General features: G+C 72.8%; 176 protein-coding genes and 4 pseudogenes (1 of these 180 only partly in view). 70 read left to right on the top strand and 110 right to left on the bottom strand.

Annotation, left to right across the window (positions count from 1 at the left end; translation table 11 throughout):
* On the bottom strand, nucleotides 1-143 hold the beginning of the coding sequence (locus AB0I60_RS13950) for an ATP-binding cassette domain-containing protein (RefSeq protein WP_360729272.1). 541 nt of this gene lie to the left of the window's left edge; only the first 143 of its 684 coding nucleotides appear in the window; the start codon lies at nucleotides 141-143; its stop codon lies beyond the left edge, outside the window.
* A gap of 214 nt (nucleotides 144-357) precedes the next feature.
* Between AB0I60_RS13950 and AB0I60_RS13955 the strand changes: the two genes are divergently transcribed.
* The 4 genes from AB0I60_RS13955 to AB0I60_RS13970 all read left to right on the top strand — a co-directional run bounded on the left by AB0I60_RS13955 (nucleotide 358) and on the right by AB0I60_RS13970 (nucleotide 6323).
* On the top strand, nucleotides 358-3171 hold the full coding sequence (locus tag AB0I60_RS13955) for an aconitate hydratase (RefSeq protein ID WP_360729275.1): 2814 nt from the start codon (nucleotides 358-360) through the stop codon (nucleotides 3169-3171).
* Nucleotides 3172-3246: 75 nt separating this feature from the next.
* Complete coding sequence (locus AB0I60_RS13960; protein ID WP_360729277.1) at nucleotides 3247-4449, top strand: TIR domain-containing protein; 1203 nt, start codon at nucleotides 3247-3249, stop codon at nucleotides 4447-4449.
* On the top strand, nucleotides 4449-5138 hold the full coding sequence (locus tag AB0I60_RS13965) for a hypothetical protein (RefSeq protein WP_360729279.1): 690 nt from the start codon (nucleotides 4449-4451) through the stop codon (nucleotides 5136-5138). The genes AB0I60_RS13960 and AB0I60_RS13965 overlap by 1 nt, the downstream gene beginning before the upstream one ends.
* Nucleotides 5139-5183: 45 nt before the next feature.
* Complete coding sequence (locus AB0I60_RS13970) at nucleotides 5184-6323, top strand: hypothetical protein (protein ID WP_360729282.1); 1140 nt, start codon at nucleotides 5184-5186, stop codon at nucleotides 6321-6323.
* Here the strand turns inward: AB0I60_RS13970 and AB0I60_RS13975 are convergent.
* The 7 genes from AB0I60_RS13975 to AB0I60_RS14005 form a co-directional block, all read right to left on the bottom strand.
* Nucleotides 6320-7879, bottom strand: a complete 1560-nt coding sequence (locus AB0I60_RS13975) for an alpha/beta hydrolase (protein ID WP_360729697.1) — start codon at nucleotides 7877-7879, stop codon at nucleotides 6320-6322. The genes AB0I60_RS13970 and AB0I60_RS13975 overlap by 4 nt on opposite strands.
* Before the next feature lie 158 nt (nucleotides 7880-8037).
* The gene (gene egtD, locus AB0I60_RS13980; RefSeq protein ID WP_360729283.1) at nucleotides 8038-9012 is read right to left on the bottom strand and encodes an L-histidine N(alpha)-methyltransferase; all 975 of its coding nucleotides are present in this window, start codon (nucleotides 9010-9012) and stop codon (nucleotides 8038-8040) included.
* On the bottom strand, nucleotides 9013-9771 hold the full coding sequence (gene egtC, locus AB0I60_RS13985; RefSeq protein WP_360729286.1) for an ergothioneine biosynthesis protein EgtC: 759 nt from the start codon (nucleotides 9769-9771) through the stop codon (nucleotides 9013-9015).
* A 1-nt stretch (nucleotide 9772) separates the two neighbouring features.
* On the bottom strand, nucleotides 9773-11104 hold the full coding sequence (egtB, locus tag AB0I60_RS13990; protein ID WP_360729288.1) for an ergothioneine biosynthesis protein EgtB: 1332 nt from the start codon (nucleotides 11102-11104) through the stop codon (nucleotides 9773-9775).
* Complete coding sequence (locus tag AB0I60_RS13995; RefSeq protein ID WP_360729290.1) at nucleotides 11101-12351, bottom strand: glutamate-cysteine ligase family protein; 1251 nt, start codon at nucleotides 12349-12351, stop codon at nucleotides 11101-11103. The genes egtB and AB0I60_RS13995 overlap by 4 nt, the downstream gene beginning before the upstream one ends.
* Before the next feature lie 207 nt (nucleotides 12352-12558).
* Nucleotides 12559-14643 carry a PQQ-dependent sugar dehydrogenase gene (locus tag AB0I60_RS14000; protein WP_360729292.1) on the bottom strand — a complete coding sequence of 695 codons (2085 nt, stop codon included), beginning with the start codon at nucleotides 14641-14643 and terminating at the stop codon, nucleotides 12559-12561.
* A 112-nt stretch (nucleotides 14644-14755) separates the two neighbouring features.
* Nucleotides 14756-15358 (bottom strand): DUF5753 domain-containing protein, encoded by a 603-nt coding sequence (locus AB0I60_RS14005; RefSeq protein WP_360729295.1) that lies wholly within the window; start codon nucleotides 15356-15358, stop codon nucleotides 14756-14758.
* A 128-nt stretch (nucleotides 15359-15486) separates the two neighbouring features.
* On the opposite strand from AB0I60_RS14005, the gene AB0I60_RS14010 reads away from it, so the two are divergent.
* Genes AB0I60_RS14010 through AB0I60_RS14020 form a run of 3 tightly spaced genes read left to right on the top strand, consistent with a single transcriptional unit; the run spans nucleotide 15487 to nucleotide 17733 of the window.
* A complete protein-coding gene (locus AB0I60_RS14010) occupies nucleotides 15487-16077 on the top strand; it encodes a helix-turn-helix domain-containing protein (protein ID WP_360729297.1) in 591 nt (196 codons plus the stop codon).
* Nucleotides 16077-17240 (top strand): MFS transporter, encoded by a 1164-nt coding sequence (locus AB0I60_RS14015; RefSeq protein WP_360729300.1) that lies wholly within the window; start codon nucleotides 16077-16079, stop codon nucleotides 17238-17240. Before AB0I60_RS14010 ends, AB0I60_RS14015 begins: the two co-directional genes overlap by 1 nt.
* A 10-nt stretch (nucleotides 17241-17250) precedes the next feature.
* Complete coding sequence (locus AB0I60_RS14020; RefSeq protein WP_360729302.1) at nucleotides 17251-17733, top strand: thioesterase family protein; 483 nt, start codon at nucleotides 17251-17253, stop codon at nucleotides 17731-17733.
* Between the two features lie 51 nt (nucleotides 17734-17784).
* Here AB0I60_RS14020 and AB0I60_RS14025 read toward each other — a convergent pair whose 3' ends face one another.
* From AB0I60_RS14025 to AB0I60_RS14035, 3 genes are all read right to left on the bottom strand, one after another.
* Nucleotides 17785-18948: a serine hydrolase domain-containing protein gene (locus AB0I60_RS14025; protein ID WP_360729304.1), complete on the bottom strand. Its 1164-nt coding sequence runs from the start codon at nucleotides 18946-18948 to the stop codon at nucleotides 17785-17787.
* Nucleotides 18949-19107: 159 nt separating this feature from the next.
* Nucleotides 19108-22308: a BTAD domain-containing putative transcriptional regulator gene (locus AB0I60_RS14030; protein WP_360729305.1), complete on the bottom strand. Its 3201-nt coding sequence runs from the start codon at nucleotides 22306-22308 to the stop codon at nucleotides 19108-19110.
* A 41-nt stretch (nucleotides 22309-22349) separates the two neighbouring features.
* Nucleotides 22350-23480, bottom strand: coding sequence for a helix-turn-helix domain-containing protein (locus tag AB0I60_RS14035; RefSeq protein WP_360729307.1), 1131 nt, complete (start codon nucleotides 23478-23480; stop codon nucleotides 22350-22352).
* Nucleotides 23481-23607: 127 nt separating this feature from the next.
* Between AB0I60_RS14035 and AB0I60_RS14040 the strand changes: the two genes are divergently transcribed.
* Nucleotides 23608-24765 (top strand): cytochrome P450, encoded by a 1158-nt coding sequence (locus AB0I60_RS14040; RefSeq protein ID WP_360729309.1) that lies wholly within the window; start codon nucleotides 23608-23610, stop codon nucleotides 24763-24765.
* 73 nt (nucleotides 24766-24838) lie between these two features.
* Nucleotides 24839-26131, top strand: a complete 1293-nt coding sequence (locus AB0I60_RS14045; RefSeq protein ID WP_360729311.1) for a cytochrome P450 — start codon at nucleotides 24839-24841, stop codon at nucleotides 26129-26131.
* A 202-nt stretch (nucleotides 26132-26333) separates the two neighbouring features.
* On the opposite strand, the gene AB0I60_RS14050 is transcribed toward AB0I60_RS14045, so the two are convergent.
* Nucleotides 26334-27809, bottom strand: a complete 1476-nt coding sequence (locus tag AB0I60_RS14050) for a peptide MFS transporter (RefSeq protein WP_360729313.1) — start codon at nucleotides 27807-27809, stop codon at nucleotides 26334-26336.
* A gap of 149 nt (nucleotides 27810-27958) precedes the next feature.
* Here AB0I60_RS14050 and AB0I60_RS14055 point away from each other — a divergent pair, with 149 nt between their 5' ends.
* Nucleotides 27959-28522, top strand: coding sequence for a TIGR03086 family metal-binding protein (locus tag AB0I60_RS14055; RefSeq protein WP_360729314.1), 564 nt, complete (start codon nucleotides 27959-27961; stop codon nucleotides 28520-28522).
* 507 nt (nucleotides 28523-29029) lie between these two features.
* On the opposite strand, the gene AB0I60_RS14060 is transcribed toward AB0I60_RS14055, so the two are convergent.
* Nucleotides 29030-29551, bottom strand: a complete 522-nt coding sequence (locus AB0I60_RS14060) for a DUF4262 domain-containing protein (protein WP_360729316.1) — start codon at nucleotides 29549-29551, stop codon at nucleotides 29030-29032.
* A gap of 275 nt (nucleotides 29552-29826) precedes the next feature.
* Between AB0I60_RS14060 and AB0I60_RS14065 the strand changes: the two genes are divergently transcribed.
* Nucleotides 29827-30144: a hypothetical protein gene (locus tag AB0I60_RS14065; RefSeq protein ID WP_360729699.1), complete on the top strand. Its 318-nt coding sequence runs from the start codon at nucleotides 29827-29829 to the stop codon at nucleotides 30142-30144.
* A gap of 101 nt (nucleotides 30145-30245) precedes the next feature.
* Here the strand turns inward: AB0I60_RS14065 and AB0I60_RS14070 are convergent, their stop codons facing one another.
* From AB0I60_RS14070 to AB0I60_RS14085, 4 genes are all read right to left on the bottom strand, one after another.
* Complete coding sequence (locus AB0I60_RS14070; RefSeq protein WP_360729317.1) at nucleotides 30246-30998, bottom strand: YebC/PmpR family DNA-binding transcriptional regulator; 753 nt, start codon at nucleotides 30996-30998, stop codon at nucleotides 30246-30248.
* A gap of 18 nt (nucleotides 30999-31016) precedes the next feature.
* A complete protein-coding gene (gene pdxT / locus AB0I60_RS14075; RefSeq protein ID WP_360729319.1) occupies nucleotides 31017-31622 on the bottom strand; it encodes a pyridoxal 5'-phosphate synthase glutaminase subunit PdxT in 606 nt (201 codons plus the stop codon).
* A 100-nt stretch (nucleotides 31623-31722) separates the two neighbouring features.
* Nucleotides 31723-33141 (bottom strand): amino acid permease, encoded by a 1419-nt coding sequence (locus AB0I60_RS14080; RefSeq protein WP_360729322.1) that lies wholly within the window; start codon nucleotides 33139-33141, stop codon nucleotides 31723-31725.
* Nucleotides 33142-33153: 12 nt separating this feature from the next.
* A complete protein-coding gene (locus AB0I60_RS14085; RefSeq protein ID WP_360729324.1) occupies nucleotides 33154-34392 on the bottom strand; it encodes an aminotransferase class I/II-fold pyridoxal phosphate-dependent enzyme in 1239 nt (412 codons plus the stop codon).
* Between the two features lie 78 nt (nucleotides 34393-34470).
* Between AB0I60_RS14085 and AB0I60_RS14090 the strand changes: the two genes are divergently transcribed.
* Both AB0I60_RS14090 and AB0I60_RS14095 read left to right on the top strand, forming a co-directional pair.
* Nucleotides 34471-34932, top strand: coding sequence for an Lrp/AsnC family transcriptional regulator (locus tag AB0I60_RS14090; RefSeq protein ID WP_360729327.1), 462 nt, complete (start codon nucleotides 34471-34473; stop codon nucleotides 34930-34932).
* Between the two features lie 36 nt (nucleotides 34933-34968).
* Entirely contained in the window at nucleotides 34969-36816 is a 1848-nt protein-coding gene (locus tag AB0I60_RS14095; RefSeq protein WP_360729329.1) for an acyl-CoA dehydrogenase, read from the top strand.
* An 18-nt stretch (nucleotides 36817-36834) separates the two neighbouring features.
* Here AB0I60_RS14095 and AB0I60_RS14100 read toward each other — a convergent pair whose 3' ends face one another.
* Nucleotides 36835-37143 carry an AzlD domain-containing protein gene (locus AB0I60_RS14100; RefSeq protein WP_360729331.1) on the bottom strand — a complete coding sequence of 103 codons (309 nt, stop codon included), beginning with the start codon at nucleotides 37141-37143 and terminating at the stop codon, nucleotides 36835-36837.
* Complete coding sequence (locus AB0I60_RS14105; protein WP_360729333.1) at nucleotides 37140-37820, bottom strand: AzlC family ABC transporter permease; 681 nt, start codon at nucleotides 37818-37820, stop codon at nucleotides 37140-37142. The genes AB0I60_RS14100 and AB0I60_RS14105 overlap by 4 nt, the downstream gene beginning before the upstream one ends.
* Before the next feature lie 56 nt (nucleotides 37821-37876).
* On the opposite strand from AB0I60_RS14105, the gene AB0I60_RS14110 reads away from it, so the two are divergent.
* Nucleotides 37877-38434, top strand: a complete 558-nt coding sequence (locus AB0I60_RS14110) for an XRE family transcriptional regulator (protein ID WP_360729336.1) — start codon at nucleotides 37877-37879, stop codon at nucleotides 38432-38434.
* A gap of 60 nt (nucleotides 38435-38494) precedes the next feature.
* Here AB0I60_RS14110 and pdxS read toward each other — a convergent pair whose 3' ends face one another.
* Together pdxS and AB0I60_RS14120 are read right to left on the bottom strand one after the other, a co-directional pair.
* Nucleotides 38495-39409, bottom strand: coding sequence for a pyridoxal 5'-phosphate synthase lyase subunit PdxS (gene pdxS / locus AB0I60_RS14115; RefSeq protein ID WP_360729338.1), 915 nt, complete (start codon nucleotides 39407-39409; stop codon nucleotides 38495-38497).
* Between the two features lie 189 nt (nucleotides 39410-39598).
* Complete coding sequence (locus AB0I60_RS14120) at nucleotides 39599-40435, bottom strand: PaaX family transcriptional regulator C-terminal domain-containing protein (RefSeq protein WP_360729340.1); 837 nt, start codon at nucleotides 40433-40435, stop codon at nucleotides 39599-39601.
* A 51-nt stretch (nucleotides 40436-40486) separates the two neighbouring features.
* Here AB0I60_RS14120 and AB0I60_RS14125 point away from each other — a divergent pair, with 51 nt between their 5' ends.
* Nucleotides 40487-41461: a CocE/NonD family hydrolase gene (locus AB0I60_RS14125; protein ID WP_360729343.1), complete on the top strand. Its 975-nt coding sequence runs from the start codon at nucleotides 40487-40489 to the stop codon at nucleotides 41459-41461.
* 166 nt (nucleotides 41462-41627) lie between these two features.
* Nucleotides 41628-43685: an elongation factor G-like protein EF-G2 gene (locus AB0I60_RS14130; RefSeq protein ID WP_360729345.1), complete on the top strand. Its 2058-nt coding sequence runs from the start codon at nucleotides 41628-41630 to the stop codon at nucleotides 43683-43685.
* Nucleotides 43686-43741: 56 nt separating this feature from the next.
* Here AB0I60_RS14130 and AB0I60_RS14135 read toward each other — a convergent pair whose 3' ends face one another.
* Nucleotides 43742-45232 carry a CoA-acylating methylmalonate-semialdehyde dehydrogenase gene (locus tag AB0I60_RS14135; RefSeq protein ID WP_360729348.1) on the bottom strand — a complete coding sequence of 497 codons (1491 nt, stop codon included), beginning with the start codon at nucleotides 45230-45232 and terminating at the stop codon, nucleotides 43742-43744.
* The gene (locus AB0I60_RS14140) at nucleotides 45229-46530 is read right to left on the bottom strand and encodes an aspartate aminotransferase family protein (protein WP_360729351.1); all 1302 of its coding nucleotides are present in this window, start codon (nucleotides 46528-46530) and stop codon (nucleotides 45229-45231) included. The genes AB0I60_RS14135 and AB0I60_RS14140 overlap by 4 nt, the downstream gene beginning before the upstream one ends.
* 107 nt (nucleotides 46531-46637) lie before the next feature.
* On the opposite strand from AB0I60_RS14140, the gene AB0I60_RS14145 reads away from it, so the two are divergent.
* Complete coding sequence (locus tag AB0I60_RS14145; protein WP_360729353.1) at nucleotides 46638-48251, top strand: PucR family transcriptional regulator ligand-binding domain-containing protein; 1614 nt, start codon at nucleotides 46638-46640, stop codon at nucleotides 48249-48251.
* Between the two features lie 48 nt (nucleotides 48252-48299).
* On the opposite strand, the gene AB0I60_RS14150 is transcribed toward AB0I60_RS14145, so the two are convergent.
* The 3 genes from AB0I60_RS14150 to AB0I60_RS14160 form a co-directional block, all read right to left on the bottom strand.
* Entirely contained in the window at nucleotides 48300-48806 is a 507-nt protein-coding gene (locus AB0I60_RS14150) for a hypothetical protein (protein ID WP_360729355.1), read from the bottom strand.
* 206 nt (nucleotides 48807-49012) lie between these two features.
* Nucleotides 49013-50449, bottom strand: a complete 1437-nt coding sequence (locus AB0I60_RS14155; protein WP_360729357.1) for a S1 family peptidase — start codon at nucleotides 50447-50449, stop codon at nucleotides 49013-49015.
* Nucleotides 50450-50564: 115 nt separating this feature from the next.
* The gene (locus AB0I60_RS14160; RefSeq protein ID WP_360729360.1) at nucleotides 50565-51551 is read right to left on the bottom strand and encodes a LysR family transcriptional regulator; all 987 of its coding nucleotides are present in this window, start codon (nucleotides 51549-51551) and stop codon (nucleotides 50565-50567) included.
* A gap of 243 nt (nucleotides 51552-51794) precedes the next feature.
* On the opposite strand from AB0I60_RS14160, the gene AB0I60_RS14165 reads away from it, so the two are divergent.
* The 6 genes from AB0I60_RS14165 (at nucleotide 51795) to AB0I60_RS14190 (ending at nucleotide 56302) form a co-directional block, all read left to right on the top strand.
* Nucleotides 51795-51977 carry a hypothetical protein gene (locus AB0I60_RS14165; RefSeq protein WP_360729362.1) on the top strand — a complete coding sequence of 61 codons (183 nt, stop codon included), beginning with the start codon at nucleotides 51795-51797 and terminating at the stop codon, nucleotides 51975-51977.
* Nucleotides 51974-52816, top strand: coding sequence for a nitrilase-related carbon-nitrogen hydrolase (locus AB0I60_RS14170; RefSeq protein ID WP_360729365.1), 843 nt, complete (start codon nucleotides 51974-51976; stop codon nucleotides 52814-52816). The genes AB0I60_RS14165 and AB0I60_RS14170 overlap by 4 nt, the downstream gene beginning before the upstream one ends.
* A complete protein-coding gene (gene hydA, locus AB0I60_RS14175) occupies nucleotides 52813-54198 on the top strand; it encodes a dihydropyrimidinase (RefSeq protein ID WP_360729367.1) in 1386 nt (461 codons plus the stop codon). The genes AB0I60_RS14170 and hydA overlap by 4 nt, the downstream gene beginning before the upstream one ends.
* An 11-nt stretch (nucleotides 54199-54209) precedes the next feature.
* The gene (locus AB0I60_RS14180; protein ID WP_360729370.1) at nucleotides 54210-55202 is read left to right on the top strand and encodes a TIGR03842 family LLM class F420-dependent oxidoreductase; all 993 of its coding nucleotides are present in this window, start codon (nucleotides 54210-54212) and stop codon (nucleotides 55200-55202) included.
* 62 nt (nucleotides 55203-55264) lie between these two features.
* A complete protein-coding gene (locus AB0I60_RS14185) occupies nucleotides 55265-55774 on the top strand; it encodes a DUF4240 domain-containing protein (protein WP_360729373.1) in 510 nt (169 codons plus the stop codon).
* Between the two features lie 153 nt (nucleotides 55775-55927).
* Nucleotides 55928-56302 (top strand): PH domain-containing protein, encoded by a 375-nt coding sequence (locus AB0I60_RS14190; RefSeq protein ID WP_360729375.1) that lies wholly within the window; start codon nucleotides 55928-55930, stop codon nucleotides 56300-56302.
* Nucleotides 56303-56330: 28 nt separating this feature from the next.
* Here the strand turns inward: AB0I60_RS14190 and AB0I60_RS14195 are convergent, their stop codons facing one another.
* The 8 genes from AB0I60_RS14195 to AB0I60_RS14230 all read right to left on the bottom strand — a co-directional run bounded on the left by AB0I60_RS14195 (nucleotide 56331) and on the right by AB0I60_RS14230 (nucleotide 65182).
* Entirely contained in the window at nucleotides 56331-57296 is a 966-nt protein-coding gene (locus AB0I60_RS14195; protein ID WP_360729378.1) for an NUDIX domain-containing protein, read from the bottom strand.
* Nucleotides 57293-58411, bottom strand: a complete 1119-nt coding sequence (locus AB0I60_RS14200; protein WP_360729381.1) for a glycosyltransferase family 4 protein — start codon at nucleotides 58409-58411, stop codon at nucleotides 57293-57295. Before AB0I60_RS14200 ends, AB0I60_RS14195 begins: the two co-directional genes overlap by 4 nt.
* Nucleotides 58408-59340: a phosphatidylinositol mannoside acyltransferase gene (locus AB0I60_RS14205; RefSeq protein WP_360729383.1), complete on the bottom strand. Its 933-nt coding sequence runs from the start codon at nucleotides 59338-59340 to the stop codon at nucleotides 58408-58410. The genes AB0I60_RS14200 and AB0I60_RS14205 overlap by 4 nt, the downstream gene beginning before the upstream one ends.
* Entirely contained in the window at nucleotides 59337-59945 is a 609-nt protein-coding gene (pgsA, locus tag AB0I60_RS14210; RefSeq protein ID WP_360729386.1) for a phosphatidylinositol phosphate synthase, read from the bottom strand. The genes AB0I60_RS14205 and pgsA overlap by 4 nt, the downstream gene beginning before the upstream one ends.
* A gap of 61 nt (nucleotides 59946-60006) precedes the next feature.
* Complete coding sequence (locus AB0I60_RS14215) at nucleotides 60007-60846, bottom strand: helix-turn-helix transcriptional regulator (protein WP_015100449.1); 840 nt, start codon at nucleotides 60844-60846, stop codon at nucleotides 60007-60009.
* Between the two features lie 460 nt (nucleotides 60847-61306).
* Nucleotides 61307-61852, bottom strand: coding sequence for an HIT domain-containing protein (locus tag AB0I60_RS14220; RefSeq protein ID WP_360729388.1), 546 nt, complete (start codon nucleotides 61850-61852; stop codon nucleotides 61307-61309).
* Nucleotides 61849-63864, bottom strand: a complete 2016-nt coding sequence (thrS, locus tag AB0I60_RS14225; RefSeq protein WP_360729391.1) for a threonine--tRNA ligase — start codon at nucleotides 63862-63864, stop codon at nucleotides 61849-61851. Before thrS ends, AB0I60_RS14220 begins: the two co-directional genes overlap by 4 nt.
* Before the next feature lie 379 nt (nucleotides 63865-64243).
* Nucleotides 64244-65182 carry a YncE family protein gene (locus AB0I60_RS14230; RefSeq protein WP_360729394.1) on the bottom strand — a complete coding sequence of 313 codons (939 nt, stop codon included), beginning with the start codon at nucleotides 65180-65182 and terminating at the stop codon, nucleotides 64244-64246.
* 72 nt (nucleotides 65183-65254) lie between these two features.
* Here AB0I60_RS14230 and AB0I60_RS14235 point away from each other — a divergent pair, with 72 nt between their 5' ends.
* The 3 genes from AB0I60_RS14235 (at nucleotide 65255) to AB0I60_RS14245 (ending at nucleotide 67839) form a co-directional block, all read left to right on the top strand.
* A complete protein-coding gene (locus AB0I60_RS14235) occupies nucleotides 65255-66142 on the top strand; it encodes a LysR family transcriptional regulator (RefSeq protein ID WP_360729701.1) in 888 nt (295 codons plus the stop codon).
* A gap of 115 nt (nucleotides 66143-66257) precedes the next feature.
* Nucleotides 66258-66749 (top strand): hypothetical protein, encoded by a 492-nt coding sequence (locus tag AB0I60_RS14240; protein WP_360729396.1) that lies wholly within the window; start codon nucleotides 66258-66260, stop codon nucleotides 66747-66749.
* 226 nt (nucleotides 66750-66975) lie between these two features.
* A complete protein-coding gene (locus tag AB0I60_RS14245; protein WP_360729399.1) occupies nucleotides 66976-67839 on the top strand; it encodes a lamin tail domain-containing protein in 864 nt (287 codons plus the stop codon).
* A gap of 60 nt (nucleotides 67840-67899) precedes the next feature.
* Here AB0I60_RS14245 and AB0I60_RS14250 read toward each other — a convergent pair whose 3' ends face one another.
* From AB0I60_RS14250 to AB0I60_RS14270, 5 genes are read right to left on the bottom strand one after another with little or no spacing between them, the layout of a single operon-like run.
* Nucleotides 67900-68601, bottom strand: a complete 702-nt coding sequence (locus AB0I60_RS14250; protein WP_360729402.1) for a GntR family transcriptional regulator — start codon at nucleotides 68599-68601, stop codon at nucleotides 67900-67902.
* A 7-nt stretch (nucleotides 68602-68608) separates the two neighbouring features.
* The gene (locus AB0I60_RS14255; protein WP_360729405.1) at nucleotides 68609-69376 is read right to left on the bottom strand and encodes a 3-oxoacyl-ACP reductase; all 768 of its coding nucleotides are present in this window, start codon (nucleotides 69374-69376) and stop codon (nucleotides 68609-68611) included.
* Nucleotides 69377-69432: 56 nt separating this feature from the next.
* On the bottom strand, nucleotides 69433-70791 hold the full coding sequence (locus tag AB0I60_RS14260; protein WP_360729408.1) for an aldehyde dehydrogenase family protein: 1359 nt from the start codon (nucleotides 70789-70791) through the stop codon (nucleotides 69433-69435).
* Complete coding sequence (locus AB0I60_RS14265; protein WP_360729409.1) at nucleotides 70788-71525, bottom strand: gamma-glutamyl-gamma-aminobutyrate hydrolase family protein; 738 nt, start codon at nucleotides 71523-71525, stop codon at nucleotides 70788-70790. The genes AB0I60_RS14260 and AB0I60_RS14265 overlap by 4 nt, the downstream gene beginning before the upstream one ends.
* Nucleotides 71506-72846 carry a glutamine synthetase family protein gene (locus AB0I60_RS14270; protein ID WP_360729412.1) on the bottom strand — a complete coding sequence of 447 codons (1341 nt, stop codon included), beginning with the start codon at nucleotides 72844-72846 and terminating at the stop codon, nucleotides 71506-71508. Before AB0I60_RS14270 ends, AB0I60_RS14265 begins: the two co-directional genes overlap by 20 nt.
* Before the next feature lie 128 nt (nucleotides 72847-72974).
* Between AB0I60_RS14270 and AB0I60_RS14275 the strand changes: the two genes are divergently transcribed.
* The 3 genes from AB0I60_RS14275 (at nucleotide 72975) to AB0I60_RS14285 (ending at nucleotide 76637) form a co-directional block, all read left to right on the top strand.
* Nucleotides 72975-74198, top strand: a complete 1224-nt coding sequence (locus AB0I60_RS14275) for a hypothetical protein (RefSeq protein ID WP_360729415.1) — start codon at nucleotides 72975-72977, stop codon at nucleotides 74196-74198.
* 56 nt (nucleotides 74199-74254) lie between these two features.
* Nucleotides 74255-75670: an ethanolamine permease gene (gene eat, locus AB0I60_RS14280; RefSeq protein WP_360729417.1), complete on the top strand. Its 1416-nt coding sequence runs from the start codon at nucleotides 74255-74257 to the stop codon at nucleotides 75668-75670.
* Between the two features lie 103 nt (nucleotides 75671-75773).
* Nucleotides 75774-76637 (top strand): 3-hydroxybutyryl-CoA dehydrogenase, encoded by an 864-nt coding sequence (locus AB0I60_RS14285; RefSeq protein WP_360729420.1) that lies wholly within the window; start codon nucleotides 75774-75776, stop codon nucleotides 76635-76637.
* 41 nt (nucleotides 76638-76678) lie between these two features.
* On the opposite strand, the gene AB0I60_RS14290 is transcribed toward AB0I60_RS14285, so the two are convergent.
* The gene (locus AB0I60_RS14290; protein ID WP_360729422.1) at nucleotides 76679-77806 is read right to left on the bottom strand and encodes a tryptophan dimethylallyltransferase family protein; all 1128 of its coding nucleotides are present in this window, start codon (nucleotides 77804-77806) and stop codon (nucleotides 76679-76681) included.
* Nucleotides 77807-77999: 193 nt separating this feature from the next.
* On the opposite strand from AB0I60_RS14290, the gene AB0I60_RS14295 reads away from it, so the two are divergent.
* On the top strand, nucleotides 78000-79304 hold the full coding sequence (locus tag AB0I60_RS14295) for an NAD(P)-binding domain-containing protein (RefSeq protein WP_360729424.1): 1305 nt from the start codon (nucleotides 78000-78002) through the stop codon (nucleotides 79302-79304).
* A gap of 30 nt (nucleotides 79305-79334) precedes the next feature.
* Here the strand turns inward: AB0I60_RS14295 and AB0I60_RS14300 are convergent, their stop codons facing one another.
* From AB0I60_RS14300 to AB0I60_RS14325, 6 genes are all read right to left on the bottom strand, one after another.
* Complete coding sequence (locus AB0I60_RS14300) at nucleotides 79335-79928, bottom strand: ATP/GTP-binding protein (RefSeq protein ID WP_360729426.1); 594 nt, start codon at nucleotides 79926-79928, stop codon at nucleotides 79335-79337.
* Nucleotides 79909-80280, bottom strand: a complete 372-nt coding sequence (locus AB0I60_RS14305) for a DUF742 domain-containing protein (protein ID WP_121007672.1) — start codon at nucleotides 80278-80280, stop codon at nucleotides 79909-79911. Before AB0I60_RS14305 ends, AB0I60_RS14300 begins: the two co-directional genes overlap by 20 nt.
* Nucleotides 80280-80714 carry a roadblock/LC7 domain-containing protein gene (locus AB0I60_RS14310; RefSeq protein ID WP_360729428.1) on the bottom strand — a complete coding sequence of 145 codons (435 nt, stop codon included), beginning with the start codon at nucleotides 80712-80714 and terminating at the stop codon, nucleotides 80280-80282. Before AB0I60_RS14310 ends, AB0I60_RS14305 begins: the two co-directional genes overlap by 1 nt.
* A 46-nt stretch (nucleotides 80715-80760) precedes the next feature.
* Nucleotides 80761-83169 carry a sensor histidine kinase gene (locus AB0I60_RS14315; protein WP_360729430.1) on the bottom strand — a complete coding sequence of 803 codons (2409 nt, stop codon included), beginning with the start codon at nucleotides 83167-83169 and terminating at the stop codon, nucleotides 80761-80763.
* 217 nt (nucleotides 83170-83386) lie between these two features.
* Nucleotides 83387-84304, bottom strand: coding sequence for a superoxide dismutase (locus tag AB0I60_RS14320; RefSeq protein WP_360729431.1), 918 nt, complete (start codon nucleotides 84302-84304; stop codon nucleotides 83387-83389).
* 777 nt (nucleotides 84305-85081) lie between these two features.
* Nucleotides 85082-88048 (bottom strand): tetratricopeptide repeat protein, encoded by a 2967-nt coding sequence (locus AB0I60_RS14325; RefSeq protein ID WP_360729434.1) that lies wholly within the window; start codon nucleotides 88046-88048, stop codon nucleotides 85082-85084.
* Nucleotides 88049-88404: 356 nt separating this feature from the next.
* On the opposite strand from AB0I60_RS14325, the gene AB0I60_RS14330 reads away from it, so the two are divergent.
* The 3 genes from AB0I60_RS14330 to AB0I60_RS14340 are packed head-to-tail and all read left to right on the top strand — an operon-like array spanning nucleotide 88405 to nucleotide 91156.
* Nucleotides 88405-89676, top strand: coding sequence for a nucleotide sugar dehydrogenase (locus tag AB0I60_RS14330; protein ID WP_360729437.1), 1272 nt, complete (start codon nucleotides 88405-88407; stop codon nucleotides 89674-89676).
* A complete protein-coding gene (locus AB0I60_RS14335) occupies nucleotides 89673-90872 on the top strand; it encodes a hypothetical protein (RefSeq protein ID WP_360729439.1) in 1200 nt (399 codons plus the stop codon). Before AB0I60_RS14330 ends, AB0I60_RS14335 begins: the two co-directional genes overlap by 4 nt.
* Nucleotides 90872-91156 carry a hypothetical protein gene (locus AB0I60_RS14340; RefSeq protein WP_360729442.1) on the top strand — a complete coding sequence of 95 codons (285 nt, stop codon included), beginning with the start codon at nucleotides 90872-90874 and terminating at the stop codon, nucleotides 91154-91156. The genes AB0I60_RS14335 and AB0I60_RS14340 overlap by 1 nt, the downstream gene beginning before the upstream one ends.
* Here the strand turns inward: AB0I60_RS14340 and AB0I60_RS14345 are convergent.
* Nucleotides 91072-93144 (bottom strand): tetratricopeptide repeat protein, encoded by a 2073-nt coding sequence (locus AB0I60_RS14345; protein ID WP_360729444.1) that lies wholly within the window; start codon nucleotides 93142-93144, stop codon nucleotides 91072-91074. The genes AB0I60_RS14340 and AB0I60_RS14345 overlap by 85 nt on opposite strands.
* Before the next feature lie 240 nt (nucleotides 93145-93384).
* On the opposite strand from AB0I60_RS14345, the gene AB0I60_RS14350 reads away from it, so the two are divergent.
* Complete coding sequence (locus AB0I60_RS14350; protein ID WP_360729447.1) at nucleotides 93385-94794, top strand: DUF1996 domain-containing protein; 1410 nt, start codon at nucleotides 93385-93387, stop codon at nucleotides 94792-94794.
* A 36-nt stretch (nucleotides 94795-94830) separates the two neighbouring features.
* On the opposite strand, the gene AB0I60_RS14355 is transcribed toward AB0I60_RS14350, so the two are convergent.
* Both AB0I60_RS14355 and AB0I60_RS14360 read right to left on the bottom strand, forming a co-directional pair.
* Entirely contained in the window at nucleotides 94831-95211 is a 381-nt protein-coding gene (locus AB0I60_RS14355; protein ID WP_360729449.1) for a hypothetical protein, read from the bottom strand.
* Between the two features lie 10 nt (nucleotides 95212-95221).
* Nucleotides 95222-95383 (bottom strand): hypothetical protein, encoded by a 162-nt coding sequence (locus tag AB0I60_RS14360; protein WP_360729452.1) that lies wholly within the window; start codon nucleotides 95381-95383, stop codon nucleotides 95222-95224.
* Nucleotides 95384-95545: 162 nt separating this feature from the next.
* Here AB0I60_RS14360 and AB0I60_RS14365 point away from each other — a divergent pair, with 162 nt between their 5' ends.
* The 5 genes from AB0I60_RS14365 to AB0I60_RS14385 are packed head-to-tail and all read left to right on the top strand — an operon-like array spanning nucleotide 95546 to nucleotide 99912.
* Entirely contained in the window at nucleotides 95546-95842 is a 297-nt protein-coding gene (locus tag AB0I60_RS14365) for a hydroxyisourate hydrolase (protein ID WP_360729455.1), read from the top strand.
* On the top strand, nucleotides 95842-96714 hold the full coding sequence (locus AB0I60_RS14370) for an FAD binding domain-containing protein (RefSeq protein WP_360729458.1): 873 nt from the start codon (nucleotides 95842-95844) through the stop codon (nucleotides 96712-96714). The genes AB0I60_RS14365 and AB0I60_RS14370 overlap by 1 nt, the downstream gene beginning before the upstream one ends.
* Nucleotides 96715-96718: 4 nt before the next feature.
* Nucleotides 96719-97186 carry a (2Fe-2S)-binding protein gene (locus tag AB0I60_RS14375; protein ID WP_360729459.1) on the top strand — a complete coding sequence of 156 codons (468 nt, stop codon included), beginning with the start codon at nucleotides 96719-96721 and terminating at the stop codon, nucleotides 97184-97186.
* Nucleotides 97183-99402, top strand: coding sequence for a molybdopterin cofactor-binding domain-containing protein (locus AB0I60_RS14380; RefSeq protein WP_360729462.1), 2220 nt, complete (start codon nucleotides 97183-97185; stop codon nucleotides 99400-99402). The genes AB0I60_RS14375 and AB0I60_RS14380 overlap by 4 nt, the downstream gene beginning before the upstream one ends.
* Before the next feature lie 27 nt (nucleotides 99403-99429).
* The gene (locus AB0I60_RS14385) at nucleotides 99430-99912 is read left to right on the top strand and encodes a nucleoside deaminase (protein ID WP_360729465.1); all 483 of its coding nucleotides are present in this window, start codon (nucleotides 99430-99432) and stop codon (nucleotides 99910-99912) included.
* 12 nt (nucleotides 99913-99924) lie between these two features.
* Here AB0I60_RS14385 and AB0I60_RS14390 read toward each other — a convergent pair whose 3' ends face one another.
* From AB0I60_RS14390 to AB0I60_RS14420, 7 genes are all read right to left on the bottom strand, one after another.
* Nucleotides 99925-100755 (bottom strand): hypothetical protein, encoded by an 831-nt coding sequence (locus tag AB0I60_RS14390; protein WP_360729467.1) that lies wholly within the window; start codon nucleotides 100753-100755, stop codon nucleotides 99925-99927.
* Between the two features lie 15 nt (nucleotides 100756-100770).
* On the bottom strand, nucleotides 100771-101391 hold the full coding sequence (locus tag AB0I60_RS14395) for a response regulator transcription factor (RefSeq protein ID WP_360729470.1): 621 nt from the start codon (nucleotides 101389-101391) through the stop codon (nucleotides 100771-100773).
* On the bottom strand, nucleotides 101388-102587 hold the full coding sequence (locus AB0I60_RS14400; protein ID WP_360729472.1) for a sensor histidine kinase: 1200 nt from the start codon (nucleotides 102585-102587) through the stop codon (nucleotides 101388-101390). The genes AB0I60_RS14395 and AB0I60_RS14400 overlap by 4 nt, the downstream gene beginning before the upstream one ends.
* A 9-nt stretch (nucleotides 102588-102596) precedes the next feature.
* Nucleotides 102597-103322, bottom strand: a complete 726-nt coding sequence (locus AB0I60_RS14405; RefSeq protein WP_360729475.1) for an ABC transporter permease — start codon at nucleotides 103320-103322, stop codon at nucleotides 102597-102599.
* Nucleotides 103323-103324: 2 nt separating this feature from the next.
* Nucleotides 103325-104233 (bottom strand): ABC transporter ATP-binding protein, encoded by a 909-nt coding sequence (locus AB0I60_RS14410; protein ID WP_360729478.1) that lies wholly within the window; start codon nucleotides 104231-104233, stop codon nucleotides 103325-103327.
* A gap of 297 nt (nucleotides 104234-104530) precedes the next feature.
* Nucleotides 104531-105127, bottom strand: a complete 597-nt coding sequence (locus AB0I60_RS14415; protein ID WP_360729481.1) for a DUF6119 family protein — start codon at nucleotides 105125-105127, stop codon at nucleotides 104531-104533.
* A gap of 22 nt (nucleotides 105128-105149) precedes the next feature.
* The gene (locus tag AB0I60_RS14420) at nucleotides 105150-105737 is read right to left on the bottom strand and encodes a helix-turn-helix domain-containing protein (RefSeq protein ID WP_360729483.1); all 588 of its coding nucleotides are present in this window, start codon (nucleotides 105735-105737) and stop codon (nucleotides 105150-105152) included.
* An 81-nt stretch (nucleotides 105738-105818) separates the two neighbouring features.
* On the opposite strand from AB0I60_RS14420, the gene AB0I60_RS14425 reads away from it, so the two are divergent.
* Complete coding sequence (locus tag AB0I60_RS14425; protein ID WP_360729486.1) at nucleotides 105819-106133, top strand: antibiotic biosynthesis monooxygenase; 315 nt, start codon at nucleotides 105819-105821, stop codon at nucleotides 106131-106133.
* Between the two features lie 45 nt (nucleotides 106134-106178).
* Here AB0I60_RS14425 and AB0I60_RS14430 read toward each other — a convergent pair whose 3' ends face one another.
* Complete coding sequence (locus AB0I60_RS14430; RefSeq protein ID WP_360729488.1) at nucleotides 106179-106802, bottom strand: DUF305 domain-containing protein; 624 nt, start codon at nucleotides 106800-106802, stop codon at nucleotides 106179-106181.
* A 271-nt stretch (nucleotides 106803-107073) separates the two neighbouring features.
* Here AB0I60_RS14430 and AB0I60_RS14435 point away from each other — a divergent pair, with 271 nt between their 5' ends.
* The gene (locus AB0I60_RS14435; protein ID WP_360729703.1) at nucleotides 107074-108450 is read left to right on the top strand and encodes a hypothetical protein; all 1377 of its coding nucleotides are present in this window, start codon (nucleotides 107074-107076) and stop codon (nucleotides 108448-108450) included.
* Nucleotides 108451-108510: 60 nt separating this feature from the next.
* On the opposite strand, the gene AB0I60_RS14440 is transcribed toward AB0I60_RS14435, so the two are convergent.
* The 8 genes from AB0I60_RS14440 to AB0I60_RS14475 form a co-directional block, all read right to left on the bottom strand.
* Entirely contained in the window at nucleotides 108511-109650 is a 1140-nt protein-coding gene (locus tag AB0I60_RS14440; RefSeq protein ID WP_360729490.1) for a low temperature requirement protein A, read from the bottom strand.
* Nucleotides 109651-109738: 88 nt separating this feature from the next.
* Nucleotides 109739-110788, bottom strand: coding sequence for an ABC transporter ATP-binding protein (locus AB0I60_RS14445; RefSeq protein WP_360729492.1), 1050 nt, complete (start codon nucleotides 110786-110788; stop codon nucleotides 109739-109741).
* A 1-nt stretch (nucleotide 110789) separates the two neighbouring features.
* On the bottom strand, nucleotides 110790-111560 hold the full coding sequence (locus AB0I60_RS14450) for an ABC transporter permease subunit (protein ID WP_360729495.1): 771 nt from the start codon (nucleotides 111558-111560) through the stop codon (nucleotides 110790-110792).
* The gene (locus AB0I60_RS14455; protein ID WP_360729498.1) at nucleotides 111551-112462 is read right to left on the bottom strand and encodes an ABC transporter permease; all 912 of its coding nucleotides are present in this window, start codon (nucleotides 112460-112462) and stop codon (nucleotides 111551-111553) included. Before AB0I60_RS14455 ends, AB0I60_RS14450 begins: the two co-directional genes overlap by 10 nt.
* A gap of 3 nt (nucleotides 112463-112465) precedes the next feature.
* Nucleotides 112466-113596: an ABC transporter substrate-binding protein gene (locus AB0I60_RS14460; RefSeq protein ID WP_360729501.1), complete on the bottom strand. Its 1131-nt coding sequence runs from the start codon at nucleotides 113594-113596 to the stop codon at nucleotides 112466-112468.
* A 270-nt stretch (nucleotides 113597-113866) separates the two neighbouring features.
* Nucleotides 113867-114277 (bottom strand): pyridoxamine 5'-phosphate oxidase family protein, encoded by a 411-nt coding sequence (locus AB0I60_RS14465; RefSeq protein ID WP_360729504.1) that lies wholly within the window; start codon nucleotides 114275-114277, stop codon nucleotides 113867-113869.
* 104 nt (nucleotides 114278-114381) lie between these two features.
* Complete coding sequence (gene argG, locus AB0I60_RS14470) at nucleotides 114382-115827, bottom strand: argininosuccinate synthase (protein WP_360729506.1); 1446 nt, start codon at nucleotides 115825-115827, stop codon at nucleotides 114382-114384.
* A 91-nt stretch (nucleotides 115828-115918) separates the two neighbouring features.
* Nucleotides 115919-117364 carry a DHA2 family efflux MFS transporter permease subunit gene (locus AB0I60_RS14475; protein WP_360729509.1) on the bottom strand — a complete coding sequence of 482 codons (1446 nt, stop codon included), beginning with the start codon at nucleotides 117362-117364 and terminating at the stop codon, nucleotides 115919-115921.
* A 458-nt stretch (nucleotides 117365-117822) separates the two neighbouring features.
* On the opposite strand from AB0I60_RS14475, the gene AB0I60_RS14480 reads away from it, so the two are divergent.
* From AB0I60_RS14480 to AB0I60_RS14490, 3 genes are read left to right on the top strand one after another with little or no spacing between them, the layout of a single operon-like run.
* Nucleotides 117823-118761, top strand: a complete 939-nt coding sequence (locus tag AB0I60_RS14480; protein ID WP_360729512.1) for an endo alpha-1,4 polygalactosaminidase — start codon at nucleotides 117823-117825, stop codon at nucleotides 118759-118761.
* Between the two features lie 40 nt (nucleotides 118762-118801).
* Nucleotides 118802-120112, top strand: coding sequence for a nucleotide sugar dehydrogenase (locus tag AB0I60_RS14485; protein WP_360729514.1), 1311 nt, complete (start codon nucleotides 118802-118804; stop codon nucleotides 120110-120112).
* Nucleotides 120109-121059 carry an NAD-dependent epimerase/dehydratase family protein gene (locus AB0I60_RS14490; RefSeq protein WP_360729516.1) on the top strand — a complete coding sequence of 317 codons (951 nt, stop codon included), beginning with the start codon at nucleotides 120109-120111 and terminating at the stop codon, nucleotides 121057-121059. Before AB0I60_RS14485 ends, AB0I60_RS14490 begins: the two co-directional genes overlap by 4 nt.
* Before the next feature lie 106 nt (nucleotides 121060-121165).
* On the opposite strand, the gene AB0I60_RS14495 is transcribed toward AB0I60_RS14490, so the two are convergent.
* The 6 genes from AB0I60_RS14495 to AB0I60_RS14520 are packed head-to-tail and all read right to left on the bottom strand — an operon-like array spanning nucleotide 121166 to nucleotide 129830.
* Nucleotides 121166-122086 (bottom strand): NAD(P)-dependent oxidoreductase, encoded by a 921-nt coding sequence (locus tag AB0I60_RS14495; protein WP_360729519.1) that lies wholly within the window; start codon nucleotides 122084-122086, stop codon nucleotides 121166-121168.
* Nucleotides 122083-122826, bottom strand: coding sequence for a sugar phosphate nucleotidyltransferase (locus tag AB0I60_RS14500; protein WP_360729522.1), 744 nt, complete (start codon nucleotides 122824-122826; stop codon nucleotides 122083-122085). Before AB0I60_RS14500 ends, AB0I60_RS14495 begins: the two co-directional genes overlap by 4 nt.
* 17 nt (nucleotides 122827-122843) lie before the next feature.
* Entirely contained in the window at nucleotides 122844-124205 is a 1362-nt protein-coding gene (locus AB0I60_RS14505; RefSeq protein ID WP_360729525.1) for a hypothetical protein, read from the bottom strand.
* Nucleotides 124202-125662 (bottom strand): GT4 family glycosyltransferase PelF, encoded by a 1461-nt coding sequence (gene pelF, locus AB0I60_RS14510; RefSeq protein WP_360729527.1) that lies wholly within the window; start codon nucleotides 125660-125662, stop codon nucleotides 124202-124204. Before pelF ends, AB0I60_RS14505 begins: the two co-directional genes overlap by 4 nt.
* Nucleotides 125659-127752, bottom strand: a complete 2094-nt coding sequence (locus AB0I60_RS14515) for a hypothetical protein (protein ID WP_360729529.1) — start codon at nucleotides 127750-127752, stop codon at nucleotides 125659-125661. The genes pelF and AB0I60_RS14515 overlap by 4 nt, the downstream gene beginning before the upstream one ends.
* Nucleotides 127749-129830, bottom strand: coding sequence for a hypothetical protein (locus AB0I60_RS14520; RefSeq protein WP_360729532.1), 2082 nt, complete (start codon nucleotides 129828-129830; stop codon nucleotides 127749-127751). Before AB0I60_RS14520 ends, AB0I60_RS14515 begins: the two co-directional genes overlap by 4 nt.
* 923 nt (nucleotides 129831-130753) lie before the next feature.
* Between AB0I60_RS14520 and AB0I60_RS14525 the strand changes: the two genes are divergently transcribed.
* Genes AB0I60_RS14525 through AB0I60_RS14535 form a run of 3 tightly spaced genes read left to right on the top strand, consistent with a single transcriptional unit; the run spans nucleotide 130754 to nucleotide 134491 of the window.
* The gene (locus AB0I60_RS14525) at nucleotides 130754-131590 is read left to right on the top strand and encodes a vWA domain-containing protein (RefSeq protein WP_360729535.1); all 837 of its coding nucleotides are present in this window, start codon (nucleotides 130754-130756) and stop codon (nucleotides 131588-131590) included.
* A gap of 8 nt (nucleotides 131591-131598) precedes the next feature.
* Nucleotides 131599-132402 carry a protein phosphatase 2C domain-containing protein gene (locus AB0I60_RS14530; RefSeq protein WP_360729538.1) on the top strand — a complete coding sequence of 268 codons (804 nt, stop codon included), beginning with the start codon at nucleotides 131599-131601 and terminating at the stop codon, nucleotides 132400-132402.
* A complete protein-coding gene (locus AB0I60_RS14535; RefSeq protein WP_360729541.1) occupies nucleotides 132365-134491 on the top strand; it encodes a hypothetical protein in 2127 nt (708 codons plus the stop codon). The genes AB0I60_RS14530 and AB0I60_RS14535 overlap by 38 nt, the downstream gene beginning before the upstream one ends.
* Nucleotides 134492-134562: 71 nt before the next feature.
* On the opposite strand, the gene AB0I60_RS14540 is transcribed toward AB0I60_RS14535, so the two are convergent.
* Complete coding sequence (locus AB0I60_RS14540) at nucleotides 134563-134811, bottom strand: hypothetical protein (protein WP_360729543.1); 249 nt, start codon at nucleotides 134809-134811, stop codon at nucleotides 134563-134565.
* 149 nt (nucleotides 134812-134960) lie between these two features.
* Here AB0I60_RS14540 and AB0I60_RS14545 point away from each other — a divergent pair, with 149 nt between their 5' ends.
* Nucleotides 134961-135629: a universal stress protein gene (locus AB0I60_RS14545; RefSeq protein ID WP_360729545.1), complete on the top strand. Its 669-nt coding sequence runs from the start codon at nucleotides 134961-134963 to the stop codon at nucleotides 135627-135629.
* Between the two features lie 63 nt (nucleotides 135630-135692).
* Here AB0I60_RS14545 and AB0I60_RS14550 read toward each other — a convergent pair whose 3' ends face one another.
* The gene (locus AB0I60_RS14550; protein ID WP_360729548.1) at nucleotides 135693-137030 is read right to left on the bottom strand and encodes a M14 family zinc carboxypeptidase; all 1338 of its coding nucleotides are present in this window, start codon (nucleotides 137028-137030) and stop codon (nucleotides 135693-135695) included.
* Between the two features lie 91 nt (nucleotides 137031-137121).
* Here AB0I60_RS14550 and AB0I60_RS14555 point away from each other — a divergent pair, with 91 nt between their 5' ends.
* The 3 genes from AB0I60_RS14555 to AB0I60_RS14565 all read left to right on the top strand — a co-directional run bounded on the left by AB0I60_RS14555 (nucleotide 137122) and on the right by AB0I60_RS14565 (nucleotide 139693).
* Nucleotides 137122-137721, top strand: coding sequence for a TetR family transcriptional regulator (locus AB0I60_RS14555; protein WP_360729550.1), 600 nt, complete (start codon nucleotides 137122-137124; stop codon nucleotides 137719-137721).
* A gap of 47 nt (nucleotides 137722-137768) precedes the next feature.
* Entirely contained in the window at nucleotides 137769-138311 is a 543-nt protein-coding gene (locus tag AB0I60_RS14560; protein ID WP_360729551.1) for a class I SAM-dependent methyltransferase, read from the top strand.
* A gap of 113 nt (nucleotides 138312-138424) precedes the next feature.
* Nucleotides 138425-139693 (top strand): SLC13 family permease, encoded by a 1269-nt coding sequence (locus AB0I60_RS14565; RefSeq protein ID WP_360729554.1) that lies wholly within the window; start codon nucleotides 138425-138427, stop codon nucleotides 139691-139693.
* Between the two features lie 2 nt (nucleotides 139694-139695).
* Here the strand turns inward: AB0I60_RS14565 and AB0I60_RS14570 are convergent, their stop codons facing one another.
* Complete coding sequence (locus tag AB0I60_RS14570; RefSeq protein ID WP_360729556.1) at nucleotides 139696-140112, bottom strand: hypothetical protein; 417 nt, start codon at nucleotides 140110-140112, stop codon at nucleotides 139696-139698.
* A gap of 210 nt (nucleotides 140113-140322) precedes the next feature.
* Here AB0I60_RS14570 and AB0I60_RS14575 point away from each other — a divergent pair, with 210 nt between their 5' ends.
* The gene (locus tag AB0I60_RS14575; RefSeq protein WP_360729558.1) at nucleotides 140323-141570 is read left to right on the top strand and encodes a histidine kinase; all 1248 of its coding nucleotides are present in this window, start codon (nucleotides 140323-140325) and stop codon (nucleotides 141568-141570) included.
* Entirely contained in the window at nucleotides 141555-142202 is a 648-nt protein-coding gene (locus tag AB0I60_RS14580; RefSeq protein WP_360729561.1) for a response regulator transcription factor, read from the top strand. Before AB0I60_RS14575 ends, AB0I60_RS14580 begins: the two co-directional genes overlap by 16 nt.
* 46 nt (nucleotides 142203-142248) lie before the next feature.
* On the opposite strand, the gene AB0I60_RS14585 is transcribed toward AB0I60_RS14580, so the two are convergent.
* The 4 genes from AB0I60_RS14585 to AB0I60_RS14600 form a co-directional block, all read right to left on the bottom strand.
* Nucleotides 142249-143328, bottom strand: coding sequence for a serine hydrolase domain-containing protein (locus AB0I60_RS14585; protein ID WP_360729563.1), 1080 nt, complete (start codon nucleotides 143326-143328; stop codon nucleotides 142249-142251).
* Entirely contained in the window at nucleotides 143325-144230 is a 906-nt protein-coding gene (locus AB0I60_RS14590) for a hypothetical protein (RefSeq protein ID WP_360729566.1), read from the bottom strand. The genes AB0I60_RS14585 and AB0I60_RS14590 overlap by 4 nt, the downstream gene beginning before the upstream one ends.
* The gene (locus AB0I60_RS14595) at nucleotides 144227-144886 is read right to left on the bottom strand and encodes a hypothetical protein (protein WP_360729569.1); all 660 of its coding nucleotides are present in this window, start codon (nucleotides 144884-144886) and stop codon (nucleotides 144227-144229) included. The genes AB0I60_RS14590 and AB0I60_RS14595 overlap by 4 nt, the downstream gene beginning before the upstream one ends.
* 99 nt (nucleotides 144887-144985) lie before the next feature.
* On the bottom strand, nucleotides 144986-145174 hold the full coding sequence (locus AB0I60_RS14600; protein WP_360729572.1) for a hypothetical protein: 189 nt from the start codon (nucleotides 145172-145174) through the stop codon (nucleotides 144986-144988).
* 486 nt (nucleotides 145175-145660) lie between these two features.
* Between AB0I60_RS14600 and AB0I60_RS14605 the strand changes: the two genes are divergently transcribed.
* Together AB0I60_RS14605 and AB0I60_RS14610 are read left to right on the top strand one after the other, a co-directional pair.
* Nucleotides 145661-147208, top strand: coding sequence for a UDP-N-acetylglucosamine 1-carboxyvinyltransferase (locus AB0I60_RS14605; protein WP_360729575.1), 1548 nt, complete (start codon nucleotides 145661-145663; stop codon nucleotides 147206-147208).
* Nucleotides 147209-147289: 81 nt separating this feature from the next.
* Nucleotides 147290-149383: a hypothetical protein gene (locus AB0I60_RS14610; protein WP_360729577.1), complete on the top strand. Its 2094-nt coding sequence runs from the start codon at nucleotides 147290-147292 to the stop codon at nucleotides 149381-149383.
* Here the strand turns inward: AB0I60_RS14610 and AB0I60_RS14615 are convergent.
* From AB0I60_RS14615 to AB0I60_RS14640, 6 genes are all read right to left on the bottom strand, one after another.
* Complete coding sequence (locus AB0I60_RS14615; RefSeq protein ID WP_360729580.1) at nucleotides 149283-150539, bottom strand: hypothetical protein; 1257 nt, start codon at nucleotides 150537-150539, stop codon at nucleotides 149283-149285. The two genes, AB0I60_RS14610 and AB0I60_RS14615, sit on opposite strands and share 101 nt — an antisense overlap.
* Before the next feature lie 17 nt (nucleotides 150540-150556).
* Complete coding sequence (locus AB0I60_RS14620) at nucleotides 150557-151342, bottom strand: carbohydrate ABC transporter permease (RefSeq protein WP_360729581.1); 786 nt, start codon at nucleotides 151340-151342, stop codon at nucleotides 150557-150559.
* The gene (locus AB0I60_RS14625) at nucleotides 151342-152235 is read right to left on the bottom strand and encodes a sugar ABC transporter permease (protein WP_360729583.1); all 894 of its coding nucleotides are present in this window, start codon (nucleotides 152233-152235) and stop codon (nucleotides 151342-151344) included. The genes AB0I60_RS14620 and AB0I60_RS14625 overlap by 1 nt, the downstream gene beginning before the upstream one ends.
* Complete coding sequence (locus tag AB0I60_RS14630; protein WP_360729586.1) at nucleotides 152232-153476, bottom strand: extracellular solute-binding protein; 1245 nt, start codon at nucleotides 153474-153476, stop codon at nucleotides 152232-152234. The genes AB0I60_RS14625 and AB0I60_RS14630 overlap by 4 nt, the downstream gene beginning before the upstream one ends.
* A gap of 132 nt (nucleotides 153477-153608) precedes the next feature.
* Complete coding sequence (locus AB0I60_RS14635) at nucleotides 153609-154007, bottom strand: hypothetical protein (protein ID WP_360729588.1); 399 nt, start codon at nucleotides 154005-154007, stop codon at nucleotides 153609-153611.
* A gap of 147 nt (nucleotides 154008-154154) precedes the next feature.
* A complete protein-coding gene (locus tag AB0I60_RS14640) occupies nucleotides 154155-154277 on the bottom strand; it encodes a hypothetical protein (RefSeq protein ID WP_360729590.1) in 123 nt (40 codons plus the stop codon).
* Between the two features lie 278 nt (nucleotides 154278-154555).
* Here AB0I60_RS14640 and AB0I60_RS14645 point away from each other — a divergent pair, with 278 nt between their 5' ends.
* The gene (locus tag AB0I60_RS14645) at nucleotides 154556-155356 is read left to right on the top strand and encodes a GNAT family N-acetyltransferase (RefSeq protein WP_360729593.1); all 801 of its coding nucleotides are present in this window, start codon (nucleotides 154556-154558) and stop codon (nucleotides 155354-155356) included.
* A gap of 28 nt (nucleotides 155357-155384) precedes the next feature.
* Here the strand turns inward: AB0I60_RS14645 and AB0I60_RS14650 are convergent, their stop codons facing one another.
* Together AB0I60_RS14650 and AB0I60_RS14655 are read right to left on the bottom strand one after the other, a co-directional pair.
* A complete protein-coding gene (locus AB0I60_RS14650; RefSeq protein ID WP_360729594.1) occupies nucleotides 155385-156398 on the bottom strand; it encodes an alpha/beta hydrolase in 1014 nt (337 codons plus the stop codon).
* Nucleotides 156399-156424: 26 nt separating this feature from the next.
* On the bottom strand, nucleotides 156425-156910 hold the full coding sequence (locus AB0I60_RS14655; protein WP_360729596.1) for a DinB family protein: 486 nt from the start codon (nucleotides 156908-156910) through the stop codon (nucleotides 156425-156427).
* A 334-nt stretch (nucleotides 156911-157244) separates the two neighbouring features.
* On the opposite strand from AB0I60_RS14655, the gene AB0I60_RS14660 reads away from it, so the two are divergent.
* Together AB0I60_RS14660 and AB0I60_RS14665 are read left to right on the top strand one after the other, a co-directional pair.
* On the top strand, nucleotides 157245-157790 hold the full coding sequence (locus tag AB0I60_RS14660) for a DUF4360 domain-containing protein (protein ID WP_360729599.1): 546 nt from the start codon (nucleotides 157245-157247) through the stop codon (nucleotides 157788-157790).
* A gap of 248 nt (nucleotides 157791-158038) precedes the next feature.
* Nucleotides 158039-160501: a helix-turn-helix transcriptional regulator gene (locus AB0I60_RS14665; RefSeq protein WP_360729601.1), complete on the top strand. Its 2463-nt coding sequence runs from the start codon at nucleotides 158039-158041 to the stop codon at nucleotides 160499-160501.
* A 54-nt stretch (nucleotides 160502-160555) separates the two neighbouring features.
* Here the strand turns inward: AB0I60_RS14665 and AB0I60_RS14670 are convergent, their stop codons facing one another.
* From AB0I60_RS14670 to AB0I60_RS14680, 3 genes are all read right to left on the bottom strand, one after another.
* On the bottom strand, nucleotides 160556-161857 hold the full coding sequence (locus tag AB0I60_RS14670) for a GTP-binding protein (protein ID WP_360729604.1): 1302 nt from the start codon (nucleotides 161855-161857) through the stop codon (nucleotides 160556-160558).
* The gene (locus tag AB0I60_RS14675; protein ID WP_360729606.1) at nucleotides 161854-163653 is read right to left on the bottom strand and encodes a dynamin family protein; all 1800 of its coding nucleotides are present in this window, start codon (nucleotides 163651-163653) and stop codon (nucleotides 161854-161856) included. The genes AB0I60_RS14670 and AB0I60_RS14675 overlap by 4 nt, the downstream gene beginning before the upstream one ends.
* A gap of 65 nt (nucleotides 163654-163718) precedes the next feature.
* Entirely contained in the window at nucleotides 163719-164810 is a 1092-nt protein-coding gene (locus AB0I60_RS14680) for an IniB N-terminal domain-containing protein (RefSeq protein ID WP_360729608.1), read from the bottom strand.
* Between the two features lie 279 nt (nucleotides 164811-165089).
* On the opposite strand from AB0I60_RS14680, the gene AB0I60_RS14685 reads away from it, so the two are divergent.
* Nucleotides 165090-166928, top strand: coding sequence for an Hsp70 family protein (locus AB0I60_RS14685; protein WP_360729611.1), 1839 nt, complete (start codon nucleotides 165090-165092; stop codon nucleotides 166926-166928).
* On the opposite strand, the gene AB0I60_RS14690 is transcribed toward AB0I60_RS14685, so the two are convergent.
* On the bottom strand, nucleotides 166890-168140 hold the full coding sequence (locus tag AB0I60_RS14690; RefSeq protein WP_360729614.1) for an MFS transporter: 1251 nt from the start codon (nucleotides 168138-168140) through the stop codon (nucleotides 166890-166892). The two genes, AB0I60_RS14685 and AB0I60_RS14690, sit on opposite strands and share 39 nt — an antisense overlap.
* Before the next feature lie 476 nt (nucleotides 168141-168616).
* Between AB0I60_RS14690 and AB0I60_RS14695 the strand changes: the two genes are divergently transcribed.
* Entirely contained in the window at nucleotides 168617-169072 is a 456-nt protein-coding gene (locus AB0I60_RS14695) for a DUF1877 family protein (protein WP_360729617.1), read from the top strand.
* A gap of 107 nt (nucleotides 169073-169179) precedes the next feature.
* On the opposite strand, the gene AB0I60_RS14700 is transcribed toward AB0I60_RS14695, so the two are convergent.
* Nucleotides 169180-172254, bottom strand: coding sequence for a BTAD domain-containing putative transcriptional regulator (locus AB0I60_RS14700; RefSeq protein WP_360729619.1), 3075 nt, complete (start codon nucleotides 172252-172254; stop codon nucleotides 169180-169182).
* A gap of 129 nt (nucleotides 172255-172383) precedes the next feature.
* Between AB0I60_RS14700 and AB0I60_RS14705 the strand changes: the two genes are divergently transcribed.
* Together AB0I60_RS14705 and AB0I60_RS14710 are read left to right on the top strand one after the other, a co-directional pair.
* Complete coding sequence (locus AB0I60_RS14705) at nucleotides 172384-173229, top strand: hypothetical protein (protein ID WP_360729622.1); 846 nt, start codon at nucleotides 172384-172386, stop codon at nucleotides 173227-173229.
* Between the two features lie 49 nt (nucleotides 173230-173278).
* Complete coding sequence (locus AB0I60_RS14710) at nucleotides 173279-173686, top strand: hypothetical protein (protein ID WP_360729625.1); 408 nt, start codon at nucleotides 173279-173281, stop codon at nucleotides 173684-173686.
* A gap of 83 nt (nucleotides 173687-173769) precedes the next feature.
* Here AB0I60_RS14710 and AB0I60_RS14715 read toward each other — a convergent pair whose 3' ends face one another.
* From AB0I60_RS14715 to AB0I60_RS14730, 4 genes are all read right to left on the bottom strand, one after another.
* Nucleotides 173770-174129, bottom strand: coding sequence for an STAS domain-containing protein (locus AB0I60_RS14715; protein WP_360729626.1), 360 nt, complete (start codon nucleotides 174127-174129; stop codon nucleotides 173770-173772).
* Nucleotides 174126-175175 carry a B12-binding domain-containing protein gene (locus AB0I60_RS14720; protein WP_360729629.1) on the bottom strand — a complete coding sequence of 350 codons (1050 nt, stop codon included), beginning with the start codon at nucleotides 175173-175175 and terminating at the stop codon, nucleotides 174126-174128. The genes AB0I60_RS14715 and AB0I60_RS14720 overlap by 4 nt, the downstream gene beginning before the upstream one ends.
* Nucleotides 175172-176719 carry a GAF domain-containing SpoIIE family protein phosphatase gene (locus AB0I60_RS14725; RefSeq protein ID WP_360729632.1) on the bottom strand — a complete coding sequence of 516 codons (1548 nt, stop codon included), beginning with the start codon at nucleotides 176717-176719 and terminating at the stop codon, nucleotides 175172-175174. The genes AB0I60_RS14720 and AB0I60_RS14725 overlap by 4 nt, the downstream gene beginning before the upstream one ends.
* A gap of 192 nt (nucleotides 176720-176911) precedes the next feature.
* On the bottom strand, nucleotides 176912-177484 hold the full coding sequence (locus AB0I60_RS14730; RefSeq protein WP_360729634.1) for a hypothetical protein: 573 nt from the start codon (nucleotides 177482-177484) through the stop codon (nucleotides 176912-176914).
* A gap of 273 nt (nucleotides 177485-177757) precedes the next feature.
* Here AB0I60_RS14730 and AB0I60_RS14735 point away from each other — a divergent pair, with 273 nt between their 5' ends.
* Together AB0I60_RS14735 and AB0I60_RS14740 are read left to right on the top strand one after the other, a co-directional pair.
* Nucleotides 177758-179167, top strand: coding sequence for a hypothetical protein (locus AB0I60_RS14735; RefSeq protein ID WP_360729637.1), 1410 nt, complete (start codon nucleotides 177758-177760; stop codon nucleotides 179165-179167).
* The gene (locus AB0I60_RS14740) at nucleotides 179164-184980 is read left to right on the top strand and encodes an OST-HTH/LOTUS domain-containing protein (protein WP_360729640.1); all 5817 of its coding nucleotides are present in this window, start codon (nucleotides 179164-179166) and stop codon (nucleotides 184978-184980) included. The genes AB0I60_RS14735 and AB0I60_RS14740 overlap by 4 nt, the downstream gene beginning before the upstream one ends.
* Nucleotides 184981-185038: 58 nt before the next feature.
* On the opposite strand, the gene AB0I60_RS14745 is transcribed toward AB0I60_RS14740, so the two are convergent.
* Complete coding sequence (locus AB0I60_RS14745; RefSeq protein WP_360729642.1) at nucleotides 185039-185530, bottom strand: hypothetical protein; 492 nt, start codon at nucleotides 185528-185530, stop codon at nucleotides 185039-185041.
* 329 nt (nucleotides 185531-185859) lie between these two features.
* Here AB0I60_RS14745 and AB0I60_RS14750 point away from each other — a divergent pair, with 329 nt between their 5' ends.
* Complete coding sequence (locus tag AB0I60_RS14750; protein WP_360729645.1) at nucleotides 185860-187008, top strand: S1 family peptidase; 1149 nt, start codon at nucleotides 185860-185862, stop codon at nucleotides 187006-187008.
* A gap of 680 nt (nucleotides 187009-187688) precedes the next feature.
* Here AB0I60_RS14750 and AB0I60_RS14755 read toward each other — a convergent pair.
* Entirely contained in the window at nucleotides 187689-189437 is a 1749-nt protein-coding gene (locus AB0I60_RS14755; protein WP_360729647.1) for a hypothetical protein, read from the bottom strand.
* A 91-nt stretch (nucleotides 189438-189528) separates the two neighbouring features.
* On the opposite strand from AB0I60_RS14755, the gene AB0I60_RS14760 reads away from it, so the two are divergent.
* A complete protein-coding gene (locus AB0I60_RS14760) occupies nucleotides 189529-189804 on the top strand; it encodes a helix-turn-helix transcriptional regulator (protein ID WP_360729650.1) in 276 nt (91 codons plus the stop codon).
* Nucleotides 189805-189841: 37 nt separating this feature from the next.
* Here AB0I60_RS14760 and AB0I60_RS14765 read toward each other — a convergent pair whose 3' ends face one another.
* The 3 genes from AB0I60_RS14765 to AB0I60_RS14775 all read right to left on the bottom strand — a co-directional run bounded on the left by AB0I60_RS14765 (nucleotide 189842) and on the right by AB0I60_RS14775 (nucleotide 191697).
* Nucleotides 189842-190210 (bottom strand): nuclear transport factor 2 family protein, encoded by a 369-nt coding sequence (locus AB0I60_RS14765; protein ID WP_360729653.1) that lies wholly within the window; start codon nucleotides 190208-190210, stop codon nucleotides 189842-189844.
* A gap of 141 nt (nucleotides 190211-190351) precedes the next feature.
* Nucleotides 190352-191011, bottom strand: a complete 660-nt coding sequence (locus tag AB0I60_RS14770) for a hypothetical protein (RefSeq protein WP_360729656.1) — start codon at nucleotides 191009-191011, stop codon at nucleotides 190352-190354.
* A gap of 107 nt (nucleotides 191012-191118) precedes the next feature.
* Nucleotides 191119-191697 carry a TetR/AcrR family transcriptional regulator gene (locus tag AB0I60_RS14775; RefSeq protein ID WP_360729659.1) on the bottom strand — a complete coding sequence of 193 codons (579 nt, stop codon included), beginning with the start codon at nucleotides 191695-191697 and terminating at the stop codon, nucleotides 191119-191121.
* Between the two features lie 148 nt (nucleotides 191698-191845).
* On the opposite strand from AB0I60_RS14775, the gene AB0I60_RS14780 reads away from it, so the two are divergent.
* Entirely contained in the window at nucleotides 191846-192820 is a 975-nt protein-coding gene (locus AB0I60_RS14780; protein WP_360729662.1) for a DsbA family protein, read from the top strand.
* A 770-nt stretch (nucleotides 192821-193590) separates the two neighbouring features.
* On the opposite strand, the gene AB0I60_RS14785 is transcribed toward AB0I60_RS14780, so the two are convergent.
* The 10 genes and pseudogenes from AB0I60_RS14785 to AB0I60_RS14830 all read right to left on the bottom strand — a co-directional run bounded on the left by AB0I60_RS14785 (nucleotide 193591) and on the right by AB0I60_RS14830 (nucleotide 205459).
* Complete coding sequence (locus AB0I60_RS14785; RefSeq protein WP_360729664.1) at nucleotides 193591-198657, bottom strand: NACHT domain-containing protein; 5067 nt, start codon at nucleotides 198655-198657, stop codon at nucleotides 193591-193593.
* A 795-nt stretch (nucleotides 198658-199452) separates the two neighbouring features.
* On the bottom strand, nucleotides 199453-200382 hold the full coding sequence (locus tag AB0I60_RS14790) for a DUF4158 domain-containing protein (protein WP_360729667.1): 930 nt from the start codon (nucleotides 200380-200382) through the stop codon (nucleotides 199453-199455).
* Between the two features lie 181 nt (nucleotides 200383-200563).
* A pseudogene (locus AB0I60_RS14795) lies at nucleotides 200564-200947 on the bottom strand (cation transporter); the annotation flags it as partial.
* A gap of 1379 nt (nucleotides 200948-202326) precedes the next feature.
* Nucleotides 202327-202854, bottom strand: a pseudogene (locus tag AB0I60_RS14800) (TnsA-like heteromeric transposase endonuclease subunit); the annotation flags it as partial.
* 15 nt (nucleotides 202855-202869) lie between these two features.
* Nucleotides 202870-203061 carry a hypothetical protein gene (locus tag AB0I60_RS14805; RefSeq protein WP_360729670.1) on the bottom strand — a complete coding sequence of 64 codons (192 nt, stop codon included), beginning with the start codon at nucleotides 203059-203061 and terminating at the stop codon, nucleotides 202870-202872.
* A 304-nt stretch (nucleotides 203062-203365) separates the two neighbouring features.
* Entirely contained in the window at nucleotides 203366-203818 is a 453-nt protein-coding gene (locus AB0I60_RS14810) for a hypothetical protein (RefSeq protein ID WP_360729673.1), read from the bottom strand.
* 223 nt (nucleotides 203819-204041) lie between these two features.
* Nucleotides 204042-204563 carry an Imm1 family immunity protein gene (locus tag AB0I60_RS14815; RefSeq protein WP_360729675.1) on the bottom strand — a complete coding sequence of 174 codons (522 nt, stop codon included), beginning with the start codon at nucleotides 204561-204563 and terminating at the stop codon, nucleotides 204042-204044.
* Between the two features lie 49 nt (nucleotides 204564-204612).
* Complete coding sequence (locus tag AB0I60_RS14820; protein WP_360729678.1) at nucleotides 204613-204861, bottom strand: MafI family immunity protein; 249 nt, start codon at nucleotides 204859-204861, stop codon at nucleotides 204613-204615.
* Between the two features lie 28 nt (nucleotides 204862-204889).
* Nucleotides 204890-205126, bottom strand: a pseudogene (locus AB0I60_RS14825) (EndoU domain-containing protein); the annotation flags it as partial.
* A gap of 15 nt (nucleotides 205127-205141) precedes the next feature.
* Nucleotides 205142-205459 (bottom strand): polymorphic toxin-type HINT domain-containing protein, encoded by a 318-nt coding sequence (locus tag AB0I60_RS14830; protein WP_360729706.1) that lies wholly within the window; start codon nucleotides 205457-205459, stop codon nucleotides 205142-205144.
* A gap of 573 nt (nucleotides 205460-206032) precedes the next feature.
* On the opposite strand from AB0I60_RS14830, the gene AB0I60_RS14835 reads away from it, so the two are divergent.
* The 3 genes and pseudogenes from AB0I60_RS14835 to AB0I60_RS14845 all read left to right on the top strand — a co-directional run.
* A complete protein-coding gene (locus AB0I60_RS14835; RefSeq protein ID WP_360729709.1) occupies nucleotides 206033-206542 on the top strand; it encodes a helix-turn-helix domain-containing protein in 510 nt (169 codons plus the stop codon).
* Between the two features lie 3 nt (nucleotides 206543-206545).
* A pseudogene (locus tag AB0I60_RS14840) lies at nucleotides 206546-207439 on the top strand (IS5 family transposase).
* A gap of 12 nt (nucleotides 207440-207451) precedes the next feature.
* Nucleotides 207452-208491, top strand: a 1040-nt coding sequence (locus AB0I60_RS14845; protein ID WP_360729680.1) for a GGDEF domain-containing protein, incomplete at its 3' end; no start/stop codon positions are given.

Here is a 208491-nt window from a genome sequence, read left to right on the forward strand (position 1 = left end):
AGGTAGCCGACCGAGGCCGGGCGGCGCACCCGGCCGGAGGTGGGGCGGCTGAGGCCGGCGGCGATGCGCAGCAGGGTGGACTTGCCGGACCCGTTGCCCCCGGTGACCACGACCGTCTCGCCCGGTTCGACGGCGAGTGCCACGTCCCGGAGCACCCACGGCCCACGCCCGTACCGCTTCCCGATTCGATCAAGACGGACCACGGGTGTGATGATGCCCCGATCCGGGTAGGGCCGGGTTGAAGCCGAATACAGGACACGCGTACTGTTTACGGCGAAGGAGCGCCGCGCCGGCGGGTGCGGAAGACTCACCAAGCAGTTCCCAACCGACTTTGCGCGTCACCAGATGGAGTTTCACGTGACTGCACCAGCTAGCAAGGACAGCTTCGGCGCCCGCGGCACGCTCACCGTGGGGGACTCCTCGTACGAGGTGTTCCGGCTGAGCGCGGTCGAGGGCGCCGAGCGTCTGCCCTACAGCCTGAAGATCCTGCTGGAGAACCTGCTGCGCACCGAGGACGGCGCGAACATCACCGCCGACCACGTCCGCGCGCTGGGCGGCTGGGACCCGTCGGCCGACCCCGACACGGAGATCCAGTTCACCCCCGCCCGCGTGGTCATGCAGGACTTCACCGGCGTGCCCTGCGTGGTCGACCTCGCCACCATGCGCGAGGCCGTCACCCAGCTCGGCGGCGACCCGACCAAGGTCAACCCGCTCGCGCCCGCCGAGCTGGTCATCGACCACTCGGTGATCGCCGACATCTTCGGCCGCCCGGACGCGTTCGAGCTGAACGTGGACCTGGAGTACCAGCGCAACAAGGAGCGCTACCAGTTCCTGCGCTGGGGCCAGACCGCGTTCGACGAGTTCAAGGTCGTCCCGCCGGGCACCGGCATCGTCCACCAGGTCAACATCGAGCACCTGGCGCGCGTGGTCATGGTCCGCAACGGCGTGGCCTACCCGGACACCCTGGTCGGCACCGACTCGCACACCACCATGGTCAACGGCATCGGCGTGCTGGGCTGGGGCGTCGGCGGCATCGAGGCCGAGGCCGCCATGCTCGGCCAGCCGGTGTCCATGCTGATCCCCCGGGTGGTCGGCTTCAAGCTGCACGGCGAGCTGCCCGCCGGCGCGACCGCCACCGACCTGGTGCTGACCATCACCGAGATGCTGCGCAAGCACGGCGTGGTCGGCAAGTTCGTGGAGTTCTACGGCTCGGGCGTCGGCGCGGTACCGCTGGCCAACCGCGCCACCATCGGCAACATGAGCCCGGAGTTCGGCTCGACCTGCGCGATCTTCCCGATCGACGGCGAGACGATCGACTACCTCAAGCTCACCGGCCGCACCGAGGACCAGCTCGCGCTGGTCGAGGCGTACGCCCGCGAGCAGGGCCTCTGGCACGACCCGGAGCACGAGCCGGTCTACTCCGAGACGCTGGAGCTGGACCTGTCGACGGTCGTCCCGTCGATCGCCGGCCCGAAGCGCCCGCAGGACCGCATCGAGCTGACCAACGCCAAGCCCGCGTTCCGGCAGGCGCTGGGCGCGTACGTGTCGAGCGCCGAGACCGCGCCGAAGTCCGCCGTGGACGAGGCCGTGGACGAGACGTTCCCGGCCAGCGACCCGATCGCGGTGTCCGACGGCGACGCGGGCGGTGCCCCGCGCGTGGTGCACACCGCCGCCGAGGGCGCGGCCGGCCGGCCGTCCAACCCGGTGAAGGTGACCGTGGACGGCGCGGAGTTCGAGCTCGACCACGGCGCGGTCGCCATCGCCGCGATCACCTCGTGCACCAACACGTCCAACCCGTCGGTGATGATCGGCGCGGCGCTGCTGGCGAAGAAGGCCGTGGAGAAGGGCCTGGAGCGCAAGCCGTGGGTGAAGACCACCCTCGCGCCCGGCTCCAAGGTCGTCATGGACTACTACGAGCGCGCGGGCCTGCTGCCGTACCTGGAGAAGCTGGGCTTCCACCTGGTCGGCTACGGCTGCACCACGTGCATCGGCAACTCCGGCCCGCTGCAGGACGAGATCTCGGCCGGCATCGGCGAGGGCGACCTCGCCGCCGTGTCCGTGCTGTCGGGCAACCGGAACTTCGAGGGCCGGATCAACCCGGACATCAAGATGAACTACCTGGCGTCCCCGCCGCTCGTGGTGGCCTACGCGCTGGCCGGCTCGATGGACAAGGACATCACCACCGAGCCGCTGGGCACCGACCAGGACGGCGAGCCGGTCTACCTGGCCGACATCTGGCCGTCGCCGCAGGAGGTCTCCGAGGTCGTCGCGGCGTCCATCTCGCCGGAGGGCTTCACCAAGGGCTACGCGGACGTGTTCGCGGGCGACCAGCGCTGGCAGTCGCTGCCCACGCCGACCGGCAAGACGTTCGAGTGGGACGCCCAGTCCACCTACGTGCGCAAGCCCCCGTACTTCGAGGGCATGGAGATGGAGCCCGCGCCGGTCACCGACATCTCCGGCGCGCGGGTGCTGGCCCTGCTGGGCGACTCGGTCACCACCGACCACATCTCCCCGGCCGGCGCGATCAAGGCCGACTCCCCGGCGGGCAAGTACCTCACCGAGCACGGCGTGGAGCGCAAGGACTTCAACTCCTACGGCTCGCGGCGCGGCAACCACGAGGTGATGATCCGGGGCACGTTCGCCAACATCCGCCTGCGCAACCTCCTGCTCGACGACGTCCAGGGCGGCTTCACCCGCAACTTCCTGGAGGCCGACGCGCCGCAGACCACCATCTACGACGCGTCGGTGGCCTACGCCGGGGCGGGCGTCCCGCTGGTCGTGCTGGCGGGCAAGGAGTACGGCTCGGGCTCGTCGCGCGACTGGGCGGCGAAGGGCACCTCGCTGCTCGGCGTGCGCGCCGTGATCGCCGAGTCGTTCGAGCGCATCCACCGCTCCAACCTGATCGGCATGGGCGTCCTGCCGCTCCAGTTCCCGGACGGCAGCACCGCCGCCGACCTCGGCCTGGACGGCACGGAGACGTTCGACTTCACCGGCGTCACCGCGCTGAACGACGGCGAGACGCCGCGCACGGTGCACGTGGTCGCCACGAAGGCGGACGGCGCGAAGGTGGAGTTCGACGCGGTCGTCCGCATCGACACCCCCGGTGAGGCCGACTACTACCGCAACGGCGGCATCATGCAGTACGTGCTGCGCAAGATGGTGCGCAGCTAGTCACCCGGTGCGAGGAAGGGCCGTCCACCCCGGTGGACGGCCCTTTTCGCACGTCCGGGCAACTAACATGGCCCGGTGGTCGCGTTACGCGTGTTCCTCAGCCTTCCCCGGGGTCCCGGATCCGCCGCCGTCGCCGACGCCGCGCGCGCGGCCATCGCGGGGTCCGGGAACTCCGTGGTCGAGACCGCCGCCTCGGACCTGCCCCCGGAGGAGCAGTGCCGGCGGATGCTCCGGGAGTGCGACGCCTACGTGGGCGTGCTCGGGTCCGCCTACGGTCCGGTCCTGCGCGGCGAACCGGTGTCCCACGCCGAGTTCGAGTACCGCACGGCCGGCGAGATCGGCGTGCCCCGGCTGGTGTTCCTGCTCTCCGGCGACCCGGAACCTGGTGAGGACCGGCAGCGGGCGTTCCGGGAGCTGGTGTCGGCGACCTCCCCCGCGACCGTGGTCGGGTCGGCCCGGGAGCTGGCCGACGCCCTGCCGGCCGCGCTCGACGCCGTCGCGGGGCGGCGCGGTGTCGCGGGGCGGCACCGGCTGCTGGTGCTGCACTGCGGTGGCGCACTGGGTCTGGCCGAGGCCGTGGCCGCCGAGCTGGGGGTGCCGGCCCGGCCGGTGGCGCACCCGGACGTGCAGTCCTCCGTGGACGGCACCGAGTCGGCGCTCGTCCTGCACCACGGCGGGCCGCTGACGCCGCCCGAGTCGTTCGGCGTCGGGTACGCGCTCGGACACCTGGGCGACCGGGTGCTGGTGCTCTCGACCGGCCCCACGACCATGCTGGGCAGCCTGGGCATCCCGGTCCGGCCGTGGTCCGGCGACCCGCACGACGCCGCTCGGCTGGCCAGGTCGGCGCTCGGCCACCACGTCACGGGCCTGCCGGAGTGCTTCATCGCCCACGCCCCCGAGGACGCGCCGTTCGCCCGCCGGCTCGGTGCCGACCTGGTGGACGCGGGGTTCGCCCTGTCGCCCGACCTGTCGGAACTCCCGCCCGGCACCCTCATCGCCCAGGCGATCGCGGACGCGGTCAGCCGCGCCGACTTCGTCCTGGCGGTGCTCAGCCGGGACGCGCTTCCCGACGAGTGGGACCAGCACGACTACGCCGGGACGCCGCTCCCGCTGGTACCGGTGCTGCTGGACGGGGATGCGCGGCGCGCGTGGTCCGAGGGGCCGTTGTCCGACCGGCAGGCCGTCGACTTCACCGGGTGGAGCGACGAGACCGAGTACCGGCGGGCGCTGCGGCGGCTGGTGCGCGCGCTGGCCATCCGCACCGGGGCGGACCGCTGATGCGCCGCGACATCGCCGCCTACGCGCCGTACCAGGTCTTCCTGAACCACCCGTACGACAACGACTTCCGCCGGCACGCCGACGCGCTCGGGTTCGCGGTGGTCGCCGCCGGGCTGCTGCCGGTGAGCGCGCGAGACCTCTCCTCGCCCGACCGGCTCCGCCTGGACGTCATCTTCGAGGCGATCCGGAACTGCCGCTACTCGCTGCACGACCTTTCGCGGGCGCACGGCGACGGCCCGAACGGCCTCGCCCGGATGAACATGCCGCTGGAGATGGGTATGGCGCTCTACCACGCGCTCGACCGGCAGCGGGACGACCGGCGGTGCGCGTTCTTCGTGCCCGACCAGCACGACCACCGGCGGTTCGCGTCCGACCTCGCGGGCCTCGACCCGAAGGTCTACCAGGACCCGGCGACGCTGCTCACGGGCGCGTACGAGTGGTTGCGGGCCATCGTGCCGATGGCGTACGTGTCATCGCAACCGGCCGTGGACGTCGTGGACGCCTACCGCGAGTTCACCGAGGAGTGCGCGTACGTGCAGAGCGCGGAGCGGAGCGGGGTGCTCACCCACGAGGAAGCGCGCGAGGTGATGTACCAGGTGTGCGCCAAGCGCGACTGGTGGGACTGGCGCAACACGCGCACCGGGCGGGACGCGTTCCCCGAGACCCCGTTGCGGCGCAAGGTGCGCTGAGGCGCGTCGCCGCTAAGGTGTGTCGCCTCAAGGGGGTGGGGTGCGGTGGCGTGGCTGCCTTTGGTCCTGGTGGGTCTGCTCGGCGAGATCTGGGAATTCGGGGCTCTCGCGGGTATCGCGGTGTTGCCCGTCGCGGCCTGGTGGCTGTGTGACCGGCGGCTCCTGGCGGCAGGTGTCGTGTTCGCGGTCGCGGCCGTCCACGGGACGGCTCCGATGCCGGCGGTGGTCGCCTTCGCGGGGGCGCTGCTGGTCGCCGCGCACGACCTGCACGCGCGCCGCCCGGGTGTCTGGTTCCCGTTGCTGGCAACGGGTCTGGGCGTGTTCGTGTGGTGGCAGGGCTACCAGTGGCTGGGCGACGAACCCTGGCGGGCGTGGGCACCGGCCGACCCGGGGACCTTCGAGCTGTCGATCGCCTGGGCGTCGGCCGAAGCGTTCGACCCGCCGCCCGACCTGACCTGGGTGCCGTTCGCCGTCGTCGCGGTGTTGTGCGCGGGCGCGGCGATCGCGTTCGCCCGGGACCGCGAGTGGGTGCCGCTGGTCGTGGTGGGGCTGCTCGGCGGGATCGGCGAGTACGGGCCGTTGGCGGGCGTCGCCGTGCTGGCGGTGGTCGCCGGGTGGCGGCGCAGCACCCGGCTGATCGCGGCGACCGCCGCGTACACCGTGGCCGCCCTCGTCGAGCCGCTGCCGCACGCCACCGTGGTGGCCGTCGCGGCGGCACTGGTGATCGCGGCGCACGACGCGCACGCGCGTCGGCCGGGCACCTGGTTCCCCCTGCTGGCCACCGGGATCGGCCTGGCCGTGGCCACGGTGGACCTCCGCCGCTTCGAGCCGGACGTCCTGGATCGGTACCGGCCGCCCGGCCAGGTGGTGCTCACCCTGGTGATGCCGGACCCGGGGACGCCCACCCAGGCGCTGCGCGGCATGGCGACGGCCACGCCGGAGGCGCACGCCGCGGTCGGGGTGGCGATCGACGCCGCCGCCACGGCGAGCGCGGCCCACGTGCTCGGGACGGTCGTCGCGGCCGGGCTGGCGCTGTGGGCGTGGCGGGCACGGGACCTGCTGGTGGCCGCCACGGCGGCGGCGTACCTGGCGGCGGCCTGGTACCTGCCCGGGTACCCGGAAGCGGTCGTCCTGGTGGGTGCGGCGGTCGCGGTCGCCCGCGACCGCCGCACCACGACGGGCTAGAACGGCTGGGCGTTGGGCTGGAAGACCTGCCCGTCGGCCGGTGCCCTCAGGTTCACCAGGTAGTCGGTGACCAGGGTGTCCGCACCCGCGCTCTTGCCGAGGATGCAGTGCCCGAACGCGTCGACCGAGATCAGCCGCGCGTTGCCGAGCTGGCGGGCGATCCGCTGCGAGAACTTGTACTGCGTCGCCGGGTCGTAGTAGTTGCCCACCACGACGACCGGGTTCGGCGTGCGCTTGTGCCACGGGCCGGCCCAGCGGTCGGGGTGGCGGACCGGCCACGTCGGGCAGGTCAGCAGGTCGGACGCGGCCTGCTGGCGGCCGAAGGTCGGCGATTCGCGCTCCCACTTGGCGGCGACCGCCGGGAACAGCCCCGGCACCCGCGCGAACGGCTTGTCGGTGCAGTTCACGCCGTAGTAGGAGTCGTCCGAGAGGTACTCGGCGTCACCGATGACCCCCACGTTGACGTCCGCCAGGCCGTTCTTGTTGGCCAGCGGGGGTTCCAGCACGGGCGCGTCCTGCGCGGACAGCGCGGCGGTCGGGTGCAGCGCGTCGTGGACGGCCTGCAACCAGGCGGCCAGCGGCTTCAACCGGGCGATGCTGTACAGGTCGCCGCTCACCCGGCTGACGTAGCTCTGGTAGGTGACCACCTCGCCGGACGGCAGGGTGACCGGCTCCTCCCGCAGCGCGTCGCGGACCTCGTCGAACTTGGCCCGGGGGTCGCCGTCGCTGTAGGCGCACTTCGCGCCCTCGGCGTCACAGCGCTCGAGGAACGCGTCGAGCGCCAGCTCGAAGCCCTGCGCGCGCTGCCGGTCGTACTCCGCGCCGTTGGACGTGCGCAGCGCCGGGTCCACGTTGCCGTCCAGCACCAGGGCGCGGGACTTCTGCGGGAAGATGTTGGCGTAGGTCGCGCCGAGCAGCGTGCCGTAGGAGAAGCCGACGTAGGTCAGCGCCTTGTCGCCCACGCCCTGCCGCAGCAGGTCCAGGTCGCGGGCCACGTCCTCGGTGGACATGTGCTGCAACAGCGGGCCCGCGTTGCGCCGGCACGCGGTCGTGTACTCCTCGGTGGCCCGCATGGTGTCGCGGATCTCGGTGCGGGTCACCGGGGCCGAGGAGATGCGGCCGAAGACGTCGTCGGCCTCCTCCTGGGTCTCGAAGCAGCGCAGCGGCGCGCTGCGGCCGACGCCGCGCGGGTCGAACCCGATCAGGTCGAACCGCTCCATGACCTCCGGCTGGAAGAACGACGAGCCGAACCCGGCGTAGCGCAGGCCGGCGCCGCCGGGGCCGCCGGGGTTGATGAACAGCGAGCCGACCTTCCTGGCCTGGTCGGTCGCGGGCGCCTTCATCAGGGCGAGGGTGATCTTCTCGCCGCGCGGCTTGCGGTGGTCCAGCGGCACGGGGTGGTTCGCGCAGGTCACGCGTTCCCGCTGCGCGACGGGGATCAACGCCAGCACGTCGTCGGCGCACTTGCTCCACTGCACCGGCGTCGCGCTCAGGGCGTCCTGGGCGACGGCCGCGCCGGTCGCCACGACGCCGGACACGGCGGTGCCCAGGACCATCGCGGCGACCAGCGCTCTGCTTCCAAGCTTCACGGGTAGCGCTCCTCACGTCCGTCGACGCCGCCCCTCTTTTTCTCCTGCCACGGCGTCGTCGCGCGAGGCTCTCACCCGCAAGGGCGGTGAGACACCCGCAGAACGGATGGTTTCTTCACCCTCCGTCAGCCCACGACTCGGGCGAGTGACAGCGCGAACCTCCCCTCCGCGTCGGTCCACCAGCGGTGCAGCGCGAACCCGGCGGCGGTCAGCTCCCGCTCCACGCCCTCCCGCCGGAACTTGGCCGACACCTCGGTCCGCAGCTCCTCGCCCTCGGCGAACTCGACGTCCAGGTCCAGCGCGGCCACCCGCGCCCGCACCGGGCGGACCGCCCGCAGCCGCATCTCGATCCACTCCTGGTCGGCGTTCCACAGCGCCACGTGCCGGAACGCCAGCGGGTCGAGGTCCGCGCCCAGCTCCCGGTTGAGCACCGCCAGCACGTTGCGGTTGAACTCGGCGGTGACCCCCCGCGCGTCGTCGTAGGCGCGCACCAGCACCTCGGGGTCCTTCACCAGGTCGGTGCCCAGCAGCAGCCACTCCCCCGGCTCCAGCACGTCCCGCACGGAGGTCAGGAACTTGTCGCGCTCCTCGGGGATCAGGTTGCCGACGGTGCCGCCGAGGAACGCCACCAGCCGGGGCGACGCGCCCGGCAGCAGGCCCAGGTGCTCGGTGAAGTCGCCGACCACGCCGTGCACGCCCAGCCCGGGGTAGTCGGCCATGATCTGCCGGGCGGCGTCGGTGAGCGCGCTCGCCGACACGTCCAGCGGCACGAACTCGCGCAGCGTCCCGTGCTCGCGCAGCGCGTCCAGCAGCAGCCGGGTCTTCTCCGACGACCCGGACCCCAGCTCCACCAGGGCGCGCGCCCCCGTGGTCGCGGCGATCTCGGCCGCCCGCTCGACCAGGATCTCCCGCTCGGCGCGGGTCGGGTAGTACTCGGGCAGCCGGGTGATCTGCTCGAACAGGTCGCTGCCGACGGCGTCGTAGAACCACTTGGGCGAGACCCACTTCGGCCGCGCGGTGAGGCCCGCCCTCGCCTCGGCCCGGAGCGCGACCACCGCGTCCTCCGGTGTCAGGTGCACGTCCAGCACTGGCTCGGTCATCTATCGTCCCATCGGTCGAACGTCCACGGTGATCGCGTTGTCGGGGGAAGGGGCGGCCGTGACGACGTGCCGGTCCGGCACTTCCCGCCAGCGCGGGTCGTCGTCCAGCGGCTCGGAGGACACGGTCACCGCGCCGTCGCCGGAACGCACCCACAGCGAGTGCGTCCACGTCGTGCCGACCAGCACGGTCCCGTTGGTGAGCAACAGGTTCAGCCGCGAACCGGGCGCGGCGGCGGCCACGTCGGACACCACCGACGCCAGGGCGGCGGCCGGCGGCGAGCCGGCCAGGCGGGCCCGGACCAGCGCCCACAGCAGCGCCGAGTCGGTGGGCGCGTCGAGCGTGAGCAGGTCGGCGACCGGCAGCGACCCCGCCAGGCCGGCGACCGAGCCGGGCCAGCCCGCGACCCGGCCGTTGTGGCTGAACAGCCACGTCCCGTCGGTGAACGGGGCGCACGCGGTCTCCACCACCGGCATCCCGGTGGTGGCCGACCGGACGGCGGCGAGCACCGCGCCGGAGACGAGGACCCGGCCCAGCGCGGCCAGGTTCTCGTCCGACCAGAGCGTCCCGGTGCGCCGGTAGCGCAGCGCGGGGCCGCCCGGCGCGGGGTACCAGCCCACGCCGTAGCCGTCCACGTTCACCGTGCCGCCGCCGCGCATGTCGCGAGGTGCGTACGACTGGCGCAGCAGCGAGTGCGGCGGGTCGTGCACCAGGGCCGCGATGGGCACGGCGGGGCCGAGGTAACCCAGGTGGCGGCACACGTCAGACCGGTTCGCCCGGGGCCGCGTCGCGCGCGCAGCGGAACCCGGCGAAGATCTGCCGCCGGATCGGGTAGTCCCAGTTGCGGAACGTGGCGCGCACCGCCGCCGGGTCGGTGCCGAACGAGCCGCCGCGCAGCACCTTGTAGTCGGGTCCGAAGAACACCTGCGAGTACTCGGCGTACGGGAACACCTCGAACCCGCCGTAGCCGTGGAAGTCGGAGCTGGTCCACTCCCACACGTCGCCGATGAGCTGGTGCACGCCCAGCGGCGACGCGCCCGCCGGGTACGCCCCGACCGGGGCCGGCGACAGGTGCCGCTGGCCGAGGTTGGCGTGCGCCCCGGTCGGCTCCTCGTCACCCCACGGGTAGCGCCGGGACCGGCCGGTCGCCGGGTCGAAGCGGGCCGCCTTCTCCCACTCCACCTCGGTCGGCAGCCGGCGGCCCGCCCACCTCGCGTACGCCTCGGCCTCGTGGTAGCAGACGTGCACGACGGGCTGGTCCGGGTCGAGCGGCGCGGTCTCGCCGAACGCCGTCCGGAACCACTGCCCGCCGTGCCGCTCCCAGAACCTCGGCGCAACCAGCGGCGCGTCGCGCACCAGCGCCCAGCCCGCCCCCGACCACCACCGGGGGTCGCGGTAGCCGCCGTCGTCCACGAACGCCGCGTAGGCGCCGTTGGTGACCGGCGCGGTGTCGATGAAGAACGGGTCGGTGAACGCCTGGTGCGCGGGGCGCTCGTTGTCCAGCGCCCACGCCTCGGTGGAGGTGCCCATGGTGAACGGGCCGCCCGGCACGAGCACCTCGGCGGGCCCGACCGGTCCGCCCGGAGGGGGCGGCGGCGCGTGCAGCACGGGCGGGCCGACCCGCAGCTGGTGGGTGGCGAGCATGGTCTCGTCGTGCTGCTGCTCGTGCTGGACGATCATGCCGAACGCGAACCCGCCGTCGAGCAGCCGGCGGCCCTCCAGCGGGCTGGTCTCCAGCACGTCGAACACCTTGTCCCGCACCTCGCCCACGTACCGGCGGGCTTGGGCCGGGTTGAGCAGGGGCAGCTCCGGCCGCGCGGACCGGGCGTGCTTGAAGGCGTCGTAGAGCTCGTCGATGTCCTGGCGCACCGGCTCGCGCCCGCCGACGTCGCGGACCAGCCACAGCTCTTCCTGGTTGCCGATGTGGGCGAGGTCCCACACCAGCGGGGACATCAGCTTCGAGTGCTGGCGCACCAGGTCGTGGTCGTCCACGGCGTCGGTGAGCTGCGCGCTGCGCCGCCGAGCGCGGACGAGCTGCGCGGCGACGTGGTCGCGGATCTGCTCGACCCCGGTGTTGTGGTCGGTGCTGGTCATGAACGGCCCCCTCCGGCGTTCTCGGCGGTCTTCTCGGCGAGCGCGCGGTGCAACTCCTCCGCGATGGCGTCGGTCTGCCCGACGGACAGGTCGGTGTTGGGCAGCGCCGCGCAGCCCAGGGCGACCACGTCGCGCGCCGCGCGGGCCAGCACCGGGTCGGCCAGGCCGTAGCGCGCGGCGGCCAGCCAGCGGCCGGCCGAGGTCTCGGTGGCCGCCAGCGCCGCGTCCACCACGGACGGGTCGCTGAACAGCGCGGCCATCAGCACCACGGGCGGCAGCCAGCCCCCGTCCGGGGGCGTGTCGAGGTAGCGGACCTCCACGTACCCGCGCGGGCGAACCGGCGGGAACTGCAACGACAGGTGGTAGTCGAGGTCGTCGGCCGTGGGCCGCGTCCCCAACGCCCCGTCGACCCACTCGGCGAAGGTCAGGCGGCGCGGCGGGAGCCAGTCGTTGCCCGGTCTTCGCACGACGATCACCGGCGCGTCCACCACCCGCCGCGCCCACGCCGCCGCCGGGTCCGCGCACACGGCGGCGGGCCGGGTGCGCACGGGGTCGGTGGCGTAGAGGGTGCGCATCCGGGCGCTGGCCCAGTCGGTCCGCCGGCCGCCGACGCCGGGCGAGTTGGCGAACAGCGCGGTGAGCACGGGGCCCAGCGCGTGCACGGCGGCCCAGCGGGTGACGAGGTCGGCCTCGTGGCCGAAGTCCAGGCACACCTGGAGCCCGGCGGTGCTGCACATCATCGTGATGCCCTCGGGACCGACGGGGGCGAAGGCGTGCTCCATGGCCGCGTAGCGGGGTACCCGGAGCATCCGGCGAGGGGGCCGGTGGGGGTCGGCGCCCCGGTGGCCGAGGACCAGTCCGGCGGGTTCGAGCAGGCCGGTGAGGTGGTCGATGTCGGCGGTGACGGTCTTGAGCAGCTCGGTGAGCGAGCCGCTCGGCGGGGTGGAGATCTCGACCTGGCCGCCCGGTTCGACGGTGAGCGGCGTGCCGCCGGGCAGCGGGTGCTGCGGGCTGTCCGGGACGAGGGTCGGTGGCGCGTGCTTGCCCAGGGCCTCGGCGAGCACGCTCGCGTCGAGCGGTTTCGCCGGGTCTTCCCGGTCGTGGACGGTCCATTCCAGTTCGACGCCGAGCAGCCGCGGTGGCCCGTGCTTGAAGCACACCGAGGCCACGTACGCCTCGGCTTCGGCACGGTCCCGGAATACCGCGGGGGTCGGCCCCGGAGCTGGAGCGTCACGTAATGCAGTCATTTCGCACACTCCCCGTGATCATCCTTGGTGCTTCGACGCTACACGGGGGGACCGACAGCCGCACGCCTGCGAAACCCTTACGGATCAACGACAAGTTGTCGTCGCGGCAGGTCGGCGGCGAGCGTTCCGGACACACCGGACGGCGGGCCATTCGAGACGCGCCGGCGACCCGCGCTCAGCGGGTCGCCGGCGGCGAGGCCGGGCCGCTCAGCGCTTCGAACCACCCGAGTAGACGACGTCGACGTGCAGCACCCGGTCGTTGTTCGCGGTGCCGTCCTTGTCGGTCGACGTGGTCAGCCAGAGGTCGCCGTCGCGGTCCGCCTCGATCGTGCGCAGCCTGCTGTAGGTGCCCTGGAAGTACACCCGCTGGTCGACCAGCTCCGACGACGAGTCGATGCGCAGCCGGTAGATCCGCTGACCGACCGTCGTGGCGACGAACACGTGGTCGTTGACGACGGTCAGGCCGCTGGGCGAGGCGACCGACGTGGGCCACGTCTTCTTCGGCGCGACGGTCCCCGCGCAGCCGCTGCCGGTGGTGCCCTCGCAGTCCGGCCAGCCGAAGTTGCCCGCCTTCCGGATCAGGTTGACCTCGTCGGTGGTGGAGTCGCCGAACTCCGAGGCCCACAGCCGGCCCTGCGAGTCGAAGGCCAGGCCCTGCACGTTGCGGTGGCCGTAGCTCCAGACGGCCTTGCCGGGGTAGGGGTTGTCGGCCGGGATCGAGCCGTCCGGGTTGAGCCGCAGGATCTTGCCCGCGTTGCTGTTCAGGTTCTGCGCGTTGGCCTTGTTCTGCGCGTCGCCGGTCGAGACGAACAGGTGCTTGCCGTCCGGGCTGAACCGCAGCCGGCCGCCGTTGTGGTAGCGGCTCTTCGGCACGCCCGCCAGCAACGTCGTCCAGTTGCCGAGCGCCGTGCCGGTGAGCTTGGCCCGCACGAGCTGGTTGCCCGCCGCTGCCGTGTGGTAGACGAACACGTACCCGTCCGTGGCGAACGTCGGCGACACCTCGATGCCGAGCACACCGCCCTCGCCGTTGGTGCCCTGCGCGCCGGGCACCTTGCCCAGGCTGGTGCGGGTGCCCGACTTGGTGAGCTTGTGGACGGTGAACGTGTCGCGCTCGGTGACCAGCGCCGAGCCGTCGGGCAGGAACGCCAGGCCCCACGGCACGTCCGTGCGGTTGAGGACGGTCGTGACCGCCCCGGGGTCGGGCACGCCGGCCGGCCCCGACCCGCCGGGGGTGGCGCTGATCGCATTGCTCGGCGGCGAGGCGTTGCCCGCCGCGTCGCGGGCCCGGACCGTGAACGCGTAGGCGGTGCCGGAGGTCAGGCCGCCGACCGTGGTCGACGGGCCGTCCGACGTGCCGACCTGCGCGCCGTCGCGGAAGACCTGGTAGCCGGTCACACCCACGTTGTCGGTGGACGCCGTCCACGCGAGGTCGACCGAGGTCGCGGTGCGGCCCGTGGCGCGCAGGTTCGCGGGCGCGCTGGGCGCTTCGCCGTCCGGCGGGGCCTTGTCCGTGCGGACCAGGACGTTGTTGCTCGCCGGGGACACGTTCGGCGCGGCGTCGCGGGCGAAGACCGTCCAGTCGTACTCGGTGTCCGGGGTGAGCCCGCCGACCGTGGTGGCCAGGGTGGCGCCGTCGACGCTCTTCATCAACTGGCCGTGCTGGTAGACGTCGTAGCCGACCACGCCGACGTCGTCGGTCGCGGCGTCCCAGGCCAGCGACGTGCTGGTGGCGGTCCGGCCGGTGGAGCGCAGGTTGGCCGGCGGTGCCGGGGCCTGGACGTCGACCGGACCGGCGGGCTCGACGGTGAGCCGGTCCGCGTTCGGGCCGCCGTCGACGGTCGTGGCGGCGGCGCGGACCTTGTTCCGCCCGGCCTCGAGGGTGACGGTGACCGAGGCGTCGCGCCAGGTCGTCCACCCGCCCGTGCCCGGGAAGGCGAGCGTGGTGGCCGGGCCGCCGTCGACGGTGACCGCGAGCGGGCGGTCGGCACCGGTCCCGTTGGCGTAGCGGAAGGTCAGCTCGTGCGGACCGGCGCGATCGGCGGTCACGGCGTACTCGACGTGGCTGCCGGCGGTGTTGTCGTAGTTCACGAAACCGGTGCCGGAGTAGCCGGCGTGGTTCTTCTCCACCTTGGCCCGGTTCAGGGCGGCGGACTCGGCTTCGTACCGGACGCTTCCCGACGCCTCGGCGACGGGGTTGCCGGTGGCGGGTGCGGCGAGCGCCGTGCCGGGTGCGGTCACCAGGGCGAGCACGGTCGCAGCGGCGAGCGCGGCGGACGGGGTTCTCGGTGCCACGGGGGTGCCTCCCACGTCGTCGGAGCTTCGTGCGGCGGCGGAGAGTTGGAAAGGAAACTTTCCTAACTGTCCGGATCACACCACCGCGCCCGGCGGCTGTCAAGGACGCCGGCTACCCGCCCGCCGACTGCCGGACCAGGCCGTCCGCCGCGCACGCGAACGCGCCCCGGGACCGCTCCGGGTCCCACGCGCACTCCCGCAGCACCTCCGCGACCACCTGGTACCGCGCCACCACGTCGTGCCGCTCGGACAACGACTCCACGTGCACCGCCGGCCCGCCCACCGCGAACCCCAGCAGCGTGAACGAGTGCCGCAGCTCCGCCCGCCCGCCCGCCGCGAACGGCACCAGGCGGGCGTTCGAGGCCACCAGCGCGCGCAACTGCCCGGCCAGCACCGCCGGGTCGCCGGACCACGCGTGCAGCGCGGTCTCGTGCACGAAGAACTCGCACGCGGGCGGCAGGTGCCGGCGCAGCACCTGGAGCCGCTCCGGGTCCGTGCCCTGGACCAGCGCGTACTCCGGTGTCTGGAGCAGGGCGGGCACGGCCAACGTGTCGAACGCCACGATCGCCGTCGCCCGGCGCTCGGCGGCGCGCAGCGCGTCCGGGGCGTCCGGGTCGACGTGGTCGTAGTGCGCGAGCCGGACCAGGTCGATCAGGTCGATGCCCCGCCGCACGTCGCCCACCTGCGAGAGCCGCCCCAGGCGGATGTCCTTCACGGTGCGCCACCGTAGTTCGCCGGGACCGCCCGGTTCGAGCCGGCGGGCCCGAGATCACTCCAAAGTGGAGTCCCCCAATCCGTACGTACGGATTGGATTTCCCGGCCACCGACTGGCAACATCGACCGGTGCCCAGGGTCAGCCAGGACCACCTCGACGCCCGCCGCCGCCAGATCCTGGACGGCGCGCGCACGTGCTTCGCGCGTTACGGCTACGAGGGTGCCACCGTACGCCGTCTGGAAGAAGCCACGGGGCTGTCCCGGGGCGCGATCTTCCACCACTTCCGCGACAAGGAGTCGCTGTTCCTCGCGCTCGCCGAGGACGACGCGCTCCGGATGGCCGACGTGGTCGCCCGGCAGGGCCTCGTCCAGGTCATGCGCGAGCTGCTGTCCGCGCCCGAACCCGACGCGGAGCACCCGGCGGACTGGTTGGGCACCCGGCTGGAGGTGTCCCGGCGGCTGCGCACCGACCCCGAGTTCCGCAGCCGGTGGGCGGAGCGGTCGCGGCAGCTCACCGACGCGACCCGGCAGCGCCTGCTGCGCCAGCGCGACGCCGGCAACCTGCGCGACGACGTCGACGTGGACGTGCTCACCTCGTTCCTGGAACTGGTGCTCGAAGGACTGGTGTCGCACCTGGCCATGGGCCTGCCCGCCGACGACCTGGAACCCGTGCTGGACCTGGTCGAGGAGTCGGTCCGCCGACACCGCCGCACCGGCTGATGGGCCGCTACCTCGTCGCCGCCGGCCTCGCCCGGCTCGCCGACGAGATGGTGGGCGTGGCGGTGGTCCTGCTGGTGCTCTCGCGCACCGGGTCCGCGGCGCTGTCCGGCTTGGTGGTCGCGTGCTACACCGTCCCGTCGATCGTGTCCGGGCCGTTGCTCGGCGCGTGGCTGGACCGCGCGCGGCGACCGGTGCTCGCACTCGCGGGCAACCAGTTCCTGCTCGCGCTCGCGGCGTTCGGGCTGGTGACGGCGGGCGATGACGTCCCGGCGCTGCTCGTGCCGGCGTTCCTCGCCGGCATCACGCTGCCGATGACCAGCGGTGGGTTCACCAGCCTCGTGCCCCGGCTGGCGGCGGACGTGCCGCGCGCCACCTCCTACGACGCCATGCTGTTCAACGTGGCGGCGATCGGCGGTCCTGCCCTGGCCGGCGTGGTGTCGACGGCGTGGTCCCCGGATGTCGCGGTGGTCTTGTTGGGAGCGTTGGCGTTGGTGGGCGGTGCGTGGACGTGCGCGCTGCGGGTGCCGACGCACGCCGACGCGGTCACGTCGTCGTCGTTGACGGAGGCGATGCGGCGCGGCCTGCGGCACCTCGCCACCACTCCGCCGTTGCTCGGGACGACCGTGGCGTCGGTGCTGTCGTTCGGCGCAGTGGGGATGTTCGCGCCCGTGCTGCCGATGCACGTGGCGACGTTGAACGTGGATCAGGGGTACACCGGACTGGTGTGGGCCGTGTTCGAGGTCGGCTGCGTCGCCGGGCTGCTGGCACTGCGGCGACACCTCGACCGGTGGCGTCCCGAACGGGTGGTGTTCACGGCCGTGGCGCTCTACGGCGTGACGGTCGCGGCGTGGCCGCTGGCGGGCAGCTTCGCCGTGCTCGTGGGTCTGGCGGCGGTGAGCGGTGTCGCGCAGGGGCCGACGTTGACCTCCACCATCCTCGCGCGGCAGCGGTACACCCCCGCCGGGCTGCTGGGCCAGGTGTCGACCACCGGCGCGAGCCTGAAGCTGGGTGCGTTCGCCGGGGGAGCCGCACTGGGCGGCGCCCTGGAGGCCCGGGTGTCCACCACGTCGGTGATCTTGCTGGTGGCGGCGGTGCAACTGGTCGCTGCGGCACTCGGGTCGATCGCGGCGAAGCAGTCGAATCCCGGTCGGGTGACCCCATAGGATCACCGACATGGCTGACCCGCGACCTGCCCACGTGCACCGGGTGCGGGTGCGCCCGGTCGACTGCGACCGCCAGGGGATCGTGCACGCCTCGCGGTACCCGGTGTTCTTCGAAGCCGCGATGGTGGAGACGCTGCGCTCGCTGCTCGGCTCCTACCGCGAGCTGGAGAAGCACGGCGTCGACTTCGTCATGGCCGAGTCGTCGATCCGGTACCTGAACCCGGCCCGGTTCGACGACCTCCTCCGGATCACCGTCCGGGTGCGCTCGCTGGGCACCACGACGTTGACCATGGGGTTCGACGCGGACGTGGACGGCACGGCGGTGGCGACGGGCTGGAACCGGTACGTGTCGTTCGGGACGCCGGAGCTGCGCAGCACCCCGATCCCCGAGGACTTCCGCCGCCTGTTCGCACCACCCCGCCGACCGGCCGACCGCCCGTCGCGCACCACCTCGACCGGCCGCGCGGTGCAAGCCGGCCGGGCCGCCCACTGACCGCGCCGACCGCAGCGCACCAGCCGCAGCGCCCCCGACCGCGCCGCGCCGTCAGAGCGCGAGCGCCAGGCCCGCCGCGCCGAACTCCGCCTCGATGACCCGGTCGAACAGCGGGAACGTGGCCCAGTCGTTGTTCGTGTGCACGGCCAGCGTGCGGCTGCCGTCGGCGGTGCCCATGACCAGGGTCGACGTGCCGAAGCTCTGGCCGGTCCCGCCGCGCAGGACCTGCCCGTCGGCGAGGGTCAGCTCGTAGAGGCCCAGGCCGTAGCGGGTGTTGGCCAGCCAGTGCGCGCCCTCGGTCGGCACCGTGGTCCACAGCTGCCGGTGCTGCTCGGGCGGCAGCAGGCGGCCGGTGGTCATCGCCGTGGCGAACGCGATCAGGTCGTCCAGGGTCGACACCACGTTCGCCGCGCCCCAGCCGCCCGAGGTGTTGACGTCGGTGGTGTCCAGGGGCGGCAGGTCCGGGTCCTCCACCACGGAGGTCCAGTTGGCCGGCGTCACGTCCTCGGGGCGCGCGCCCTCCTTGAGGAACACCTTGGAGTACGCCCTCGGGTGGCGTCCCCGGAAACCGGTGTCCTCGCGGTGGCGGGCGAACGTGCGGGCCAGCCCCAGCGGGCGCACGACCGTCCGGTCGACCTCGGCTTCGAAGCTGCGGCCGGTGACCCGCTCCACGATCGCGGCGGCGAACGAGAAGCCGCCGTTGGAGTACCAGAACCTCTCCCCCGGCCGACCGACCGGGGGCTGCGCCAGCGCGAGCGCCAGCGCGTCCTCGGGCTGCCACACGTCGAACCGGTGCGCCTCGAACGCGGAGCGGACCGAGTAGCGGCGCTGCCACTCCAGCGCCATGCCGGTGGCGAACAGGCCGCTGGTGTTGGACAGCAGGTGCCGGATGGTCACCCCGGTGCCGTCGTAGCCGTTGGCCGCCATGGCGCCGGGCAGCCACCGGTCCACGGTGTCGTCCACGTCGAGCCGCCCCTCGGCGGCCAGCGCCAGCACCGTCGCGGCCGTGAACGCCTTGGAGATGCTGCCGGCGTGCAGCGCCTCGCCCGGCACCCGGCGGGCCCCGGTGGTGGTGTCGGCCACGCCGGCCGACCCGAACCACGTGCCGTCGCCGTCGCGCACCTGCACGACGGCCCCGGGCACGCCCAGTTCCTCCACGGCCCGCTCCATCGCCTCGCGCACGTGCTGCCGCCCGGCGCTCTCGAACTCCGCCACGTCGTTCCCCCTCGGGATCGGAACCCCCGGTCGGACCGGTCGGTTCCCCGTCTGCTCCGTCCGGTCCGACAGTGCTGCCCGGCGATGACAGCCGGCTTGTACGGCGCTTACGTGCGCCGGCAGGACACCGCCGCCGGGTAAGACGGGCGTGGAAACGCGTCAGAGCCCGTCCGTGTCGGGCTGGTCGTCCCCGCGCAAGGCGTCGAGGTGGGCGAGGGCGGCGGGTCGGGGCAGGTCGGTGCCCGCGCGGTAGGCGCGCTCGTAGGCGTGCGGCCCGAGTCGTCGGGCGAGGTCGGCCGCGAGGTCCCGCAGTTCCGGGTCGCCGTGGTCGAAGCTGCCCCGGATCGCCTGGCTCAGGCCGAGCGCGGTCGCCGCGCCGAGCAGGTCGCCCTCGGCGGACCGCAGCCGGGCGAGCAGGTGCGCGGCCGGGGCCGGGTCGCCGTCCGCCACGGTCGCGGCGATCGCGGCGGGCAGCAGGTCGCGGGCGCGGGCGGTGTCGCCGGTGGTCAGCAGGAGCGCCACGCGACCGGGCGCGGCGCGGCGCTCCGGGTCGGGCAGCCGGAGCCGACGTGCCAGTTCCACCAGGTCGTCCAGCGCGCGTCCGGCCCCCTCCGGGTCGCCGGAGCGGCGCTGCGCCTCGGCCCGTCCGCGCAGCACCTCGACTTCCATGTACCGCAACCCGCGCACCCGGGCCAGGTCGGCCGCCCGGTCGAGGTCGCGCGCCGCGCCGGCCGGGTCGTCGGCGCGCGCCCGCGCGGTGGCCAGCGCCACCAGGAACGGGACCTCGTCCTGCGAACCGGTCCCCGCGACCGACGCGACGGCGTGCTCCAGGTGGGCGATCGCCCCGGCGTGGTCGCCCCGGACCGAGTGCACCTCGGCCAGGACCGCCCGCGACACGGCCGCCCACACCCGGTCACCGGTCGCGGCGAACTCGCGGACCGCCCGCGCCCGCGCGGTCGTCACGGCGTCCCAGTCGCCTCGGCCCTGCGCGATCCCCGCCTCCACCAACGACAGGCACGCCGTCGCCCACGGGTCCGCACGGCCGCGCACCCGCTCGACCTCGGCGTCCACCAGGTCGGTCAGGCCCAGGTGGTGCGCGGCGGGCAGCACGACCACCAGCAGGAGCGGCCAGCGCTCCAGCGCCCCGGTGGTCGAGCAGGCGGAGACCAGCGCGCGGACGCGGTCGGCGTCGGCGGTCGGCGCGCGGACGCCGATCAGGGCGTCGAGCGCGGCGTAGGCGCTCCGGGCGTCGTCGGGCAGGGCGTCGCCGAGTGCGAGCGCCTCGGCCGTGAACGACTCCGCACGGGCGTCGTAGCGCACCGCGTACCAGTACCAGTGCAGCAGTCCGAGCAGCCGCACCACCGCGTCGGGTGCCCGGTCGTCGAGGGCGGTCCTCAGCGCGGCCACCAGGTTGTCGTGCTCGGCGGCGAGCAGTGCCAACGCGGCCGGCCGGCCGGGGGAGCGCGCCGGCGGCCCGTGGTCGGCCGCGAGGGCGGCGAAGTGGCCGGTGAACCGGGCGCGGAGGGCTTCCCGCTCCCCCGCCTGCGCCAGTTCGCCGGCCGCGAAGGCGCGGATGCTCTCCAGCATCCGGTAGCGGCCGTCACCGCGTTCCACGAACGACTTGTCGACCAGCGACCCGAGCACGTAGCCGACGTCGTCGGCCGCCAGGTGCTCGTCGGCGCAGACCGCTTCGACCGCGTCCTCCTCCACGGTGCCGGGGAAGACCGCCAGCCGCCGGGCCAGCACCCGTTCCGGCGCGGTCAGCAGGTCCCAGCTCCACTGCACCACCGCGCGCAGGGTGCGCCGGCGCGGCCGGGCGGCCCGGTTCCCGGTCGACAGCAGCCGGAAGCGGTCGTCCAGGCGGCGGGCGACCTGGTCGACGTCCATCGAGCGCAGCCGCGCCGCCGCCAGCTCCAGGGCGAGCGGCAGCCCGTCCAGCCGGCGGACCACGTCCACGACGGCGTCCCTCGTGGCCGGGTCGAGCGCGAACCCGGGCCGGACCGCCGCCGCGCGGTCCACGAACAGCCGGACCGCGTCCGACCCGGCGGCGGCCACCCCGTCCGGTGGCACGGTGAGCGGGCCGAGCCGGCACAGTGCCTCGCCGACGACGTCCAGCGGCTCCCGGCTCGTGGCCAGCACGGTCAGCCGCGACCGCGCTTCCAGCAACCGCTGGACGACCCGCGCCGCCTCCTCGGCGACGTGCTCGCAGTTGTCCAGCACCAGCACCGCGTCCGCGCCGCCGAGCAGGTCGGCGACGTGGTCCACCGGGTCTGCGGTGCCCTCTCCGGCGCGGTGGCCGGTGCCCAGGGCGCCCAGGAGGGCACCCGCCACGCCGTGCGCGTGCTCGACCCCGGCCAGCGGCACGAACCACAGCCGCCCGGCCGCGTGCGCCCGCGCGGCGACGGCGGAGTGGTGGGCCGCCACCTCCACGGCCAGCCGGGTCTTGCCCACCCCGCCCGGACCGACCACGGTCACCAGCCGCGCCCCCTCCAGCAGGGCGGCCAGGTGTGCCGCCTCGGCCGTCCGGCCCACGAACGACGTCAGCCGCGCGGGCAGCCGGCCCGGCGGCGGTCCGCCGCCGGCGGTCGGTCGGTCCGGTGCCCCGCGCAGCACCTCCAGGTGGGTCCGCCGCAGCTCGGCGGACGGGTCGACGCCGAGTTCGGAGGCGAGCCGGGCCCGCGACCCGTCGTAGGCGGCGAGGGCGTCCGACTGGCGGCCGGCAGCGGCGAGCGCGCGCATCCGCAACGCGGTCAAGCGCTCCCGCAGCGGGTGGCGGGCGCAGAGCGCCTCCAGGTCGGGCAGCACCTCGACGTGCCGCCCGACCGCCAGCTCCGCGTCGAAGAGGTCTTCGTGGGCCGCCGTGCGCAGCTCCTCCAGCCGCACCCCGGCGGGTCCCGCGTACGGGGCCTCGGCCACGTCGGCGAACGCGGCCCCGCGCCACAGCGCGAGGGCGTCCGCCAGGGTGGCCGCCGCGCGCTCGGGCAGCCCCGCGACCAGCTCCCGCCTGCCCCGCGCGGCCGTGGTCTCGAAGCGGTGGGCGTCCACGTCGTGCGCGGGCAGGGCGAGCCGGTAGCCCGCGTCCGCCGACTCCACGAGCCCGGGTTCGGGCAACGCCCGCCGCAGCCGGTGGACCAGGGCGTGCAGCGCGTTCGCGGTGCCGGCGGGCGACCCCGCACCCCAGATGTCGTCGATCAGGGCGTCCGGCGGCACCGCCCTGCCCGGGGACAGCGCGAGCCGGCCCAGCAGCGTGCGCAGCCTCGCGCCGGGCACCCGGACCTCGCCGCCGGCACCGACCACCCGCACCGGTCCCAGCACCTCGACCCGGAGGCCCACCCGGTCGTCACGCGTCCCCCGCACCACGGCCGGAACGGTACTTGGCGGCAGGACCCCGCCGTGCCGCGTCAGGAGCGCGCGGACGCGCCGGCCGGCGAACGGGAGGCGGCCGGGCCGACGGTGAGGTCGGCGATGGCGTGGCAGGCGGCGAACCCGTCCGCGCGCACCAGGACGCGGCCGTCGCGCACCCGGACGGCGGTCTCGGTCTCGTCGCTCACCGAGGGCACGCCCAGGGACCGGGCGAACGCCCCGGACTCGTCGCACACCACCCGGACGTCCGGCAGCGCCCCCACCGGGAACGCCTGGCGCAGCGGACCGCAGACCTGCGCGACGACCAGCCGCGCGAGCGGCCCGAGCTCGTGCGGCGAGCCGGTCACCAGCACCACCGTGGTCGCCGCGCCGCGCCGCACCGCCTCCTCGGCGGCGGCCAGCCGGTTCAGGCCGAGCACCGCGACCACGCCGTCCCGGGGCACCAGCGGCCCGCCGCCGACCAGGTCGGTGGCCGCCGGCGGGTGCCAGGGCTCCTCGACCGGGCGGACCGGCGGACCGGGCGGCGGGGTGGACCACCAGTCGTCCAGGTCGAGGTCGGCGAGGTGCTCGCAGGCCCGGACCACGTCGTGCAGCCGGAGGAAGCCGGGCGCGGTGGCGGTGAGCCCGCTCGCGCCGTGCAGCGCGCCGAGCACGACCTCGGCCTGGCGGACCCGGCGCGCGGGCGGCCGGCCGGGCGCGGAGGCGGGCGGGCGCAGGCGTTCGAGGGCGAGGCCGAGCAGCAGCGCGTCGAGCTTGAGCAGTTGGCCGTGGGCGCGGCGGACGTCCTCGGCGAGCAGGTCGGGGGTGAGGTCGGGGCCGAGCCGGTCGTCGGCGAGCGGGCGCACCCAGGCCACCGCGAACGCGCCGAGCGCGGTCCTGAGCCCGACCGGGTCCGCCGGCGGGCGGTCCTGCCCGAGCGCGCCGGCCCCCGCGTCGAGGTCCGGGACGGGCGGGTGGGCGCGTTCGGCGGCGTCGGCCAGGACGGCGAAGTACAGCGCGCGCTTGCCGGGGAAGTTCGAGTAGACCGCTCCCCTGGTGAGCCCGACCCGTTCGGCGATCGCGTCGACCTTCGCGTCGCGGAACCCGCGTTCGGCGAACTCGTCGCGGGCTGCGGCGAGCACCTTCGCCCGGTTGCGCTCCTGGGTCTCCGCCCTGCTCACCCGGGCCATCGGTGTCCCTCCCCGCCCGCTCGTGCCCGGGGCGACGAGCGGGCCTGCCTTGCCGCTCCGCCGTGATCCACGATAACGTCCACTTTCAGATGATGTGAACATCTGATCTGAACATCTGGAGTGTGCGATGACCGTCCCGGAGATCGACCCCACCGACCCCGCCGTGCTGTTCGACCCGTTCACCGCCCACGGCACCGCACGCGAGCAGGGCCGGCTCGCCCGGCTCGACCTGCCCGCCATCGGCTCGCCGTGGGTGGTGACGCGGCACGAGGACGTCAAGGCCGTGCTCGGCGACGCCCGGTTCGGGCTCCGCCACGACTCCTTCACGGGGCTCCCCGGAATCCCGGAGCACTGTCAGCGCTACCTGCGCACCATGTCCGAGCTGGACGGCCCCGAGCACCTCCGGCTGCGCCGGCTCGCCGCGCCCGCGTTCAGCGCCCGCCGCGCCGAGGAGTTCCGGCCGGAGGCGCGGCGGATCGTGGCCGACCTGCTGGACGCGCTGCCGGCGTCCGGCGAGGTCGACCTGCTGGCCCGGTTCGCCCGCCCGCTGCCGATGGAGGTCGTCTGCGCGCTGGTCGGCGTCCCGGACGACGACCGCCCGCAGTGGCGGGAGTTCGGCGCGGACGTGGCGGCGGGGGCCGGGCCCGCGTTCCTCGCCGCCGTCCCGCGCATCGTCGAGGCGGCGAAGGCCGTCGTGGCGCAACGGACCGCCGAACCCGGCGACGACCTGGTCTCCGCGCTGCTGCGCACCCCCGAGCGGTTCACCGACGTCGAGCTGGTCACCCTCGTCCTGCACCTGCTGCTGGCCGGCCAGACCCCGACCCACGTGCTCGCGAACGGCGTCGAAGCCCTGCTCACCCACCCGGAGCAGCTCGCCGCGCTGCGCGCCGACCCGGCGCTCGTGCCGCGCGCGGTGGAGGAGCTGAGCCGGTGGAGCACCCCGCAGATGCTCACCGCGCCGAGGTTCGCCAAGGAGGACGTGGCGTTCGGCGACGTGGTCGTCCGCGAGGGCGACCCGGTGATCACCTCCCTGGTCTCGGCCAACCGCGACCCGCGCGCGTTCCCCGAGCCGGACCGGCTGGACGTGACCAGGACCGGGAACGCACACCTGGGCTACGGCCACGGCCCGCACTTCTGCCTGGGCGCGGCCCTGGCCCGGGTGGAGGTGGAGGAGGCGCTGGCCGCCCTGCTCACCCGGTACCCGGACCTGCGGCTCGCCGGCACCCCGGAACGCGCACCCGACGCCGGCACGTGGCGGCTGGCGTCGCTGCCCGTCCGGCTCTGAGGTCGGGTGGCGGTGGCGCAGCGGGGTGCAAGGCGTCCTTGAGACTTCTCCGCGTCGGCGGCACGGTGGACCCATGCTCGTGGTGAAGAACGCAACGCTGTTGTTTTTGAGCCGCACCATCGTTCGCGGGCACGCCCTGCTCGGTGATCCGGCGGCGCGGCTGTTCGGGATGAGCCCCACGCGCGACCCGTACCCCACTTATGAATCCGTCCGGGAACGCGGCCCGGTGGTGCGCAGCAGAATGGGGCTCCACCTGACCGCGTCGCACGAGCTGTGCAACTCGCTGCTGCGCGACCCCGGATTCGGCCCGATGGCGGCGAACGAGCTGTCGCTGATCGACTCGTCCGCCTACGTCGGGACGCGCCGGCTGGTGAACCCGGTCGAGGAGTCGTTCCTGGTGCTCGACCCGCCCGACCACACCCGGCTGCGCCGGCTGGTCGCGCCGTGGTTCACCCCGCGCGGGCTGCGCGACCAGGTGGCGACCGTGGAACGGGTCGTGGAGGAGTACCTGGACGAGGTCTCCGGGCGGCCGACGTTCGACCTGGTCGGCGACTTCGCCGCGCGGGTCCCGATCCAGGTGATCGCGGACCTGCTGGGCGTGCCGGACGCGGACCACGCGGCCTTCGCCCGCTGGGGCGGCGCGCTGGTCAACGCGCTGGACGGGGTCCGGGACCTGAAGGAGGTCCGGGCGCTGCACCGGGGTCTGCGCGAGTTCGAGGCGTTCCTGGACGACCTGGTCGAGCACCGGCGGCGGCACCCCGGCGACGACGTGGTCAGCCGGCTCGCGCAGCACGAGGACCTGCGCCGCGAGGACCTGATCGCCACCACGGAACTGCTGCTGGTCGCCGGTTTCGAGACCACGGTGAACCTGATCGGGAACTCGGTGCTGGCCGTGCTCGCCGATCCGGGGCTGCGCGAGCGGCTGGTGGACGACCCCGGCTGCGCGGAGGACGTCGTCGAGGAGACCCTGCGGCTCGACCCGCCCGTGCAGTACACGGTCCGCGCGCCGTTCGCGGACACCGAGATCGCCGGCACCCGGCTGCGCAAGGGCACGCCGGTCGTCCTGCTGCTGGCGGGCGCGAACCGCGACCCGGCGGTGTTCGCCGACCCGCACCGGTTCCGACCGGGGCGGCCGGACGGGCGCGAGCACCTGGCGTTCTCGGCGGGCATCCACTACTGCCTGGGCGCGAACCTGGCCCGGATGGAGGGCGCGGCGGCCCTGCGCGGGCTGTTCCGCCGGTTCCCCGACCTGCGCGCGGCGGGCCGCGTCCGCCGCCGGCCGTCCCGGGTCATCCGGGGCCCGGAGCGGTTCCCGGTCAGCACCGGCGCGGCGAAACACCGCCCGATCGTGGAAATCATCAGCTGAACCACAGGAATGTGGTGCAAACTGGAAAGTGCGCGGGCCAGACCCGCCGCACCGCCGCCGTGGCGGGTCGCCCGCGCTTCTCTTTTCCGCACTGGTGCGGATATCGTGCCCGGCCCCGGTGGTAAATCCGCACTCGCGGCCGGCCGGAACCGCCTTCGGCGCGCGAATCGCCGGTAAACGGGCGAAACGCGCGCCGGGGCGGTCAGTTCACGCCGTGCATCAACTTCCGGATGTTGTTCGTGCCCAGCGCCAGCAGCACGCCGACCGCGATGGCCACCCCGCCCAGCACTCCGAAGTACGCCTGGGCGTTCTCGTCGCTGTAGAACCGGACGACGATCGCGCCCACGCCCTGGCCCGCCGCCGAGGCGAGGAACCACAGGCCCATGGTCTGCGAGGCGAACGCGCGCGGCGCGAGCTTCGTCGTCGCGGACAGGCCCACCGGGGAGAGCAGCAGCTCGCCCGAGGTCATCACGGCGTACATGACGATGATCCACAGGAAGTTCGCGCGCACCGCCGGGTCGCCCGCGCTGGCGATCATCATCAGCACGTAGGACACGCCGACCAGCAGCAGCGAGACGGCGAACTTGCGCGGCGTCGACGGCTGGCGGTTGCCCAGCTTCACCCACAGCAGCGCGAACAGCGGCGCGAACGCGATGATCATCACCGGGTTGATGGACTGGATGAACGACGGTGGGATCTCCAGGCCGAGGAAGTTGCGGTCCAGCCGGGTGTCGGCGAACGCCGCGATCACCGTCGCGCTCTGCTCGAACAGCAGCCAGAACATGGCGGCGGCGATGAACAGCGGGATGTAGGCCGTCAGCCGCGAGCGCTCCACCTTGGTCGTCTTCGGGCTGCGCATCATCACCGTGAAGTAGCCGATGGGCAGCAGCACGGACACGACGCTGATCAGGTTGATGACGCCCTCGCCGCCGAGCACCCCGGTCAGCACGAGCACCACGACCACCGCGACGGCCGCGACCGTGACGGCAGCGATCCGGCCGAGCACGCGCACCCGGTCCTCGGCGGGCAGCGGGTTCGGCGGCACGGCGGCCGAGTCGCCGAGGTTGCGCCGGCCGAACCGGTAGGCGACCAGGCCCAGCGCCATGCCGACGGCCGCCGCGCCGAAGCCCAGGTGCCAGTCGACCTTCTCGCCGAGCGTGCCGCACACCAGCGGCGCGATGAACCCGCCGAGGTTGATGCCCATGTAGAAGATCGTGAAGCCCGCGTCGCGGCGCGAGTCGTCCGCCGCGTACAGGCCGCCGACCACCGTGGAGATGTTCGGCTTGAGCAGGCCGGTGCCCAGGACGATCAGGATCAGGCCCAGGTAGACGCCCGTGATGCCGATCGGCAGGGCCAGCGCGATGTGGCCCAGCATGATGAGCACGCCGCCGTAGAAGACCGACCGCTGCCCGCCCAGCACCCGATCGGCCAGCCAGCCGCCGGCGACGCCGGACATGTAGACGGCCGAGCCGTAGATGGCGACCAGGGAGAGCGCGAAGCTCTTGTCCAGGCCCAGCGCGCCTTCCGCCGTGGAGCGGTACAGGTAGTAGGCGAGGATCGCCTTCATGCCGTAGTAGGAGAAGCGCTCCCACAGTTCGGCGAAGAAGAGCGTGGACAGCCCTCGGGGGTGTCCGAAGAAGCCCTTCTGGGGGGCGGAGACCGCGCTCGTGGCGCTCAAGGGTTCCTCCTGGTGTCAACGTTGTCACCCACGGCGTTCCGGGTCACGCTACGCCGTACGTCCGTACTGGAAGGAATCGACTGGCGGAGCCGTGGGGAGGAGCACACGTTCGGGGTGCGACCCGGGGCAACCTTTGGTCCACTCGTGTGGTGGATCTGATCGAGGCGCACGGACGGGCGATGACGGAGTTCGACGCACGGGTGCGCCGGGTGCGGCCCGACCAGTGGGGACTGCGAACGCCCTGCGCGGAGTGGACGGTCCACGACCTGGTCACCCACCTGGTGCAGGAACAGCTCTGGGCACCGGAGCTGCTCGCCGGCTGCACGGTCGAACAGGTGGGCGACCGGTTCGACGGCGACCTGCTCGGCGACGACCCGGTGCGCGCCTGGGTGCTCGCCGCGGCGGCGGCCCGCGAGGCGTGGATCTCGCCGAAGGCCCTGATCCGCCCGGTGCACCTGAGCAGCGGCCGGGCGACGTCGGAGGAGTACGGCTGGCAGATGGCGCTGGACCTCGGCGTGCACGCGTGGGACCTGGCGCAGGCGATCGGCGCGGACTCGCGGCTCGATCCCGACCTGGCGCGGACGCTGCTGGAGTACGCGCGGGAGCACCACGCCGAGTTCGCGGGCAGCGGGATCTTCGCCGACCCCGTCCCGGTGCCCGACGACGCGTCGGACCAGGACCACCTGCTGGCCCTGCTCGGCCGGACGCCGTGAGGCCGTTGCAGGCGAAGGGGCAGTCGAGGGAGCCGCATGAGCCACAAGAGCCGGGCGCGGCGCAGTGGCCGGTGGCCGGGCGGTTCGCATACCGGTAGTGGTCGGCTCGTGGCGGGTGGGGCAAACGTGATCAAGAAAACAGCCGGCGGGGCGCGCGGCGGTGGAGTGTGCGGCGGTGGGGTGTGCGGCGGTGGGGTGCGCGGCGGTGGGGTGCGCGGCGGACTTCTTGTCGTGGGAGAGACCCATCGGGAGCCCCTCCCGCGACCTGTACCTTGGCCCGGGCGGGGCTCCCGGTGACCAAGTCCGTTGTGCGCGTCCCGCCCCGCGAAGCTCCCCGATCTGCGCGGAGCGGGACGTGCTCCCCCCTACCGTTGTGCGGAGCACATCCCCCGGTCGGTCCGCACACCGAAGTGATATCCCCTGGTGGTTGTCCGGTGTCGTGGGCTGCCCGACTGACAACGTTTGCCGGACAAAACCGGTGTGCTCCGGGCCTGGTTCGAGGCTCGGTCAGGGGCCGTTGTGGCCGGGGGTCCAGCTCTCCGGGCGACCGCTCTCGGTCAGCACCAGTTGCCAGTCGGCGAAGCCCTCGGGCGCGTTCGGGTGCCACGGCCAGCGCCCGTCCGCGGTGGGGATGATGATCTGGACGGCCGCGAAGTCGCCCTTGCCGTAGAGCAGGAAGGCGCTACCGAAGAACTCGGGGTAGAAGCCCTTGAAGACGCGTTCGAACGTGACCGGGACGCCGTCGAAGAAGTCGTGGTAGAGCTTGCCGGGGACGAAGCGCTCACCCTGGCCGGCGCGCGAGACGTACATCCGGATGAGCACCTCGGCCATCTCCGGCGGCAACCCGATCACCACCGCTTCGGCCACGCCGAACCTGCGCCAGGCACCCACGGAGAAGGCGTACTGGGCGCCCTCCCGGTCGGCGGGCACGGTGACGACCGCGTGCCCGTGGCGTTCGGCCTGGTCGAACAGCCACTCGCGGAGGTGCGCTTCCTGGGGGTTCAGAGCGGGACTCGACACGTCAGCCATTGTGCACGTGACTCACCGAGCAGTGACCGGACGGCAGCGGTGGCGGGCAACGGCAACGGCAGCGGTGGCGGTGGGGCGGCGGCGGGCAGCCGGGGCGGGGCGGCAGCGGCGGCGGGGCGGCAGCGGCAGCACCGGCACGGAGCCGGCGACGGTGGAGAAGGCCCTGGCCATCCGGGTCGCCGGCACCCGCTTCGTCCTGGACGAACTCACCAGGCTCGCCCGGGGCGAGAACCCGGACGTCGAACGCGACCCGCTGCCTGGCCGAGTCGCTGGACCTGTCGGCAGTCGGCGTCTTCGGGCACTCGTACGGCGGGTTCACGGCAGCGGAGACGATGTACCAGGACCGCCGGTTCGACGCGGGCGTCAACCTCGACGGCCGGGATGAGCGCCGGCGTGACCGGTACGCCCGAAGATTTGAGTGGTGGCCGCGTGGATCGGTGCACGGGCGTGAGGCGGAGAAAGAAACAGAGGCGGGGGAAGAAATAAAAGAGCGTCCTCGCCGGACGGGCGAGCCGCCAAGGATGACGGGCAGTGCGGTGGCGTCGTGCCATCCCCGTATGACCCTGTCAAGACAACCACGCTTGGGTGGGTAGTGCAGGCGAAGTGCGTGCTTGCACTACCCACCCGAGCGTGGTTCGCTGCGCGCAGGCCAGACGGGGGTGACATGACTTTCGGTGGGGTGTGCCTGTTTTTGTCAGGCGTCCACTTCTGCCATTACTTCGTCCGAGACGTCGAAGTTCGCGAAGACGTTCTGCACGTCGTCGCAGTCTTCCAGGGCGTCGATGAGCTTGAAGATCTTCCTCGCACCCTCGGCCTCCAACTGCACCGAGACCGACGGGAGGAAGTTGGCTTCCGCGCTCTCGTAGTCGTAGCCCGCTTCCTGGAGGGCCGTGCGGACCGCCACCATGTCACCGGCCTCGCTGACGACCTCGTAGCTCTCGCCCAGGTCGTTGACCTCTTCCGCACCCGCGTCCAGCACGGCCATCAGGACGTCGTCCTCGGCCAGGGTGCCCTTCGGCACGATCACGACGCCCTTGCGGGTGAACATGTAGGAGACCGAGCCCGGGTCCGCCATGCTGCCGCCGTTGCGGGTCATCGCGGTGCGGACCTCGGACGCCGCGCGGTTGCGGTTGTCGGTGAGGCACTCGACCAGGACCGCCACACCGTTCGGGCCGTAGCCCTCGTACATGATGGTCTGCCAGTCGGCACCGCCGGCTTCCTCGCCGCCGCCGCGCTTGCGGGCGCGTTCGATGTTGTCCAGGGGCACCGAGTTCTTGCGGGCCTTCTGGATGGCGTCGTACAGGGTCGGGTTGCCGTCCGGGTCGCTACCGCCGGTGCGGGCGGCGACCTCGATGTTCTTGATGAGCCGCGCGAAGAGCTTGCCGCGCTTGGCGTCGATTGCGGCCTTCTTGTGCTTGGTGGTCGCCCACTTGGAGTGGCCGCTCATTTCTCCTCCGTCTGGTACTCAGCCCGCGGCACGGACCATGTCCACGAAAAGGCGGTGCACGCGTCCGTCGCCGGTCAGTTCCGGGTGGAACGAGGTGGCGAGCACGTGCCCCTGCCGAACCGCGACGATCCTACCGGCGGCGGCTCCGGCGTCGGCGGATTCGGGGACCCGGGCGAGTACCTCGACGCCCTCCCCCGTGCTCTCCACCCACGGGGCGCGGATGAAAACCGCGTGCACCTCGCCCACGTCGGTGAAGTCGAGGTCCGCCTCGAAGGAGTCCACCTGCCGGCCGAACGCGTTGCGGCGCACCACGATGTCCAGCCCGCCCAGCTGGTGCTGGTCGGGCCGGCCGTCGAGGACCCGGTCGGCGAGCAGGATCATGCCGGCGCACGACCCGTAGGCCGGCATCCCCTCCTTGATCCGCGCGCGCAGCGGCTCCAGCAGCTCGAACGTGCCGAGCAGGCGGCTGATCGCGGTCGACTCGCCGCCGGGCAGCACGACGCCGTCGACCTCGGCCAGCTCCTCGGGGCGGCGGATCGGGCGGGCCAGCACGTCGGCCTCGGCCAGGGCGACCAGATGTTCACGGACGTCGCCCTGGAGGGCGAGGACACCGACGACGGACACGGCTGGACTTCCTCCTCGTTGAACTCCCACCAGCCTAGGTGACCGGCCCGGACCAGGTGCTCGTGGCACCCCGTCCGGGCCGGTCGCGGCCTGCCGGTCGCTAGTCGCGGACGGCGATCCGCCCGGTGGCCTGGTGGGCCTCCGGGCGACGGGACCGGACGACCCGCCAGCCGACGAACAGCACGGCGGCGAGCACGGGGATGGACCAGAACGCGATCCGCTCGGGGGTGCCGGCGAAGGCCATCAGCACGATGACCAGCGCGAGGAACGCGAGGGTGGCGTATCCGGTGTAGGGGGCTCCGGGCATCCGGTAGGCGGGGCGCTCCACCTCGCCGCGCAGGGCGGCCTTGCGGAGCCTGAGCTGGCTGACGATCAGGGTGGCCCAGGTCGCCACGACGCCGAGGGACGCGACGGCGATGGCGATGTCGAACGCCTCCTTGGGCACCAGGTAGTTCAGGACGACGCCGGCGAGGTAGGCGACGGAGGTGAACAGGATGCCGCCGTAGGGCACGTGCCGGGAGTTCATCCGGCCGGTGAACGCCGGGGCCTCGCCCTTCTGCGCGAGCGAGCGCAGGATGCGGCCGGTGGAGTACAGGCCCGAGTTGCACGACGAGAGCGCGGCGGTGAGCACGACGGCGTTCATGATGTCGCCGACCGCCGGGACGCCGAGCGCGGAGAACACGGTGACGAACGGGCTTTCCGCGCCGCTGTACAGGTTCCACGGCAGGAGCATGGCGAGCAGCAGCACGGAGCCGACGTAGAAGATGCCGATGCGGTAGACGACGCCGTTGATGGCCTTGGGCATGACCTCGCGGGGGTTGGCGGTCTCCCCCGCCGCGATGCCGACCAGCTCGACCGCCGAGTAGGCGAAGATCACGGCCTGGAGGGTCATCAGGGCGATGCCGATGCCGGCCGGGAACATGCCGCCGTTGCCGACCAGGTTGTGGGCGCCCGCCTCGTGGCCGCCGATGTCCGCGCTGCCGATCACCAGGGCCGCGCCGGTGACCAGGAAGACGACCAGGGCGGTGACCTTGATGACGCTGAACCAGAACTCCAGTTCGCCGAACAGCTTCACCGAGACGAGGTTGATGGCGACCAGTGCACCGAGGGCGATCAGCGCGGTCACCCATTGGGGGACGTCCGGCAGCCAGCGGTGGACGTAGATGGCCACGGCGGTGATCTCGGCGATTCCGGTCATCGCCCAGTTGACCCAGTACATCCACCCGGACGTGAATCCGGCCCACGGGCCGATGAACTCGCGGGCGTATTCGACGAAACTGCCCGCCGTGGGCCGGTGCAGGACCAGTTCACCGAGGGCGCGCATCACGAAGAACGCGGCGATCCCGCAGGCCGCGTAGGCGAAGACCAGGGACGGACCGGCCTGGGCGAGCCTCCCGCCCGCGCCCAGGAAGAGCCCGACGCCGATGGCGCCACCGATGGCGATCATCTGCACTTGGCGCTTGGACAGCGCTTTGGCGTAGCCGTCGGCGTCCGGCCCCATTGCCCTCTGCTCATTCATGGTGGCCGAACGCTAGTGGCTCCCGGCCAGGGTGTGGAATTGGCTTGAGGAAGATTTGATGTAATCAGCGTCACAGGCCCCGGAGGGTTGGGGCGGTGGGTTATTCGAGAGGGCTCCGTACAGGTCGTCCCAAATGTCTTCCACGTCCTCCAGGCCGGCGCTGAGGCGGAGCAGGTCGTCGGGCACGCCGGACGCCCGGCGGTCCGCCGCCGGGACCAGGCGGTGGGTCAGGGCGGCCGGGTGCTCGACCAGGGTGTCGACCGAGCCGAGGCTGACGGCGGGGGTGACCAGGCGCAGCCGGCGCACGACGGCGGTCGGGTCCTCGGCGGTGGCGAAGGCCAGCATCGCCCCGGGGCCCCGGAGCTGGGTGCCCAGCAGCGGGTCGCGGGTGAGGCCGGGGTAGTGCACCCGGGTCACGGCGGGGTGCTCCGCGAGGCGCCGCGCCAGTTCCGCCGCGGTCCGCTGGGCCGCCTCGACGCGCAGCGGGAGGGTGGCCAGGCCCCGGTGCAGCAGGTAGCCGCCCAGGGGGTGCAGGACCGCGCCGGTGACGATCCGGACCTGGCGCAGCGCCCCGGCGTGCTCGTCGGCGCAGGCGACCACGCCGCCGAGCACGTCCCCGTGGCCTCCCAGGTACTTGGTGCCGGAGTGCAGGACGTAGGTCGCGCCGTGCAGCGCCGGGTTCTGCAGGACCGGCGTGGCGAAGGTGTTGTCCACCAGGACCGGCACGTCGCCGGCGCGGGTGGTGGCGTCGGTGATGTCGACCAGGTCGAGGGTGGGGTTGGCCGGGGTCTCCAGGACGACCAGGCCCGTGTCGGGGGTGATCGCCTCGGCGATCCGGTCGGCCGGGACGTAGGTGGTGCGGACGCCGAGGAGGCCGGACGAGAGCAGGTGGTCCGTGCCGCCGTAGAGGGGCCTCACGGCCACGACGTGCGGTTTGCCGGCCAGGACGCACGCGGCCTGGACGACGGCGGTGACGGCGGCCATCCCGCTGCCGAAGGCGACTGCGGCTTCGGTGCGCTCCAGCGCGGCCAGGGCGGTCTCGAACCTGGCCACGGTGGGGTTGTGCAGGCGCGAGTAGACCGGGGACGCGGCGCGGGCGGCCCCCTCGGCGAGGGCTTGCAGCGCTTCGCCGCCCTCGGCCTGGTCGGGCACTGGGTAGGTGGTCGACAGGTCGATCGGGGGCGCGTGCACGCCCAGGTCCGCGAGGTCGTCCCGACCACCGTGCACTGCCGTCGTCCGCAAACGGGTCATGGCGGGAGCGTGGACTTCTCCCCGGTCCAGCGGTGAAGATTCCGCAGGTTGTTCGGCGGGAAGGGGAGGTGGGGCGCGATGGATTCGGTCGACGCCGCGATCGTGCGGGAGTTGCAGAAGGACGCGCGGCTGCCCAACAAGGAGCTCGCCGACCGGGTGAACGTGGCGGCGTCGACCTGCGTGGTGCGGCACCGGGCGCTGCGGGAGCGCGGGGTGATCACCGGGTACCACGCGGAGGTGGACCTGACGGCGCTGGGGCGGCCGGTCCAGGCGGTGATCGCGGTGCGGGTCCGGCCGCACACGCGGGTCGTCGTGGGTCCGTTCATGGAGTACGTGCTGTCGCTGCCGGAGGTGCTGGCCGTGTCGCACGTGGCGGGTCCGGAGGACTTCCTGGTGCACGTCGCGGTCGCGGACACCGCGCACCTGCAACGGCTGGTGCTCGACCGGTTCACGACGCGGCGCGAGGTGAGCGAGCTGCACACCAACCTGTTGTTCCAGCACGTCCGCAAGCACACCGTGCCGCCGACCACAGCCGGGTGAGCGGCGGTGCGGTGCGCGGTGTGTTAGCAATGCGCCATGGCTGACGCACTCCGTGACCTGCTCGACGGCCGCTGGGCGGAGCTCCGCCGCGCGTCCCTGGACCTGCTCGGCAAGCTGGAGCCGGCGGGCGAGCTGGAGCGCGAGCCGTACCGGGCGTGGGTGCTGGAGCAGCTCCGGGTGCTGGCCGCCGGCGGGCACCCGCTGATCGGCTTCCCGGAGGAGCACGGCGGGCGCGACGACGTCGGCGGCTCGGTGGTGGCGTTCGAGGTGCTGGGGTACGGCGACCTGTCGCTGATGGTGAAGGCCGGCGTGCAATGGGGGCTGTTCGGGGGCGCGGTGCAGGCGCTGGGCACCCGGGAGCACCACGAGCTGCTGCCGGCGATCATGAGCCTGGAGCTGCCCGGGTGCTTCGCCATGACCGAGTCCGGGCACGGCTCGGACGTGCAGAACCTGCGGACCACGGCCGTCTACGACGCGGAGACCGAGGAGTTCGTCGTGCACACGCCGGACGCGGCGGCGCGCAAGGACTACATCGGCAACGCCGCGCGCGACGGGCGGGTGGCGGTGGTGTTCGCGCAGTTGGTCACCGGGGACACCTCGCACGGCGTGCACGCGCTGCTGGTGCCGATCCGGGACGCGTCGGGCGCCCCGGTGCCGGGTGTGCGGATCGAGGACTGCGGGCCCAAGGCCGGGCTGAACGGCGTGGACAACGGGCGGCTGTGGTTCGACCGGGTGCGGGTGCCGAGGTCGGCGCTGCTGGACCGGTACGGGTCGGTGTCGGCCGCCGGCGAGTACTCCAGCCCGGTCGAGGGCACCGGGCGGCGGTTCTTCACCATGCTCGGCACCCTGGTGCGCGGGCGGATCAGCGTGGCGGGCGGCGCGGGCAGCGCGACGAAGAAGGCGCTGGCCATCGCGGTCCGGTACGGCCTGAGCCGGCGGCAGTTCACCCGGCCGGACACCGGGGAGGAGGTCGTGGTGCTGGACTACCTGGCCCACCAGCGGCGGTTGCTGCCCGCGCTGGCGACCTCCTACGCGCTGCACTTCGCGCAGGAGGAGATGGTCTCGGCGCTGCACGACGTGGCCGACGACCGGGCACAGCGCGAGCTGGAGTCGCGGGCGGCCGGGCTCAAGGCGGTCGGGACCTGGCACGCGACGGCGACCATCCAGGCGTGCCGGGAGGCGTGCGGCGGGGCCGGGTACCTGGCGGAGAACCTGCTGGCCGGGCTCAAGGCCGACACGGACGTGTTCACCACGTTCGAGGGCGACAACACCGTGCTGCTCCAGCTCGTGGCGAAGGGCCTGTTGACCAGCTACCGCGACCACGTCGGCGACCTGGACCCGTGGGGCATGGCGCGGTTCGCCGCCGACCAGTTCGTCGGCGTGGTGATCGAGCGGACGGCGGCGCGGGCGATCATCGACCGGCTGGTCAGCGGCAGCTCCGACGCGCTGCTGGACCGGGGCTGGCAGGTGCGGCAGTTCGAGGACCGCGAGCGGCACGTGCTGGAGGGCCTGGCGCGGCGGCTGCGGCGGGCCGGCTCCGACAACCCGTTCGACGTGTTCAACGCCGCCCAGGACCACGTGCTGCACGCCGCGCGGGCGCACGTGGACCGGGTGGTGCTGGAGGCGTTCGTGGCGGCGGTCGCCCGGTGCGACGACCCGGAGGTGGCGGCGTTGCTGGACCGGGTGTGCGACCTGTACGCGCTGAGCACGATCGAGGCGGACCGGGCGTGGTTCCTGGAGCACGGCAGGCTCACGGCGGCGCGCTCGAAGGCGGTGACGCAGGCGGTGAACGAGCTGTGCGCGGCCCTGCGCCCCGACGCGCGGCGGCTGGTGGACGCGTTCGGCGTGCCGGAGAACTGGCTCGGGGCACCGATCCTGGCGTGAGCGCGGCGGGCGGCTGCGCTACCGGACGCCGGCGTACCGGAGGGTCGCGGTCGTGGCGGCGGCGAGCAGGACGACGACCACGAACGGCGCCTTGCGCCACGCGGCCAGGCCGCCGACCAGGACGCCCGCGGGCAGCGACCAGCCGGCGAACTCCTGGCCCCTGGTCAGCGACGACGTCGCCACCAGGGCGACCAGCAGCACGGTGGCCGACCGGGAGAGCAGGTCGCGGGTGCGGTCGGGGATGGTGACCCGGTCCCGCAGCAGCGGCCCGGCCAGGCGGAACGCGAAGGTGCCCGCCGCGAGCACCAGGACGGCGGCGAGGGTCACGCCGCGACCCCCTTCCGGGTGAAGGTGGCGGCCAGGCCGCCGAGGGCGAGCAGCACCGGCACGCCGGCGGGCAGGAACGGGGTGGTGGCCAGGGCCACCGCCGACCCGAGCAGGGCGGCGTGCCGGGTGCGCCGGTCGCGCAGGGCGGGCAGGGTGAGCGCCAGCAGGGCCGCCGGGAACGCCGCGTCCAGGCCGAACGCGCCGGGGTCGCCGATCGCCCCGCCGACCAGCGCGCCCACCACCACGGCGGCGTTCCAGGCACCGAACAGCGCCACGCCGCACGACCAGTACGCGGCGCGGGCGCGGGCCGGGTCGCGCTGGGCGAGCGCGAGCGCCACGGTCTCGTCGACCATCAGGTGGCTGCCGACGACCCGGGCGAGCAGCCCCCGGCCGAGGACGTCGCCGACCGCCAGGCCGAACGGCAGGTGCCGGGCGTTGAGCACCAGGCCGGCGAGCACGGCGGCGGCCGGGCTGCCGCCGCCGGCCACGACGCCGACCGCCATGAACTGCGAGCCGCCCGCGAAGACCAGCAGCGACATGACCACCGGCAGCCACCACGGCAGCCCGCCGGCGACCGCGATCGCGCCGAACGAGGCACCGTTGACCGCCGCGCCGGCGGCTATCGCGGCGACGTCGCGCAGCAGGCCGCTGTCGGGGGTTCGCCATATCGAACGCATGGTCTTCTACGATGAACAGGAGGGAGCTGTTCGTCAAGACGAACGATTGGACTGTCATGCCGAACACAGGTGCGCCGCTGGACGTCATCGCCGCGTCGCTGCGGCGGGAGCGGGAGCGCGTCGGGCTGTCGCTGAGCGAGCTGGCGAAGCGGGCCGGCGTCGCCAAGTCGACGCTGTCGCAGCTCGAAGGCGGCAGCGGCAACCCGAGCGTGGAGACCCTGTGGGCGCTGGGCGTGGCGCTGGGCGTGCCGTTCAGCCGGCTGGTCGACCCGCCGGTGGCGCGGGTGCGGGTGATCCGGGCCGGCGAGGGGCCCTCGATCTACTCGGAGCGCTCGCACTACACCGCGACGCTGCTGGCCTCGTGCCCGCCGGGGGTGCGGCGGGACATCTACCTGCTCGACGTCGAGCCCGGCGCGGCCCGCGAGTCGGAGCCGCACATGCCCGGCACGGTGGAGCACCTGGTCGTCAGCCGGGGCCGGGTGCTCGCCGGGCCGCAGAGCGACCCGGTGGAGCTGGGCGAGGGCGACTACCTGCTCTACCCCGGCGACCAGCCGCACACCTGCGCGGCGCTGGAGCCGGGCACGTCCGTGGTCATGGTGATGGAGCACGTGTAGCGCCCCGGACAGCGCGGCGGCCCCGGGGATCGCTCCCCGGGGCCGCCGTCGAGCAGGTGCCTACCAGCCGCGCTCCGCGAGGCGGTGCGGCTGCGGGATCTCGTCCACGTTGATGCCGACCATCGCCTCGCCCAGGCCGCGCGACACCTTGGCCAGCACGTCCGGGTCGTCGTAGAAGGTCGTGGCCTTGACGATCGCCTCGGCGCGCTGCGCCGGGTTGCCCGACTTGAAGATGCCCGAGCCCACGAACACGCCCTCGGCGCCGAGCTGCATCATCATCGCCGCGTCGGCCGGGGTGGCGATGCCGCCGGCGGTGAACAGCACGACGGGCAGCTTGCCGGCCTCGGCGACCTCGCGGACCAGCTCGTAGGGGGCCTGGAGCTCCTTGGCCGCCACGAACAGCTCGTCGGCCGGGAGGTTCTGCAGGCGCCGCAGCTCCGCGCGGATCTTGCGCATGTGGGTGGTCGCGTTGGACACGTCGCCGGTGCCCGCCTCGCCCTTCGAGCGGATCATCGCGGCGCCCTCGGTGATCCGGCGCAGGGCCTCGCCGAGGTTGGTCGCACCGCACACGAACGGCACGGTGAACTGCCACTTGTCGATGTGGTTGGCGTAGTCCGCCGGGGTCAGCACCTCGGACTCGTCGACGTAGTCCACACCCAGCGACTGGAGGACCTGGGCCTCGACGAAGTGCCCGATCCGGGCCTTGGCCATCACCGGGATGGACACGGCGGAGATGATGCCGTCGATCATGTCCGGGTCGCTCATCCGGGACACGCCGCCCTGCGCGCGGATGTCGGCGGGCACGCGCTCCAGCGCCATGACGGCGACCGCGCCGGCGTCCTCGGCGATCTTGGCCTGCTCGGCGTTGACCACGTCCATGATCACGCCGCCCTTGAGCATCTCCGCCATGCCGCGCTTGACGCGGGCGGTACCGGTGACGGGGGTACCGGAGTCGGATGAAGTGGTCACGGCCAACCTTTCGAATAGGTGAACGACGTTCTCATCGTACGTCGCACGTGGACCGCCACCGCAGGCCAATCCGGCACGTTCTCAGCAGGCCACTCGACGCTCAGCCGCTGGTAGTGGCCTACGCCACCCTCGGCATCGCGGGACCGGGCGGAACACCGCGCACACCCGTTCGGCGGCTTGCCCGAGCCACGGCGCTCACGGCACGACGGTCTCGCCGTACACCGTGAACAACGCGGGCAACCGGTCCGACCGGGCGGCCAGCTCGGCCCAGCAGCTCGCCACCAGCGCGCGGGCGTGCGCGCCGACCCACGGTTGCGGCAGCAGCGCCGGCGGCAGCAGCGGGTCGGGTTCCACGGCGCGGGTGAACTCGGCGGCCACCTCCACGGCGATGCGCAGCAGGTCGACCCGGGACGCGCCTTCCCGCAACCGGCGCAGCCGGACCCGCGCCACCTCGGCCAGCCGCTCGTGGCGGGCGGCGATCTCGTCCAGCGGCCACAGCCGGGCGGCCAGCCGCGCCGCCGACACCTCCGCCCCGACCCGGAGGTCGGCGCTGCTCAGGAAGGTCACGGCGGGCAGCACCCCGAGCTGCGCCGCCTCGCCCTCGACCAGGTCCTCCCACTCGTGCGGCGAGACGTACAGGCCGCCGTGCAGGGCCGCGCCGCCCAACCGCACGATCGCGTCCCGCAGCGCGTCGCGGGCGTGCCGCTGGGACTCCGGCACGGCGAAGGCGACGAGGTGCCACTTGCCGTCCCAGGTGACCTGGCCGGCGTCCTGCCGGTACATGAACTCGAGGAACTCGACGTCGGGTTCGACCGCGCGCAGGGCGTGCGGCGTCATCCGCAGCACGGCCCGCCGCCCGCGCCCCTCGACGGTGAACTTCCCCTCCCCCACCAGCCGCTTCACGCACAGCCGCACCTGCTGGTCGCTCATGCCCAGCTCGGCGGCGACCTCGTACAGCTCCCCCGCGTCGACCGTGCCGTCCAGGCCCACGAGGGCTTCGACGATGGTCCGGGTGGGCACCTCGACGTCCATGTGCTCAAATCTACTACGATCGTAGGAGAAACGATAGTTAGGGGGTTCGTCATGAAGCGGTGGGTGGTGCGCACGGTCGTGGCGCTGGTGGCGCTGACGCTGGTCACCGGCGGGTGGGTCGTCCACCAGAACACCTACGACCTGCGCGAAGAACGCGTGGAGATCGGCGACTTGCGCGGTGTGCTGGCCCTGCCGGAAACCGGCGAGCGGCACGGCCTGGTGGTGTTCGTGCACGGCGACGGGCCGGTCGACGCGACCCACGAGACGTTCTACCGGCCGATGTGGGAGGCGTTCGCCCGCGCCGGGTACGCCTCGCTGTCGTGGGACAAGCCCGGGGTGGACGGCGCACCCGGCAACTGGCTGCACCAGACCATGGCGGACCGCTCCCGCGAGGTGCTCGACGCCATCGCGTGGGCGAAGGGCCGGCCGGACGTCGACCCGGGCAGGATCGGCTTGTGGGGGGCCAGCCAGGCGGGGTGGGTCATGCCCCGGGTCGCCCGGCAGCCGGACGTGGCGTTCATGATCGCGGTGTCGCCGGCGGTGAACTGGCACCGGCAGGGCCGGTTCAACCTGCTCGCCGAACTGGCCGCGCGCGGGGCGCCCGCCGAGGAGGTCGCCGCCGAGGTCGCCCGGAGCGACACCAGGTTGGAGCACCTGCGGCGCGGGTCGGGCTTCGAGGAGTACCGGGCGGCCACCGGCGACACCGACCTCACGGCCGACCGGTGGCGGTTCATCGCGGCCAACCACGAGTCCGACGCGACCGACGACCTGGCCCGGGTCGACGTGCCGACCCTGCTGGTGCTCGGCGGGCACGACCGGAACGTGGACGTCGCCGACACCGAGTCCGGCTACCGGCGACTGGTGCGGGACCTGGAGGTGCGGACCCACCCCGACGCCACGCACGGGATGACCCCCGCCGGCCGTGGCGACATCGCCACCACCGCCGTGGCGATCGCCGCGCCCCGCTCGGTGTACGCGCCCGGCTACCTCGACGACCTCCGCCGGTTCGTGGAGGGAGTGCGGTGATCCGGGCGCAGGCGGTGCGGGCGCGACGGTGGACCTCCGGTCACCGTGACGCTGCGTGCAGCACTTCCGGGTTCCTCCTGCCGGGTTGGAGGTGCCCCGGCGGGCTTGTCCCATCGCCTCGACGGGTGTGAGATCGAACACTAAACACTTGTGGAGGGTGGTCCTCATGGGAACCAGAAGCTCCGACAACGGCCATTCGGCAGGCGCGGTCGCTGTGGACGACCCGGCCAAGGTCCGCAACGTCGTGCTGGTCGGCCCGTCCGGCTCCGGCAAGACGACGCTCACCGAGGCCCTGCTCGCCACGACCGGCGTGCTGACCCGCGCGGGCTCGGTCACCGAAGGCACCACCGTCTGCGACCACGACCCGGCCGCCGTGCGCCAGCAGCGGTCGGTCGGGTTGGCCGTCGCACCGGTGCGCCACGGCGACGTGAAGATCAACTTCATCGACACGCCCGGCTACGCGGACTTCGTCGGCGAGCTGCGCGCGGGCCTGCGCGCGGCCGACGCGGCGCTGTTCGTGGTCAGCGCCGCCGAGGGGGTGGACGCCACCACCGTCGCCCTGTGGCAGGAGTGCGCGGCGGTCGGGATGCCCCGGGCCGTGGTGATCTCCCGCGCCGACCACCACCGCGCCGACGTGGCCGGCGGGATCGCCGCGTGCCAGGAGGCGTTCGGCGCGGGCGTCGTGCCGCTCTACCTGCCCGACGACGACGGCCTGGTCAACCTGCTGACCACCGAGGACCCGGGGTACGAGGACGAGCGCAACGCGCTGATCGAGGGCGTCATCGCGGAGAGCGAGGACGAGACCCTGATGGACCGCTACCTGGCCGGCGAGCACGTCGACCAGGCCACGCTCGTCGCGGACCTGGAGACCGCCGTCGCGCGCGGCGCGTTCCACCCCGTGCTGCCGGTGTGCTCGACCACCGGGCTGGGCCTGCCGGAGCTGCTCGACGGGATCGCCCGGGCGTTCCCGTCGCCGCTGGAGCACCGGCTGCCCGACGTGACCGGCGTGGACGGGATACCCCACCCCCGGCTGGCCGCCGACCCGGACGGGCCGCTGGTCGCGGAGGTGGTGCGGACCGCCGTCGACTCCTACGTGGGGCGGGTGTCGCTGGTGCGGGTGTTCTCCGGGACGCTGCGCCCCGAACGCCCGGTGCACGTCTCCGGGCACGGCATGGCCGACCGGGGCCACGAGGACCACGACGTCGACGAACGGGTCGCGCACGTCTACTCGCCGCTGGGCGCCACCCTGCGCGAGGTGCCGTACTGCGTGGCCGGCGACCTGTGCGCGCTGACCAAGCTCGGCTCCGCCGAGACCGGCGACACGGTGTCCGCGCCGGACCGGCCGCTGCTGGTCGCCCCGTGGGAGATGCCGGAACCGCTGCTGCCGGTCGCGGTCGTGCCGCGCAGCCGCAGCGACGAGGACAACCTCGCCCGCAACCTCGGCAAGCTGGTCGCCGGCGACCCGACGCTGCGGCTGGAGCGCAACGCCGAGACCCACCAGCTCGTGCTGTGGTGCATGGGCGAGGCGCACGCCGACGTGGTGCTGGCCCGGCTGCGCGCGGGCGGCGCGGAGGTCGACACCGAGCCGGTCCGGGTGGCGCTGCGCGAGACGTTCGCCGCGCAGTCCAAGGGCCACGGCCGGCACGTGAAGCAGTCCGGCGGGCACGGCCAGTACGCGGTGTGCGACGTCGTGGTGGAGCCGCTGCCGCGCGGGTCCGGGTTCGAGTTCGTGGACCGGATCGTCGGCGGCGCGGTGCCCCACCAGTTCATCCCGAGCGTGGAGAAGGGCGTCCGGGCGCAGTTGGAGCGCGGCCTGCACGGCGGCCACCCGGTGGTGGACGTGCGGGTGACCCTGGTCGACGGCAAGGCGCACTCGGTCGACTCGTCGGACGCGGCGTTCCAGACGGCCGGGTCGCTGGCGCTCAAGGACGCCGCCGCCAACGGCAGGACCTGCCTGCTGGAGCCGGTGGACGAGGTCGTCGTCCGGCTGCCCGACGACCACCTGGGCACGGTGCTGGGCGACCTGTCCGGCCGGCGCGGCCGGGTGCTCGGCACCGAGGCCGACTCCCCGGGCTACACCGTGGTCCGCGCCGAGGTGCCGGCGACGGAACTGCTCAGGTACGCCGTCGAGCTGCGCTCGCTGACCTCCGGCACCGGCACCTACACCCGCCGCTTCAGCCGCTACGACCCGCTGCCCCAGGCGCTGGCCGCGCGCTCGTCCTGAGCGGTCGCCGACGAGCCGGGCCCGCGCCCTCCGCCACGCGGACCCGGCACCCGGGGTCAGGTGTTCTGCGGGAAGCCGAGGTTGACGCCGCCGTGCGACGGGTCGAGCCAACGGCCCGTGACGACCTTGGTGCGGGTGAAGAAGTGCACGCCCTCCGGCCCGTACGCGTGCGAGTCGCCGAACAGCGAGTCCTTCCAGCCGCCGAACGAGTAGTACGCGACCGGCACCGGGATCGGCACGTTCACACCGACCATCCCGACCTCCACCTCGTTCTGGTACCGCCGCGCCGCGCCGCCGTCGTTGGTGAAGATCGCGGTGCCGTTGCCGTACGGGTTGGCGTTGACCACCTCCACCGCGTCGTCGTAGGACGCGACCCGCAGCACGGACAGCACCGGCCCGAAGATCTCGTCCCGGTACACCGACATGTCCGCGCCGACGTGGTCGAACAGGGTCGGGCCGAGCCAGAACCCGCCGTCCTCGCCGTCCACGGGGTGCCCGCGCCCGTCGACCACGAGCGACGCGCCCTCGGCGACGCCGGCGTCGACGTAGGACGCCACCTTGTCCCGGTGCGCGCCGGTCACCAGCGGGCCCATCTCGCAGCCCGGCCGCCGGCCGTCGCCGACGTGCAGCCCGGAGATCCGCTCGGCGATCTTGGCGACCAGCTCGTCGCCGACCGGGTCGACCGCCACCACGACCGAGATGGCCATGCAGCGCTCACCGGCCGACCCGAAGCCCGCCGACACCGCCGCGTCGGCGGCCAGGTCCAGGTCCGCGTCGGGCAGCACGACCATGTGGTTCTTCGCCCCGCCCAGCGCCTGCACCCGCTTGCCGTGCCGGGTCCCGGTCTCGTAGACGTACCGGGCGATCGGCGTCGAGCCGACGAACGACACCGCCTTGACGTCCGGGTGCTCCAGGACGCGGTCGACAGCCTCCTTGTCGCCGTGCACCACGTTCAGCACGCCGTCGGGCAGCCCCGCCTCGGCGAACAGCTCGGCGATGAACACCGCCGCCGACGGGTCCTTCTCCGACGGCTTGAGCACGACCGCGTTGCCACAGGCGATCGCGTTGGGCACGAACCACAGCGGCACCATCGCCGGGAAGTTGAACGGCGAGATCACGCCGACCACGCCCAGCGGCTGGTGCATCGAGTACACGTCGACCCGCGTGGACGCGTTCTCGCTGAACCCGCCCTTGAGCAGGTGCGGGATGCCGCACGCGAACTCGACCGACTCCAGCGCGCGCTGGACCTCGCCCGCCGCGTCGGAGAGCACCTTGCCGTGCTCGGCCGTCACGATCGCGGCCAGCTCGGACTTTCGGGCGTTGAGCAGCTCCCGGAACGCGAACATGACGGCGGCCCGGCGGGTGAGCGAGGCGTCGCGCCAGTCGGCGAACGCGGCCTTGGCCGCCGCCACCGCCTCGTCCACGGTGGCGGCCGAGGCGAAGTCGACGCGCGCGGCGACCCTGCCGGTGGCCGGGTCGAACACCTCGCCGCTGCGGGGCGCCTCGCCGTCCCACGACTTGCCGCCGATCCGGTGGGTGATCCTCACAGCACGGCCCCCAGGATCTCCAGCGCTTCCGCGACCTCGTCGGCGGTCACCGTCATCGGCGGCGCGAGCCGGATGACGTTGCCGTACAGACCGCCCTTGCCGACCAGCAGCCCGCGTTCCCGGGTGCCCTCCAGCACGGCGGCGGCGGCCTTCGGGTCGGGTTCGCCGGCCGGGCCGACCAGCTCGATGCCGACCATGAGCCCCTTGCCGCGCACGTCGCCGACGGCGGGCCGGTCCTCGGCGATGGCGCGCAGGCCGTTGCCCAGCAGGTCGCCCATCTTCGCCGCGTTGGCCTGGAGGTCGTGGTCCAGCAGGTAGTCCAGCGTGGCCAGCGCGCCGGCCGTGGACACCGGGTTGCCGCCGAACGTGGAGATCGAGTTGGCGGTGATGCAGTCCATCAGGTCGCCCCGGGCCACCACGCCGCCGATCGCCAGCCCGTTGCCCAGCCCCTTGGCGAAGGTCATCGCGTCCGGCGTGACGCCGTGCGCCTGGATGCCCCAGAAGTGCTCGCCGGTGCGCCCCCACCCGGTCTGCACCTCGTCGGAGACGAACAGGATGCCGTACTCGTCGAGCACCTCCTTGAACGCCCCGAACAGCCCGTCCGGCGGGGTGGCGAACCCGCCGACGCCCTGGATCGGCTCGGCCAGCAGGCACGCCACGTCGCCGGCGGTGGTCGTCTCGATGACCTCGCGCAGGTCGGCGACGCAGGCTTTGACGTAGTCGGCGTCGGACAGGTCCTTGAACGGGCTGCGGTAGCGGTACCCGCCGTGCACCCAGCTCACCTTGAGCGGGCTCAGCGAGGACGCCGACCAGCCCCGGTTGCCGGTCACGGCCATGCTTGCGAAGGAGCGGCCGTGGTAGGAGTTGCGCAGGGCCAGCACCTGGTCGCTGCGCCGGAACCGGGTGGCGAGCATCAGGGCGGTCTCGTTGGCCTCGGTGCCGGAGTTGGTGAAGAACACCTTGGCGTCGGGGATGCCGGACAGCTCTGCGACCTTCTCCGCCAGCTCCACCTGGGCGCGGATCAGGTACAGCGTCGAGCTGTGCAGGACCCCGGTGTCGAGCTGGCGCCGGACCGCGTCGCTGATCTCGGCCACGTCGTAGCCGATGGCGTTGGTCAGGATGCCGGCGAAGAAGTCGAGGTAGGTGGTGCCCTCGCGGTCGGTGACCCGGCGGCCCCGCGCGCTCGCCAGCTCGATGGGCTGCTCGTAGTACAGCGCCAGCCAGTCGGGCATCACCGCGCGGTGCCGGGCCAGCAGGTCGGCGTGGCCGCCTCGGTGCCCACCTTCTTCGGGTGCCATCCAGTCCTCCTCAGGGGCGTCGGTGCACCAGAAGTCTCGTCGGGACACCGCAGCGCCGCCATGCACAACATGTACCGCTTTTCGGCGGATCGCATTACGTTGTGTCCATGTACCCCACGGTTGCGGAAGCCCTCGCCCTGCCGGTCATCCGCCGGGGCGAGCCCCGGGTGGTCGCGGGCGCGGCCGGGGTGCAGCGCCGGGTGCGCTGGGTGCACGCCGCCGAGATCGCCGACATCGCGCACCTGCTGCGCGGCGGCGAACTCGTGCTCACGACGGGGATCGCGCTGCCCGAGGACCCGCCGGGGCTGGCCCGCTACGTCGCCGACCTGGCGGCCGTGGGCGCGGCGGGGCTCGTGGTGGAACTGGTGCGGCGGTGGGACGACGAGGTGCCGGGCGCGCTCGTGGCCGCCGCCGAGCAGCACGGGCTGCCGCTGGTGACGCTGGCCAGGGAGACCCGGTTCGTGTCGGTGACCGAGGCAGTCGTCGCGCTGATCGTGGACGCCCAGCTCGCCGAGCTGCGCGCCGCCGAACAGGTGCACGAGGCGTTCACCGCGCTGACCGTGGCGGGCGCGGAGCCGGCCGAGGTGCTGCGCGAGGTCGCGCGGACGTCCGGCCTGCCCGTCGTGCTGGAGACCCTCGGCCACGAGGTGCTGGCCTACGACGCGGCGGGCCAGGACCCGACCGCCCTGCTCACCGAGTGGGGCACGCGGTCGCGGGCGGTGGCGCCGCCCGAGCGGACCGCCTACCACGAGGGGTCGGGGTGGCTGGTCACGGTGGTCGGCGCGCGCGGGGCCGACTGGGGAAGGCTGGTGGTCGTGTCACCGGAACCGCCGCCGCACCGGCACGTCGTGGTCGCCGAGCGCGCGGCGTCCGCGCTGGCCGTGCACCGGCTCGTGGCGCGGGACCGGGAGTCGCTGGAGCGGCAGACCCACCGCACGCTGCTCACCCAGCTGCTCGCCCGGCCGCCGCAGGACCTGCCCGCGCGGGCGGCGGCGCTGGGCGTGCCGCTGGACCGGCGGCAGCTCGTCGGCGTGGCGATCCGGCCGGGCGCGGCCACCGCTCCCGCGCAGGCGCTGGCCACCCAGGAGGTGCTGCGGGACCTGGCCGAGGCGACCGCGCTGGCCACCCGCCGGGTGACCGTGCCCGCGCTGGTCGGGGTGGTGGACGACACCAGCGTGCGGGCGCTGCTGTCGCTGCCGCCGGCGGCCGGGCTGGACGGCGTGCTGCGCCGGCTCGCCCGCGAGGTGCACCGGACCGCCGCCGCCACGCAGCACGCGCTGCCGGTGGTGATCGCGGTCGGCACCACCGTGTCGTCGGTGGTGGACGTGCGGCGCAGCCTCGGCGAGGCCGCGCACATCGCGGGCGCGGCGCTGCGGTCGCCGGGCAACCGGCTCTACCACCGGCTGGACGACGTCCGGCTGCGCGGCCTGCTGCACCTGTTGCGCGACGACGAGCGGGTGCGGGCATTCGCGGACCGCGAACTCGGCGCGTTGATCAACCGCGACACGAGCCAGGGCAGCCGGTTGGTGGAACTGCTGCGCTGCTACTGCGAGAACGGCGGGAACAAATCGGCGGCTGCGGCGGCGGCGCATTTGTCCCGGACCGCGTACTACCAACAGCTCTCCCGGATCGAACAGGTCCTCGGGGTGTCGCTGGAAGATCCCGAATCGGTCCTGTCGCTCTACGTGGCGCTGCTGGTGGAGGAGATGGGCGAGCCGTGAGCCCGCCGGCACCGCCCCCGGGGGACCGGGGCGGTGCCGGCGGCGCGCTCAGCCCAGGCCCGGCAGGTTCACCGGCCCGGACCCGCCCGGCAGACCGGGCACCGAGGGCTTGGTGACGGTCGGCGACTCGACGGCCGGCGCACCCGGCAGCTTCGCCAGCGCCGGCGCGGTCACCTCGCGGGCCTGCGGCGCACCGCCCGGCGCACCCGCCCCGAGCGGCACGAGCGGGAGCTGCGGCAGGCCGGGGAGCTGCCCCACCGACGGCAGGGCCTTGGTCGGCAGGGCCGACGGCTGGTCGGCGGACGGCAGCTGCGGCGCGGACGCCACCGGGGACTGCCGGTCCAGCACGGGCAGCTTGAGCGCCTGACCGGTGGCCAGCTCCGTCACGGGCTTGACCAGGTGGGCGTCGACCCGCTGGGCCGCCTCGCCCGCCTTGCCCTCCACGGTGTCCAGCGGGGCCTCGGCCGCCGAGGCGGTGCCGGCCAGCAGCGGGGCCGCGCCGGCGGCGAGCAGGGCGGCGGCGCGCAGAAGGCCGCGGGTGCGGTGTGCAGACACGATGTTCCCATCCTGATTGGGGACCGAACGTTTGACCACTCCCCCATCGGCACCCTGATCCGTGTTCCAAACCCTCTCGATCGGGTGACTGACGCTGAGTGCCGACCGTCACCCGTTCAGGTCCCTCGATCGAGTCCACAGTGGACGCGGGCCCGCGCCGGGAAGACTCGGCACGGGCCCGCGACGGGTTCCACCACCCTCTGCGATCAGGGGTTGGTGACCCCCAGCGTGTAGCTGCCGGAACCGCTGTACGCGTGCACCTGGAACCGGTAGTAGCCGGCGGTGCCGTTGTAGGACACGGTCTCGCTCGCCGACGGGCTGTCGCCCTTGGCCACGACGACCCACGCGCTGCCGTTCCACTTCTGCAGGTACAGGTCGAAGTCGGCACCGGTCGGGCCGACCAGGCACCCGACGTGCGCACCGGACACCGTGGACTGGTAGTAGCTGTTGTTCGGCTGGTACACCCGGCCACCCGAGGCCAGGGAACCGGAGTAGCGGGCCTCGGCCGAGGCGCAGCCGGTGGGCGGGTTCGGGGTGCCGCCACCGCCGCCGGTGATCAGGGTCAGGCCGTAGGTCTGGAGGATCTCGTTGACCGGCTGGAAGTACGTCGTGCCGCCGGACGAGCAGTTGCCCGAGCCGCCGGACGTGACGCCCTGCGCCTGGGTCCCCGCGACCAGCGAGCCGCCCGAGTCACCGGGTTCCGCGCAGACCGTGGTCTGGATCAGGCCGGTGACCGTGCCCTGCGGGTAGCTCACCGACGAGTTGCGGGCCTGGATGGTCCCGCAGTGCCACCCGGTCGTCGACCCCGACCGGCACACCGTCGCGCCGACCGCCGCGTCCTGCGACCCCGCGACCGACACCGTGCCACCCGAGTAGTTGTTCACCAGGCCGCGCGGGGTGTTGCCGGCCGCGACCTGGACCCACGCGTAGTCGTTGCCCGGGAAGGACGAGCCCCGGAACGACCCGCTCGGGTTGGACGTCGACGCGCCCGTGGTGCCGCAGTGCCCGGCGGTGATGAAGCCGCCGTTGACCGAGAAGCCGACCGAGCAGCGGGAGCCGCTGCCGATGTTGTACGCGTTGCCGCCGATGACGTCGATCAGCGGGCGCGGCGCTTCGGTCGTGGTCACGTACCGCACCGCGCTCGCGTCGACGCCGCTGGCGGCGACGAACGCGCGGGCGGCGGACAGCTTGCCCGGCTGCGACTTGACCACGACGGTGTTCGTGGGCAGGTCGACGTACCAGCCGGGGACGGACCCGGGTGCCCGGGTGACGTTGCGGTCCAAGGTGGACTTGGCCGAGTCGAGGTCGTGCTCGCTGCGCTGCACGAGCCTGCCCCGGCCGCGACCGACCTGGTCGAGGTCGGCCTGCGTGGTGACGCCGACGGTCAACGCGCCGGAGGCGTCGATCCACGCGCCGCCGAACCGGGTGTCCAGCCGCTTGCGCAGCTCGCGGGCCGTGTCGCTGGACGTCCGGTCGGCCGACAGCCGCTCCTTCGCCTGGGCCGGGGCCAGGCCCAGGTCGCGTTGGATGGCGGCGAGGATCTCGGTGGTCTGGTCCGCCGGTGCCGCCTGCGCGGTGGGGGCGAGGGCCCCGGCGGCCACCAGCGCTGCGGCCAGCGCGAGTGGTCTCAACAGTGCTGACATGGGAATTCTCCTCGAAGGAGTGCAGGGATTCCCCGTGAAAAGTAATTTCGACCCGGCCGGTCGCGGTAATACCGGCTGGGTCATACGACCGAGTGATGGTGGGGCGTTCGGGTGATCAGCGGTTCACCGTCTCCCGGGAGTGGTACCGCACGACGCCGAAATCGGGGTGCGAGCGCAGCCACGCCGCATAACGGGGGTTGCGCTCCGCCGTGTCCCGGTAAGCCTCTCCCGCGTACCGCAGCACGTGCGGGCCGAACGCCGCCGCCGGGCTCTCCGGGTCCCAGCCGATCAGGTGCCGCCACCGCAGCGGCGCACCCGCGAGCGGGACGGCGACGACGCCCGGCGCGCGGCGGAACGTGGGCTGGCACAGCGCGACCGCGTCACCGGACGCGGCCAGGTCGATGCAGCTGTTGATGTCGACCTCGTACATCGTGCGCGGGGTGAAGCCGGAACGGCTGCACGCGGCGACGAAGCACTCGCCGAAGCACCCGTCACCGGGCACCACGGCCCACTGCATGTCCTTCAGCTGCCCGAGTTCCACCTCGTCGAGCAGGGTGAACGGGTGGTCGTCGGGGATCAGCACGAAGATCGGGTCGACCGCGATGACGCTCCAGGTGAGCCCGTACTCGGAGGGCGGCGGGGCGTCCCCGCAGACCGCCGCCAGCACGTAGTCCAGCCGGCCCTGGGCGACGGCGGACGCGAGTTCCTCGTTGGACCAGGAGACCTGGGTGCTGACGTGCGCACCGGGGTGCGACTCGGTGATCCGGTGCACGACGCCGCCGAGCATCGGGCCGTTCACCGCGCCGACCCGGTACCGCTCGCTGGGCATGTCGTCGTCCACCAGCCGAAGCGCGTCCTCTTGCAGGCGGGAGAACGCGGGCAGCAGCACGCGGGCGCGTTCCAGCACCAGTTCGCCCAGCGGGGTGGGTCGCGCCCCCTTGTGGTCGCGCTCGAACAGCTTGCCGCCGAGCAGGCCCTCGATCCGGTGCAGCTGCGCGGTGAGCGCGGGCTGCGCCAGGCCCAGCAAGGAAGACGCCTTGGAGAGGCTGCCCGCGTCGGCGATCGCGCACACGACCCGCAGGTGTCTCAGTTCGAGCTTCATCCACACGACGGTAGGTCACTGTTAACACCCAGTCGAGGGCCTGAAGACGTGGAGTGGCGACATCTGCGGGCGAAGGGGGCGCGGCGCGGAGTGGCAGTGGACAGTGTGTGCCCCGATCATGGCAACCGTGGACACACTGACACTGCCCGGCGCAGGTGGGCCGAGCCCAGGATGCCGGGAGGGAAGTGGCGCGCAAGCGCCCGAACCCGTGGGAGTTTCACGAGCGTAGCAGGGGAGCGACCGATGGCCCTCGACCTCGCTGCCCGGGTCACACCGGCGCTCGACGTCCCCGCGCAGCCCGGTGGTCGTCCCGCGATCGCCGACCTCGCGGACCCCTGCGAAGCCGCCGACAACGATGTCGTCGATCGCCCGGTCGTCGGCCCGCTCGTCCACCCCGCCCCGGTGCCACGGAGGGAGAACGCGTGAGCAACATCGTCCGAGCAGGGCTGGTCCAGCAGAGGTGGACCGGCGACAAGGACTCGATGACCGCCAACGCGGTGGCGGCGGTCCGCACCGCCGCGTCGCAGGGCGCGCAGGTCGTGTGCCTCCAGGAGCTGTTCTACGGCCCGTACTTCTGCCAGGTCCAGGACACCGACTACTACTCCTACACCGAGGGCGTGCCGGACGGCCCGACCACGGAGCTGATGTGCGAGGTGGCCGCGCGGCACGGCGTGGTGCTGGTCGTCCCGCTCTACGAGCAGGAGCAGCCCGGCGTCTACTTCAACACCGCCGCGGTGATCGACGCCGACGGCACGTACCTGGGCAAGCACCGCAAGAACCACATCCCGCAGGTGAAGGGCTTCTGGGAGAAGTTCTACTTCCGGCCCGGCAACCTCGGCTACCCGGTGTTCGACACGGCGGTCGGCAGGATCGGCGTGTACATCTGCTACGAGCGCCACTTCCCGGAGGGCTGGCGGGCGCTGGGCCTGGGCGGGGCGCGGATCGTGTTCAACCCGTCGGCCACCTCGCGCGGCCTGTCGGAGTACCTGTGGCGGCTGGAGCAGCCCGCCGCCGCCGTGGCCAACGAGTACTACGTCGGCACGATCAACCGGGTCGGCGTGGAGCCGTTGGGCGACAACGAGTTCTACGGCCAGTCCTACTTCGTGGACCCACGCGGGCAACTGGTCGGCGAGGCGGCCTCGGACACGGAGGAGGAGGTGGTGGTGCGCGACCTGGACATGGACCGGCTGGCCGAGGTGCGCGACCTGTGGGCGTTCTACCGGGACCGCCGCCCCGACACCTACGACTCGCTGGTGACGCCGTGACCACCCTGCTGAAGGGCGGCCTCGTGGTGAACGCGACCGGGGCCGTGCCCGCCGACGTGCTGGTGGACGGCGAGGAGGTCGCCGCGCTGCTCGTGCCGGGGTTCCCGGTGACCGCCGACGAGACGATCGACGCCACCGGCAAGTACGTGGTGCCCGGCGGCATCGACGCCCACACGCACCTGGAGATGCCGTTCGGCGGCACCTCCTCCAGCGACACGTTCGCCACCGGCACCACGGCAGCGGCGTGGGGCGGCACCACGACGATCATCGACTTCGCCGTCCAGGCCAAGGGCACGTCCCTGGCGGCGACCTTGGACGAGTGGCACGCCAAGGCCGACGGCAACTGCGCGGTGGACTACGGCTTCCACATGATCGTCTCCGACGTGCACGACACGTCGCTCAAGGAGATGGAGTCGTGCGTCGCGGCGGGCGTGAACACGTTCAAGATGTTCATGGCCTACCCCGGCGTCTTCTACGCCACCGACGGCGAGATCCTGCGCGCGATGCAGAAGGCGCGGGAGATCGGCGCGACGGTCATGATGCACGCCGAGAACGGCATCGCCATCGACCAGCTCGTCGCCCAGGCGCTCGCCGAGGGCCGCACCGGCCCGGTCGAGCACGGCCTGACCAGGCCGGCCGAGCTGGAGGGCGAGGCCACGTCCCGGGCGATCACCCTGGCGAAGGTGACCGGTGCGCCGCTCTACGTCGTGCACCTGTCCGCCGCGCAGGCGCTGGACGCGGTGGCGCAGGCCCGCGACACCGGGCAGAACGTGTTCGCCGAGACCTGCCCGCAGTACCTGTACCTGTCGCTGGAGGACCTGGCGAGACCGGGTTTCGAGGGGGCGAAGTACGTGGCCTCTCCCCCGCTGCGGCCCCGGGAGCACCAGTCCGAGCTGTGGCGGGGCCTGCGCACCAACGACCTGTCCGTGGTGTCGACCGACCACTGCCCGTTCTGCTTCAAGGACCAGAAGGTGCTGGGACGCGGCGACTTCTCCAAGATCCCCAACGGCATCCCCGGCGTCGAGCACCGGATGGACCTGCTGCACCAGGGCGTGGTGCGGGGCGAGATCGGCCTGGAGCGCTGGGTGGAGATCACCTCCACCACGCCCGCGCGGATGTTCGGCCTGCACCCGCGCAAGGGCGTGGTCGCGCCCGGCGCGGACGCCGACCTGGTGGTGTACGACCCGACCGCCCGGCAGACGATCTCCGCCGCGACGCACCACATGAACGTGGACTACTCGGCGTACGAGGGCATGGAGGTCGCCGGGCGGGTGGACACCGTGCTGTCGCGCGGCCGGGTCGTGGTGGACGGGTCGGGCTTCCGGGGCGCGGTGGGCCACGGCCGCTTCCTGGCCCGTGACCTCAACCAGTACCTGATCTGAGGGGGGTGGCCGTGGACTTCGGTGTGGTGTTGCAGACCGACCCGCCCGCGCGCGACGTCGTGGCCCGGCTCAAGACCGCCGAGGACCACGGGTTCCGCTACGGCTGGACGTTCGACTCGACGGTGCTGTGGCAGGAGCCGTTCGTCGTCTACTCGCAGGTGCTGGCCGCGACCGAGCGCCTGGTCGTGGGTCCGATGGTGACCAACCCGAGCACCCGGGACTGGTCCGTGCTGGCGTCGCTGTTCGCCACGCTCAACGACATGTTCGGCAACCGCACGGTGTGCGGGATCGGCCGGGGCGACTCGGCGCGGCGGGTGATCGGGCAGCCGCCCGCGACCCTGGCCACGCTCGGCGCGGCGATGCGCGTGGTGAAGGACCTGGCCGAGGGCCGCGAGGTGGTCCACCACGGCACGCCCGTGCGCATCCCGTGGGTGCGCGACGGGAAGCTGGAAGTGTGGATGGCCGCGTACGGCCCGCGCGCGCTGAAGCTGGTCGGCGAGCAGGCGGACGGCTTCATCCTCCAGACCGCCGACCCGGACATCGCGCGCTGGACCACCGGGGCGGTGCGGGACGCGGCAGCCGCCGCCGGCCGCGACCCGGCGGCCATCACGATGTGCGTGGCCGCGCCCGCGTACGTGGGGCGCGACCTGGCGCACCAGCGCGACCAGTTGCGGTGGTTCGGCGGCATGGTCGGCAACCACGTGGCCGACCTGGTGGCCCGGTACGGCGACTCGGGCGCGGTGCCCCGGGCGCTGACCGACTACGTCAAGGACCGGGAGGGCTACGACTACGCCCACCACGGCCGGGCGGGCAACCGGTCCGCCGACTTCGTCCCGGACGCGATCGTGGATCGCTTCTGCCTGCTGGGCCCGGCCGGCGCGCACGTGGAGCGACTGCACGAGCTGCGCGAGCTGGGGGTGTCCAACTTCGCCCTGTACCTGATGCACGACGAGAAGGACGAAACCCTGGCCGCGTACGGGGACGAGGTGCTGCCGAGGATGTGATCACCGCAGGTCGGGAGCGCGGACGGGGTGGATTGTCGGACCACGCCGCTACGCTCCCGGCCGTGACATCCGAAACCGACGAAGCCCGGTTCTGGGCACTGCTGGAAGACGCCTGGGCCGGCGTGGGCCCCGAGGCGAACGGAGCGCGCGCGGCACTGGCCAAGCGCGCGCCGGAGGAGGACGCGTTCGACGCGGCGGCCGAGCTGGAGGAGCACCTGGACGCGGTGCTGACCGCGCTGCGCCGGGCCACCGAGGGCCTGTCCTCGGAGGAGCTGACCGCGCTGGACCGGGTCGTGGAGCGCAAGCTGCACGACATCGACCGGCAGGACGTGCACGAGGTGACCGACGGCTCGGACGACGGCTTCCTGTACGCGCGGGGGTTCATCGTCGCGCTGGGGCGGGAGTTCTACGAGGCGGTGTCGCGGGACCCGCGCGTCGCCGTGCCGGACGCCGAGTGCGAGGCGCTGTGCTACTTCTTCGCGCACCTGCACGCGGACCTCTACGGCGGGTTCCCGGGCACCGGCTCGGGCATCTCCCGTGAGACCGCGACGAACGCGGCGGGCTGGGCGTAACGACGACGGGGGGCGCTCTCGGCCGGGACCACCCGGCCGGGCGCGACCGGACCGGGCTCCTTCCCGGCGGGCGCGGTGGACCCGGACCGGTTCCCGGTGGTGGGGCCGAAGTCCGGCACCGGCAGCGCCCGATCCGGTGCTACCGTCGACAGGGTGATCGACTTCGAGAAAGCCTCCGTGTTCAAGCTCGCGCCGTGCCGGCCGGAGGACATCGCGCCGCAGGTGTCGCCGATCATGATCCAGGGCGAGCAGATCGTGTCCTGCTTCAAGACCGTGCGCGACTTCGTCGTGTTCACCGACAAGCGGGTCATCGCGGTCAACGTGCAGGGCATGACGGGCCGCAAGAAGGACTTCACGTCGCTGCCCTACAGCCGGGTGCAGGCGTTCTCCATCGAGACGGCCGGCACCTTCGACATGGACGCCGAGCTGGACCTGTGGTTCTCCGGCCTGGGCAAGGTCCGCCTGGAGTTCCGGGGCCACGCCGACGTCCGGCTGCTCGGCCAGATCATCGCCACCTTCGTCCTCTAGCACCCCCCGGGCAGCACGCCCGACGGCGTCAGCGCACCGACCGGGTCGTGCCGTCCCAGGTGCCCAGCGCGCCGGGCAGCAGGTCGGCGAGCTGGACGGGGTACACGGTGTCGCCGGTCGTGCGCAGCTCCTCGGTCGACCACCAGCGGTGCCGCCGGATGGTGCGCCGCTCGACCTCGTTGAACCGGGACGTGTCGATGTCGGCCGCGTCCCGGCGGCAGACGAAGAACCACTCCTCGGCCGCGTAGCTCAGCCCGTCGAAGCTGAACACCGCGCGCCGCTTCCACACCGGGCCGACCAGCTCCTGCGGCGCGAGGTCCAGGCCGGTCTCCTCGAACGCCTCCCGCACCGCCGCCGCCCGCAGGTCCTCGGCGTGCTCGACGCCGCCGCCGACGGTGAACCAGAACGGCTCGTCGGGCCGCGCCGGGTCGAAGCCCTCGAACAGCAGCACCCGCCCGGCGGCGTCGACCAGCACGACCCGCGCCGACACCCGCTGGGTCGGCACGTCCTCCAGCGGTTCGGCGATCTCGAAGTACGCCGGCGTCGGCGCCGTGCCCGCCAGGCGCAGCCAGCGCACCAGCCGCCAGCGGCGCAGCGCCAGCGTGTCGCGCACCGCGTCGTTGTGCACCCGCCGCGCCAGCACGACCCGCTGTTCGGCGTCGGACAGCTCGGCCGCCAGCTCGGGGGCCAGCGCGGAGCGGTCCAGGTCCTCCAGCACGCCGCTGAGCTCGTTCTCCGCCGCCTCGCGGTCGGCCCGCGACGCCCGCTCCGCCCGGTCGGCCGCGTCCCGCAGCGCCGGCGCGTCGCACAGCACGGCCACCGCCCGGGTCACCACGGCCCGCCGCGCGAGGGCGGCCTCCAGCGCGGCCCACGCGGCGTCGGTGCGCACGTGCAGGCGGTCCAGCCGGTTCGCGGTGCCCAGCGACACCGGGGCCACCACCAGCAGCAGCCCGAGCAGCACCAGGAACGTCAACGCCATGCCCGCGCTGGTCACGCCTCCCCCACCCGCCGGGGGTCGGCGGCCATCGCGCTCTCGTACACCCGCAGCACCTGCCCGGCCACCACCGACCAGTCGTAGGTCATCACCCGCTGCCGCGCGGCGTCGACGTACTCCGCGCGCCGGCGGGGGTCGCCCAGCAGGTCGCGCAGCGCGCGGGCCAGCGCCGCCGGGTCGCCGACCGGGGTCAGCACGCCGGCCTTCCCGTCGTCCAGCACGCGCCGGAACGCGTCGAGGTCGCTCGCCACCACCGAGGTGCCCGCCGACATCGCCTCGGTGAGGATGATGCCGAAGCTCTCGCCGCCGGTGTTGGGCGCGCAGTAGACGTCCGCGCTGCGCAGCGCGCGGGCCTTGGTCTCGTCGTCGACCATGCCCAGGAAGTCCATCCTGGACGCGAGCGCGGGCCCCGCCGCCTTGCGCAGCTCGTCCTCGTCGCCCCGGCCGACGATCAGCAGCCGGACGTCGCCCGGCAGCTCGCGGAACGCCTCCAGCAGCACGGGCATCCCCTTGCGCGGCTCGGTGAACCGGCCGACGAACCCGATCGTGCCCGCCGGCCGGGGGTAGCCCTCCAGCGGGTCGGCGTCGGCGAAGAACCCGACGTCCACGCCGTTGGGGATCTCCACCGCGTCACCGCCGAGGTGCTCCACCTGCACCCGCCGGGCCAGCGCGGACACCGCGATCCGGGCGGTGATCTTCTCCAGGAACGGCTGGAGCACGACCTGGAAGGCGGACAGGATCTTGGAGCGCGGCGTGGAGGTGTGGAAGGTGGCGACGATCGGGCCGTCGGCGACCATCAGCGCCAGCATGGACAGCGACGGGGCGGTCGGCTCGTGCAGGTGCAGCACGTCGAAGTCGTGCTCGGCGATCCACCGCCGCACCCTGGCGAACGACACCGGCCCGAACGACAGCCGGGCCACCGACCCGTTGTAGGGGATGCCCACCGCGCGACCGGCGGGCGTGACGAACTCCGGCACGGGCGTGTCGTCGTCGGCCGGCCCGAGCACCTCCACCTCGTGCCCGAGCGAGCGCAGCGCGCGCGCCAAGTCGACCACGTGCGCCTGCACCCCCCCGGGCACCTCGAAGGAGTACGGGCAGACGATGCCGACCCTCACCCGGCGTCCCCCCTGCGGGCCAGCACCCGGCGCAGCGCCCGCTGCCTGCTCTCCGGCAGGTCCGCGAGCCACAGCTTCTGCATCATGTGCCAGTCGGCCGGGTGCGCCGCGATGTCGGCGGCGAACACGTCGGCCAGCTGCTGGGTCGCCGGGGCGACGCCGGTCAGGCCGGCGACCCGGATCGGCGGGTGCAGGCGGATCGTGCAGCCGTCCTCGGTGAACCACAGGCCGGCCGGCAGCAGCGCCGCGCCGGTCGTGGCGGCCAGGTGCGCGGGCCCGGCGGGCATCATGGTCTGCTCGCCGAAGAACGTGACCGGCACGCCGCCGGCGGTCAGGTCGCGGTCGGCGAGCAGGCAGACGACCCCGTTGGCGCGCAACCGCTCGGCCAGCACCACCGCCGGGTTGCGCTCGCCGCCGGTCAGCGGCAGCACCTCGAAGCCCAGGCTCTCCCGGAACCCGATGAAGCGGCGGTAGAGCGACTCGGGCTTGAGCCGCTCGGCGACGGTGGTGAACCGCCCCGAGTGGCCGACCAGCCACACGCCCGCCATGTCCCAGTTGCCGCAGTGCGGCAGGGCCAGGACCGCGCCGTTGCCGGCCGCGAGCGCGGCGTCCAGGTTCTCCACGCCGGAGATCGTGCGGTCGACCTCCTCGTAGGTGGCCCGCAGGTCCATCGACGGCAGCCGGAACGCCTCCCGCCAGTACCGCGCGTAGGACCGGACCGACAGCCGCACCAGCTCGTCCAGCTCCGCCTCGCCGGCGCGCGGCACCACGCGGCGCAGGTTGGCCCGCAACTGGCGCACGCCCTCGCCGGCGCGGCCCGACGCCCGGTCGGCGGCCCGGTCGAACAGCGCGACCGCCCACTTCTCCGGCAGCAGCCGCACCAGCCGCCACCCGGCGGCGAAGCCCAGGTCCGCCAGCTCGTCCTTCACGACGTCGACCCCCCGGCAGCCCGGCGCACGGCCAGCAGCCGCTGCGCCACGGTGATCACGACCAGTGCGGCGAGCAGGTACAGCGCCACCGGCAGCACGTAGGGCACGCCCAGGCCGTGCAGCCCGACGCCGACCAGCGCGACGACGAACCGGTCCGCCCGCTCGGCCACGCCCACGTCCGCCGACAGCCCGGACGCCTCCGCGCGCGCCTTCACGTACGAGGTGACCTGCGCGCCGACCAGCGACACCAGGGTGGCCGCCGCGAGGCCCGGTTCGCCCGCGCCGAAGCACCACCAGGCGATGGCGGCGAACAGCGCGCCGTCGGCGATCCGGTCGCAGCTGGCGTCCAGCACCGCGCCGTACGCGGTGCCGCCGCCCTGCGCGCGGGCCATCGCGCCGTCGACCAGGTCGAACAGCAGGAACGCGGTGACCACGGCGGCCCCGGCGAACAACTGCCCGCGCGGGATGAACCACAGCGACGCCGCGACGGAGCAGACGGTGCCCAGCACCGTGACGGTGTTCGGGGTGAGGCCGCGTCGCAGCAGCCACGCCCCGATCGGATCGGTGACGCGCGAGACCGACGCGCGGGCGAAGATGTTCAGCATGGGGCGGCGACTGCACCTACCGGCGGGGGACGACTGGTCCCGGGCAGCCTAACGGTGCAGCTCAGCCGAGCTTGCGGTGGTCCCTGGAGATCCCCTCCAACAGGTCTTCGAGCTGTTCGCCGCGCATGGCGAGCCGTTCGAGGCGGCCGAACAGGGTCAGGTACTCGCGCACGTCGTGCGGGTCGGTGATGGTGGCGTTGCCGGTCAGCACGCTCAGGGTCACCACCCGCTCGTCGTAGACCTGGAAGCCGTGCAGGGCCACCAGGTTCGCGTCCGCCGTCCACGGCACGACACCGAGCTGGACGTTCGGCCGGCGCATCGTCTGCACGAGGTGGTCGATCTGCTCGCACATCAGGTCGGCGGAACCCAACCGCCACCGCAACGCGCCTTCGGCGAGCAGGAACACGAATCGCTTGCCGAGGTCGTCCATCCGCGCCCGGCGACTGCGCAAGGTGGCGATCGCCGTGTCCTGCTCGTGCGCCGGAGTCGCGTTCAACACGACTCGCAGGTAGTTCTCGCTCTGCAACAATGCCGGAACCCCGGCGTTCTGGAAGAAACGACTCGTGGTCGCCCGGGCCTCTATTCGAGCCACGGTCTGCTGGTGCCGGTGAGCGCCCCGGTGCAGCACCACCCGGCGGGTCTCCGCCTCGGCGTGCAGCTGACGCGCCAACTCCACCAGCTCGACCCTGGTCTCCCTGGTCGCCGACAACTCGGCGACCAGGCGCTCCACGTCGGTCACGGACGGGAGGAGCATTCCGTTCTCGATCTTCGACAACTTCGACTGGCTCATCCCGGTAGCCCGCGCGGTAGCCGTGCCGGTCATCTTGGCTTCCGTGCGCAGCCTGCGTAACTCGCGCGAGAGCCGTTCTCGGGCCAGCCGCGAACGCTCAGGTGCGGTCATGAAACGCACGTTATCGATGACCGGTGCCCGTGACGATCGGCCACACAGGGAATACCGGCCGTTGACCCATCACTCCATGGTGATCTAGCGCACGCTCACAGTGTGTATTCGGGTTGCACGTGCAATTGCCCGTGCACTTGCTCTCGCGTAACCGCCTTTCGACCGATTGAAGCCGCTCGGGGCCTTCCCGCGATCGTTCCGCGCGCCTGCGGCACCCCCGGACCGAGCGTAGGCCCGCACGCGCCCGACCGCCGGAACGCGGCTTCGGCAACGCAGCGCGACCACCCGTGTGGATCACCCGGAGCCCCGCGCCGGCTGAGACGCCCATGATCGGACGGCGGATCGGGAGGCACCGCAGGGGGCCGGGCCGGCGGCGGACCGGCCGGGCGAGCGGGGCCGGCCCGACCGGCACCGGGCGGCTCGTCCGCCGGGCCGGGTGGGGTCGGTGGGGCGGCTCGCGCTAGGCGGCGGGCCAGGCTGCGGAGAGCAGTTGCCGGGTCTCCCCCAGCAGTTGCGGGATCACCTTCGTGTGGCCGATGACGGGCATGAAGTTCGCGTCGCCGCCCCACCTCGGCACCACGTGCTGGTGCAGGTGCGCGGCGATGCCCGCACCGCCCACCACGCCCTGGTTCATGCCGATGTTGAAGCCGTGCGGCTGGGCCACCGCGCGGATCACCCGCATGGCGCGCTGGGTGAACTCGGCGAACTCCACCGTCTCGGCCGGGTCGAGGTCGGTGTAGTCCGGGACGTGCCGGTAGGGCAGCACCATGAGGTGACCCGGGTTGTACGGGTACAGGTTGAGCACCGCGAACACCCGCTCGCCCCGGGCCAGGACCAGCCCGTCGGGGTCGTCGAGCTCGATCACCCGGCAGAACGGGCAGCCGGCGGGCTCGTCGCCGTCCGCCTTGCCCTCCCCGCGCACGTACGAGAGGCGGTGCGGGGTCCACAGCCGCTGCAAAGCGTCGCGGACCCCGACCCCGTCCTGCTCCTCGTACCCCGGCGTCACTGGACGAGGTCCGCCGTGGGCGAGGCGTTCTCGCGGCGGGTCACCCAGTCGAGGATGGTCTCGACGGCCTTGGCCACCGGGACGCCGTTGACCTGGGTGCCGTCGCGGAACCGGAACGACACCGCGCCCGACTCGACGTCCTTGCCGCCCGCGAGCAGCATGAACGGCACCTTCTGCGTGGTGTGGTTGCGGATCTTCTTCTGCATCCGGTCGTCGGAGGCGTCGACCTCGACCCGGATCTTGTGCTCGCGCAGCGCCGCCGCCACCTGCTCCAGGTGCTCGACGTGCTCGTCGGCGATCGGGATGCCGACCACCTGCACCGGGGCCAGCCACGCCGGGAACGCGCCCGCGTAGTGCTCGGTGAGCACGCCGAAGAACCGCTCGATCGAGCCGAACAGCGCCCGGTGGATCATGACGGGCTGCTGCCGCGAACCGTCCGGCGCGGTGTACTCCAGCCCGAACCGCGCCGGCTGGTTGAAGTCGACCTGGATGGTGGACATCTGCCACGACCGGCCGATGGCGTCCTTGGCCTGCACCGAGATCTTCGGCCCGTAGTAGGCCGCGCCGCCCGGGTCCGGCACGAGTTCGAGCCCGGAGTCCAGCGCGGCCTGCCGCAGCGTCTCGGTGGCCTCCTCCCAGTCGGCGAGGTCGCCGATGAACTTCGGCGAGTCGTCGCGGGTGGACAGCTCCAGGTAGAAGTCGCTCAGGCCGTAGTCGGCGAGCAGGTCGAGCACGAACTTGAGCAGCGACCGCAGCTCGCCCGGGGCCTGCTCCTTGGTGCAGTAGATGTGCGAGTCGTCCATCGTCAGGCCGCGCACGCGGGTCAGGCCGTGCACCACGCCGGACTTCTCGTACCGGTAGACCGTGCCGAACTCGAACAGCCGCAGCGGCAGCTCGCGGTAGGACCGCCCGCGCGACCTGAAGATCAGGTTGTGCATCGGGCAGTTCATGGCCTTGAGGTAGTAGTCCTCGCCCTCGAACTGGATCGCCGGGAACATCGTGTCGGCGTAGTACGGCAGGTGGCCGGAGGTCTCGAACAGGCCGCCCTTGCTGATGTGCGGCGTGTAGACGAACTCGTAGTCCGACTCCTCGTGCCGGCGGCGCGAGTAGTTCTCCAGCTCGCGCCGGACGATCCCGCCCTTGGGGTGGAACACGGCCAGGCCGGAGCCCAGCTCGTCCGGGAAGCTGAACAGGTCCAGCTCGACGCCCAGCTTGCGGTGGTCGCGCCGCTCGGCCTCGGCGAGCAGCTCCAGGTAGGCGTCCAGCGCCTCCTGCGACTCCCACGCCGTGCCGTAGATGCGCTGGAGCTGGGGGTTGTTCTCGTTGCCGCGCCAGTAGGCGGCGGCGGGCCTGGTCAGCTTGAAGGCCGGGATGTGCTTGGTCGTCGGCACGTGCGGGCCCCGGCACAGGTCGCCCCAGACGCGGTCGCCGGTGCGCGGGTCGAGGTTGTCGTAGATCGTCAGCTCGCCGCCGCCGACCTCCATCACCTCGTCGGTGTCGACGTCGGACTTCAAGTCGACCAGTTCGAGCTTGAACGGCTCGGCCGCCAGCTCGGCCTTGGCCGCGTCCACGGACTCGACCACGCGCCGGTCGAACCGCTGCGCGCCCTTGATGATCTGCTTCATGCGCTTCTCCAGCGCCTGGAGGTCCTCGGGCGTGAACGGCTTGTCGACCTGGAAGTCGTAGTAGAACCCGTCCTTGACCGGCGGGCCGATGCCCAGCTTGGCCTCCGGGAACTGCTGCTGAACGGCCTGGGCGAGCACGTGCGCGGCGGAGTGCCGGATCACGGCGCGGCCGTCGGGCGTGTCGGCGGCGACGGCCTCGACCTCGACGTCGACCCCAGGGGCCCAGGACAGGTCGCGCAGCACGCCCTCGGCGTCGCGCACGACCACGACGGCGTCCGGCCCCTTGCCGGGCAGCCCCGCCTCCCGGACCGCCGTGCCCGCGGTGGTCCCCGCCGGCACCACCACGCGAGGTGGGGCGAGAGCGGCTGCGGGACGTGGCTGGGACACGGTGACTCCTCCGGTAGGGCGGACCTCTGGTGGAGATGTTATCGGTGCTCATCGAACGGATATCCGCCGACACGTCCCACCTGCCCCCGAGCACCGCCCGGACACCCGGCCGGCAGGCCCGGCGCGGCCCGCCCGACCTGGCTGGGCGGGGCCGGGCGGCCGGGGCGGGGCGGCCCGGGCAGGGTGGGCGACCCGGCACCTCGGGCGAACCGACCGGCCACGGCCCGCCGACGCGGGCCACCTGGGCGGCGCGCAGGGGCGGGCGGCGGCGGCAGTGCGGCAGTGCGGGGCTGCGGCGGCCGTGGGCGACGGCGGGAACGGCTGCGGCGGGACCGGCTGCGGCGGAAGTGGCTGCGGCTGGAGTGGCTGCGGGAGTGGGCTACGGCACGTAGGCCAGGCCGTGCGGGCCGGCGGTGCCCTCCGGGGCGACGGCGATCTCCGCCACGACCTCGAACGCCGTCAGGTCGACCACCGAGACCGTGCCGCTCCTCAGGTTGGCCACGTACCCCAGTGCGCCGTCCGGGGACGACGTGACGGCCAGCGGGAACCGGCCGACCTCGACCCGCGCGACCGGCTCCCACTCCCGGAACGCGGACAGCGCGCCGCCGCCCCGGCGGTCTAACTCGCCGACCAGCACCAGGCCACCCCGGGTCACGTGCACGGGCACCGGGAACTGCCTGGTGGGCAGGATGCGGACCACCCGGTCGACCGCGCTGTCGACCACCCGCACGCCCCGGTCGACGCCGGCCGTGCCGAACCTGGGCGTCGCCACGTAGACGTACCGCCCGCCCGCCGCGATGCCCTCGCTGCCCGGCAGGCCGATCTCCTCGACCGCGCCGGACGGCAGGTCCACCGCCGTGACGAAGCGGGCATCCTTGTTCGCGGTGTAGACCTTGCGCCCGGTGACGGCGATCCAGTGCGGCTCCCTGGCGCGGACGTCGACCCGGTCGAGCACCTCGCGCTTGTCGAGGTCCACCACCACGACCCCGCCGTCCTGGTCGTCGGTGGCCTCGACGCCGACGAAGAGCAGGTTCTCCCGCAGCGCCACCCCGTGCGGCGCGTGCCCGACGTCGAGCACCTCGACCACCTCGTGCGTGTCGGGGTCGACGAGGCTCACCTCGTGGCCGCTCTCCCCGTGCTCGCCGTAGTGGCCGGAGCGGTAGGTGTGCGTGCAGACGAGGAGCCGCCGGTCGTGGTCGTAGATCAGCTCGTGCGGTTGGGGCGGCACGGCGAGCGCGGCGACCCGGTCGTGCGTGTGCGCGTCGAAGAAGGCGATGGTGGAAGCATCTTGGCAGGCGACGGCCAACTGTGCGGTCATGCACCCAACGCTAGGAACGATTGCCGATTACCACCAGTGAAATAAGGGCAATGATTGTTTCCACCTGTGATAATGCTCCGGGTGGACCTGAACCTGTTGGCCGCCTTGGACGCCCTGCTGGACGAGGGCAGCGTGACCGGTGCCGCCGAGCGCCTGCACACCTCCGCGCCGGCGATGAGCCGCACGCTCGCGCGGCTGCGGCGGGTGCTGGACGACCCGATCCTGGTGCGGGCCGGGCGCAACCTCGTGCCGACGCCGCGCGCGGTCGAGCTGAGGGAGTCCGTGCGGGCGGTGGTGGAGCAGGCCAACGCGCTGCTCACGCCCGTGTCGTCGACGGACCTGGCGGGGCTGCGCCGGACGTTCACGTTGCAGACCGGCGACCTGCTCGTGCCGCACCTGGCCGCCCCGCTGCTGGAGCGGGTGCGCGAGTCCGCGCCGCACGTGGTGCTGCGCTTCCTGCCGGACGCCGTGGAGGGCACGCCGGCGCTGCGCGAAGGCCGGGTCGACCTCGAAGTGGGGGTGGTCGAGCACGTCGACCCGGAGACCAGGGTCGAGCCGGTGCTGTCCGCGCCCATGGTCGGCGCGGTGCGCGCCGGCCACCCGCTGACGCGCGGGAGGGTGACGGCGCGGCGGTTCGCGGCGGCGTCGCACATCGGCGTGTCGCGGCACGGCCGGCGGCAGGGCCCGATCGACGACGCCCTCGCCGCGCTGGGGCTCTCCCGGGACGTGGCGGTCGTGGTGCCGACCTACGCGGCGGCGCTGCACGTCGCCGCCGGCTCCGACCTGGTCGGCCTCGCCCCGGCCGGCGGGATGCTGTTCGAGATGGGCCTGCGCACGTTCGACATCCCGCTGCCGCTGCCGGAGATCACGGTGAGCCTGGCCTGGCACCCGCGCAACGACGCCGACCCGGCCCACCGGCTGCTGCGCGACCTGGTGCGCCAGGTGCTGACCGGCGAGTAGTAGCCCGCCGGGGCGGCTCCCGGCGCGAACAGCTCGTTCACAGCTCACCATCAGGGTGCGCTCAGGTCGGCGGCGCACGCTGGTGGCGCAGCCCCTTGACGACCGGAGTCCGACCATGGCCGACCAGCCCGAAGGCACCCAGCCCACCCACCCGCTGCCCGCCGGGCACCCCACCGGTCCGCAGACGACGACCCCGCAAGCAGCGCCTCCACCAGCAGCCCCTCCCCAGGCCACCGACCCGCAAGCGGCCGGCCCGCAGGCAACCGACCCGCAGGCGGCCCCTTCGCAGACGGACGGCCCTCAGGCGGAAGCTCCGCAGCCGTCCGCCGCTCCGCAGGCCGCCGCGCCACAAGCCGCGCCGCAGGCCGGGCACGTGCCGCCGCGCACCCCGCACCCCGCACCGGGGGGCGGGTTCGGGCGGTTCGCGCGGCACAAGGGCACGCAGCTCGTCGTCGTGGGCCTGATCGGCCTGGTGCTCGGCGGCGGCCTGGTCGCGCTGCTCGACCGGGACGGGCGCGGGCCCGGCGACCGGCCGGGACTGTCCCGGATGGACGAACGCCACCCCGACCACCGGCAGGGGCGCGAGTTCCGCGACTTCCCGCGCTGACCCGATCGGCCACCGCCGGTGCCGGTGCACCGGCCGGCCCAACGGGTGTGCGCCAACGGCGGCGGGTGGGCACGCACTTCGGCGGGAGATGGCCCGTTCGGGAAACCGCCCCACCCGAACGGGCTCCGCAAGTGTGAACGAAGATCCACTCGCCGGAGCACGACGTACCCGGGCCTCGCCCGCACAGCGGATTAACGCCCCGGGCCGGGCGGAGCACGATCGACCCATGAGCACTGCGACGACGTCCGGCAGCTGGCCGGCCATCAGCACGACCCCTCCGGCGCTGGAGGGCCTGGGCACCCCGCACGTGAAGTGGGGCGTCCCGGCCGGTTCCGGCAAGAGCGGGTACGTCTTCAGCGGCGGCGCGGTGGACGTGAAGTTGGACGGCACCGAGTTCACGCTCGGCACCTTCACCCACGAGAACTTCCCCGTCCAGGCGCTGCCCGTGCCGCAGTTCGAGGTCGACCTGACCGTCGAGGTCGTCTTCGAGGACGGCACCACGAGCAGCTTCAGCTTCAAGTTCCGGCACAACGAGACCCCGAACACCGGCCCGAACCCGGAGGACGAGGTCGACCTGCCCACGTTCGTCTCCCCCGAGTCGGTGACCGTGGACGGCGAGCAGTACGCCGTCGTCATCAGCGGCTTCAAGCAGAACGGCCAGATCGTCCGCAAGTTCATCAGCGCCGAGAACGGCGCGAACAGCGCGGACGTGGTCGCCCTGTTCAACCGGGTCGGCCGGCCGGACGTGGTCATCTCGCAGGTCCGCAACAAGGGCGAGGTGAAGCGCACCCAGGCCGACGAGTACGTCGAGGTCGTCAACCGGGGCACGGCACCGGCCGACATCTCCGGCTGGGTGATCGGCGCGGACGACGCGGGCCAGGACTTCACCTTCCCGGCCGGCACCACGCTCCAGCCGGGGCAGCGGATCAGGATCTACACCAACGAGGTGCACCAGGAGACCGGCGGGTTCTCCTACGGCAGCGGCCGGCCGATCTGGAACGACCAGGGCGACGCCGCCGAGTTGCGCGACACCAACAAGAACCTCGTCTCCCGGCTGGCCTACGGCAAGGCGGCGCAGCCCTCCCCGTGACACGCGGCGGACGCGGTGCCGACAGCGGCGGCACCGCGTCCCGGACGGCGTCGGCGGCGGTCAGGAGAGGAAGCCGCGCAGCAGCGAGGCGGTGCCCGCGAGGTGCTCGGCCATCGCCCGCCGGGCGCCGTCGGGGTCGCCGTCGAGGATGCGGGTGACCACCAGGTCGTGCTGGTCGTTGGAGTGCGCCAGGTTCGGCGGCAGCAGCGGGATGCGGTCCAGCAGCTCGTTGACCCGCATCCGGACGTCGGCGATGGCGGCGGTGAGCGACGCCGACCCGGTCGCCTCCGCGATCGCCAGGTGCAGCCGGGAGTCCTTGCGGCGGTAGTCGTCCAGCGCCGCGCACGCGCACTCCGCGAGCCTCGCCCGCAGGTTGCGCCGCTCGGCGGGCCCCAGCGCGCGCCCGGCCGCGCACTCCGCCGCGCCGGCCTCCAGCACGGCCCGCAGGGTCAGCGCGTCGAGCAGCTCGGGTACCTCCACCGGGCGTCCCGGGCGGGCGGCGGGCAGCGGGTCGTTGACGAACGTGCCGCCGTAGCGCCCGCGCCGGGACTCGACGTAGCCGGCGTCCTGCAACGACCTGATCGCCTCGCGCAGGGTCACCCGGCTCACGCCGAGCCGGGTGGCCAGCTCGCGCTCCGGGGGCAGCCGCTCCCCCGGTGGCACGACGCCGAGCCGCACGGCCTGCATCAGCCGCTCGACGGTCTCCTCGAACGCGTTGCCCGCCCGCACCGGGCGGAACACCGCGTCCTGCAACGGGATCATCGGGCACCTACAGCGGTGTCACGTAGGCACCCGCGATACCGCCGTCCACCAGGAAGTTCGACGCGGTGATGAAGGACGAGTCGTCACTGGCCAGGAACGCGACGGCGGCGGCGATCTCCTCGGGTTCGGCGAACCGCCCGAGGGGCACGTGCACCAGCCGCCGCGCGGCGCGCTCCGGGTCCTTGGCGAACAGCTCGCGCAGCAGCGGCGTGTTGACCGGGCCGGGCGAGAGGGCGTTGACCCGCACGCCCTGCCGGGCGAACTGCACGCCGAGTTCCCGGCTCATCGCCAGCACGCCGCCCTTGGACGCGGTGTAGGAGATCTGCGAGGTCGCCGCGCCCATGGTGGCCACGAACGAGGCCGTGTTGATCACCGAGCCCTTGCCGCGCTCCAGCATGTGCGGGATGGCGTACTTGCAGCACAGGTACACCGAGGTCAGGTTGACCTTCTGCACCCGGTCCCACGCCTCGATGCCGGTGGTGAGGATCGAGTCGTCCTCGGGCGGCGAGATGCCCGCGTTGTTGAACGCGACGTCCACCGGGCCGAAGGTGTCGGCGGTGGTCCGGTAGAGCGCCTCGACCTGCTCCTCGTCGGTCACGTCGACCTGGACGAACAGGCCGTCGACCTCGTCGGCGGCAGCCCGGCCCGTCCGGGCGTCGACGTCCGCGACGACCACGCGCGCGCCCTCGCCCGCCAGCCGGCGCACCGAGGCGAGGCCGATGCCGCTGCCGCCGCCGGTCACGACGGCCACCCGGCCTTCCAGTCGCTGTGCCATGTCTCTCCCGATCGAATCGAGTGGTCGCGCGCGGGGCCGGTGGGTCCCGCGCGGGGTCAGTGGGCGATGAAGACGTTCTTGGTCTCGGTGAACGACGCGAGCGCGTCCGGTCCCAGCTCGCGCCCCAGCCCGGACTGCTTGAACCCGCCGAACGGCGTCGAGTACCGCACCGACGAGTGCGAGTTGACCGACAGGTTCCCGGCTTCCACGGCCCGCGAGACGCGCAGCGCCCGGCCGACGTCCCGGGTCCAGATCGAGCCGGACAGCCCGTACCGGCTGTCGTTGGCCAGCCGCACCGCCTCGTCCTCGTCGGCGAAGGGCAGCACGGCCACCACGGGGCCGAAGATCTCGTCCACGGCCGCCGGGTCGTCGGGCGACACGGGCGCGAGGACCGTCGGCGGGAACCAGAAACCCGGTCCGCCCGGGGCGGACCCCCGGAACGCGACGGGCGCGTCGTCGGGCACGTAGGACGCCACCCTGGCCCGGTGCGCGGCGGAGATCAGCGGCCCCATCTCGGTGGCCTCGTCGTCGGGGGCGCCGACCACGACGCCCGTGACGGCCGGTTCCAGCAGTTCCATGAACCGGTCGTAGACCGACGCCTGCACCAGGATGCGGGACCGCGCGCAGCAGTCCTGGCCCGCGTTGTCGAACACCCCGTACGGCGCGGTGGCCGCAGCGCGTTCCAGGTCGGCGTCGGCGAACACGACGTTGGCCGACTTGCCGCCCAGTTCCAGCGTCACCCGCTTGACCTGGTCCGCGCAGCCCGCCATGACCTGCCTGCCGACCCGCGAGGAGCCGGTGAACACCACCTTGCGCACCGCCGGGTGGGTCACGAACCGCTGCCCGACCACGGGTCCCGCGCCGGGCAGCACCTGGAGCACGTCCGGCGGGATGCCCGCCTCGCGGGCCAGTTCCGCCAGCCGCAGCGCGGTCAGCGGCGTCAGCTCGGCGGGCTTGAGCACCACGGTGTTGCCGGCCGCGAGCGCGGGCGCGAAGCCCCAGGCGGCGATCGGCATCGGGAAGTTCCACGGCACGATCACACCCACCACGCCCAGCGGCTCCTGGAACGTCACGTCCAGCCCGCCGGCCACCGGGATCTGCCTGCCGAACAGGCGTTCCGGCGCAGCGGCGTAGTAGTGCAGGACGTCGCGGACGTTGCCGGCCTCCCAGCGGGCGTTGCCGATGGTGTGGCCGGCGTTGCGCACCTCCAGCCGGGCCAGCTCCTCCAGCGCGCCGTCCACGGCGTCGGCGAAGCGGCGCAGCAGCCGGGCCCGGTCGCCGGGCGCGACGGCCCGCCACGCCGGGAAGGCCGCGTGCGCGCGGGCGATCGCCGCGTCGGCCTCCTCCACCGACGCGAGCGCGACCGGGCGGATGACCTCCCCGGTGGCCGGGTCGATCACGTCGAACGCGGTCATCGGGCGTTCCTCCCCGTGGTGTCGGCCCACGCCGTGCCGGCGCGGGTGCGCGCGGCGTCCACCAGCGCGGCGAACAGGCGGTCGTCCTCGCTGTCGGCCTCCGGGTGCGACTGGACGCCGAGCACGAACCGCGCGCCCGCCAGCTCCACCGCCTCCGCCGTGCCGTCCGGTGCCCTGGCGACCACCACCAGGCCGTCGCCGACGACGTCGACCGCCTGGTGGTGGTGGCAGTGCACGGTGGTGGCCGGGCCGACGACCCGGGCCAGCCGGCTGCCGGGCGCGACCGCGATGCCGGTGTGCTCGAAGACCGCCGGCGCGGGGTTGTGGCCCTCGACGTGCTGGTGCAGCGTGCCGCCCAGGGCGACGTTGAGCACCTGCATCCCCCGGCACACGCCGAGCACCGGCAGGTCGAGCGCGAACGCGGCGCGGGCCAGGTCCAGTTCGGCGGTGTCCCGGTCCGGGCGCGGCGGCCCGGTCCGGGGGTCGCGCTCCCGGCCGTAGCGCGCGGGGTCGACGTCCGCCCCGCCGGCCAGCACCAGGCCGTCCAGGAAGCCGATCGCGTCGGCGTCCCACGCGCCGACCGGCGGCAGCAGCACCGGGTTGCCGCCGGCGCGCACCACCGAGTCGAGGTAGTCGCGGTGCAGCACCGCCGCCTCCACGTCCCACACGCCGAACCGCGTGCGTTCCAGGTAGGTGCTGATGCCGATCAGCGGCCTAGAGCCGTTCGAAGCCACGGATTCGCTCCCAGTCGGTCACCGTCGAGTCGTACGCGGCCAGCTCCACGCGGGCGGCGTTGAGGTAGTGCTCCACCACGTCCCGGCCGAACGCGTCGCGCGCGACCGCGCTGCCCGCCAGCAGGGTCGCGGCGTCGCGGAGGGTGGTCGGCACGGTCTCCCGCCCGGAGGCGTAGGCGTTGCCGACGAATTCGTCCTCCAGGCTCAGCCCGTTCTCCACGCCGTGCAGCCCGGCGGCGATCAGCGCGGCGACCGCCAGGTACGGGTTCACGTCGCCGCCGGGCACCCGGTTCTCGAACCGCAGCGACGGGCCGTGGCCGACCACGCGCAGCGCGCACGTCCGGTTGTCCCGGCCCCACGCGACCGCCGTGGGCGCGAAGCTGCCCGGCACGAACCTCTTGTACGAGTTGACGTTCGGCGCGAGGAAGTAGGTCAGCTCGCGCAGCGCGGCGAGCTGGCCGGCGAGGAAGGACTCCATCAGCGCCGACATCCCGCGCCCCTCGGCGAACACCGGCTCGCCGTCGGGCGAGCGCAGGCTCAGGTGGATGTGGCACGAGTTGCCCTCGCGCTGGTCGTACTTGGCCATGAAGGTCAGCGACCGGCCCTGCTGGGCGGCGATCTCCTTGGCCCCGGTCTTGTAGATGCTGTGGTTGTCGCAGGTGGCCAACGCCTCGGTGAAGCGGAACGCGATCTCGTGCTGGCCGGGGTTGCACTCGCCCTTGGCCGACTCGACCTCCATGCCCGCGCCGGTCATGTGGTTGCGGATGGCGCGCAGCAGCGGCTCGACCCGCGCGGTGCCCAGCAGCGAGTAGTCGACGTTGTACTGGTTGGCGGGGGTGAGGTCGCGGTAGCCCCGGTTCCAGGCGTCCTCGTAGGTGTTGTCGAAGACGATGAACTCCAGCTCGGTGCCGACGTAGGCGCGCAGGCCGCGCTCGGCCAGGCGGTCGAGCTGGCGGCGCAGGACCTGCCGGGGCGAGGCGGGCACCGGTTCGCCGCCCTCCCACTCGACGTCGCACATGACCAGCGCGGTGCCCTCGTGCCACGGGACGCGACGCAGCGTCGACAGGTCCGGTTTCATCACGAAGTCGCCGTACCCGCTGTCCCAGGACGACATGGCGTACCCGTCGACCGGGTTCATCTCGGCGTCGACGGCGAGCAAGTAGTTGCAGCCCTCGGCGGCGTGCGGCAGGACCACGTCCAGGAAGTGCCGGGCCGCACAGCGCTTGCCCTGGAGGCGGCCCTGCATGTCGACGAGGGCGATCAGGACGGTGTCGACCTCCCCGCTGCCCACCAGCTCGCGCAACTCCTCGACGGTCAGCATCGCAGCGCCTCCAAAGGTATGACAGCGAGCCATTGGACGCGCCCATCCTGGCACTGCCGAGTGACCCGCGCCACCCTTGATCGCGTCGCTACGCTCGTGCACGGGCGCTGGCGAGGGGAGGTGGCCCGGTGGCCGCGAACTCCTGGGACCGGCTGCGGCCGAAGCTCGGGCCGAACCCCTCCGGTCACCTCGCGGGCTCGCTGTTCGTGCGCGCGATGCTGCTGATGACCGCCGGCGCGGCCCTGGTGTTCTTCGGCCTCGGCAAGCTGCTGCGGCTCACCGAAGCCCCGATCTCCCCGACCGCGCTCGGTCGCCCCGACACCTGGGTCGTCGTGTTCTGCCTGGTGGGTCTGCGGGTCGTCTGGAACACCTTCCGCGACGGCAACAACCTGTTCGTGGTCAACGGCTTCCTCGGCTGGACCGCGATGGCGCTGGGCGCGCTCGGGCTGGGCTGGGCGCTGCACCTGCTCACCTCGGCGCTGCCCGCCTTCCCGCACGACGGCGGCGTGCTGGACGGCCGACCCGACTGGTCCGACGCGCCGGCCCTGGTCTGCGTGCTGGTCGGGCTGTGGCTGTTCGTGCGGTCCAACGGCCTGTTCGCGCGGTCCCGGCGCTACCTGGCCCCGACCGTGCGCGCCCCCGGCGACCTCGACGGGCTGGCGTACAGCCTGTACCTGCGGACGTTCGGCGACGACGAGCGGCTGGCGGGCGCGCAGGCGTTCGGCGCGGTGAAGCGCGGCCTGCGCGGCGTGGCGATCACCGAGGAATCCCAGGAGTCGCTGCTGGTCGACGCGCTGTCGACGGAGGACCCCATGGTCGCGGTGGGACGGCCGGGCGAGGCGGCGCCGCACGTCGGCGCGCTGCGGATGTACCTGCCCGACGAGTGGCAGCCGGCGGTGCGCGAGCTGGTGCGCGGCGCGCGGCACGTCGTGCTGGTGCTGGGGTGGGGCGAGGGCACGCTGTGGGAGCTGGGCGAGTCGGTCCGCCTGCTGCGCCCGGAGCGGCTGATCCTGGTGGTGGCCATGGACCGCGCCGAGTACGAGCGGTTCCGGGGCCGGGCGGGCGCGGCGCTCGCCGAGCACGCCCGGCGCCACCCGCGCGAGAACGGCGACCAGTGGGTGCCGCCGCGCCTGCCGGACTGGACCGGGCCCGGCGGGCTCCGCTCGCCCGTCCAGGCCCTGGTGCACTTCTCGCTCGACTGGACCGGCACGTTCGCGCCGCTGCCGCGCTACTCCCCCGTGCACAACTCGCTGCGGATCTCGGTGATGGTGGCCGCGCACCCGGCGTTCCGGCGGCTCGGCCATCCGCCGCGCGGGGTGTTCCGCGCGCTGCCCGTTGACACCATCAGGTGACGCGGGCCACTCTCGACCACGGTGCAAAGGAGCGCAGCCGACCCATTGGAGCGGCCATGGCCGAGCACGTCGAGTACGAGCAGGTCGGCCGCGAGTACCTGGAGCGCCGGCAGCTGAAGCGGGGCGCGGCGGGCTGGGTGCTGCTGGCCGGCCTCGGGGTCTCCTACGTGATCAGCGGTGACTTCGCCGGGTGGAACTTCGGCCTGGCCCAGGGTGGCTGGGGCGGCCTGCTGGTGGCGACCGCGCTGATGGGCACCATGTACGCGTGCATGGTGTTCGGCCTCGCCGAACTGGCCGCCGCGCTGCCGGTCGCGGGGGCGGGCTACGGGTTCGCGCGCCGCGCGCTGGGCCCGCTGGGCGGGTTCGCCACCGGGATCGCCATCCTCGTCGAGTACGCCATCGCGCCCGCTGCCATCGCGGTGTTCATCGGCGGCTACGTGGAGACGCTCGGGCTGTTCGGGCTGACCAACTCGTGGCCGGTCTACCTGGTGTGCTTCCTGGTCTTCGTCGGCGTGCACCTCTACGGCGTGGGCGAGGCGCTGCGGCTGATGTTCGTGATCACCGGCATCGCGGTGGTGGCGCTGCTGGCGTTCGTGGTCGGCATGGTGCCGAAGTTCGACGCGGACAAGCTGTTCGACCTCGCCGGCGGTGACGGGTTCCTGCCGTTCGGGGTCACCGGCGTGCTGGGCGCGCTGGTCTACGGGATCTGGTTCTTCCTGGCCGTCGAAGGCGTCCCGCTGGCCGCCGAGGAGGCGCGGGACCCGAAGCGCGACATGCCGCGCGGCATCATCGGCGCGGTCGTGGTGCTGCTGCTGTTCGCCGGGGCGATCCTGGTCCTCGCGCCCGGCGGCGCGGGGTCGGAGGTGCTGAAGGGCTCGGACAACCCGCTGCCCGACGCCGTCCGCGCGGCCTACGGCGGGGACAACGCGCTGGCGCAGGTCGTGAACTACGTCGGCCTCGCGGGACTGGTGGCGAGCTTCTTCTCGATCATCTTCGCGTACTCGCGGCAGCTCTTCGCGCTCTCCCGCGCCGGCTACCTGCCGCGTTGGCTGTCGCGCACCGGCAGGCGCAAGACTCCGTACCTGGCGCTGATCGTGCCCGGCGCGCTCGGGTTCGCCCTGGCCGCGCTCACCCGGGACGGGGCGCTGCTGATCAACATCGCGGTGTTCGGCGCGGCGCTGTCGTACGTGCTGATGATGGTGTCGCACATCGTGCTGCGGGTCCGCGAACCGGGGCTGGAGCGGCCGTACCGGACGCCCGGCGGCGTGGTCACCACCGGGATCGCGCTGGTGCTGGCGCTGGCCGCCGTCGCCGCGACCTTCGTGGTGGACGAACTGGCCGCCGGCATCACCGCCGGCATCGTCGTCGCGGCACTGGCGTACTTCTGGTTCTACAGCAGGCACCACCTGGTCGGGTCCGCGCCGGAGGAGGAGTTCGCGGCCATCGCGCGGGCGGAGCGGGACCTGGACTGACCCCCGCGCGTCGACGGGCACCGGTGTGACCCGGCGCGCACCCGGTGGCGTAATCACAGGTCGGGGTTGTGCCGGCGGGTGGCGGCCCTGGCAGGATCGGGGCGTGAGTGACATTCAACGTGTTGGAGTGGTGGGGTCCGGTCTGATGGGCTCCGGCATCGCCGAGGTCTGCGCACGCGCGGGCCTGGACGTGCTGGTGTCCGAGGTGGACCTGGACGCCGCCGAGGCCGCGCGGGGGCGGATCGCCTCCTCGCTGGCCAGGGGTGTGCGCAGCGGCAAGCTCAGCGCCGAGGACCGGGACGCCGCACTGGAGCGCGTCCGGTTCACCACCGACCTCGCCGACTTCGCCGACCGGAACCTGGTCGTGGAAGCGGTCGCGGAGAACGAGCAGGTCAAGACGGACGTCTTCGCCGCGCTGGACAAGGTCGTGGAGGACCCGAAGGCGATCTTCGCCTCGAACACGTCCTCCATCCCGATCATGAAGCTGGGGATGGCGACCGGCCGGCCGGAGCAGGTGATCGGGGTGCACTTCTTCAACCCCGTGCCGGTGCTCAAGCTGGTCGAGCTGGTGCCCTCGCTGCTGACCGGCGAGGAGACCAGGGCGCGGGCCGAGGCGTTCGTCACCGGCGCGCTGGGCAAGGAGGTCATCCGGTCCCAGGACCGGGCCGGGTTCGTGGTCAACGCCCTGCTCATCCCGTACCTGCTGTCCTCGATCAGGATGCTGGAGTCGGGGTTCGCCAGCGCCGAGGACATCGACAGCGGCATGGTGCTGGGCTGCGCGCACCCGATGGGTCCGCTGCGCCTGGCCGACCTGATCGGCCTGGACACGACCAAGGCCATCGCCGAGTCGATGTACGAGGAGTTCAAGGAGCCCCTGTACTCGCCGCCGCCGCTGCTGCTGCGCATGGTCGACGCGGGCCTGCTGGGCAAGAAGAGCGGGCGCGGCTTCCACGACTACGCGGGCTGACGCCGTGCCGGGTCTCCGCGACCACGCGGAGACCCGGGTTGTCAGGCGTGCGCGCCGTCCACGGCCGAGTCGTACACCGCGAACCGGAAGTACACCCCCAGGTCGGGCCGCCCGGACGCGGTGCGCACGCTGAGCAGCTCCTGGAGCCCGACCATGGCGCCCAGCGGGCGCGGGGCGAGCGCGGCGACCACGGCCCGGTACTGCCGGTGGTCCGCGCCGAAGCGGCGCAGCACCGAGGCGACCCGGTCGGTGGCGTCCGCCTCCGACGTCACCTCGCTGGGCAGTCGCAGGTAGACGTTGGCCTCCTCGGGGCCCGCCGCGCCCGCCCGGAACGCCAGGCACGTCATGGGCTCGTTGTCGGGCAGCGCGGGCGATCCGTAGACGTCCCGGTAGGCCGGTCCGGCGAGCACCGGGTCGTGGGTGCGGGCCAGCGACGCCACCCGGTCCAGGTCGACCCGCCCGGTGTGCCGGAAGTAGACCTTCACCCGGGCGTCCGGGGTGTCGGCCAGGTCCAGCGCGACGAACTCCAGCTCGTGCCCCTCGGCGGCCAGCTCGTCGTACCGGCCGGCGACCCGCGCCCAGGCCGCGCCGAGCCCGAGCCGGCGCATCGCCTCGGCCATCACCCCGGGCACGGCGGACCGGCCCCGCGCCTGCGGGTTGAGGTAGACCTTGTACCGGGCGGGCTCGCCGGGCCGGTACGCCAGCGAGTGCCAGACGGTCGGCCGGAACGGCTCCGGGTCGGCCGTCACGAACAGCTCCTCGACCGCTAGGTAGCGGGCCAGGTCCACGCCCGGCCGGCCCGCCAGCGAGCGGGTCAGCGCCCGCCCGGCGTCCTGGGCGGCCCGCGCCGAGGGCACCGCGCCGAGCGATTCGAACAACACCCTGATTTCCGGCACGCCGGCCCGCCAGCTTACCGAGAACTCCAGCGGGAAACCGTCGCGGGAAACGAACGAGGGGTATTCGCAGACGGTACCCGGCGGGCGGTCCGACCACTCGCCGAGCACGGCGTCGAGTTCGGCTGCGGAGGTGGTCCGGTGGTCGTCGGAGAATCCCAGTGCGGCACCTATGGCAGACCACTTGGCAGCGGCGAAATCCCGGTAGGACGAAAGCGATGCGTCGAACAGGCCCTCACGGCGTGAGTCCTGGGCCACAGCGGTGGAACTGGACACTAGGCACCTCCGGGCGCAAGGCTTACCCGGTGAACAGGGCCCACGCAATGGAGGATCGGGCGGTTGGCGAAGATCACACACCCCGGACGGCGGGCACGCTCCGTGACGGAATTGGGCCGAAAGGGTGGTGACGCTTGTGGCTGAATTCACGGCCAGTCAATACCCCGAACGTCCCATTCATGATCACACGTGCGTGATCGGCGCGGGCCTCTCGGGACTCGCGGTCGCCGGAACGCTCCGCGCGCGGGACTTGCCGGTGACCGTGCTGGAACGTTCCAACGGCATCGGCGGGCTGTGGCGCTACCCCGACCCGCCGGAGCCCGGACCGGCCTACCCGTCACTGCACCTGAACACCTCCGCCAAGATCACCGGCTACCCCGACTTCCCCGTCCCGGACCACTTCCCGCGCTACCCCCGGCACGATCAGGTGGCCTCCTACCTGCGAAGTTACGCCGAGCACAAGGGTGTCGCCGACCACGTCGAGCTGGGCACCGACGTCGAGTCGCTGACCCGCGAGCCCGACGGCACGTGGCTGGTGACGACCGGTCACCGCGACGGGTCCCGCCACCGGCGGCGGTTCGGGCACGTCGTGGTCGCCACCGGCCACCACTGGTCGCCCCGGCTGCCCTCCCTCCCGGGGGATGAGACGTTCCCCGGTCGCCGGCTGCACTCGTTCGACTACTCCGGACCGGCGGAGCACGCGGGCAGGAGGGTGGTCGTGATCGGTTTCGGAAACTCCGCTGCCGACATCGCCGTGGAATTGTCCAGAGTGGCCGCTGAAACCACCGTCGTGCAACGCCGGGGTGTGCACGTGGTGCCCAAGACAATGCTCGGGATACCCATCGACGAAATTGCCTCGGCACCGTGGTGGGCGCGCATGACCTTTCCCCAGCAACGGCGGCTGATCGAAACCCTGTTGCGCCTGATGCGCGGCCGGCTGACCGACTACGGGCTGGCCGAGCCGGACCACCGGGTCTTCGGCGGGGCGCTCACGATATCCGACGAGCTGCTCAGCCGGATAAACCACGGGGCGCTGGTTGTCAAGCCTGCGGTGAGCCGCATCGTGAACTCCCGGGTACATTTCGCGGACGGCACGGCGACGGAGGCCGACGACCTGGTGTACTGCACCGGTTATAGGATCGAATTCCCGTTCCTGCCATTCGAATGGGTGTTCGAACCGGGCGGCCGGACAGCACTCTTCCGGCGGGTGGTGTCGCTCGCCCACCCCGACCTCTACTTCGCCGGGCTCATCCGGCCGTTCGGCGCGATCACCCGGCTCGTCGTGGAGCAGGCGGAGTGGATCGCCGACCTCGTGGAGGGCGTGGCGGAGCTGCCGCCCCCGGCCGTGATGCGCCGCGAGGTGGACGCGCACCTCGAAGCCGCCGGCGCGCGCTACGGCCCGTCGGCGGCGGACTCCATCCAGGTGGACTTCGCGGCCTACCTGGCGGCGCTGCGCAAGCAGCGCCGCACGTCGGTGCTCACCACGCGCCGGGGGTGATCACGGAGGCGATCACACCCGCGTGCGCGGTCAGGCCATCGCGTCCAGGCGGTCCATGGTGTGCTGGATCAGGCTCACCAGGACCGTCTTGGCCGACTCCCGGTCCCGCGCGTCGCACAGCAGCAGCGGGATCGCCTCGTCCACGTCCAGCGCCCGGCGGACCTCGGCCACCTCGTAGGCGTGCGCGCCCTCGAAGCAGTTCACCGCGATCACGAACGGGATGCCCCGGCGCTCGAAGAAGTCGATCGACGGGAAGCTGGAGTCCAGCCGGCGGGTGTCCACCAGGATCACCGCGCCGATCGCGCCGTAGGCCAGTTCGTCCCACATGAACCAGAACCGGTTCTGGCCGGGCGTGCCGAACAGGTACAGCACCACCTCGGAGTTGATCGTGATGCGCCCGAAGTCGAGGGCGACCGTGGTGGTCTCCTTCTGCTCCAGGCCCAGCACGTCGTCCACGCCGACGCCCGCCTCGGTCAACAGCTCCTCGGTGTGCAGCGGCGGGATCTCGCTGACCGAGTTGACCATCGTCGTCTTGCCGGTGCCGAAGCCGCCGGCGATGACGATCTTGACTGGGGTGGGTACGAGCAGTTCCCCACCCGGTCGCTCAGATTCCACGGACACCATCCAGCACTGCCTGCAACAGGTTCCGGTCCGGCACTTGCGGGACACGGGAAGGGTCTCGGATGACGACGTCGCCGCGCTGGATGAGGTCGCTCAGCAGCACCTTGACGACCACCAGCGGTACGTCCAGGTACGCCGCGACCTCCGCCACCGACAGCGGTCGCCGGCACAGCTCCATGATCTCAAGGTGCTCCACGGACAGCGCGTCCGGGTCCGCCGGGGACGGCATCGCGCGCACCTGGGTCACCAGGTGCAGCTCCGGCCGCAGCGGACGGGTCCGGCCGCGCACCATCGCGTACGGGCGGACCAGCGGGCCCGCCGCCTCGTCGTACCACCAGTCCTCGCGGCCGGCCATCACGACGACCTGCGCGCCGTGGGCAAGGCGGACGACGTCCCGCGCGGTGCCGAGGAGAGGTAGGTGCCGACCCGCTTCACGAGCATGTTCATCTCGTAGGCGATCATCCCCATGTCGGAGTCCTCCTCGCCCAGGACGGCCAGGCACGCGCCGTGGCCCGCCGCCGTGACGAAGAGGTAGGCGTGCTCCATCTCGACGATGGTCTGGCGCACCGCGCCGCCGCCGAAGTGCCGCCCGGTGCCCCGGGCGAGGCTCTGGAAGGCCGACGCCATGGCCGACAGGTGGTCCGAGTCGTCCTTGGACAGTCCGGGTGAGCGGCCGAGCAGCAGACCGTCCGCGGACAGCACCACCGCGTGCCGAGCACCCACCACGCGGCCGACCAGGTCCTCCAACAACCAGTTGAGTTCGTTGTGCTGGCTGGTCATGTCGTTCATCGCCGTTGCCTTTCCGGTTTCCAGTCGTCCGGCACTGCTGCTCTGGTCAGGGTTCCAGTGCGTCATCTGAGCGTCGGGCGTCCTCGGTGCCCCGCTGGAACGCCGACAGGCCCTGGCGGACCCGTTCGGCGGACTGCTCGACGTCGACCTCGGCGAGCGGTTCGGGCGTGGGGTGGAAATCGTTGCGCACCAACTGCGGCGCCAGGTTCTGCTGTCTGCGCCGGCGCGGCAGCTCCGGCCGGTCGGCGCTCTCGGCGGCCGGCTCGTCGGCCGGCCAGTCGGTGGTCCGCTTGCGCTGCGGGAGGTGGAGGTCGCCGCTGTGCTGCGGCAGGTCCGCCTCGTCGCTCAGTCGGTCGTCCGCTGGAACGGAATGCTGGTTGGCCGCGGCCTCGGCCTGTGCCCAGAACCCTTCCAGGTCTCGGGAAGTATCGGGAAACCTGGCGTCTCGCACTGAGTCGTCGCCCTGCTCCGGGATCACGTGGTCGTCTGGGAAGGTGCGGCGCGGCAGCTCCCGGGTCTCCGCCGGCTCGACGGCGGAGTTCGGCCCCGCCACGATCGAGGACGGGATGAGCACCAGGGCCAGCGTGCCGCCGTACGGCGAATCGCGCAGCTCGACGTGGATGCCGCGCCGCGCCGCCAACCGGGCGACCACGAACAGGCCCAGCCGGGACTCGCCGCGCAACCGCATGGCGTCGAACTCGGGTGGATCGGCGAGCATCGCGTTGTGCTGCTCGCGGTCCTCGGGGTTGATGCCCAGGCCGTGGTCCTCGATCTCCACCACGATGCCCTGGGGCACCTCGCTCGCGTGCACCTGCACCTGGGAGCGCGGCGAGGAGAACGCGGTCGCGTTGTCCACCAGCTCGGCCACCAGGTGGATGGTGTCCGCGACGGCCGCGCCCACCAGCGCGGTCTCCGGCACCGGGTTCACCTTGACCCGGACGTACTGCTCGGTCTCCGCCACGGCCGCGCGCAGCACGTCCAGCAGCCGCACCGGCTTGCGCCACTGCCGCCCCGGCTGCTCGCCCGCGAGGATGATCAGGTTCTCGGCGTTGCGGCGGGCGCGGGTGGCGAGGTGGTCGAGCTGGAACAGCGCGTCGAGCTGCTCGGGGTTCTCCTCCTCGCGCTCCAGCTTGTCCAGGATCTTGAGCTGGCGGTGCACCAGGCCCTGGTTGCGGTGCGCGATGTCGAGGAAGACCCGGTTGACGCCCTCGCGCGCCTGGCTCTCCTTCACGGCGGCGGCGACGGCGGTGTACTGGGCGGCGTTGAACGCGTCGGCCACCTGGCCGATCTCGTCGCTGCCGTAGTCCAGCGGCGGCACCTCGACCTCGACGTCGACGTGCTTGCCCTCGCGCAGCCGGTCGACGATGTCGGGCAGCCGCTCGTGCGCCAGGTTCAGCGAGTCCTTCTTCAGCGCGGCCAGCCGGGTGATCAGCGCCCGGTTGACCAGCCGGTTGGAGATGCGGACCGCGAACACGATGCCGCCGAGCACCACGACCAGCGCGACCAGCGCGCCGATCAGCACGGTGACGAACCGGGTGTTGCCGCGTTCCAGGCCGATGTCCGACGCGCTGCCCGCCTGCTTGGTGGCGAGGTCGACCAGGCGCTCGGAGACCGGGCCGGCGGCGGACTGCCACTCCTCCAGCGCGACGGACGCGTCGGGCGAGGAGATCAGCTCGTTCTCCAGGGCGGTGAGCCGGCGCCAGGTGTCGGACTCGGTCAGTGACCGGTAGTCGCGGCGGACCCGCTCGTCGGCGTACGGCGTGGTGGTGGTGAGCTGGGAGTGGTAGGAGCCGACCAGCCGGACGAACTCCAGCAGGTCCTCGGAGCTGGGCCGGCCCGACGTGAGCGCGCCGGAGGCGATCGAGGAGGCGCGCGACATCCAGTCGGCGGCCCGGAACAGGTCGGTCGCGTTGAGGCCGCCCTGGGAGGCCACCGAGTCGGGGACGACCCGGGCCTGGGTGCCGAACAGCGCGGTGCCCGCGTCGACCACGCTGTTGTAGTACTTGTAGACGGCGGCCTTGTCGGTCTTGCCGGACTCGATGCCGGCGCGGCGCTGCGGCAGCTCGCCCAGCAGCGCGTTCAGGTCGGAGATGCGGGCGTTGACCTCGTCGGGGGCGTTGCCGGAGACGGCGTCGAACGCGGCGCGCATGGTGCCGGTGGTCTCGTCCACCACGCGCTGCTGGTCGTGCAGCGGGTCCAGGTCGGGGTTCTTCTGGCTCAGCGCGGTCATCGCGAGCTGGCGCTCCCGCTGGAGGGCGACGAAGGCGTTGACGGCGGGGATCGAGGCGTCCTTGACGCTGACCGCGACGGCACGGGTGTAGAAGCCGTCGAACACGGTGTAAGACGAGAACGCCAACCACATCACCAGCAGAACGACGCTCGGGACCACCACCACGCCGGTGAGCCGTGAGCGGATCGTCTTCTGGTTGGTCTCCGCCTTGTTCTTCTGCTTCACAGTGCTCCGCAGCCTCGACAACTAGTCCGCCTGGTCAGCGCAGCACTAGGAGCGCTGCCTCTTCTTCACCCGATCGGCCACGGAACGGTAACACTAGAAGATCATCATTACGAAGAGACAGCGATCACTCGCGCGACGCAACGGTGAGGCTACCCAGTCGAGTGACGCCCCGAACAGGGGGTCGATGTGAACTTTGCACTCATCGGCCCCCCGTGTTTCACCTGTTGGGCGTGGCGATCACGTTATAGGCAGTCGTGGGCGTCGGCGGCGTGCCGAACCGGGCGTTGGGCAGGTACAGCCGGTTGCCGAACGCGGCGACCGTGGTCGGTACGTCGAACCGGGGGTCGGTGATCTTCGTCACGAGCTTTCCGCTGGTCCCGGCCCTGTCGAGGGTGAAGACGGCGACCGTGTTGAGCTGGTTCTGCACGACGTGCAGGGTCCGGCCGCGCACCAGCAGCCCGTCACCGGCGGTGAGCACCTCGCCGCCCAGGTCGACGATCTTCGAGACCCCGTCGACCACCCGGTGCAGTTGTCCGGTGCTGCTCTGCACCACGAGCAGGGCTTTCCGGTCGGGCGTCTCGGCGATGCCGTTCGCGTTGAAACCCGGGGTGAGCACGAAATCGCCGGTCAACGGCACCGGCGTGAACGTGTCGGGCAGCGCGCCGTGCCGCCCGAAGGCGATCTTGTAGAGCAGCGCCCTGCTGGAGTCGGTGAAGTAGGCGGCGTCGTCGGTGATCACGACGTCGTTGACGAAGGCACCGGACTCGGCGAATTCGTAGGACTTGAGGATTGCTCCATTTCCCGCGTCCACGACCCGGGCATCACCCCCCGCCCCGCCGGCCACGAACAGCCGCCCGCGCCGGTCGACCTTCAACCCCACCGAGGGCGTCCCGGGCCCCTGGCTGAACACCTCGCCCCGCCCGGTCCGGAGGTCGAGCCGGTACAGGTCCCCGTCCGCGAGCGACCCGAGGTAGGCGGTGGGCGACCCGCCGATGGCGATCCCCTCGGGCCGGAACCCGTCGGGCAGCCGGTACTCGGTGGGCAACGAGCGCGAGCCCTCGGCGGCGGCGGGCGCGGCGACGACGAGCGAGAGCCCGACGACCACCACGGCCAGCACACCGGACATGCGAGCCATGCCAACTCCTTACGGTTGTCCGTGGCGCGAGTGTTCCGCCCTCCCCGCTCGACCGGGAACCCCCATCCGGCAATCGAGACGGCCCCGTCCCGAAGCCGGTGATACCACTGCGCCCGGTGGTAATGCACCTCGCCGCCCATCCGGTCGCAAAGACCCTTCCCCAACACCACGAATACCCGGGTAGTGCACCTCGCCAGGAATCAGGACCGGAATACGAGTGAGCTGAAAATTCCACGTGGAGTGGCTATCGGACAACCCGTAAGTGTGACCACCATGGCGCGTCGCCTTGCCGGCGGTCCCATCGCGCCACCATGCTGGAACCGAACACGAGAAAGGCACCAGGTTCCGCGCGGACGAGCGCCGAGCGGAACCAGGTGCCGTGTTCGTAGGGGTTGGTCTGTTTAATGCCGGTGGTTGGCCGGGAATTCAGCGGGCAATCAGCCCCACAACATCGAAGCGGTGCGCAGCGCGGCCTCTGCAAAGGCCGCGCCTGCACTGCTCGATCCGCCGGCCGCGGTGGCTGCGCCTGCTTGCGCGGCCATCGCGGTCAGCAGCAGGGGGACTGCTGCGGCTACGACCGCCGCTCGGACGGCGCGTCGAAGTGGAACTCGCTCGCTCTCAGTGATCAATAGCACGTCGCGCATGATCGCAGGCCGGTCCGACAGTGGGCGCAGCGGCCCTACTCCCAGTCTTTGGCTTCATTACTTCCGAGCTACCCCATGCACGGGTGAGGAGAACTTTGCCACCCGATCGAGTGAAAAAGCATGAGGAGAGTAGTCAAGACCCGCCTACGGATGACCCGTCCGAGACCTCGCTGGCGCTCCTCCCAGGCGGCACGTCGGGCTCCGCCCACTCCGCGAGCTGCGCCCGGATGCCATCCGCCCTCGAATCGCCGAGACCCGCGTACAGGCCGAGGGCGAGGCTCCAGCACTCCCGCGCTTCCCGGTGCCTGCCCTGGCGCCAGAGCACCTGGCCGAGCACGTCCTGCGCGCCGGCCTGCCGCTTCGGGTCCTGCGCCTGCCGGGTCAGCGTGATCGCGCGCGTGGCGTGGAACTCCGCCTTCTCCAGGTCGTCGAGGTCGCGGTGCACGGCGGCCAACGTGGTGCTCGCCTGGCCTTCGAGCGCGAAGTCCCTGGCCTGCCGCAACATCACCATCGCCTGGTGGGCGAAGCTCAACGCGCCGAAGTGGTCGCCCTGCTGGTGGTGCGTCGCGGCGAGCGACGCCAGGGACACGCCGATGCCGCCGATGTCGCCGATGCGCTCGCGGAGCATCCAGCCCAGGTGGAACTTGGCGATGGCCTCCCCCAGGCGGTCGCCCAGCCGCAGCGCCTCGCCCATCCGCTGGAGGATGCCGGCCTCCGCATCGGGGTCGCCCTCCTCCCGGGCGATGTCCAGGGCCAGTTCCAGGTAGTCCAGCGCGCCCGGGGTGTCCCCGATCGCGCCGCGCCGCTCCCCCATGTTGCGCAGCACCGTCGCCAGGCCGATCCGGTGGTCCAGTTCGACGAAGATCCCGTGTGCCGCCCGGTAGCAGCGTTCCGCCTCGTCGTAGTCGTAGAACCGCGCGTGGGCCAACCCGAGGTTGCACAGCGACCCTGCCTCGGCGAACCGGTCGCCCACCGATCGCGCGGCCCGGACCGCAACGCCCGTGTTCCGCAGGACCTCGTCCTTGAACCCCAGGCGCATCATCACCTCGCCGATGCAGTTGATCAGCCGCCAGAGGTGCTCGTCGAACCCGTTCGCGCCGGCGAAGTCGACCACGGCCACCAGTTCGCCGCGCTCGCGCACCGACCAGTCCACGGCGCTCTCCGCGTCGGCGAAGGTCAGCGGCGTCACGCCGGCGGAGAGTTCGGACATCGGCACGCTCAGCCGCGAGGTGAATACAAGGCGGTCCACGTTGTTGCAGCTGTGCAGGAACCAGTCGACCATCCGGCGGGCGGCTCGGGCACGCTCGTCGGGGTCCTCGTCGTCCTCCACCCGCTCCGCGGCGTAAGTCCGCACCAGGTCGTGAAACGCGTAGCGGTCACCTTCGCGCGCTTCCAGCAGCCTCGCCCACACGAGTGCTTCGAGCAGGTCGTGCACCTCGACGTCCCGCAGCCCGGTCAGCGCCGCCGCGACGCCGTGCTGGAAGGCCAGGCCCGGGTAGATGCCGAGCAGCCGGAACAGCCTGCGCACCTCCGGCCGGAGGGCCCGGTAGGAGCAGTCGAACACGGCGCGCAGCGACTGGATCGCCTGCGTCCCGTTGGACCCCAGGCCCAGCACCGCCCCGCGTTCGCGCAGCCGGGCCACGAATTCGCGCAGCGATTTGCCGGGCTGCGCCGCAACGTACTCGCCGATGATGCCGAGGGCCAGCGGCAGCCCGCAGGCCAGGGAGGCCAGCTCGGCCACCGCGCCGGGTTCCACGTCCGCCCGCGAGCCGAGGCGGTCGCACAGCCAGGTGACGGCGAGCCCGGGTTGCAGCGGTGTGACCGTGAGGCAGTGCGCGCCGTGCCGCACGCTCAGGTCGCTCAGCCGCATCCGGCTGGTCACCACCACGAAGGAGCCGGACAGCAGCGGCAGCAGGTCGTGCACGTGCCGCCCGTCGACAGCGTTGTCGAGGACCAACAGCAACCGCCGGCCGGACAGCACGTCGGCCAGCTTGCGGCGACGCGCGTCGGCGGTCGGCAGGCAGTCTGCGGACACCCCGAGCGCTTCGAGGAGGCGGCTGACCACCTCCTCGTCGGTGACGACGGCACCGTCGCCGTAGCCGTTGAGGTTCACGAACCAGACGCCGTGCGGGAACCGGTCGGCCACGCGGTGCGCCCAGTGCACCGCCAGGGCCGTTTTCCCGACGCCCGGCGGGCCGTCCAGCGCCACCAGGCGCGGCTTCGGCGGTGTGGGCACCAGGCAGTCCAACCGGGTGAGCAGGTCCCGGTGGCCGGTGAACCCGTCGACGTCGTAGGGCAGGTTCCGGGGCGAGAGCACGCCGTCGGCCGGGATGCCGGACGGTGGTGCCGCGTCGGCGTGCGCCAGGCCGTCGTGGAACCTCCGCAGCTCGTCGGCCTGCTCAGGCCGGTCCTCGGCCTTGGCGCGGCGGTAGAAGTCGTAGAAGTACTGGACGCCTTCCTCGCTTCGCCGCAACGAGTAGAGCGCTTGGAGCCGGCGCTTGGCCAGGAGCACGTCACCGTCGTGCTCGAACTGGGCGGACTTGGCGACCCGCAGCATCTCGTCGAACTCACCGCGCTTGTAAAGCCCGTAGAGCAGGCCGTCGTTGGCGGAGAGCCACTCGTCGCGGATCGCCACCCTCCGCCAGTTCTCGGCGCGGTCGGTGTCGAGGTCGGCCAACGGCCGCTCCTCCCACAGGCGCAGCGCCGCCTCCATGATCCCGCAGGCCCGCTCGTGCTCCCCCGCCCGGCCCAGCCGGCGGGCGTCCCGCACCGACTGCTGGAAGGCGTGGTAGTCGACGGTCGCCGGATCGGCCAGGAACCGGTAGCCGCCGTCTTCCGCCTTGAGCTCTCCCGGAAGGCTCAGCCGCTTGAGGGCGTTGCGTATTCGGGTCGAATAGGTGGACAGCGTCGCGGCAGGATCTCTCGGTGCCTTGTCGACCGGCCACACCCATTCCGCCAAAATGCGGGCCGGAACGACTCGGCCGAGGTTGAGCAACAGCACGGCGAGCACTCCGCGCTCTTTGAGTGCGCCCCAATCATCGATGAATGCGCCGTCCAGCCGAACCTGGGTCCGGCCGAGGATCTTGAAATACGTTGTCACCAGCGCCACCCCTCACCGGACGCGATGATTCGGTTCAGAGTGTGCCGGGCGGTAGCTACCCGAACCAGCGGTTCGTCACTTTCCGATACAGCGCTGTAACAAGGAGTGGTCCAGTCGGCCCATTACGAGCGGGTAACCGCTTCGAAAGCAACCTGAAAGGCCCCTGAAACCACAGTCCCACCTTCGGCCGGCGCTTCCGGGCCGATCTGCGGGAGAAGTGATCTTCACAACCCCGCTGAGCACGGGACGAGCCGGACCGGCAGCCGGTTGAACGGTGGACGACAAGCCGGGATCGAAGACTCGGGAAGGCCGCACCACCGGGAGGGGCTCGGGAGTGGGCGGCGTGGAGGGTTGCTGTGAATGCTGTCGATGCAGTGGTCGTGGGGTTGGGGTTCACCGGTTTGCCGACCGCCCTCGCCGCGGCGGGGGCGGGACTCCGGGTGGTGGGGGTGGACAGCTCCGCCGATCGGGTGCGTGCGCTGGCCGCCATCCGACCGGGGTGCGGGCTGGGCACTGTGCCGGACGACGCCGTGAGGACCGCGCTGGCCGGTGGCCGACTGGTGGTGCGCGACGCGGCGGACGGGGTGCCGCCGGCCGGGGTGCACGTGCTGTGCCTGCCGACGCCGCCGAACCGGTTCGGGGGTGTTGACCTGGGTCCGCTGACGTCCGCCTGCCGCGCGGTCGGCGAGGTGTTGCGGGTGGGTGACCTGGTGCTCGTGCAGAGCACCTGCCCGCCGGGCACGGTCGCCCAGTCGCTGGCCCCGGTGCTGGAACGGGTCAGCGGGCTGCGGGCGGGGTGGGACTTCCACCTCGCCTGTGCGCCCGTGCGGATCGACCCGGGCAACCGGGCGCACGGGTTCGCGTCGCTGCCGCGCGTGGTCGGTGGGCACACCAGGCGGTGCGCGCAGCGCGCGACCCGGTTCCTGTCGGCCATGACCGGTGAGGTGGTCGAGGTGGCCACGACGTGCGCCGCCGAGGTCACCAAGATCTTCGAGAACACGTTCCGACTGGTCAACATCTCGCTGGTCAACGAGCTCGGGGCGCTGTGCCGGGCCTACGGCGTGGACGTCGCGGAGGTGCTGCGGGCGGCCGGGACCAAGCCGTTCGGGTTCCTGCGGCACCAGCCCAGCGCCGGTGCGGGTGGTGATTGCGTGCCGGTGTCGGCGCGGTTCTTCGCCGGCGCGGCGCGGCGGCGCGGGATGCTCAGCCCGCTGGTGGACGCGGCGCTCGCGGTGAACGAGGCGCAGCCCGCGCACACCGTGCACCGGTTGCGGGAGGCGCTGCACTCCGCCGGGCGGTCGTTGCGCGGGGCCCGGGTGTTGGTCCTGGGCGTGACCTACAAGCCGGACACGCCCAACGTGCGGCAGTCCGCGTCGGTCGCGGTGCTGGAGGAGCTGCGGCGGGAGGCCGCCGTCGAGTACCACGACCCGTACGTGCCGGAGCTGACGCTGTCGGACGGGACGTCGTTGACCGGCAAGGGCTCCCCCGACGTCCGAGACGCCGACCTGGTGGTCCTGATGACGCCGCACCGGGCCTTCCGCGACCTGCCGGACCTCGGCGTGCCCGTGTACGACTGCTCGTCGGGCGACCCCCGGGACCTCGGCCCCGCGTTCGAGGCGGCGGCGTGAGCGGGCACTGGGTCCGAGGGCCCATCGGGCCGGACGCCGACCGGCGGGTCACCGTGCCGATCCGCCGGACGGTGCTGGTCATGGTGCCGCACCCGGCGGCGGGCATCCGGCTGATCGCGGACGTCGTGCCGCTGCTGCGCAACGACCCCCGCGTCCAGGTGGTGTTCTCGGTGACCGACACCGGCCGGTGGTGGCAGGGCACCGAGGACCTCGTCCGGCAGCAGGAGGCGGCCACGGTGCCGTGGCAGCAGGCGGTGAACCACGAGTTCGACCTGGTGCTGGCGGCCGGCTACAACGACCTGGACCAGGCGCGCGGGCCGGTGCTGCTGCTGCCGCACGGGGCGGGGCACCTCGCGTCGCGGAAGTTCAGCAGGCACGCGGGCCCGAAGGGCCTGCCGCACGCCGGGCTGAGCCGCGAGTCGCTGACCCGGCGCGGGCGGGTGCTGCCCGCCGCGATCGGCCTCACCCACGACGACGAGCTAGTGGCGTTGCGGTCGTCCTGCCCCGAGGCGGTGCACGCGGCCGTCGTGGTGGGCGACCCCTGCCTGGACCGGATGGTGGCGAGCCTGCCGGCGCGGGACCGCTACCGGGCCGCGCTGGGCGTGCCCGACGGCCATCGGTTGATCACGGTCAGCTCCACCTGGACGCCCGACTCGACGTTCGGGCGGCAGTTCCGGCTGTGCCGCGCCCTGCTCGACGAGTTCCCCGACGACCGGGTCGGGCTGGTGCTGCACCCCAACGCGTGGAGCGTCCACGGGCGCTGGCAGGTCCGGGCCTGGCTGCACGACTGCATCCAGGCCGGGCTGCTGGTCGTGCCGCCGGAGGAGGGGTGGCGCGCGATGCTGGTGGCGAGCGACCACCTGCTGGGCGACCACGGTTCCACCACGCAGTATGCGTCCGCGATCGGCGTCCCGGTCACGTTGGCGTCGTTCCCGGAGGGCAACGTCCGCCGGGGCAGCCTCGCCGACGCGGTACGCGGGAGGTCCGCCGAGCTGGACCCCGATCGGGCCGTCGCACCGCAACTCGTGGCGCGCGGGGGCGCGGGCATCGCGGACCTGGTGTCGTCGCGGCGGGGCGGGGCCGCCGCCGCGCTGCGCGCCACGATGTACCGGCTGATGGACCTGCCCGAGCCGGACACCCCGGCGGTCACCGAGCGGGTGCCCCTGCCGCAGCCGCTGCGCCCGGAGCCGCTGTGATGGCGTGGCCGGTGGCGGTGCTGGTCGTGGACGGGCTGGGTGCGGGGCTGCACCGCCTGCTCCTCGCCACCGGTGCGGGCCGGTGGGAGCAGGTGGTGGTCGGGGAGCCGGGTCGCGCCGCGCCAGCCCGGCTCGCACTGGCCGACGTGCTGGTCGACGTGCCGGTCGAGGGGCCGGTGTGCGGGCCGGTCGAGGGCGGTCAGCGGTCCAGGGCGGCCAGCCGGGAGGTGATCGTGGCGGCCCTCGGGTTCCCGATGTCGAGCAGCCCGAGGGCCCGCGCGTAGTGCCGGCGGGCGGCGGGGAGGTCGCCGACACCCTCGGCGGCCTCCCCGAGCAGCGCGGCGATCTCGGCCTCGTAGAACGGCGAGCCCACCCGGCGGACCACGTCCAGCGCCGACTCCAGGTGGCTCGCGGCCCGTGCCGGGTCACCCCGGCGCAGGTGCACGCCACCCGTGGACATCAGGCACCTGGCCTGCCCGACGTGGTCGCCGGCGAACGCCATCAGCTCGGCCGCCGAGGCCAGCTCGGCCAGTCCCTCGGCGACGCGGCCGAGGTCGGCGAGCACCTCGCCGATCCGCCGCCCGCACAGCGCCTCGGCGCGGCGCGGGCCGATCCGCCGGCGGACGTCCCGCGCCCCGGTGAGCCGGCGCAGCGCCAGCGGCAGGTCGCCCGCGCCCTGGGCGACGCCGCCGAGTTCGGTGAGCGCCACCGCGACGCCCTGCTGGTCGCCGTCCTGCTCGGCGATCTCCAACGCGCGCGCCCCTTCCCGTTCCTCGTCGGCGAAGTACCCCAGCGAGCCGTAGGAGTAGGTCAGCTGCGCGCGCAGCTTCGCCTCCGCCTCGCGGTCGCCGAGGCGGACCGTCGCCGGGACGCCCAGCGCGTGCAGGGCGAACCAATCGTCGGTGTGCCGGGCGTGCAGGTAGAACCCCCACAGCGCCTCGCAGAACTGCCACACCAGGTCGTCCCAGCCCAGCTCGGCGGCGACCCGGCAGGCGTCCCGGACGTTGGCCCGCTCGTGCTCCAGCCACTCCAGCGCGGCGCGCGGGCCGGCCGACGCGACGGCGCCGACCCGGTAGCGCGGACCGACTCGGTGCCGGGTGGGCCGCAGCGCCAGGTCCGCGTCGACCAGCCGGTCGAGGTACCACTCGACCACCCGCCGGGACGCGGCGTTGCGCTGCGCGGCGGAGTCCCGGTCCGCGTGGCGACGGGCGTGCAGGCGCAACAGGTCGTGGAACCGGAACCGCTCGTCGGCCACCTCCGCCACCAGGTTCTTCTCCACCAGGTCGGCCAGGACCGCCTCCACCTCGCGCGGGGGTTCACCGGCCGCCGCTGCGGCGGCTTGGACGCCGAAGGAGTGGCCGGGGTGCAGCGCGCATAGGCGGTAGACCTTCGCGTGCCCCGGCGGCAGGTCGACGTACGATAGGTCGAGCACCGCCTCCACCGAGACGTCGTCGACCAGCGCCAACCCGGCGAGCCGTTCGGTCCGCAGCGAGCCGACCTCCTTCGACAGCGTGCGCCTCGGGTTCGTGGACAGCCTCGCCCCGACGACGGACAGCGCGATCGGCAGGCCGCCGCACAGGTGGGCCAGCTCCCGGGCCGCGTCGGGTTCCGAGGCGACCCGCTGCCCGACCGCGCGCTCCAGCAGCTCCAGCGACGAGTTCAAGTCGAACGACTCGACCTCCACGAACCGGGCCCCGTCGACGGCGAGACCGCCGAGCCGCCACCGGCTGGTGGCCACCACCGCGCTGCGCGTCGACGTGGGCAGCAGCGACCGCACTTGGGCCGCCGAGACCGCGTTGTCCAGCAGCAGCGACATCGCGCGGTCGGCGGTGAGCGACCGGAACAGGGCCTGTCTTCGAGCCAGGCCGGACGGGATGTCGGTGCCGGGCACGCCGAGCGCGAGCAGGAACCACTCCAGGACCTCCTCCGGGACGGCGGGTCCCTCGGGGGTGTGCGCGCCGAGGTCCGCGTAGAGCTGGCCGTCGGGGAACCGGGCCTTGGTGCGGTGCAGCCACCGCAGGGCGAGCGACGTCTTGCCGACTCCGCCGGGTCCGCTCACCACGGCCACCAGGGGTTCGTCGGCGGCCAGCCAGCCGTCGAGGTCAGCGAGCTCCCGGCGGCGGCTGGTGAACAGCCTCGGTGCGGGTGGGAGCTGGTAGGGCACCGGTGGGCGGTGCCGCTCGCCGTGGAAGTGCACCTCCCCGACGCTGCCCGCCTGCACCACAGGCCCCTGCGCCGTGCCGGACACCACGTTCTCCCCGCCCTTGGTCACGCGAGTTCCTCCCCTGCGCACTCGGTGTGATCCGAGTGTCACAGATCGACACGGCCACCAGGGGTCGTGTCGTGCGCTCCCTTCGGCCGGGTGGACGCCGAAGTCAGGGGTGGCACGAGATAACGAACAGGTAACGGCCAGGTCGCGGAACGGGAGTGGCACGTATGCCCCGGTGTCCGACGCCCACCGGCGGTCGGGGTTGGCAGTTCAGGCGCGTACCTACGACGAGGTGACACATCCATGACGCGGAACCAGGGGCGGCACCGGTTCTCCCGGCGCACCAAGCTCACGGCCGGGCTCGCCGGACTGGCGGTGGCGACCGGCCTGGCGGTCGGGATCTCCACCACCGGCGACCAGGGCACGGCCCAGGCGGACGGGGCCGACAAGTCCCTGTTCGTCGACATCACCAAGCAGGGCCGCAACGTCACGGTGCCCAGGCCCGGACGGGGCGCGACGACCGGGACGTTCGGCGTCGACTGCGGTCGCAACGAGAACGGGCACTTCAACCCGGACAACTTCATCGCGCAGCCCGGTGTCCGCAACGGCGCCCAGCACCTGCACGACTACGTGGGCAACGTGACCACGGACGCGGACTCGACCGACGAGAGCCTGGCCGAGGGCGAGACCACCTGCAAGAACGGCGACCAGTCCACGTACTTCTGGCCCGTCGTGCGGATCGACGCCGACGGCGAGGGCGAGGAGCCCGGCACGCCCGCGAACGCCGAGGTGGAGTGCCCGGACGTGAAGCGCAAGCTGCGCGACGTCCCGCGCCAGGCGCGCGCCGAGGTCGACCGCAACCTCAAGGCCCTCAAGGACCAGGTCGCCGAGGCGAACACCAAGCTCAGGTCCATCGACGTCGACGACCCGCGAGCGGTCAACGAGCAGGTGTTGAAACCGCTGCGCGACAAGCGTTCGGCCACCATCGGACGGATCGTCGACGCCATCGACCGGGTGTCGCGGCGACCGCGCGGGCTGCAACGGCTCGCCCCCTGCACGATCAAGGACGGCGACGCCGAGGACGCCAAGGTGGCCGAGGCGCAGAAGGAGGCCGAGCCGGACGCGCCGGAGAAGGGCGACGGCAAGAGCACGAGCGACGAGAACGAGCTGCCCGGCAACGAGGGCGACATCCAGCGCCCCGCCGCCGTGGACCTCTCCTTCCGGGGCAGCCCGGTCGGCGAGGTCACCGCGATGCCCCGGTTCCTGCGCGTGCTCTACGGCGACGCCAAGGTGTCGACCAACGGCACCCGCAACGCCCGGAACTCGTGGACCTGCACGGGTTTCGAGGACAAGGTGCTGATGAACAAGTACCCGATCTGCCCGCAGGGCAGCAAGGTCAAGCGCGTGCACGACTTCGCGAGCTGCTGGGACGGCCGGAACACCGACAGCGCCAACCACCGCGACCACATCGTCTACCCGGACCAGGACGGCCGGTGCCCCAGGGGTTTCCAGGCGGTGCCGCAGCTCCGGATCAGCCTGACCTACGACATCCCGCGCGACGTCCAGGTCGCCGGCCGGTACGCGGTCGACGCGTTCCCGGAGGAGAAGCACAACCCCTTCTCCGACCACGACGACTTCGCCAACGTGATGTCCGACGAGATCATGCAGCGCGTGGTGGACTGCATCAACAGCGGCAAGAAGTGCCGGGAGTAGGCGGACGTCGCCGGAGCGGCGCGGCACCGCGCGGGGTCAGGGGATCGCCAGACCGGCTCGCCGCAACGACTCCTCGACGCGGAGGCGCTCGATCTCGCGGTCGAGGCCCTCGGGGACGTCGTCCAGCCGGTGCGCCACGCCCACCGCCGCGCACGCCTGCGCCAACAAGTCGTCGTACGCCTGCCGCGCCCCCGCCCGGCGGGCGTACGGCGTGCCGGGCCGGACGTCGGCCAGCGCCCGGTGCACCCGTCTCAGGTCGGCGGCCAGCCGCTCGACGGGCAGCGCCCGCGCCACGACGGGCGGGCGGCGCAGCCGGCGCACCAGGCGGGGGACGCGGAGCGCGGCCCAGCAGATCGCGGACGGCGCGAGCGCGGCGACCGCGAACAACGCGAGGTTGGCCGACGGGGTGGAGGCCACCGACCCAGTATCACCCCGGTGGCGGGGCCGCGTACAGGGCAGGGGGAGCGGTGGGTTCCGCCGGGTCGACGGGGGTGGTGAGGCCCGCCGGGCCGACGTCCGGCAGTCCCGCCGCCGGCCCGGCAGGCAGCGACTTGCGGGTACAACCGCCCACGCCGTGCGGGCGGCTCATCTTCGTCCGATCGTGTTCGTAGGAGGGCACAGATCGACTCTTCGTAGGAGCCTGGGTCCCATGCGCCACCGCCGTAGCCGATCAGGCGGCCCGGTCCGTGCACCGGGCCGCACAACGGGGTCACCGGACCAGTCGCGCCCGCCGGCCCGCCGGGAGGGGCCGATGACGATCAGCACGCACGTCCTCGACGCGGCGCGGGGCCGGCCCGCAGTCGGGGTCCGGGTGCGCCTGGAGCACGGCGGTGCGACCGTCGCGGAGGCCGTCACCGGACCGGACGGCCGGATCACCGGGTGGCCCTCGGACACCGCCGGGGTTCACCGGCTGGTGTTCGACACCGGCGGGGTGGCGCCGTTCTTCCCGGAGGTGGTGCCGGACTTCCGGGTCACCGAGCCCGGCGAGCACCACCACGTGCCGCTGCTGCTGTCCCCGTTCGCGTACTCCACCTATCGGGGCGGCTGATGGACTTCCTGCGGCCCGACACCCTCGCCGAGGCGCTGGCGCTCAAGGCGGAGCGCCCCTCGGCCGTGCCCGTCGCGGGCGGCACGGACGTGATGGTGGAGCTGAACTTCGACCACCGCCGGCCGGACGCGCTGCTGGACCTGACCCGGATCGCGGAGCTGCGCGAGTGGTCGGTGTCGGCCGGCGTGGTGCGCCTCGGCGCGGGCGTGCCCTACAGCCGGGTGATCACCGAGCTGGGCGACCGCCTGCCCGGACTGGCGATGGCGTCCCGCACGGTCGGCTCGCCGCAGATCCGCAACCGGGGCACGGTCGGGGGCAACCTCGGCGCGGCCTCCCCCGCCGGCGACACCCACCCGGTGCTGCTGGCGTCGGACGCCGTGGTCGAGGCGGTGTCGGCGCGCGGCGCGCGGATGATCCCGGCCACCGCGTTCTACCTCGGCGCGAAGCGCAACGCGCTGGAGCCCGACGAGCTGGTCGCGGCCGTCCACCTGCCCGAGACCGGGGCACCGCAGCAGTTCGCCAAGGTGGGCACGCGCAACGCGATGGTGATCGCGGTGTGCTCCTTCGCCATCTCCCTGCACCCCGGTGCCGGCCGGGTCGGGGCGGCCGTGGGCAGCGCCGCGCCGACCCCGCGCCGGGCCCCGGCGGCGGAGGAGTTCCTGTCCGGCGAGCTGACCGCGACCGGCCGCTGGGAGTCGCCGACGCCGCTGCCGGACTCGGTCACCCGCCGGTTCGGCGAGCTGGCCGCGCGGGCCGCGAGCCCGATCGACGACGTGCGCGGGTCGGCCGCGTACCGCACGCACGCCCTGGCCGTGCTGGCCCGCCGCACGCTGGCCTGGGCGTGGCGGGACTACACCGGGAAGGTCGCCTGAAGCCATGCGCGTGAACGTGACGGTCAACGGGGAGCAGCGCCGGGCGGACGACGTCTGGGAGGGCGAGAGCCTGCTGTTCGTGCTGCGCGAGCGGCTGGGGCTGCCCGGTTCCAAGAACGCCTGCGAGCAGGGCGAGTGCGGCTCGTGCACGGTCTACCTGGACGGCGTGCCGGTGTGCGCGTGCCTGGTGGCCGCCGGCCAGGCGGAGGGCCGCGAGGTGCGCACGGTCGAGGGCCTGGCGCGCGGTGCGGAGCTGGACCCGGTGCAGGAGGCGTTCGTGGAGGCGGGGGCGGTGCAGTGCGGCTTCTGCACGCCGGGCCTGGTGGTCGCGGCCCACGACCTCCTCCACCGGGTGCCGGACCCGGGCGACCCGGAGATCCGCGAGGCGCTGGCCGGGAACCTGTGCCGCTGCACCGGGTACGAGAAGATCCTCGACGCGGTGCGGCTCGCCGCGCGCAAGGCGCGGGCGTGACCCCGACCCCGGCCGGGCTGACCTCGGCGGTGTCCGGGGGCATCGGCGAGAGCCCGCAGCGCCCGGACGGCACCCTGAAGGTGCGCGGCGAGTTCGCCTTCGCCTCGGACCTGTGGCACGAGGACATGATCTGGGGCGCGACCCTGCGCAGCCCGCACCCGTACGCGCGGATCACCTCCGTCGACCTCACCGACGCGCTGAAGGTGCCCGGCGTGCACGCGGTGCTCACCCACCGGGACGTGCCGGGGCGCAACCTCTACGGTTTGGAGCACAAGGACCAGCCGGTGCTGGCCGAGGACGTCGTGCGCTACCAGGGGGAACCGGTCGCGCTGGTCGGGGCGGACCACCCGGAGACGGCACTGCGCGCGATCAAGCGCATCCACGTCGAGTACGAGGAGCTGACGCCGGTCGTGGACGTGGAGACCGCGTTGCAGGACATCGCGCTGCACCCCGGTGGCAACCTGGTGCGGCACGTGCCGGTCCGGCGCGGCGACCCCTCCGCGACCGCCGACGTCGTGGTCACCGGCCGGTACGAGGTCGGGATGCAGGACCAGGCTTTCCTGGGCCCGGAGTCGGGCTTGGCGGTGCCCGCCGAGGACGGCGGCGTCGACCTGTACGTCGCCACCCAGTGGCTGCACGTGGACCAGGCGCAGGTGGCGTCGGCGCTGGGTTTGCCGCCGGAGCGCGTCCGGCTCACGCTGTCCGGCGTCGGCGGGGCGTTCGGCGGGCGCGAGGACCTGTCGATGCAGGTGCACGCCTGCCTGCTGGCGCTGCACACCGGCAAGCCCACCAAGATGGTCTACAACCGCGAGGAGTCGTTCTTCGGGCACGTGCACCGGCACCCGGCGGTGCTGCACTACGAGCACGGCGCGGATCGCAGCGGGAAACTGGTGTACGTCAGGGCGAAGATCCACCTCGACGGCGGCGCGTACGCGTCCAGCACGCCCGCCGTGGTGGCGAACGCGGCCACGCTCGGTGTCGGCCCGTACAACGTGGACAACGTGTCCATCGACGCCTGGGGCGTCTACACGAACAACCCGCCGTGCGGTGCGATGCGCGGATTCGGTGCGGTGCAAGCGGCTTTCGCCTACGAGTCCCAAATGGACAGACTGGCCGAGGCGCTGGGCGTCGACCCGGTGGCCGTGCGGCTGACCAACGCCATGGCCGAGGGTTCGGTGATGCCGACCGGGCAGGTGGTCGACTCCGCCGCGCCCGTCGCGCGGCTGCTGGAACTGGTGCGGGACCGGCCGCTGCCACCGCCGCCGGGCGCGCTGGACCTGCGGGAGGTGCCCGGCGGCGTCGGCAACACCACGCACGGCGAGGGGGTGGTGCGCGGTGTGGGGTACGCCGTGGGGATCAAGAACGTCTGCTTCTCCGAGGGCTACGACGACTACTCCACCGCCCGCGTCCGGCTCCAGGTGGTCAACGGCGAGGCCGTCGCGCTCGCGCACACCGCCGCGTGCGAGGTGGGCCAGGGCCTGGTGACGGTCGTGCAGCAGATCGTGCGCACCGAACTGGGCGTCGAGCGGGTGACGGTCCTGCCCATGGACACCGCCATCGGCAACGGCGGCTCCACCTCGGCGTCCCGGCAGACCTACGTGACCGGCGGCGCGGTGAAGGCCGCGTGCGCGGCGGTGCGCGACGGGGTGCTCCGGCTGGCCGGCGGGCGGGACGCCACCGACCTGGTCGCCGTGCTGGGCGACGAGGTGGTGGACGAGACCGTCGAGTGGCGGCACCGGGCGACCGAGCCGATCGACCCGGTGACCGGGCAGGGCGACGCGCACGTCCAGTACGGCTTCGCCGCGCACCGCGCGGTGGTCGACGTGGACGTGGAGCTGGGCCTGGTGAAGGTGGTCGGGCTGGACTGCGCGCAGGACGTCGGCAGGGCGCTCAACCCACAGGCCGTGCTCGGCCAGATCCAGGGCGGCTCGGCGCAGGGCCTCGGCCTGGCCGTGATGGAGGAGATCCGGACCGCCGGCGGCCGGGTGCGCAACCCGTCGTTCACCGACTACCTGATCCCGACCGCGCTGGACGTGCCCGCGATGGGCATCGACGTGCTGGAGCTGGCCGACCCCCACGCCCCGTACGGTGTGCGGGGGGTCGGCGAACCGCCCACGATCTCCTCCACCCCGGCGATCGTGGCCGCCATCCGGGCCGCCACCGGCCTCGCCCTGACCCGCGTGCCGGTCCGGCCCGAGCACCTCACCGGCACCTGACCCGCACGTCCCAGGAGGAAGCCCGCGATGACCGTCTCCGCGTCCCCCGACTGCGCCTGGCTGCGCGAGTCCATCGACCTGGCCACCCGCAGCGTCGCCACCGGCGGCGGCCCGTTCGGCGCGGTGGTCGTCCGCGCCGGCCGGGTGATCGCCACCGGCACCAACCAGGTCACCACCGCGCTCGACCCGACCGCGCACGCCGAGGTGATGGCGATCCGCGCGGCGTGCCGGGTGGTCGGCGACTTCAAGCTGACCGGGTGTTTGCTGGTCTCGTCCTGCGAGCCGTGCCCGCTGTGCCTGTCGGCCGCGCTGTGGGCGCGGCTGGACCGGGTCGTCTACGCCGCCGACCGGCACGCCGCCGCAGCCGCCGGGTTCGACGACGGCGAGTTCTACGAGCTGTTCGACAAGCCCCGCGAGGAGTGGAGCCTGCCCGTGCACCAGATCCCGACCGACGAGGACAACGCACCGTTCACGGCGTGGCTGTCCCGGGCCGACCGCGTCGACTACTAGCGCGGTCGCACGTCAAGGGGTGCGGGGACCTGGTCGGGGCCGACCCTCCTCGATCAACGTCTTGGCGGCTGCACGGCCCACCCGCAGGAAGTTCGCGGCGCGGGAAGCGTCGCGGTCGGTGAACTCGTAGATGCGGTAGGCCGCACGGGCGCGGGCGGCGCGCAGGTCGGCGACCACCGTGGTGCGCACCAGGTCGGACAGGGCTCGCGCGGTCTCCCCGGTGGCGACCGCGCCCGGCAGGTCGGTGAGGCCGCCGGTCAGCGCCGCCACCGCGTCGCGGGCGTGCCGGGCCGCGCGGACCAGGTCGGTGGAGTCGTCCTCGTCGTGCTCCGCGCCCGCCTCGTAGACGCGGCGCACGGCCTCGTCGGGGGACAGCTCCGTCCACACCTCGTCCGGCCGGGCGCGCTCGGCCACGTACGCGCCGCCGGGGGTCAGCCAGACCGACTCCACGCCGTCGCCGCGCGGGGCCTCGCGCACGACCCGGCGCGCGCCGGCCCGCTCGAACCACCACGCCCGGGTCCACGGCTGCCCGCCGGTGACGAACACGGTGCCGGCCTCCGGGCACGGGAGCACGTCGCCCTGCTCGTCCGGGATGCCGTAGTGGGACCGGCCGGGCTCCGCCGGGGCGCACAGCCGGGCCGCCGCTCCGACGTCCAGCCCGTCCGACGCGTCCGGCAGGTCCGCTCCGGTCAGCGCGACGGGGTACGCGGACTCGCCGGTCCACTCCCCGACCGCCCAGCCCCGCGCCGTCACCCGGATGCCGGTCCGCTCGGGCGGTGCGCCGCGCCGGACGGCCTCGTGCAGCGCCGGCACCAGACCGGGGTCGATGACGGACTCGATCACGGCGCCCACGTTACGTCACACCCCGCCCAGCAGACCCCGTTCGTACGCCTCGGCCACCGCCGACGCCCGGTCCTTGACGCCCAGCTTCGCGTACACGTGCACCAGGTGCGTCTTCACGGTCGCCTCGCTGATGAACAGCCGCACCGCCGCCTCCCGGTTCGTGCAGCCGCGCGCGATCAGGCCGAGCACCTCGACCTCCCGGTCGCTGAGCGGTTCCGAGGCCGGCGCGCGCACCTGGCCGACCAGCCGCGTGGCCACCGAGGGCGAGAGCACCGCCTCGCCGCGCGCCGCCGAGCGCACCGCCCGGAACAGCTCGTCGCGCGGCGTGTCCTTGAGCAGGTAGCCGGTCGCGCCCGCCTTGATCGCGGGCAGCACGTCGCTGTCGGTGTCGTAGGTGGTGAGCACCAGCACCCGGGCCGGGAGGCCGCGCAGCCGCCCGATCGCGGTCACCCCGTCCACGCCCGGCATCCGCAGATCCATCAGCACGACGTCCGGGTCCTGCGCCCGCACCACGGCCTCCGCCTCCGCGCCGTCCGCCGCCTCGCCGACCACGTCCACGTCGCCGGCCGCCGCGAGCATCCCGCGCAGCCCGTCGCGCACCACCGGGTGGTCGTCCACGATCACCACGCGGATCACCGGGCCACCTCCGCCGGGATGGCGGGCACCGACGCCGAGACCGCCGTGCCCGAGCCCGGCTCCGACTCGACCGCCAGCGACCCGGCCAGCCGGGACACCCGCTGCCGCATCCCGACCAGGCCGTACCCGTCGGTCCCCCGGCCCGGGTCGAACCCGGAACCGTCGTCGCGGACGTCCAGCGTCACCACGTCCTCCATGTAGGACAGGGTCAGGCCCACCCGCGAGGCGGCGGCGTGCTTGGCCACGTTGGACAGCGCCTCCTGCGCGGTGCGCAGCAGCGCCACCTCCACCTCCGGGTGCAGCGGCCGGGCCGGGCCGGTCGTGGCGACGGTCGCGGGCACGCCGGTCTGGTCGGTCCAGCCCGTCGCCACCTCGGCCAGCGCGTCCGGCAGGTTGGCGTCCTCCAGCGCGGGCGGGCGCAGCGCGTGCACCGAGCGGCGGGCCTCGGCGAGGTTCTCCCGCGCCAGCCGCAGCGCGGTGTCCACCCGCCGGGACGGGTCGTCCACGGCCTGCAACTGGGTGATGATGCCGGCGAAGCCCTGGGCGAGCGTGTCGTGGATCTCCCCCGCCAGCCGCTGCCGCTCGTCCAGCACGCCCGCCTCCCGCGCCTGGATCAGCAGCTGGGCGTGCAGGCCCGCGTTCTCCTCCATCATCGCGGCCATCTCCGCGACCATCTCCTTGCGCCGCCGGGACTGCTCGGTGGTGATGTAGCCGAGCAGCGTGAACGTCATCGCCACCGTGACGATGAAGAACGTGATCACCGCGTAGGTGAGGACGGCCACCGGTTCGGCCGGCGGGAAGCCGCCGTAGAGCGAGGTGGCGGCGATCAGCGCGTTGAGCAGGACGCCGACGAACTTCAGCCGGCCGTGCAGGCAGTCGACCGCGTACACGTACCCGGCGAACGAGTAGAAGCCGAAGATCGGGTCGTCCAGGCCGAGCACCGCGTAGAACACCAGGACGCCGGCGAAGAACAGGGCCATCCGCCCGGGGCTCGCCCGCCACGCCGGGTGCAGCGCGTGCCACCACAGCATCCACACCGCCGCGGCGGCCACCACCGCCAGGGTGGCCAGCCGCCGCTGCGGCGGGTCGGGCACCAGGATCAGGTACATCACCGTCGGCAGCAGCAGGGCGAGGTACGGGACCAGGTTCGCCAGCACGCCCAGGCGGCGCTCCCACACGTCGAGCCGGTCTGCCACGACAGCCACCTACTCCCAGCGGAACGACTTCGCCGCGACGGTACCCGCCACCAGCGCGGTCGCGGCGAGGATGCCCAGGTGCACGGCGCTGGGCGCGGTGCCCAGCCACGCGTCCTGGAGCGCGCCCACCCCCGGCGGCAGGTGCTCGCCGACGCGGACCAGCAGGTCGGGCATGAGGAACCTCGGCAGGTAGGCGCCGCCGAAGAACATCACCAGCATGAACACCACCGTCGCCCAGCCGCCGGCCGCACCCGCCGTCGGGGCCCAGGCGGCGACCAGCAGGCCGAGCGCGGACAGCGACAGCATCCCGAGCAGGCAGGCGGCCAGGAAGCCGAGCGGGCTGCGCGGCAGGTCGACGTCGTACACCGCCTTGCCCACCACCAGCAGCAGCCCGATCGACACCGCGCCCGCCAGCAGGTTCACCGCGAGCTGGGCGACCAGCAGGCGGGACGGGTGCACCGGGGTGGTGGAGAACCGGCGCAGCACGCCCTTCTCCCGGTAGGCGGCGACCGTGGTGGGCAGCCGGTTGAGCCCCAGGAACGCCAGCGCGATCACGACGAGCGTGGGCCCGTAGGCGTCGATGAAGCGCAGGTCGCCGAACTTCGGGTCGGGCGTGCGCAGGGCGGGGATCGCGCCGAGCACCAGCAGCAGCGCGGTCGGGAAGAAGACGGCGAACCCGACCATGGCCGGCTCGCGCAGGAACAGCTTCCACTCGATTGAGATGATCTTGTTCATGGTCACTCCGAGAGCGCTTTGCCGGTGAGTCGGATGAAGGCGTCGTCCAGGCCGGCCTGCTCGACGCGCAGGTCGGCGGCCACGACCTGCTTGCGCGCGAGGACCGAGGTGACGGCGTGCAGCAGGTTCCCGGTGCCGGTGACCACGACCTGCGGCCCGTGCCGCTCGACCGAGGTGACCTCCGGCAGCACGTCGAGCAGGCCGGTGTCCAGCGGCGTGGTCGGCCGGAACCGCACGGTCTGCTCCCCGCCCAGCCGGGCCACCAGCCCGGCCGGGCTGTCCACCGCGACCAGCTCCCCGGCGTCGATCAGCGCGAGCCGGTCGCACAACCGCTCGGCCTCCTCCATGAAGTGGGTGACCAGGACGACGGTCACCCCGGAGTCGCGGACCCGCTCGACCAGGCTCCAGGTGTCCCGGCGGGCCTGCGGGTCGAGCCCGGTGGTCAGCTCGTCCAGCACGGCGACCCTCGGCCGCCCCACCAGCGCGAGCGCGATGGAGACCCGCTGCTTCTGCCCACCGGACAGCTCCCGGTACTGGGCGCGCACCCGGTCGCCGATCCCGAGCAGGTCGAGCAGCTCCCGCCAGTCGGCGGGCGCGCGGTAGAAGGAGGCGTAGAGCGCCAGCGCCTCCCCCACCCGGATCCGCTCGGGCAGCTCGCTCTCCTGCAACTGCGCCCCGAGCACCTCCCGGACCCCCGCCCGGTCCCGCCGGGGATCGAGCCCGGCGACCCGGATCGTCCCGGAATCCGGCGAGCGCAACCCCTCGACGCACTCGACGGTCGTCGTCTTGCCCGCCCCGTTGGGGCCGAGGATGCCGAAGATCTCCCCCTCGTCGACGGAGAACGACACCCCGCCCACCGCGACCTTCTCGCCGTAGCGCTTGACGAGGTCGACCACCTCGATGATTGCCATGCCCCCAGCCTCGCGGCCTCACCCGTCCGGCGGATCGCACAGCGAGCCAGACCCGGGGTCAACCGATCGGTTGACCGCCGCTCAACCACCGCTCGGGGGACCTGGCGAAGGTGAACAGCGTGTCCGGGGTGAGCGTGCGGTCCGAACGGTGGACGGCGAACACCGCGCTGCCCGGACGGTGCCCCATCCACCTGGCCCGGCCCGGGTCGTGCAACGCCACCAGGTCGCGGAACCCGGCCTACGTCTCGGGGTCCGTCAGGCTCTCGCCCGACACCGAGCCCTGGGCGAAGAGGTGGCTCACGCGACGCGGCGTGGCGGTCGTAGGCACCCTCGTGGACCTTGCCGTCGGCATTGGGGGTGCCGACGTCCGACCGGGCGGGGTCCATGGCGGCGGCGGTCGAATGCCCTGCGCACCACGAGGTCGACGTGCCGCAGGTACTCGTCGCAGAGCGCGAACCACTCCCCGTCGAGCAGGATGTGCCGCCTGCCGCCGAGATCCACCCCGGCCGCGATCCACTGCAACGCGGGCACCTTGTCGCTCGGGCTGCCACCGTGCTCGTCAACACCGTCGACGTGCCCGGAACCGAGGGCCGCCACCACGGCGTCGAGAGCAAGAGTTCCAGATCCGCGCACCGGGGATCGCTGGGAAGTTTCCGACGAACCCACTGGAGCGGTTCGAGTGCCTCGACAACCGGGCACTCGGCCAGGACGCGGTTGATCTCGCGGAGGTCTGCGACCATCCCGTCGCCTCCACGCTGAGCGCGAGCTCGAGGCCGTCACGGCACTCCACGCCCAACCTCGGCTTGGGCGTGCTCGCGCAGCCCGAACCCCCAGAGCCCCTGCCCCCTGGGCACGGTGCGGCGGTCGACCTGCGCCTTCGCGCTCAACGCCCACCTGGTGAGCCGCTCGGGTGGCGCTACGGCGCGGGGTGGAGGCCGTGCAGGGTTTGGGTCAGGAGGGCGTTCAGCACGTTCTCGCTCTGCTCCACATCACCCGGGCGGACCGTGCGGGCTGCTGCCTCAACCGAACCGTGGATCAGCAGGGCGCGCAGGCCCGGCTGGGGGACGCGCGCCTCGACCAGGACGCCGACCAGCGGTGCGAGGAGCTTCTCGTGCTCGGCGCGGATCTGGCGGCGGCTGGCTTCGGGGAGGGCGTGGGCGGAGAGGGCCACCACCGCGCCGTGGCTGCCGTCCACGATGATCTCCAGCACCGTCCTCAGGTACGCCTCGACCTTGGCGGGCACGCCGTCGACCGCGTGCACCGCCGACGCCAGGCGCCGGGCCTGGTCGGGCAGTTCGTCGGTCACGATCGCCGCGACCAGCTCCTCGCGCGACCGGAAGTACTCGTAGAGGGACGGCCGGGACAGGCCCACGCGGCGGGCCAGCGCGGCCAGCGTCAGGGCGTCCGGCCCCTCCTCCGCCACGATCGCGCGGCCGGCGGCGAGCAGGTCGCGCAGCCGGTTCGCGCGGTGTTGCGCGACGGTGTCGGCGCTGATCCTCGGCACCCATCAGATAGTAGCCCCTTGCTTTCCCGACGCCGCGTTGGAATAGTTCCCTACGTAGCGTCGGGAACTTGGAGGTACCGCGTGTTCGTTGCGACCAACCGTCTGTTCGTGCCCGAGGACCGCGCAGAGGAGTTCGAAGCGCACTTCCGGGAGAACATGCGCACCTACCTGCCGGGCGTCCCCGGCCTGCGCCGCAGCACGCTGCTGCGCCCCACCCGCCCGGACCAGCCCTACGTCTCGGTGAACGAGTTCGACACCGAGGAGGACTTCAAGGCGTGGGTCCGCTCCGACTCGTTCAGAGAAGCGCACAAGCGCAACGCGGGCATCGCCCGGCACGTCACCGGCAACGCCGTCGAGACCTTCCAGCCCACCGAGGACCTGGTGCTGGCCTCCTGACCGGGGCCCCACCGAAATCCAAGAACACAGCGGGATTACCGGGGGCTACGGGACGGAGATCGCCTTCATGCGGGCGATCTCGTCGGACTGCGACGCGACCACGTCGTTGGCCATCTCCTCGACCCGCACGTCCGACCCGGTGGACAGCAGGTCCACCGCCATCTTCAACGCGCCCTCGTGGTGCGCGATCATCATTTGCAGGAACAGGCGGTCGAAGTCGTCGCCCTTCGCGGCTTTCAGCGCCGCCAGTTGCTCGTCGGTGGCCATGCCGGGCATGGAGCGGTGGTCCACGTCCGGCAGGCTGCCGTTGTGGCCGTGCGCCGGCGCATTCTGCGCGTACTGGCGCTGCCACTGCTCCATCGCGCCGATCTCCGGCCCCTGCGTGTCGTGGATGCGCGACGCGAGGCCCTTCACCGTCTCGTTTCGCGCGCGTTCCGGGGCGAGCGCGGACATCTCCAGCGCCTGCTTGTGGTGCACGACCATGCTCGCCACGTACGTCAGGTCGGCCTCGTTCGGCGCGACCCAGCGGTCCGTGCCGACGTCACCCGGCGCCATCGTCTCGGCCTGCTCACCAGGCCCCTTCGGCACGATGACGGGCGGCGCGTCGTCCGGTTGGGCCGTGCACGCGGCGAGAAAGGCGACCAGGACCGCGACCAACAAGATCCGCATACGACAAACCCCCTCGGCTCCCAGGTCACCGTACCCGGACGTCCCACCAGCCGGAATAAGCACCTTACCGACGATCGGGCCTGGTGGTTAGCCTCGCAAAGGGGCAATACTGCGGTCACTGCTACAGGTTTGGAAGGGGAGACCTGAAGTGACTGCACGCGATTCGTCGCGCCGGCGCAGAACCGGTGCGATCACGGGGGCGGTGGCACTCGCCCTCTCTACCCTGACGTGGGGGCCGCAGGCGCTGGCGGACCCCTCGGCGGACGCCGACCTGGCCGGGCTGTCGGAAGCCCAGCTCGTCGCGCAGGAACAGCCGGGCACGGGCCTTCCGGGCGTCGACGAGATCCGCAACAGCCGCAACGTCAAGCACATCGCCAACCTGCCGAAGCCCGCTCCGTTCACCGAGTCGTCCACCTGGTCGGACCTGGCCTTCCAGGACGGCTACGCGTTCGACGGCAACTACGACGGGTTCGTCGTCTACGACATCCGCAACCCGCACAAGCCCAAGATCGTGAGCACGGTGCTCTGCCCCGGTTCCCAGAACGACATCTCCGTCCGGGGCAACCTGCTGTTCCTGTCCACCGACTCGTCGCGCAGCGACAACTCGTGCTCCAGCACCCCGCTGCCGGCCACGAACAAGAACGCCTGGGAGGGCATCAAGGTCTTCGACATCAGCGACAAGCGCAACCCGCGCTACGTCGCGGCTGTCGAGACCAAGTGCGGCTCCCACACCCACACGCTGGTGCCGGACAAGAAGGGCAAGGACGTCTACCTGTACGTGTCGTCCTACAGCCCGAACGCCACGTTCCCGGACTGCCAGCCCCCGCACGACCTGATCTCCATCGTCAAGGTGCCGCTGAAGAACCCGGCGGCGGCGTCCCTGCTCTCGGAGAACGTGCTGTTCCCCGACGGCGGCAACGCCGGCAGGCCCGGCACCGTGCCGGACGGCTACGTCACGGCGACCTCCGGCTGCCACGACATCACCGTGTACCCGTCGAAGGACCTGGCGGCGGGCGCGTGCATGGGTGACGGCGTCCTGTGGGACATCTCGAACCGGGAGAAGCCCCGCGAGATCAGCCGCGTGCAGGACGACAAGAACTTCGCGTTCTGGCACTCGGCCACGTTCAACAACGCCGGCACCAAGGTCGTGTTCACCGACGAGCTGGGCGGCGGCGGCGCGGCGACGTGCAACGAGACGATCGGCAAGACCCGTGGCGCGGACGGCATCTACGACGTCACCGGTCGTGGGGACGACCGCAAGCTGGAGTTCCGCTCGTACTACAAGATCTCCCGGGTGCAGGGTGACACCGAGAACTGCGTGGCGCACAACGGTTCGCTGATCCCCGTGCAGGGGCGCGACATCATGGTGCAGGCGTGGTACCAGGGCGGCATCTCGATCTGGGACTTCACCGACTCCCGCAACCCCAAGGAGATCGGCTGGTTCGAGCGCGGCCCGCTGCCGGACGGCAAGGGCGGCGGCGCGTGGTCGACGTACTACTACAACGGCTACATCTACTCGTCGGACATGGCGAAGGGCTTCGACGTCCTGGACATCCGGGACCCGCGCGTGCTCACCGCCAAGTTCATCCGCGTGGGTGAGCTGAACGTGCAGACCCAGGGCCACTACCGGGAACTGTTCCCGAGGTAGCCCGCAGGCACGAGGAGGGGCCCGTCCGGCACCGGACGGGCCCCTCCTGCACGACCGGGATCAGCGGCGTCCCACGACGGTCGTGACCGCCACCAGGGCCGCCAGGACCACCGCCACCGCGTGGACCGGCACGGGGGTGAACGGGGCCGCCAGCGCGAGCGCGGCGGCGACCGGGAACACCCAGCCGACCGGCCCGCGGTGCGCCGGCCGCACCTGGAGGTACCAGACCACGAGCAGGAACACCGCGACCGGGAGCGCCGTCGCCATCCCGGCGGCCGACGCCGACAGGTGCGCGGCGTGCAGGTCGTGGTCCACCGCCACGGCCAGGCCCGCGCCGACCGCCGCGACCGAGGCGAACACCAGGTAGTGGCCGTAGCCCCAGGTCAGCGACACCCGCATGGACGTCTCGATGCCGTGCGCCGGGTGGTCGAAGTACAGCCACCACAGCGAGAACACGATCACCAGGCCCGCACCGGCCAGCGAGAGCAGCGCGCCCGACGCGTGCCCGGCGTCCAGGGCCGAGGAGATCGCGTTGGTGGCCGCGAGGATCGACTCGCCCAGCACGATCAGCGTGAACAGCCCGTACCGCTCGGCGATGTGGTGCGGGTGCCACGTCGTGCGCCCGACCCGCTCCGCCCACGCCGGCACCGCCAGCTCGGCCACCACCAGCACCAGGAACCCGACCCAGAACGCGCTGTCCGGCAGCCACAGCCGGGCGACCCACCCGACCTGCACCACCGTGATGCCCAGGGCGTACCGCCGGGCGCACGAGCGGTGCTCCGGGTCGGACCGGGCGGCCCGCAGCCACTGCACGACCATGGCCAGCCGCATGATCACGTACCCGGCGGTGATCACCGTGAAGTCGGCCCGGTCGAACGCCCGGGGCACGCCGGCGGCGACCACCAGCACGCCCGCGACCTGGACCAGCGTCGTCAGCCGGTACGGCACGTCGTCGGTGTCGTAGGCGGAGGCGAACCAGGTGAAGTTCAGCCACGCCCACCAGATGGCGAAGAACACCGTCAGGTAGCCGGCCACGCCGTGGCCGACGTGGTCCTCCGCCAGCGCGTGGTGCAGGTTGGCGGCGGCCGACGCCACCGCGACCACGAAGCTCAGGTCGAACAGCAGCTCCAGCGGGGTGGCGACCCGGTGCTCCTCGTCGGACCGCCGGGCCGTCATCGGCCGGTACCACGCCCTCGTCATGCGGGGATCATGCCCAGTCGACCCGCCGGCCGCACGCCCGGCCCACCCGCCGGGGTCGTCGGCCGCACCGGGTGCACGGCCCCGGGCTTCACGCCTCGACCACCATCAGCCTGCTCGCGGCGAGGTCCAGCGCCACCGACGTGCCGGGCGGGAAGTCGGCGGCGCGGCTGGAGGGCTGGTCGACCCGCACCAGCTCCTCGCCGCCGGCCAGGCGGACCGACAGGCGGGTGACCGGGCCGAGGAAGCTCTGCGCGAGCACGCTGCCGACCAGCGCCCCGTTGTCCTGGCCGCTGTGCTGGGCGATGCCGATGTCCTCCGGCCGCACGAGGACCCGCACGTCCGCGCCGGCCGCGATGCCGTCCGCCGCGCCGGTGGCCAGCCGGAACGCGCCCAGCCGCACGCCGCCGGCCTCGGCAATGCCGCGCACGGCGTTGGTCACGCCGACGAACTGGGCCACGAACGCCGACGCGGGCTGCCGGTAGACCACGGCGGGGGTGTCGAGCTGCTCCAGCCTGCCCTGCGACATCACGCCGACCCGGTCGGAGACGGCCAGCGCCTCCTCCTGGTCGTGCGTGACGAACAGCGTGGTCATGCCCAGCTCGGTCTGGATGCGCCGGATCTCGTCCCGCAGCGCCACCCGGACCTTGGCGTCGAGCGCGGACAGCGGCTCGTCCAGCAGCAGCACGCGCGGCTGGACGGCCAGCGCGCGGGCCAGCGCCACCCGCTGCTGCTGGCCGCCGGAGAGCTGGTGCGGGTACCGCTCGCCCAGGTGCCCCAGCCCCACCAGCTCCAGCAGCTCGTCGGTGCGCTTGGCCCGGCCGGGCGCTTTGCGCAGGCGCAGGCCGAACGCGATGTTCTGCGCGGCGGTCATGTTCGGGAACAGGCTGTACGCCTGGAAGACCATGCCCATGTCGCGCTTGTTCGCGGGCACGCCGGTCACGTCGCGGCCGTCGACCCGGACGACGCCGCCGTCGGCGGTCTCGAACCCGGCCACGATGCGCAGGGCGGTGGTCTTGCCGCAGCCGCTCGGGCCGAGCAGGCTGACCAGCTCGCCGCGCGCCAGGTCGAGGTCCAGGCCGGACAGCGCGAGCTGACCCCCGAACGACTTGCGCAGGCCGTGCAACTCCAGGTGACCCATCTCAGCCTTCCTCGGCGACGGTGCCCCGCCGCCTGCCGACGAACGAGAGCAGGAACAGCAGCGCGAACGCGAACAGCAGGCTCAGCAGCGACACCGCGATGGACACGCCCGCGTTCCGCTTGCCCAGCAGGTTCACCCGCACCTGCAACGTGTCGAAGTTGAGCAGCGATGCGAGGGTGAACTCCCCCAGCACCAGGGCAACCGACAGCAGCGAGGCGCCGATCAGCGCGGTCCGGATGTTGGGCACCACGACCCGCAGCAGCACCGCGCCCCAGGACGCGCCGAGGCCGCGTGCCGCCTCCGCCAACGTCTTCAGGTCGATCGACGACAGGCCCGCGTCGATCGCCCGGTACGCGAAGGGCAGCACCAGCACGGCGTAGGCGAAGGTGAGCGTCAGCGGCGAGTCGCCCACGAAGTAGTCCACCCACGCGTAGACCGGGGCCAGCCCGACCACCAGCACGATCGCCGGGATCGTGATCGGCAGCAGGCACAGGAACTCCACCAGCCGGCGCAGCCCCGGCAGCCGCAGCCTGATCCACGTCATCGTCGGCACCAGCAGCGCCAGGACGACCAGCGAGCTGGTCACCGCGAGCTGGACGGACACCAGGATGGCGTCGACCAGGTCCGGGTCGGACAGGATGGACGTCCACGAGTCGAGGCTGCGCCCGCCGTCCACGCCGCGCGTGGAGAACTCCGCCATCGCCACCAGCGGCAGCAGGAAGAACGCGCCGAGCGCGCCGAGCACCAGCCACCGCACGACCTTCATTGCCATCGCGCGAACCTCCGCTGCAACAGGGCGTAGAGGCCCATCGCCACCGCGACCACGACCACCATGCCCAGTCCCAGCGCCTTGCCCAGGTTCTCGGTGCCCAGCAGCACCTCGCCGGTCAGCGCGCCCCGGATCTGCAACGGCACGATCGGGCTGCCCTGCGAGACCAGGGCGGCGGCCGTCGCGTAGGCGGAGAAGGCGTTGGCGAACAGCAGCAGCAGCGCGCCGAGGAACGCGGGCAGCAGGATCGGCCCGCCGACGTGCCGCCAGTAGCTCCACGTGCTGCCGCCCAGGCCGTCCACCGCTTCCCTCCACTGTGGACGGAGACCGTCCAGGGCGGGCAGGAAGACGATGAGCATCAACGGGATCTGGAAGAACGTGTAGACCAGGGTGAGGCCGGGCAGCTCGAACAGCCACGCACCCCGGGCGAACAGGTCGATCCCGAGCCACTCGTTGAGGAACCGGGTGACGAACCCTTGGAACCCGACGGTGGCCAGGAAGGCGAACGCCAACGGCACACCGCCGAACTGGGCCAGCACACCGGACCCGGCGACGACCACCCGTCGCAGCAGCCCGTCCGGCCCACCCGCCGACACCGCCCAGCACAGCAGCGCACCGAGCACCGCGCCGAGCAGCGCGGTCAGCGCGGACAGCTCGACGCTGCGCAGGAACGCCTGGAGGTACACGCCTTCACCGAGCGCCACCAGGTTCGCCGCGGTGAACCCGCCGTCCGCGTCCTGGAACGCCCCGGCGAGCACCAGGACCGTCGGGTACACCAGGAACACGCCGACGTAGGCCAGGAACGGCACGACGACGAGCCAGGCGAGCCACGGCTTCGCGGCGGGCCCCCGGCCGGGTGCGGCGCGCGTGCCGCTCCCGGCCGGGGTGGTGACGGGTGCGACCACCGGTCAGCCCACCGCCTGCGCCCAGGTCTCGGACAGGGTCTTCTTCGCCTTGTCCGACTGCTCCTGGGTCAGGAACACCTGCTTGCCCCCGGTCTTGGGCAGCTTGGCGTTCGCGTCGGCGTCGACCTTGCCGGACTTGGTCAGCGCGTCCAGCCGCACCGGCCGCGACAGGCCCTTGAGGTAGAGGTTCTGGCCCTTGTCGGAGAACAGGAACTCCTGCCACAGCCGCGCGGCGGCCGGGTGCGGCGCGTCCTTGTTGACGGCCTGGTTGTAGTACGCGCCGACCTGCGCGCCCTGCGGCACCACGACCTTCCAGTCCGCCTTGCCCGCGAGCTTCGCCGTCTGGGCGGCGTTGGTGTAGTCCCAGTCGAGGACGACCGGCGTCTGGCCGGACTCGATGGTGGCGGGCGAGGGGTCGACCGGCAGGAAGTTGCCGGCGGCCTTGAGCTGCTTGAAGAACTCCACGCCGGGCGTGATGTCGTCGGCGGAGCCGCCGTTGCCCAGCGCGGCCATCACCACGCCGGAGAACGCCGCGCCGGCCTGCGTCGGGTCGCCGTTGAGCGCGACCTTGCCCTGGTACTCGGGCTTGAGCAGGTCCTTGACCGAGGTCGGCGCGGGCACCTTGGCCGCGTCGTAGCCGATGGACATGAAGCCGCCGTAGTCGCCGTAGTAGAGCCCGCCGGGCTCCTTCAGCTCTGCGGGGATGTCGCCCCAGGTCTGCACCTGGTAGGGCGCGAAGAGGTCCTTGTTGGCCAGGGCCACGTTCAGGCCGAGGTCGAACACGTCGGGCGCGCGGTCGCCGCCCTTGAGCTGCTTGGCGGCGTTGATCTCGTCCTGGCTGGACGCGTCGGGCTGCGCGGAGTCGACCTCGATGCCGTACTCGGTCTCGAACGCCTCGATGATCTCGCCGTAGTTGGCCCAGTCCGGCGGCAGCGCGATGACGTTGAGCCTGCCCTCCTTCTTGGCGGCCTCGACGAGCCGGTCCAGGCCACCGAGGTCGGCGGCGGACTTCGCGGTGGCGGCGGACGAAGCGTTCGCTGCGCCCTCCTTGGCGGGCGGGGCACCGCACGCGGCGACGAGCGCCAGCGCGGCGGTGCCGAGACCGGCCGCGCGGAGGACTCGGGTGTGGGTCACGGGTCGAACCTTCCTCGTGGGCAAGGGAGTTTCCGAGCGACCGGAACCTTCCAGACGAGCGGAGGATTCGTGACGGCTCGCGTGCTTGTCAAGCCGGCTGAGCCGAGTGAGACCCGTTCGACCAACCGGACGAATTCCCGGTGGTCGCCCGGTTTCCGAGGGGTGAACGGGCGGGCGACTCCCCGGTCGGGGCGGTGCTTCCGGTCACGGCCGATCCGCCCGATGGCCGGTGCGGGTGCCCCGTTCGGCGCACCGGGCGGCGGACCGCTGTCAGTCGACGTCGAGCCGGGTGCCGTGGAGCTTGGTCACCGCGACGCGGATGACCACCCGGCGCTCCCGCACCTGGAGTTCCAGGAACTCGTCGTCGGTGAGGCCCAGCCCGGCGCGGAACCCGGTCGGCACGATGGCCGGCAGTTCCCGCCCCACCGCGTCGCCCGGCGTGGTCGTCGCCTCGGAGACCGACGCGTCCCCCTCCGCGAGGGCGAAGGTCCAGTCGTCCACGGACACGTGCAGCGCCGCCTTGCCCGAGCGGCGGACGTGCCCCACCTTGACCCGGTCGAGCGTCGTGCTGAAGCGCAGCACCCGGGTGCCGGGGTCCCAGTCGTAGAACATGGTGGTCAGGTGGGGGTGACCGCTCTCCTCGGTGGTCGCCGGCACCCCGATCCGCCGGGACGCGAGCACCTCGGAGGCACCCGGACCGGAAGTCCACAGTGGACAGCAGCCGCCCGGGAACAGAACGGTGCGCGGCACCGCAGTGCAGGCGGTGCCGCGCCCCGCGCCGGCGGTCAGTCGTTGCCCGCCTCCAGGGCGGCGTGGTCGAGCAGCTCGTCGTCGGCCACCTCGCCGCGCGAGGCGATCACCTCCGCACCGCCCTCGGGCAGCGCGCCGATCAGCTCGGTCCGGGGCACCTGCGCCACGCTGATCAGCGTGGACTGCCGGCTGCCGACCATGCCGAGGCCGGCGTACTGCTCCAGCTTGGCGCGCGAGTCCGCGATGTCGAGGTTGCGCATGGTGAGCTGGCCGATCCGGTCGACCGGCCCGAACGCCGAGTCCTCGGTGCGCTCCATCGACAGCTTGTCCGGGTGGTAGCTGAACGCGGGCCCCGTGGTGTCCAGGATCGAGTAGTCGTCGCCCCGGCGCAGCCGCAGCGTCACCTCGCCGGTGACCGCCATGCCCACCCAGCGCTGCAACGACTCGCGCAGCATCAGCGACTGCGGGTCCAGCCAGCGGCCCTCGTAGAGCAGCCGGCCGAGCTTGCGGCCCTCGGTGTGGTACGCGGCGAGGGTGTCCTCGTTGTGGATCGCGTTGACCAGCCGCTCGTAGGCGATGTGCAGCAGCGCCAGGCCCGGCGCCTCGTAGATGCCCCGGCTCTTGGCCTCGATGACCCGGTTCTCGATCTGGTCGGACATGCCCAAGCCGTGCCGGCCGCCCACGGCGTTGGCCGCCAGCACCAGGTCGACCGGGGAGTCGAACCGCTCGCCGCCGATCGAGACCGGGCGGCCCTGCTCGAAGCCGATCGTCACGTCCTCGGTGGCGATCTCCACCTCGGGGTCCCAGAACCGCACGCCCATGATCGGGTCGACGATCTCGATGCCCGCGCCGAGGTGCTCCAGCGCCTTGGCCTCGTGCGTCGCGCCCCAGATGTTGGCGTCGGTGGAGTACGCCTTCTCGGTGCTGGAGCGGTAGGGCAGGTCGCGGGCGAGCAGCCACTCCGACATCTCCGTGCGCCCGCCCAGCTCGCCGACGAAGTCGGCGTCCAGCCACGGCTTGTAGATCCGCAGCGACGGGTTGGCCAGCAGGCCGTAGCGGTAGAACCGCTCGATGTCGTTGCCCTTGTAGGTGGAGCCGTCGCCCCAGATCTGCACATCGTCGTCGAGCATGGCGCGCACCAGCATGGTGCCGGTCACGGCCCGGCCGAGCGGCGTGGTGTTGAAGTAGGCCCGGCCGCCGGAGCGGATGTGGAACGCGCCGCAGGCCAGCGCGGCGAGCCCCTCCTCGACCAGTGCGGCGCGGCAGTCGACCAGCCGGGCGAGCTCCGCGCCGTAGGTCGTGGCCCGCCCCGGGACGGAGGCGATGTCGGGCTCGTCGTACTGCCCGATGTCCGCGGTGTACGTGCAGGGCACCGCGCCCTTCTCACGCATCCACGCGACCGCGACCGAGGTGTCGAGGCCACCGGAGAAGGCGATGCCGACGCGTTCGCCGGCGGGGAGGGAAGTAAGCACCTTGGACACGGACAGAAGTATGCACGAGCCTGCATGACGATTCACAACGGGGGTCGGTGACATCACACCGGCGCGCGCCGGTGCGATGTCACCGCCGTGGTCAGGCCGGGCTCTCCGCCTTGCCCTTGCCGATGGCGAACGCCCCGGCGACGGTCACCAGCGACAGGACCGCCGCCAGCAGGAACGCCAGGTGCATACCGCCCATGTCGGCCGCGACGACCGGCTCCCCCGACGCGGTCAGCGACGCCGTGCGCGCGCTCATCACGCTCACCAGCAGCGCCACGCCCGCCGCCGCCGCCAACTGCTGGGTGGTGCTGAAGATCGCGCTGCCGTGCGAGTACAGCCGCGCGGGCAGCGCGCCCAGGCCGGAGGAGAACAGCGGCGTGAAGGAGAACGCCAGGCCCAGGCTCAGCGCCAGGTGGAACACCAGGACCTGGGCGGTCGGCGTCGCGGTGTCGAAGGTGCTCGCGAACCACAGCGACCCGCTGGTCGCCACCGTGCCGACGACCAGCAGCACGCGCGGCCCGAGCCGGTCGTAGAGGCGGCCGACCAGCGGTGCCAGCAGGCCCATCAGCAGGCCGCCGGGGAGCAGCAGCAGGCCGGTGGCCAGCGGGTCGAGCTTGAGCACGTTCTGCAGGTAGATCGGCAGGATGGTGGCCACGCCCAGCAGCAGCGCCATCATCACCATCATCAGCCCGCTGCTGAGCGTGAACGTCCGGAAGCGGAACGTCCGCAGGTCCAGCAGCGCCCGTTCGCGGCGCTGGAGCGAGATCTGCCGGAACACGAACAGCGCGATCCCCAGCACGCCCGTGGTCAGCGACACCCACAGCGCGGTGGACGCGCTGCCCGCGTGGCCGATGCTGGACAGCCCGTAGACCAGGCCGCCGAACCCGAACACCGACAGCACCACGGACCCGACGTCGATCGGCGTGCTGCTGGTCTCCCCGACCGACGTCACCCGGCGCAGGCCCAGGACCAGCGTCGCCAGCGCGATCGGCAGCACCACCCAGAACATCGCCCGCCAGCCGAACAGGTCGAGCACCACGCCGGAGACCGTGGGGCCGATGGCGGGCGCGACCGAGATCACGATCGAGATGTTGCCCATCAGCGCGCCCCGGCGGGCCGCCGGCACGAGCGTCATCACCGTGGTCATCAGCAGCGGCAGCATGATCGCCGTGCCGCACGCCTGCACCACGCGCGCCCCGAGCAGCACCACGAAGCCCGGCGCCAGCGCCGCGAGCAGCGTGCCCGTGCTGAACAGGCTCATGGCGACGCCGTAGAGCACCCGCGTGGGCACCCGTTGGATCAGGTAGCCGGTGACCGGGATGACCACCGACATGGTGAGCAGGAAGCCGGCCGTGAGCCACTGGCCCACCGACGCCGTGACGTGCAGCTCGTCCAGCAGGACCGGGAGCGCGACGCCCATGATCGTCTCGTTCAGGACCACGACGAACGTGGCGACGAGCAGCACGGCGATCACCGTGCGGTCGCCGCGACCGAGTGCGGGCGGCGACGACACCGCGTCGGACACACCTGCGGAAGTCATGCGAAAAATCCCCCAGAGGAAAAACGGGCGCAAGAGAAGGGCTACAGCGCCCTGAACGTCCCCAGCGTACCTTCGCGACGGTCCCGATCCACCCTGTTAACGCTTGTCCGGGCCCGTTCAGCACTGTGCGCGAACACACCGCGAACACCCCGTGAACCTCCACTGCGGACCGCGTACCCCGTGCCCGCGCGCTCTCCGTCACCGACCCGCCGGTGTCGACGGCCTCCACTGTGGACGCGGTCCCGCCGGCAGCGGACCGCGCGACGCCGATGCGCCCGGCGGGCCGCCACGACGCCGCGCGCGGGAACCGGACCGCTCCACAAGGGACGACCGCAGAAATCGGGAATTCCGGCGGCAATCGCGCCGAATCCCCCTCGTGCAGAATATTCCGGTCGACCGGTCATCGTCTCGATTCCATCTAACCTCAACGGCGCATTGCCCGGGGAACGCGCGCCGGTATGGTGGACGGAGTGGCGGACCGCCGTTTTTCACGCACCCTCGTCATCGCACTGTCCACTGTGCTGCTGAGCGTCGTCGGATGTGACGCGGTCACCCAGGACCGCATTTCACCCGACCCCCCGGCGCGGGCGGACGGTGGTCTCGTCTACCAACTCCAGAATTACTCCGACGGGCGGCTGGACACATTGGCCGGGACCTCCTCGCGGTTCGCCGTGGTCGACCTCGCGCGGGATGCCGGGCACTCCTACTTCGAGGCCGACGAGATCGCCCGGCTGCGCGCGTCCGGGAAAACCGTGCTCGCCTACTTCGAAATCGGGTCGATCGAGTCGTTCCGGCCGGACTTCGCCCCGGTGGCCGCCGACCGGGCCGGGCTGATCCTCAACGAGTGGACCAGCTGGCCCGGCGAGCACTTCGTCCGCTACTGGGAGCCGAGCTGGTGGAACCTGGCCGTGCGGCCCCGGCTGGACCGCGCGCTGGAGGCCGGGTTCGACGGCGTCTACCTGGACACACCGCTGGCCTACGAGGAGATCGACCTCGCGCTGGTCGGCGGTCTCGACCGGGCCGAGCTGGGCCGCCGGATGGTCGACCTGATCGTCCGGATCAGCGAGTACGCCAAACGCGCGAACCCCGCGTTCCGGGTGTTCCCGCAGAACTCCCCGGAGCTGCTGGAGTACCCGGGATACCTCGCCGCCGTCGACGGGATCGGGGTGGAGGAGCTGTTCTTCCAGGCCACCGACAAACCATGTTCGGCGGACTACTGCGGAACGAACCTGGCGGCCACCCGAACGCTCCGCAAGGCCGGCAAGACGGTGTTGGCGGTGGACTACGCGACCGACCCCGGCAACGTCGCGGCGGCCTGCCGCAGATACCGCGAAGAAGGGTTCGAGGGCTACGTCACGGTGCGCGCGCTGGATCGGATCAGCGCGCCGTGCCGATGACCTCCGAGCACACCGTGTACCGACCAGGCAAGGAGCGAATGTGACGAACGGGTCGCGCGAACTGCGGCGGATAGGAATAGTCGGAATGGGCTACGTGGGCCTCACCCTGGCCGCCGCGCTGGCCCGCAAGGGGTACGAGGTGCACGGCGTCGACAGCCAGTCGGCGGTGCTGGACTCGCTGGCGCAGGGCCGCCCGCACATCTTCGAACCCGGCGTCGAGGAGGTCTTCGGCGAGTGGGTCGGCAAGCGCATCTTCCTGTCCCCGGAACTGCCCGACAACGGGGTGGACGCGGCGGTCGTCTGCGTCTCCACGCCGGTGGAGCAGGCCGGGCACCGGCCGTACCTGGACAACCTGGCCGCCGCCGCCGAGCACATCGCCAAGCGGTGCGCACCGGACACCCTGGTGGTGGTGCGCAGCACGGTCCCGGTCGGCGCGACCCGGTCGGTCGTGCTGCCGCGCCTGGTCGACGCGTGGGGCTCGGCCCGCCTGGTGATGGCCCCGGAGCGCACGATCCAGGGCCAGGCGCTGCGGGAGCTGGTCGAGCTGCCGCAGGTCGTGGGCGGGCTGGACGAGGAGAGCCTGGCGCTGGGCGTCGAGCTGTTCGGCGGGCTGGCGAGCCAGGTCGTGCCGGTGTCCGACCTGGAGACCGCCGAGCTGGTGAAGCTGACCAACAACTGCCACACCGACGTCATCTACTCGTTCGGCAACGAGGTGGCCCGGCTGACCGAGCGGTTCGGGCTGGACCCGCTGGAGGTGATCCGGGCGACCAACCTGGACTACCCGAGGCCGAACATCGCCAAGCCCGGCTACGTCGGCGGCGGCTGCCTGTCCAAGGACCCGTACATCCTGCTCTCGGCAGCAGCCGACGCGGGCTACGCGCCGCCGCTGATCCAGGCGGCCCGGCAGGTCAACGAGGACACCCCGGTGCACGTCGCCGGTCGCGTGGTGGACCTGCTCGACCAGCCGCGCGGCAAGACCCTGCTCGTGCTCGGCTGGGCCTACAAGGGCTGGCCGCCCACCGACGACATGCGCGGCACGCCGATCGCGTCGATGATGCCGGTCTTCGAGGCCGCCGGCGTGCGGGTGGTCGGCCACGACCCGCTGGTGGGCCCGGACGTGATCCGGGCGCACGGCGGCGAGCCGGTGGACCTGCTCGACGGGTTCGCGGCGGCCGACGCGGTGCTGGTGATCACCGACCACCCGCAGTACCGGGAGCTGGACGTGGACGCGGTGCTGGCGGGCTCGCGGATCGGCCTGGTCTACGACTCGTGGCGGGTGCTCGACGGCGACCGGGTGACCGGGCACGGCGTGCGCTACGCGGGCCTGGGCTACGAGCGGAACGCGCGGTGAAGGCGCTGATCCTGGGCGGCGCGGGCTTCATCGGCCTGCACCTCGCCCGCCGGCTGCTCGCCGACGGCCACCAGGTCGGCATCGTGGACGACTTCTCGCGCGGGCGCCACGACCCGGAGCTGGCGGCGCTGGACGTGCCGGTGTTCTCGGCCGACCTGACCGACCCGGCCGCGTTCGCCGCCCTGCCGCCCGACGCCGACCACGTGTACCTGCTCGCGGCGGTGGTCGGCGTGCGCAACGTCGAGCGCGACCCGGAGCGGGTGGTCCGGGTCAACACGCTGGCCGCGCTGAACACGCTGGCGTGGCTGGCACCGCACCAGAAGCTGTTCTTCGCCTCCACCAGCGAGGCGTACGCGGGCGGCGTGACCCGGGGCGTCGTGCCGGTGCCCACGGCCGAGGACGTGCCGCTGCTGGTGGAGGACGTCACCGCGCCGAGGTTCGCATACGGCATCAGCAAGATGCTGGGCGAAGCGGCGGTCGTGCACACCGCGCGTGCCAAGGGGTTCGCGGCGGTCGTCGGGCGGTTCCACAACGTCTACGGCCCGAGGATGGGCGCGGACCACGTGATCCCGGAGCTGTGCCTGCGGGCGATCCGGCGCGAGGACCCGTTCCGGGTCTACGGTTCCGACCAGTTCCGGGCGTTCTGCCACGTGGACGACGCGGTCGAGGCGATGGTGCGGCTGATGGCCTCGGACCGGGCGGTGGGCCGGATCGTGCACATCGGCAACGACTCGGTGGAGACTAACATCGGCGAGCTGACCGAGCTGGTGCTCAAGATCGCCGGGCACGACCCGGCGCTGGACCGGGTGCCCGCGCCGCAGGGCTCGGTGCGGCGGAGGTGCCCGGACCTGGCGCTGCTGCGGGAGCTGACCGGTTTCGAGCCGGTGGTCTCCCTGGAGGACGGGGTGCGCCGGACCTTCGCGTGGTACCAGGACCACCCGGTGTGAGCCGCGCCCGGCCGGTCGGGGTGGCGTGAGCCGCACCCGGCCGGCGCGGGTGGGCCGTGCGGGCGGTTGGAACGGGTGGTTCGACCGTTCCAACCGCCCGCGCGCGTCAGACCGCCGCCGCCCACAGGTCGTGGACCGAGGTCCGCAGGTCCCGTCGCGGCGACCAGTCCAGCGACAGCCGGGCGCGGGTGAGGTCGGCCGCGATCCAGTCCACCGACCCCGAGCGGGACGGCACCGGGTCGGACTCGACGATCCGGCCGGTGAAGCCGGCGGCCTCGGCGAGCAGGCCGACCGCCTCCCGGACCGGGACCGCCACCCCGCTGCCGACGTTGAGCACCGGGTCCGGCCGGGGTGCCGACAGCGCGGCCTTGGCGACCGCCTCCGCCACGTCCCGCACGTCCACGAAGTCCCGGTAGGCACCGAGCGGCCCGAGCCGGACCTCCCGGCCGGGCGCGGTCAGCGCCGACCGGACGGCACTGGCCGCCCGGCCCAGGACGGTCCCGTCCGGCAGTCCTGCGCCGATCGGGTTGAACACGCGCAGGACCACGGCGTCGACCTCGCCGGCGGCCACGGCGGCGCGCACGAGCGCCGTGCCCGCCAGCTTGGTGACCCCGTACGCCGCGACCGGGTTCGCGGGCATGTCCTCGGTGACCGCGAGGCCCTCGGGCACGACGCCGTACTCCGCCGCCGAGCCGAGCACGACCAGCCGGGCGGCCGGGGCCGCGACCGGGATCGCGTCGAGCAGGCGGGCCGTGGCGGTCACGTTCGCCGCCACCAGCTCCGCCAGTGTCCCGTCGAGCAGCCCGACGCAGTTGACCACCACGTCCGGCGCGGTGGTGGTCAACAGGTCGACGAGTTCGCCGTGGCCGCCCGTGACGAGGTCGTGCCGCGCCCAGCCGGGCCCGGGTGGGGCCGACCGCCCGACCCTGACGACCGCCGCGCCGCCAGGGTGCGAGGCCAGGGCCGCCGCCACCTCCCGCCCGAGGTAGCCGGACGCGCCGAACAGCAGGACCTTGCGCACGGTCACGACACGGCTCCGAGCGGGGAGTTGTCGCGCACGCCCGGCAGCAGCACCGACCGCACCTCCCCGAAGCACCGGTTGGCCTCGTCGTAGTCGTCCGGGCGGCCGATGTCGAGCCAGTAGCCGTCGAACTCGAACGCGGCCGGTGCCGCCTCGCGCTCCAGCAGGTCCAGCACGAGGTCGTCGAGCCCGAACGGGACGTCCGCCGGGTACCGTTCGAGCGTCTGGCGCGACATCGCGTAGACGCCCATGCTGACCCCGTAGGACAGTTCCGGCTTCTCCACGAAGTGGACGATCCGGCCCCGGTCGGTCTCCAGCGTGCCGAAGTCGATCTTCACCTTGCGCCGGTAGGTGGCCACGGTCAGCGGTGCCCCGCTGGCCATGTGGTGCGCGAGCAGGGCGAGGTAGTCCAGGTCGGTGAGGACGTCGCCGTTCATCACCAGGAACTGCTCGGGCAGCCGGTCCAGGAAGTTGAGCAGCGGCCCGATCGTGGACAGCGGTTTGTCCTCCTCCGCGTAGTCGACCTCGATGCCCCACCGCGAGCCGTCGCCGACGAACGCCCGGATCAGCGACCCGAGGTGGCCGATGGCGAGCGTGACGCGGTCGAACGAGTGGGCGCGCAGCTGTTGCAGGATGATGTCGAGGATCGCGTACTCCTCGCCGATCGGGACCAAGGGCTTCGGCAACGCCGTGGTGTAGGGCCGCAGCCGCACACCTCGGCCACCGGCGAGTATCACCGCGTGCATTCGAGGTTCCCTTCTTCTCAACGGTAGTGCCGTACTTGCCCGACGCTCCGGCGGAGCGCCGCGAGCAAAAGGACCGCCAGCGCCGCGCAGCACCCCAGGAACACCGGCACGTCGCCGTACCGGGAGGGGTCGCCGGCGGTGGCCCCGACCAGCACGACGTCCACCGGCAGCACCACGGCCAGGCAGCCGACGGCCCAGCCGGGGCCGCCGGTGCGGATCAGGACGAAACCGAGGAAGAACGCGCCGCCGAGCACGACGTGCGCGTCGATCAGCAGCGCCCCGTGCACGGTCAGCGCGCCGCTCCAGCGCAGCGCGGCCAGCAGCACCAGGGCCAGCGCGCCGAGCACGAGCAGGCAGAGCGCCAACTCGCGCAGCAGCAGCCGCCACACCGCCCGGTCGAACAGGGTCGGTGTGGCGCAGCGCTGCAGCAGCTCGCCCGCCTGGTCGAACAGCCGGTGCACGCGCCACTCGACCGCGCCCATGCCGACCACGAGCGGCGTCACGCCCACCGCGAGGTCGACCGGGCCCATCACGTACCGGACGTCGGTGTGCAGCAGGAAAGCCGCGCACAGCGCCGCGTACGCCGTGCTGGGCAGCGCGCCCAGCGCCAGCGCGCGGGCCGGCGGCACCTTGCCGGGGTCGTTGCCGGGGACCCGGCTGGTCCGGTAGGCGGCGGTGAGCGCGAGCCCCACCGAGAACACGCCGGCCACCAGCACCGGCGGCACCACCTCGTCGGCGTAGCCGGACATCAGGTGCATCACGCCGAACAGGCACGCGGGCAGCATCGCCACCAGCAGCAGCACCTCGCGGCGGTGGAAGAGCAGGATGCCGGAGGCGACCTGGAAACCGGTCTGCGCCAACACGAACAGCACCAGTTCCACGCCGCCGCCGTACCACCGCAGGATCAGCAGCGCCCCGGCGAAGGCCAGCGCGAAGCCGCCGGCGCCGAGCAGCACGAGCGCGCGGGCCGCCATCCGGGTCGCGCCGGCACCGGTCAGCCGGTGGCCGACCCAGCTCGACCCGGCGCCCCACACCCAGCCGGCGGTGGTGGCGAAGACGAGGCCCCGCAGCATGTCCGGCCCGCCGAGCACGGCGTACACGGCCGGGTAGACGGCGCTGGGCATGAGGTAGAGCAGGCCGTGCATGACGTCGGCCCACCACGGCCGCGCCGGTCGCGGTGGTGGCGGGGCAGGGGGTTCGGTCGGCGTGAGCGCCGCGTAGACGTGGTGGGCCAGCTCGAACACGTCGGCCATGCCGTACACGTCGGCGGCACCCTCGTCGGTGACGCCCTGGCTCTCCAGCACCGCCGCGACCTGGAGTTCGTCCACGGGGTCGGGCAGCAGCGGCCGGATGTTCCCGACCAGTTCCTCCAGCGTCACCCCGACCCCCCGACGAGCACCAGTTCGGCGTAGCGGGCCTGGTAGCTGTCGTTCCAGCGCTGGAGCGTGAAGTGCTCCAGCACGCGCTGCCGCGCCAGGTCGCCGAGCCGGCGGCGCAGGCCGCCGTCGGTGAGCAGCTTCAGGCAGGCGCGGGCGACCGCCTCGTGGTCGCGCGGCGGGACGACGAAACCCGCCTCCCCCACCGCTTCCGGGACGCCGCCGACGTTCGTGCACACCGGGGGCCGCCCGGTCGACATCGCTTCCACGAGCGAGAACGGGAAGCCCTCGGAGATGCTGGTGAGCGCGACGACGTGGCCGGCGTGGTAGGCGTCGACCTGGTTGGGCACCCGGCCCTCGAACACCGCCGAGTCGGTCAGGCCCAGCTCCTCGACCAGCCGGACGCAGCCCGCGTGGTAGCTCTCGTTGGCGACGGTGACCGGGCCGAACATGCGCAGCCGCGCGTCCGGCACCTCGGTGCGCACCACCCGGAACGCCCGGATGAGCGTGTGCAGGTCCTTGAGCGGGTCGATCCGGCCCACGAACACGATCGTCGGCACGTCCGGCTCGCCGACCGCCTGCGGGAAGTCGTCCGGGTCGATGCCGTTGTACATGGTCCGCATCCGCGCCTCGTCGGCCCCGTTGCGCAGCTGCCACCGGCGGTTGTAGCCGGAGTGCGGCGCGAGCATGTCGCAGCTCAGGTACGCCGCGCCGGCCAGCGCGCGGTGGAAGGCGAGCAGCACCTGCTTGACCCGCTGCGGCAGGTCCTCCTTCACCGCCGCCAGGTAGCGCTCCCGGAGGTAGACGCCGTGCTCGGACATGAGCATCGGCGTTCCCCTGGCCCACTTCGCCGCCAGGCCGACCAACGCGCTCAGGCCGTTCATGGCGAGGTGGCACACGTCCACCTCGATCGGCGGGTGGAACAGCGGGCGCAGCATGTGCTCCAGGAGGTCGGCCACGACGACCGCGTCCTGGAGCGGCAGCGGTTCCCCGTGCGCCTCGCCGGTCACCTCGACGATCCTCGACACCGAGTCGTTCGACACCAGGGCCGCACCGACGTCCGACGTCCGCGCCGCGTCGAACAGCCCGCGCAGCGCCGCCAGGAACGCCGCAGCGGTGTCCTCGGTGTGCGGGATGAACGATCGCAGGAACGCCTCGTGGAGGTCGGCGAAGCCCTTCGGTTTCCGGCGCGCGCGGCGCCGGCGTCTGCCCCACAGCGGGAGGTTCACCACCTCCACCAGGTTGGCCGGCGCGGGCCAGGTCGGGCGCTCGGTGCCGTCGACGGTCAGCGCGACGACGGTGAACGCGTGCTCGGGCATCCCCCGCACCAACTGGTCGCACCACAGGCTCACGCCGCCGGGGTGGAACGGGTAGGTGCCCTCCGCGACCAGGGCGATCCGGGTGCGGGTGTCCGGCAGGCTCCTCGTCGCGGTGCGCGGGCGGAGCTGGTACGTGGTCATGCGGCGGGTCTCGTCTTCAGCACGACCCGCTCGCCGCCGGTCAGCCCGATCCGGGACACGGTGTCCGAGCCGTAGGTCTCGGCCTCGTCCGGCGAGCCCTGGTCGTCCTCGGTGGCGGGCCGGGTCTCCAGACCGGTCACGAACAGCGCGCCGGCTTCGGCCGGGTCGTAGGCGACGGTGCCGGCGGCCCGGTTCCACACCGCGTCCCGCTGCGCGGCGAGTTCCGCGAAGTGCGCGGTCCTCGCCTCCACGTAGGCCGCGAGCCACACCCAGTCGGGGTTCTTCAACGGCACCGCGAAGTAGGCCGCGTACTTGGCGACCGTCGCGTCGATCCAGTCGAAGGCGAGGCTGTGGCCGGGCCGGTACTCCCGGGCGTTGCCCTGGTGCAGGGTGTGCGCGTAGACCGAGCCGCTCATCACGTGCTGCGCGGCGAGGTCGGCCTCGGCGTCGATGATCTCCGGGTAGGTCAGGTCCCGGTCGCGGCGCTCCGGGTCGGTGCCGGCGCGACCGTACTCGCGGTTGAACAGCGCGCTCTGCTCCTCGGGGTCGGTGGCCTCGAACGCGATGGAGGTCGGCCAGTCCGGCACGACGAACACCTCGCGCCGCAACGGGTGGCGCACGCCGCAGTTGGCGCACGACGGCTGGTGGGCGGCGAAGGACATGTTGCCCTGCACGTACCGCACGCCCAGGTCGCGCGCGGCGTCCAGCAGCGCCTGGTTGGAGCCGACCAGGCCGAAGTCGGTCGGCGGGCCCGACACGTCCGTGCGGTCCGGGTGGTAGACGCCCAGGCCCGAGTACTCCGGCGTCTTGAGCACGGTCGGCGGCACCGGGAGCCCGGCGGACGCCGCGTAGTCGAGGTTGCGCTCGATCTCGGACCGGTTGACCGCGTAGGAGGTGTCGTTCATCTGCGGGTGGTTGGCCGTGTGGTTGATCCAGCGGAACCGGTCGACCAGGGCGCGGGAGCAGCCGCTGAGCGAGTCCGGGCTGCCGGTGTCGTCGCAGGTGACCGGTGTGCCGGCGTCCAGCCTGCTGCCGTTGTAGGGCAGGTTGAGCCGGAAGCCCCTGGCCTGCGGGTACTTCTCGGCCAGAGCGTCCTGCCCGGCGGCGGCGGCGAGCGCGTCGCGGCCGTCGAGCCGGTACAGGCCGGTGCGGCCGTCGGGGTAGCGGCGCATGGTGACGTTGAACCAGTCGTCGACGTCGACGGAGAACCAGTGCCGCTGCTCGCCCAGCAGCACGCCCCGGGTCGCCCACCGGAGCAAACCCTGCCCCAGCAGCAGTTCGGGGAGCGCGCCGACGCCGGTGGAGAAGGTGACCGCCAGGCGTTCCCGGCCGTCCGGGGCGCGGGAGGTCACCGCGACCACGTCGTCGCCGGCGGTGAGCAGGGGTTCGACGGCGCAGCCCGGGGCCGGGCCGGTCCGGTACAGGTAGGACCCGGTGAGCGGGACGCGCGCGTCGGCCTGGAGGTAGTCGAAGACCGCACGGCCGGCCTCGGTCGGCACGAGCGGCACCGGGGTCGCCTCCACGGACTCCTCACCCCGGGCGCGCAGGCAGTAGTCCTCGGGTTCGGTGCCCGGCGCGGTGTTCAACGCGACCTGCCGGACCCGGTAGGTCCGCTCGTAGTCCCACAGCGCCTCCCACTGCGGGGCGTCGAGCGCCGGGGTGAACTCGCCGTTCGGGCCGGCGCGCAGCAAGGCGTTGTTGGTCAACAGGATCGCGTTGTACCGGCCGGTGCCGTCCGGTCTGGTCAACCGTTGCGGCGTCACCGGCTCGGCGCCCGCGACCAGCACGTCGTAGGGCGTGCCGAAGCGGTCGAGCACCGAGCGCCAGGTGCCCAGGCCGAAGTCGTCCGGGCCGGTGGCGATCACCAGCTGGCGCAGCGCCACCAGGTCGCCCCGGCGCGCGGCACCCCCGTCCGCGACCCGCACCGGGACCTCCTCCTTGACGGCGACGGGAACCGGTACGGGCACCGGTTCCGCCCCGCCCGAACCGCCGTCGATGGCCGGACTGGTCAGGGTGATCACGCCGATGAGCAGCGCGACGACCATCAGCAGCGGGACGTGCGGGACGGAACCGGGCCGTAATCGGTTCATCGGCGCGGGACCGCCGTGGCCACGACCCGACCGCCCGCCGTGATCGGCACCCGCGTGATGCGGTCCGTGCCGTAGCGGTCGGTCTCACCCGACGGCGCGGTCGCGCCGGTCAGGAACAGCGAACCGGTGGTGGCGGCGGTGAACGTGATGGTGTTGTCGGCCTTGTTCCACACCGGGTCCCGCTTCGCGGCCAGCTCGGCGAAGTGCCCGTTGCGGGCCTTCACGTACTTGGCCAGCGCCGGCCAGTCCGGGTTGAGCAGCGGCACCTGGTAGCGCGCGCTGTACTTGGCCACGACCACCTTCAGCCAGTCGAAGGTGAGGCTGCGGCCGGACGCGTACTGCCGCAGGTTGCCCTGGTGCAGGGTGTGCGCGTAGGCCGAACCCGACATCACGTGGTGCAGCGCGACTTCCGCCTCGTAGTCGACCATCTCGTTGTAGGTGAGGTCGTGGTCGTGGAAGGGGAACTTGCCGTTGGGCCCGTAGAAGCTGTTGTAGAACAGCGTCTGCTCGGCGGGCGCGGTGGTGTGGTAGCCGATGTTGGTCGGCCAGTCCGGCACGACCAGCAGCTCCGGGCGCAGCGGGTGGTTGATGCCGCAGTTGAAGCACTTCGGCACGTGGTTGGGGAACGACATGTTGCCGTGCAGGTACCGCACGCCGACGTCGTAGGCCGCGTCGAGCATCGCCTTGTTGGACTTGCCCAGGCCGAAGTCCGTCGGCGGGTCGGTGTCCGGGGCGTCCGGGTCCGGGTTGTACACGCCCAGCCCCGAGTACGCGGGCGTCTTGAGCACGTCGGTCGGCACGGTCAGGCCGATGTCGCGGCCGATCTTGAGGTTGTCGCCGATCTCCGCGCGGCTGGTCGGGTAGTCGGTGAAGTTGAGCTCCGGGTGGTTCACCGTGTGGTTGAGCCAGCGGAAGTTGCGCGACAGGCACCGGGCGTAGCTGGTCAACGGGTCCGGTGTGTCGGAGTTCGAGCAGCGCGACGGCGCTTCCGGGTCGATGCCGCTGCCGTTGTAGGGCAGGTTGAGGGTGAAGTCCGAGGCTTGCGGCGAAGACCGCAGCGACCGCTGCTGGGCTTCGGCCGAGGCGAGGTCGGTGCCGCTCATCCGGAAGCCCGGGTCGGTCTCCAGGCGCCCGTCCGGGTGCAGGTGGTCGGTGTAGTTGAACAGGTCGTCCAGGTCCACGTTGATCCAGTGCCGGGACTCGCCGAGCAGGACGCCCCGGGTGGCCCAGCGCAGCAGGCCGTAGCCGAGCAGGTCGGTCTGGGCCAGGTTCTGGTCGGAGGTGAAGGTGAGCGCGGCGCGCTCCCGCCCGTCGGCCGACGTACTGGTCACGCCGACCACCCAGTTGCCGATCTTGAGCAGCGGGTCGGCCTTGCAGGTCGGTGACAGCGCCGAGCGGTACACGTAGGAGTCGGTGATCGGGATCGTCGCGCCCGGCTTGAGGTAGTCGAACACCCCGCTGCCCGCGCCGGTCAGCGTCGCGGTGAACTTCTGGTCGGAACCGCCCTCGATGCCGGGCCGCAGGCAGTAGTCCTCCGGGAAGGTGCCCCAGGAGGTGAACAGCGAGACCTGGCGGACCCGGAAGGCCGCTTCGTAGCCCCACAGCGTCCGCCACTCGGTGGTGTCGAAGGCGCTGACGTAGTCGCCGGAGCCGTTCGGGTAGAGCAGCGCGTTGTCGGTGAGCAGGATGGCGCTGTAGCGGCCGGTGCCGTCCGGGTTGACCAACCGGGCCGGGGTCAGCGGCTCGGACTTGGCCAGCAGCACGTCGTAGGGCGAGCCGGTCCGGTCGAGCACGGCCTTCCAGGTGGGCAGCCCGAAGTCGGCCGCGTCCAGGCCGATCACCAGTGGCCGCAGCGCGACCTTGTCGGCGGGGACCAGGGCCGGCGCGCGGCCGGCCGTGGCGGGGATGGGTCCGTCGCGTTCGACGGTGGGCGTGGGTCTGGCCGGCTTCGGCCGCGCGACCTCGCCGAGGACGAGGCCGTGCCGGTGGTGGTGGTGACCGCTGTCCGCAGTCGCGACGCCGGCGGTCGGCAGCAGGCCGGCGGCCAGGACGGCGAGCGTCGCCAGAAATGACCCCACCCGCTTCGAACCAACAGTATTCGAAACCAAGGCATAACCCTTTCAGGTAGCACGGAAATCCCGCACCGTTGCGGTTTGCCGGGGTCCACGAGGACCCTCTCGACCTTCTTCTCCGGCCAACCCGCGCAGCTCGGGGGCCAACACCGGAGGCACCTACGGCAACTTTCGATCTACGCGGTCGCCACATTTCCGGCCCCGGACAAGGCGGGTGGGCACCCTTCCGGGCACCTCCGTCGCGCCTCCATCCGAGGAACCCGGGACATACCTCGAATAATGTAGACAGCGCCCTTCGGGCACGGGTACCGCGATTCGTGCGAAACACTTTTTGCCCAGGAGTAGCGCGCAGAGCGCCGAACGGCTCACGCCACAAGAACCACCCGATCACCGTTCGACGTCCTATCCCCGTCACCCGGAATCGGCCGGCCACCTGCCGGAGCACCCCGGAAAGTGAGCACCCCTCCTGCTTCCCGGCCCGTTCTGATACGGAGAAGACCACGATCCACGCCCCGCACAACGCGGTTCCGCACCCGCAGCCGCCCCCGGCGCATCTCAATTCGGCGGCGACGGGTCCTGTCGGGTGACGGCGGGCCCGGGACGGGGCGTGCACGCCCCGTACACGCCCCGGGGAGCGACCGCCGCCGGACGGGTGCCGATCGAGACGCACGGCAGCCGTGCCACTGTCGCAGCAGGGAGGGGCGACGAGAGCGCCGGCCACTGGGCCGGACGGTGGACGGACGGTGACCTCGGCGATCGGCGAAACCGGATGCCGCTAACATTTCGGGTGCCCGGCACGCTTTCCCGAACACTTCTGCCGCAGTTTGCGGCAACGATCCGTGCCCAATGCCGACGACAGAGCGTAGTGCCGCCCGGATGAGCGCGCACCGCGCCGAACCGGGCGGTCGCGCGCGAGAGGTGGACCCCAGGTGACGTACGCAGCCGAGATCAGCCGCGCGAACCCGTCCTGCATCGTGTTCCTCATCGACCAGTCCGCGTCGATGAGCGACCCGATCGGCGGCAGCGCCCGGCAGCGCAAGGCGGACGTGGTCGCCGACGCCATCAACCGGCTGCTCGCCGAGCTGAGCGTGAAGTGCGCCAAGGAGGAAGGCGTCCGGGACTACTTCCACATCGCCGCCATCGGCTACGGGCACACCGTGGGCTCGGCCTTCACCGGGCCGCTCACCGGCCGGGAACTGGTGCCGTTGAGCCAGGTCGCGGACCGGCCGGCGCGGGTGGAGAAGCGGGTGAAGAAGGTCCCGGACGGCGCGGGCGGGCTGGTCGAGACCACCACGAGCTTCCCGGTCTGGGTGGACCCGGTGGCCCACGGCGCGACGCCGATGTCACGGGCCCTGGCGCGGGCCGGGGCGATCGTGTCCGACTGGGTGGGCCGCCACCCCGACTGCTTCCCGCCGATCGTGCTCAACCTGACCGACGGCGAGTCCACCGACGGCGACCCGACCAGTGCCGGCTGGTCCGTTCAGACCCACGTCACCGCCGACGGCGCGGCGCTGCTGTTCAACCTGCACGTGTCGGCGGCCAACGGCGTGCCGGTGACATTCCCGGACACCGAAGCCGGACTTCCGGACACCTACTCGCGCAGCCTGTTCGGCATGTCCAGCGTGCTTCCGCCGCACATGCGCTTCTACGCGCTGCAACAAGGGGTGCCCGCCACCGAGACGACCCGGGGATTCGTCTACAACGCCGACATCACCTCCATCGTCCAATTCCTGGACATCGGCACCCGCGCGACGGACCTGCGCTGAACAGCGGTATGTACACCTCCTCTCTAGGGGCACCCAAACAGGGCAACTCGGTACAGGAGTGCGAGGACGCCCATTCGGTCCTGCCCGATCGCGCGGCGGACGACTGGCACACCGGACCGGTGGTCGCGGCGGTGGCGGACGGCGCGTCGGAGAGCCTGCTCGCCGGCGAGTGGGCCGCCCTGCTGGCGGCGTCCGTGGTGGGGGCGGCGCACGCCGGCGACGAGGTGCTGCACGACCGCGACCGCTTCGCGGCGGCCCTGGTGGACGCCGGGCGGGCGTGGCGGGAGTGGCTGGTCGGGTACGTGGCACAGCGCGAGGCGGGCGGGCGGCCGATCGCCTGGTACGAGCAGCCGAAGCTCGACCGGGGGCCGCACTCGACCGTGCTCGCCGCCCGGTTCGCCACCACCGCGTCGGGCACCACCCCGTGGGCCGCCGCCGCGCTCGGCGACAGCTGCCTGTTCCACGTCCGGGACGAGCGGCTGCTGCGCGCGTTCCCCGTCGAGGCGTCGGCGGCGTTCGACAACTCGCCGGGACTGGTGAACGCGTTCACGGAGGACCGGGAGCTGTTCGCGCGGCACGCCCGCACGGCGTGCGGCGAGGCGGAACAGGGCGACCAGTTCTTCCTGTGCACGGATGCGATCGCCGCGTGGTTCCTGCGCGCGACCGAACGCGGTGAACGGCCGTGGCGCGTGCTGTGCGAGTTCACCCCTCATGGCGATCTCGACGGGTTCGGCGCTTGGCTGCGGAAGGTGCGCGACGAGGGGGAGATGCGCAATGACGACGTCACCGTCGTCCACGTCGACCTCGGATGAGGAACCGGTCCGCGCCTTCCCGTCGGGCGCGACCTACGTCGACGCGTTGCAGAACACCGCGTTGTGCTTCCGGGGCACCGGACTGGCCGGCGCAGAGGTGCGCGTGGACGCGCTGGGCCGTCCCCGGGCCATCTCCGGGAACTTCGCCGGCGTGTTCTCGGTGACCACTGCGGACGGAACCCGTTATGCGGTCAAGTGCTTCACCCGCGAAGTGCGCGAGCAGGCGGTCCGCTACCGCGCCATCGGCGAGCACCTGGCCCGGGTGGACGACGATTGGACGGTCGGTTTCGAGTACGTCGACAAAGGCATCATGGTGGCGGGCACCTGGTTTCCGGTGCTGCGCATGGAATGGGTCGAAGGCGTCGGCCTGATCCGCTGGATCGAGGCGCACCTCGGCGACCCGGCGGCGTTGTCGGGGTTGGCCGACCGGTTCGCGGCGCTGGTGGCGCGGCTCGGTGCCGTGGGCGTCGGGCACGGCGACCTCCAGCACGGCAACATCCTGGTCGGCGAGGACGGCGCGGTGCGGCTGGTCGACTACGACGGCGTGTTCGTGCCCGCGCTGGCGGGCCTGCCGGCGGCCGAGACCGGGCACCGCAACTACCAGTCGCCCGACCGCACCTCGGCCGACTTCGGGCCGGAGGTCGACCGGTTCTCGTCGTGGGTGATCTACCTGTCGCTGGTGGCGCTGGCGGTCGACCCGGCCCTGTGGCGGCAGTTGCGCGACGAGGACGCGGAGAACCTGCTGCTCGCGGAGACCGACTTCACCGACCCGGCGAACTCGTTCCGGCTGGCGACGCTGACCGGCCACCCGGACCCGCGCCTGCGCGCGCTGGCCGGGCGCTTCCGGGACGTCCTGCTGCACCACCGCGCCGCTCCCCCGCCGCTGGAACCCCTCGACGACACCACCTCGACCGCGCGCCCGGCCGAGGTCGCCGGCACCCTGCCGCCGTGGATGGCCGAACGCGTCCGGGACCACGTGCCCGCCCCGCCGCCGCAGGTGCGCTTCGGCGAGCGGCCCGTCGTGCCCGCCGTGCTGACCTGGCTGCTGGCCGTGCTGCTGCCGCTGGCCGGTCCGGCGCTCGCCCTGCACCCGGTCCTCGCCGCCGTGGACGCGGCGGCCGTCCTCGCGTGGGCCGGGACGACCGCGCTGGACTACCACCGCCGGCCCGAGCGGTCACCGGCCCGCGCCGCGCGCGCCGAGCGCCGGAGGACCCGGCGCGTGCGCCGGGCCGCCGCCGCCCGGACCGCCTGGCTCGATTGGGAAACCCGGCGGTTGGCGGAGGAGGCCGACGCAATCCGGGCCGCCCAGGACCACGAGCGCCGGTCGTTGCGGCAGCGGCACAACGACCAGACCGGCGCGCACCACCGCGCCGTGCGGGAACGCCTGCTGCACGTCGAGCGCGAGCGGCAGTCCTCGGCGAGCCGGGCGCACCTGGACGAGCAGCGGCTGCTCGCCCTGCGGCAGAAGGACCACGTCCGCGCGCACCTCGCGCAGTTCACCGTCGGATCCGCCGACGTGGAGGGCATCGGCCCGGCGCTCTCGACCAACCTGGCGGCGGCGGGCATCCGGACGGCGGCGGACTTCGTCGGCGTCACCTACGCGGTGGTGGACGGCAGCCGCGTCGCCGTGTTCGTGCTGGCCGACGGCCGGGGCGTGCGCGTGGCCGGCGTCGGCGAGGTCAAGGCCGGCCGCCTCGACCAGTGGCGCGCGGACCTGGCCGCGCGGGCAGAGGCCACCCGGCCGACCGCGCTGGAACCCGGGCAGCTCGCGGAGATCAGGAGCCGGCACGCCGCCGAGACGGCGGCGCTGGACGCCGAGCACCGGGCGGTGCGCGAGGAGGCCGAGGCCACCACCCGCGAACTCCAGGCCACCCACCGCGCCGAGCAGGCCGCGCTGTCGGAGGAGCTGAAGGCCGCCAACGCGGCGACGGCTCGGTCCCGCGTCGAGCACGACCGCGCGGTCGCCGAGGCCGCCGTGGTGCTGGAACGGGCCCACCACGCCGCCGCCGACAGCACCGCCCAGGCCGACGCCTACCGCACCATCACCTACCTGCACTACCTGCGCCACCTGCTGACCGGCAAACGCTGAACCGGCGGGCGCGCGCCGGAGTCGTTGCAGCGCAACCGGTCCCGGCCCGGCGAGGGCGCGGCCGGCCGGAGCTACGGAACCGACGTGCCGGCCTTCGGGCGTCCGGTGGCCACGGCGCGCGCCGCGCTCCCGGCGCGGACGCGGCGCACGGACCAGGCACCGCCGAGCAGCGCCGCCAGCAGCAGGCAGCCGCCGGCCACCCACCACGCCCAGGCGACACCGTCCGACACGCCGACGATCGCATTCGTCGCCGAGGCCATCACCAGCCCCGCCAACGAGAACCGCATCACCGCGTCGCCGCCACTCTCCGTCCCGACCATTGTTCCCCCCGTCCCATCACCGGCTCTATCGGCGGACGGGACCGACCGGTTACAGGTCCGGTGCCCGGCGGGTGGGAGGACTTCCGGCCCGGTCGGCACCTCGCGCACGGCCCTGCCGCCGGCGGTGCCGGCGGGGCATCGTGGGGGCCATGGACGACCCGGCACTCTCCCCCGCTCCCCCGGTGGTCGTGGCGACCGGGCCCGTCGACGTCGCGCGGGACTGGGCCGCGCACCACGCCCAGCTCCTCGGCGCACCGGTCGAGGTGCGCCCGCCGGACCGGACGGGCGCGCTGCCGCCCGGCGGGCTGCTGGTGCTCGCCGTGCCCGGCAACGGCCCGACCGGCGTGCGCCGCACCCTCCTGGCGGTGATCGACCACGCACCCTGTGACGTCGTCGTGGTCCGGGGCACCACCGCGCCCGCCCACCGCCGGATCACCGCGCTGATCACCGGCGTGGACGACGACCCGGTGCTGGTCCGCGCCGCCGCGCTGGCCGACCGGTGGGGCGCCTCGCTGCGCGTGCTGCACGCCGGCCCGCCGCTGCCGGTCCGCGCCGACGACCCGACGTGGCCGCTGGCGCACGCCGACCGGGCCCTGCGCGGGGTGCGGCACACGTCGGTGCTCGCCAGGATGCACCCCTCCGAGGCGATCGCCCGCTGCGCCGACGCGGACCTGCTGGTCGTCGGCGGCTCCGGCCCGACCACCCGCGCGGCACTGCACCACGCCCGCTGCCCGGTGTACGTGACCCGCCGCGCCCCGGTGGTGGTCCCCCGCCGCGTCACCGCGCTCCCGCGCCACCCGGTCGGCGGCAGGCGCTGACGCCCCGCCCGCCGGGCCACCCGGCACACCACCACGAGCCGACGGGCGCGCGGGGGTGGTCGGTCAGCGCAGGGTCGCGGCGGCGGTGAGGGCCGCGCCGATCTGCGTGGCCACCAAGCGGCGGAGCTCGATCGGTTCGCCCGGCATGGCCTTGTCCGCCTCGGCCAGCCAGGTGGTGAACAGCCGCTCGACGACCTCGGCACCCTCCCGGACGCCGGCCCGCGTGTTGCCCACCCCGATCTCGGCCCGGAACACCCGCAGCAGCGTGCCGGCCAGCCGCAGCCGCACCACGTGCGGCAGCACCTCGAAGGAGCACTCCTCGGCCACGGTGGCGGGGCGGCGCGCGGTGGCCGGGTCCTCCAGCGCCCGCGACCAGCCGTCGCACATCGCCCGGACCTGCTCGACCGCGTCCGCCGTGGACCGCCGGAACGGCGTGTCCAGGGCCAGGTCGGGCAGCGCCGCCCGGTACACCTCGCCGACCACCTCGCCGACCTCCCGCATCAGGGCCAGGTGGGTGCGCACCACCTCGCCGAACGCGGACCCGCACGGCGAGGTGTCGGCCGCCCGCGCGTCCTCCCAGTACGGCACCTCGCTGACGACGGTCGTGGTGCCGTACCGGCTCGCGTAGTCGGCGCTGCTCGCCCCGAACGTCACGGGCTCGTCCGGCACGACCAGTTCCTGCGCGGTCGGCATCCGCAGCACCCCCGGCGCGAGCACGCCGCTCTCCGGCATCTCCCACACCGCGTTGTGCGGCGCCAGCCCGACCCACCCCGCGACCTCGGCGAGCCGTGCGGGCAGGTCGGGGTGGTCGCCGCGCAGGTAGTGGAACACGCCGCCGTACTCGCCGTTGTGCAGCGACGACTGGAGCACCGGGCGCACGGTGTCGATGGCGTGCGCGAGCGCGGTCGTCTCGGGCAGGACGCGGTCGAAGTAGCCGGGTTCCGCGCGGTGCGCGAAGGTCCACTCGACCTGCTCGTCGCCCGCCGGGCGGTAGAACCCCCGGGCGTACGCCTCGCGGTCGCCGGGCCGGCCGTACCAGGACTCGTTGAGCCTGGCCCCGTCCGGGTCGACGCACGGGATCAGGTGCCAGCGGAAGCCCAGTGCGGTCCGCAGGCCGTCGTCGGCGCAGAGCAGCCGGCCCAGCTCGCGCACCGAGGCGAACCCGACCGGTTCGTTGGGGTGGGGGCCGCCGAAGACGAGCGCGTCGCGGTCGCCCGAGCCGATCGACGCCATCCGGATCGGGTCGCCGAGCCGGGAGGTGCCGATCCGCCGGACGGTGACCAGGTCGGGGTACCGGGCGGCCAGGTCGTCGAGCTCGGCGGACAGTTCGTCCACGAGCGGGAACCGGTCGAGGGCGGGCAGCGCCCGGAGTGCGGCTCGGATGTCGACGTCGCTGCTCACAGCGCCTCCCAGGAACTTCAGATAATGAACATTATTCGAGTAGCAACCGCTACCGTAGAGGGGTCCGACCGAACCGTCCAGGGAGTCGACCGTGCGCCTGACCCGGAGCGAGCAGCAGGAGCGCAACCGCGCCGCGCTCATCGAGGCCGCCCGCGCGACCATCGCCGCCCGGGGCGCGGCGGCCTCGCTCGACGCGATCGCCGAGGCCGCCGGGCTCACCACCGGCGCGGTCTACTCGATCTTCGGCAGCAGGCGCGAGCTGTTCCGCGCCACCGTCGAGGACCAGTTCCGGGACCGGCCCGAGCAGGTCGCCCGGCTGGCCGCCACCGACCTCGACCTGGCGGGCGTGCTGCGCGCGTGCGCGGCGGAGCACCCGCTGCCCGCCGACGACGACCTGGCCCGCACCGAGCTGCACGAGATGCTGCTGGTGATGGGCGACGACCGGCTCCGCGCCCAGGTGGCGGCGATCCTGGCCGCCGACCTCGACCGCGTCACCGGCCTGCTGACCGGCCGGGTCGTGCCGGGCACCGACCCGGTCCGGCGGTGCACGCCGGAGCAGGCCCGCAGGGTCGCCACGGCGCTGCGGGCGGTGCTGACCGGGTACGGCGTGCACGCGCTGGTGGACCGGGACCCGCGCGACGCCCGCGCGATCTCCGACACCTGCGCCGCGCTGGCCGCCCTGGCCCGCTGACCCCCACGCCCGGCGACGCTCCCCCGGGCCGTGCGACAGTACTGGCCGTGACGACCACCCAGTGGCACGGCGACGACTACCAGCGCCGGTTCGACGCCCTCGCCGACTCCGGGACCGACGTGCACGGCGAGGCCGCCTTCGTCCTCGACCACCGGCCCGCGACTGTGCTCGACGCGGGCTGCGGCACCGGCCGGGTGGCGATCGAGCTGGCCCGGCACGGCGTCGACGTCGTCGGGGCCGACCGCGACGCGTCCATGCTGGCCACCGCGCGCCGGCTCGCGCCCGGCCTCACGTGGGTGGAGTCCGACCTCGCCGAACTGGACCTCGGCCGCACCTTCGACGTGGTCGTGATGGCGGGCAACGTCCCGCTGTTCACCCCGCCCGGCACCCACGCCGCGCTGGTCGCCGGTGTCGCCCGGCACGTCGGCGGGCTCCTGGTCGCGGGCTTCGGCCTGGACGGCCGCTACTCCCTCGCCGACTACGACGCGCACGCCGCCTCCGCCGGGCTGCGGCTGGTCGAGCGGTTCGCCACCTGGGACCGCGACCCGTTCACCGGCGGTGACTACGCCGTCTCGGTGCACCGCGCCTGACCCACCTGCCCGCCGGGCCGGGCGCGCGGGCCGGCTACCCTGTGCCGCCCGCGCCGGGACGACGGCCGGGCCAGGTGCGACGTGACCGGTGCCGCGGTGGACCGGGCGTCGCCGTGGTCTGGAGGTGTCCGGTTCTGCTCGGGTGGACGGGCGCGGCAGCCGCAGCGCTGCTCGCGCTGGTGCTGGTGTGGGCCGTCGTGCGGCCCCGGGGCCTGCCGGAGGCGGTCGCGGCGGTGCCGGCGGCGGTGGTCGCGGTGGCGGCGGGGCTGGTCTCGACCGACCACGCCGTCGCGGAGGTGTCCCGGCTCGGCCCGGTGGTCGGGTTCCTGGCGGCCATCCTGGTGCTGGCCCGGCTGTGCGACGACGAGGGCCTGTTCCGGGCGTGCGGCGCGCGGCTGGCGCGCGGTGCGGCGGGCAGCGCCCCGCGCCTGCTGGTCGGCGTGTTCGCGGTGGCCTCGGCGGTCACCGCCGTGCTCAGCCTGGACGCGACCGTGGTGCTGCTGACCCCCGTCGTGCTGGCCACGGTGGCCCGGCTCGGCGTGCGGCCCGACCCGCACGTCTACGCGTGCGCGCACCTGGCGAACACCGCGTCGCTGCCGCTGCCGGTCTCCAACCTCACCAACCTGCTGGCGTTCACGGCGGGCGGGTTGGGCTTCCTGGAGTTCGCGGCCGTGATGGCGCTGCCCTGCCTGGTCGCCGTCGCGGTCGAGTACGCGGTGTTCCGCCGCTTCTTCGCCGCCGACCTCACCGCCGCGCCGGTCGCCCCGGCCGAGACGGTCCCGCTGCCGAGGTTCGCCACCGCGACCGTGGCGGGCACGCTGGCGGGCTTCGCCCTGTTCCCGGCGCTCGGGCTCGACCCGGCGTGGGCGGCGGTCGCCGGGGCGGGCGTGCTGGCGGTGCGCGGGCTGCTGCGCCGGACCACCGGGGTCCGCGCCCTGGTCGGGGCGACCGCGCTGCCGTTCCTGGGTTTCGTCCTGGCGCTGGGGGTCGTGGTCCGCGCGGTGGTCGACAACGGCCTGGCCGAGGTCGTCGGCGGCCTGGTCCCGGACGGCGACGACCTGCCCGCGCTGCTGCTGACGGCCGCGATCGCCGCCGTCCTGGCGAACGTGATCAACAACCTGCCGGCCGTGCTGGTGCTGCTGCCGCTGGCCGCCCCGCTGGGCACCGGCCCGGTCCTCGCGGTCCTGATCGGCGTGAACCTCGGGCCCAACCTCACCTACGCCGGGTCGCTGGCGACCCTGCTGTGGCGGCGCGTCCTGCACGACCACGGCGTCCGCGTCGACCTCCGCCGGTTCACCGCCCTCGGCCTGCTGACCGTGCCCGTCGCACTGCCGCTCGCCGTCGTCGCGCTGTGGCTGTCGCTGCGCGCGTTCGGGATCTGAACTCACCGCGAGGCGGGGAAGGCCGCGCGCACGTCGGAGCGGTTCAAGACGAACGCGGCCGGCACCAACGCGACCGCGCCCGCGATCTGCGCCGCGACGAACCACAGCGGCAGCGCGCCGGGAATGCTGTCGACGGCGACCACCGCGACCGGGACCACCACGGCGATGACCCGCGCCCGCACGTAAGCCCACCGCGCACCGCGCGCGGCGCGGACCACAAGCCAGTAGGCCACCACGGCGCTGACGGCCATCCCGCCCGAACGGCCCCACATGAACGACGTCACGTCACGTTGCCCGAACGCGAGCACGACGACCGTGACGAGCACCGCGAGGCTGAACGCGCCGTAGACCGCCACGAGCCTCTTCACGGTGCCGAGGGCGTGCGAACGGTCGATCGCGTCACGGGTGGGTGTTTCCACGGGGTTCCTTCCGTCTTCCTGTCCGGTGCGGACCCGACGCTAGGAAGCGCCCGGTCCGGCCGGTATGGGCCTGGGCGCACGGTGGGGTGGGTCTGGACCCACTCCTGCCCCGATCCGGTGGGTTGACGTCACGCAGGGCCGCACAGTGGACCCCGTCACGCACGGGGCCGCTGGTGCCGTGGAGGGACGGTGAAGTAGGAAAGAGGGGTCATGGGGAGAGCGGTGTCGTGGGCGACGGGTGCCGTCGCGGGGTTCGGGCGGGCGTGCGTCGTGCTGGCCGTCACGATGGCGGTGCCCGCCGTGTGGGGTGCCGCCGCCGCGTTGACGGTGTGGTGGGGCAGCCCGTGGGCGGGGATCGCGCCGCTGGTGTGGGCGTGCCTCGGCACGGTCGCCCTGTCCCGGCCGGTGTGCCGGGTGGTGCGCTCGCTGGTGGCGAGGTGGACGGGCACCGACCTCCCCGCCGGCTACCGGCGGCCCGAACCGGTGGTCCGGATGGCCAACGGGTTCTGGTGGAACGGGTTCTCGTACGCGCGCAGCGCCGAGCGCGCCCGCGACGAGCAGCGGTGGCGGGTCCGGTGGAGCGACCCGGCCACGTGGCGCGACCTGCGGTTCGTCGCGGTCGCGCCGGTCACGGCGGGCGTGGTGGCGGCCGTCCCCCTGGTGGGGGTGGCGTCGGCGGTCTTCGGCGCGGTCCTCGGTGTCGCGGCGGTCGGGGTGCCGGTCGGGCTGCTCGTGGCGGTCGCCTCGGCGCCGTACGCGTGGCGGGTGCTGGGACCGGTGGCCGTCCGCTTCCTCGGCGCGACGCCGAAGGGGGCGCTGGTCGAGCGGGTCGACCAGTTGACCGCCCAGCGCGCGGACCTGACGGTCGCGCAGGCGGCGGAGATCCGCCGGATCGAGCGGGACCTGCACGACGGCGCGCAGGCGCGGCTGGTCGGCCTCGGGCTCTCGCTCGCCACCGCCGAGAAGCTGCTCGACAGCGACCCGGCGCGGGCCAAGGCGCTGCTGAGGCAGGCGCGGGCGGGTGCCGCGCTGTCGCTGGCCGAGCTGCGCGACCTGGTGCGGGGCATCAGCCCGCCGGTGCTGACCGAGCGGGGGCTGGTCGACGCCGTGCGCGCGCTTGCCCTGGACAGCGCGCTGGAGACCGACGTCGACGCGGATGTCGGCCCGCGCCCGGACCCGCCGGTCGAGGCGGCCGTCTACTTCGGGGTCGCCGAGCTGCTGACCAACGCCGTCAAGCACGCCCGCGCGTCCCGGGCGCGGATCTCGCTCGGGCACACCGGCACCGACCTGATCGTGGTGGTCGAGGACGACGGCCTGGGCGGGGCCGAGGTGCGCGCGGACGGCGGACTGGCCGGCCTGCGCCGGCGGCTCGCGGTGTTCGACGCCACCCTGGAACTCGACAGCCCGAGCGGCGGCCCGACCCGGGCGAGGATGGTGGTGCCGTGCGCGTCGTCGTAGCCGAGGACCTCTACCTGCTGCGGGACGGGGTAGTCCGGCTGGTCGAGGCGTACGGGCACCAGGTGGTGGCGACCGCGACCACCGGACCCGAGGCGTTCGACGCGCTGCTGCGGTGCCGGCCGGACGTCGCCGTGGTCGACGTCCGGATGCCGCCGACCCAGTCGGACGAGGGCCTGCGGGCGGCGCTCGCCGCGCGACGGGCGGTCCCCGGCCTGCCGGTGCTGGTCCTGTCCCAGCACGTCGAGCAGCTCTACGCGCGCGAACTGCTGGCCGACGGAGCAGGGGGCGTCGGGTACTTCTTGAAGGAGAGCGTGTTCGACGCCGACCAGTTCGTTGACGCGCTGGAACGCGTCGCGGCCGGCGGGACCGCCATGGACCCGGCGGTCATCGCCAGGCTGCTGTCCAGCGGCACGTCGAACCGGCGGCTGGAACGGCTGACCGAGCGCGAGCACTCGGTGCTCGGGCTGATGGCGGAGGGCCTGTCGAACCAGGCGATCGCGCAGCGGCTGTTCCTCAGCGAGAGCGCCATCAGCAAGTACACGACTTCGATCTTCGGCAAGCTCGGCATCACCGACGACGACTCGCACAACCGCCGGGTCCTCGCCGTGCTCACCTACTTGAACAAGCCCTGACCGCAGCGCTGCGGCCGGCACCTCCGGAACGCCGCCGCTGCGCCGCTCAGCAGGCGGGTTCCCGACCGGGCGGTCCGGTCGGCGTGTTCTCCGGCCAGTCCGGGGCGTGCTCCGCCGGCCAGACCGGTGCGCTGTCGACGTCGGCCCGTTCGACCAGGTTCCAGGCGGCCTCGTACGAGCGCTGCACGAACGTGCTCTCCACCGTCGGCCCGGCGTTGGCCAGGGCGGCGAACGCCGTGCCCGTCTGCGGGCTGAACGCGACGAACGCCGTGCAGCCGCGCGTGCCGCCGGAGTGGAACAGCAGGTCGCGGCCGGAGCGCCGGCGCACGTCCCAGACCAGGCAGACGTCGTGGTCGCCGGCCGACACGCGCGGGCGGACGACCTCGGCCAGGGCGGTCCGCAGCGACCCGGCGGGTGGGCTCAGGTGGGCGGTCAGGTGGCGCAGCAGGTCGGTCGCCGACGAGCGCAGCCCGCCGGCGGCGGCCAGCCCGACCATCTCCCACGGCGGCCTCGGCCTGCCCCTGAGGTAGCCGGTGACCTGCGGGTGCGGGGTGAAGCCGGTGTCGGCCAGGCCGAGCGGGCGCAGCACGCGCGCGGTCAGCAACTCCTCGTACGGCCGGCCCGCCGCGCCCGCCAGGGCCAGGCCCAGCAGCGCCACGCCGTAGTTCGAGTAGCGGTACCGGCCGGCCGGTCGCGGGCGGGTGCGGCGCAGAGCCCCGGCCACCCGGTCCGGCCCGAAGCCCTGGTAGGGATTGGTGCGCACGCGCGCGAGCGCGCGCAGCAGCAGACCGGGCGGCAGGCGCGGCAGGCCGGAGGTGTGCGTGGCCAGGCTCTCCAGGGTCACCGCGCGGCCCAGGCCCGGTGCCGCGCCGGGCGGCAGGTGCCGACGGACGGGGTCGGCCGGGTCCACCTCACCCCGGGCCGCCATCTCGGCCAGCAGCAAGCCGGTGAACGTCTTGGTCAGCGAGCCGATCTCGAAGCGGGTGCGCCCGGTGACCGGGTAGCGGCCTCCCCGGTCGGTCACACCGCCGACCAGCAGCCGCTCCCGACCTTCGTGGCGCACGGCGACCGCCACACCGGTCGCGCAGGGCGCGGCGGCCGGCAGGTGCGCGACCAGAGCCCTCACCCGCCGCCGCCGAGCAGCCGGGACAGGGCGACCGTGCCCGCGATGGCCGCGACCACGGCGGTGTGCTGGTGGTTCTGGTAGATCAGGCGCGGGTCGTCGTCCACGGGTTCGGCGTCACGCGGTACGAAGCCCTCGGCGTGCTGGAGGCCGGCGAACAGCTCCCACTCGGACTCGACGAACCTCGGCTCGGGCAGGCACGCGCTGACGATCAGCAGTTCGCCGACGAGGTCCCACTGCCCGGCCTCGGCCCAGACGTCGAACCACACCGGCAGCCAGGTCTCCAGGTACGCGGCCACGTCCGCCGGCATGTCGGCCGGCCGCCCGCCCCAGTCCGTGATGTGGAAGGCGGCGTGGGTCATGTGGTAGGCGGTGTACCAGTCCACCACCCAGGGCTGCGGCGTGCGGCCCAGCCACGTCTGGCGGAGCATCGCCTCGAAGTCGTCGTCCCGGGGCACGCCCACCACCCGGTGCGCGTTGGCCACGGCCATCCGGCGGTTGGGCAGCACCTCGGTCATCGAGTCCTCGGCCGCACCGACGTCGATGGTCCGCGCCAGCGCCGGGTGGTGGTACCCGCTGCGCGCGTGGTGCGAGTAGACCTCCAGCGGGTCGGTGAGCACCGGGTGCCGGAGCTGGCGCTCGTAGAGCAGGTCACCACGGCGCAGCTGACCCCAGGTGAAGTCCAGCAGCTCGCGGGCGGCCTGCTGCTCCGCCGTGCCGGTGACGCCGTCGCGCAGCACCAGTGATGCCGCCAGCGCCAGTTCGCACAGCGGCTTGTAGACCCCGTCCGGGTCGTTGAGGTCGGAGTTCACCTCGTCCTCGAACGCGCCGAACTGCCGGTTGGCGTGCAGGTACCCCAGAGCGCCCGACGTCACGGTGTGGGCGAGACGGGCGACGGCGGTCATGCGGTGGCCTCCACGAGGTGTCGGGCGACGGCGAGGTCGAGCACCCTGCGCGGCTCTGCGCCGACCCGCAGGTCGACGTGCTCGATCAGCAGCCCGGGGTCGATCGGCAGCGGGGTGCCGGCGGCGTGCAGCAGCCCGACCCAGCGGGCCAACCGGGTCGCGGTGCCGAAGTCGCGGCGCAGCACGGTCCGCACGACTCCCCGGCACAGCGCCAGCGGTTGCGCCAGGACGGCGTCCACCACGGGCCCGGCCGCGCCGGGGTGCGCCAGGGACGACAACTGGGCCACCCGGACCGACCAGCGCGCCCAGTCCTCCGCCGGGCCGAGCACGTCCGCCGGGTCCGCCGGCGCGGCGACCGGCTCGTCACCGGAGAGCCGGGCCAGTGCCCGCGCGGTCGTCCAGTCGCACCACGCCATCACCCGCTGCTCCGGCGTGGCCGGCGCGACCACCGGCGGGAAGACCTCCATCGACGCCGCGACCACCTCGGCGTCCCCGGTGCTCAGGGGGCGGTCCAGCACGGTGTGCGGCAGGAAGACATCCGCACCCACCAACCGGACCGCCCCCAGGCCGCTGGTCGCGTCGGCACACGAGTCCACGAACTCCGCCAAGCCCACGCAGCCGCTGCCGCGCAGCGCGCCCAGCACACGATCGGCCAAGTGTGCGGCACCGCGCACGCAGGACGATGCGTCCACGAACCCTCCTACCGTCGACGACCAGCACTTGCAGACATCAGGAACTCACGCGGGAGGCGCGAGCTACTTGCGCGGCTCCTTCGGTGTGGACGGCGAGATCAGCAGGCCGAGCAGAAGCGCCAGCCCACCGGCCGCGTTCGGCATGGGCAGCGGCGGGTCGGTGACCGTGGACTCCGGCTCGACCATCAACGTGCACAGCTCCGCGACGTCCGACGGCGTGGAGACCGGGCGGACCTGGGTACGAACGGACATTGCAGACTCCCTCCGGTGGGGGCACCGCCGGCGGATCGCCGGTCCCGTACCCCTTGAGCTCTTGCCAGCCGAGTCCAGCACAATTCGGGGCTTCCGTCCCGCCCTCGGCCCGAAATCAGGGCTGCTACCACTCGTGTAGGTGACAATCGGCTACCCGGAGGAGTTGGTTTCACCGCAACGGTTCCACGCTCCGGCAGCGGACTGCCGCAGTATGCGGATCAGAAGTCTTTGTGCGCCACTGATCATGCGCGGTGTGCGGAGTGGACGTCCATCGTGCACGGTGCTCCGCCGGGGGTTATTTTCGCTTCGTGCCAACGACTTCCGACTGGAGTACTTGAGGACGCGTGCCCGTCTCGAACGGTCGGCCGGCGGCGTGGGCGTTCGTTCTGCCGCCGACCAGGCCGACCACCCGCCCGGACCGGCTGCGCGCGAGCGGCGGGCCAGCCCCGGCGCGCTCGTATCTCACATATGAGATAACCTGCGTCGGTGATCAAAGATCTTGACGGTGCCAAGCCCTACCTGACCCAGATCGGCAACCTGATCCGCGATTCGCGCCGGCACCGGGGCTGGACGCAGGCGCAGCTCGCCGCCGCCGTGGCGACCAGCCAGAGCGCGATCAACCGGATCGAGCGGGGCAACCAGAACCTCAGCATGGAGATGCTCTCCCGGATCAGCGAGGCGCTCGACTCCGGGATCGTGTCGCTCGGCCAGGCCGCGCCGCTGCACCTGCGGGTCACCGGCGGGCGCACCCTGTCGGGCTCCATCACCGTGAAGACCAGCAAGAACGCCGGCGTGGCCCTGCTGTGCGCCGCGCTGCTCAACGCCGGGCGCACCACCCTGCGCAAGGTCGCCCGCATCGAGGAGGTCAACCGCATCCTGGAGGTGCTCGGCAGCATCGGCGTGCGCACCCGGTGGCTCAACGACGACAACGACCTGGAGATCGTGCCGCCGAAGAAGCTCGACCTGGCCGCCATCGACGTCGAGGCCGCCCGGCGCACGCGCAGCATCATCATGATGCTCGGCCCGCTGATCCACCACCAGGACACCTTCGAGCTGCCTTACGCCGGCGGGTGCGCCCTCGGCACCCGCACCGTGGAACCGCACCTGGTGGCGCTGCGGCCGTTCGGCCTGGAGGTCAAGGCCGCAGCCGGCCGCTACCAGGCCGAGGTGGACCGGCAGGTCCGGCCGCACCGCCCGATCGTGCTCACCGAACGCGGCGACACGGTGACCGAGAACGCGCTGATGGCCGCCGCGCGCCGGGACGGCGTCACCGTCATCCGCAACGCCAGCCCCAACTACATGGTGCAGGACCTGTGCTTCTTCCTGGGCGAGCTGGGGGTGCGCATCGACGGCGTCGGCACCACCACGCTCACCGTGCACGGCGTCGAGCACATCGACCGGGAGATCGACTACGCCCCGTCCGAGGACCCCATCGAGGCGATGAGCCTGATCTCGGCGGCGATCGTCACCTCGTCGGAGATCACCGTCTGCCGGGCACCGGTCGAGTTCCTGGAGATCGAGCTGGCGCTGCTGGAGGAGATGGGGCTGGACTACGACCGCTCCCCCGAGTACGCCGCCGCCAACGGCCGGACCCGGCTCGTGGACCTCACCGTGCGGCCCTCCGCACTGCGCGCGCCCACCGACAAGGTCCACCCGATGCCGTTCCCCGGCCTGAACATCGACAACCTGCCGTTCTTCGCGCTCATCGCGGCGACGGCGAGCGGGTCCACCCTGATCCACGACTGGGTGTACGAGAACCGGGCGCTGTACCTGACCGAGCTGACCAAGCTGGGCGGCAAGGTCACCCTGCTCGACCCGCACCGCGTCTACGTGGAGGGGCCGACGCACTGGTCCGGCGCGGAGGTGATCTGCCCGCCCGCGCTGCGCCCGGCGGTGGTCGTCCTGCTGGCGATGCTCGCCGCCAAGGGCACCTCCGTGCTGCGCAACGTCTACGTCATCAACCGGGGCTACGAGCAGCTCGCCGACCGCCTCAACCAGCTCGGGGCCGAGATCAGCACCTTCCGCGACATCTGAGCCGAGCCCTCGGGTCCACTGTGGACCCCACGCGGCACCCGGTCCCGCTACCGTGGCGGGAAGCGGCGAGGGGGTGCGCGCGTGACGAAGGTCGACGGGCTCGCGCCGAGGCCCGCCACGCGGGCCCGGCAGTCGCCCGCCCGGGGGTGGCTGCTGCGCGCGGTCGGGTGGCCGGCCGTCTTCGCCGGCCTGGCCCTGCTGCTCGTGGCGCAGACCGGCGCGGGAGGCGACCCGCACCCGCTGGTCCGACCGGTGGTGTGCGCCCTGGGCGGGGCGGCGCTGCTGGCCTTCGGGCGGCGCGCGGTCGTGCGGGGCCGCCGGCACGCCGTCGAGGTGCTGCCCTCCCTGGACGGGCTGCCCGCCGACCGGCCCGTCGTGCTGTTCCTCAGGTCCTTCACCGACGACCGGGGGTTCGCGAGCCAACAGCGGGGCGAGGTGCCGCTCGACCACTGGGGCACGACCCGCACGGAGGAGGAGCAGTTGGCGGCGGCGCTGGCCCCGTTCGGGCGGATGGTCGCCTTGGGCCAACCCGGTGAACCGCTGCCGCCGCCGGGCGCGTCGCGGGCCTTCGCGTCCGACGAGGCGTGGCGCGAGCAGGTGCTCGCCGGGCTGGACCGGGCACGGCTGGTGCTGCTGGCCGCCGGGCCCGGCGAGAGCCTGCGGTGGGAGGTGGAGCAGGTGGTCGCCAAGGTGCCGGCGGAGCGGGTGGTCCTGCTGGTGTGCCGCGACGCCGCCCAGTACCGGTCGTTCCGCGCGGCCACGGGCCCGCTGTTCCCGCGCGGCCTGCCCGAGTACCGATCCCGGTCGCCGCTGCTCGCCGCCGGCACGCACGCCTACACCCGCGCGGTCGTCCGGTTCGAGGCGGACTGGACGCCGGGGGTGGCGCACCTGGACGGCCGGGACGCGCCGGGCAGCGCCCGCAACTGGGTCGGCAGCGTGGTCGCCCGCTCGCTCGCGGAGGTCTACGAACAGGCGGGCGTGCGGCGGCCCGGACGTCTCGCGGCGGCCGTGCGCCGCCGTGTCCGCCGCCCGGCCGCCCCGGTCGGGGCGGAGCCGCTCCCGGCCGTGCGGATCGGCGACGGCCGGTGGCGGGCCGAGCGGGTCCGCACGGGCGGGGTGGACTTCGTCGTGCGGCTCGACGACGGCACCACCGCGCACGAGGTGGAAGTCCGGCCGTCCGCCACCGGGAAGACCTCGGTCCTGGTCGACGGCCGGCGGACCGGCCACGACTTCCGCCTGGGGCGCGGGCGGGCCTCGCTCGTGGTCGGCGACGACGTGCGGCTGTGCGTGGACGGCGAACCGGTCTACGCGCTGAGCCGGGCGGCGGCCGGGTCGGCGACGTTCCTGGAGCACCGGGCCACCGCGATCCGCGACGCCCTGCCGGCACTGCCGCACGACCTGCCGGGCCCGTTGCCGGGCACCCTGCGCGTCGCGCCCGACCTGCGGGTCCGGGACGCCCGGATCGCGGCCGGCCCCGACCTCGACCCGGTGGTCGCCGTGCTCGACTCCCGCGCCGACCTCGGCGACGCGCGGGCGTGGTTCACCGACCGGGCCGTGCACCTGCGCTCCGGGGACGGGGTCGTCGTGCTCCCGTACCCGGACCTCGCGGCGACCGAGGTGACCGCCGACTACACGACGCTGCGCCTCGGGTCGGCCGGGCTGGACTTCCCCGGCCACGCCGAGCGCGTGGCGGAGGCGCTGCGCGCGGTCCGGGCGGCGGTGCTGGAGCAGGACTCCGGGTTCGGCCCACCACCGGCGCTGCACCCGTACGTGCGGGCCGGATCGCTGCGCGCGCACCGGGTGCAGGAGCTGCGCGAGGTGACGCGGTGGCGGGTGTGGACGTCGATCCGGGGTCCGGTGGCCGGGCTCGGGGTGCTCGCGGCGCTCCTGGCGCAGGGGCGGCTGGAACTCGGTCCGGTGCCGGTGTGGGAGGAGGTCGTGGTGCGGCTGGCGACGCTCCCGGCGGGCTACCTCGCCGGCGTGCTGCTGACGGCGTCGGTCGTGGTGGTCGTGGACGCGGTGTTCGCGGGCGTCCTCGCCGTCATCCGCCTCGCGGCCCTGCCCGGCCACCGGGTCATCCGGCGAGGGCGAGCCCGACGAGCGGACCGCCGAACAGCACCAGGTACGACACCAGCGCCCACCGCCGGGCGCGGTGGAACGGGAGTTCAGCGGTGAGCACCACCACGTCGACCTCCGGCGGGACGGCCGCCCGGAACACCTCACCCACCTCGTCGGCGGGGGCGTCCAGGTCGCCCAGCGACCACGCGAACCCGCGATCCCGGCCGGCCAGGACGCCGTAGCGGTAGCCGCCGGTCCCGGTGTACGGCGCCGAGTCCCACACCCGGGACGCGGCCTCGGTCGAGATGTGCAGGGTCACCCGGGTGCGCCCGCCCGCCCGACCGACCAGCACGCGCTCGACGGGGTCCCAGCCCGTGGTCAGCCGCCGGGCGAACCCCCGCTTCAGCAGCGCCGCCGGGCTGCGGCCCCGGTGCAGGACGAGCCCGTCCCGGCCGACGTCCGCCCGGCTCCACCACACCACGTGCGCTTCGGAGCTGACGAGCACCCACCCGATCACGGCCGTGAGCGCGACCGACCACGCGGTGCTGCCGACCGCCCAGGCGAGCCCGCCGGCCACCGCCGCCGCAGCGGCCACCGCCAGGTGGTCGGCCACCCGGACCGCGCGCGGAGCCGAGACCCGGTACTGCACCGGCTCCGGCACGGCATCGTCAGGTGGGTCGGCAACGGCGGCCGGCGGTGCGTCCCGCCTCCCTCCAGCCGGCGCGTGGAGCTTCCGGGTGAAGGCGTCGGCCACGTAGGTCATGCCGCCGGCGCGGGCGTCGTAGATCGCCTCGCGGCTGGCGAGGCAGTGCACCAGCGTCCGCGCGCCCACCACCCCGGCCACCGGCTCGACCCGGGCCGCGAGGTCGGCCGCGCTGTCCGCCCACTGCGCCGCGTCGGCGAAGCAGAGGTCCAGCACGACCAGCTTGTCCGGGACGGCGACCTGCTCGACCGACCGCCTCAGCTCCGCGAACGGCAGCCACGTGCCCGGGTCGGCGGGATCGCTGCCCGCCAGCGCCAGCAGCAGGCCGCCGTCGGCCGCCAAACGCGCGTGCCCCGCGTAGTAGAGCAGCAGCGTCCGCTCGGCGTCCCGCAGCAGCCAGCAGACCTCGGTGCCGCGCTTCGGGTCCTCGACCACGTCGACCTGCGCGCCCGCCGCGACCAGCGCACCGCGCAGCGCCTGCACGCTGTGGTGCGCGGCCGGCACGTCGGGCAGCGACGCGCAGCGGGCCACGCCCACCAGCACCGCCCGCGCCTCGGGTAAGCCGTCCACACCCGGCATTGTCCCCGCTACCGGCCGCCGAGTCCCGTCTCCGTGACACCTCGGACCAGGTGCCGCTGGAGGAGCACGAACACCAGCACGATCGGCAGGATCGACACGGCCGCCGACGCGAACAGCAGCGCGACCCGGGGGTTCTGCGCGGTGAGCAGGCTCGACAGCGCCACCTGCACGGTCCAGGACGAGGAGTCCTGCGCGATCACCAGCGGCCAGAGGAACTGGTTCCAGCTCCCGATGAAGTCGATCACGCCCACGGCCGCGAAGACCCCGGTCGAGTTCGGCACCACCACCCGCCGGAACACGCCCCACCGGGACAGGCCGTCCAGCCGCCCGGCCTCCTCCAGCGCGACCGGGAAGTCCAGGAAGTACTGGCGGAACAGGAACACGTTCAGCGCGCTGAACAGGCCCGGCACCACCAGCCCGCGCAGGTCCGACAGCCAGCCGAGGCTGGACACCACCACGAACGAGGGCACGAACGTGACGGCGGTCGGCACCAGCAGCGTCGCCACGATCGCGTGGCGCACCACCGGCTCGCCCCGGAACGGCACCCGCGCCAGGCCGTAGCCCGCCGTCGAGCACAGCAGCAACTGGCCCGCCGTCTGCGCCACCGCGACGACGGTCGAGTTGAGCAGGCTGCGGGCGAACGGCACCTCGTCGTCGGCGAACACCTCCGGCACGGCCGCCAGCCCGTCGCGCACCAGGACCGCGAACGGCAGCAGGAACAGCACCGCCGCGACCGCCAGCGCGACGCCCCGCGCGACCGCCCCGACGGGGTTGCGGTACCCGACCGGCCGCATCAGCCCGCCCTCCGGAACACTCGGCCGGACAGCAGGGTCGCCAGCGCGATCACCAGGGCCAGGACGACCGCACCCGCGCTGCCCCGCCCGAGGTCCTGGCCGCCCGACCCGAGCGAGGTGTAGTACAGGTACACCAGCGGCGGGCGCGCGAACGGCGGGTAGCCGCGCGAGTCGCCGAGGATGTTGTAGAACTCGTCGAACGCCTGGTAGGCGTTGACCAGGTTGAGCAGCAGCACGGCGACCAGCACGCCGCGCAGGCCGGGCAGCGTGACGTGCCGGAAGGTCTGCCACCCCGGCGAGGCCCCGTCCAGCCACGCCGCCTCGTAGAGGTGGTCCGGGATGCGTTGCAGCGCCGCGATGAACAGCACCAGGTAGAAGCCGACCTGGAGCCACAGCCGGGCGCTGACGACCACGACCCAGTACAGCGGCGGGTCGACGGTGCCGACCCACGCCTGCGGCTCGACGCCGAGCCAGCCGAGCACCGCGTTCGCCTCGCCGTCGGCCAGCCCGGAGAACAGCGACGTCTTCCACAGCAGCGCGGCCACCACGTAGGAGCACGCGAACGGCAGGAAGAACACCGACCGGAAGAACGCCTTGGCGATCCGCACCCGGTCCACCAGCAGCGCGAGCCCCAGCGACAGCACCACCGTCACCGGGATGACGAACGCCGCGAACGCGGTGAACGTGCCGATGCTGTCGAGGAAAGCGCGGTCGGTCAGGACGTCGGCGTAGTTGTCCAGCCCGACGAACACGGTCGGCGTCACGGTGTTGCGCGCGTCGAAGAAGCTCAGGTAGGCGCTCCACCCGATCGGCACGTAGGTGAAGACCAGCAGGCCGAGGGCGAACGGCCCGACGAACGCCCAGAACGCGAGCGCGCCGCGCCGCCCGCTCACCGGTCGAGCCGCGCGATCTCGGTCCGCGCCACGTCCAGCGCTGCGCGCAGCTCGGCCGTCGCGTCGGCGCCCTGGCGCGCGATCCTGGACACCGCGTCGGACAGGGCGGTGTTGGCCCGCGCGGGCCAGCGGGCGGGTGCGGCGATGCGCCCGCCCCGGGTGACGAACCCGACGACCTCCGCACCGGGCCCCGACCCGAGCCGCTCGGCCTTCTCCGCGAGGCTGCGCCGCGCGGGCAGGTGCGCGCCGAAGCCGGTGGCGAACTCGGTCTGGTAGTCGGTGCGCTCCACCCACAGCCACTTGACGTACGCCTTGGCCGCCTCGACGTCGGCGCTGCGCGCGTTCACCATCGCGCTGTACGCCCCGACCGGGACCGACTCGGCGCCGGAGGCGTCCAGCCGGGGGAAGGGCAGCACGCCGACGTCGTCACCGTGCGCGGCGGTGATCTTGGGCAGGTTCCACAGGCCGGTCCACTGCATGGCGACCAGGCCGGCCACGAACGCGCCGGGGTCGGCCCAGTCGGTGGGCGCCCCGAGCAGCAGGCCACCGCCCCGGTTGAGCTCGCCGAGCTTGCCGAACACCGCCGCCGCGCGCGGGTCGTCGAAGCCGGGCGCCTTGCCGTCGGCGGCCAGGAAGTCCAGGCCCGCCGACCACAGCAGCGGCCCGAGGAGCACCGCGACGCCGCCGTCGTTGCCCGCGAACAGGCCGCGCACTCCCCCGGTGGTGAGCCGCTTCGCGGCGTCGAGCAGCTCGTCCACGGTGGTGGGCGGGGTGACGCCCGCCTGGCGGAGCAGGCTCGGCCGGTAGAACAGCACCTGGGTGTCGATGGCCTGCGGGATGCCGTAGAGGCGGCCGTCGACCGTCTGGGAGTCCAGCAGCGCGCGGACGAAGTCGTCCCGGGTGTCGCCGACGAGGTCGTCCAGCGGCACGACCTGCTTCTGGCGCACCCAGTCGGTCTTGACCTGTGCCTCGAACACGTCCGGCACGGCGCTGTTCTGCAACGCGGTGACGATCTTCGAGTCGTAGTCGCCGGGGTTCCACTGCACCTCGACCCGGGCGTTCGGGTAGGCGGCGGCGTAGCGGCGCACCGCGTCCTGGACGCCGTCCTCCCCGTACGCGTGGTACCAGTGCTCCACCGTCCCCTCGGCGGACCCCTCCCGCCCGGTGTTCGACCCACACGCCGCGAGCCCCAGCAGGCCCGCGGCCAGCAAGAACCTCCGTCGATCAAGCCCTGCACCCATCACACACCCCCGAATCGACCTGACCGGATTATCGAAGCACGACGATCACGTGTCGATCAGGTCCCACTCGGGGGAACACCCTTGCGCGTCGGCGTCCCCCGTGCACCTCCGGGGTGGGTGAGCACCGGCTCGTCACCGCTGCGCCGCGCGCAGGAGGTCGGCACCTCCCGGTCCGGCCAGCCTCGGGTGCAGCGCGCGCACGACCGCCGCGTGCGACTCCACGCTCTGTTCGAGGCTGCGCAGCGAGGTCGCGGTCGACCGGATCTTCGGCGGTGGCTCCAGGCCGACCGCCGCCACCACCTCCTCCACCGACGCCCCGACCCGGCCGACCAGCACCACGAGGCTGATCCGGTGCTCCACCCGGTCGAGCCCCACCACGTAACGCACCGCCGCGCCGTCGTAGGTGACCGTCGACCGCTCGGCGTCGTAGTCGGGAGCCGGCACGCCGTACTCGTCCTCCAGGAACCGGAACGAGTCGCGGACGATCGGGGGGAAGTTCTTCCCGACACTGCCGGAGCGCTTGTTGCCCACCCGGTTCACCTTTCCGCTCAGTTCCGCCTCGACGTCCCCGTGCACCTGCGGGGTGGCGGGAGCCGATCGGAGGGGAGAACCTCAGGGCGGACGCCGCCGCACGCACCAACCAGTGAGCCGCGTAGGCCGAGGTGTTCGCCCCTTCCGTCACAGCGAGGTCCACTGGACGCCGACCCCGTCGGGGATCGCGCTGCGGAGGCTCTCGGTCCTCTCCCGTCCCGGGAGCACCGGCAGCGAGCGGTGATCAGCCGCCACCCGTGATGCGGCCATTCTGCACCTCGATCCGGCCGGCAGCCATCACCGGCCCGCCGCGGTGGCCCACCAGAACGGCGACCTTGAGGTGTTCGCGCGGCGCTCCACCTGGGTCGTGCACACCCGGCACGAGACGTCGGGCGCGTTCCCCAGCACGTGGGCCGCGATCGGCAGGCTCGATCGGGGCGCGGTGCCGGGCGGGTGCCTACCACGGGCACCCGCCTTCCCCTGTGCCGCAGAAGGTGGATCACCGCTCGGTAGGCTCCGCGCACCGACAACCCACCAAGGAGTCATGAGTGGCGGAACTCTCGAACTCGGTCGAGTCGGCCGAACAGCTGACCGTGGCGTGGCGTGCCGTGGTGCTCGACCGCGATGCCGGGGCGGACGTGCGGGACCTGCCCGGCGTGGCCGTCCGCTGGGCGGACTGCCGCTTCACGTTCTGGAACTGCGTCACGCTGACCGACGTCGGCGCGGGCGCGCGGCTCGTGCGGGATCGCCTGGGCGAGGTGGCGGCCGTCATGCGCGCCAAGCGGCACCCCGGTTTCCTGTGGCTGTTCGAAGACCTGCTGGACGACGACGGCCGCGCCGCGCTGGACGCCGCCGCCGAGGGGGCCGGCCTCCAGCACGCCTTCTCCGGCAGGGGCATGGCGGGCGACCTGCTCCCGCTGCCCGATCCGACCCACCCCGACCTGACGTTCGCCCGGGTCACCACCGACGAGCAGTTGCGCGACTACGCGGACCTCAACTCGCTCGCCTACGGCTTCCCGCTGGAGGACGGCCGCGACGGGATCGGCGGTTCCGCCCTGTGGAAGGACGGCGTGCACGCCTACCTCGCCCTGCGCGACGGCGTCCCGGTCGCGTGCGCGGCGTCCGTCGCCGCCGTGGGCCGCCTGTTCGTCGCGCTCGTCGCCACCCACCCGGACTGGCAGCACCGGGGCTACGGCGAAGCGGTGACGAGGAAAGCGCTGCACGAAGGCCACCGGGCGACCGGGCTGACCCGCGCCACCCTGCACGCGACCGCTGCGGGCGAGCCGGTGTACCGGCGGATCGGGTTCGAGCCGAACTCGGTGATCCGCTTCTACAGCCTCAAGAGCTGACGCCGAACCGCCGGCCGGGCGCGCGGGGTCACCCGTCGAGGAAGGCCAACAGCTCGTCGGTGACGAACGCGGGGTTCTCCTCCACCAGCCAGTGCCCCGCGTTCGGCACGTCCACCGCGCGCACGATGTTGGTCATGCGCGGCGCGGCGGTCGCCCGGATCGGGTCGAGCTGCCCCTGGGCGGACAGCAGCAGCGTCGGGACGGCGGTCGGTGCCGCCGCCACCGCGTCGCGGACGTCCTGGTCGAGCGCGCGGTAGAGCTCGAAGCCGCCCGACAGGGCCTCCGGCCGGCCGTAGGTGCGGGCGTACTCGTCGATCTCGGCGTCGCTGAACGGGGATCGGTCCGAGGTGCCGCCGAACGCCGTCCCGCCGAAGGACACCTGGGGGTAGAACAGCGCCAGGTACTCGCGGACGTCGTCGGCGACCACCGCCTCGGGTACCCGGCGCTGGGTGTGGAAGGCGATGTGCCAGCTCAACGACCGGTAGGTCGCCGCGTCCACGGAGGGGCCTGGCAGCGGCAGGTCGAGGTAGCCCAGGCGCGCGGTGTCGGCGGGGTGCTGCGCGGCGTACTGGAACGCCACCGCAGCACCGAAGTCGTGCCCGACGACGCGGGCGTCGCGCACGCCGAGCCGGTCGGCGACCAGCGCGTGCACGTACCGCGCGAGGGTGGCCTTGTCGTAGCCGGACGGCGTGCCGGTGCTGTCGCCCAGGCCGGGCAGGTCCACGGCGTAGACGGTGTGCTCCTCGGCGAGCGCGGGCATGATCGGCCACCAGCCGTACCAGGTCTGCGGCCACCCGTGGATCAGCACCACGGGCGTGCCGCTGCCGCCGGTGACGTAGTGCATCCGGACGCCGTCGACATCGGCGAACTCGTGGCGGAAGGTGCGCTGGAAGGTGGGGTCGGCGCGGGTCGCGGCGGCGTGCGCGGGGACGTCGTCGGCAGCCGGCGTGGAGCAGGCGGCGAGGAGCGCGACGAGGGCGAGGGCTGCCGTTTTGCGCGCGGTGCGGGGGAATCGGCGCGACGGCCGTGGTGCGGTGGTCATGTCGTCCTGTCCTGGTGGTCGGGTGGTCAGCGCCCGGTGGAGCCGTCGGCCTGCTCGCGGAGGATGTCGGCGTGGCCGGCGTGCCGGCCGGTTTCCTCGATCAGGTGGACCAGCGCCCACCGGGTGCTGACCGTCGGCCGGCCCGGTGACCGCAGCGGCGCGGCGAGGTCGGTGCAGCGGTCCAGCACCTCGTCGGCGCGCTCGACCGCCTCGCGGTAGCGGGCGACGACGTCGGCGACGCTGTCGGTGTCCGGCACCCGGAAGGTGGCCGGCCAGTCGGTGACCCGCTCGCCGAGGAAGTTGGCGCGCTCGACGTGCGCGAGGTGGTTCAGCAGGCCGACCAGCGTGGTGCCCGAGGGCACGGTGCTCGTCCGGGCCTGCGGTTCGGGGGTGCCCTCGACCTTGGCGGCGACGCGGGCGCGCAGGTAGTCGAGGAACCCCCGGAGGGTCTCGACCTCGCTGCAGCCGGTGCGGGGCGGCGGGGTGTCACGGCGGTGCGGGCGGCTGGGCACGGTGGTGTCCTCTCCTCGGGCCCGGGGTCGGGCGCGGATCGACCGTCCGGAGTGGACGGTCGCTCGGCGGATCGGGTTCCAGTCTCGCCGCGCCGTCCCGTTGCGGCACGCGGGTTTGCGGTTTCGGCAAGGAACTCGCCCGTTCCGGTCGTGACGGGAGGTGGCGGGCACGATCGGCCGTCCGGTGGAGTCCCGTCGCGGGCGCTGCCACTACCGTCTGGTGCTGCCGCCGCCGCGCACTCGTCCAGAGAGGTTCGTCATGTTGACCACGGCAGCGGCAACGCTCTTGGTCCTGTCAACGGTGGTTCCCGCCGACGGCGCGGAGGACCCCGACGTGCCCGAGCCCCCGGGCCGGGTGGAGGTGGTGGCGGTGAACGGCTCCGGTTGTCCGGCCGGGACCGCCGACGCCTCCGTCCGAGGTGGGACCTTCAGCGTCACCTACGACGCCTTCGTCGCACGGGCGGGGGCCGGGGCCGACCCGGCCGACGCCCGGCGGAACTGCCAGCTCTCGGTCCGGGTCGACCTGCCGCCGGGGTACACCTACGGCCTCGCCCGGACGACCTACTCCGGCTACGCCCACCTGGAAGCGGGCGCGACCGCCCTGCACCGCGTCAGCTTCTACTTCCAGGGCTCGCCGGTCACCACCTCGGTGGACTTCCCGTACCGGGGCCCGATGAGCGACCGGTGGCGGTCGGCCTACCGGCCCGACCCGGACGAGATCGTCTACTCCCCGTGCGGCGGGGACCGCAACCTCAACATCAACGCGGAACTGCGGGTGGACGTTGGCAACTCCAACCCCGCCCAGCGCAGCTACATCCGGGCGGAATCCAGCCAGGGTTCGATCCAGGCCAGGCACGAATTCACGGTCGAACCCTGCTGAGAAACCCGTCCGACGGATGGCCCCGACACCGTCGGACGGATTCCGGCGCACGGCCCGGGACCGGTGAAGCACCAGTTCCGGGCCGTGCGCGCGGTCCGCAGGGCCTCGCGCACGATGAGGTTCGCCCATTCTCGAACGAGCAGGTGAGCTGTTCGTCGGACCGCGCTGTGAATGATCCGTGACGGGACGTGTTTTTTCGCGTTCCCATTAACGCCCGGACCCGGCCCGCCGATACGGTCATTGCCCGCTTGACCCTGCTCACCGGGTTGGGGACGACGATGGCCACAGCCGGCACGACCTCGCTTCCGGACCACGCCCGGGACGGGTACGCGGGTTGCTCCGCCGCCGAGCGGCTGTGCGCGGAGGTGGCGGCGGACCCGCGCGCCGACCGCGTCGTGGCGGTGTCGGGGCCGGGCGGCTTCGGCAAGACGGCCCTGCTGTCGGCGCTGTCCGCGCTGTTCGGCGGAGCCGGCCCGACCGGCGGCCGGGTCGTGCTGGTGGACGACGCGCACGAGCTGCCCGAGCACGAGTGGGAGCGGCTGGTGCGGCTGGCCGACGACGGCGGCGCGCGGCTGGTGGTGGCGCACCGCCCGTGGCCCGGCACCGCGCGGTCGCTGCCGTGGACGCAGCCGCCCATCCGGCTGGCACCGCTCGACCGCGCCGCCGTGGCCCGCCGGGTCGCCGCGCTGCTGGACGCCGAGCCACCGGCCGACCTGGTGGACCGAGTGTGGGCGCAGACCGGCGGGATGCCGGCGCTGGTCGGGCCGGTGGCGCGGGCCGTGGTGGCGGGTCTGCCGGTGCCGCCGCACACCGCCGACCGGGCCGTGCACGAGTTCGACCGGGCCTCACTGGCGGTGCGGGAGGTGCTCCTCGCCGCCGCGCTGGGCTGCCCGGTCGAGGTCGACGCGCTGGCCCCGGTGCTGCGCCGGGACTGCGCGGAGGTCGAGTCGGCCACCGAGGAGACCTGGTCGACGGGCCTGCTCACGGCGGCCGGGACGGTCGTGGGGCTGGTCGGCGAGGCGATCCTGCGCCAGGTGCCGGAGGTGCGCCTGCGGGACCTGCGCTCCCGGGTCGCCCGAGCGCTGCTCGACCGGGGCGGCTCGCCCGTGGCCACCGCGCCGCTCCTGGTCGACTCCGGGATTCGGGGCGCGCGGGCGGCGGACGTGCTGGAGGCCGCCGCCGACGAGCTGCTGCCCCACGATCCGAGAGGGGCGGGCGAGTACTACGCCGCCGCCGTGAGCGCCGGGGCTCCGCCCGCACGGCTGGGCGCGCGCCGCGCGGAGGCGGCGGCGCTGTCCGGCGACCTGGACTCGGCGCTGCGGCTGGCGGAGGAGGCGCTCTCCGGTCCGGACGGGACCGCGCGGGCACGGGCCGCGACCGTCGCCGCGACAGCGTTGGCCCACAAGGGGATGCTCGCCGAGAGCGCGTCGCTCTACCAGTGGGCGCACCCGTCGGCCAGCGCCGTGCCGCCGCTGCTCGGGGTGGGCCGGCTGGAGGAGGCGGCGCGCGTGGTCGCCGAGGCCGAGGACCCGCTGCCGACGATCACCGGCACCATCCGGTCGCTGACCGCGCAGGGCGTGCTCGAATCCGTGGTCGGCTCGCCGGTGGCGGCGCTGTCGCACCTGCTGCGCGCGGAGGGACTGGTGGAGCCGGCCGGGCACGGCGGCCTGCTGCCGGACACCCCGGCGGCACTGGCCGCCCTGGTCGCCGTGCACCTGGGGGAACCGGACGTGGCGACGACCGTGCTCGACCGCGCCACCACCGGCCACGGCCAGGATTGCGCCGAGCTGGTCCGCCACCGGCTGCTGCGGGCGTGGGTGGCGGTGCTCGCCGGCGAGCTGACCCGCGCGTCGGAGGTGTTGCGCGAGGCCACCGGGGGTCGGCGGGTCGCGGACCCGCGCGACGAACTGTTCGCCGCAGCGGTCGGGATCGGGATCGCCCGCCGGCGCGGCGAGCACGCGGACCTGGAGAACGCGTGGCCCCGGGCGCGGGACGCGGTCATGAGGTACCCGGTCGACCTCTACGCGCTCCAGCCGGTCGGGGAGATCGCGGTGGCCGCCGCGCGGCTGGGCAAGGGCGAGTGGCTGGCACCGCACATGGCCGAGGCGGAGTCCCTGCTGGAACGCCTGGGCTCTCCGCCGTTGTGGGCCGCGCCGCTGCACTGGTACGCCGTGCACGCGGCGATCGCGGCGGACTGCCCGGCGAAGGCGCTGCACCACGCCTCGGTCGTCGGCGGCATGGCGCACACCGGCCCGCCGGCGGCTGCGCTGGCCGAGGCGGTCCGCTGCTGGCTGCACGTGCTGGGCGGCACGGTCGACGTGCGGGCGGTCCGGCACGCGTCGACGGCGCTGCGCGACAACGGCCTGGCCTGGGACGCCGCCCGGCTCGCCGGGCAGGCCGCGATCCGCACGCCGGACCGCCGCTCGATGACCGCCCTGCTGACCTGCGCCCGTTCCCTGCGCGACCCGATCCCCGACGCGCCCGCCGACCCCCGCCCCGGCCCGCCCCTGAGCGACCGCGAACTGGAGGTGGCCGAACTCGTGGTGGCGGGCCTGACCCACAAGCAGATCGGCGAACGGCTGTTCATCTCGGCCAAGACCGTGGAACACCACGTGGCCCGCATCCGCCGCCGCCTGGGCGCGGGCAACCGCGCCGACCTGGTCGCCCAACTCCGCACCCGCCTGGCACCCGCCCAACCCCACGACACCTGACCACGACCCGGTGCCGGCGCGCAGCGGGCTGTGGCGCGGCGGCCTCCGGTCCGGCTAGTCGTCCAACTGGTCCACCAGGCCCTCGCAACTGCGCACGACGACCCGGGCCACGTCCACGAAATCCCTGCTGGACAACGGGTTCTCGGCCCAACGCTGCCAGCGCCCCAGCGCCGCCCACGCCGCCGCACGCTGGTCCCGGCGGGCGGTGTCGGCGGGGACGGCCAGGCGCGTCCACACCCCGGCACCCGCGCCGCCGAGCAGCCGCTCCGCCTCCTCCCCCGCGCCCGCCGGGAACGCCACGGCACCGGAGCGCAGCACGCCGATCGTGCGCAGCTCGGCGAACTCGTGCGCGTCGGCCAGCACGCGTTCCACCTCGGTCAGCAGCGGCACGGTGTGCGGTGCGGCCTGGTCGCGCAGGACCGCGTCCACCGCCAGCAGCGCCGACCGCGCCTTGAGCAGGTCCCGGCGTTCACCGAACAGCACCGACAGCGTCCCGCGCAGCTCGTCCAGGCCGCTGCGCCGCCGCAGCTCGGCGGCGAGCCGGACCGGGTCGGCGAAGCCCTGCCGGATCAGGCCCAGGGACAGGCGGACGCCGAACAGCCCGAACCGCGCCAGCAGCCCGGCGTGGTCGGGACCGGCGCGGGTGAAGCGGTCCACGGACAGCATCGCCGACTCGGCCTCGGCGCGCGGCGCGGCGGCCAGCGCGGCGAGCGCGGTGTACTCGTCGTGCCGCAGGGTGCGGGCGGTCCGGGCGATCAGGCCCGCGACCGGGACGACGGTCTGGCACAGCCCGCGCAGCCTCGGGTCGGCGCGGTGGCGGCGGGCGACGCGCCGCGCGGACATCAGCGCGTCGATCCGCCCGGCACCGACCTCGTCGGCGCGCGACAGCACCGCGACGGTGTGCACGGGGGTCGCCCGCGCCACGCCCCGGTCGTGGAAGGACGCCAGCAGCCGCAGGTCGGCGCTGTGCAGGTGGCGCATCAGGTAGAGCACGGCGTCGGCCTCGTCCTCGGCGGCCGGGATGCGGGTGGCGGAGACGTCGGGCGTGTCGGTCAGCGTCACGTCGGGCAGGTCCCGGGCCGGCCGGTCGACGGCGGGCGAGCCGGCCACCCCGGGCGTGGGACCGTGCCGGTGGGTCACCACGCGGGTGCCGGTGGGCGTGACCTCCTCGCCCGCCAGCGCGTCGAGCAGCGTGGACTTGCCGGCCTCGGCCTTGCCCGCGAGGGCGACGCGCAGCGGCCCGTCCATCCGGTCCAGTCGGCGGCGCAGCAGCTCGGCGGTGTCCGGGTCGTCCCGGTGGGCGTCGACCGCCGCGCGCAGCAGCGACCGCACCTCGTCGACCAGCCGGCCGGTCACCGCAGCGCCCCCACCGGGCCGGCCAGGGCGTCGGCCGCCGCGACCAGCCCGGCCACCCCGTCCAGCTCGGCCCGGAGTTCGGCACCCCGCGCGGTGCGCTCGTCGGCGTCCGCGTCGACCGAGCGCTGCGCCGACTTGATCGACTCGCCCAGCGAGCGGGACAGCTCCGCCGCCCGGCCGGTGAAGTGGTCGCGCAGGTCCCGTTGCAGTTCGCGGAGCATGTCGCGGGAGTCCTTGCCGAGCTGGAAGACGACGTCGTCGAGGAACCGCCGCACGGCGGCCTTGGCGTCGGTGCGCCGGCGTTCCAGCATCCGCCTGCGCTCGTCCCGGACCACCTTGCGGCCCAGCAGCACACCCGCCGCCAGCGACAGCGGGTTGACCAGGGCGAGCCCGCCGACGGTGCCCAGCATCCCGACCATGAGCGTGCCGCCGTAGCCGCCCCGGATGCCGGTGACCAGCCGCCGGCCGAACCCGAACCCCTCCGGCACGGGGAACTCCAGGGCGACCGCGTGGGCCAGCGGCGCGGACGGGTCGTGCCCGCGCAGGTCGGGCAGCACGTCGCCGCCGTCGTGGGCGAAGTGGTCGGCGACCTGCCCGGACAGCCAGCGGGCGCGCTGGTGGGTCCACGCGAAGTTGGCCGCCGACTCGGCGGAGACCCGCTGCCGCACCCAGCCGGTGAACTGCTCCTCGACCAGCGCCGGGTCGACGCCGTCCAGCTCCGCCTCCGCCTCGCGGGTGATCCGCCGCATCCGGTCGCGCAGGTCGAACTCGACGTCGGAGATCAGGTCCGCGACGCCGTCGTTGAGGGTCTGCTGCCACCGCGCGGAGCGCTCGCGCAGCGCGTCCGCCCGCTCCCGGGCCTCGCGCAGCCCGACCACCAGGGCAGCCGCCCGCCTGGGGTCGCGGTGGGCGGACAGCTCGGCCTCCACGGCGGTGGCGAGCTGGTGCGCCACCGCGCGGACGTCGTGCGCGACCGACGCGGCGGCCAGGTCCGAGGCCCGGCCGGCGATCCGCTCGCGCACCAGCGGCAGCAGCGCCGGGAAGCCGGACTCGCGGTCGAGCGCCCGGTCACCGGTCCGCACCGCGTGCAGGCGCAGCACCGACGACACCGGCAGCAGGTCGGCGGGCAGGTCGGCGGCGGCCAGGTGGGCGCGGTCCCGCTCGGCGACGCGCCGCCAGTCCGGGTACAGGTCGATCTTGGTCAGCACGCACACGACGGTCGGGCACACCAGTGCGGCCTGCCGCAGGAAGTCCAGCTCGGTCGCGGTGTACTCCTGCGCCGCGTCGGACACCACGACCACGGCGTCGGCGGAGGGCAGCGCGGTCAGCGCGTCGGCCCCGTGCGCGGAGCCGGGTCCGCCCACGCCGGGCGTGTCGACCAGGCACAGCCCGCCGGCCAGGAGCGACCGGGGCAGGCCGACCTCCGCGAACCGCAGCCCGCGCCGGTTGCCGGGGTTGCCCGCCTCCGAGACGTGCTCGGCGAGCGCACCCACCGGAACCCCGGTGCGGGTGCCGGCGGCGTCGACCAGGACCGCGTGCGGGGTGGCCGCGTGGCGCACGGCGGTGGGCACGGCCGTGGCGACGTCGTCGTCCACCGGGCACACCGGCGCGTTGACCAGGGCGTTGACCAATTGGCTCTTGCCCTGCTTGAACTCCCCGACGACCAGCACGCGCACCTCGGGGTCCAGCAGCCGGCGGCGGGTCTGCGCCAACCGCACCGCCAGGTCCTCCCGGTCGCGCACCCGCACGGCCCGCAGGGCGAGGTCCACGACCTCGATCGGTGTCCGTCCGCTCACCACGGCTCCTTCCGACGCGGGGCCGCGCCACCCCGGAGGTGGCGCGGCCGTCCACTTCAGGCGTGTCAGCCGACGACGATGCTGTCGTCCACGTCGACCTCGACGTCGAGGTCGTTGTGCGACGCGATGTCGTTGTGCACGTCGTTGAACGAGTCGTCCAGGTCGACGCTGTGGTCGTCGTTGAGGGAGTCGTCCACGCTGTGGTCGTCGTTGAACGAGTCCTCGACCTCCGTCTCCTGGTTGAACGAGTCGTCGACGTCGACGCTGTTGTCGGTGTTGGTGGTCGTGGTGGTGTTGGTCGCCGTGTTCGTGCTGGTGGCGGTCGCGGTGTTGAAGGAGTCCTCGATCTCGTGGTTGTAGGAGTCCTCGACCTCCACGCTGTTGTCGATGTCGTGCGAGTCGTTGCTCTCCCAGTCGTGCGAGTCGTTCTGGACGGTCTGGCTGCCGTTCGCGGCGACGGCGACGTTGCCGCTGCCGTCGGCGTCCACGTCGGTCGAGTAGTCGTTGGCCTCGTACTCGCCGGTCGCCTCGCCCTCGCCGATCGAGACCGCGCCCCCGAGGCTCGCGTTGGCCTCGCCGACGTTGTTCACCTCGTTGTCGTCGCCCGCCACGTTGTGGTGGCCGGTGACCACGGTGCCGTCGATGTCGTCGCCCGCCGCGACAGCGCCTTCGCCGGAGGCGACGACCGGGTCGTTGTCGAACCACTGGACCACGTCGCCGTGCGCCCAGATGTTCTGGTTCACCGAGTTGTCCAGGACGGTGTTGTGGCTGTCGCTCCACGAGTAGCTCTGCGTGATGTAGTGGATCTCGCGGATCGCGCCGTCCATGCCGTCGTGGCCGTGCTGCGGACCGTGCTGGGGGCCGCCGTGGTCGCCGTGCCCCGAGGGACCGCCGCTCGGCGGGGGCGGGGGCGGCGGGGTGTGGTGCACGTGGGTGCTGTTGCCGCCACCGTTGAGCTCGCGGTCGAACGAGTTCTGCTGCGCGGTCTGCACGCTGTCCACGATGAGCGGCCTGGCGTCGCGGACGTCGTCGGCGCACAGGACTTCGAAACCGTTGTCCTGGAGGACTTCGCGCGGGTTCGCGGTGAACGCCGCACGGGCGTCGCCGTCGCCGAGCAGGTTCAGGATGAACTGGAGCAGGCTGACGTTGGTGGCCATCGGAGGTGCCTTTCTTCGAGGAGTTGCCGATGACGCTAGGTATCGGCCGCCGCCGTGCCATCGGGACAACCACCCAGACCTCCGCTAGGCCGATTGGGGGTTCACGCTTCCCCCGTTAGGGGTTCTTGGCTGCGGACCGATTAGGGGATCGGTCCGGCTAATGCGACGGTTCGGCACACCGATGAGCCGGGTGGACGACGTGCCCCGCCGGTCCGATCGCCTGGCGCCACCGGCGGCTCGGATGACCGTGCGTCACCTGACGGGTGGAGGAGCGAGCAGATGTCCTACGTCATGGGTGTCGACCTGGGAACGACCTTCACCGCCGCTGCGGTGTGCCGCCGCGACGCGGGCGGGTGGGGCCCGGCGGAGGTGCTGCCCCTCGGCACGCGGACGGCCGCCGTGCCCTCCGTGCTGTTCTTCGGTCCCGACGCGACCGTCCTGGTCGGCGAGGCCGCCGAACGCCGCGCCCTCGCGTGCCCCGGTGGCGTGGCGCGGGAGTTCAAGCGCCGCATCGGCGACCGCACGCCGTTGCTGCTGTCCGGCGGGCAGCACACCGCGCACGGACTGGCCGCCCGTCTGGTCCGGTGGGTGGTGGACCGGGCGGTGGAGCGCGAGGGCGGCACCCCCGAGCACCTCGCCGTCACGCACCCGGCCGCGTGGGGCGAGCACAAGAAGGGGCTGCTGCTCACGGCGTTGGCCGAGGTGGGGCTCGGCGAAGCGGCGCTGCTCACCGAACCCGAGGCGGCGGCGTTCGACTACAGCGCCGGCGAACGCGTCGAGGCCGGTACCACCATCGCCGTCTACGACCTGGGCGGCGGCACCTTCGACGCGGCCGTGCTGCGCAAGGTGGACGACGCGCGGTTCGCCCTGCTCGGCGACCCCGCCGGCGCGGACCGGCTCGGTGGCGTCGACTTCGACCAGGCCGTGTTCGACCACCTGCGGACCGCGTTCGCGGGCGAGTTCGACGCGACGGCCCCGGATGACCCGGTGGCGATGTCGGCGGTGACCCGGCTGCGCCGCGAGTGCACCGAGGCCAAGGAGGCGCTGTCCGGGGACACCGAGGTCACCATCCCCGTCCTGCTGCCCGGTGGGCACGCCCAGGCCCGCCTGGTGCGCGGCGAGTTCGAGGCGATGGTCCGGCCCGCCCTGGACGAGACCGTGGCCCTGCTGCGGGCGGCCGTGCGGTCGGCGGGCCTCGCGGAACCCGAGGTGGACCGCGTGCTGCTGGTCGGCGGGTCGTCCCGGATACCGCTGGTCGGCCGGCTGCTGTCGCAGCAGTTCGGGCGCGGGGTCGCCGTGGACAGCGACCCGAAGACCGTGGTCGCCCGAGGCGCGGCGCGAGCCGCAACACCGACCGCTCCCGCCGTGCCGACCACTCCCCCGGCGACCGCCGAGGAGCAGCCGCCGGAGGCCCCTCGACGCCCGGCGGTGGCCGACATCCCGCTGGTGCTCCCGGACCCGGCCGGACGGCGACGGCTGCTCCGCCCGCGCGTGCTGGTCGGAGCGGCGGCCCTGGCGGTGGTCGCGCTGAGCGCGGCGAGCACGGTGACGATGGAGGAGCTGCACCCGACCGGTTCCGCCGCAGCGCCTCCCGACGCCGCCACACCGCAGGCCGACACCGCCGCCGCGCTCGAAGCAGCGCTGCCGGACACCGCCGCGCAAGAGGTCTCCGTGTCCGAGGAGCAGCCCGACACCCCGCCGCCCGACCGCAAGGCGAAGCCCGACCCGAACGTGCCGGACGCGGGCCTCACCACCACCGAGTCGTCCCCGACCGCCCCCACGTCGTCCGGATCCCCCGCCCTCGAACGCCCGCGCACACCACAACCCCAGACGACCCCCGCAGCCGTGACGGCCGCAGCGGCACAGCCCTTGGGCGGCACCGCAACCCCGGTTCCCACCAGCGCCGCACCGCCCACCGTCTACGCTCCACCGCCCACCACCGACACACCACCCGCCGATCAACCTCCGCCCACCGAACAACCCCCACCCGCCACCGAGGAAGCGCCTCCGCCCGCGCTCACCACCGCCGAGCAACCTCCACCGGTGACGGCCGAGGACCCGCCGCCCACCACGACCGGATCACCCGCCCCCACCGGCGACCCGCTGCCCACGACGTAGTCCGCCCGGCTCCTCCGAGCGCATCGACCGCACCTCGGCCAGGCACAGGACCACCGCCGTGGACCCGGCCACCAGCACCACCCCCGCGAGCAACGTCGTGGTGACCCCGAGCGCGTCGGAGACCGGTCCGGCGACCAGGTAGCCGAGGGGCATGAACGCCAGGCCGAACAGCAGGTCGTACGACGAGACCCGGCTCAACCGCGTGGTGGGGACCCGGTGCTGCATCGCCGTGGTGAACGAGACGGAAAAGATCTCGACGCCGACCCCGGCGACCGCCGCGCAGGCCACCAGCACGGGCGTCGGGGCGTGCGCGGCGAGCCCGAGCAGCGGCGCGACCTTCGTCAGCGTGGCCACCGAGGCGACCAGCAGCGGTCGTCCCGGCCGCCACCACAGCACGACGACCGCCCCCGCGACGAGCCCGGCGGCGAGCCCGGCCGTGATCAGCCCCCACGCGACCGGGCCGCCGAGCGCGCGATCGGCGATCACCGGGCCGAGGAGCTGGAACCCGCCCACCCACACCATGTTGACCAGCGCGTACTGCAGGACGATCGCCCACAGCCAGCGGCGCGACCAGAACTCGGACCAGCCGTCGCGCAGGTCGCCGAGGAAGTGCGACGGCGCCCGTGCGGGCAACGGCACCCGCAGCAGCCCCAACAGCACCGCCGCCGCGACGAAGGTGAGCGCGTCCCACCCGATGGCCCACGCCGGTCCGGCGGCGGCGACCGCCACGCCGCCGAGCGCGGGCCCCAGCACCCGGACGGTGTTGAGGCTGATCCGCAGCAGCGCGTTCGCCCGCGCCAACTGCTCCGCGGGCACGGTCTGCGGCACGACGCCCTGGGAGGCGGGCCCGAAGAACGCCGCCGCGATCCCGGTGATCGCAGCCAGCGCCGCCAGCAACGGCACCGAGGGGCGACCCCACAGCAGCACCGAAGCAGTGACGCCCTGCCCGACGGCGGACACGACGTTGGCCGCCACCATCACCGCACCCCGGGGCAGGCGGTCCGCGACCACCCCGCCCACCACCAGGAACACCAGTTGCGGCGCGATGTTCGCGGCCAGCACCACCCCCAGGTCACCGGCCGCCCCGGTCAGGTCCAGCACCGCGAACGCCAAGGCCACCGGGGCGACCGCCGACCCGAGCCCGGACACCAGCCTGCCGAAGAACAGCACCCGGAAAGCCCGCTCCCGCAGGGGATCCAACCCACCAGACATGGGCCACGAGGCTAGCGCCCGCTCCTCCCACTCCACGACCAAGAACCTCGATCAACTACAGGTCCGAGTGAACATCGATACTCCCGTCCCGTTTCCATCGATGATTCCGCTGACAACTTTGCTCCGGTATCACCGGCATGGAAGAGAGCTGGCCGACATGGACGACCAGGGCATCGACGTCGCGGTGCTGTCCCTGGCCTTCCCGGCGCGCAGAACCTGCCACCGGGGGAGGCGCTGAGCGTCGCGCGCGAGGCCAACGACCCTGGCCGAAGTGATAGCCGCCCATCCTGGACACCAGTGGCCGCGGAAAGGCTGACCGGCCACGTCGCAACACCACAGTCCACAAGCGCCCGCCGGCGACCGGGAATGCCCGTCCACGAGGGGATCCCGCTCGATCTCCGGGTTCCGCCACTTCCGGTGCCCGAGCGTGCGAAGCTGGCCCGGTCGAAGAGGAACACAATCGGGGTGGCGGATTCATGGGCATGACGCTGTCGTTCACGCGGGTGACCCCGGAGGAGCTGGCGCGGGCGTTCGAAGACCCGGAGCAGGCGGAGGAGTACGTGGAGGACGAGAACGTCCCGTACTGCTTCCTGGAGAAGTCGTGGGCCGGCATCCAGTTCCTGCTTGACGCGGCCGACGTGCGGGTCGACCTGTACGAGGACGGCGACGCCATCGACGAGGAGTGCACGATGTTCGGCTGGGACGACGTCATGGTCGCCGCAGCCGCGAAAGCCTTGAGCGCCACGCCGTTCGAGGTGCTGGCCGGCCACTACGACACGGCGAAGCTGAGCGAGAAGGAGGTCTACCCCATGCGGCACCTCTGGGGTGCCGACGACATCGAGTACCTGGAGCACAACTACCGCGACCTGGTCAGGTTCTTCGACGAGACGGCAGCGGTGGGAGGCGCGGCGATCCGCAACTTCAGCTTCTGACGCGGCTCCTCACCGGAACCGGGTTCGGCGACGGGCGGTCAGGCCGACTCTGCGCACCCTGTCAGGCAGACTCCGCGCACCCGTTCAGGCCGACTGCGCGGCAGCGGTCAGGTCGGTTCTGCGGCGGCCATCAGCCCTTCCACTTTGCGCGCGGCGGCGGTGCGCCGTTGGGCGCGGTAGAGGTCGAGCGCCTCGCGCCAGGCCGCTCCCGCCTCGCGGGCGCGTCCCCGGGCCTGCTCGGACTCGCCGAGCTGGGTCAGCACGCTCGCTTCGATGTAGCTGTGGTTGAGCCGGCGGCACAGGGTCAGGGCCTCGTGGCAGTACCGCACCGCCTCCGCGTAGTCGCCGGAGCGGTGGGCCAGGAAGCCGAGGCTCTTCAGCGTGTGCGCGGCACCGTCGACGTGGTCGTGTCGGCGGCACAGCGCGAGCGCGGCCTCGCAGTGCGCCCGCCCCAGCTCGTAGCTGCCCAGGTGCGCGTGGGCCCAGCCGATGCAGTTGAGCATGTCGGCCTGCCACTGCGGCCGGTCGAGCCGGCGGTAGAGCGCCAGCGCGCAGGTGGCGTGCAGCACCACGCGTTCGTGGTGGCCCCGGCGGTCGTGCAGCCACGCCAACGAGTTGTGCGCGTGCGCCTCCTCCGTCGTCTCGCCCTGCCCGGCCGCCAGGTCGACCGCGCGTTCCAGGTGCTCCGTGGCGGTGGCGAGGTCGCCGACGCCGGCGCAGGCGTCACCGAACGACCGGTGCGCGAGCAGTTGCGCGGCGGGGTCGCCGAGCCGGCCGGTCTCGGCCAGCGCGACCCGCCACACGTCGACGGTGTCGTGGTGCTTGCCGGCCCGCCACTGGTACACGCCGATCAGCCGCGCCAGGTGCCAGCTCGACGGTCCGGGCAGGCGCTGCGCGGCGAGCAGGCACGCGTACTCGTCGGTGTACCAGGCCATCGCCGAGGCGACGTCGGCGTGCGCCACGCAGCCCGCCGGCGCGGGCCCGGCGGTGAGCGGCGGGCGGTGCGGGTAGAGCCACCGGTCGGCGGCCAGCGCGCTGTGCAGGTAGAAGTCGGTGATCAGGGCCGTGCCCCGGGCGCGTTCCGCCGCGCCCCCGAGTTCGAGGGCGTGCAGCTTGGTCAGGTCGTGCATCCGGAACCGGCCGGGCCGGTGCTCCTGCACGAGGTTCACCGCGCACAGGACGGCCAGGTCGGCCCGGTCGGCCCGGACGCCGGCGAGGTCCGCCGCCTGCTCGCCCGCACCGGCGGGACGCGCGGGCGCATCCCCGCTGTCGGCGGGACGCTCACCCGGGTCGGCACCGCCGGCGGGACGCCCGCCGGTCTCGGCGCGGCCGTCGAGGCGGGCGACGGGGCAGGCGCTGCCGGCGAGGTACGCGGGTGAGCCGTTGCTGCCGGCGCGGTACCCGTGCGAGCCCGCGCTGCCGGCTCGGTGCTCGCCGGGGTTGGCGCGGTGCACGGACGGGTCGACGTTGCCGGCGAGGCAGGACACGGCGTCGGCGCCGATGTCCGGGCCGGGTGCGAGGGCCATCAGCCGGAACGTGCGGGCAGCCCGCTCCGGCAGTGCCCGGTACGACGTGGCGAGCACGCTGCGCAGGTCGACGGCGGCCTCGCCCGCGTCCAGCGCGTCGAGCCGGGCGGCACGCAGCTCGCCGACCAGGGCGGCGAGCGGCAGGTCGGGCGAGGTCGCCACGCGCGCGGCCACGATGCCGAGGGCGAGCGGCAGGCCCGCGCAGTGCCGCACCAGCTCGATCGCGGCGTCGGGCTCGCCGGCGAGCCTGGCCTCCCCGAGGTGGCTCGCGGCGATGGCGCGCGCCTCGGCGTCGTCCAGCACGTCGAGGCCGACGACGACGGCACCGTGCGCGCCGACCAGGCCGGGCAGCCGGTTGCGGCTGGTGAGCACGGCCGTGCAGCCGCCGCCGGGCAGCAGCGGGACGGCGTGGGCCGAGTCGCGCACGTTGTCGAGCACGACGAGCATCCGCTTGTCGGCGGTCAGGCTGCGGTAGAGGGCGGCCTGCGCCTGCGGGTCCGACGGCATCTCGGCGTGTTCCACGCCCAGTGCCTCCAGGAAGGCCCGCACCGCCACCTCGGCGGCGACGGGGGCCGAGGCGGGGTCGAAACCGCGCAGGTCGAAGTAGAGCTGGCCGTCCGGGAACCGGTCGGTGTTGCGGTGCGCCCAGTGCAGGGCGAGCCACGTCTTGCCCATGCCCCCGGCACCGCACACCGCGATCACGCGTCCTGCGTCCAGGGCCGCGAGCTGCTCGTGACGTCCGACGAACAGCGCGGGGTCGGCGGGCAGTTGGCGCGGCACCGACGAGGTGACCGGTTCGACCTCCCGCCGCAGCACCCGCAACTGGGCCTGGGCGAGTTCCGCGCCGGGCTCGACGCCGAGGTCGTCGAGCAGCCTGCGTCGGAGGCCGGCGTGCACGGCCAGCGCCTCCCCTTGCTGCCCGGCGGCGGTGAGCGCGAGCATCAGCCGCGCGTGCAGCCCCTCGTGCCACTGCTCGTCGGGGGCGAGCCGCCGCAGCCACGACACGGCGGTCTCCGGGTCGCCGGAGGCCATCGCCTGGTCGGCGCGGGCGAGCGTGGCGGCGAGCCTGCGCCCGGTGACGGCGACCGCCCGGGGCAACGACCGCAGCTCCTCGGGCAACGGCCCGCGCCAGCAGTGCAGCGCCTCGTCCCACCGCTGCCGCGCGGCCAGGGCGTCGAAGGTGAGCAGGTCGAGTTCGCGGGTCTCGACGCGCAGCGCGTACCCGGCGCCGTCCAGGCCCTCGACCCGGTCGCCGACCAGCTTGCGCAGCCGGGACGCGTACCCGTGCAGCAGCTCTCGCCACGTCGCCGGCGGCGCGTCGCCCCACAGCACGTCCACGATGTCGCCGAACGCGACGTTCTCGTTGGCGTGCAACGCGAGCAGGCCCAGCAGCGCGCGGACCTTGGCCGGTCGCGGGCCGACGCCGTCCACCACCACCGGCCCGAGCACGCCGATCCCGACCGGGCCGCCCCGGCGCTCGATCGCCCGGGCGAGCTGCAACAGCGAGGCGCGGCGCGGGCGCACCGCGCCCTGTTCGATCCCGCGCACGGTGCGCACGCTGACCGAGGCCAGCTCGGCCAGCTCGCGCTGGGTGAGGCCGGCCCGGACGCGGTTCGCGCGCAGCCCGGTGCGGAACGACTCCAGGTCGTCCTCCATACCGCTCCCCCGATCCCCCGACCGGCTCCCCCACCGGCAATGTTGCCGCCGTCGATCTTGCCGGTCGCAGCAGGCCGAGTCGACCCGCGCACAGGATTTCTCCCAGTCGCCCTCCGTAGCGTTCCGGTCATGAGACGAGCACGGGGGGTGCTCGGCGTGATCGTGCTGGCGGCCACGACGTGGCTGGCCGGGTGCGGTTCCGCCGAGCTGTCGGGCGAGGTCACCGAAGCCGACCTGGAGACGCTGCACGCGGCCGAGCAGGTCCTGATGCGCGACTGCATGAAGAGGGCGGGGTTCGACTACACGGTCGCGCAACTGCACCCGGTGCCGGACGACCGGCAGTTCCCGTACGTCATCGACGACGTGGCGTGGGCGCGGGCGCACGGCTACGGCGGCGACATCCAGCGGCAGTTGTCCTCGGTGAAGGAGAACGAGCCCAACCGGCGGTACTTCGACGGCCTGTCCACGGCGCGCAAGTCCGCCTACCTCAACGCCGCCAACGGGCAACGCGCCGAGGGGATCACCGCGACCTCGCCGGAGGGCACCGTCTACACCCGCAGCGACCGCAGTTGCACCAGCAAGGCCGAAGAGGCGCTGTACGGGGACGCGCAGGCGTGGTTCCAGGCCCGCGTCACCACCGACGCGCTCGTCCTGATGCGGCACGACGAAGTGAAGGCCGATCCGCGCTTCGCCGAGGCGGTCGTCCCGTGGTCGACGTGCATGACCGCCGCCGGGCACGCGTTCGGCAGTCCGCAGGAGCTGCGCGCCGGGCTGCCGCCGGACGCCGTGGAGACCGCGCTGGCCGTGGCGGAGGCGACCTGCGCCGTCGACTCCGGCCTGGCGGCCCGGCTCCGGGAGCTGGACGAGCACCACCGGATCGCGCTCGAAGACCGCTTCCGGTCCGATGTGGACAATCAGCGGCAGATGCGCCTGGAGGCCCTGCCGCGCGCCCGCGACATCACCGCGGGCTCCTGATCGCAGGCCCTGCGGGCCTGTCGCACGAAACATCCGAGAGGGGAACGAGATGGGCAAGATCCGCAGCATCTTCGTGGGCGTGGCGGTCGCGGTGCTCGCGCTGACCGGCACGGTCACGGCGAACGCCGAACCCGCCCAGGTGGACGAGGCGAGGGTGTTGGAGGCCGGCTACTTCCACGCCTACCGGGACAACCACTTCCAGAACGAGTGCAAGCGCTGGCTGTACGACTCCTCGAACTGGGGTCAGTGCGCGAACCAGGCGTCGTCGGTGTGGAACGACGGCATCCCGGGCAACCTCGACGACGTCTGGGTCTACCGCAACTTCAACAGCGACACCCCGGGGCGCGGCATCTACCGGGGGACCAAGATCGCGGTGCTGGGCGCCCTGAACTTCGACGGCACGAACGTGTCGATGGACAACGAGATCGTCCGGCACAAGTGGGTCAACCTGCCGTGAGGCACTGAGGGGGCCGGTCGCGGACTTCGGTTCGCGGCCGGCCTCGCCCGTTCCGCACCCGACCCGGTCCGCCCGGGGCGGGGTCAGGACCGGGGGCGCTGCTCGCGGCCGGGCGCGGCGTCGGTGGTGAGGTGGTGGTAGGTGTTCGTGCGGCGCAGCAGCCGGTCCAGGAACGCGGGCCGGTCGTCCAGGCGGAGCGTGGCACCGGCTGCGGCGACCGTGCGGTGGACGGCCAGGAGCAGCGACAGGCCGTGCGAGTCGCAGTAGGTCAAGGCGGAGCAGTCCACCGCTATCACGGCCGGGCGGTGCAGGGCGAGCACCCGCCGCACCACGGTGAGCAGTTCCTCGCCCACGTCGTAGACGAGGTCCCCGGCCAGCGACACGGCGGCCAGGTCGGCGTCGGTGGAGGAGAGGGTGCAGGTCAGGTGCTGCGCTCTGGTCATGCGTCGGGTCCAGGCTCGGTGTCGGGGGTGGTCCGGGTGATCGCGGCTCGGGCCTCGTGGAGCAGGCGGGTGGCACGCGGGAAGTCGCGCAGTTCGGTGGCCAGCAGGTCGAGCGCCGGGACGAGGAAAGCGGTCCGCACGCCGCGCACGGCCAGGATGTCGGCGGTCCACGTGAGGTAGCCGGTCAGCAGCGAGGTGTCGTCCAGGTAGAGCGCCGTGCACAGGTAGTCGACGATGTGCGCGAGGTCCTCGGGCGTGTGCCCGGTCCCGTGGCCGGCCCGGTCCAGGCCCGCGTGCACGGACCGCACCAGCCGCCTCCCGGAGCGCGCGACCAGCGTGTACTCCTGGTCGGCCAGGTGCGGCAGGTCGTCGATGGGCTGGTGGGCGTCCTGCCGCCGCAGCGGCGCTCCCCGGGCCAGCAGGTCGGCCGCCGTCCGGGCGTCGGGTGCCCACAGGTCCGCGCCGAGCCGCCGGGCGTAGCGACCGCCCGGCCCGAACGCGCTGCCGCCGACCAGCACGGGCGTCCCGGCGGCCTGGCAGGCGGTGATGGTCGCGTGCGCGGTGGGCAGCCTCGGCGCGAGCGAGCCGGACAGCGCCACCGCCTCGGGCCCGGTGGTGTGCAGGTGGGTGATCAGGTGCGGGGTCGGGATCTGCGCGCCGAGGTAGTCGACGCGGAAGCCGCGCAGCGCCAGCACCTCCGCGAGCAGCCGGGCCGGCAGCGCGTGCCACTCGCCGTCCACGCAGGCCACCGCGATCCGGGCCCGGTGCGGGCGGGGGTAGTGGACCGTCGCGCTCAACTGCGCGATGACCCGCTCGTTGATGGCGGTGGCGGCGTGCTCCTGGGCGACGGTGAGCCGGTCGGCCGCCCACTCCGCGCCGACCTTGCGCTGCACGCCGCCGATGACGTCGAGCAGCACCGACTCCGGGTCGAGCCCGTCGTCCAGGGCGCGGCGGACCACGTGCCCGGCGGCGTGGTCGTCGCCGACGACGACCGCGTCCCACAGCGCGTCGGCGGTCTGCTGGGCCAGGTCTGCCGTCACGGTCACGTGGTGTACCGCCCTCGTCCGTGCCCGCCGACGGCGGTCAGGTGCTGCCCGCGCGGCGCGGTGACCGCCAGCAGGGCGATGTCGTCGTGGCCCCCGTCCCCGATCCACTCGGCGGCGACCATGTGGACGTGCTCGGCCACGGCCTCGGCGGGCATCCCCGCGCACGAGGCCAGCACGGTGCGCAGCCGCTCCTCGCCGAACATCTCGCCGCCCAGCGGGCCGCCCACGGCCTCGGTGATGCCGTCGGTGTAGAGCAGGCACGTCTCGCCGGGCGCGAGCACGACCTCCGCCGTGGTGGAGGTGATGTCGGACAGCACGCCGATCAGCGTCCCGGTCGTGGGCACCTCCTCGACCACGCCGTTGGCCCGCACGACCAGCGGCGGCAGGTGGCCGCCGGAGGTCAGCCGCAGGCGCACGCCGGCGGTGGAGCGGGCCACCGACGCCAGCACGAGCGTGACGAACCGGGTGGAGTGCCTGCTCAGCAGCGCGTCGTTGAGCAGCGAGAGCACCCGGGAGTGGTCGTCGGACATGGGCAGCAGCGCCTGCACCACGCCCCGCACCTTGCCGGTCATGACGGCCGCTTCCAGCCCCTTGCCGCACACGTCGCCGAGCACGGCCAGCAGGTCGTCGCCCTCGACGCCGACCGGGTGGACGTCGTAGAAGTCGCCGCCGACCCGCTCGGTGTCCGACGCCGCGCGGTAGCGGCCGGCGAACTCGACGCCGTCGACCCGGCGCAGCACGGGCGGCAGCAGGTCGCGGGTCAGGATCTCGGTGATGGACGCCTGGGCGGCGAACAGCCGGGCGGCGGACATCGCCGAGCCGGCGCGCGCGGCGAACAGCCGGGCGAACACCTCTTCGTCCTCGGTGTACGCCTGGTGCCGGCTGCGGCGCAGGAGCACCAGCGCGCCGGCGGGCACGCCGTGGCCGGGCAGCGGGGTGATCACGATGGAGCCGATCTCGCCGAACTCCTCGGTGACCAGCCAGTCGGGCGCGGAACCGGGGTCGATCCACCGCGACGGCACGGGCGGGAAGCCCTGCAACGCCTCGGCCAGCCCCGTGACCTCCTCGGGCTCGATCGCGAGCCGGTCGTGCACCGGGGTCCCGCCCCGGGTGCACCGGGTGACCGGGAACTCCCGGCCGCTGCCGGGCGCGATGACCAGGGCGGCGTCGGCCAGGTGATCGGCCGCGAGCTGGGCGGTGAGCTGCCGGCAGCGGTCCGGGTTGAGCGAGGTGAGCAGCGCGGACGAGACCTTGCTCAGCAGGGCGGTGCGCTCCCGCTCGACGCGCAACTGCTCGCGCGCCAGGTCAACGTCTGTGCTGTCGACCAGCCACCAGGTGACCGAGCCGTCGGCGTGGGCGGCGGGGTGCGCCTCGAAGCTGCGTTCCCCGATCCTGCCGGACACCGGTCCGCGCGCGCCGGCGGTGAACGCCCCGTGCGCGTCCGCCAGCCACGCGGACCCCTCGCGCAGCGGCCTGCCGGGGACGACTCCGGGCAACAGCCGTTCGGCGGCGGCGTTGACCGCGCTCACCGCCTCGCCGGCCACGACCACCCCGGGGTAGGGGGCTCCGCGCCAGCCCGTGTCCGCAGGAACGTCCTGCCGGACTGCGTGCTCGGTCTCCACCACAATGCACGGACGCCCGTGTCGGGGCCCTCCACCTCACAGAACTTGGTTGCCGGACGGCAATGATTGTAGTCCCCCGGCCGTTCTCCCCGCACGAAGACCATCCGCCCCGGTTCAGGCCCCTGCGGGGCCGGCGCGGAAGTCCAGACCGGCCGTGCCGCGCTTCCAGGCCAGCGCGAGCGGGGCCAGCAGCACCGCGTACGCGACCGCCGGCACGGCGACCCACCCGCTCAGGTGAGCAGCGGATTTGACGAGCATGAGCGCCGTGTAGGCGACGTAGACGACGCCGACTCCCCCGTACGCGACGACGATGGCGACGCGGTTCCACCACTCGGCGGTGTGCACGTTGGTCGCCCGCTCGCTGGCGGTGACCCCGATGTGGTCCGGGTCGACGCCGTCGTCGGTGGCGGTGGCGGCCAGCAGCGCGCGCTCCAGGCTGAGGATCGACCGCGCCCGGACCGCCGCGAGGGCGACCAGTTGCGAGTGGAAGGCGGCGATGCAGACCAGCGGGAAGGGCAGCAGCGCGATGGCCCAGCCCAGGAGGTCCAGCTTGTCGTAGAAGGCGACCGTGCCGACGAGGTAGGTCACGGCGGCGCCCATGGTGGCGAGGCTGACCGTGAAGGTGCCCGCCCGGTCGGCGCGGTCGGACTGGTAGATGGCGGTCAGCACGGCCAAGCGGTCGACCATCGTTGAGCGTCCCCCCGGGAGTTGAGCGTCGATCAGGTGCGGCACGGCATTGCCGGCTGGTCGGCGCGCGTCGCGCGGCCCGCCGGGGTGATGATCGTAAGGCGGATCAGGTCGGGATTCGCCGACCTCCGGGAGGGACGGACCCGACGACCGGCTTGCTGCCGGACGTTTCCCCGAATGGAGCAGTCGCAACCGGCAACTCCGGCCTGCCGTGCGGCTAATCTTGAGCGTCCGCGCCACCGCCCCGGCGCGGGTGCGTGGAGGTGGAGGACGTTGGCGGACCCCGACGCATTACCCGTTTCGCACGACGCCGTCGTCGTGGTGCCGGGCATCCTGGGGAGCGCCCTGTACGACACCGTGCAGCGGCGGCACATCTGGGGCGTCGACAGCCTCCGCTGGTACTGGCGGGCGTGGACCCGCGGTGACGGGCTGCACGGCCTCGCGCTGGACGAGGACGAGCGGGAGGGCCGCTACGGCCGGGTGGTGCCCACCAAGGTGATCCAGGCTCCGGCGTGGGCCCCGGTCCTCGGCGCCGTCGACCCGTACACGGGGCTGCTCGCGACCGTGCGCTCCGTGGTGGCCGACCCGGCGGCGGTCCTGGAGTTCGCCTACGACTGGCGGCTCCCGGTGGAGCACAACGCGGCGCTGCTCGCCGAGCGGATGGCAGGCCACCTCGCGGCGTGGCGGCACAACGACGCCCAGCTCAGGGCCCGCCGCCGGCACCCGGAGGGCCGGCCCGCGCAGCTCGTGGTCATCGCCCACTCGATGGGCGGCCTGCTGGCCCAGGCGCTGGCGCTCATCCCCGGGGCGACCGCCGACGTCCGGTCCACGATCACGATCGGCACCCCGTTCTACGGGTCGGTCCGGGCGGCGCTCATCCTCGGCACGGGCCGTGGCGCGCGGCCACCGCTGCCGCCCGCCCGCCTCCAGGCCGCCGCGCGCACGATGCCCGGCCTGCACGACCTCCTGCCCACCTACCGCTGCGTGCACGCGCCGGCCGGGCCGGCCCCGCTGACCCCGGCCGACGTCGAGGCCATCGGCGGGGACCTCGCCCTCGCCACGGAGTCGCGCGCCTTCCACAAGAGGCTGGACCAGCGGCCCCTGGTCGGGCACCACTCGGTGGTCGGCGTCGCGCAGAAGACCGCGCAGGGCGTGGTGCTGCGCGACGGCCTGGTCGAAGCGGTCACCGAGTCCTTCCGCTACGGGCCCGGCGGAACCGTCACGGTCGAGGAGCAGGCGGGCGACGGGACCGTCCACTGGGAGTCGGCCGCCCTGCTCAAGGACCACCACCGGTTCGCCCAGGCCCACGGGCGGCTGGCGTCGATGCGCGAGGTGCTGTCCCTGGTGACGGACCTGGTCACCAGGCCGGGCGACCGCCCGCGTCCCCTGATGGGCGACGAGGCGGTCGGCCTCGGGATCGGCGTGCCCGACACCGCCGTCGTCGGCACCCCCGTGCCGGTCGAGGTCTCCCGGATCGACGCGCAGGTCACGGCGTTCGAGCTGACCGGCGACCGGCCCGACGACGAGGTCGACGTCGCCGAGCCCGACTGGGAGGACGGCGTCCCGGTGGCCCGCCTCTCCCTGCCGAGACCGGGCCTGTACCGGGTGGAGGCGGACGGCGGCAGCACCTCCCCGGTCAGCCACACCGTCCTGGTGACGGAGCCCGCCGGGGCGGCGGGGTGACGGCACGCCCGCTGCGCTTCTTCCCCCTGGCGTACGGGAAGTACAACAGCCCCTCCTGGCAGGACTTCGACGCCGACGGCGAAGCGGCGGCCGTGGCCGAGCTGCTGGCGGACTTCACCCTGGAAGTCGTCGATTGGGACGTCCCCGCCGAGCAGCGGGGCCTGGACAGCACCACCGACCGGCTGGCCGAGCTGGCGAAGCTCGACAAGCCCTCGGACACCTTCCTGTACTGCGTCAGCCACGGCACGGGCGTGGGCGCCAAGAGCAAGGTCATGATCGCCGGCGGCCGGTCGGACCGGTGGATCGAGCCCGGCTTGCTCGCGGACGCCCTCGTGGACCTGCTCAAGGGCCCTCACGCGGTCGACTCCTGGACGATCGTCGTCGTGGACGCCTGCAAGTCCGCGCAGTTCGTGCAGGCGCTCAGCAGCATCCTGAGCACGAAGATCCCGCCGGGCCGCAGCGTCCTGCTGATCGCCACCACGGTCGAGGGCGGCCCCCGGCTCGGTGCCTTCCGGGAAGCCCTGGCGCACATCATGCAGACGACCCACCGGGTGTCCGACATCCGGCTGATCGACCTGGGCGCGGAGTTGCAGGACAAGCTCCGGCACGGCGCGTGGGCCACCCTGCTGCCACTGGGCAACCAGGTGCTGACCAGGCGTGACGTGGTGCCCACCGGCGTGGACATGGACGTCTTCCCCCGGCTGAAGGCGGCGTTGGCGCGGCTGCCCCAGAGCGAGAAGGCGCACTTCCTGCCCAAGGCCCAAGGCGGCGAGTTCAACGAGATCGCCTGGTACTTCCAGGGCCGCACGGAGGAGCGGCGGCGGATCTCGGCGTGGCTGCGCGGGGCCGCGCACGGGATGCTGGTGGTGACCGGTCCCGCCGGCAGCGGCAAGTCCGCGCTGCTGGGCAACGTGGTCGAGCTGAGCCGCCCGTGGCTGTGGCGCGTGCTCGTGGAGTCCGAGCTGATCGAGACGGTGCCGGCACCGGACCGCCCGCCGGACGAGGTGTTCGACGCCGTCATCCACCTGACGGGCTGGACCGCCACCAAGCTGGTCACCCAGCTCACCACGGCCTTCAAGCTCGCACCGCCGGCACCCGAGGCGGCGCTGGGCGAGCGGGTGCGCGCGCTGCTGGCCGCGCTGGACGGCGACGACCGGACGCGGACGATCCTGATCGACGCGCTGGACGAGGCCCAGCAGCCGCTGCTGATCGCGCGCGAGGTCATCGCGCCGCTGGCCGCCGCCCGGGGCACCCGGGTGCTGGTCGGCACCCGCGCGTCCACCTCGGAGGGCCCGGACCACCCGGCCCCGGACTCGCACGACCTCATCGTCGCGCTGGGACCGGCGACGCAGGTCGAGGTCGAGGCGGACCCGGCCGCCGTGGCCGGCTACATCACCAAGCGGCTGCGCGCCCAGCTCACCGACCCCCGCGCGCGGCGGCGGATCGGGGAGGTCGCCGAGCTGATCGGCGGGCAGAAGCGGCACTTCCTCTACGCCCGGCTCGCCGTGCACGAGCTGCTCGCGGGCTCGCTGGACGACCCCGAGGCGGTGGCGGACCTGCTCAGCCGCGACCACCGCGACCTGTTCGCGGTGGCCGTCGCCCGGCTCACCGCCCAGAGCCCGGCGTTCGGCCCGCTGCTGCACGCCCTGGGCGTCGCGCGCGGTCGCGGCCTGCCGGTCCTCGGCGGCGTCTGGGCGCACGTCGCCCAGGCACTGGCACCCGGCACGCCCATCACCGACTTCGACGTCAACGACCTGATCGACGCGGCGAGCCCGTACATCACGGTCGACATCGAGCACGGCGACACCGTCTACCGCCTCTCGCACGCCACCTTCGCCGAGCACTACCGCGACGTCCCCGACGAGCACCTCACCGTCTTCCGCGCCCTGCTCGCGCTCGTCGCGGACGACCCGCGCGAGCAGCTCACCGCCTACATCTGCGAGTACCTGGCCGCGCACGCCGCAATCGCGGGCCCCGAAGCGTGGCGGGAACTGGCCGCCGACACGTGGACGCTCGACCGGCTCTCCCCCGTCGCCGTCGCCGCCAACGCCATGCGCTCCCTGTTCGGCCGGCACCCGATCCCGCCGTCGATCCGCGCGGTCATCGGCGCGCAGCACATCCTCCAGCCGCTGCGGCCCGCCGAGCGCCTGGGCAACCGCCAGCTCGCCGAGGCGCACTTCGCGGGCGTCACCCACCCGCTGCCCCGGCCGGACGGGCACGAGTTCCCCGGCCGCTGGCGGGTCGGCTGGGCGGACCTGGCCCAGGCGTCGCTGACCATGGTGCTCAACCGCCCGCAGCGGACCGTGCGCGGGCTGGCGGTGGTGCGCGGCCCCGGCCGGACGTCGCTGCTGGCCGTGTCCGCCGGGGACGCCGTCGAGCTGTGGGACCCGATCGAGGGCCGCCGGCTCGACGGCCCGCTGTCCGCCGACGACTCGCCGGTCGAGTGCCTGGTGTCGTTCACCGGCCACGACGGCACGCCGTACGTCGTGACCGCGCACGAAGACGCGCGGCTGCTCGTCTGGGACCCGCTGGAGCGCGCCGTGCGCCAGGAGCTGGTCGACGCCGCCGCCGAGCCGACGCCCGTCCGGGCCGTGGCCGTGCTGGAGCTGCCCGCCGGCGGGCCGGAGCTGGTCGCCGCCCACGCGGACGGGACGATCAGCCGGTGGGACCCGTCCACCGGCCTCCTGGTCGCCCGCCTGCCGGCGGTCACCGACCAGGAGGTCCTGCGGATCGCCGCCTACTCCGACGACTCGGGAGCGCCGCGCGTGGCGGTCGCCACCCCCGACGGCCGCGTCCACGTGCACTCCCTCACCGACGCCGACGCGGCGGGCGAACTCGTCATGGAGGGCGCCCGGTCCCAGCTCGCGGCGGCCCTGCTCGCCTACACCTCCTCGACCGGCCGGGCGATGCTGGCGTGCGGCGACGGTGAGCGCAACGTCGTGCTCGTCGACGGGACCACCCTCGAACCGCGCACCCGGCCGCTGCGGCACCACTCGAAGGTCCAGGCCGTGGCGGCGGTGTTCGACGCGGACGGCGGCCTGCTGCTCGCCACGGGCGGCGTCAACCAGCTCATCCGCCTGTGGGACGAGAGCACCGGCGAACCGGTCGGCGGGCCGCTGAGCGGCCACAGCGGCGGCGTCTCGTCGCTGGTGGCGGTCACCTCGCCGGACGGCCGGCGGGACATGCTCACCTCCGGCGGCACCGACGGCACCATCAGGATCTGGGACGTCGGCGACCTGCGCGGCAAGAGCGGCGGGCGCACCGCGCCGGACCCGTTCACCTCCGTGGTCCCGATCGTCGACCCCGACGGCCGACAGCGCGTCGTCGCGGCCGGGCCGGACGGCCTGCGCATGTGGAACCCGCAGACCGACTGGACCGCGCAGTTCGTCGAGACGCTGAGCACGACCGGCACGCCGTTCGTGCGGAAGACCACCTGGCACGACGGCCGGGAGCTGCTGCTGACGCCCGAGGCCGACGGCGCGGTGCGCCTGTGGGACCCGTTCCCGGAGCGCGCCGAGGAGTACCACGCCGAGGTCGAGCCCGTCGCACCCCCGGAACCCGGGATCCGCAGGCCGGACCACTGGATCATGGCCGGCGCGACCGCCGACGGCACCGTGCGCCTGTGGGACGGCCCCGGCTCCGCGACCCCGCTCGCGGAGACCGCGGCGGACCGGCGGATCACCGCGCTGGCGGTGTGGCAGACGGCGGGTCGCCCGGTCGTGTTCACCGGCCACCCGGACGGCGTGGTCCACCAGTGGGACCCCGCCGCCGAGAAGCAGGTCACCGAGGTGACGTCCTACCCGGGGCAGGTGTCCGGCATCGCCGCGCTCGCCGTGCGGGGCAGGGGGGTCGTGCTGGCGAGCCTGGTCGGGGACGGCCTCCGTCTGGTCGAGGTCACCACGGGCGAACCGCTGCCGCCGCCGGCCTCCGCCTCGCCCGTCGCCGCCTTCTGCGCGCTGGACGGCCCGGCCGGGCTGGCGGTGGGGACCAGGGACGGGGCGCTGCGGGTGTGGGACGTGGAGTCCGCCGAGTTCGTGATGGGACCGGTGGCCGCGCACGAGGGCCGGCTCTTCGCGGTGGCGGCCGTGCCCACCACGACCGGCCCGCTCGTGGCGACCTCCGGGGTCGACGGCTTCGTGCGCTTCTGGGACCCCGCCACCGGGAGCGCGCAGGGCGGGTTCCACCTCGACGGGCCGCCCCCGCACGACCTCGTCGCGTTCCCCGACGACGACGGCCGGACCCTGCTGGCCGTGGCCGCCGGCAACACCGTGCGCGTGTGGGCCCCGGACGGCACGCCCGCCTCCCCCGTCTACACGGCCCGGTCGCGGGTGTCCGCGCTGGCCCAGGTGACCGGTCCCGGCGACAAGCTGCTGCTCGCCATCGGCGGGACCGGCGGCCGTGGCGAGCTGTGGGACCCCGGGTCGGGCTTCACCGGGGACGAGTGGGCGCAGGGCGACAGCAAGACGTTCGTGGCCGTGTTCCCGGTCCACGCGGACGACGAGTCGGGCCGGGCGCACCGCGAGGACAAGTCCACCGTGGTGCGCTACCCGCCGCCCGCCGAGCACAGGTCCCCGACGGAACTGGCCGCGTTCCCCGGCGACAACCCCACCCTCATCGCCGCGCACGCCGACCACCTGCACGTGTTCGACCTCGAAAGCGGCGAGTTCCTGTACCAGGTCGGGCACAGCAGCTCGGTCCTGCCGATCACCTCGCTCGCGGGCTTCCGCAGCGATCGCGGGTGGCGGCTGGCCGTCGTCAGGGGACGGCGGCTCCAGGTGTACGACGACACCTCGGCGACGTGGGCGACGATGACGGCGGGTCTGCCCAACCTGATCGTCGACGTCGTCGTCCGGAGTGCCGGGGAGCACAACTCGCTCCTGCTGGTCGACGGGAGCGGAACCCTCTTCGAGTACCTCCCCGACGAGCCGGGGACCCCGCTGCGCCCGTTGCTCAAGGCCGGGCCGGCGCGGGTGCGGGGGCTGATCGCGCTCGAAGACGACGTCGTGGTGACGGCGGGCGCGGACGGCGTACTGGATTTCTGGCACGTGGCAACGCTCTCCCACCTCGGGGAGATCCGCCTGGAGACCGCAGTCGCCACGGTGACCCGCAGCGCGGACGACATCGTGGTGAACACGGGCACCGGCGTCCTGGAGGTCGAGTTCTCCGGCCTCCTGGGGGCTGCGCGCCCGTACGGGACGAAACCCTCCCAGCGGACGGCGGACCGCCTGCCGGAACTACCGGACGACAGCGACCCGGAGACGGTGATCACGGACTTCATCGAGTCCCGGGAGGACTCCAACGGGTGGGTGCTGCTGTCCGACGTCGGCGCACACCTCCAGTCCGTGCTGCCCAACTTCTCGCCCAGGAACCACGGTTACACCAAGCTCCGCTACCTGATCGAGAGCTACGGGAAGTTCACGGTGGTGAACAGGCCCCCGGCCCCGGGCAAGGGCCCGGCCCACTTCGTCAGCCTGCGCGTCCCGACGTTCCGCTACGGCGACGGCACAGCCGAGTGGAACCACCCACCCGCCCCGGCCAAGCGGACCTTCTCGGTGGCACCGGCCGACCAGGAGGAGACCGACGCGGTCTTCGCCACGATCTCCGACATCGTCGCCGGCACGGCGGACGCCCAGGGCTGGGCGCTGCTGAGCACGGTCGGCCACCTGCTGCACCTGCAGATCCCGGACTTCAAAGCCAGCCGCCACGGCTACGCCAAGCTGGCCGCCCTGATCGAGAGCTCGGACGCCTTCGCACTCGAATACCGGGACCGCGACCCGTCCGGCGTGGCAGTCGTCTACATCCGCTGCCGGTAGACCCACCGCGCAGCGATAGGTCCACCCGACCAGGACCGGTGTCCACACGCGACCCGGCTCAGCGACAAGCCAGCCACTCGTCCCCCTGCTTCACCAGCTTGATCGTCCGGTCCGGGCCGAGGAGGGCGACGGGGATCGGCGCTTCCATCGCGTCGAGCCCCGATTGCGCCTCCGGCGACAGGTCGTCCGGGATGCCCTCGACCTCGACCTCCAGCACACCGGTCGCCGTCGTGTCTGCCCGGTCCCGGACCTCCTTGGCGGTGAGCCGGTAGCGGATGTCGGCCAGGCGCGGGTCGAGCTGCGCGGCCTCGACCTTCTTCGCCGCCAGTGTCCGCGAGTCGCTCCACTGCTCCGGGCACACGACCTCGCGCACCGCTTCGTCGTCCCCGGCGTCGGCCGCTTCGGCCAGGGCCTTCAACGCCGCGTCCGGCCCACCCCCCGGCGTGCTCGCGGAAGGCGTGTCCACAGCGGGTGTGCTCGCGGGCGGTGTGCTCCCGCAAGCGGTGAGCACGAGCACTACGGCGGCGGCAAGGGGTAAGCGCAGAGTCATTGTCCCGATGGTAGTGACGATCACCGTTGCGCAGGGCTGGAATGTTCCGCCCACGGCCCGTCCACGGCCCGTCCACCGGGCGCAAGAGCCACTGTTGTGACAGGGGTATGCCATTCCGCTACAGGTGGAAAAACCCGACCATCGTAGGTACTGGCGGGCGTCATCCCGGACTTAGCTTGCCCACGGGTGCGTTCCAGCATCCGGGAAACCCCCGGTCGGCCGGCCGGGACCGGGTGCGGTGACGCGGGCAGGACTCCTGCCGACCCCGGTCCGCGCGGCGTGTCCGCACCCATCGCGCGGATCTTCCCTGCACCACGAGGAGATGTCGGATGAACCGCACACTTGCGGCTCGTATCACGGGCGTCGTCCTGCTCGCGGCGGGAACCGTCGCCGCAGCCGGAATGCCCGCCACCGCAGAACCCACCACGACGGAGGCGAAGACGGCCACCCCGGCCATGTTCGCCGCCCTGCAGCGCGACCTCGGCCTGAGCGCCGAGCAGGCCACCGACCGCCTCGCCCGCGAGGCGGCGGCCACCGGCCTGGAGACCAGGCTCCGCACCCTGGTCGGAGCCGACTTCGCCGGCTCCTGGTTCGACGGCACCACCGGCAAACTGGTCGTCGGCACCACCGACGCGGCGGACCTGGCCGCGATCCGCGCGGCCGGTGCCGACGCCCGCAAGCTGGCCAACAGCGCCATTACGCTCGACAACGTCAAGGCACAGCTGGACAAGCTGGAGGGCGTCGCACCGAAGTCGGTCACCGGCTGGTACGTCGATCCGAGCGCCAACCAGGTCGTCGTCACGGTCAACAAGTCCCTCGAGGACGCTGCGACGACGGCGTTCACCGCCCGAGCCTCCGCACTCGGCAAGGGCACGGTCCGGGTGGACGAGGTCACCGAGTCCCCCAGGACACTGGCCTACATCCGTGGCGGCGACGCCTACTACATGAACGGCGGCGGCCGGTGCTCGATCGGTTTCGCAGTGCAGGGCGGCTTCGTCAGCGCCGGGCACTGCGGGACGCGGGGCACCAGCGCCACCAACAGCAGGGGTGAGCGGCTGGGCCAGTTCTACGGCTCCAGCTTCCCCGGCAACGACTACGCCGTGATCCAGGCGTACTCCGGTGTCACGCTCTACCCCTACGTGAACGACTACCGCGGCGGCAACGTCGTGCTGAAGGGTTCGCAGGAGGCCCCGGTCGGCGCGTCCGTGTGCCGCTCGGGTTCCACCACCGGCTGGCACTGCGGCACCATCCAGGCCAAGAACCAGACCGTCCGCTACCAGGAAGGCGCGGTCTACGGCACCACCAGGACCTCCGCCTGCGCGGAACCGGGCGACTCCGGCGGCTCGTGGGTGACCGGCCAACAGGCCCAGGGCGTGACCTCGGGCGGCTCCGGTGACTGCTCCTCCGGCGGCACCACCTACTTCCAGCCCGTCAACGAGATCCTGAACGCCTACGGCCTGCGCCTGCTCACCGGCTGAGCCGAGCGGCCACCACACCGCCCGTACAGGGGTGGCCCGGTCCGTCGACGGACCGGGCCACCCCTCGCCCGTCGCCGTCCTGCAGTGCCAGGATGGAAGCATGGGCGCGGGGGAGCTGTACGGGCGGAAGCCCGAAGTCGATGCGATCGCCGAACTGCTGGCGGCAGCCCGGACGGGGATGAGTTCGTCGTTGGTGCTGCGCGGCGAGCCAGGCATCGAAGACGGCGTTGCTCGACCACGCCGCCGCAGCGGCCGGAGACCTCAAGCTGGTCCGCAGCACAGGCATCGAGTTCGAGGCGAACCTCCCGTACTCGGGCTTGCAGATGTTGCTGCGCAAAGCACTCGGCTCCCTCACCGCGCTGCCCGCTCCGCAGCGCGCGGCCCTGGAGGCGGCGTTCGGGCTCGGACCCGCCGTCGACTCCGAACCGATGCTGGTGGGGCTGGCCGTGCTCTCCCTGTTGGCCGAACACGCGGACGGGACGGGGCTGCTGTGCCTGGTCGACGACGCGCAGTGGCTCGACCGGGCGTCACGGGACGCGTTGGTGTTCGCCGCCCGACGCCTGCACGCCGAGGGCGTGGTCATGGTCTTCGCCGCGCGTGACGGCGAAGGTTCCTTCCCCGCCGGCGGTCTTCCGGAGCTGTCGCTGTCCGGACTGGCGCCGGAGGACGCCGCCACCCTGCTAGACCGGCACCCGCTCGCCCCCGCCGTGCGCTACCGGCTGCTCGCCGAAGCGGACGGCAACCCGTTGGCGCTGCTGGAACTGCCGGTCGCCCTCGCGGCCGAGAGCGGCAGCGCGGCCACGCCGGGAGCCCTGCCCCTCACCAGCCGCCTGCACCTGGCCTTCCACGGCCAGGTCAGCCGGCTCCCGGCGGCGTGCCAGGACCTGCTGCTGGTGGCGGCGGCCGACGAGACCGGCGAACTCGCCGCGATCCTGCGCGCCGGTGCCGCGCTGGGAGCCACCGTCGAGGACCTGTCCCCCGCCGAGCAGGCCGGCCTGGTGCTGCGCGGTGACACCGACGACACCACGATCCGCTTCCGCCACCCGCTGGTCCGTGCCGCCGTCTACCGGCGGGCACCGCTCGGGCGACGCCTTGCCGTGCACCGCGCGCTCGCCGACGCCTTGGACTCCCCCGAGCACGCGGACCGTCGGGCCTGGTACCTGGCCGCCGCCGCCACCGGGACCGACGAACAGGCCGCCGCCGCGCTGGAGCACACCGCCGCCCGCGCACGCGAGCGCCGTGGGCACGAGGCGGCTGCGGCGGCCTACGAGCGAGCCGCCCGCCTGAGCGCCGAGCCCGCCGTCAAGGCCCGCCGCGAGGCACTGGCAGCGGAAGCGGCACTGGAAGCCGGAGACCTGGCCCGCGCCAGGGCTCTCGGGGACCGCGCGGGTCGGCGACTGGGCGAGGACCCGGCGATGAGCGCGCGGGTCACCCAGGTCCGGGCGCTCGCGGACTTCTGGCAGGGTTCCTACTTCTCCGCCCACCGCTTGCTGCTCGACGGTGCCGGGCTCATCCGCGCCACCGATCCGGGCCAGGCCGCCGCGATGGTGGTCCAAGCCGTCCACACCTCCTGGTACCTGGGAGAACGGCAGCTCGCGGCGGAGCTGGACCAGTTGACCGCACTGCCGTTGGACGACACCCACCCCCTCGCGCCGGTCGGTCCGTACCTGGCCCACCTCGACCAGGACCGTTCCGCCCGCCCGCCGGCGCTGGCCGACACCCTCGCAGCGGTGCGCAGCCGAGGCCGCGCGCCCGACCAGGTGTTGATGATCGTGTGCGGCGCGGCACTCGCGCTGGGCCAGGACGTCGACGCCTACGAACTCGCAACCGCGCTCGCCGCCGAACACCGCGCGAGGGGCGGCTCGGGACGGCTGCCGACAGCGCTGTTCTTCATGGCCGAGGGCGAGGTGTTCACCGGGCGGCACCGTGACGCGCTGGCCACCGCGACCGAGGCCCTCAAGCTCGCCCGCGACACCGGCCAGCAGCAGTGGATCAGCCAGTTCGCCGGCGTGCTCGCCTACCTCGCCGCCGCCGGGGGTGACGAACCGGCGTGCAGGCGACACGCCGAAGAGGGGCTGACGACTGCCGCCGCCGGCATCACCGCCCCCGGTGCACCGTGGGCGCACTGGTCGCTCGGACTGCTGGACCTCGGCCTGGGTCGCGTCGAGGCGGCACTCGCCCGCTTCGAGCGCCTGACCCGTGAACCCATGCGCCACCACATCTGCGCCACCCGTTCCACACCCGACCTGATCGAGTCGGCCGTGCGGGTGGGGGTGCCGGAACGTGCCGCAGAACCGTTGGTGCGCTTCGAACGTTGGGCAGGATCGGTCCGACAGCCGTGGGCCGACGCGCTCGTGCTGCGCTGCCGTGGCCTGCTCGCCGACGATTACCAGACCGAAGCGCTCTACACCGAAGCGCTCGGACTGCACGACCAGGACGGGCGAGCGCTGGAGTACGCGCGAACCGCGCTGCTCTACGGCGAGTTGCTGCGGAGGGCGAGGAGGAAAGCCGAGGCGCGGTATGCGCCCGTGGGCCGAACGCACCCGCAGCGAACTGACCGCGACAGGTGCCCAGGACCAAGCCCCCAGCCCCGCCGAAGGCCCGGCCGCAAGCCTCACGCCGCAAGAACTCCAGATCGCCAGGCTGGCCGCGCGAGGACTGTCCAACCGCGACATCGCCACGCAACTGTTCCTCAGCCACCGAACCGTCGGCTACCACCTCTACAAGGCGTACCCCAAGCTGGGCGTCACCTCGCGCGGCGACCTCAGAACCTCCGCCGAACACCTCGGCCTGTGAACCGCCCTCCCCACTCACCTTCGTCCTCGGGGACGGTTCACACCCCGGCCGGCACCTTGTCGAGGAAGCCGGGCACCTGCCGGATCCGCCCGTCGCCGCCCACAACCGCCACGTCGAACCCGATGACGACCGGCTCAGCCCCCTCGTGACCGAGGTGCCAGGTGAACCGCGCGATGTCGTGGTGGGCGTCCACAGCACCACCGAGACGGAACACCCATCCCCCGAACTGCGCCTGAACCCCCGCGATAGCCGCATCAAGCCCATCCCGTCCCTGAACGGCAACCAGCGGGTCGGCGTAGGTGGTGTCCTCGGCGAAGACCTCCGCCAGCACAGCCTGCCGAGCGGCGGCATCCGTCTCGTTCCACGCGGCGATGTAGCGCTGGACCAGCTCGTTCATGTCGCTCATGTCGTTCTCCTCAACGATCGTGTCCTGCTGTCACGACCAAAGCTAGAGAGATGGAGACGACGGGGAATCTGACACGCTTAGGTACTTTCGCCCCTACCTTCCAGTCCCCCTCCCACGAACCACACCGGTCCAGTGCCTCGATCAGCGTTCAAGAGGCTGCTTCAACCCGGGCAGCCGATCCGCGCCGTACAGCGTCGACAGCGTCCGATCCACGAACTGGTCGACCGTGAGCCCCTGCTGCTCGGCGGCGTACTCGAACGCCTGGTCACCGAGGTACAGCAGCGGTTCGGGGTTGAACTTCCAGAGGCCGAACTCCTTGGTGAACTCCAACGCCAACCCACTCGCCTGCCCGTCGGCGGTAGTCACCTCGGCCTTCGCCGTGTCCCCGTTCACCTCGATCGACCCCAGCAGGACGCGATCGAGCGCCCCCTCACTGATCAACCCCTTCTCCACCGCAGCCGCAACAACGTCCGCCGACGTCATGGCGCGCAGCTCAGAGGCACCGAACTCGGCACGCAGCGTGTAGACCACGAGCCGCCACGTGGTGCCGAGCCGGGCGGTCTGCTCCTCCGACGACGTGAGGGCGAGTTCCTTCAGTTCGAGGTAAGTGCTGAGCATCTTGTTGGACATGGCCTGCACGGCACCCTTGCCGTCCTTCGCGCGGGCGGCGTTCTTGTAATCCTCGAAACCTTGCGAACGGCCTGCTCCTCCACCGCACGATCCACCACCGCAGTGGTGGTGGCAACCGACGAACCCCCGGCGGTCGAGGAGGACACAGCCGGAGCCGCACCGCCGCCACACGCACCAAGCACCATCACGGCAACCAGAGCCGGAACGGCCCCGAATGATCTGTTCACCGGCGCAGCGTACGCGGGACACTCCGTCCCCACGGATCTCCGACCGGTGCTTCAGCGCAACAACGCCCACACCTCGTCAGCAGCCTGCTCTGCGGTGAGTCGTTGTGGAGCGGAAACCCACTGGGTGAAGGCTCCCACGAAGGCGCCCGCCAAGTAGTGCGCGCGCAGTTGGGTGAGCGCCTCGTCTCGCGCCGCGTTCGCTGCACGGAGTTGCGCAGCAACCTCTTGGGCCAGCAGACCGCGCAACTCGTTGACGAACCGCGCTGTTCCGGTCGGTCCGAGCATGGCCCGGTACAGCGTCGTATTGGTCTCGACGTGGCGGAACAGGTCGGCGAGCTCCGTCGGCGTGCCGCCGCCCTTACGGGTCAGCGGGCAGCGTGCCGCCGCGTTGGCGAGTCGGCCGACCTCCTCCTGCATGGCGTTGAGCAGCAGGGCGTCGCGGTCCTTGAAGTGCTGGTAGACGGTGGCACGGTTCACGTCGGCACGCTCGGCGATGTCGGCGATGGTGATCGACTCCACGTCGCGCTCGGACGCGAGTTCGAGGACCGCAGCGCGCAGGAGGTTCCGGGTACGACGAACCCGGGGATCGACGCGCTCGCCGACCTCGACAGCGGGGCTTTCCTTCGCCATGACACGGAGTGTAAGCCCTTCACGACACTTGACGAATAGTCGACACGTGTCGCTGATGCACCCCGACGATGTGTCAGGCGTCGGACAACGCACGAAGCACTCAACGAAAGCTGTTGCATAGACGACAAGTGTCGTTTACCGTCGCTGTATGCGAATGGAGATGTGGGCAGATGTGGTCTGCCCCTGGGCCTACATCGGCAAGCGTCGCCTCGAACGCGCACTGGTGGGCAGGGATGACGTCGAGGTGGTCTGGCGCCCCTTCCGCATCGATCCGACCGCTCCGAGCCGGGCCGTGCCCCTGGAAGAGGCGCTACAGGACCCGCTGATGGACGAAGCCGTGCGGGCATGCGCTCCAGACCTGACCCCGGCCGAGAACCGCGTGCGGGTCTCCTCGATCGCAGTAGCGGAGGGCTTGGGTCCACGGTGGGGTGCCAGGTGGCGGGCCGGCAGCCACGATGCCCACCGCCTGATTGCCTTGGCCCACGACCACGGCGGCGCCCGCTTGCAGGACGACGTGGTGGAACGCATCCTGCGCGCCCACTTCATCGAAGCGCTCGACATCAGCGCTCCCGCCGTACTCGCGGGCATCGCCGACGCGGCAGGTTTTGCGCAGGGAGCCGGACTTCTGAACAGCGACGCAGGAGAGTCGCACGTCCGAGAACTGCTCCTGGAGGGCAAGGCTCGCGGCGTGAAGACGTCACCGTCCCTGGTGGTGGGTGACCGGGCACTCGCAGGCGCCCAGGCTCCGGAAGCGATCCGAGCCTTTTTGGACAGTTGCGGCACACCGGGTGAACTGCCTGCGGAGGTCGCCAGGATGCGGTGGGCCGAATCACTGCTGCGTCAACGCGATCCCCTGGGTGCGCTGACGATGCTGCGCAACCTCCAGAACGAGTTCCCCGACGACCGATCAGTGAAGACTCTCGCCGCCCGCGCCTACTTCGCGTCAGCACAGCTGAAGCACGCGGAGGTCGAACTGGCAACCCTGGTAGAACGGTATCCGGACGACGCCTACACGCGCCTGCTCTACGGCCGCACCCTTCAGCGCCAAGGCCGCGCCGATCAAGCAGCGCCACACCTCCGGCTCGCGTCCTTGGCTGGCGGAGACGAGCAAGCCGGCAGGTAGCACGCCGCTTCATCGATCCGCGCCGGCATCACAGCGAGGTAATCCAAATCGGGCTGTGCGGGTCGTCGAGGAACCAGCGGAGCGGACTTCGTTCCTCCTCGGTGACGCCGACGCCTTCACAGTCCAGGGTGAGATGTTGGTTGATCACTCGACAGTCACACGGAACCCCATGTCGGCTCCGGACCCGCGAGCCGACCGGGTCCCGAGGGCCTCGTGCAGTTCCATCGGCCGACCGCCGTCGAAGCCCAGCTCTCGCCAGTGTTCTCTCCCGCGCTGGTTCGAGCCGCCGTTGCACGCTCGCACCGACACCGTGTTGGTCAGCGCCTTCCACCGGAACTCCTGGTCCGGACACTCCCCGCTGAGCACGTCGCATCGACCTGGCACCACGCCGACGTGGTTCACCGCAACGGGCGTCCTCACCGCCCAAGCCAAGGGCACCGTCGCCGGAAGACACTCCATACCGATCCCGTGCTGGGCGAGCGGCTCTACGGATTGGCGGCGTTTCCCGAACACGGCACGCGCCGTCCGCACGCAAGCGAAGTCCCTACTCCCCATGGGCAGGCCGTGCAGTCGGCCAGAGACTTCACCACCCCACCTCAGCCACCCGATGCAATCCCGCACTCCTTGCTTGAGACCGCAACGGCAAGGAGGACCGGACGTTCGACGCCGTCTCCAGTTCGCCAACCCACGCGTTTCGGATCGGCACAGCACCAAGGCAGCCGCCGCTATCCGCGCCGTGGAAACCCTGATCCGCACCTGCGCCGGCCACGTCAGGACGTTGCTCCCGGCAGTCTGTCACCAACCCCGAGCCGCCTGATCTCCGGGTAGTACGGATCCAACTCCCCCACCTCGAACCTCACCTGTTTCACCGCCCACCACAAGCGGTCACCGACGTCATCCTTCGTCTTGTACGACCCGTCGGGCAGCACGACCGCCGTTCCACGCTGCCCGTGTACCAGCACCGCGAGCTCGGCACCGGTCCCGGCATCCCAGATCCGCGCCGTGCCGTCGTCGGAGGTGGTTGCAATCCGGGCCCCGTCGGGCGAGAACGCCACACTGCGCACTGTGTTGGTGTGGCCGATCAGCACCGACAGTGGCTCGCCGGTCAGGCTCCAAATCCGAGCCGTGCCGTCCTCGGAAGCCGTCGCAACACGGCGGCCTTCCGGGGAGAACACCACGTCGACGACGCCGTCCTCGTGGTGTTCCAGCCTGGCCAGCTCCCGGCCGTCGAGGTCACGAACCCGTGCTGTGCCGTCGGAGGACGCGGTCGCCACCACCTGTCCGTTCGGCGCGAATCCCACTGCGTGAACCTGGCCCCTGTGTGCGGGCAGCTTCGAGGTCTTGCCATCCCGCCACAGCACGGCCGTGCCGTCCGCGTGGCCGGTCAGGAACAGGCCACTCCTCGTTCGGCATGTCAGGGCGGTGATCAAGGAGCCGTAGCCGGCTTCGTAGCGGCCAATCGGTCGGCCGTTCCGGGAATCCCACTGACGCACGACGTTCCGCGAGGCGGTAAGCAGCCGAGAGCCGTCGGCGGAGAAGTCGAGCGCGACGAGCTGACCGGCCATCTTGATGATCGGCGTATGTCCGCGCGCGCGGATGTCGAATCCGCTCTCGGTCGCGTACGCCATCCGGTCGTGGGCGGGCGAGAACACGGCTGTGCGTCGAGCGGTGCGTAGCGCGGAGTACTCCTGATGCACGTGACCCGTGACCAGATCCCAGATCCGGGTGGTTCCGTCAGCAGAGGTGGTCAGCAGCCACTGGCCGTTCCTGGAGAAAGCCGCCGATCCGACGCCGTGGTGATCGTTCGTCAGGAGTCGGGTGGGTCGTGGTGCCCCCTCCGGATACACGGACACGCCGTGGCTGGTGGCGACCGCGTAGCTGGTGCCCGAAGGGGCGGCGGCGATGTGCTGGACCTGCCCGGTGATCGAGACCGCACTTCGGCTGCCCGACACGGCAGACAGGGTGATGACGCTGTCGCCGTCGCTGACGAGCACGGTGAGCTCGTTGAGGAAGACCTGGTCTCGCACCCTCGCCAGGCCGGTTGGGTGGCCGTCCAAGTGCTCACCCGTCTGGGTGTCGATGACCGTGATGAAGCCGGGTTGGGTGACCACCAGGGTTTTGCCACTCGGGGAGAACGCCATACCGGCTCCGTGACCCGCTCGGCACCGCGACCACACCGACGTGGCGTCGATCGAGCGGATCTGCACCTCGACACCTGATCTGGTTGCCAACAACTTCCCGTCGGGCGAGACGATGACGTCGTCGTGGTACGCCGGACGACTGGTGAGGAGTTCTCCCGACCGCGCTTCCCAGAACAGCATCCGTCCTTCGACGTCCTGGCTGATCAGCCTGGTCGAGTCGGCGGTGAAGGAGACACGCGGCCGCAGCCGGGACGACAGGCTCGACAGCAGTTCACCGGTGACCGCGTCGCGCACGTGCGCCCTGCCGTCGTCCTCGACTTCAACGACGAGGCGACTGTCCGGTGACCAAGCGATCCAACGCGTCCGTCGCCCGCCCCACACCCGCACGGGCCGGTTGGTCCGCACGTGGTGGAGCTCCACCACGTGCTCACGTGCGAGCGCGATCAGCTCGCCGTCCGGGGAGAAGGCGGTCGCACGCACGTCGTGACCGAGCGGCGCGAGCATCCGCTCGGCTGCGTCACGCCCATTCACGACGGCCTCCTCAGGCGCGGCTCCTTCGACCCCGAGCAGCACCGCGCGGTCCCACCGGCTGCCATCGAGCACCGCGCCCACCAAGCTGCCGCCGACCAGCCGCACTTCGGACAGGTCGGCGTCGGACAGGTCGGCACCACCGAGGTCCTTCTCGCGCAGGAGTTGCCCGCGCAGGTCTGCCTTGCTCAAATCCGCCCTTCGCAAGTCCATAGCGGTCAGGTCGGTTCCGCGCAGGTCCATCCCGGCAAGCACCAGGCGGACGCGGGCACCCAGCCTCCCGATGACTTCGGTGGCGTTGTGCCTGGCGGCCTCGGGCGCATCGGCCGCTGCCAACACGTTTTGTGCCCACCGCAGGGCTTCTTCGTGCCCAGCGAGGTCGCAGAGGAAGTCGACCATGAGCCGTGACATGCGGCGGTTCACGACGTCTGTCACGGACAGCTCCTCGGCGGCCGCCCTGGCCACGAGCCACTCCATGACCGATTGGTGCACGAAAGCGAACCCGCTCGACGCGGTCCGCACCAGCAACGATCCCGAACCCACGGCGTGCGCCGCTTGGTCGATCGAGTACCCGCGCTCGGTCAACCGGGTCAGCGTCTGCACGACGGTGTCGGTCAAGTCGGCGGTGTGGGCGGTGGTCGCCGTGGTCCGCCACAGTCGCATGGCCAACGCGGTGCACGCGGACAAGCGCTCGTCGCTGTCGAGCGACGACGTACCGAGTCGGTGGTCCTGCCGGTCCGCCTCCTGGACCAACCAGAAGTCGACCAGCTCCCGGTAGAGCTCGGCGGCGCTGATCTTCCCGTGCTGCTCCTGGACCTCCAGCAGCCGCTGCTCGTCCAGGTTGGCGATGAACGACAGCATCCGCGGGTTCCTGGACAGGCCGAGCAGGTCGCTGATGGCTCCCAGCAGCGTGAACCGGCGGTCCGCGCGTTTCGCGTCACCATCGTAGTGCCTGGTCAGGAACTCGCGGATTTGCTCGTCGGTGAAGTCCTCCAGCACCACGACCTGGCTGGCGGTCAGCGCCGACACCTGTCGGCCGAGGGCGTTGAGCACCTGGTCGGTGGACTGGAAGTGCTGACTCCGACTCGTCAGCACGACCTTCGCCTGGTCGGTCACGGCTTGGAGCAGAGTTGTCAGGTAGTCGGCCGCATTATCGTAGCCGACGCGCAGTTCCAGCTCGTCGAACCCGTCGAACAGCAGCGCCAGCCGTCCGCTGCTGATCAGGTAGCGCAGCTTCTTCACATTGACGTCTTCAACCCCCTCTCGGACGAGGTGTCCCACGAGGAGTTCGTCCAGGGTCGGCGCCTTCTCGAGGTTGCGCAGTTCCACCAGAATTGGTGACAAGCTCGGGTTGTCCTCGGGTAGCGCCCGGGTCAACTGCCTCAGCAGGAACGACTTACCGCGCCCGAAATCCCCGAGAACGACGACGAAACGCGCGATGTCCTCGCGCAACCAGCCGAGAACACGCCCCAGCAGGTCGACAGCGACCTCCTCCGATCCCACCTGCCGAAACCTCTGCGGCACGAACAGTTCAGCCGGGTACACGCGATCCTCGACCAGCCGCTTGGACTGGCGCGACACCAGCGGACGCAGGTCGAGCATGCCCTGGTACTCGACGAAGCTGCGCAACCGCACGCCCTGCCGTCGGGCCGAGTCGAGCAGTTCCTGCGGGGCAGGGTCGCCGCTGTACACGATCTGCGACGGCACCGTCGGGTCGGCGGCGGCGAACGGTCGGTGCACCTGCTCGACGAAGCTGTCCACCCTGGGCCGGTCGAGCCGTTCGGCCACTCCCACCGGCCACTGCTCGACGCCGCTGTCGGACCGGGGCCGAGAGACCCGCAGGTAACCCGTGCACGGGGTGACCACCGCATCCGGATTCGCTACCCGTGTCGCCTCCAGCACACGTTCGAAGAAATCCGGCGGCCCGAAGTGCTCGTCCACCTGTTCGTGCGTGGACGACCGGTTCGAGTTCGGGGTGGTGAGACCTGTTCCCGGTGACGACAGGTGCGCGATTGGATCACCCGCGTCGACGACCACCAAGTGGTGCCACTCATGGCCGGGGTGCTCTTCCTGCCGACGCGCAAACCAGGCACGCTGCCGCTCGTCCACACCGCTGGTGCCGTCTTCGTGGGTGATCGGCACCGTGGAGTTCATTCCGGCCACCGACAGCGCCAGCTCCGGGTATTCGAACAGCGTCCACGGCTCGTCCGGTGTGAAGGTGAACCGCCCTCTGTAGAACTGCTGGAATGCCTCGGCGAACGGCCCGTACTTCGGCCAGTACGGTGGGGTCGGTGTGCGCCCCCACCCCTCTTCCGAGTCGAAGTAGGCTCGGCACAGCTTCAAGTTCACGTCGCGGGCACCCGGCACGATCACCACGTGCTCGCGTGGCAGGCGCACGGTCCGTGCGACTTCTTCCAAGAACGTGAAGCCGCGCTCGAACTCCTCTTTGAACCCGTGTTCGGTCAGGTCACCGGTGAAGATCACGAGGTCGGGACGAGCCTCGTCGAACCCGCTCGGCAGCGGCAGGCCGGAACCGAAACGGGTACCGGACAAGTGCAGCACCACCGGGAATGCCTCTTCGGGTAGTGCGATCCGCAACCGGTCGGCCGGGATGGCGTAGCTGTCCTCCTTGGCGGCGGTGGCGACGATGCCGACCACCCGACCCGAGTCTGCGGCCCACACCGGGCTACCGCTGTACCCGCGCCGCACCGCCGGTCCGGACTCCGCGTTCAACTGGAGGAGGTCACCACCGACCCGTCCCCACACCTCGGCTCGCGTCCAGGTGCCGTTCGGGTGCGACTCCGGGTAGCCGAACACGGTCACCCCGGTGCCGGGGACGGGTGGTGTCGACACCAGACGGGCGGGTGTCACCCCTTCGAGCGAGGTGGCGTCCAACACTGCCAGGTCGTCACCGGACATCCCTTCGCGTGAGGGCGGCGGAGCCCAGGAGCGGACTACCGCCGACGCCCGCGTGCCAGGCAGTGCGGGGAAGTCGAACGCAACTTCGCCGGAGGGCTTCTCGGCGGACGACGGGGGTCGGCCGAGGGCGAGGTTCACGACGTGCGCGCACGTCACCACACCACCGTCGAGCATGACGCCTGCACCGACCGGACGTCCTCGGGAATCGGTGAAGCGGACGACGGAGGTGGGTAATGAGCCGTCGGACATCGGCTAGAGGTACCACATGCTGTTCGAGCGTGGGCGTCCCGGCAGGCGATCCCCCGTCTTCTCGGACATGGCCGACCAGGCGCACGAGCTGATCTCGGACGCTGCACCTGCCGACAACTCCGTCCGTGCAGACAGCGGACGTGTCCACCCCGTTCGGTCCGATCAACGTCGTGATCCGTCGAAGCCCACTCAGCCGTCCTCGAGGCGGCGGAAGTTCCTTCTCCGGATCCTGGCAGGTCCTAACCTCGGGCGCATCCCCACTCTCGACCGCGCCGCCCGCCCACGATCGGCGACCACATCGAGCGTCGTCGATCATCTCAGCACCGCAGCGACCTTCGCTGTGCCACTCGCACACGCCGCACCCGATTGAATTGAATCCCAACGGATCGGCGTACCGACTTCTTCGTTTCCTCAACCGCGACTCGTTCCGATATTCAGGGATGCGAGATTCCGATGGACGAACTGAGGATGAGTTCCTGGTCCGTGCGCTTCGAGCTGTTATGCCGGCCGGACCGCAGGTCTGCCGACGGCCTGGGGGCGTTGGGGACCCTGTACGTGGTACACATCGGGATTGGCTGGATCGGTTGCCCGATGCCCTGTTCGGCGCGTCGACTGCGACGTCTTGGCAGCGGTAGACCGAGTGGCCCAAGGCCCGCGTGCGACCGAGATTGCCCGAGCGACTGCTCCTGATCTGCGGCATGGTCGGCACCTCGTCATCCGCATCGGCCCTCCGCCGACCCAGGTACGACCACGACGAGAACCATCGCCTGGTTCGCGCCCGTGACACCACGCCGGTCATCGCCCAACGAGGCGCCGCGCACGGCTCGAGTCCGGGCAGAGTTCGTTGACCGGCGGGGCGGACCTTCGCAGGGTGATCAGCAGGTCCACCAGCGCGTCGGTGATCTCCGTGGCCCGCAGCCGGCACAACGCCGCCAGCAACGTCACCCGCACCGACCCGGGCATCGCCCGCAGATCCGACGGGTACGCACGCGCGGCACGGGCCCGCCACGCCGCGACCAGCTTCTCCGAGGCGTCGGCGAACAACCCGCCGGGCAACCCCAACGCCCGCACCGCCGCAAGTTTGTCGATCTCCCGCAGCAGCGTCTCCAGACTCGCCTGCCCCGGATCGGCCTTCAACTCGCCCCACAGCGTCCGCCCGCCGGGCAGCAGCGGGGCGTCCTCGGCGACCAGGTCCTCCAACGCCACCAGACACCCCCCGTCCAACCGGGACAACGTCGCCTCGCAGAACCGCCGCTCGAAGCTCGCCCGCGCCGAACCGACGATCCGCTCCATCCGCCCCGGCGGCTCCAGCCGCTCCGCACGGCAGCGCACCAGCACCGCCTGGCGCAACTGCTCCTCCCGCAGCTCGACCGGGCACACCTCCTCGGCCAGCCACGCCGCGACCTTGTCCTCGTCGCCCCGCGTGAACTCGCGGAACCCGAACTCCGTCCGGATCTGCTCCCGGTGGTACTTCACCGACCGCCCGGCCCAGTCGTAGCCGTCGAACTCCTCCGGCGCCACCTTCACCTGATCGGCGACATAGGCCACCACCACCCACGCGAACTCCTCCGGACCACGCGGGAACCGGGCCTCCAACTCGAAGAACCTCAACAGCAACGCGAACCCCAACCGGGTCACCCCGGACTTGTTGCCCACCAACGGCCAGTCCCCATCGACCAACATCCACGACGCGATCAACTCATCGGTCGTCCACTCCCGAGACACGGCCCCGAACCGTAGAAACGACACCACCACCCACCACACCCGCCCCCAAGCAACCCCCTGACCAGCGCCAACCCGCTACCTTGCACTTCGGGTCACGTATAGGAGTCCTGGGTCGAAGAGTAGATCCGGACAGCCGGGTGAGCTGGTTGTCCGGACCTACTTTGCGGATTCGGTGGCGGCGTCAGCAGGCGCAGTGTTCGCCGCGCCAGGCGTCGCGGCCTTCCTTCACGGCCACGGCGGCGATGACCAGGGCGACGACCGGGTCGGCCCAGGACCAGCCGAACAGCGAGTTGAGCACCAGGCCGACCAGCAGCACGCCGGACAGGTACGTGCACAGCAGCGTCTGCTTGGAGTCCGCGACCGCGCTGGCCGAACCCAGCTCACGTCCGGCGCGGTGCCGCGTGGCCGACAGGAACGGCATGACCAGCAGCGACACCGTCGCCGGCACGGACTCGACGGTGACGTAGGCGGCCAACGCGAAGAATGACACCGCGATGACCTTCACCGCCGCCCGCTCGCGCTTCTCGGGGTCGGTGCCGGAGAACTGCCAGGCCACGGCGGAGGCGGGTCCGGTCCACACCACCGGCGGTCGGGCAACGGCATCGACCTGGACGCAGAGATCGGGGTACCGGATGTTCTCGCACCGGCGCTCGGTGATGGGCGAGGCGATGGGCGCCCTTGAACCCTGCGACGTGCTGGGCGAACAGCGTCTTGATCGCGGCGAACGTCGCCTCGACCACGCCCTTGTCGGTCGGGGTGCCCTTGCGCGCGGGTTGGATCGAGATCCCGAGCCGTTCGCAGGCGCGGGTGAACGTCTCGGAGATGAACACCCGGCCGTGGTCGACGACCACCTGCTCCGGGACGATCACCGGCCGCGCCGCCGCCTCCCGCATCCGCGCGTCCACCGCCAGCAGCCGCTCGTGCGGCAGCACCGAGGAGGCCATCGCCAGCGCGGCCGACCAGCCCGGCCGCATCGGTTCGGGGACCAGCATCTTCGCCAGCAGCAGCGCCGCGTCGACCGCCTTGGTGCCGACCGGGCGCAGCACCGCCGCGCAGATTGCGCGGGTGGCGACGTCGACCGCGATGGTCAAGTCGGCCCGGACCGGGACGCCGTCGGCGGCCAGGACCATGACGTCGATCGGGGTGGAGTCGATCTGGACCTGCTCGCCCGGCCGCGCCGCGGCCGTCGCGGTGAACGCGCCGTCGGGCCGGTTCGCGAGCTGGCGGCGGGTCACCGCGGAGCCGAAGGTGTGCCGCCCGGTGCTCAACCGGTCGACCAGCGCGTAGAACGCGCTGCGCCCCGGCAGCGGAATCGTCCCCGGTCCATGCAGTTCCTCCAGCCGCTTGACCGTCCGCCGGATCAGCCGCGACCGGGTGCCCGTCGAGGCGTCCGTCTCCGCCGCGATCAGCTCCCGCAGCACCGCCACCACCCGCGCGTCGGTCTGCCCGGCAACGTCGAAGCGGCGGGCCGTGCGCTGGTCGACCAGCCCCCATAACCCCTGCTGCAAGTAGCGGGCCCGCTTCAACTCGATCGTGCGCAGACCCGCGCCCAACTCGGCGGCCTTGGCCCACTGACGCTCGGCCAACGTGGTGGTCAGGGGGTCGTAGCCGGGCCGCGGACCAGTGCCCGCGACGGCGCCGGGCGCAAGCCCGGTCTCGACCTCCACCAGATGCTCGCGCCACTGCTCGGCGGCTGCGACGACCTCCGCGGGCAATGCCTCCAGCATTCCGAACGGCTCGACCATCGGCGTCGACGTGGGTGCGCCCGCGGCATCCAGCACCACGAAGTCAGCCGCTGCATGAGGTGTCCCGGCCAGCACCACCTGCTCCGCCCCGGAGTCCGCGCGCAACCTCACGGCCGTTCCAGCATACCGACCACCAGGTGCTCCTCGCTGTCGAAGGCGATTCGGTCTCCCACCCGCAACACCGGCCTTGCTCCGACGTTCACCGGCTCACCACCGCGTCGGTGTGCAGCGGCCTCGACAACTCGACGTGCAGCTCGCGCTGCCAGAGCAGGTGGAACAACACCGGCAGCACCGCGATCGGATCACCGACCGCTTCCGCGCCCTCAAGCAAGCCGTGTGGCTCGGCGAACGCCTCCCGCAGCGCGGCCGCGGGCAGGTCGTGGCGCGGGTGCCGGTAGCCGGCCAGCCAACGCAGGTTGCCCATCAGCACCGGCTCCACCGCGTCGACCACCTCGTAGCGCCAGCCCAGCACCGCGCAGGCTTGCGCGGTCGCCTCGAACGCGACCTGGTCCCGAGGCTTGATCCGGTCGGCAGGGCGGCAGTCCAGCACCAACGCCGACCCGTCGGCCAGGCGCGCGAAGTAGTCCGGCGCGTGCGAGCGCCGCTTGCCCTCGGTCGTGGTGAAGAACAGCCAGAACGGCTGCGAGGCGATGCCGACCACCTGCGGATCGACGTCCAGCAGGATCAGCCGGTCCCTTTCCAGCCACGACTCGTACCCCACCAACGTGCCCGTGGTGGCCGTCTACCAGCGGCCCACGTAGTGGCGCTGGCCCTTGAAAGACGGAAACCCGCGCACCGGCAGGCACGACTCCAACGGCACCGACCACACCTCGCTCAGCCCTACCCGGTTCTCGCCGTCCTCGTCTGCGAAGACCAGCTCGAACCTCTCGGGCGCCGCTGGCGCACCGCCCGGCAGTACACCCAGATCCGGCACGCGCCGCATTCTCCCGGCTGGCTAGAACGTGTGGTCAGCGGGCTCCGCAAGGTAGGCCGGACACCGCAGCCAGTCCCGCAAACTAGGTCCGGACACCGCAAGGTTCAGTCGGACAGGACACCCGGACCGGGCTACACAATGCACCGTCCGACGCCACCTCCGGACACTGTCCGGAGCCAACCTGCTGGAGGCCAGCCCTCTGGAGACAATTTTTCATACAAGTCTAGCCATGCGACCGACCTTTGGCACCCACAGGTCCGGTCCGCTTCGACACGTCACACCGCCCGCCTCGCAAGCCCGCAGATCACCGGGTGCTGCTCGGCCCCACCCCCTGCTCGAAGGGACGCTTGTTCTCGTCCCGGAGCCAGCAGCCGTACTTCGGGTCGACGTAGGCAGACCGGGTGTAGATCCCTTCGCAGACCCTGGCACCCGACACCTCGTACCGCACGACCTTCTCTCCCCGATAAAAGGCCAACGCCCCGCCACCAGAACTGAACCCCGGCGCGATGTCCCACCCGACGACCTCGTTCACCTTCTCCCCCGACGTGTAGCGCAAATCGAACACGTACACCTCGTCCCACTCCCAGTCCGTGAACTCGGTGAGCGGACGCGTCTCGGTCGCGGACTCCAGAAACCCGTCGATCTCGGCGTTGACGCTGACCGCCGTCGGCGGGTCCCCCACCCCGCTGCCGCGCTCGACACCAGAGGCCGAACCCCCGTCGCCGCACCCCACGACCACCGTGATCCCCGCGATCACGAGGCCGAGAACCGCTCGTGAACCACTTCGCAGTCTTGCCGACACCATCCGCCTACCTGTCCACACAAGGGGCTCCAGTGACCCGGATACTCGGTAAGAGTACCGGCAACTTGCCGTCGTCCGCGTCGACTCAGGTCCGTTGTCTAATAGTACTGATAGTCCCGGGCAACCGCTCCTGGCCATTCCTTTGCAATAAGGAGGAGGACGGCCCTACAACTGCGGATCACCCATCGAGTCGACGCCCGTTCATCTCGCCGTGAACCCAATCAACCCCTACGGGTCGGGCACCAGTGCCGACACGGCAAAAGTTATTCAGGACAACACGGACTCGTTCGATCGGCACCGCACTGCGACGATCGTAGAACAGCGGGCACCCCGGATCGGAAACCACACGAGGGTCGCGGTCGGGCGGAGACGGATTGTCGGATACCCAAATGTATTCCGATATTCCGTCGTTCTCCCGCGCGGCTCTCTCCGTATTAACGAACCAGGTTAGTCCACCAAACCCGGTCGACCTGTTGACCGCCACGTACAAGTAGTTTCCCGGCCACCGATCACAGCTGTTGACAGTATGCCGCCCATCCGCGAACATGAAGCACGCCTGTTCGCCCGGACTAATACCGGGACCACCGACTTCTTCGGACTTGAGGTTATCCATCACCTCAGCGATGAGCGCCGACATCTCCTCCCACGTCTCGGCATAGCGATAGACGCCGTGGACAACAACATTGAGAGTCAATGCCAACCTCGACCCTTCAGCACGATAGGTCCTGCCGCACGGATGTACCATACCGTCATGGTCGAGCCAAATCTCCGATGTTGCCGACCAGCCTCGCAGAGCCCAACTCTTCCGAGGCCCACTGCAACCGTTCGTAATAAGCGGAACTGATGCGGAGTTGGTCGTCGTATATCCAGGAGCACAAGGTGTCGAAGGCAAGCGCGTACTCGCCGGCCACCAGCAACCCCCGTACGTCACCCAACACGTCGGGATCGGACAGCGGGGAATCTGCCAACAAGCTCTCCAGCTCGGTGCGGAAGTGCATGGGACTCACATTCACCTCATCTCATCGACTACTTGTCGAGCGGGAACGCGGTGACGACCCGGTCGTTCGCCGGTTCGAAGATCACGCGGATGTTGACCCCGTCCACCTTCCCCTCCACCTTCCACCGGCTGGGGTCGCCGTTGCGCGTGTAAAGCGCTCCTGCCGCCCCCGTCTGCTGCTTCCACACGCTCTTGGGGCTGGTCACCACTTCTGCCACGCTGTCCAGAATCCTGTCGGTGTCCCATCCTACGGGGAACACCGTCCTGTCCTTGTTTCCCGGCTACTTGTGACCGCCGCCCTTGTGGTCACCGTGGATGATGTGGAGCTGAGCCCGTCCGTCGAGCAGCTCGCGCCCGGTGCCGGTCGGGCACCCCGTGTTGTGCACGAGTACCGGGGTTTCGCCTGCCAGCACGTAGTACGTGCGAAGGTCGGCGACGCTGCAGTTGTAGACCTGGTTGTACTCGCCGTGGACCCGCTTGCCCGTCACCACGGTGCGCTGACCAGAGGCCGCGCGCAACTCGTCGCCGTCCTCGAGGTCGAACGCATCGACCCACGCCTTGGCACCAGCGGAAATACCGTCGCCACAGGAAACGCACAGCCTCGGGAAGCCGTTGGGCGCGGTTCAACGCCGTCCTACGCGCCCAACGGCTCCCATACTGTACTGCTTTCACACCCCGCTCCCACGTGCTCCCTGGCACATCGAGCACACCGATCGGGAGCTCCGCCAACCCCAATCTCCAACAATCGGATCCGTACCCAGACGCAGTGCGCCTCCGCCCGACATCGACAACGTCCAGTTGTGCCGACGGGCGGACGTTGCCGATGTCGGGTCGGTAGGCCTTCGCTTCACCTATTGCTATCCAAGCTTTCGCAGCCGTGCCCTCGGAGTTCTGCCCGCAGGTCACGAGTTGCGCGGACGAGCGGGATGAGAACACGGGCGAATCGTGCGACAACGGTCGGGAGACGGTTGAGGGTACCGACCACCATCGCGCTCGCCCCCACCCATGCGATCAGGTCCACCATGGCGGATCTCCTCGTTCGTCAGATGCGGTGTTCGCGCAAGACACACTGTTGCGGTTCGCCGGTGGTCCCGTGCTTGTCCGAGCTGGCACTGTAGGTCGCGGCGGACAACCGCCGGTTGTCCGCGGACGGGACACGGAGCGAGGTAGCGATGCGGTCAGGCCGCCCCTGGGGTCCGCTCAAAGGTGACGACCAGGCACGGCACGACCTCGCGGGGTACCTGCGGGGGCTTGTGGACCACTCGAAGTTGACGCTGAAGGCGATCAGCAGGACCTGCCAGTGCAGCGACACAACGGTGTCGAAGCAGTTGGCCGGAGACCAGCTGCCTCCGTGGACGTTCGTGCAGGCGGTGATTGAGGCGTGTACTCCCGAGGAACGTCATCGGTCCGATCGGGCGCGCGTGGGCCGGGAGTTGTGGCAGCGCGCCGTTCGAAGCAGGAGGACGGACCTGCCTCCGGCGGAGCCGGAGCTGCGCGACGCGCACACGAGGTTGGTCCGTGCTCAGGCCGAGACCATCGCGACACAGCGCCGACTCATCGAGGTCACGGACGAGCTGAGCACGGCACGCCGGCAACTCCTGGGAAGCGTGCAGGTCGAGCACCGCGCATCCCAGGTGGTCCTAGGGCCTGTCTTCATAGCCGGGTTGGCTGGTCTGGTTTGATCTGTGTCTGTGGTGCGCAGGCATGGGTTGACCGATGAGCAGTGGCGTGCGGTCGAGGCGCTTCTTCCCGTGTCGGGGGCGAGGGGTCGTCCTCGGGTGGACGACCGTCGGGTGGTCAACGGGATGCTGTTCAAGGCGAAGACCGGTGTCGCCTGGCGGGACCTGCCGGAACGGTATGGGTCGTGGCAGACGGTCTACACCCGGTTCCGGCGGTGGTCCCTCGACGGCACCCTGTCGGCGTTGGTGGCGAAGGTACGGGTGGTCGGGGAGGCGGTCGACGAGCTGGACCGGGAGGTGTCGGTGGATTCGAGCATCGTGCGGGCGCACCAGCATGCGGCCGGCGCCCGCCGCGTGGCGTCCACCGCGACCGGCGCGGGGGGCGGTCGGATCGTGCGGCGGGCACGGTGACCCAGGTGATCATGCCATCGGCCGGTCGCGCGGCGGACCCACCACGAAGATCCACCTGGCCTGCGACGGCCACGGCCGTCCGCTCTCGGTCGTCCTGACCGGGGGCAACGTCAACGACTGCACCGTGTTCACCCGGGTCATGGCCGGGATCGAGTTCCGGAGTCCCGGTCCGGGACGGCCGGCGACCAGGCCGGTCAGGGTGCTCGCGGACAAGGGCTACTCCACCCGCGCCATCCGCGCCGAACTCCGGCGACGGCACATCCCGGCCACGATCCCGGAGCGCCGCGACCAGCAGGCACACCGGCTGCGCCGGGGCCGGCCGGGGGCCGCCCACCCGCCTTCGACCGCAACGCCTACCAGCGCCGCAACGTGGTCGAACGCTGCTTCAACCGGCTCAAACAGTTCCGTGCCGTCGCCACCCGCTACGACAAGACCACCACCTCCTACCAAGGCATGATCGACCTCGCCACCCTCACCATCTGGCTATGAAGACAGGCCCTAGTGCTGCGTGTCGTCCTCATGCGTCTGTCGGCACTGATCTCACATCTCACCGCGGAACGAGATCGTTATTTGGCCGAGGTGATCGGCTACCAGGCCGAACTGGAACAGGTACGCCGAGGACTGAGCAACGCCAGACGGGAACGCGGTCGGGCAGAGAGCCAGCTCGCCCAGGCGAAGGAGGAACGTGAGCGGGCCTCGATACTGACGGAACTCCTCCAGGACAAGATCACGCGCTTGGAGCGCAACGCCAGGCAGTCGGACGGCTCACCGCGCATACTCCCGAACGACGGTGAGGTCGTCCTGCGGTCGAATTTGCCCTCAGCAGAAGAGATCCTGCTTGACACGTCGACCGGTCTGGATCGACTGCAGCGCATCATCGACGCACAGGACGACGAGTTGGTCGTGCTGGAGTCGACGGCCGTCGACTTTAGCGGGTCACCGGTGACGTTCCAAACTCCCCTCGCCGTCGTGCTCGACGAGATCTCCCGAGCTGCGGACTTCCTTCGTGAAGTGAAAAGCGGCGCGCCAGGAGGGTTCGCGGACGAAGACACATGGCACCGGGTCGCCGAGAGAATCCGCGAGCAGCTCAACGCCAACCGGGTGGTACTCCGGTTACGCATCGACCCGCAATCCCCGATGGTGAGTATCGTGGCGGGTAAGCCGCTGCCACCGAACAGCGATAATCCGGGCAGATTGCGCGAGGACCCCTTGCTCCAACTGCCAGGTTCGAAGGTGCGGCACTTCCGAACCGTCGACGCCGACGAGGCGGTCTCGGAGGCTCTGGCTCGTCGCAACACACGAGAAGCCCTCGTCGCGCCGCTGCGTGAGGCGACCCAATTGCTCGGCGCAGTCGAAGTACACGATCTGACGGGACGTGAGCGGAGTTTCGACAAAGCCCACATCGACTTGCTGTCCGCCTCAGCCAGCCACCTGACGATAGTCGCCGACAACCGCCGGCTGCTCGCCCGGCTGCGCCACGACGCCTACCACGACCCGCTGACCGGCCTGCTCAACCGGCCGGGCTTCCGCGAGGCGGGCAA

Source organism: Actinosynnema sp. NPDC050436 (assembly GCF_040655415.1).
GTDB lineage: Bacteria > Actinomycetota > Actinomycetes > Mycobacteriales > Pseudonocardiaceae > Actinosynnema.

Excerpts from the sequence above, each read along its gene's own strand:
- egtB (WP_360729288.1), bottom strand. The coding sequence starts at position 11,104 with ATGACCAGCACCGACCACAACACCGGGGTCGAGCAGATCCGCGACCAC.
- AB0I60_RS13975 (WP_360729697.1), bottom strand. The coding sequence starts at position 7,879 with ATGGTCCTGGGCACCGCCGTGTCCGGCGTCGTGGCGACCGGCGCGGCC.
- AB0I60_RS14015 (WP_360729300.1), top strand. The coding sequence starts at position 16,077 with ATGGGCCGCTACCTCGTCGCCGCCGGCCTCGCCCGGCTCGCCGACGAG.
- AB0I60_RS14350 (WP_360729447.1), top strand. The coding sequence starts at position 93,385 with ATGACGCGGAACCAGGGGCGGCACCGGTTCTCCCGGCGCACCAAGCTC.
- AB0I60_RS13995 (WP_360729290.1), bottom strand. The coding sequence starts at position 12,351 with ATGACTGCATTACGTGACGCTCCAGCTCCGGGGCCGACCCCCGCGGTA.
- AB0I60_RS14120 (WP_360729340.1), bottom strand. The coding sequence starts at position 40,435 with ATGGACGTCGAGGTGCCCACCCGGACCATCGTCGAAGCCCTCGTGGGC.
- AB0I60_RS14080 (WP_360729322.1), bottom strand. The coding sequence starts at position 33,141 with ATGAATGAGCAGAGGGCAATGGGGCCGGACGCCGACGGCTACGCCAAA.
- AB0I60_RS14700 (WP_360729619.1), bottom strand. The coding sequence starts at position 172,254 with ATGGAGGACGACCTGGAGTCGTTCCGCACCGGGCTGCGCGCGAACCGC.
- AB0I60_RS14360 (WP_360729452.1), bottom strand. The coding sequence starts at position 95,383 with ATGAGCCGCCCGCACGGCGTGGGCGGTTGTACCCGCAAGTCGCTGCCT.
- AB0I60_RS14710 (WP_360729625.1), top strand. The coding sequence starts at position 173,279 with ATGGGCAAGATCCGCAGCATCTTCGTGGGCGTGGCGGTCGCGGTGCTC.
- AB0I60_RS14440 (WP_360729490.1), bottom strand. The coding sequence starts at position 109,650 with ATGACGAGGGCGTGGTACCGGCCGATGACGGCCCGGCGGTCCGACGAG.
- AB0I60_RS14820 (WP_360729678.1), bottom strand. The coding sequence starts at position 204,861 with ATGCACTTCCGCACCGAGCTGGAGAGCTTGTTGGCAGATTCCCCGCTG.
- pgsA (WP_360729386.1), bottom strand. The coding sequence starts at position 59,945 with ATGCTGAACATCTTCGCCCGCGCGTCGGTCTCGCGCGTCACCGATCCG.
- AB0I60_RS14305 (WP_121007672.1), bottom strand. The coding sequence starts at position 80,280 with ATGGCCGGCCGCGAGGACTGGTGGTACGACGAGGCGGCGGGCCCGCTG.
- AB0I60_RS14430 (WP_360729488.1), bottom strand. The coding sequence starts at position 106,802 with ATGCGGATCTTGTTGGTCGCGGTCCTGGTCGCCTTTCTCGCCGCGTGC.
- AB0I60_RS14125 (WP_360729343.1), top strand. The coding sequence starts at position 40,487 with ATGAAGCGGTGGGTGGTGCGCACGGTCGTGGCGCTGGTGGCGCTGACG.
- AB0I60_RS14240 (WP_360729396.1), top strand. The coding sequence starts at position 66,258 with ATGGCCGACCAGCCCGAAGGCACCCAGCCCACCCACCCGCTGCCCGCC.
- AB0I60_RS14545 (WP_360729545.1), top strand. The coding sequence starts at position 134,961 with ATGGACGACCCGGCACTCTCCCCCGCTCCCCCGGTGGTCGTGGCGACC.
- AB0I60_RS14145 (WP_360729353.1), top strand. The coding sequence starts at position 46,638 with ATGTACCCCACGGTTGCGGAAGCCCTCGCCCTGCCGGTCATCCGCCGG.
- AB0I60_RS14680 (WP_360729608.1), bottom strand. The coding sequence starts at position 164,810 with ATGGCCACCAACGTCAGCCTGCTCCAGTTCATCCTGAACCTGCTCGGC.
- AB0I60_RS14480 (WP_360729512.1), top strand. The coding sequence starts at position 117,823 with ATGGTGGACGGAGTGGCGGACCGCCGTTTTTCACGCACCCTCGTCATC.
- AB0I60_RS14165 (WP_360729362.1), top strand. The coding sequence starts at position 51,795 with ATGGCCCTCGACCTCGCTGCCCGGGTCACACCGGCGCTCGACGTCCCC.
- AB0I60_RS14070 (WP_360729317.1), bottom strand. The coding sequence starts at position 30,998 with ATGAGCGGCCACTCCAAGTGGGCGACCACCAAGCACAAGAAGGCCGCA.
- AB0I60_RS14515 (WP_360729529.1), bottom strand. The coding sequence starts at position 127,752 with ATGAACCGATTACGGCCCGGTTCCGTCCCGCACGTCCCGCTGCTGATG.
- AB0I60_RS14140 (WP_360729351.1), bottom strand. The coding sequence starts at position 46,530 with ATGGCACCCGAAGAAGGTGGGCACCGAGGCGGCCACGCCGACCTGCTG.
- AB0I60_RS14245 (WP_360729399.1), top strand. The coding sequence starts at position 66,976 with ATGAGCACTGCGACGACGTCCGGCAGCTGGCCGGCCATCAGCACGACC.
- AB0I60_RS14045 (WP_360729311.1), top strand. The coding sequence starts at position 24,839 with ATGCTCGTGGTGAAGAACGCAACGCTGTTGTTTTTGAGCCGCACCATC.
- AB0I60_RS14785 (WP_360729664.1), bottom strand. The coding sequence starts at position 198,657 with ATGTCCGACGGCTCATTACCCACCTCCGTCGTCCGCTTCACCGATTCC.
- AB0I60_RS14695 (WP_360729617.1), top strand. The coding sequence starts at position 168,617 with ATGGGCATGACGCTGTCGTTCACGCGGGTGACCCCGGAGGAGCTGGCG.
- AB0I60_RS14090 (WP_360729327.1), top strand. The coding sequence starts at position 34,471 with ATGGATTCGGTCGACGCCGCGATCGTGCGGGAGTTGCAGAAGGACGCG.
- AB0I60_RS14835 (WP_360729709.1), top strand. The coding sequence starts at position 206,033 with ATGCGGTCAGGCCGCCCCTGGGGTCCGCTCAAAGGTGACGACCAGGCA.
- egtD (WP_360729283.1), bottom strand. The coding sequence starts at position 9,012 with ATGACCGAGCCAGTGCTGGACGTGCACCTGACACCGGAGGACGCGGTG.
- AB0I60_RS14705 (WP_360729622.1), top strand. The coding sequence starts at position 172,384 with ATGAGACGAGCACGGGGGGTGCTCGGCGTGATCGTGCTGGCGGCCACG.
- AB0I60_RS14775 (WP_360729659.1), bottom strand. The coding sequence starts at position 191,697 with ATGGCGAAGGAAAGCCCCGCTGTCGAGGTCGGCGAGCGCGTCGATCCC.
- AB0I60_RS14235 (WP_360729701.1), top strand. The coding sequence starts at position 65,255 with ATGCTCCGGGTGGACCTGAACCTGTTGGCCGCCTTGGACGCCCTGCTG.
- AB0I60_RS14575 (WP_360729558.1), top strand. The coding sequence starts at position 140,323 with ATGGGGAGAGCGGTGTCGTGGGCGACGGGTGCCGTCGCGGGGTTCGGG.
- AB0I60_RS14365 (WP_360729455.1), top strand. The coding sequence starts at position 95,546 with ATGACGATCAGCACGCACGTCCTCGACGCGGCGCGGGGCCGGCCCGCA.
- AB0I60_RS14640 (WP_360729590.1), bottom strand. The coding sequence starts at position 154,277 with ATGGCCGCATCACGGGTGGCGGCTGATCACCGCTCGCTGCCGGTGCTC.
- AB0I60_RS14690 (WP_360729614.1), bottom strand. The coding sequence starts at position 168,140 with ATGTCTGGTGGGTTGGATCCCCTGCGGGAGCGGGCTTTCCGGGTGCTG.
- AB0I60_RS14215 (WP_015100449.1), bottom strand. The coding sequence starts at position 60,846 with ATGACCGCACCTGAGCGTTCGCGGCTGGCCCGAGAACGGCTCTCGCGC.
- AB0I60_RS14375 (WP_360729459.1), top strand. The coding sequence starts at position 96,719 with ATGCGCGTGAACGTGACGGTCAACGGGGAGCAGCGCCGGGCGGACGAC.
- AB0I60_RS13965 (WP_360729279.1), top strand. The coding sequence starts at position 4,449 with ATGCGCCGCGACATCGCCGCCTACGCGCCGTACCAGGTCTTCCTGAAC.
- AB0I60_RS14320 (WP_360729431.1), bottom strand. The coding sequence starts at position 84,304 with ATGGCTCGCATGTCCGGTGTGCTGGCCGTGGTGGTCGTCGGGCTCTCG.
- AB0I60_RS14590 (WP_360729566.1), bottom strand. The coding sequence starts at position 144,230 with ATGACCGCCGTCGCCCGTCTCGCCCACACCGTGACGTCGGGCGCTCTG.
- AB0I60_RS14085 (WP_360729324.1), bottom strand. The coding sequence starts at position 34,392 with ATGACCCGTTTGCGGACGACGGCAGTGCACGGTGGTCGGGACGACCTC.
- AB0I60_RS14685 (WP_360729611.1), top strand. The coding sequence starts at position 165,090 with ATGTCCTACGTCATGGGTGTCGACCTGGGAACGACCTTCACCGCCGCT.
- AB0I60_RS14750 (WP_360729645.1), top strand. The coding sequence starts at position 185,860 with ATGAACCGCACACTTGCGGCTCGTATCACGGGCGTCGTCCTGCTCGCG.
- AB0I60_RS14410 (WP_360729478.1), bottom strand. The coding sequence starts at position 104,233 with ATGGCAATCATCGAGGTGGTCGACCTCGTCAAGCGCTACGGCGAGAAG.
- AB0I60_RS14445 (WP_360729492.1), bottom strand. The coding sequence starts at position 110,788 with ATGGGTCACCTGGAGTTGCACGGCCTGCGCAAGTCGTTCGGGGGTCAG.
- AB0I60_RS14370 (WP_360729458.1), top strand. The coding sequence starts at position 95,842 with ATGGACTTCCTGCGGCCCGACACCCTCGCCGAGGCGCTGGCGCTCAAG.
- AB0I60_RS14130 (WP_360729345.1), top strand. The coding sequence starts at position 41,628 with ATGGGAACCAGAAGCTCCGACAACGGCCATTCGGCAGGCGCGGTCGCT.
- AB0I60_RS14020 (WP_360729302.1), top strand. The coding sequence starts at position 17,251 with ATGGCTGACCCGCGACCTGCCCACGTGCACCGGGTGCGGGTGCGCCCG.
- AB0I60_RS14405 (WP_360729475.1), bottom strand. The coding sequence starts at position 103,322 with ATGAACAAGATCATCTCAATCGAGTGGAAGCTGTTCCTGCGCGAGCCG.
- AB0I60_RS14780 (WP_360729662.1), top strand. The coding sequence starts at position 191,846 with ATGCGAATGGAGATGTGGGCAGATGTGGTCTGCCCCTGGGCCTACATC.
- AB0I60_RS14340 (WP_360729442.1), top strand. The coding sequence starts at position 90,872 with ATGGCGTGGCCGGTGGCGGTGCTGGTCGTGGACGGGCTGGGTGCGGGG.
- AB0I60_RS14095 (WP_360729329.1), top strand. The coding sequence starts at position 34,969 with ATGGCTGACGCACTCCGTGACCTGCTCGACGGCCGCTGGGCGGAGCTC.
- AB0I60_RS14260 (WP_360729408.1), bottom strand. The coding sequence starts at position 70,791 with ATGACCGCGTTCGACGTGATCGACCCGGCCACCGGGGAGGTCATCCGC.
- AB0I60_RS14160 (WP_360729360.1), bottom strand. The coding sequence starts at position 51,551 with ATGAAGCTCGAACTGAGACACCTGCGGGTCGTGTGCGCGATCGCCGAC.
- AB0I60_RS14450 (WP_360729495.1), bottom strand. The coding sequence starts at position 111,560 with ATGGCAATGAAGGTCGTGCGGTGGCTGGTGCTCGGCGCGCTCGGCGCG.
- AB0I60_RS14155 (WP_360729357.1), bottom strand. The coding sequence starts at position 50,449 with ATGTCAGCACTGTTGAGACCACTCGCGCTGGCCGCAGCGCTGGTGGCC.
- AB0I60_RS14730 (WP_360729634.1), bottom strand. The coding sequence starts at position 177,484 with ATGGTCGACCGCTTGGCCGTGCTGACCGCCATCTACCAGTCCGACCGC.
- AB0I60_RS14630 (WP_360729586.1), bottom strand. The coding sequence starts at position 153,476 with ATGGGTGCAGGGCTTGATCGACGGAGGTTCTTGCTGGCCGCGGGCCTG.
- AB0I60_RS14300 (WP_360729426.1), bottom strand. The coding sequence starts at position 79,928 with ATGGTGTCCGTGGAATCTGAGCGACCGGGTGGGGAACTGCTCGTACCC.
- AB0I60_RS14500 (WP_360729522.1), bottom strand. The coding sequence starts at position 122,826 with ATGCACGCGGTGATACTCGCCGGTGGCCGAGGTGTGCGGCTGCGGCCC.
- AB0I60_RS14110 (WP_360729336.1), top strand. The coding sequence starts at position 37,877 with ATGCCGAACACAGGTGCGCCGCTGGACGTCATCGCCGCGTCGCTGCGG.
- AB0I60_RS14060 (WP_360729316.1), bottom strand. The coding sequence starts at position 29,551 with ATGGCTGACGTGTCGAGTCCCGCTCTGAACCCCCAGGAAGCGCACCTC.
- eat (WP_360729417.1), top strand. The coding sequence starts at position 74,255 with ATGGCCGAGCACGTCGAGTACGAGCAGGTCGGCCGCGAGTACCTGGAG.
- AB0I60_RS14765 (WP_360729653.1), bottom strand. The coding sequence starts at position 190,210 with ATGAGCGACATGAACGAGCTGGTCCAGCGCTACATCGCCGCGTGGAAC.
- AB0I60_RS14270 (WP_360729412.1), bottom strand. The coding sequence starts at position 72,846 with ATGCTGACCGTCGAGGAGTTGCGCGAGCTGGTGGGCAGCGGGGAGGTC.
- AB0I60_RS14600 (WP_360729572.1), bottom strand. The coding sequence starts at position 145,174 with ATGTCCGTTCGTACCCAGGTCCGCCCGGTCTCCACGCCGTCGGACGTC.
- AB0I60_RS14530 (WP_360729538.1), top strand. The coding sequence starts at position 131,599 with ATGTACACCTCCTCTCTAGGGGCACCCAAACAGGGCAACTCGGTACAG.
- AB0I60_RS14230 (WP_360729394.1), bottom strand. The coding sequence starts at position 65,182 with ATGACCGCACAGTTGGCCGTCGCCTGCCAAGATGCTTCCACCATCGCC.
- AB0I60_RS14540 (WP_360729543.1), bottom strand. The coding sequence starts at position 134,811 with ATGGTCGGGACGGAGAGTGGCGGCGACGCGGTGATGCGGTTCTCGTTG.
- AB0I60_RS14385 (WP_360729465.1), top strand. The coding sequence starts at position 99,430 with ATGACCGTCTCCGCGTCCCCCGACTGCGCCTGGCTGCGCGAGTCCATC.
- AB0I60_RS14650 (WP_360729594.1), bottom strand. The coding sequence starts at position 156,398 with ATGACCACCGCACCACGGCCGTCGCGCCGATTCCCCCGCACCGCGCGC.
- AB0I60_RS14035 (WP_360729307.1), bottom strand. The coding sequence starts at position 23,480 with ATGGCCCGGGTGAGCAGGGCGGAGACCCAGGAGCGCAACCGGGCGAAG.
- AB0I60_RS14040 (WP_360729309.1), top strand. The coding sequence starts at position 23,608 with ATGACCGTCCCGGAGATCGACCCCACCGACCCCGCCGTGCTGTTCGAC.
- AB0I60_RS14745 (WP_360729642.1), bottom strand. The coding sequence starts at position 185,530 with ATGACTCTGCGCTTACCCCTTGCCGCCGCCGTAGTGCTCGTGCTCACC.
- AB0I60_RS14475 (WP_360729509.1), bottom strand. The coding sequence starts at position 117,364 with ATGACTTCCGCAGGTGTGTCCGACGCGGTGTCGTCGCCGCCCGCACTC.
- AB0I60_RS14250 (WP_360729402.1), bottom strand. The coding sequence starts at position 68,601 with ATGATCCCGTTGCAGGACGCGGTGTTCCGCCCGGTGCGGGCGGGCAAC.
- AB0I60_RS14620 (WP_360729581.1), bottom strand. The coding sequence starts at position 151,342 with ATGCGGCCGGTCGGGTACCGCAACCCCGTCGGGGCGGTCGCGCGGGGC.
- AB0I60_RS14255 (WP_360729405.1), bottom strand. The coding sequence starts at position 69,376 with ATGGCACAGCGACTGGAAGGCCGGGTGGCCGTCGTGACCGGCGGCGGC.
- pelF (WP_360729527.1), bottom strand. The coding sequence starts at position 125,662 with ATGACCACGTACCAGCTCCGCCCGCGCACCGCGACGAGGAGCCTGCCG.
- AB0I60_RS14535 (WP_360729541.1), top strand. The coding sequence starts at position 132,365 with ATGACGACGTCACCGTCGTCCACGTCGACCTCGGATGAGGAACCGGTC.
- AB0I60_RS14715 (WP_360729626.1), bottom strand. The coding sequence starts at position 174,129 with ATGACCAGAGCGCAGCACCTGACCTGCACCCTCTCCTCCACCGACGCC.
- AB0I60_RS14105 (WP_360729333.1), bottom strand. The coding sequence starts at position 37,820 with ATGCGTTCGATATGGCGAACCCCCGACAGCGGCCTGCTGCGCGACGTC.
- AB0I60_RS14310 (WP_360729428.1), bottom strand. The coding sequence starts at position 80,714 with ATGAACGACATGACCAGCCAGCACAACGAACTCAACTGGTTGTTGGAG.
- AB0I60_RS14760 (WP_360729650.1), top strand. The coding sequence starts at position 189,529 with ATGCGCCCGTGGGCCGAACGCACCCGCAGCGAACTGACCGCGACAGGT.